Origin of the sequence: Crossiella sp. S99.2 (genome assembly GCF_023094165.1) — a bacterium.
Lineage (GTDB): Bacteria > Actinomycetota > Actinomycetes > Mycobacteriales > Pseudonocardiaceae > Crossiella.
The window spans coordinates 631,475-862,160 of sequence record NZ_JALMDK010000004.1 but is presented as its reverse complement, the minus strand read 5'-3'; the positions used below and the strand labels follow the sequence as shown (position 1 = coordinate 862,160).

Genomic DNA, 230,686 nt, shown 5'->3' with positions numbered 1-230,686 from the left:
TCGACTGCGCCGAGGAATGTGACTGATCGCATCACCGACATGACTTCGTTGATCAGCCTCTGAGTGCGGTCCCGGCGCAACTGCATCCGTGGCAGGCTAGAGGTGTCGCACGCAGCCACTCTCAGCCTGACTGCGACCGGCGGATGGCCTCCTCGCGCAGGCTGTGCCAGCTGGCAGCCTCAGCGGCCACACTGTCCAAACAGAAGGCGCGGATCACGGGGTCTTCATCGATCTGGCCGACGATCACACCCGGGTAGCGGTCGAGGAACTCCTCAACCTGCTCATCGCACCACGGTGGCACCCAACCGTGTGACATACACACGAACACCGCATCCGGAACCACATCCACAACCAGGCCGCCGTCATCGATGACCCGCGTCACCTCGACACCACGGGGCAACGGCTCCTGCTCGATGGCCTGCGGCCGCCACCTCGGGTAGCGGACCTCCAGCGCCGAGCCACGTACAGCGTGCCGCAGCATCCAATCCTCGCAAGAGAACCGAGGCTGGACTGCGAAGTCCTCCAGCGAGCCGACCCGGTAACCGCAGTCGTGGTGGGCGTCGAACAACACCACCCGCTTCCACGCCTCCACATCACCGGGAAACATGTCACCGGCATGCAGGTTGGAGTTGGCAAACCACAGAGGAACGTCGTGCAAATCCGGGAAGCGGTCCCAGAACTCTTCCCATCCGGCCAACGGCGGCAACGGGAGTTCGCGGGCCAGGAACTGGGCCGCGCGCGAGTCCCACACCGGTCCGGTCATGAACGCATTTTCCTCGTGCCCCCAGTCATACAGCAGAGAGTGCTCATGCTGGGCCTGGGCCGCCAAGGCAGGGTTGGGAAAGAAGAAGTCCATATCGATCACCAGCAGGGTTGAATCCCCGACGTGCCAGCTCTGATCCTGCAGCGTCACCGACCTGCCCTTCACATCCTGACCCCGCGGTCACCTCGACGGTGGTCTGGGAGAACAGCGATGCTAGCGGGCGAACCACGCTGCGGAGCATCCGCCGGCAACGCCGCCACGAGCAGGCAGGCGAGGGACCCGGTGCCCCGGCGCTCCACGCCACAGCATCGGAGCCTTGTCTCGACAACCCTGGTCTTTCACCCGCTGCGCCCGAGCAACGCGGTGGCACCCGCGACAGCCGCAGGTAGCCTGCCGGGCCCTGCCAGCACCGAGCCCGACGTTGCAGGTTGCGCCGTCGTCGCCGAGAGCGCGTCGCGATCGACAGGCTCCAGCACCGAGTGCAGCGCCGTCCCAGGTCCGCAGCCGACCAGCCCGTGCCCATCTGGACCCCAGCCCGCAGCCACCGGACTCTGCTATGTCGGGGCCACCAGGTACGACCCGATACCCTGGCGACACCACCCAGGACGGTTGCCGCGACCGATCACCAACAGCAAAGGTGCACCATGAACAGGCCCGGTCTAGCACTAGACGTCGACGGGGTACTGGCCGCAGATCCCCGGCACATCCTCGGAGGCCACGAAGCGCTGCGATCACTGGGATATCACGAACACCACTACGACGGCCCCGGTCCGGACGGCATGCCCGCCAGCGGCCCCGTGTGGCTGAATCCCGAGCATGGGTTCTGGCTTCGTGAGCTGCTCGCCCGAGACATCGACATCGCGTGGGCCACCAGTTGGGGACACCGCGCATCGGAATGGATCGCCCCCCGTCTGGAACTGCCCGCACTGCCCGTCATCGAGGTGCCTAACCAGGCGCCGGGCTTCGGCTGGTCAGCCAAGCTGGGCCCGATCCGCCGCTGGATAGATCGCCGTCCACTGGTCTGGATCGACGATGTCTACGGCGGCAAAGAGCACGGCTGGGCAGAGGACCGGCGCGACGAGGAGGGCATCCCCACCCTGCTCATCGAGACCGACCCCGGCCGCGGCCTGCAGCGCGAACACATCGACGCCATCCTGTCCTGGCTCGATGCGCAGACCCCGGCCCCAGACGCCACCGGCACAGCACCAGGCGTGCAGGCGCATCGTGACTGCATCACCACGGCCCTGCGAGCGGGTGGTGTCACCGGTGACAAGGCGACCCGCGCCACCAATGCCATCTTGGCGAAGCTGGCCAAAGGCATGTGTCCCCGCTGTGGCGCGGCACTCGGCCAGTTTCCCGGCCGGTCCCGGATGACACCCGACCGCTGCATCCGGGTGTGCGGTGAATGCAGCAGCCACGAGGGCGCCTTGACGATGCTGCCCGGCGACGGCGGTGACTCGATCGAGGATTGGCCCCTGGACGCCTCGGAGATCCGCGTCGAGTTTCAGGCCATCGTCAAACCTGATCAGGGCCGGCAGTGACAGCGGCCGCTGCCGCCGTCCGGGACCGGTGTGCGCCGACGATGCTCAAGCGCTTCCCACGGTGAAGGAGGACAGGATTGTGACTGTGGCAGTCGAAAGCTGGGGCGCTGCGATAGATCGGGCCATCGGCCCCGTTCACCACGTGGCACACCACCCGCGCAGCCCAGCACACATCCGCGGCATCCAGGCCACCTGCGCCGAAGTGATCACGCGGCTGGACACCGCAATCACCTCCCTCCGCGTTCCCTGTTCTTCCCTGGAGAACAGGCCCCGGTACAGCGATGCCGAACTCGCCGATGCCTACTTCGCCGCCCGGCACCTGCTGACAGTCTGGGCCAAGGCTGTGGCCTTGCACGGACAGGGCACCCCGGAGGCTCAAGCGTTGGCCGACATCATGCTCCACGACTTCACCTCCCCCTCGAAGAGCCTCCGCCAGTACGCCCAGACCCTGGCACAGACGATCACCGCGGGCGAGACACACGCCGCCACGGACAACACCCACCCCGCCTCCACCGTGCCGTAACCGCTGTCCTGCAATGGTTCCTGACCATCACCCTCACCTCCCAGCCTGCTCACCGCTGACAAGACTCGGTGCCGAAGCGGCTAGACCCCTCCGACACACCCACCTGGACACCTCATGCCGTGATGCCCACACGGCCAGCGCCAGAACCGCGGTGACACCCACCATGCAGACCACAGGACACACCTGCGCGGATCGCCTCAGCTACCGGCTGACCATCGAGACCTACGAGCCCCGCCTGTTCGAGCCGGACCTGCTCATCAGCCCCGAAATGCCCTGCGCCTACGACCCCACCGGGCAACGGATCAACATCGGCGACTGGCACCAGTCCGGTCCCTGCGAGCACGACGAATCCATTCCCGAACAGGCCTGGCTCGCGCACTACTTCTCCATGGCCTTCAACGAGTTCGTCCACGAAATGCTGGAATTCTTCCAAGTGGACACCCGGCCCTACCTCAACCCCCACGGCCCACTCGAGGAGGACATCCACGCCGCAGTCAAAACCTGCGCGGCCGCACTGTTCACACTGACCCGCCACCCGGCTGCCGTTCCCACGAACACGCCGCCTGCAGGGCCCACACCGGATCACGCCACATCGACACCCTTGCCACCCTGGGCCAGAGCCGTGGCGCGAGTCGACTACCGGCTCGCGATGAACGCCCGCCCGCCCACGCCGTTCCAGACGTGGATGCTGGACCCCAGCACCAGCATGACATCCGGTGAGTGTGCCCCGGCGGATACGCCTGAACCGCGGGCGAGCGACCGACAGCCAGGGCTCCACCTCGACACCGCACAGGATCTCCATGGTCCCTCCCTGCTCGACCGCTACTTCCAAGCAGCTCTGGTGGCCGGCGCCCGCGTCGTGCTCGATCACTTTCGTGTTGACGGAACACCCGTTGTCGACACACAAGGCGCCTATCGGATGGCGATCCTCCGCGAGTTGCACAACCTGGCTGAGACACTGCTGTCCCTGCGGCGGTAACCGATCCCAGGTACACCACGGGCCGGTCTCGTGGCTCGCTACGGCAGGGACTTCTCTCCGCACCGCAACTGGTGAGGGCCTGCCGTCAACGATGTCCCGACCCAGCCGGCCACGCGGTCATGCGCTGCCCCACATGCACCACGGCAACTGACCCTGGCGAGATCCGGCCACCTGACATTGCAAGTCACGTTCAGGAATGCCGGGCCGCGGACCTCCGTCGTCGAACCTGCCGGTGACATCCTCTGTGGATACTGGGGTCATGCCTGATCAGATGCCTTCACCACACCGGCGAGTTCATCCCGGCTGGCCGTTGGGCCCGTTCCTGACCGCAGCCAGGGAGAAGGCGGGACTGTCGGTCATGGAGGCCGCCACCCGCGCCGACATGGAGCCCGAAGAGGTGCTGCGGTACGAGACGGGCTACCCGGGCGAGCACTTCGAGCACACTGCGGCCCCGGTGATCGGCGTGCGGATGTCCCGGCTCGTACGGCTCAGCGACGCCACCGGCGCGGACGCCGGCCAGGCTCTGTCGCTGATCGGCATCACTCCCGAGAGCCTCGCCGAGGCCGCCCGCCGGATGCGCGGCGGCTGACGCCACCCCCGGCGGGGATCGCCCCGGCTAACCTCCAGCGGGAGGAAGCGTCAGTCGATGTCGGTGGGGTCGCCCGTGGTCTCGCAGGCGGACTGACCTGTTCTCTGACCAGTATCCGACCGCTACACGTCACTTGACGGCGTGATCCTTGCCGGCACTTCCCAGCGGATCAGTGCTTGACCGCTAACCGCCCGACCAGGGCAAACGAACTACCTGGTGGCTCAGTGGCAACTTCGGGAGTTCCAGGCCAAGGAGTTCCGCTCCAGAACTGCCTTTCTCCACTGCCGGGCACGTGCCATCGCCGAAGCTGACGCGAGGTCTGCACCGACTCCAGATGCCATCACGAGAACTGCTGGCACAGCCCGGAACAGTCAGCACTGGGAGCAGGGGAGAAGTCGCGACAAGGGCTGAGCGTCGCCTACGACGGCTGGCCACCAGCGGCTGAGCCTGAGCGCCTTGGACTCCAACACGCCAGATGGCACCAGTATGCCCAGCACTAGGTGAGTGAGGCCTCCGAGCCGGGCGTCTCGCCCCGGGCGGCGCGGCGCACGCTGGACGACTCCGGCCCCGGCGTCAAGCCGCGCGCTGGCGAGCTCTGCTGCTCCCTGCGGTAACCGGGTCACGCCAGCGCGCGGCTTGACACCGATGCCTGCGCCGCCCCCAGCGTCAGCGCCCCGCCCGGGGCGAGACACCCCGTCATCCGGACGCCAGCGGGCGGCGATGTTCGCGAGCCGGCTTCCCGTGCCGCGCAATGACTGTTGAGAAAGGACAGACATGTCCACCCATGATCGCCCGGACATCATCCGGCAGATCGACGCGCTCACCGGACCAGGCCCGGACGCAGCGACCTGGAACTCCACCGACACCCACCAGGCGTCCCTGCCGGATCCCCCGTCACCCGAGACCATGATCGCGATCTTGCTGGGCATGGACCACATCGAGATTGTGGCGATCAACCAGGCCCGTCCGGAGGAGGACGCTGCCCGGCTGCTCGAGGATCCGATCATCGAGTGCACGAGACTTCTCGCCGGGGTCGGCATCTGGTTCGGCAACGACAGCACGCGTGCGCATCTGCCCAACAGTGGTGCCAACGAAACCCTGAACCTCCTGCTGCAGGATGTTGCCGCGGGCGACTATGCCGTCAGCGACACCGACAGGGAACGCATCCTCGCGTTGCTGGCACATCCCGAGCACATCCCGGTGATTCACGGTCCCTGTCTGGTCACCGGGATCGACAGCAACGGCCAGCCAGCCCCGCTCGGTGAGACCTTCCAGCACTGGTTCGGCACGACCTTCCCCGCCACAGACACAGCAGGCGATGCGATGGGGCGTTGGCTGATTGACCATCTGCATAGCTCCGCCGAATCCAGCGGTCTCGTCATCTTCAGCGTCAGCGCCTTCTCAGCGGAGGAAGAACCCGGCCACGCCGGCTCGCCGTAACCATCCCAGCAGCCCTGTCCCACGTGCTGGCGGCCACGCCAAACCTGCCACGGACACGGTCCCCTCGGTCATCGCCAACACACTGCAGGACTGGGGGAGGACTCCAGAATCTGCCAGCGACCACCTTGGCTGTGCCGTAACGACAAGCGGGAACCTGTGTACACCCTGACGGTGCAAGGCCTCCCCAGCCAGACGCACCAGTGCCGCTGAAGCCACAACATCGGCAACGACAGCCGAACCCCGGTGCGCCACCACAAGCCTTCACCTGGCCCAGCAATGCCTCCAGCACCGGCAACCCGTCCCGAGAAGTGTCCAGACCACCCTTTTTCAGCACACCGGCGGGGCGAGCCAGCCCGGCCGGGCCGCGCCCGCCCGCATCCCCCTCGGATCGAGGACCACGAGCAGTTCGTCCGCCACACGCTCACCGCGACCCGCCGCCGCGTAGGCGCTATCGATTGCCCAGGCCGCACCACGCCCACAAGGCCGACCGCGGCTACACCCCGCTGGCCAGCTCGCCATCGAGGTCTGAGCACCAGGCGATCAATGCGGCTTCTCGCGGACATGGTGACGCCGGCGACCTCACACCCACCAGGGCGGCCAGTGGGCTCACCACAGTCCCGTCACCGTGGTGAACCGGCCCCTGGACGTGGTGACCCGGGCGCCGATACCCCGGCCACCACGTCCAGGCGCACCTGGAAACACCCCTGAACTGTGCATCCGAAGGAGACCACCGTCATGGCCAACACCAGCGCATCCACACCCTCCCGCGTGAGGAACACACCCACCACCGCAGCGGGTGAGGACCCACGAACGCAAGCAGCCCGGCGTTTGACAGCCCTTGCCGAGAACCTGGGACTCCTCCCGGAGGATCTCGACGACACTGTGCACGATCAGGCCAGCCGACCTGCCACCGCGATCAACAACGGCGGCCTGGACGCGCAGATCTTCTACCTGGTGGAGCAGATGGGAGAGGCCGAGACCGAGCAGGCCATCCGCGAGTTGGCCGAGGAACCCGATCCTGTGCGGGGCCTCGACACTTCCCTGTGCGGGAGCATGGCCGAGGGCTACGACAACGACCTCGTCAACAAAGTCCTCGGCCACCTCAGCACACTGGGACAGCGCCTGGTGTGCGTATGGAACCTCCACGACCAGTTCGGCTTCGGCGGGGACTCCAACTTCTACGTCGAGACCGCCAGCGGGCGCTTGCACGAGCTGGCAGGTGGACTGTGGCAATGGCTCAATGGCGATCCTGACGCCCTCGAGCCACCCCCGACCCCGGCACCGCCCGCGGCCTGGCTCGGCGCGGACACCGGAACCGTGACGGCCGATCTGGCCCGCCACGATGACCTGCACAACTACGCGAAACAGGACCTCGCGCTTGGCGACGGTTCCGCATGAGCGCCCCGCAGGGCATTCGCAGGCGGTCCTGGCTCGTCGCAGTGGCAAGCGGATCGTGTCCCGCCATGCCCTCCAAGCCAAGGCCGCCACCGTGATGCCGGATCCCCTTCTCGCTGACCGAACAGGCCCGCGCCCCACCCGTTCCAGCGCTTCCCCGGTATCACACGCGGCGCGGGGCTTTGTGCGGTGCTGCCTCGGCTTGCTGGGACGGCGAGGACATTCTGGTGATCGAGGCCGAAGGGGAGGAGTTCGGCCCGAACCAGATCAGTCCCCACGAGCATGGCCGCTACCACGTCGGTGACAGCTGGATGTGGACACAGGAGACGTGCTGGATCTGTGCTGTCCCGGCCCGCCCTGGGGAAGACGAGGGCTCCAAGATCCAGCTGCACGAGCCCGCTTGCCCCACCACCCCGGCCGAGGAGCGGCCGCTGGCCTGCCATGAGCTGGTCTAGCTGGGCCAGCCCGCCGCGCCCCGTCCCGCGTGAGCCTGCTCTACGTCGGCCTGCCCGACAGGCAGCAGGTCCGGGACTGGGCAGCAGAGTCCGCCCACGAGGTGGCCCGCATCGCTGCTGAATTCCCCGTCGGCACCGTCGTCGAACGCTTCGGCAATGACATCAGGAAACGCGCGCAGTCCCTACCGCGAACAGACCTGCCGCAAGCACCGCAGCTGGTCGACACGTTCTGCGACTGCATCCACAGTGACCGGCACCAGCACGACGACCCGGGATCGCGCGGTGCGCCCGCTGCGGCGGGGGCACCGCATTCTGCACCACCGTGCTGGTAGGGGCCAGCCGAAGAACCAGGCTAACCCCTACCAGCACGCCAGTGCTCACCGAGCGCGCCCCGCCGAAGCGGAACACACCGCCGTGGCTGGCACAGCAGCACAAGCACGTCTTCCAGCCGATTCCCCGGTCCTCGCCTCTCCGCACGAGACCCCGGCCCGGCAGCGGCCCGGAGTCGGCTGCCGCGCTGTCCCGAATCGCATCACCGGCTCCACTTGCAGATCACGAGGAGGACAGCTCTATGTCCACAACCAACACCCAGCCCCGGGAGCGCTGGGTCCACACCGGAATCGACGCGCCCTACTCCTTCAGCATGCCCGACCTGTCCCACACGCCCACCAGCCGCGGCCTTGCCTACAGCGGCACGCTCGTGCACCCCGAGTTCGGTGCTGTTGGCCTCATCGTCAACGAGGGCCGTGGCCTCCCGACCGCCTTCCATCCGCATGACCGCGCCCGATTCGGCGTTGCTCACCTGGAGGCATTCCTGCGGCAGTGCCAGCAGGACGGCGAGCCGATGGCCACCGACACCAACATCGAGGGCGTGGCGGACCTGCTCGAGGCGATCGTCGATGAGGCCGAGACCGCCAGCCATGTCACCAGAATGCGCGCGACGAACAGCTTCCTGCTCCGCAGCTACCTGCCTCGAGAGGCGGGGGACTGGGGGCCGGAACGGGGCGCTGTCCTGGCCTGGACCCGGATTCTGCTGACCCACACCAGCCGCGAACGCCTAGCAGCCAAGCTGGATGAGCACGAGGCCGGCGGTTTAGAGACCGGCGCCTACTGGCAGATGTTCGACGGGCAGGACTGGACCCGCCTGCTCGGGCCGTCCCCTCTGACACCCGAACAAGCCAACACCAGGATCCGCCGCGCCGAACAGCTCGCCGCCGGCCTGCCGGACGGGAACGCTTCCCTCCACGCCGCGCCGTTCTCCGGGGACCTGTGGTTGTTCGGCAAACCCGCCCGGCGGTTCACCCTCGTCGGCGACACCTCCTACCTGCTCAACACCGACTCGTGGTGCCGGTGCCCGAACCGGCAGCCAATCGTCCAGTTTGAACTGTGGAACAGCACCGGCCTGGAGGGATCCGGCACCGTCCACGCCGCACAGCTCTGCCGCCGCCTAGTGCGCATCAACTGACCCGCGCCCGGCCTCATCTCGGCCCGTCCAGCGCCGCCTGCAGCAGCACTCCAGGACGGCCCAGCCCCACTGCAACCCGCTCAGGTCTGGGCCGTCCTGCGGGGTACTGCCCGCGCTACCACCAGCCGCGGCCAGCGTCTTCTCAAGGCCGTCCGGCCCAGGCCGCAAGCACAGGCCGTGCTCGGCGACACGGCGCCACCACGGCACCCGATCGTTCCGAAACCGCACTGTCCCAAGGAGTGTCACCATGACCAGTCCCGCCGTGCTCCCCGCCCGGCCCGAGCCACAGATGTGGTACCTGCCTGACGCCGACGGCCAGTCCTGGTTCTCCGAGACCAGCCTGCGGCGAACACTGGAGACCATCTCCTTGGCCGAGGTATTCGCCGACGGCGCGGACAACCCTGCCCAGGCCCACGCCGCGCTCATCAGCGCGGTCCTGACCCAGCTGTCCCGATCCGCCACCCTGCCGCCGGTGCAAGTCCGCAAGCGCAACACCAACCAGGAACGGCGCCGACTCACCAGCCTGTGGGCACTGGACATGCTCCTGCCTGATCGGTCGGTGTGCATCGACGTCGAGACGACCGGATTCGGATCACGCGACTCGCCCGCACAGGTGATCCGGATCGCCGCCGTCGATACCACCACCGGCAAAATCCTGTTGAACACCTTCGTCAACCCGGGCCCCGCCGCGGTGATCGAGCCTGGCGCTGCCCAGGTGCACCGCATCACCAAGGAGATGGTGACCGCTCCGGGAGTGCCGGACTGGCCCACAGTCCTCCGGAAGCTGCTGAAGGTAGTCCGAGGCAAGGCACTCTTGGCCTACAAGGCCCGATTCGATCAGCGCTCGATCCTCGCCGACTGCAAGCGCCACAGCCTTGACCCGGAGCACCTGGCTGTGGAGGAGGCATGGAACTGCGTCATGACCTGCCGCCGGGACTGGGAAGGCAGCAGTCAGGACCGGCCACTCGGCGGTGACCACACCCCTGTCGGTGCCTGCCTCAATAGGGCATGCGCGAGTTGGTGATCGACATGGCTGCGCCTGATGCCTGGCCACTCTGGATCCCTCAATCTGCAAGCCCTGGCGCCAGCGGGGCTGAGCAGGACGGCCGGACATGACCGTCGCCCTGCTTCCGCTGCCGCGCGACCCGCTCGGTGACCGCGCCAGCGACCAGGTCGCGCAGGAAGCCGTCCACCAGGCACAGGCGCTCGGCCTGCTGCGCCAGCCTCCGTCCTCACCTCCGTCGGTCACGCTTCGCTGCGAATCGGCTCCCCGTGTCGTGCGGACGTTCGGGCTCGGGGCCGATAGCGGTTTCATGTCGCAACTTCCGCCCTGTCGTTGATCAGCTACCTATCGGTGCTGAACGACTGCATGGGAAGGGCGTTGCGCGGTGATGTCACTGCACCACAAACCATCCACACATTCCCGCGAAAGCGAGCGCTGATGCCTGCTTCCACCATCGTTGTCGCCGGCGGCCAGTACCGCCTGTACGGCGACTCCGTACAGACCTTCGAACGGCTGCCGGTGGCGACCTACACCATCCACTTTTCCCAAATGTCCGGATACAGCCTCCGCCAGAGCGCCCCGCTCGCGCCCGGTGCGGAAACTGTCTACGGCTCCCACGCACAACGCGTGGATCGCATCGTGCGTGGCTACGAGGACATGGACCGGTCCCTGGGCGTGATCCTCTCCGGCGACAAGGGCATGGGTAAGTCGCTCCTGCTTCGGATGCTCGCCGAACAGGCCCGCGAACGGCTGGAGCTGCCTACGATTCTCGTCCAGCACTCAACCCCAGGTCTGGCGTCCTTTTTGGACAATCTCGGCGAGGTTGTCATCATTTTCGACGAGTTCGAGAAGATATTTGCCAGCAACGGCGAGGACGAGGCCCAGGCCCAGTTCCTCAGCCTCTTCGACGGACTCAGCGTGACCAAGCGCATCTACGTCCTCTCGGTCAACAATCTGGGTGGCGTCAACGAGTTCATGCTCAACCGCCCCGGCCGTTTCCACTACCACATGCGGTTCGCCTACCCCGAGCCCGAGACGGTCGCCACTTACCTGCACGACCAGGTACCCGGGATCACCCTTGCCCAGGTTGACGAGGTCGTCGAATTCTCCCGGAAGTACGACATCAACTTCGACCACCTGCGGGCCATTGCCTTCGAGCTACGCCGGAGGGAACCATTCGCCGAGGTGATCGGTGACCTCAACATCAAACGCAACGAACGCGCCGACTCCTTCGTTGAGGCCCGCATCACCTGGCAGGACGGCAAAGCCGATGTCCTTGCCGGTCCTATCGACCTGTTCGACCGCGACAGCGCACAGTCGATCAACGACTACGACATCGACGTGAGCCTGCGGTTCCGTATGTGCGATGCCGTGTCGACCACGGAGGGCTACCGCCTCCCCGCTGGAACCTTCGAACTCATCGACCTGCGAAGCGACCACAGGAAGGCTCAGGACGGCGATCTACCGGCTGCCGCCTTCGTCATTCTCAGGCGCGTGCGCAAACGCCCGATCGACTTCTGAGGCGAACGCCGCGCGGTTCGCAGCCCAGACCCTGGTGATCGCCGACCTGGTGCATGTGCCAGGTCGTTCAGGCCAATGGCACCGCCTCGGCGCTGGGCTCCACCAGCCTGCAGGGCACCGTGGAACGGATGGTCAGGGCCATCAACGTCCTGACCACTGAGAACAAGCAGCTCAGCACCCAGCAGGACAAGCAGCTCGGACGGAAGTCATTACGCTACGGCCCCGCCCCTGACCTGCGGCCAAACGGGTAGCGGGGAGTTGGCCGCTACCCTGGCCGCTGTACCTCTGTCGCGGAGGACACCGCCCCCGGTTGGCCGCCGGGGGCATCCGCGACGAAGAGGACGACTCCGCGATGAGGGGCAGGTGTGTCATGGACGAGGCGAACATCGCAAGTACCGGGACAAGGGACTGGCCGCGCTGCTGCACGCCGAGTGGTTGGCGCCGCAGAAGGTGCGCAACAACCCCTTCGCCCGCGAAGCGGTCTCCAGCACGCTGAACCTCGCGCAGCGCGAGGCTGGTGGCTCTGACCTGCGCGGTCTGGCCTGGCGGATGGGCATGGGCCCAACTGGGTGATCTTCCCGCCCGTTTCACAACCTGTGAAAGTGCACCACCAGATCCCACCTAGCGTCATTTCTCGGATACGGGAGGTGACATTAGATGGGATCTGTGGTGTCACACCCTCCCCGGCCCGCCACCTGGCCTGGGACAACCTCGCATCCACCCCAAGCGGTGTCCCGGCCGGCGCCCCGACAGCCCGGCCGGGACACCGTCACCACCGCACCTCACGCTGCCGCTGACTCCGAGCTGTTCTTCGGCGTTCCCCCGGCGCGCTGGTGCGGACATCGCCGACCTCCACCGCTGTCTTCCAAGCAGGTGCGGGTCGCGCCGTATCTGGAGGGAGATGCCGATCATGTCCTGGCCATCCGCCGCGCCCGAGCCCGAGCCGAGGCCTTCGCCCGCTGGCAGCACGCCAGCCGAAGCGCCCGCTGCCGACCCCGCGTTCGCCGCCGCACTTGACCAGCTCTGCGCGAGGTTGAGCGGTTCCGCCTTGTGGACCTACGGCGGCTCAGCCCGCAATCGTGACGCCGCCCGGCAGGAACGCCGCTGGTGAACGGCCACTTCTGGCGGCCGTCAGGGATGTAACCGGTGGTGCCGCAACACGTCCACCAGCCGGATGAGCGGTGGCCGGTGAGCGTGGCCGACTTGCTGGAACAGGCCCTCAAGGACGGCCGCCCACTCCGGCTGCACTGGATCAACGACAACACCTGGCTATCGCCCCGTGAGTACCCGACCGCGGTACTGCCCCGCATCACCGGCGAGACCGATAGCCCCTGGAAAGAGCCGATGTAGACGCCGGTCGACGGCACCGGACCGGCCCTTGAACCTGACCCGCGATGCGGGCACCGTTGTCCCACAACGAGAAAGGCACAGGCTCGTGGCCAAACACGAGGACAAGACCGACCAGGACACCAGCACCCCACCCCACCGGCCGCAAGGACCACCACAGCCGCCCAATCCAGCCGGACCCGATCGGAGGCACGGCCGATGAGTTCCCAGGCCACGCTCACCGGCGAACTCAGCGCCAACGGCCTCCTCCCGCAAGCCTGGGCCACTAGCTTCACTGCCATCGACCGCGCCGAGTTCGTTCCCGCCCACTGCTGGGCGAACACCCTCGATGGAGCGACCGAACCCCTTGACCGGGAGGAAGACCCCGCCCGGTGGGAGGCCGCGGTCTACTCCGACCAACCGATCGTGACCCAGCTCGACGACGGCGCGACCACCTGGCCTGAAACCAGCGGCAACGCCACCAGTTCGGCCTCCCAGCCCAGTCTGGTGCTGGAGATGCTGGACTCGCTGGACATCCAGGACGGTGACCGGGTGCTGGAGATCGGTACGGGTACCGGTTACAACGCCGCCCTGCTCGCCCACCGCCTCGGCGATTCGCAGGTCACCACTGTCGAAGTCGACCCAGACCTGACTGAACAGGCCCGCGCCGCGCTGCTGAGCCTGGAGTGCAGGCCCACAGTGATCTGTGGCGACGGTGGCGACGGTTACCTGCCCAACGCGCCGTATGACCGGATCCTGGCCACCGCGTCTGTCCTGGCCGGGCACGTGCCGACCGCGTGGGTCGAACAGGTCGATGTCGGTGGACAGATCCTGTTGCCCTGGAAGACAATGTGGGGCAGCGGCGTACTTGTCCGCATGGTCGTCAAGGAGGACGGCACCGCGGTCGGCCCGGTCCTTGGGGACGCCTTCTTCATGAACCTGCGCAGCCAGCGCACCCCCTTCGGTCAGGCGGGCAAGTTCGGTCGCCTGGCCGATGAGGCCACCGATGCCCCGGTGTCCAGCACGATCGTGGCGCCGCACGAGGTGGCCATCGACCCCGACGGCGCGTTCACTGTGGGGCTGCACCTGGCCGATGTGCAGCACAGCATCGCCTACGAGGACCCGGAGCACTACGAACTGCTGCTCTACCAGGTCAACACCGGGTCCTGGGCCACGGTCGAGGTCACTGCTGAGCACACTGCCGAAGGCAAGTTCCCGGTCCGTCAGCACGGCCCGCGGGAACTGTGGTCAGAGGCCGAAGCCGCGCACAACTGGTGGATCGCCCAGGGCAGGCCCGCCCGCACCAGCTACGGCCTGCTCGTATCCGGCCAGCAGCAGTCGGTCTGGCTCAACCACCCGGACAACCCGGTCACCGGCCTCATCTAAGCCACGGTCAGTAACCACCAGAGTGGCCAGCATCCTCACGGGTGCTGGCCACTCTGGCTGTCCATACCTAGCGATCCCGCACAACGTATCGAGTTGGCAGGGAAACCAACTGGCCATTTGTCGTGGCGAATGACGCTGGGCGGAGGGCCGACGTCGCCCAGCTCATCGCCGAGCCGGCCGCCGGCGTGCTGGCTCTGGTGATGGAGTTCGTCGCGACCGCGATCAACGCCACCCAAGGATTGATCACAGGCAAGCGCTCGTTGACGTTGCTGCGGGACTCCGTCGGCACCGCCGAAGTGCTGGCCGGGGCCCAACAGCGCTCGTGCAGACCGCTACTGCTGAAGTCCTCGGCGCGTGTGGTCTCGACATACCGATCACACAGATCCGCTGCGGCGTTGTTTCCGCAGCCCCTTGGGCAGCGGGTGCGCCCGGCGTCCCGGATTTGGGACAGGACAGGCCTGGCGTACCCACGCCGTGTCCTTCAGCCCCGTATCCCTTGGCAGCCGGGCAAGCCCTCTGATCACAGGGGAATCCGCCGTCGAGCCACCTCCTTGACCACACCTTGCCTGTGCCGCCTCGATCGAGGGCATCAAGGTCTTCGGAGCCGCCCCCCTTGCCCAGTCGGCCGCATGGCTGGCGGCTCTGACGCCCTCACCCACCTCAACCCCGACCCGCCCGATGCCCACAATGCGCTCTCTCCCACCGCACAGCCGGAGGCCTGATCATGCTCGATGTATCCCGCCGGATCGCCGTCACCACAAGCTCGGGAACGCGGTTGCACGACGTGCGTTTCACCGCGACCGACTCTCTGGATGCCGTGGAACGCCAGCGTCTATACCCGATCAACCCGCCAGCCCCCGTCCTCTTACAGTGCCGCTGCGGCTGGATGAACACCGGAGAGTGGGGCACAGCGAAGGCCACCGCGATCGACCACATCCTGCGCCCGGTCAACCTCCCGGTCCACCGCATCGGCAGCAACACCGGGATCGGCTCCCGCCGCCGCAACGCCGACAGCTACGGCTCCGCCGTCAACGACACCACCGGTGTCAGCGCGTTCGCCGTGGCCGACGGCATCGGCAACCAGCCACATGCTGCTCAGGCCGCCGCGGTCGCGGTCAACGCGGCCCTGACAGCCGCGATTACGGCAACCAAGAACCGCGCCGTGATCGGCCTGCTTCGCGCGAGCGACGCGCTGGACAACCACGGACTCATCGAGAACGGTGACACGGTCATGGTGCTGGCGGTCAGCCACCCGCCGATGCACGGCCATGGCGTGACATGGGACATGGCCTGGGTCGGCGACTGCGACGCCTGGCTGTTCACAGACTCCACACTGAACCGGCTGACCACCCCACACACCCAGGGCCAACAGATGCGCCTGCGGGGAATTCGCGAGTCTCTCGCCTCCCGCTACGACAATGTCGTGCTCACCACCGTGGGCACCGCTGATCCCCGCACCCTGGGGAGCACCACGTTCACCATCCACAGTGGACGACTGGCATTGACCAGCGACGGCGTCGGCGCTGCCCTGCACCACAGCGCTCTTCACACTGTGTTGTCCCAAGGGGCCGATCCGCAGGTGTGTGCGCGGAACCTGGTCCAACGTGGCCTTGCCCGGCCTCGGGCGGACAACGCCACCGCCATGGTGATCGACACGATCAGCACCTGACCGGCCTCCACCCCAGCATGCCCGGCTCAGTACCGGAGTCACCTCGCGGTCTGCTGTGGCCGCTGCCCAACCCACGTGCCCGCGGATGTGCACACCACCCACCGCAACCGCTCCGCCTGGACGCGGCCGTTCACGTGTCACTGCCGCAGGTACCGTCCCCGCCTGGTAACGGCTCGCCGCCGATCTAGACCTGCCCCTCGGCTGCCCCAACCAGTGCCACCAGCGTGCCTGCCCGTCTTCCCGAACACCGCCGCCTGCTCTGGGCACCGTGCCCGCCGACCCTTCAGCACGGCCGCGGCACTTCCAGAGACGAAGCCATCGGCTATGTGAGCAGCAGGCACAGGACATGTGGGACGCACATCAGGCAGATCGGCGCTGTCGCCAGGCAGACCAGGCTCCGTCCCCGCCACGCCCTGTCTCCCGCCCGAACGGCCATGTCCGACGGCTGCAGATCGGCGGCGCCCTCACCACCAATTCGCAAGCGTCCTCCACCCCAGAGAAAGGAAGTGGGCTGTGGCGGTCATCGAACTCGTCTCGTTCGGACACCTGCACCTGCCCGACGGGCAGCTGCCCATTGCTGACCGTGTCGAGGATGTTCGGACTCGACTGTACGATCCAGCAGCAGCCCCCGGCATACTCGAACTCGACGGCCTGGACCCGCGAGTGCAGGACGTGGTGCTCGATACCGCTGGCGCGCAAGAACTTCTCGAAGAGTTGGTTGAATACGCCACCTCGCCCCGAAGGATTGCGATCGGCTGTTCCGGAGGACGTCACAGAGCATCAGCGCTCTGCGAAATCCTTGCCGCGCGCCTACGGGAGAGCGGTCACCACGTCCAGGTCGAGCATCGGCATGTCCACCTGCCCCGTGTTCTCAAGGACCCCACTCCTTGACCAGCGCCAGATACAGCGCGCCGGAGCCATGCTCCCGTCTGGCGTGGCGGCCAGTGGTCGGACTCACCAACCCAGCCTGTGTGTCCTTAATGGACCTAGTGTGGACGAGTTCTCTGGCGCCTGTGCTCGGTCTTGAAGATCACCCTCCCTGCACCCACACGTCTAGTAGGAGCGATCCTGATGTCATCACGATTTTCTCCGCGGTCGTGGGATGTTCTGGCTGCGGTCAAGGCCGGTGCGGGTGTGCCGCAGTCCCGCACCCAGATCCTGGCTTCGGTCTCGGCGGCCGCGCACGGCTCACTTCGCCTCAACGGACTCAACATCCTGCTGAAAGTCCTCTGTGTGAGGGGAGCGCTGGTAGAGATGAAGCGGGACCAGGCCACGGGCCTCGGGGCCGATACCTTCCACAGGGTCCCTTCCACGCGGTACTACGTCGCGATCACCGATTCCAAGCATCGCCTGGAAGCTGGCCATGTCACGTAAGGACCTGGCTATGTCCGCGAGACACGGCTGAGCCCATTCGTAGGTCGCTGCACACGCTGCGTCGCAACCGACGAGGCCATCACCCTCCTCGGTTGCGGCGCTGGAACCGGATCGTCGCTCCAACCCTTGGTCGCTGCGCTGGCTGCCGCCAAGTGGACAGTGGCGGCACTCCACTGGCTAGGACGCAGCACATCCGTTCGCCTGCTGACCGGCGCCGCCACCGACCTGGCCCAGATCACTCACGAGCTAGTCGGCAGCCTGCCGCAAGACCGGAATCTCCGCCAGGTCCGCGAGACCCTCGTGGCAACCGGTGTCCTCCCACTCAGGCACGAGATCTTCGTCCCTTCGCCGAGTGGGAGGTGCACCGAGACGCGTGACGCCGGGCCGCTCGTGGTTGCTACGCCACCGGTGCAGTCACAGGAGATCGCCAGGACATCCGTCCCGCCACCACATTCCTCACCTGGCTGGACGAGAACCAACCCGATCTCGGCACAGCCACCCAGACACACCTGGAACTCTGCCTGACCACAAACCCCACCCGGAGCCGCGACGTCAGGACGCTCTCGGGCTGTAGCCCGGATGTACGCGGAGCGACCAGACCGCCCGCACGGCGAGGCATCCGCGAGTACGAGGTTCTTGGCGTGCTCGCCCGCGTTCGGTGGGGCGCCCGCACTCTGCACCAGCGCCGGCCAGGGCTCAAGCCACGCGGACACAACGTCCGCGCGGCTTGCCCCCTTTACCCGGCGCTGGTGCTGGCCGAGTGCGCCCCCCGAGCGCGGCGAACACGTCCGCATCGCAACCGAAACCGAGTGAGAGACATATCGCCATGTCCCAAGGAATCCTGACGATTCACCATGACTACGAGTCAGGCACCACCGTGGAGGGCACCACCCGCAACAGCCCAGCACATCTGACGCTGAAGGCCCACCCGTCGTGGACCTGGTCCCGCTACGCCACGGCCTGGCTGCTGCGGTCCTCACGACACCGCCAGTCCAAGCCCTACGCGATCAACGAGATCGAGCGAATGCTCACCGAGGCGGGCTACACCGTCGAGCGCGACATCGTCGACACCATGCCCAGCGTCGAGCAGCAGGAAACCGAACTCTCAGAACGGATGGACGTCCGCGCCGACCGACTCACCGAACGCGCCGGGAAGCTGCAAGTCAAGGCCGATGCTACGCGCGCCAAGGCTGAAGCCGTGTTCGACAGCATCCCGGCAGGCCAGCCGCTGTTGGTTGATCACCACAGCTACAAAGCCGACCGCAACCGGCGCGAACTGGCCTGGAACAACCTCGGCAAGTCCATCGAGCAATGCGCCTATGCCGACAAGCTGGCCCAGCAAGCCGAGACCGCGTCGCACCACATGGGCGCCCGGAACAACCCGGTCTCCGTCGGGAACCGGATCGAGAAGCTGGAAGCCGACCGTCGACGGCTTCAGCGCGAACTCGACGGTGAGCCGGGCTGGATCACCGAGACCGACCAACAGGGCCAGGAACAGCACCGATGGGGCATCCGCCACCCCACCAGGGAGCGCGCGGACTACCTGCGGCGCGAGCTCACCACCCTCACCGAGCAGATCGACTACTGGAAGGGTGTCTACGCGCAGCTCCAATCCGAGGGTAAGGCCTCCGCGCTGGGGCCGGACACGGTCGCCAAGGGCGACTGGGTGCTCTGCAATGGCATGTGGATGCGGGTCCGGCGGGTCAACAAGAAGTCAGTGACCGTGCCGAACCCGGCCTTTCCATCGCCGCGACCAGGCGACAAGGAAGCCACCTGGACCATCGCCTGGCACAAGCTCCGCGGCCACCGCACCACCGAGCAGATGCCACCAGAGGTCGTCGAAGCCTACGAAGCACCGGATGCTGACCGGATCAGCCTCAGCCCACGCCCCAGCGACACGCCGTGATGACCCTCCGAGGCCGGATCGCCGTCCCCAGAACACGATCCTGGAGGCCGCCGCACCCCGGCCGACGACGGACTGGCGCACCGTTCAGATACCGGCACCTCCCCGGTCGGCGGTCGTCCTCGGCAGGTACTGCCACGGCCACCCGGCCGCCGACGGCGGTGTGTAGTCGACCCACCACCGGCGCACACATCCGCTGCTTCCGTACGGCCGAATGCTTGAGCAGGAACCAGAACTGTCAACACGAGCACCCCGCCAGCCTGCTCTAGCCCGACAACCGACCCACTGCCAGACCAGCGACCGCACTATCGAAGCCGCACGAGATCCAGCGCGGCCAACCACGGAAGTCCCCCACCAGCGGCCAACCTAGCCCGGAAGAGGCAGTCGAGGAGGAAGCCACTTACCGGGTGCGTGGCTGCGCGCCCTGCTCTTGCGAGGCAGTGCCCGACACCGGCAGCGACCAGCGCCACCAAGACCATCTACGACCTGGGAATTCTGGAGTCGAGACTGTGCCAACCCTCCGTCAGACACGCACCACTGTCCGCATCCTGGAGTGCCTACTGAACTCACCCCATGTGGAGTCCTGCGCCACAGCGATCGGGAACCGCACAGGCATGCCCACCAACACCGTGTACCGGGTGCTCCACAGACTTACCCAGCACCGAATCCTTGAGGTGTCGCGCAAGGTACCCAGTAGCAGCGGACCAGCACATCGCAATGTCCGCTTCACCCCGCAAGGCTGGGAACTCGCTGCCGAGTGGGGCCTCGTGACACCCACAACCCTTGCCGCACACAGGCTTCGCGCAATCTCGGCCGCACTGCGATTGCCTGTCCCCAACGCGCTACTCCGCGCTGCTGCTCAACTCGAACTGCACAAGCCAGGGGAGTCCAGACCTGAACTGGCCGCCCTCGCCGAGGCAGTCCTTGGCGTCGGCGGACACCAGCGGTGAAACGCCACCGGGCCAGGCAGCAGGCAGACCTCACACCGCACCTGCCCTACCACGAGCCTGTGCCAGGGGTGAGCGTGCCGAACCGGTAACAGCCCACCCTCCGCGCTGGGTCGAGCAGAACGCTTTCGCCACCTGCCACACACTGTCCGATACGGCAAATCCAGAAGCAGAACCAGGAGCGGAGATCAGAACAGCGTATTCGGCGGGGGTTCAAACCCGGTCGTGCCGCCCGGGCTGCTCGCCGCGCTGATCCTGGTCGCCACTGTCCGATCGCATCGCGATCAGCTCACATGCACCGGGCAGCCTGCTACGCCGCGCTCGGGAACAACAAGAGAGAGCGCCCGGCCACCTGTGCACGGGCGCACCGCCACCGGGGCATCACAGCCTGCGGAACCCCCGGCTTCCCCACGCCGGTCGCGACGGCCGCCAGCAACGTCAGCCACTGTCGTGATGGCTGGCGCCGATGCCCGCGCCGTGCCCATACATCCAGCTGATCGCCAGTGGACTCTGTGCCGGCCTCAACCAGGGCGCGGCCGCATACCACCGGTGCGATCGGACCAATCGCTATACCTACCACCACATCGGAGGAACACCATGACACTAGACACCGCGCTGGCCCGGCTTGACGAGCTGGATCAATACCACGCGCACGCAGTCAGCGAAGTCCTGGCGGTACGCCACAAGGGAATCGTCCAGCGACTCCGCGCAGGGCTTGCCGCGCAGGTCACGATCGGCTCCACGGTCTCCATCAGTAGCCAGTTCACGCCGGAGGTGCTGCAGGGCATGGTTGGCACCGTGGAGTTCAGGGATGCCAAGCATGCCAACGTGCTTCTGGATGAAGAGTCCACCCGCCGCTATGCCGCCGCCGTCCCGACAGAACCCGGCCGGCCGCGCACGGTGGTCGAAGATATCCCCCTGACTGCCCTGGAACGCCTGGACATCCCCGAAGGATTTGCCGAACTGGTCGAGTACATCCTTGACCGAGCCTCGATCGAGGACCTCAACACTCTCTCCGCTGCCCGCAGCCTTCGCCTGGACACCCTTGCGGGCGGCCTGGCCGAGAACGACCTCGTCATGGCGGTCGATGTCAGACCCCAGTACCTTGAAGGGCTGACCGGCATTGTGGAGTCCGTCGACAGGACCAACCGGACCTGCATCGTCTCCCTGGACGAAGACTCCACCAATCGGCTCCGCAGCGAGAACCGGTCCAAACATCAGATTCCTGACACCACTGCACGGTTCAGAGTCGGCCTGACCCTCGCCTCTGCCCTGCCAATCGGTCGCCACTGATCGCAACGGGATGGGCAGGTCGGAGCCCGCGTCCCACCCTGCCCGTCCCGCTGTTGCGGAGACAGTCTCAGATCATGGTGCTCCGCAACACCGATACCGCACGGGGTTCGAACCCCGTGGCGTCACAGAGAACCTCTCACGGTCGATAGCTCTCTCCAGAGCTAACCCCTGAACCTGTGCGGCACCTGCGCTGTGCACCTGTGGCCACTGCCCCTGCGACGCGATGCCCGGCTATCTGGCCAGCTCACCGCGCAGTACGCGAGCGTGGCCCCTGCCGCCTCACACGATGCAGCTAGCCACACGGCCCACGCGGCCGCGGAGGTGAGCTACAGCTCGTCTCCGACGCCGGTGACACTCACCGCGGCGGCGCGAGAAGCCGCACCACTTAACAGACACGAGGAACTATGCCAACCAGCCCCCAGCCGGCCACCCTGCCGCCCCCAGCACCCGATGTCCTCAGCGCCGTTCGTGCGCTGCTGAACTACGCCAGTGCCGGCGAGCACGATGACAGACAGTCGGAGCAGAACGCTGGGATACAACGACCGTCCCCAGCCCAGATCGCCACGGTCGCCTCATGGATTACCAGCAGCACCGGCAACGACGAACTGCACGCCTGCGGCCATGCCTGCTCCTCGGCGAACGACTCCGCACCCGTCACCGATGAACCCATGCTGCCCAGCTTGGCCAGCGTTCTGCTGGGAGTGGAGGATGCACCCGAGGACACCATCTGGGAAACCATGCGTGTGCAAGTGGTGCACACCGAGACACTCGAGTGGACCACGGTCACCGACGTCGAGTTCCCTGCCCAACAGGCCCAGCGGATGCGCGACGATCCGAGAGTCCTGCGCAGAGCATTGGAACAGGACTGGTCGAGCTGGCACGGAGAGTGCGACTGGTATCGGGCCAGGGAAGTTGCTGATCACCTTGTCAGCGCGGAGATCGTCGCTCCCGATACGCCACTGACGAACCCACCTGAGCCGCCTGCACCAGAGCAACTCCACCCTCCAGCACGCCCGCCGGAACTCGTCTTCCCTGCGCTGGACATCCAGCCAGATGTGCGTGAGGTTGCAGGGCTGGATCCGGCGCTGTGGATGAATTACAGAGACAAGGAAACCCCTACCCAGGGGCAGGAGAACACCCATGGTGCAGGCTGTGCGCTGCGCAGCGTGCAGGTGTTTCGCGCTGCTCCCAGCAACCGCCACCAGGACGCCGCCTCTGCGGCCTTGGGAGCCTACGTTGCGGCCAGTGGCCTCGAGAACGAGTCCCTGCCGCATCGTTTGACAGACTTGCTGACCGACCTCCGACACCTCGGGTGCGCCCGTGAGTTCTCTGTGGACGATCTACTGGAACAGCCCAACAGCAGTCCCCGTACCACTGACGAGCTGTCCAGCACCGTCCACGCGCTGCTGATCGCCATCCGCGACGCCTGCGAAGACCAGTGGGCACAGGAACTCGCCGGCGACGCCTGGAACCTGCCAGACTTCGCAGACAAGTCCCACAACCACTATCGCGCGGAATTGCTCGGCCACTAATGCGCGCCAGCAGCGCCTGCCGCCGCGTGAACATGACTACACCTAGGGGATTGCGCCACACGCCGATCCGACGCCGCCTGTCGTCGGCCTGCCTCACCCACCCATAGTTGGCTACCAGGTGAGACAGCACGGCCACCAGCGCCGGATCTGGATGCCATCGGCTCCGGCTCCGTTCTCCCCCTGCACTGTCGAAGATGACTGGGCGCCACCGTCACACCTTCGACGCCTCCAAGGCAGTGCCGTCCTGACACCACCACAAGCTGCGACTGTCCACAACGTATCTTCCCAGCCGCGGCAGAGTTGCGGCACAAGCCGACCGGCTGTACCTGGCGCCGAACACCACCTGCCTGGTCCGGTGAGACCGCATGCACGGACCTGTTGCGGTACCGCAGTTGCGCTAACACCACGGCACCGGCGGCAAAACCCTGGACACCTTGCTCAGTCCGGGCCTGCGACTGCCGCGCGGTTGACATCGTCATACCCCGCCGCAGCAACAGGTCACAACCGCACACTCCAATGATCCCTGTTCGAAGGAAACCGTGATGTACCAGTACTTTCGCAACATTGAGGAACCTGCCGATGTGGCAGCCGCAACCCGGTTTCGGGCATGGAGGGCACTGGCCTACATGCCTGACCACGTTCTCACCCCAGAGTTCCTCGACTTCCTGATCACCAGGGTCGGTGCGGAATCACACTGGGTGACTCGCCCTAGCCGCCTGTTTTTCAGCCAGCCGGGTTCTGCGTGGACTGCAGGCTCCTCCACTGTCAATGTCAACAGCTACACCCGGGATCACCCCAACGGCGCGGACACGATCGAAGTGCACAGCCGATCAGACGGATCCGTCGTCGAACTCAAGCTCAACGGGACTTCCATCCAGTGGGCCAAACTCTGTGCCCTCCTGGCACGTGACAGCACCCCGATCTACAAGCACCCACTGTCTGAACCCAGCTAGCGCCAACAAGACTCCCGCGTCGCACGATCAGCAGAACCTGCTGTACGGCCACGCGCTGCTGGGAACCGAGCAGCGGCCAGCGGGCATCACTAGGCAGCACGAACGTCCGCAACGTTGCCACTGACCTCCCACAGCCGTGGTCGGCAGCGCGGAACGGAGGGCATAGGCCGCCCGCGGCCGAAGCCCGACAGCACCACCTCTGGCGCTGCTGAAGACCGGTCTCTCCAGGCGTCGCAGTCACTCCAGCCCGCCGCAGGTCCTCGACTCGCCCCAGGTCCCACGCCGCAAGCGCCACTGCCGCGCAACCCGATGGGTCTCCTCGGCGAGCCGGAACAGCCAAGCACGGCTCTGCTCACCGGACCCAAATAGCCCGTCGTTCCCGCTGCCTGCCGCTACTTCCCGGAAGGAGCTCACCATCGCCACCACCAGAGTCGTCCAACTCAGCGGCGGCATCGCCAGCTGGACAGTCGCTCAGCGCGTCGCGGCCCGGCACGGCACCACCGGCCTCACACTCCTGTTCGCTGACACTCGACGCGAGGACCAGGATGTCATCGACTTCGCCTACGCCGGAGCCCGCCAACTCGGTGTGCCCCTGGTTCACATCGGCGACGGCAGAACACCGTGGGAGGTCTTCGAGCAGAAGCAGTACCTCGGAAACTCCCGCATCGCGCCGTGTTCCTACGCACTCAAGATCCTGCCGTGCCGGCGCTGGCTTACCGACAACACCGATCCAACGACCACTGTGCTCTACATCGGGCTTGATCCCAGCCGCCGTGACCGTCGCCGCGCCCCGGCCATTGAACGCGGCTGGCGCCCGTGGCGAGTCGAGTTTCCTTTGCTGGACGAGCCAGGCCTGTCCAAAGCCGCCATGCTCGCCGAGGCCCGAGCGCTCGGGTTAACGCCACCACAGGCCTACGAACTCGGGTTCAGCCACGCCAACTGCGGGCAACTCTGCGTGCGCGCAGGCCAGAAGCACTGGCTCAACACACTCACACACTTCCCCGACCGATTCGCCGACTACGCCGAACGCGAGCAGAAGTTCCGGACCCGCACAGGCAAAGACGTTGCCATCCTCAAGGAAACCAGAGGGGGAGTGACCTACCCCCTCACCCTGACAGAACTCAGGCGCCGTCACGAACAGGCCCAGCGCGGCACTCCATGACCAACCCCAGCGTGAAGTAGAAGCCCGTGGGGTTGCCACAACTCCGCTGGCGAGGCCGCAGCACTGTCCCGCTGACCTCATCCCGACCTGCACCATCCGCATCGCGACCACTCAAGCGCCCGATCCGGAGATGCCCACGCACGAGGACGTCACCCGGATCCGGCCCAGGCCCGAGGAGAATCCCGCCGCGCCCACACGCAGCATCCTCACTGTGTGAGCGGGTTCCCCACAAACGCCTGCAGGGATCTCGCTCTGCGACACAGCCCAAGCACAGCGAACTCCCCAGGATTTCGCCCGACACCCGCACTGCCCAGATCCCCGCCACCGGTGACGCCGACACTCCGGCAGAGGCGATCAACCCATGAGCTGACTGACCCAGGCTCAGCGTGGCCGCCCGGAACAACCCGCGCGGCCACGCTGCCTGTGCCGCCAGCTCCTCAGTCCTGCAACAACGCGATCCCGCTCAGACAACCGAACCCGGCCGTCTTTCACGGCTGCCAGTTGGCCCGAGCCACACCCGCCCTCTCCCAAACCCAGGAGCGTCAATGTGTTCCCTCGCCCGCTATCGCCAACCAGACCCCCGCGTGTGCTACGTGCTGCCATCCACAGTGGACACCAACATCGCCCGCCATGACACTCAAGGAGACTACGGGGCGCACGAGTGGACCCGCGGTGTGCTCGTCGAACTGTGCAGATATCTCAACGCGACACCGGTGGCTGTGCGCTACGAAGAAGTGCTCCATCCCGTCAACCGCAGCAATGTCGCCAACATCGTCGTGGCCACCATCCTGCGCCAGGGAAGTCCTCTCGTTGTCCGCTATTCCATCGAATCCGTGGAAGGACAACAGAAACAGGTCTGGCGCGTCGCGATCGACGGCGAACCAAGAATCAACGGAGAGGAGCCCCACCCGACCAAGAGCGGACTGGCCCTCCTGGTCCGCTCCCTCCTCGACGGCTACTGACCCATTCCACCGTGGTGCCTCGCCGACGACAAGCAGACTGCCGGCCCGCCCCGCTCGCACCGCGCCATCCGCGGTCACCCACACGGGACTGACGCCACTGCCGCACAACCACGCGACACGCCCGTCGCCCCTCCGCGACAAACCCCACCTCAAGGAACAAGGACCCCTCATGCGTGAGAAATCCCCGCCCGCCCAGGAGAACCTCGCTCTCGTACACCTCCCAGGCGAGCCCACCCTGCAAGTACCAGCGCGCCTTCCTGCCCACCTTCGCTACGGCCACGCACTGCCCAGTCTGACAGCGGAGAACATGGACCTCCTGGTCACATACCTCCAGCACAATCCCGGCAGACAACAACTCGATCGCTATGGAGACAGCCGATTCCTGGCCGAGAGCCACCGGCAGCGATACTGGATCACCCCCGATCAGCACGGCTACTACGACACCTCCCAGCTGAACCTGTGCTGGAAGCGGGTCGATCCACCGCAGGCCACCGTCGATGACCTGATCCGGTCCCTCACCTCGATCTGCGAGGCCTTCCATCCCGGCTTCGTGAGTGCATCCAGGCTGTATGCCACGGCCGTGCTGAACGACGACATCCGGCCTGCTCGCACACCCGCGGACCTTCACTGGATCATCCACTGCCACTTCGGCCACCCCCTCGGTGCCGACGGGCGCCTGGATCCGATGCCCCACCCGGTCAAGGGCACCAACTGTGAACTCGACGACGAGGACTGGCTCTTGGGGGCGGCAACCATCCATGCCATCAGTACAGGCCACTTCGAGGACGCCCACCCCTGTCGGCACCACGAATCAACCGACACACCCGTTCGCACACCGTGGCTGCCCATCGACCTCAGCCTTGACTGCCTTGACCCACTCGGGCTTGACCTCGCCCAACTCGCCCACGGTTGCGCCCAGACCTGCCGCGGTGACGCACGAGAGGCCGCGCAACTCCTCCTCGCCGCTGTGGGCTAGCCAGAGCCGACACCTCAGCCAAGCCCAACTTCGCACCGGCCACGCCCCTTCACCACCAGGGGAACACCGCCAGACCACGACCGCTGAGCAAATGCACACACACCGCAACACATCCCTGCACCGCCAGCATCCCACGCCCCGGCCTGCAACGGGCTCTTCGCGGTGCACGGCGACAACAGACCGACGGTACTCCTTCGATCCAAGGACGCCATGCCCACCATCAAGCAGGACGCCACCATCAGCAGGAAGAGGACCACGCCGAGCGGAGGTCTGCTCACTCCGCGAGGCCACATCCACATCAACGCCACCGCACTCCACGGACTTCTCGGGACACAACATCCCGGCGGACATCCCGGCCGATGGATCCTGGACACGCCTGCCGGCACTGTCCAGCTCCGCGGTTCACCCTCCCACTGCCCCCACACATCCTCAACCTGGACAGTGGATGCATCCGGCGACGAGGTCTTCCCCTGGCTGCACAAGGCACTCCTGGGCACCACCGCCGGCTTCTCCCTCAACGCAGAACACGGCCACCGCGACGCCGACCGAGCTGGCTACGCGCAAGCCTATGCCAGCTACCTCTATCTGCGTTACCGAGCCGACCAGCAACGCGCCAAGACCACCCCACGCGGCACTCGCGAGCACCGACTCCTCGAAGTCCGGCTGCACTTGCACTCCAGACTTGCCGAAGCAGTGCGCAACCTCGTCCTCCACGAGAGCTGGCGTCGAGCCAGCACACACGAGCGGGTTGAATGGGCCCGCACACCACGACCCCTGGCCAAGCCAGGAACCCCGGTGATCGACCATTGGCAAGCACGCACCCGGTGGTCGTTTGACCCCGAGTACACACCGGGTCGAGGACTCGACGGTGAGACCGACCTGGAAACCACACTGCTCTGGAATGCCGAACTCCAGCAACGGGCATCGATCCTGCGAGGCGATGAACCCGACGGCGCCCGACACCTGCTGGTCCTGGAGTACGCCACCACGCTTCGACAACTGGCCACAGCCACTTTTCCCTTATCTGTCAACGATTCGACACTTGAACCCCCACTCGATCGGCAGCCAGCAGAAGCCGACACTGCCACGGCGGGCGCACGCTGACCCGGCCGCCGACTTCACATACGGCCTTCTGCCAAGTACAGCGGTACCCACAGTCGCACCCACCCGTGGGTAGCAACTGAAACTCCGGCAGCCTTGATCAGCGGACTGCCTGTGCCGATCGCCGAAGGCATTCTGTCCATTGTGGAGCGGACCTCGCCTGCGCTCCTCGTGCCCAGCGGCGGCCGCGGTCTGGGCCTAACGGCCCCGAACGAAATGGACAGGCCGCCCTGCGCCTCCATCGCAGATTCCTCAGCCCTCACATCGACGTCCTGGTCAACGCCGCAGCGCTGCTCGGCCTGATCCGGGTTCGCCGCGACGCCATTGACGCGGGAACCATGCTCTGGGCGCAAGGCTGCATCAGTGTCGTATACCGCGATGGCGAGTGCGAAGAACTGCCCGACTATTCGCCGACCGCGACTGAAGACTGCCTCCATCCAGTGACAATCGCCAAGGTCATCGCGTGCTACCTCTACCAGATCACCGAACTGCCTGACTGGCAGGACACTCCGGCCCACGCCTGGTGTCGCAGGCTTTCCGAGGCCGTTGAGTCCTCCCTGCCAGCCAGTGCTCTCCCGCCGGTCCATGACGTCGATGACAGCGCCGTGCCGGCATACCAACGTGGCACCGTCTACGAGCGATCCCCGTGGACAGTCTCCTCGAACGAGGAGATACCTCTGGCTGACGACCGGGCATGACGCCGCAACTGACAGCTCGTCCCGTGAACCGCAGTCAGCTCACGGTGTTTCACGCCTGTAGCGGTCTCAGCCCGGCGAGAGTTCCCTGCCAGGACCCCAGGCCACTCGATCATCCCAAGTCGGCTCAGGTCGAGGCGAATCCCACGAGAAACCCAGGAACGGAAACACAATCATGACCAATAGCGACAGTCCGGCGATTCCCGCCTGGCTCGCACATCGACCCACTGTCGGCGGAGTGGTGGTTCCATGGATCACACCACGCACCGCCGACGGCCGATACTTGCTGGGCATGCTGGAACAGACGCTGGCAGAGGAGGCCATCAGACGCAGGCTGTGCGGCGTCTGCGGCCTCCCGTTAACTGGCCAACCACTGGTGCTGTTGATGAGGATGAGCGACCTGCCCAGCCGCTGCACCAACGAGCCGGCACTGCACCCCCAGTGCGCCGCCTACACCGCGGCTGCCTGCCCCATGGTGAGTGGACGCCTGACGCACTACCGATCCCTGCCTCCAAAGCTGGATGCACACAGAACCCTGGACCCTCAGTCCGTTCACCGTCAGGGTGCTCCAGCTGAACCATGGTTTGCGGTCTGGGTCAAGGAATACCGAGTGGTCACCTTCCACGGCAACCTCGCCGCATCCTATGCAGAACACGGACCTCTGCGCATTCGCGGCATCAGCGCCCCCTGGTCCCTGCTGTTGAGCTGACTACACCTGGCCCCGATACCGCTGTCCACAACGGATTCGGCGTTCTGCCAACACAAGTTCGCTTGTCCCTCAGTGCTACCAGCGTGTGCAGTGCCATCCTAGGCAGCCAGGGCGCGGGCTCGTGTAGTCAAAACCCAAGCGGTTCCCGTGATCTCGATGGCGGTGCGCTATCCCGACGCACTAACGCCCCTGTCTGCAGCGCCAACTAACGAACCTATCCGCCAGCAATCCACTCTCGATCCGCGGCCCCGGGGTGCGGTGCGGCCTGGCACTGCTCCGACTGTGGACGTGTCCGACTGCCCCCCGCTGAACCCGCAGTCGCCATCGCCGACGTTCCACCAACCCGGTGCCGGAGTTCGGCGGCACCAGAGGAACCGCCGCGCTCATCCGTGCTCAACCACGATTGGTAAGGCTGCATGCCAACGTCTACAAAGGAGTCACCTTGTCTGTGTTTCCGAGCCCAGACCGAAGGCCCGTGCCTAGTGAGGATCGACGCACCCACCACAACAGCATGGGTGCTCACCGCCGACAACACAGTGATCGGCGCCTACGGTCCCGGCGTGACCCGGCGCACCGTCAGCGCCATCCTGGCCGCAAGCGGCCTGCAGCCAGTCCCGTGGACACAGTGGGAGTACTCGATTCCCCCAGACGGCTGGGAACGCCCCGTCCAATCCCACGGCGGGTGTGCATGCCAGCGGCCGGAGACAGTCACGGACCCAGCTACCGGCGTCACCGCCGCACCCGGCGCGCCCGCCGTGGCTGGCAACGAAACACCAGCAGGCCCACCACCGCACGTGACGATCGAGCCACGGCGCCCACGAGGAATATCGTGCTGAGCGAATCCGCCGCCGCTGTGGTCGCTGGGCTCAGTGCCTTATCCACGTCGGGGATCAACCGGGACGGCATCGTCACCACCGCAGAGGTGTGGCGTGAGATCCAGGCCGCTGTGCCCGTGGCCTGGTTCCACCGGTGGTGCCGCCAACATCCCGCTGATGACGCCGACGCGGCCGAGTTCTACGACCCCGACCTCTGTTGCTAGGTCACACCGTTACCGGCGGTCCGCGAGGAGCAGGCCATCGAAGTCCGCCCCGATTCCGTGATACCTGCGCAGTGTGCAGACAAGCCACACACCTCCGCAGTCCGCTCGCACCACAGTCTCCTCGTCTCATCCCATCCCGTACTGGAAGGCATCTCGTGAACACCGCACCCACCATCATCTTTGCCGCCGACCCCTTCCTCCTTAAAGCCGCGCAGGAAGCCGCTACCCGCGTCGGCTGCACCCTCGTGCGCGCCACCACCATCGACGAACTCCACGCTCTGTGGGAACAGACGCCACTGGTGATGCTCGATGAGCAGACCCTGGCCGAATGTGCAACATCCTCCCTGCCTCGCCGCAGCGACGTGCTGGTCCTGACCACCGCCGAACCCCACACAGACTCCTGGCCCCATGCCGTCGCACTCGGAGCAACACCCGTCCTGATCCTGTCGGCCGCGGCCAACAGCCTCGACGCCGCGCTCGCCAAGGCCACCGGAGAACCTGACCCTGGCCAGGGTCTGGTGGTCGCCGTGCTCGGTGGCCGAGGAGGTGCAGGAGCCACTGTGCTGGCCACCGCTCTCACCCTTACCGCAGCCGACCAAGGCCGGAACGCGACATTGCTGGACTGCGATCCGCTGGGTGGCGGCATCGACCGAGTGCTCGGAACCGACAAGGGTCAGGTACTGGGATGGTCGGCGATCCCCGCATGGGGTGACCGGCTCAACCGCATCCCGCTTCGGCACTCCTGGCCCACGGCCGGGGTGTACGGCCCGACAGTGCTCTCCTGCGACGAGCGCGTAGCGGAGTTGGATCCGCGGGCCGTGGAGTCGGTGATCTCCGCCTGCCGCGTCGATGAGGGTGTCGTCGTCTGTGATCTGCCGAGGACCGCCGACCCGGCAACCCGGACTGTGCTGGCATACGCAGATCTCGCGGTGCTGGTGGTCCCTGCTGAATCCCGGGCCTGTCATTCTGCTGCCCGAATGGTGACCCGTATCAAGAGCCAGGGCACCCCGGTGGCCCTGGTCGTCCGCGGCCCAGCACCCTCTGGCCGCAGTGTCCGCGATGTCGAAGCAGATGTCGGCTTGCCGTCGTTGATCACGATGCGTCCGGCGACAGGCCTGGAGGTTGCCTTGGATGTGGGCGCCATGGCCTATCGCAGCAGCAGTCCTCTTGCGCGGGCTGCCCGCAAGGTCCTGTCGCATGCCGACGAGCTGCGTGAGACCTGAGAACAGCGCCACCGACAGCGCAGTGACAACACCGACCGATCGCGACGACGCCGGATTGGCCTCGGACCGCTGATCTGAGACGCCTCGGATTCACCGTTGCCGAGGACACCCGGTCTGGTCAACCACCCAGGCTGACCGTTCGAGTTTTCCCTGATGTGGACCGGAACCTGATGTCGATGGCCACCGCCCGCACCCTAGATACGCCCAGGCGGGGTGATGTCTGAGCCTGACCAGCCACACCGCAGGCACATGCGTCTGATGCGATGTCGCGTCAGATCCTGTTGAACGCCACGACTGTGCGCTCCGCCCCGCCCCGATGCCTCAGCAGCACCGCGGGTGCCGAGTCCACACCAGGCACCCACAATCCCACCGTGATCTGCGGGCCAGACCCCGCCGCGACGCCCACTCGCAGTGCCCCAAGGCCCAGGCGAGTCGGGCCGATCACCACCACAACATGGTCCGCCGCTCAGCGCGGTTACTCCGCAAGCAGAGTGTCGGCTGCTTACCCAGGCGAGGTGGCACGGGCCACTCACCGGCAGGCACACCACACCAGATCGCACCGAGCCCGATGTGCGGACCCGTGCCACCTCGCCTGAAAACCCGACGGATCCCCAGCGAAGTCCTCAAGGACTCCAGCGCCCATGCCACACCTGATGCAGGCACACGCCATCGCCACTCCCTGACCGGAGGTGCCGCGCTAAGCCCACGCCCAACGGCCACTTCGCCTGCCCCAGGCACGAGCCGCCCGTTGCGATGCGACTCGACGCCCCCGCACCACGCCTGGCCTGGCCAGCCACACAGACCACAGCTCTCGCCACAACACGATCCGTCCCGCCCACAACGAAGGAGAGCATACGATGTCCAAGGAAACGAGCCAGTGGCTCAATCACAACGTGCTGATCGGATTCACCGAGCAACGCGGCCACGCCTGGCACTACCAAGCCGCCCACCAAGGCGATGAACCCAACCACTACCCCCACGCCGTACCCGTCGCCGATGTCCAACGCAGACTATTCAACTGGGTCGCAGAGCCGGGGCCTGTCCTGCTGGAGGGCAGACACGGTCTGCGGACTGCGCCGGGCCGGCTGGCCGTCACAGCTTCCGACAACGGCGACCTGCTGGGCCTGTTCACTCAGGGCTACGCCATCCACCAGTACCAGGACTGGCTACTGGACAGAGTGGACCTGCTGTTGGACAGCCACCTTCAGATCGGCTCGGCGGGGCTACTCGACCACCGCAAAAGGGCCTGGGTCAGCATCGAGATGCCGGAGAACATCACCACGCCCGAAGGCGTCGAGTTTCGCCCGCGCCTGGTTGCCTGCACCAGCCATGACGGCAGTCTCAACACCACCTACAAGCGGGTGGTCACCAACATCGTCTGTGACAACACCATGGCCGCCGGCCTGCGCGAGACTGGCCAGGAGGTCAAGATCAAACACACCAGGCACAGCAAGCTCGACATCCTCGATGCCCGTGACGCCTTGGCCCTGGTCTGCACCGTCGCCGAAGACTTCGCCGCGGAAGTCCGTCATCTATGCCAGACCACGGTCACTGACCGACAGTGGCGTGAATTCCTCACCGCACACGCCCCGATTCCCGAGACGAACCGCGGCCGTACCAACGCCATCAACCACCGCCGAGACCTGAGCCGGCTGTGGGAACAGGACCCGCGGGTGGCGCCCTGGCAGCACACCGGCTGGGGAGTGGTGCAGGCAGTCAACACCCACCTGCATCACGGAGCCGTCATTCGTAACGTCTCCCGGGCCGAGCGGAACCTCTCCCGTGCCGTCGATGGCTCCGTCACCGCTGTGGACCGCGACACAGTGGCCACCCTCCACAGAGTCCTCGCCTCAGCCTGAGTTCGGCCAGTTACGCCGCTGACCACGATGTGTGCAGGGCACCTCTGCTGTGCCCCGCTGCGACAACCACGCACTCGCGCGCTGGTCCGAACATGGCTAGGACAGAGGACTACCTTGCGATCGCGCGGCGGATCCCCGCCTGTTCCTTGGGGGAGATCACACGGTGTCCCCGCCTGGGTCAAGAGCATCTCGGCTCAGGCGCGACCACCATCGCCTGGTTCTGGACAGACGAAGGCCAAGCCGGTCGCGGCACTCGCTGCCCCGGTGGGCACGCGCCGGTGGCGCATCCGCGCCCGACCTGCCCCTGGGGGCATGCCCTGGCAACAACGCTGGCGAAGGAGGTAACCTGCCCCTAGGTATTTGCATACGGGAATAGGCGGTGGTCATCGTTCGTCGGACAAGACACACCCCCGGTGCCAAGCGGCCCCAGCACATCGCGGTCGGCGAGTTCTTGGTCTCCCGACGGGCCAAGGTGACACCAGCCGAGGTCGGCCTGCCGATCACCGGATACCGCCGCACTCCGGGGCTGCGCCGAGAGGAAATCGCGATGCTCGCCGGCATCGGCGTGTCCTGGTACACCAGCATCGAGCAAGGCCGGGCACAGCGGCTCTCACCCGATGTCCTCGACGCCATCGCGCACGCCCTGAATCTCAGTACGGCCGAACACCGCTACGTCAGAGACCTGGCCCGCTTCGCCGAGGAACCAGCCCAGTCCGCCGCCATCCCCCCTCGATGCCAGCTGCAACCCGTCGTCGATCACTGGCGACCCCATCCCGCCTACATCACCGACCGGCATTGGAACGTCGTCGCCGCCAACACCCCCGCCAACCAGATCCTGGGACTGCGTCACCAGGACAACCTGCTTACCGAGTTTTTTTGCAACCCTCGCACCCGAGGACGTCGGCCCCGCTGGGAACAGGACGCCGCTGATCTCCTCGCGCGCTTCCGCGGCCGCAGCACCACTAGCGTCGGGACCCCGGCCTTCACCGCCATGATCGAAGCGCTGCGGCGCGGCAGCCCGCTGTTTGCCACCCTCTGGGACCACCACGATGTCTCCGACGATGCTGACGGCCACGAGCTGCTTCACGACGAGGATCTCGGCAGGCTCCGTTTCTCCCGCATCTCGCTGGAGTTCACTTCCGCGGCGCTGAGCCTGACCATCCACCTGCCCTCAGCCCCGGAAGACCCCAGCGGCGGTAGCCAGTCAGCACAACCCGGCCCCATCGGCACAGCACCGCCCCAGCAACAACCAGCCCTCGGCGCCACGCAGCAGACCCTCACAGCCTGAGCGTCCCCGCCGGGCCGCTCACGGCGCCCAGCGCCGCAGCGGCCCCCTCAGCGCCACGTAACGGCAGGTTCCCCGCACCTTGCTCAGCCCGCGCGCGGAGCCACGCACCTGAATCGGCGGGCGACCGCCGCCGGGCCCTCGCCGCCCCGCGCTCCCCACACAGCACGTCATCGCCGATCTCACCGCAACTGGCCACCACACACTCCAGCACCGCACACGAGCCCGGCCCTCCCGTCAGCGCTGGATCACATCCTGACACTGTCACCACTACGACGATCGCTGACTGGTTGACGGCCCACAGTCGATCAATGCTGGCGACCATGACAGCCGCACCCGCCGACATCCGCATGACCGGGCGACAAAAAGCCACGCTTGTCGTCCTTCTCGGCGCCCAGGCCATGTTCGCCATCGACTTCTCCATCCTCACCGTGGCGCTTCCCGTGATTGGTCGCGATCTCGGCTTCGGCATCGACAGTTTGCAATGGGTGGTGACCAGTTTCGCTCTGGCCGCAGCCGGACTGACCCTGCTGTGCGGCCGCATCAGCGACCTTCTCGGCCGTAAGAGGCTCTTTCTCGCCGGGATGGCCCTGCTCACCATCTCCTCCCTGATCGGCGGCCTGGCCCAGACCCCGGCCATCCTGCTGGCCGCACGCATCGCCCAAGGCGTGGCCACCGCCATGGTCATCCCCTCCGGGATGGCCCTGCTGACCACTTCCTTCCCCGAAGGAGCACTGCGCAACAAAGCGCTCGGACTCAACGGTGCGCTGCTCTCACTGGGGTTCGCCTCCGGCGCCGTCCTGGGCGGTGTGCTCACCGACCTGCTCTCCTGGCGCTGGACCTTCCTCATCAACGTGCCCGCAGGCGCGATCCTGCTGACCGCCGCCTGGTTCCTCATCCGCGAGTCCCGCGCCCCCCAGCGTCCCGCACTCGATGTGCCCGGCGCGATCACCGTCACCCTCGGCCTGCTCGCCCTGGTTTTCGGCGTCACCTCGGTCGAACGCCACGGCTGGAGTTCACCCGCGACCTGGGGACCGCTGCTGGCCGCCGCCGCCCTGCTGGCCGCCTTCTACCGCATCGAGCTGCGCGCCCCGCAACCCCTGGCACCGCTGCGCATCCTGCGCGCCAACACCGTCAAGTGGGGAAATTTCGCCGGCCTGATCACCTTCGCCATGGAGTCAGGACTGTCTTTCCTGCTGACCCTCTACCTCCAGCAAGTCCTGGGCCTGACACCGTTTCAGACCGGTCTGATGTTCGGTTTCCTCGGCCTGGGCGCATTCCTCGGCGGCACCTTCGCCGCACACGTCATCGCCCGGACCGGCACCCGCGGCGCGCTCGTGTTCGGCCTGGCCCTCCAGGCCCTCACCACCGGCGCGATGTACTGGCTCGGCCAGGCCACCACGCCCAACATCCTCTTCGTCCTAGCGGCGACCTTCCTGGGCGGCTTCGGGCATGTCCTGGCCATCGTGGCCTACACGATCACCGCGACCTCCGGGGTCGCCGACCACGAACAGGGCCTGGCCACCGGCCTGACGAGCATGACGCAGCAGATCGCCTTCTCCCTGGGCATTCCCATCATGTCCACCGTCGCCCTGGCCCACTCCGGCCCGATGCACGGCAGCACGAAGGTACTGGAAGCCACCACCTTCGGTATCGCCGTCAACGGCGCCGTCGTCCTGCTCGGCGCAGCGCTCGTGCTCGCTTTCCTGCGGCCGGTGGCCACCACCGGCCCGACAGCGGCACAGACCCCGGCGACCACCGCCTAAGCCTCCCCGCTCTACACACCAGCTTCACCTCTCGGACAAAGGACATCATGTCGCGCGCCAGCACGGACTCACTGCACCTGCCCACCATCGAGGACTACCTCGGCCCCGCCACGACCCGATACTTCGGCGACGGCCACAAACGCACCCGCCACCATCTCCACACCATCACCCTCAGCCCGGCCATGCCCTGCACCATCACCGCCACCGCCGCGGTGGACTACCCCAGCGACTGGTCCCGCAAAGACCAGATCGACCAGCCCCCACATCTGTCCACCATCGACGTGATCATCCTCGCGGTGCGCCTGGCCGAGATCCACCTCACTCAGCACGACGGACTCTCACCCCACCAACTCGCCTCCGCCTGGCTGTGCGATGCCAGAATCAAAGCCGGAAACACCCCTGTGCAACAGGAACTCGCCGCCTTCGACGTCCTCGCCCACCTGAGCGAGCGAGAACACGCCGATGAGCCTGGCCGTGAACTCTCCACCTGGCACTGCCGCATCGGCTCCCTCACCGCCACCATCATGATCAATCACCCCCGGCCCGACCACCTCCACACCGGTACGCCCGAGCCTCACCCCATCTGGAACCCCCACCACGGCCCCTTCGGCACCGGCGTGGCCGACCGCGGACAACACCTGGCAGACATCCATCTCCGGCCCGACCACCAGCAGGCCCACGCCCACCAGATCACCTTCAACGCCACCGGGATGGCCGCGGAACCAGGGGAGGGCCTGGAAGGGCTCTACCAGCCCGCGATCAGCGTCATCGACCTCTTCGTCGCCGTCCTGCAACTGGGCCAGGTCATGCTCTACCAACTCGATGGCATCGACCGGGACACCTCCCACACGCTGTGGATGCGCCGCACCCACATCATCGCCGGCCCGCCACGCGCCCACACCGCGCAACCCTTCACCCTGCTCGCCTCCCTGTTCAACACCCAGCTGCTGCAGACCCGCACTGGTGAGACCTGGCGCCGCGCCGACATCACCTCCTACACCGACGACGGCATGGTGCGCTGCTCCGTCGCCCACCAACTGCCCTGACCCCACCAACCCGGTGCACAGCCGCACCCCTCTGCAAAGGAGCACACCATCCCCACCATCGCCATCGCCGGCACCTACTCCGTCGGCAAAACCCTGACCTCCATCGCACTGGCCCACCTCAGCGGAATCCCACGCTCGGCCGCCCAAACCATGCGCGACTTGCTCCCGATCTCCGTACCCGGCAAGACCCTCGAGGAATGCACCCCCGCCGAAATCATCATGCTGATCATGCGCCGCAACCAGGAACGCGCCGTCAACGAATCCCACCTGCCCGACGGCTTCATCTCCGACGGATCCTCACTGCACGAATGGGCCTACGGCACCGTGCGCGTCACCGTCGGGATCAACCCCAACGACACCACCGACCTGACCACCGCCGACCACAGCGACAAACTCGGCTTCTACCGCGACGTGCTGGCACAGATGGCAATCCCGGCCCACCAGCACGCCAAGGCCACCTACGACTCGTTCGTGCACCTGCCCATCGAGTTCCCGCTCGTGCCCGACGGGCACCGGCCAGTCAACGAACGATTCCGCTTCCTCGCCGACGAACTGATGCTCACCACACTCCAACAACTCCAGATCCCCTACCACACCGTCGGCGGCTCGATCACCCAACGCCTGCAGCAAATCCTCGACCTCTACCACCTCACCCCCCAGATGAGCATCACCGAGGCCATCACCCGCGCCCGCGCCGACTACGTCCGCATCGACACCACCCCCGAAACCGCCCGCCCCGCCACCATCCACCCCGCCAACGCCCGCACCGCCACCATCGTGAATGGACTGCTCTGACCCGGCCACCACCCCACTCACACCGGAAAGGCACCACCGTGGCCAACCCCACCCGAGAACGCCGCCGCAACGGCGATGCCGCCGTGGTCTGCGGCCTGGGCACCTACCTCCCACCCCGCCGCGTCTCCAACCACGAACTCGCCGCCCGCGGGGACACCACCGACGAATGGATCCAGTCCCGCACCGGCATCCGCCAGCGCCACTGGACCGAGCACGGCACCGCCACCAGCGACCTGGCAGTCCACGCAGGACAGCGCGCACTAGCCTCAGCCGGAAACTCCGACATCGACATGCTTGTCCTGGCCACCACCACACCCGACCATCCCTGCCCGGCCACCGCCCCCGAAGTCGCCAGCCGACTCGGCCTCAACCCCGCCGCCGCCTTCGACATCGCCGCGGTCTGCTCCGGATTCATCTACGCCCTCGTCCTGGCCGCCAACGTCATCACCGCCGGCAACGCCCGACGGGTCCTGGTCATCGGCGCGGAGGTCTACTCCACCATCCTCAACCCCCAGGACCCCACCACCACCGCCATCTTCGGCGACGGCGCCGGCGCAGTCGTGCTCACCGCGGGCACACCGGCCACCCCCGGAGCCATTCTGGGATACGACCTGGGATCCGACGGCACCCACAGCGATCTCATCACCATCCCCGCTGGCGGCGCCCGCCAACGATCCCAGCCCGCCACACCCACCCCGCAGCAACGCTACTTCACCATGCGCGGCAGGGAAGTCTTCAGCAAAGCCGTGCACAGCATGAAAAGCTCCTCCACCCGAGTGCTCAACCAGGTCGGCTGGACACCGCAGCACGTCGACCACCTGGTCGGCCACCAGGCCAACGTCCGCATCCTGCGCTCCGTGGCCGACGCACTCGGCATCCAGCGCCACCGCGCGGTCATCAACATCGACAGCGTGGGAAACACCGCGGCCGCCTCCATCCCCTTGGCCCTGGGCCACGCACACCAGCAACAACGCCTCCACACCGGCGACCGACTCCTGCTCACCGCCTTCGGAGGCGGGCTTACCTGGGGCTCGATCGCCCTGACCTGGCCCCAGCTCCACAGCGCCTGACCACAACCACCACCTGGCGGCACCAGCCGTTCACGACTGTCCTGAGTGGACACCCAACGGAGGAAACATGACCCGCACCCTGTCCGAGAACATCCTCGAACTCCTCATCACCGACTTCGACGTCGAACGCCATCAAGCCACCACCGACACCCCCTACGAACAGCTCGATTTCGACTCCCTGACACTGGCCGAAATCGCCGTCAAACTCACCTCCACATACGACGTCGAGGTCAGCGAAGACGACCTGCACGCCCACGGCAGCCCCGCCCGCACCGCCGCACTGCTGCTGAGCAGGGGCGTCACCACCGAGCACCGGCCTCACCAGCAGCCCTAGCCAGGGGAGACGACGACCGCCCGTTCCCCTGTCTCCTTTCCTCTGGACCCCTCCTGTGGAAGCGAGGTGTGCCCATGGCAACCACCGTTGGAATCCCCGCAGCCCAAGACAGTCGCGGGCACACCCATCCTCGCGCGGCCATCGATCGCACGCCCTCGCCCTATGAGCCCTACCGGCCCCTGCACTGCGCCGAATGCACCACCCCGGTCGTCCCGGTCGGCTCCTACGCCCGCCGCACCGCCGGTGGCGGCAGGGAACAGGTCTCGGCCTACTACCGACTGGCCGCAAGCAGCGAACACGACACAGGATGCCGCTACGACTTTCCCCGCCGAGCCGAGGAACTCATCCACGAAAGCCACGGCACCCTGAGCAAGAAGAACGGCCTCTACGAACTCCGGCTACCCGATCCCGACGCAATCGAGGACCTCCAGAATCTCCCCCCGAATATGGCAGGCAAGCCCATCGCGCGCCTGCACGTCACCACCACACCACACGCACTGGTGCCCGCCCTGGGAAGCGCCGCACAGATCGTCAAGCTGTTGCGCGATTTCGACAATGACCCGACCGCCGTCGCCCAGTTCCGGGTCCGCCACGCCGGGCAGCTCCTTACCTGGAGCCAGTTCTGCCGACCGGCAGCCCAGAGCTGCGCCATCACCATCGACCGACCCCAGCGTGCACTACTGGAACCCCACCCCCTGGCCATCCACGGCACCGTCCGGGCCACCGGCACCACCCGCAACTCCACCAGCTACAGACTCCTGGACACCCACCGAGGCCACATCGACACCCCCCACGGTTCCCGCCGGCTCCACGTGCTCATGCGCTCGTCCACCGCCGCGACCTTCGGACACCTCCAGCCCGGCGACCACTGGCTCGGATACGGCCGCTGGAAGATCTGGGTACCCAGCGACACCCCGTACGCCGAGATCCAACTGTGGGTCGACGGCCCCTGGTCTCTGGCCGCATGGCGCGACTGACCACAACACCACCAAGCGAACCCGCCACAGTCCCTTCACGTCGGTATGCCCCACCAACCACCGTCGTAGCCCGCCATCTGGGAACAGGCTCGCCGTCGAGGCTGAGTGGGAGGCCGCGGGCGACGGCACCATCGTGCACCCCCCGGCCAGTACAGCGACCCACGCACACCGCGTCACTGGAGGCTGTTTATGTGAGGCAATAATGGGATTGTCTGCTCCTCCCGAAGGGTGAAGGGGAAGGCGGTGGGGTGCCGCGAGGGCAGGGGATTCGATGGTGGACCGCTCGATGACCGGCCGATGCGGCCTGAGGTCAGGACACTCCCTGCCGGTGGTGCCGGTGGTGCCGGTGCAGCCACTCAGTCCCGGTGCACAGGCTCGATCACGTTGACCACGATGTGGTTGATGCGCACCTCTCCCCGAGGGACAGGTCCGATCCTGCCGGTCCCTGCCAGCCCACGGTGTCGCGCATCCATCGGCATCTGCCACAGCCCTGCCACCCGACGCATGCCCCACACCGGCCCCGCTGCCAGAGGCAGCGGCCACAGGGACGCACCTCCTCGACAGCACCGACAGCCCTACCGGCAGCCGCACAACAGAGACGGACTTCAGTTCTTCCCGAACGCATCGCCAGAGGGCCTGGTGGCGCGTCGCCCCAGATCTCTCCTGTGCCTTTCCTGGCGTGTCAGTGCCGGTATCCAGCATGGCACACGAACAACAGGACATCAGGGCGTCTCTGGCCGGCCACGTCCCGCAGGACTGTGTGCCCTCACCGTGCACCGCTTCTCAGACCTGGTGTGCCACCACACTCGCACACCTCCGTCCTGTGGACGGATCTTCTGTGAGGACCGCGTCTCCAGCCTGGTTTGGTCATGCCGCGGTCCTCTGTGCAACTCAAGGACTGTCCACTTCGCACAGCGAACGATCCAGACCATCGGTCATGAGGGCAAGCCGACCCAACTGCCCGGGACTGTCCTGAACATGACCAGGGCGTTCTACCTCAAGCACAACGGTGAACTCGTCCAGATCCTCGCCCTGAACAACGACAGCCTTCGCCAGGAGAAACGACCTACAAGGCACCTCACCTGCCATCGGCACACCGCAGGCAGGTGGCAGTGGTTCCTGCTGCTGCGATGAAAGCAGAGCCAGGACGGCGCCGGGCCTGACTGCTTCAGCTCACTTTCGCGCTCAGCCGGCGCCGCCCCGGCCCCGCTTGGCGACACAGCATCAGGAACCACACACCACCCCTGGATGTGCTCAGCAACCGCTCTCGTCCGTGAGCAACGCGTGTTGCTGACCTGACCCAGGAATCTTGCCAAGCGAGGAAGCTCTTGAGTCAACTGTTCTACATCGTCGGCGACGCTACCGCTCCCAGTGGCGACGGATGCAAACTCATCGCACACGTGTGCAACGACCGGGGAGGCTGGGGGAGTGGATTCGTCAACGCGATCTCCCGCTGTTGGGACTTTCCCGAGCACCGCTACCGCGCCTGGTGGAGCCGCCGCAACAGCAACGACTTCGCCCTGGGGGCCTGCCAGTTTGTCCGTGTGACAGAGGACATCGTGGTGGCGAACATGATTGCTCAACGCGGCTTTCGCATGCGAGGCAACCCCAAACCCCTACGCTACGACGCCCTTGAGCGCTGTTTGGTGACGGTGGCCGAGTATGCCCGCGACCACGCCGCCACTGTCCACATGCCGCGCATCGGAAATGGCCGAGGTGGAGGCGACTGGGACACCATCGTCTCCATCATCAAACGCACGCTCATCGCCAGGGGTATCACCACGGTTGTCTATGACCTGCCGCCCAGAAGGTACTCCTTCCGCTAGAGGGACTTCCCCGGCGATCCGGACACGCTGTGCCACACCACCCGGCCGTGACCTCTGCCCTCCACTGTCCCCATGTGCACCGGGGCCGAGAACGGCAGGCACCGCCCAGCACCACCCCGTTCTCTCCGCCAGGCACCCAGGTGCCTCGGAAGCCAGGGATCAAGCCAGCCTGCCTTCCGAGGCACCCTGTCTGGGGCTGTCAAACCCGAGCGCCCAGGCCCTGGGCCACGCGGTGATCGGCAATCCCGCCACATCAGGCCGTTTGCGTACCCGCTAACTCGTCGCCCGACCCGGCACATACCCCGGCCGAGGACGGCCTGCGCGTCACCTGCGCAGGGACGGCTCTGCCCAGACATCGCCTCCGTACCACCCAGACACCTGAGACAGGAGAACAGCAGTGGCGAGCATCAGCAACCCGGAACCTCCCACCGAGGCAACCCTCGACAGCGAAGTGAGCCTTGTGATCTGGCATCTGCACTACGCGATCGTTGGTCACATCGGGCAGGAGATCTACTTCACCCACGCCGAGGCACTGCACCATCTCGCCACAGTGGTCCGTGAACACTGGCAGGAACTCGACACACCGCACGGCGAACTCCCCGCCCCAGCAGAATCCAGCGATCACCACACAGTTTCACAGTTCTTCGGCCTGACCCGCAGCGATGCCCTCAAACGCGGCCACCGAAACGGGATCGGCGGCTTCGAGATCCGCCGCGTTCAGGTCCGAGGACAGCAACCAGCCCAGGCGTCGCTGCGTCTGGCGACCGTGACGGTGCATGACGGTGACCCCGACGACCCGAACGACGATCCGCTCCGCTACCGCATGGCCGCGGCAGGCATGGTCATCACCCTCGCCTTGCCGCCAGCGGGTCCTCTCATCGACATCAACACCGCCGGACTGCGCGGACTCCCGTACTCCCTGACGATCACCGCCACCCCGGACACCGACCACGACGAACGGGCCCCGGCTTGACCCCACGCGCACACTTCCCAGCCCGGCACCCAGAACGCGGACTCCGAGACAGTGACCTCCCAGGCTTCGCCGTTCTTCCCGGAACGCTGAGCCCCACCACCACAACCAGAAGCCCGGTATAGCCGGGCACCGCATCCGGCTATACCGCGAGCCGAGCCCCGTCGATCACCACGCGACGCCGCTTCCACCGCTACGGCAGAGCAGTGACCTCAGCCGAGGCTCGTCCCTCACCGCCACTGCGAACTGGCCTTCTGAAGCCGTTCGGACACACCCCACACGACAGCGATCCACTGTGGACGAACGACCGTCGGCGAGCCGTCGCCACCGCCAGTGCCCGCCCTGCTCTGTCGCATACCGGCCGCACCGTCAGAAGGGAACATGCTGTGCCTGAATCACACGACAACTCCGCCACGGCACCACAACGGCCTGTCGACCATGTCCTCCTGGTCACCGGCCACACAACGATGAACGCCACATTCACCGTCGATCCGGCCACCGGATGCGGCCTCTACGAGATCGCGCCACAGTCGTACCCGACCAAGCCGACCGTGCACGGGCCGATCACAGTCCAGCCGCTTCCCGCCCCCACCGCGCCACAAGGCAAGGCCGTCCGGCTGACCTTCGGGGAATTCGACAAGGCCCTGCCGACCCTGGACCATCACCGCTCCATCACGCGTCACCTGCACCTGCACGGCACCCCACTTCCCGGCTCACCGTCCATTGTGATCACCAATCCCGAGCAGGCCCTCGGCTCGTTCAACAACTCCGGCGGGGCGTGGACTCCCCAGCTCCCGCCACACGATGAAGCAGCACTGGCCCCAGTGCTCCAGGCCATCATGGCCCACTGGCGCAGTGTGCCCAACCTGGCCGAGCTACGCATCGCCGCCTACCGACACCACGCCGCCGAACGCTGGAATCACAAGCAGGACAACGCAACCGCCTACGCCAGGCACGCCGTCGCCCTGCACCAGTACAGCAACGAGTGGGTTCGCCTGGCTGCCCTCGATCTCGAACACACCGGCCTGACCCCTCAGCAACAGCACCACACCCAGAACCAGGAAGACCTCGGCGCCGCTGCCCACCTCCACCAGCTCTGGCACACCGCGTCCCTGTTCATCCAGGTAGTCCGCAACCTCAGCGACAGCGCACGGGCGGAGTTCACCGAACACCTCACCACGAGCTATGCCACCGAAGTTGACCAGCGACAACTGCCTCTAGCGCAGGAAAAGGTGGAGCAACTCGCACCGCGACACCTGCCTCCCCAGCTCGTGACCATGCTGCGCTGTTCGCCTGGAGGCCAGTTCGCACTCGCCTTCCTGCTCCAGGACTACCTCGCCGGTGAACTGCGGCACATCCTGCTCAGGCCCTGGCTGCGCATGTTTGGCCCCGGCCAGCTCCCGCCCCACCCCGCCGCAGCCTCCCGCCCCGGCCCCTGAACCGACCACGCTCCTCCCACAGCCCAGCTGCTCGACGGAGGCCACCACTGCTGAGAGGCCCACCCATCGGCGCGAACCCGGGGCATCCCAGGGATACCCGTCTCCCACAGAGCCACGCTCCTATCTGCTGAACGTCGTGGACGCGCTCGCCGCAGGCCACCAGGGCACTGCCCGGAGGACGCCGACACCATTGCCAAAGGACCACCATGCTCTTCACCTTCCAGCGACATGCACACACGCTCGTCCAGCCCATGACGCAGCTCACCGTTCATCCTCAACCGCTGCTGTGGACCGATGGCTGCCCGACCATGTGCACCATCACCGCACTGCCACGCCCACGGTTGCGCCGCGGGCGACGACGAGCACCGAGCTTCGCCACACGCTGCCGCCGCTCCGATCACCACCACTGGGTCGTCGTGAGCCGCCTGCACAGTGATCGCGAACTCAAAGTCAGCCTCGCCGCTGCCCGACGCGAGCCCGCCCCAATCTACGGCCCCGGCTCAGTCGCAGTGGCCACGCTGTACGCAGGCGCCCAGAGCTACCCCCGCCCCTGGGTTCTCGCAGCACCCACAGCCCCGACTTCACTGCTCCACGGGGCGACCATGACCTTGTACCCCAACGTGGAAACCGCATTGGTGGAACTCATCGACCAGTTCTTCGGCGCTCGCGAAGACCGCGACCGGACAACCTGAGTCACCACCTCGCGGCTCGATCAGTCCAACTGTCCACTAAGGACACCACTCGATCCCCGTCGGTCGCACTACCGGTGGCCCCGTCTCCACCTCCGGGCAACGTTCCCAGCGGAACACAATGCAACGCTGCCCAATCAGACGGACTGCGCGCCTTGCCTCACCGGCCCACCATCTACAACAGACGGATGTCGGCTGATGCAGTCGACTGAGAACGGACTCTTGACCTTCCCCTGAAGCGGGACAACCGGTTCCGAGCCCTGGACCGCGACGCGCGAGCGGCAGCACCAAGGCGAGCCAGCACTACCCGGTTCGACCTGACTGTGCCACAGGCACATTCCCAGCGTCGCGACGTGTCGGCGTCGATACGGCCGACGTGACAGGTCCTCGAGCGGACTTCTCCCCTCTCACGCCGAACCTGCGTCGAACTCGCCACAACCTGTCATCTGCATTCCCGTGAAAGGACAGCGCTGATGTCGCCACGATCGTTGATCGGCTGGCTTGAACGCGACGGAACCTACCGTGCCAGGCGGTGTCACCAACTTGGCTACCCGAGCTACCTGGTTCCCCAGCTGGGGGATGCCCTGTGTCAGCGTCACCGCGGCGATGTCCACGCCCTCTCAGGGGAGATTCTGTGCCATGACTGGTGGGCCATCGGCACCAATCCCGCCGACCTCAGGCGGGCTCTGCGCCGCGCAGGCCAGAAGGAGGGCACAGGTGTTGCAGGGCACGAGGGAGTAGGCATCCGGTACTACTCTGCCCTCCAACCGGACACAGGCACGATCCACGAAGTTCCCGACCCCGACTACGAGTGGCTCCTGCTGTTCACCCCGGATCACCTGACGATCTGTCGCAACAGCGGGCGCCAGCGGCGGTGGCGCCCTGTTCTGTACCCGCCTCTGGCCGAGCTTGCCTATCCAACCCAGCTCGCGCATCCCGACTACTACCTCCACTGCGCCTAACGCACCCCACCAGCGGCGGGTGCCACAGCACCTGCAGTACCAACAGAACCACTCGCGGCCGCCGCCGGTGTATGCGCCCCTCGGCTCAAACCCGCGGTGTCGCGCGGATGCTGTTGGCCCTGCGTATAGCCAGCGGCACCAAACAACCCCACTGTCCCAAGTCGCTGGCCTGCTCGCCTCGCCAAGCAGGTCACGTCACAGAAAGGCAGACAGCACACCGTGCACGACACTATTGCCGACCTGTTCCGACCCGGCCGCACCCGAAATCTGCGGATCAGACCAAACCTCCAACCCAGCACACTGCTACTCAACGGCAACCTCTGGGTCCTTCCCCAGCCCCTGCCTGGTGCCGTGGACAGCCACCTGGTCCTCATCCATCGAACGCTCGACCAGCACAACCTCCAGCACCTCGCCTCCACCATTGTCGGGTTGCCCGGTGTGCTCACGCCTGGACCCACCGGGTTCACCCACTGCGGCGTGCCGCTGATCGCCCCGGATGAGGCGGCCGCGGATTCCCTCACCTGGTTCATCGCCCCAGGCTTGACCCTGAGGGAAACCCACCAGAGCACCGAACTGACCACAGCGCTCCCACCGAACAGGTTCACCCCCTGCTTCTCCCTGCGCGGCAGCCAGTGGCGGCGACTGGCCCAAGCCCTCCTGTCCGCAGACCTCTGGCAGGAGCACCTTGCCGGGCTCGCCCGCACCGTCGCGGCAACGCTGCGCACCCAGCTGAGCGAGCAGGCACGCGCAGACAGGGGAGTACTCATCCGGATCTTCCACCGCATTGACGACAACCGCGCGGTGGAGATGTTCAGCTACCGCGACAGCACTTCCCACAACGTTCAGGAAGTGCTGCGCCAGGTCCACAAACACCTCACCGATGTCCCCGAGCAGAGTCCCGGTGCTCCTGTCGCCCATCCGAGGACTAGGGGAGCCACCGATGAGCAAACCCTGCTGGTCGGCGACCTTGTCGCCGTCGATGGCGAGTTCTATCGGAACGAACTCATCGAATGGAGGCGGGTCGCCCCACCCGCGGTCATCGAGAACGCCCCTCCTGGCGCCACACAACCGTGACTTACCTGACCCCTGCTGACGGCAGAAGCGTTGTGGGGCAACGTCCACTCAGTCCACAACAGTACCCAGCGAAAGGACCTCACAGTCTGCGGTGGGCACTCGCGCCTGTGACGCCTGCTGGCCGTGATGCGTTGACGGTCCATCCACCGCGCCGAGAAACCCGCACTGTTTTAGGAAGCGGGACACGCCCAGGCGTGGTTCGCCTTCCCCACGGAGTGAGAGCTCCAACGCCGGAGGATCGAGAATGACCACCACCCCAACGTCCTCAGTGAACAGAACTCGCCGGAATCCCCGGAGACCTCAGACCAGCCGCCTTCAGACCCCTGCACCGAAAGGCTGGCTCCCCTGTGCCTGCGAGTAGACGAACTGCGGTGACACCGGGAGACACGATCGCCGTCCACCTCCCATCCTCCCGCTGGGCTGACCGCCGAAACCTGGTCGGCAAGATCCGGTCGGTTCGGGTACTGGCGGGCGGGCGGGCCCGGATCCTCGATGAGAACGGGCGATCCCTGGGCACAGTGGACTACGCCGTAGCCGGGATCTACCGCGACACCACAACCGGAGAAGACCGCACACCGACCCTGTGGGCAAGTGTGACGGTCCTCAAGCAGCGCTCGACAGAGCCGTTCCCGCTGCCTAATCCCGAGCACTACACCCAGGATCCGCCCGGATACCTGACCTCGAACCTGGTCTGCCACTGCGGCGGCCGCTTCTACTGCGGACACTGCGCCGAGGAGCTCATTCTCGTCCCTAGCCCCAACAGGAGTGATTGGCTAGCAGTGACGCTCGCCTCCAACCTCGCTACATGCCAGGGGCGCCACGACCAACAGCAACTCCCCTGGCAACGATCGATGCCACATACGCCAGCGCGCTGTACTCAGGCTGGCCCGCACCACCCACAGATCGCAGTACCGGAGTGCTGCGACTGGCCGATGGCATTGCTCCCGCAGGCATGGACCTGCCGCATCGACCGAGATCACCACCGCGCCTACATGCTGCCTCACCACAGTTGAGCTACCCAGGCGCTGACGACCACCAGCCGGCCGCACAGGAGCCCCGACGAGCTACCTGAACACGCACGCCCCACCGCGCAGTCCGAGGTCGAGCATCCCGAACTCACGCCCACCACCGGCCGACTGAGCCTGCCGCGTTCGCCCCGGCATGCACAACAACGTGTGATCGTACAATCCCTCCCCACTTCCGGCTATCGCAGCCCCTGGGAGGGCATAGGCGGAACGAAAACCAGTCCCGACCTGCTTCGGCCTCTGTCGAACCCCGCGTGCTCATCCATTCCGCAACCAGAGTCCACTGTGGACAACAGGCTGAGGGCCGGATGAACACTCAATGCCGATCTATCGGCCGACCCCTGGTCAAGCTCACAGCGAGGGCCGACCTGAACCGGCCGCACGCCCACGAGAGGACATGCCCATGTGGATCGAGTACAACAACGACAACCATCCGACCGGACAGACCCTCACCGATGCCGAAATGATGCAGCGCCTGAAGCCGGATGAGGACCAACAGGAACACCAGTGGAGGTCCAACCGCAGCGGAGACATCGTTGTGTACCGCCGCCGAGGCGAGGACCCGATCGAGGCCACCTACTATTACCGCCCGCACTGGCGATGCCGGAACAGTTGCATCATGCCGTGGGACCCCGAACACCTGTGGTGTCACGGCCAGGACAACCGCAAGTTCCTCACCGACCTCAGGATGGCCGACACCCTGATGGAGACGCTGATGAGGGTGAACCGGACGGATGCCTTCGGCGCGGACACAACGGATGTGCGGTGGTATGCCATCGACAACACCCAGAGGGTCTACGACGGTGAGGACGAACGCTTCAGCCCCTACGCCCACGTCTCTGCCGCGCTGAAACAGGCACTGTTCGCCGTGTGCGAGGGCAACATCCGCCGTGCGCAAGGACTGGAACGGCTCATGCTGGACAACCAGAGCAGCGCGACCGACAACATCCGGTCCGTTATGCCCCACACAACGATCGTCACAACCACCGCACACAACCACGAGCATGTCATCACCTACACCCAGTTCGACTTCATCTGCACCACCTGCCGCAGCCATTCCGCACCAGGCCGCTTCCAGATCAGCCCAGCCGGCGTAGCCCAGTGGCACAGCCACATCACCGACTCCCGGCCTGTTTCGCAGCCATGACGAGCACAGTGGCCTGTGATTGTCACGCGCTGGCCTCGAAATCACAGCTCCGGTGACCACGAGTTCCCCTGTCACCGCGGCCACCAGAGCCGCGGTGACAGGAGCGGACTACGCCAGCGGAACAGTCGACCACGGGCCAGACGGAGCGAAGCCGGTCGAACGTGGAATGGTGCTTGGAGCCCAGGCATCTCCGCACGGGAGTTGCAGTCGATGATTCTCCAGCCCCACCAGAGATCGGAACGGACCACGGCCGACACCGTGCTCCAACTCCGATAGAGGCAGCGCCGGGGCCCGCACCCGCAGCGATCTTCGCCCGCAACGCAGTACGGCCAGGCCGAGCCCAGCAAGTCAACCGTGTACCACCTGATGACCAGCGTGCACGTCCCGTTGCCTGATCACACTGAACAAACGGGGTCAGTGGCGGGCGCCGCAACTGCGGCGTCCGCGGCCACCCCGGCCGCGCGCCAGAGTCACTCCGGCACCCGACTCGGGTGGGGAACTGGCTGTGGAGCAGTGCTCTGAGTGGGGGCCTGCGCTCTGGACATGCGGTCCCACCGTCGGCGTGTGCGCCGCACTTGACGGGTTCGACGGTGGTGTGAGGACGGCGGATGGCACCACTGTGACGTCCCGCAGGGCTGTTGTCGGTCCCGAACAGCACCCACAGCCGTTGCCGCTCTCTCACGGCCACAGCCACCGATTCAGGCTGGCTGCAGGGACACACCTCCGATGCAGCCCCAAGACGGACGCGGCGCCAGCCGACACTGCCGCGGCCATCAACGGTGAGTGCAAAGCCCGCTGCTGCCCGAGGCGGCCCGCAGGTGTCACCGGAACTGCCCGGTGACACATAGGAGCTGAGCCCGGAGCTGCACACTGACCACAGGACGCCACCGCGTACCAACCTGGGGACAGTCGCGGTGACAACAGGCGTCGGGGGAGAAGGCGGCACGTGCCCGAAGAAGTGGCGATTCCGGAAGGCGCCCCCGTGAACTTCTATCAGAACTATGGCGGTGCGGCCTGCTGATCTTCACAAGGGAGTGAGAAGCTCAGTCGATTGCCCACCTCCACACAGAACATGGTGGGGGATTGAGAAGGCGCGTCGACGGCACTTCGCGCCCGGTGCCTGCCACCGCTATGAAAGCAGAGCCGGGGCGGCACGCCAGTAGGCAGACATGATCAGAACCAGCATGCGTGCCGCCCCGGCCCTGCTTGGGACACGGCAGCAGGCACCGGACACCCAGTGCCCGCCAACACACCACGTGCCATCAGCTGGCACATCACTTACGCCATGCTCCCGGCCGGTCCAGGAGGTCCTACTGACACCCGGTCTGGCCCAGGAGCCGGGCCAACGACGTCGACGGTGGCACCACAGCCCTGCCGCCTGAGCCAGGGCATTGAGAAGGTCCCTGTGCCTGACCAGCAGCAGGCATCGCTGTTGTCACGCTCCGACGAGCTGACGCATCCGTCCTTGCCCCAGACCAGGTCCCAGATCAGTCCGGAGAGGCTAGGTTCGCCGTGAACATCAGTGCCGAAGTCGACCGCTTTCTGACTGCGAAGGAACAATTTCTCGGCGCGATGCGCCGTGAGTTGCGCGATGAGGTCCCCGTGAGCGCGATCACTGAGCAGGTCGCGTCGGCATTCGGCCGCGACCAAGCTATGCAGTATCTGGCGGCCGTGTCTGTCCACGACGATGCGCTGAAGGCATTGCAGGAGAACGGGCTAGGGGCTGCGACACGTGTCCATGTAACGGGAATCCGTGCTCCGGGGGAAGCGACCTTGACCCTGGAACGCGACACCGAGGGAAGTTAGGACTGGGAGCGCCTACCCGGTCGACTCCGGAAAGCCCTGAAGGACATGCACACCAGCATCTCCTCCACCAGTAAGACCCGCGATCCTGACGCCACACCTACTTCGCTCCTGCTCGCCGGAATGCCCGTGCGTCTGGTCAGGACCAGGCCACGCGGCCCAGCCTCAGGCAACTGACACGGCGGCCGCTCCTACCGGCACCAGTCACGTCGCAAAGCAGGAGCGGCCAGCCTACAACCACTGTGCCCGCCCAGAACCGCAACTACCGCGACGCACGGAACCACGCGATCATCGGTAGCTCAGCGACAGTGCCGTCGATTACCCACGGACTTGCCATCCGGCAGCATGTACTGCCCGTCGTGTTTCCCCACCGCCGATCAGGCAGCAGAGATGCCCAGGACACAGCAACGGCTTCCTTCAGGCATCGGCCAGCACGAGAACGACCTCGACACGACACCTCGACACCTGCGGCCACAGGAAGCGCGCGCTGCCTCGGAGAGGGCCTGTCCTGCGCCTGCCAGGTGCCTCTTCGTACCTGGCCCCTGCTGATCACATTGAACTCGACTCGCCCGAATACGCACTGAGCCGACCAGATCAGAACTGGGGGAGGGACACCAGTCGCGGAAGACGACTCAGCGCACGATACCTCGCTGGGGTGCCCAGCGAAAAGAAGCTGGGCACCCCAGCGAGACAGGCACGGCCGACCCGCTACCGCGGACCTGCCGAGCATCGGAGTCGCCGACCATGTATCAGCGAATCATCGTCACGGGCTCTCCCTACTGGAACAACACCGCGATCATCAAAGCCGAACTCGCCAAGGTGTGGAACAAGAGGAACGTGCTGGTCGCCAGCGACGACAAGGACGGCGCCACCGCACTGTGCGTGGCCTGCTGGACGACCTGGGGCGGACGAGTCGAGATTTTTCGCCCGGACGAGGAGGAGCACGGCACGCGCGCCTGGTATCAGCGAGATCTGGACATGGTCGAAGAAGGCGCCGAACATTGCCTCGCCTTCGTTCTGGGCAAGTCGGGCGGAACGAATAGGGTAGTTGAGCTTGCCGACGAGGCCGGGATCCGACCTAAGATCATCCGGTCCTTCTAGCGCGGTGGGTCACCGCGCATCGAGCGACGGCGTGATGGGCTGGCTGATGCTGGACAGCGTCAACCAGCCCGCCGCTCCCTGGCTACTAGCACCAATCCAGTGGTGCGCCAATCCTCTGACCGGCATCGAAATCCCTTCACTCAAGGGGAATGCGCCGCGATCCTGCCCCAGTCCACTGCACACCTGCCATACGTGCCCGACTGCGCTACTGCAGGCCGTGGTCGGCCGGTGCCGGATCACCCCGGCCACCTGAGCTGAGCAATCACCTGTCCCACAACAACTGCAAGGAGCGTCGATGAACGAGGTTCACAACGTAATCAGCGGCAACGTCACCGGCGACGGCGTGCAGGCTGGCGAGATCCACGGCGGTGTCAACTTCCCTCTCCGTAGGAAAGTCACTCTCGACGGCGGCGGCGCCGAGAACCCGTCCGCCGCGGGCATTCTCGCTGAACTCAGCGCACACCTGGAGGACCGTTTGGTCACGCTGGAGCCCCTCCTGCCGCACAGTGCCGGGGCACTGAAAGAAGTCACGGCGGCCCTGGCCATCATCAACCGCCCGCAGTAGCACCCCCTGCTGAGTTGCCCCGGCGCCGCGCCGCAGCCAGTGCCGGGGCTCTCGCTCTTCTATGCAGCCGTTGCGGCATAAAGGATCTGACCCACGGCTGCGGTCAAGCACACGTGGTGCTCAGGACACCTCCTTGGCCAATCACGATCGAGCGGACACAGCTCGGGCACACCCCATGGACCGCGGCCATAGGCCCGCGAGGGCCTCCAGCGCCCCACACGGTGGCCGTAGCCCTCCCGGCGACGCAGTCCCCCCACCCTGTGATCAGCCGTTGCTGATTAGTCCAACACAACGCAGATGGGTTGCTGAGGTCACCTCAGCCCCGCACCCCGCCACGCCCATGAGACATAACAGGAGACTCCAGTGCGCAGCCCACACCCCGTCCTGACTGCTCTGACCCTCCTCCTCGCCGGCACCGTCCTCGCCGGCTGCGCCAACACGCCCTCCTCACCGGAGTTGACCACACCAGACGTGCTCTACCTCAACGAACTCCAGCACGGTGACGTCGACTCGCACCCCATCGACATCCGCATCGCTCGCGGCCGCGACACCTGCGTGTCCCTGGACAAACGTGCCACGGTGCCCGGTGCTGTGAACGCGCTCCGCCGCGACTTCTTTCCTGACCAGGCCAGCGTGGTTGTCATCGCTGCGATCCGCCACTACTGCCCGCACCACCACGGACTCCTGACCGTTCCCCAGCGCGGCTAGGCAGCACAGTCGGGGCCCCTGATTCATCTGGGGCACTGGTCAGCCCGCAGCTCCAGCCGGGAGCACGTCCGCCATCGCCGGCTGGAGCTGCGCAGCGCACCACGAAAACATCACCACAGAACAGGGAGGCCCCCGCCCTGCTGTGCACCTGCCACCGGCCGAGTGCACCAGATCGATGTCCTCCTGCCACCGGAGGTGGCTTCGGCCGCCGCCACGGGGCAGCCGCAGCCGTTGACGCCCACACCGTCACACGGCAGTCCACACCTGCACACCTTGAGAGGGAACGGATGCATGGATGACGACGATCCCACCTACCCAGCTGTCCTGGCCGAAATCGACCAGCAACTGGCCTTCACCCACGAAGGGATCGAGCAACTCACCCGACAGGCACAAGAGGCACTCGAGATCTGCTTGCCTGCCGAAGCCTGGGTCATCATGGGCCACAGCCTCGCCGCAGAGTTCGAGTGCACCGATCCCTATCGACGGTTCATGGTCCAGATGCTCGTCGCCCTCATTCTGAAACGGATCGACAGCCCCGAGATAAGCCACCTGCAGGATGTGCAGCTCGAAGACGGTCCCGACACCCCGTCGGACGCGGCACCACAGGGGAACACCTGTCCCACCTGCACTCGGTGAACCGCAAGGGCACCAGTGCAACCTCAGGTGAGACTCCCGGAGACAGTTGATGCGACGGGGAGAACCGCTGGCGGCGGCGGTCAGTCCGGTGCAACGACAGACGCACCAGCGACTCCGCCGCCGACGTGGTTGCGCTGAAACCCTTACCTGAGAGCGCAATCCCGAACCAGCGCTGGCCAGACGAAAAGTTTGAGCGAGCGTGTCACAGGGAGAGGGAGACAGGCCGCAGCGCCGTGTGGAAACGCCCCAGCGGAGCAGATGGCTCCGCCACCGTCAAGCGAACCTCCAGCGCCACCTTCCGCCACGCTGGAGGCGCTTGACGGCAGCAGAGCCACCCACTCGACCCGAGCATGTCCACGCGGCACTGCAACCAGTCTCCGGCGCAGAGCCGCCCCGTCACAGCTTGGGTACCAACCCGAGCTGCGCGCGTCAGCGTCTGTCCCGGGAGCCGGCCATGCCAATCCTGCTCGCCAACATCGCGTTGGGTCTCGTTGTCGCAAGTCTCATTGTGATCCTGCTGCACCGCGGAGAGCACGCTCAGCGGTGTATTGCCGTGCTGCACAGCAGGTTGTACGCCGCCCAGCACGACCCACTGACCGGCTTACCTCTGCGCGGCCTGTGGCGAGATACCGCAGTGGAGTCCATCGCCACCATGTCCCAGCCCGTCGTGTTGTTCGCCGATGTCAACGGCCTCAAGCAGGCCAACGACCGCTACAACCACGCCACCGGCGATGCACTGCTCAACGCCTTCGCCGCAGCTCTGCGAGCCAATTTCGGGCGCACCGCCGTCATCGGACGACTGGCAGGAGATGAGTTCATCATCCTGTTGGATGCCCACACCCTGGACTCCGACCAGATCCGGCTGGCGGTGACCCGCTGCACCGTGGACGGCGCTGAACTGAACCTCACACACGAAGACTTCACCGCAGGTGCTGCCTTCGGAATGGCCATCAGCCGCAGCACGAATCGCACCCCGGCAACTGTCACACCATCCACAAAGGACTGTGACTGGCGGGTGCGGCGGCTCATGACCCACGCCGACGATGCCTTGAAGGACGCCAAGGCTCTCTGTCACAGCCCCGGCTACAGCCAGCCCACGGCCCTGACCATTTATAAGGTGTCCGAGGCGACTGATGGTGCCCCCGTCGTCACCGGAACACGGGGGATGGCGGCCTTGCCCCGTTAGCAAACGCCTCGTTCAGCACCGCAGGTGCACCGGTGCCCCGCTGCGGCAACGCCGCCGGGGCAGCAGAGAGCTGAGCGGAGTGCACGATGCCGCTAGGAGAGCCATCGTGGACCGAACGCTGCTCGCTCAGTCCTGTGGCGACGAGCCTACCTCCCGCGACATCCAATGCAGGACAACCGAATAGTGCCGCAATGCCGATAGGTGCGAAAGGACATGCTATGCACACCTGGGCCGCTTTCCGGTGGAACAGCAAGGCTGTGAACGTTGTCATGGCCTACCGGGACTACGGTCGGTTCCCCACCCGAGACATGGCCCGGCAGGCGCTGCTGTCCGAGATCCAGAACGAGATCACCGGGTGGCGCCGGTCCCCGTCCAGACTTAAGCACAACCTCCTGCCCAAGCTGATGCGCATCCGCGCGGCACTGCAGCGCGACACGACCATCAACCGCGTGGTTGTCGAAGGCCTGAAGTTCGTCCTCGTCTCGCCCGAGCAGTTGGCCTGTGACCACGCGCAGCACGGTCCCGTGCTGTGCGACTGCCTGTCCACGAGTTGGCCGACCGCGCAGCCGTGTTCTTCCGTCCCCCGGAAGAGGTTGATCCGTCGCGGCAGACATCAGCAAACCGATGACCCACCGAGGCCTCGCCCTGCCCCCCCAGGCAGCACGCAGCCTCACCGCTGTGGTTGTGCACCACTGCAACCAACCCAACCCCAGGAGGACAGATGACGGGCGAGATCGTAATCGCCGCCCTCGGCGATGCAGACCGCACCAACGCAGGTCAGGATCCCCGTCAGGACAGGAAGCAGGAGAGCGTAGGCATGCAGCCTGATCCCGCCGATGACATCGAGCACTACAACGCCGTCGAGGCATTCCGACCGGATGACCTCGACATGGCGACTCACGACGAGCGCCGCTGCAACCTGCCAGTAGATGTCTGTCCCGCATGCAGCGCGGCCGAGCACAACTAGAGCCCGGCCCAGGGCTGGACGGTCAACCCCGAGATCTACGAACTGGGCGACCCCAACCCGAGCCGTAAGCCTGAACGTCACATCCTGCGCGCTGATCTGTGTCCTGTCAGTCCGCTCAGTCGTCGACTGCCGAGCGAGCTGATCCGGCAACTCTGAGGGCAACACCAACATCGTCTTTAGCTGCCGGCATGTGATTCCGGAACTGCAGCACGCTTCATCTGCTGACCGACCGTGAACTGTCAGCGACCGATCTGCACGAAACCATTTCGATACCTACTGGAGGATCAGCTATGGCCGGAGAAACGACGATCACGGTGGTCGGGAACCTGACCGCCGATCCGGAGCTGCGCTTCACCAAGTCCGGTGCGGCCGTGACAAGCTTCACCATCGCCTCCACGCCGCGCACGTTCGACCGCGCCAGCGGTGAGTGGAAGGACGGCGATGCGCTGTTCCTGCGGTGCAGCATCTGGCGCCAGGCAGCAGAGAACCTTGCTGAGTCCCTGCATCGCGGAGCGCGCGTAATCGCCCAGGGACGCCTGCGCCAGCGCTCCTTCGAGACGAAGGAAGGCGACAAGCGCACCGTCATGGAGCTGGAGGTCGACGAGATTGGTCCCTCGCTGCGCTACGCGACCGCGCAGGTCAAGAAGGCCAGCCGCAATACCGGATCCTCGGGCAGTTCGGAGGGCACCAGCAGCGCCGTTGCCCCTGCCGAAGACCCCTGGAGTTCGCCGCCGCCTGTTGGGAACGGCGGCGGTTTCGTCGACGAGCCGCCGTTCTGATCGTACCCGCGGTAGTCGGGCCCGGAGGTGAATCGTCCGGGCCCGACTGTTCGCACAGCCCCACATGAGGAGGAATTGTCCTGTCTCCGAACTCAGAGATCTCTGCTGACACCTCGCTCAGCTTCGACGAGCGGGCCGCGGAGTTCGCCCGGTCGAAGGGCTACTCGCCCTACACCGGTCCGGCCCTGGAGGGCACCAAGTTGCGGCGGCGGGAGGAACTCGTCCGCTGTCACGGCAACTTCGACGCTGGCTGGGGCACCGGTGAGTGGGTCTACCCCGGCCGGACCGTGATCGAGGTGCCCGGCTGGACCTGGGCGGTCGCACGCCCCGAGGACTGTCCGGATGTGCCGGTCACCCGGTGCTGGTACGACCGGGAAGGCTATCGCCTCCCCAATCTTCTGGGCTCGAACGCCCGCCGAGCCCTGGTCCTGCTGTGTGGGCTGTGCGGCCTGGATTGCACCTGATCGGCTCCTGATCCCAGTGAATGACGATCGCCGGTAGGTGAAGGGGACAAGGAACTCCGCCGCTACCTCGAAGCGAGTTCTGCAGCTGCTGACCGAACTCACGGTTCAGTCCACCACCGCGACTCCCCGTACAGCCGACCGCGCCAGGAGCTTGCCACAGCACCGCCAGGACATCCGGGCCGATCCGCCGCGACCCGCTGCCGTGGATGTCGGTCGACAGCAGCTCACACGGCAGAGGTTTTCCGTGCTCTCTGGCTAACAGAGCGAACGGCTAGCCAGGTCGCCACGACAGCAAGTCTCTGGCGGGTCACAACGCCAACACTCACAGCCAGGACGGTGCTTCGCACCAGTCCACCGCGGCCCCGGCCAGCTTCCTCACCGGCCGGGGCCGCCCCCTTTCCCTTGCCCTGCTTGAGCACTATCGCGAAGGAACCCGCCATGTCGCAGCGTCACCCGATCCAACGCGAACTGGACAGGAGCCTGGACGAACTCGCCGCACACATGGTCCAAGCCTGCTATCCCTTGATCCAGCTGGAAATAACCAGACTAGTGCGCTGTTTCGAGCCTGCCGCAACGGATCTCATCGTCGACTACCGCCACCCCGTGGTGTCGGTGGCAGGTCTCGGCATTGGCGAGGAAGTGATCCACGCCGATCCGGCACCAGCTCGCTGGAGAGACTGTCGCACCCCACAAGGCCTGCGGTGGTTCCAAGTGGCAGATCGGTGCAGAACCTATCTGAGCAAGGCCGTGCTTGTCGCTGCTGATCTGGGACGCCTGAGCTGGCGGGAACATGGCGCCATCCAGTGGGTAGTTCCTTTGGCACCCCCTGAGGCTCTCCGCGCCTTCAACAGCCCAGTATGACCGCAGAGAGCCAACTGCGACAAAGCCCGCCAGGCAGCCGCCGACAACCACCCTGCCGCGTAAGCACCTCGCGACTGACCACCACAAGAGTGGGGTCTGTGGATCCGGGCGACCGCTGGTGCTGGGTGCGCGAACTCCCCAGCACAGCATGGCGCCGGGGTGGGGGTGGAGCTTCCGATGCAGGCCGTAGGCACCCACCCCCACCCCAACACCATGCTCACCCCCGCTCGTCCACGCACCCAGCACCAACGGGTGCTTCACACCGCTGTGCTGCGGGCCGAGATGCTGAGGGTGAGCCTGATGACCACGATCTACCACGACCAACGACTCGACCTTGTCGACGGCTTCACTGAGGACTACGCACCGCTGTCGCTGTTCGCCCGGACTCCCGTGACCTGGGACGGCATCACCTACAACTCCGCGGCAGCAGCCGTGGCCGCCAGCCGCTTCGTGCTTCCAGCAACCCGCAAGCTCCTCCAGCGAACCGTGACCCCAGTAGAGGCCTGGCGCAAAGGAAGCCACCTGGCCGCTTGGGGAGACAACGCCCACGAGCTGCACCTGCCCGAGCGAGTCGACCAGGTACAGGAAGTCCCCTACTGGAGGGAACACCGCCAGTTCCAGGCGATGAAAGCCGTACTGGAAGCCAGGTTCGCCGCCCCAGCTCTGCGCGAACTGCTCCTCTCCACCGGCGACGCGCTCCTGGTCGCTCGGGACGAGCACCACGAACTGGACTGGGGATGCTGCTCCTGCCCCTCACACGCCACGACCCCCGGAGGCAATCGCTACGGCCGATACCTGATGTCCCTGCGGGCGGCCCTCCGCCCCAGCCAGCCCCGAGGCTGGGTCAGGGTCGCCTGCATCGGCCACAGCCCCGAGAAGCTGCCCGCGGGCAGCGCTGACTGGGTGCGAGAGGAACTCCACCGGGTCGCGGCCAGACTCACCCGCGAGTACCGCATGCAGGTGGCCATCAGCGGCGGCGCCCGAGGCAGCGATCTGTGGTGGGCCCAGGCTGCCCATGCTCAGGGCGCGGCAGTCTGGATGTATCAGCCCCACACCCGCCAGAGCGCCAGGTGGGACGAGGCGGACCAGGCAGAGCATCAGCACGTGACCGCACTGGCCGACCGGGTCACCGCCCTCCCCGGCACTTACAACGCCGGCTGCATGGCCGCCCGTAGCCGGTGGATGGTCCGCGACGCCGACCTGGTCGTCGCCGTTCTGGACTCCCGGATCTTCAGCGGTGCATCCTACGAGGCCGTGCAGACGGCCCGGCTCGACCGCCCGGTCATCCTCATCGACCCACACACCGGCCAGGCCTCACGGCTCAATCCCCAGCCACGCTGAGCACAACCACCTCTGCCGTCCGGTACCCGCCTGCGCCGAAGGCCGGTACCGGACGGAACAGCCGCACCGCAGACCGAACACTCGCTCGGGCCCAACTCGCTCGATAGCCGCCACCAGGTGGACGTGGCTGGAGTTCGCAAGAGGTAAAGGGGCAGAGGATGGCGCACCCGCTGGTAGTGCACTGCAGCTATTCACCCTACGACATCTACATCGGCCGACCGTCCAAGTGGGGCAACCCCTTCGTTATCGGTCGGGATGGCAACCGCGAGCAAGTGATCCAACGCTACGAGCAGTGGCTACTCGCCCAGCCCGCACTGATCGCCGCGCTCAGCGAACTCACGGGCAAAACCCTCGGATGCTGGTGCGCCCCGCACACCTGCCACGGCGACGTGCTCGCACGGCTGGCAGCAGAACGCACACTGACGCTCAACCCGACAATGCTGGCGACCAACAGGCAGGGGCAGCGGATTCGCTGCCGAACTCTCGTCCCGAACCGAGGTACGGGACGACGGATCCTGATCACAGGATCCCGGAGGTGGGCCGACCGGGCGATGATTCGCGCCGCGCTGGCCGAAGTGTGGAACCCGGACTCGCTCCTGATCGCAGGTGCCCGCCCGAAGGGCGCGGACGCGTTGTGTGAGGCGTGCTGGACCCGTTGGGGCGGAAGGGTCGAGCGCCATCCAGCGGACTGGAACCGTCATCTCCAGCCTGCGGGATTCGTACGGAACGAGGAGATGGTGAGGGCCGGTGCGGACCTGTGCCTGGCGTTCATCCGTGACAACTCACCCGGCGCGAGCAACACCGTCACCCTCGCCCGGAAAGCGGGAATCGAGACCAGGATCTTCCGCTCCTCGCTCACGACATGACCACCCACCGGTGCACAAACACCGAAGCCCCCGCTCACAGCGCTGACCCCACAAGCAGGCAGCGGATGAGGTGAGCAGGCCGGGGCAGAGCTGGCGGGTGGGCGAGCCCAGTGAACCAGGTCTGCGGGGGTGGGGCCGAGCCATGGCGGCTCGACCCCACCCCCGCAGACCTGGTCTAGCGAGCCCACTCACCCACCAGCCCCACCCCGGCAACCGTCGAGGACGCCAGGGCAGGTCACGACATCGGTTGGAGTCCTGTGTTCCCGCTTTCACCCGACATTCTCAAGTACGTCACGTTTCTCCGTGAATACGCCGCCTTCATCAACCCCCGCAGTGACGAGGCCCAGCGACAACTCGATGAGTTCCGTTCCATGCTGGTCCGGACCTACCCTCTTCGTCTGGCCGAAGTCAGCCAGCTGGCCTTGCAGATCCACCCTCGCGCTTTCGCGATCACCATCAGCAAGAGCGGGCCGGGGCCGCGGGAACTGCAAGGCATTCTCACCGCAGACGGCCCCGCGGTCTCGGCCGACTCCCCGCCGGCGATCACGCTGCCGCTCATGTGGCAGTTGCGAGCGGCAGTTCGCACGCTCGACTTCGGCGGCTTCCTCGGCGATGTCGGTGTACTCGGATGGGAGACCTACAGCCCGAGCAGTCACCTGGTCATGCTGATCCCGCCCATGGGGGTTGCGGCAGTCCAGCTGCAGCAAGCGCAGACCGCGGCCATGGGTGAGGCCGTGCGCGCTTGGCTGGGCCGCGTTGACTCCAGCCTCACCGACCACCGTCGCCGCGACCTGGATCGCCGTGTCGACGACGCCGCGCACTGCAACTGGTTCAGCATGACCCTGCGCACTTACGCCACGGACCGCCGCCACGGACCGGACCGAGAACACATCTACCCCCACAACAGGTTCCTCGACATCGCCGGATCGCCGTGGCCGGCCAGCTCACCAGAAGAATGCACCGCTGAAGACAGCCGATCCTGGTACGGCGGCGGTTTCTTTCTGCTGTGCAACGGATGCGGCCTGGATTGCACCTGACTTCCTGAATGGGCAGGCGTCACCTCCCCCGGGTGACCCCGAAACGCCTGCCCGCAAGGCCCCGGCCGGCCACCCCCCTGTCCGGCCGGGGTCTTGCCCCTTACCCAGCCACATCCAGTCCCCAGCGGACACTCCGAAGTAGACGATCACGGCTGAGTGCCGGGGCAGCTGAGCCCACCGCAGACAGATCGCAAGCCCGCCTGCGCATCCCGGCCTGCTCATGCCCACCGAGCACCGCATCCACGACTGGCTCAGTCATGCCAGGCACGGGGAACTCGCCGCAACCGGCCGGACAACGCCACCGCCAACTGCGCCGCCAACACCTCGCCCACCACACGGATAAGTCCCAGCTGTCCGCGCAGCAACGCAGCGACAGCACTAGCGGTCGCAGCCCGCGCCAGAGCACGCCTGCCCGCGCTACACCCGACGGACCACGCGGGCTACCCGCGGTGAAGGTCCTCGCGCAGCGCACCGGCCACCAGATGTCCTGATACGAGCAAGCAGCTCGCATCAGGTCAATCCAACAGTCCACAAAGGAGAGAGGAGAAAAACATGACCACACACCGACTCGCGCAGCGCGAAGGTGCCGACTGGGCCAAGACCGGTCACTAGAGGCACACCAGCGGCCGCCGCCCCCTCCCCCCTGTGGCGGCGGCCGCCCCTCTCCCCACGTCAGCAGCGCCCACCACAACGCAGTCCCTGCTCGCCTCTATCCGCGCTGACACCACACCGCTCCCTCACTCCGCTGCAGGAGGAAGGACAAGATGACCTCGATCGAACGTGACGGCAGCATCGATCTCCCCGCAGACTGGCCTGGTGGTCCGTGTATTGGCATCCTCCCCACGACCTACCGGACAGCCAAGGAGGTCTTCGGGCTCCCCGAGGCTCGTCACCCCGACCGCGGCCTGACGTACTGGACCGTACGGACACCCGCAGGCATGGCGGTGATCGTCGATGACCTGCTGGGCCTCGATGAACTGGAAAGCAGGCCCGACAACACTGTCCACTTCGACGTTCACGCCACATCCGCCGCAGTCCTTCCGTGGTTCGCCACTGCCATCGCCGGGAACACCGCGCGACTGCACCACATGCTCAAGCCCAGGTTCTCACTCCGCGATGTCACCGACCTCCTCACTGGCTACGCCCAGTACCTGATCTGGCAGTGCATTGCCATCGGAACAACCCTCTCGAACCCCAGAACGATGCCGCTGGACAAGCTGAAGACCAAGGCGCAGTCCATGGCACTGCTTGTAGTACTGGCCGCACGGACGGCCGGCCGAGCGTTCCTGCCAGAACACAGCGCCCTCACCGACGCAGAACTGCTCGAACGCAGCACCAAGTCCCAGCCTCGACTTCCGATCCAGGCATCCGACAAGCAGATCAGTGAGTTCACCCTCCACTACCTCCAGTGGCTGACCCGCCCCACGCACCGCCTTCAGCCCATCAAGTCACTGCCCGAGATGGGCGGGATACTGCTCTCCGGCGCCGACATCGACGGCACCCTGCTCGGGATTGAGACCTCGTGGCCGACTGACCGGCCCGAACTCCGGCGTCTGCTTGCCCAGCACATCAAGACCCTCCGCAACATTGCCGAGCTTCTGCTCTGACAGGCGCGCTGCCTCACCGCTTCCCGGCGAAGAGTTCAAGCACGGCGAATCAGCCCACAGCAGGCTGGAAACCTGAGCTAGCCGAATCCGGCCAGTAAAGCGCCGGTGACGAGCCCTGCGGGCTCCTCACCGGCCCCAGCCCTGGAATACCAGCGCCGCAACACGCCAGCTCCATCTGCGGACCAGGCCAGACCCGTGGCAGCAGAGCACGGAGAGCCCTGGGCTCCTCACCTCACCCAGAACTGGTCGCGCCCCCGCACACATCAGCGCAGTCACCGCGCCGCGGACAGCGCAACCACTCAGACCAGGCATCAGCGCACCACGCGATGCCGCACACCATCACACACCAAGGAGAAACAATGTCAGGCAAAGACGACCGCCTGTTCGAGGACACCAACCAGCAGGCCCAGCAGGCCGAGAAGGCGGACCACCTGCTGAACCCGCCGCCGACGCCTGCCGACCCCGCCGAAGGCAGCGAATGACCTGAGCTGACAACAGACCAGACACCTAGGCTCCCCTCCCAGGACCGTGCCCTACGGTGTCGCTGAAAAGCTGTGGCCCGCCGAGCCACAAGGCTCGGCGGGCCACAGCGGCTGCCTCCCGCCAGGCTCACGCGTAGGCGCCTCTCCGTTTTCGAGAAACTGAGGGGTTATCACAGGAACCAGCCACATCGCATCGGCACGTGAAACGCCCGACCGCCAGAATGCTACCCCAGGCTGTGGCGTGCTAGGCAACAGCAGCCTGCGCACAAGTCGCACCGACCGATCCACACTGCCACTGGCCGATCTGCGATAGCAATCACGACCTGGCCCCCAGCAGCCTCAGCCACACCGGCTCACCTATGCCCTGGGCCCCGGCTTGCCGATCACCAAGGAGACACGTGAGCTATCCGAACCCGCCCCTCGCGCTGATGTGCGCAACGACCTACTCCGGTGACTGCCCCTGGCTTCCCTTGCCCGGGTGGGTGGAACTGGTCCCTGGTCAAGTCCTGGCCCGTCAGACAGTGGAGGAGAACGAGTACGAGGTCCTCGTCGTCTACCGCTTGCCCGGCAGCACCGATGACGATCCCAGCCGACACCTGGGCTACGCGATCCTCACCGCGGCCCAGCTCCTTGACTGCGACGGCATCACCTCTGACCCCAGCTTGATCCTCTACGCCCCGCTTGAAACCTTCGCTTACCGCCCGCTCACCCTGGACCACCCGCTGAGCCAGCGTCGCCGAGAGCTCGGCGACCATGTCGGAGACAAGCCAAGCGCTGAGGCATGGGCACAGCTCGGCCTCACGCCCGCGGTCTGCCAGACCGCGTGTGCCCCTGAACCACATGAGGGGGACGGCGAGCCTCCATGGTGGTGATCGGACCGTGGTTGGCCTGAGCCAGCTCACACTGAACGCCCAGCCGGGCCTGCAACGCGGCACTGGTCCCACTGCACATCGCCGAGTCGCATGGAGACGATATGGCGGAGCTCGCAGCAATCCACCGGTCGCCTCCCAACCAGCTACCACGCCAGAGTCCCGCCGAGCGGTCACGAGCTCCCGTGAGACATCACCGCTCCGCAACCTCAGCTGGGTATGCCAGTCACCTTTCGGCGTGTACAGGGTCGTCGGGTTCCGCCGTGACCTCACCTTGCATGGTTCCGATCGTGGTCTCCGGCATCGAGCCGGACCCCACGAGGCCGGTATCGGTGGCCGCCGCTGACGCGGCGACCACCGATGCTGTCCACATGCGGGTGGCAGGCGCCCCAGGGGGGCGCCTGCCACCCGAGGCCGCTGCGCGGCCACAACACCGCGCACCACACCTGCCTTCGCCAGGCCAGTGCCGTTGCGGGCAGCTAACCAGCCGCCACACGTCTCTCAGCGACTCACTTGTGGCCGGGGAACCACCCAGCCCGCTCACCTCACAGGCCGCTGACTGCCTACTTACGTCCTGACGCGCGCCGGAGTGGTTGCGCTGCGTGGGTGGCTGGGGGCGCGCGGCTGCGCGCCTATGGACAACTGGGCGCGCTGTGCGCACCCAGTTGACCACAGCCTTGCTACCGGCCATTTCGGTGCAGACTGATGCCAGTTTCGCTAATTTAGTTGGATGCTGCTCGCCTATTACTTTCTTCTCTCGTTTTGATTCAATCGCCATTAAAATCGGCCTGGATTAGCGGGAAGGTTAGACGGGCCAGTGGTGAGATTGGCGGCAGTGGGGGCAATCCGGGGGCTTATCAATGATTGTGAACCTGGAGTCTCGGCACCGGCTTGACCTGCATGTATGCACTGATCTTGAGGATCAATTAGAGAACTCCCATTGCGATTGGTCGGTATTACTCGGCTTTTTCGGCCCATTCGAATAAGCTTGTGTTGTCGGGGCAAGGAAAGCCCCACCGGAGCCTTATCACCTCCGAACACATCGCATCGAAACAAGGGAACATCCCAATGTCGAACGTGCTGGACATTGCCGAACGTGTCTACACCGTCAACGGTGCCAACATCGATCTTCGTGACCGTTACGAGCGGGACGAAACCCTCTGGGGTGACGAAGATCGCGCCGCGCGCCGCATGGTCATGCTGGGAGCGAACCGCATCTGCTCCGCATGCAAAATTGAAATGTGCATCGTCGACTACCTCTCAGCCAACACCCTCGAAAACAAGGGCCGCTGCTCCGACTGCATCACGGCCAAGAACCCCCCCGTCTCCGCACTGCGCACCACCCCCACCCCCACCCCCACCCCCACCCCCACCCCCACCCCCACCCCCACCCCCACCCACGCCCCCGCACAGCCCGCCCCGACGCGCCGACTCCGCCCCGTCACGTTGGATGCAGCCCCCGTCAAGACCCGTACCTCACGCCTGCTGATCACGGCACCTGTTCCCAGCCCACAGACCGCAGCCGCCAAGGCTGCCCCCGTCACCGTGCGCCCCATCCGTGAAGCCGACCTGCCCATCACCACCGACGAGACCACACCCGTAACCAACACCATCACACCAGCCAAACCAGAAGTTCTCACCGCCGTCCGCGCCGTCTTTCCCAACCTCAGCGACCACGAGATCACCGCCGGACTCATCGCAGCCCGCAACAACAAGCAAGACCGCAAATACGGTGCCGCCTCAGTATTCGCCGCCGGAAGCCTGTGGTTCGCCGACTACCGCGACAACACCAAGACCCGCCCCAAGTACAACGGCTTGATCTATCGCGCCCTCAAGGAGGCAACCGCAGAGAACTGGACCGTCTATCTCCGTGACGCCGCGCTGAACGCAGTCCGAGACTTCCTGCCCGGCATCGACGACGACCGCATCGTCAAGGCCCTGCGCGCCGCCTACGACGCACGCCAGAAGAACACCTACACCCGCCGCGCCGTCAACGCCGCCAGCGCAATCCTGTTCGACGACTTCAAACCACGCGTAAACCCCGACCGTGAGGCCCTGGTACTCGACCTTCTCGGCAAGGCACGTGACGCAAAAATCGCCGCCCGCAACCGGTTCCCGCGTCCCTGACCAACACCGCCGGTGGCCGCCCCACGGCGGCCACCGGAACCCCAGCCGAACCGGACGCCAGGAGCCCACACGCCATGCACATGACCCTAGCCAGCGTCGCAATCCTCGCTCGGATCTATCCCCTGACCGCATCCCAGGCACACCGCATCGTTGCCACCGCCGCCCCGCTCTACAACAACGGCCGCCTCACCCTCTCCGCGATCCAAGCAGCCTGCCGCATCCTCTACCACGACTACGACCTTCAGAGCCCCCGCGACCGAGTGGCGACCACCATCAAGGCCCGCAACATGCTGCACACCGTCAAAGACGTATACGGCGACCGCGACACCTCTACCGCCACCGACATCAACATTCTGTGTCAATCCGGCGCGACCTGCACCATCCGCCCCTTCGCCCGGCACCACCTACTCACCATCTCCGATGAACACGGACACCCCATCGCAGACGGCATCACCCGCGCACGCCACCCCCGTACCGCCGCAACGCTTCGCCTGCACCTCAACCCCCACACCATGTTTCCCACCGCCCAACAGTGGTACGGCCTCAGCCAGGTCGAACGCGAGGACCTGACAGTCCGCCTACTCACCGCCGGACACCTGCCCGTGCCCTGCCCCCAGTGCCAAACCTTTGTCACCATCCCCACCGACGACTGGACCTGGCCCCAACAAGACCACTGCCGACACGTTGACTGCACCCCACTCAACCCAGACCACGTCATCCGTGCCGGGGGGCGGCTTGACCTCCAACTCCAGGACAACCTGAAGTACTACCTAGGCGAGGACGGGGGCGAAAGCGAGCCCACCGGCACAAGCACCTGGTACTGCGAAGCCCACAACAAGCACGGCAACATCATCGGCGCAGGCTGGGGACCCACCCGCGAGAAAGCCCGCGCAAAGCTCACCCTCTGCACCCCACCCCCGTTCTAACCACACCACCCCAGCCCCGTTCCCCCCACACCCCGGGGGAACGGGGCCACCCAGCGCGGAGCACGGATCGACGGGCATCGAGCCCGCCGACCCGTGGCAAGGGCTGCCGCCCTCGCCACACCCGCCCCGCCGAGCACGCCCGACGGGCAACGGAGACGAGGCCGCTCGCAAGCTCGCGACCCCGCCACAGTCCACATAGTCCTGCCCGCTCCGCGACCAGGACACCACAAGCGAGCGGAACCGCTGACGCGGTACAGCCCTGCCCGCGACCTTCACCACCTCACCACCGCGGCCGCGACTCCTGCACCGCCCCGACATCCTCCGCCGCGTCGCCTGGCCCGGCTGACCCGCCGCCCGCGATATTCCCGCCCTCGGCCACCTCAGCCTGTGGCGCGGCCACAGACCCGGCCTCCCCGCCCGGCCGCGCAGCCTCCGCGGCCGCCCGCTCCGCCGCGCGCACCCACGCCAGCACCCGCACCGAGTCCCCACCGGTCCGCGCCACCACAGCATCCTGCGAACCCTCCAGCGCGACCGCGGCCGCCACCGCCTCACCCGCAGCCACCCGCGCCCGCCGCACCGCCCGCTTCCCAGCCTCCAAGCCCTCAGCCAGCTGTGCATCCAGCCTGGACTTCTCCGTGGCCACCCGCTCCCGGATCGCAGCGATGCTCTGGTGCGCGCGCGCATCCAGCGCCTTCTTGCGCTCCTTGCCCCGCCGCCGCAACTGCTGCGCCCGCTCATCCGCCGCAACCTCGCTGCGGTGCACAGCCTCAGCCGCGTCCATCACCTTCACCAGCGCGGCGGCCCGCGCCTCAATCAGCGACTTCTCCTCCGCAGCCAACGCTGCGGCAATCTCCCGAGCCGACCTCTTCCGTGCGCGCACGACCAGCCCCTTCCAGGGACCCAGCCCACACCCACCCACCCACCATCCTAAGCACGCCCAGCACCCGCCGCCCCAGGCAACACCGAGCGGAGGCGGCTGCGCCGCCACAGCCCCCCACACCCCGGAACGCACCGATGCCACTCACCACACACACCCGACCCACCCAAGGGACCGCAGTAGGGGTGTGGGGCAGGAAGAGCCTGCCCCACACCCCTGGCCTGCCGGACCTCACCCACCGCCGACACCGCTCCGCCGCCAGCCCCGTTCTGCCTACCGCACTCATCGTTCATCACCTGAATGGATGACAACCATCACCCGTTTGCACTATGGTATCCCTCGCGGGATACGGGTGTGGGCCCACAAGACGCCCTAGAGCGTCACTCAGCCGAAAGGCATGAGCCCCGTGGCCCAGGTGACCCCGATCGGGCAGAACCGCGCCCTCTGGGAGTACCGCCTCGGCCAAAAACACCCCTGCCACCCCGACAGCGGCGACGGCCAGCTCACCTACCGCATCGACGCCACCGAGCGCCCACTGATGTGGATCGGCAAAGGCCTGGCCACAGTCGGCATCCAGGCCAACACCGAACTCACCAAAGACCAGTTCCCCGCCGCACGCCGCCTCCGTGAGGGCCGCCACCCCCGCACCGGCGACATCCTCGTCAAAGCCAAACGCAGCATCCCCCACGCCGCGAAAGTCCCCGCCAAACCCCTCGTCAGCGCGATCCGCAGCGTCGCCGCCGAAGCCGACGTCGACATCGACGAGATCCTGCCCACCCAGAACCTCCGCGACTGGTTCACCACCGCCGAACGCGAAGTCGCCGCCAAAGGCGACAGGGCCTTCATCGCCGCCGACCGCGCCGGCCGCCTCGCAGACCTAGCAGACCTCAACGTCAACGACCTCTGGGGCGAAGACGTCTACGCCACCGCCGCGGCCAACCTGTTCGAGGTCATCGAAGTCGTCAGCGAGGACGGCACCGTCACCGAACAACGCGTGCCCCGCCGCGTGATCACCGGCAACGCCGGCTACGACATCACCTTCCACATCCCCAAATCCGCCAGCCTCCTGCTCGCCTTCGCCCCCCAGGACATCGCCGAGAACGTCGAGGAGATCTACCTCCGCGCCATCCACAGAACCTTCGCCTGGCTGGAATCCACCACGGCCTACGTCATGCGCGGCAAACACGGAAAAGGCCACACCGCAACCACATTGCCCGCCGAAGGCTACCTGGGCTGGACCATGGTCCACCGCGCCGCACGCCCCGTCGAAGGCGCCACCGTCGGCGATCCCCACTGGCACGTCCACCTCACCCTGGCCAACATGGCCCGCGGCTCCGACGGCGGCTGGTCCACCATCGCCGCAGGCGGACGCGACCTCATCCGCCACGCCAAAGCCGCAGGCGAAATCGCCAAAGCCCTCATCCGCTACGACACCGCCGAACAACTCGGCATCCGCTGGGAACGCAACCACCGCAACGGCGCCTGGGAAATCGCCGGCGTACCCCAAGCCACCCTCGACCGCTTCTCCCGCCGCCGCGCCGAGATCCGCTCCACCCTCACCGCCATGGGCATCGACCCAGACAAAGCCACCCAGCACCAACGCCACACCGCCGAACAGAACACCCGCCAAGCCAAAGACGCCACCAGCAACGCCAGCGACGCGCTACTGCGCGACATCTGGCAAGACATGGAACGCGCCGCAGGCTCAGACCCCCAGACGCTGATAGAGGGCGTCCTCCACCACACCACCGAGCCCCCAGCCCCTCCCACCGTCGCCGAGATCGCCGCCCAACTCCTGCACCCCAGCACCGGACTCACCGCCAACGCCCGACGATTCACCCGGGCCCAGGCACTGGCCCGGGTCGCCGATCAGCTCGGCCAAGGCGCCCGCTCACCCCACGACATCGAAGTCCTCACCGACGCCGTCCTAGCCCACGCCGGCTTCATCCCCTTGCCCCGCAACACCAACGCCACCGGCGGCAACCACGTCCACCTCGGCGCCGACCACATGGCCAACACCGCCACCTACACCACCACAGACGTCCTCACCGCAGAAAAAACCATCCTGCGCGCAGCACAGAACAACCCCACCACCGCACTGCCACACCTGGTCATCGACACCGACCTGGTCGACCTCGCCCTCGACACCGCCGAGGTCATCCACGGCCACGCCCTCACCGACGAACAAACCGCCGCCGTACGCCGACTCACCGGCCTCGGCACCGCACTCGACGCCCTCGAAGGAGGCCCCGGCACAGGCAAAACCACCACCATGGCCGTCGTCCGCTCCATCTTCACCGCCGCCGGCTGCACCATCGCCGGAGCCGCCACCGCCGCCGTGGCCGCCGCCAACCTGCAAGTCGAATCCGGCATCCCGTCCAAGACCATCGCCCAATGGCTCCACCGCATCCACGGCCCACCCGACACCCCCAACCCCGACCCCGACGCCGCCGTCCACGAAGTAACCACAGAAGACCTGCTGGGGCTCACCGGAATCGACGTGCTCATCATCGACGAGGCCAACCTCACCGACGACCGCGACCGCGCCGTCATCTACACAGAAGCCCAGCGAACCGGCACCAAAATCATCGAAATCGGGGACAGCAAACAACTCCGCGGCGTCGGCATCGGCTCACTGTTCCGCCACATCCACGACATCGTCGGCGGCCTCACCCTCTCCGACAACCGCCGCCAGATCGAAGAAGACGAACGCGCCGCCATCGCCAGCTGGCGCGACGGCCGCTACGCCGAAGCCCTCACCCAATGGCTGCACAACCAACGCCTCATCGTCACCGAAACCGGCGACGAAGCCACCGCCGCCATGCTCGCCACCTGGCTCCACCAACGCCAAGGCGCCCCCGACCCCCACACCGAGATGCGCGGCCTGGTGATGCTGGCCGCCCACAACGACACCGTCAACCGCATCAACGCCGCCGCCCAAGCACTCCGGCTCACCCTCGACGAACTCGGCGAAGGCCGCACCTACGACCTCGGCGGCGGCAACAACATCACCTTCCACCTCGGCGACCACATCATGCTGCGCCGCAACGACCGTGGACAGATCAACGTCACCGGCAACCCCGTCCTCAACGGCTACCGCGGCCTCGTCACCGGCATCGGCGACACCGGAACCCTCCGCGTCGAATGGCAGCAAGACACCCCCGAAGGCCGCCAGACCAAAACCGCCGACCTCAGCCGCCGCTACATCGAAAACGGGGGAGTTGACCTCGCCTACGCCATGACCCTGTTCAAATCCGAAGGCCTCACCGTCCGAGACACCTGGACACTGCCCGAAGGCTTCGACGGCGGCGGCACCGTCCTGTTCGACACCCGCGGTGCCGACGCCAACGGATTCCACGTCGCCACCAGCCGCCACCTCCGATCCGTCCACGCCTTCGCCGCCCGCTCCGACCTGGAAACCGACACCGACACCTACCTCTACGGAACCCCCACCCCCGAGGAACGCGACCACAGGGTCATCGCCAAACTCGCCGCACACGCCCGCAGCACCGCCACCCACGGCAACGACCGCCCCGTCGTCCTCGACCTACGCCTCCCGGAGTTCGCTGACGAGGAAGGCCACCTCCTCGGCAGCCACGCCTACCGCACCCGCGACGAACCCGACCGCCGCCAAGCCCGTGAACAAGCCAGGCAACGCGCCGAAGCCGACCGCAACGCCGCCCGCCGACGCCGCGAGGTCATCGACCTGCTCCGCGACACCTGGATCCACCACCAGGACCTCATCACCCACCTCGCCGAGTCACCCGGCTTCGACCGCTTCATCACCCGCCTGGACCAAGCCGTCGAGGCCGGCTGGGACACCGAACTCGTCATCGGCGAAATCCCCATCGAAACCCTGGCCTCACCCCGAGTCCGCGACAAAGCCGCGTTTCTGGCCTACTGCGTCGACGACGCCGTCCGCCATCTCCGCCGCGCCGCCGAACGAGCCGAAGCCGAACAGGCACGCCAACAAGCACGCGACCAAGCCGCCGACCTCCTCCACGAGGCCTGGCCCAACCACCCCGACCTCGTGCACACCCTGTACGCCGAAACCAGCTTCGACGCCCTCGTCCGGGCCATGGACCGCCACCACCAAGCCGGTCTCGACCTGCACGACCTGCTGTCCCGACTCGCCCTCGACAAGATCGCCGACCCCAGCATCGTCCACAAATCACGCTTTTCCGCCTACCTGCTCAACCGGCTCGTCGACCACGACGCCGCCCAAGCCGAACGCGAACACCAGGCCGAGCAACGCCGCCTCGCCGAACTTCACCGCCGCGACATCGCCGCCGAAGCCCTCCATGAAGTCTGGGGCACCCACCACGCCGTCCACGCCGTACTCACCGGCCCCGCCTTCGGCGCCCTCGCCTACCGCATCGAACAAGCCCTCGACCGCGGCTACGACCCCGACGACGTACGCGACGTACTCGCCGCCGTTGCCCCAGGCCGCGTCCTCAACGCCCACAACCCCTCCGCCTACACCACAGCCGTCTTCACCAAGAACCTCGCCGCCCTCCCCGACCCCACCACCACCCCCGAACCCGAGCAGGCAGAGACCCACCCCGAAGCCAGCCCGGCGCAGCACCCCGACTCCGCCCCACAACACCCCGAGGCCGAGGCACCGCACCCGGAACCCGAGACCGCCACACCCCAACCGGAAGCCGCCACCACACCCCCGCCACCAGCTGCCGAACCACCCCAGCCCTCGCAGCCAGAACCCGAACCGATCACCACAGATCACGACGCCCCATGGCAACTGCGGCCCTACGGGGGTCTCGACGAGGACACGCTCTACCACCGCATCACCGCCACCGAACGCAGCCTTACCCACCTCGACAACGAACGCCTCGCCGCCGCTGAACGCGCAGACGAACTCACCCACGCGGCCCGCCAGCACACCGGCCTGAAGGTCACCGCACTCGAGGTCGACTTGGCCTACCACCGCGAACGCGCGATCAAAGCCGAGCACGCCCTCAAACTTCACCAGGGCTACCAGGACTACACCGCACTCGCTGAGGACGCCGCCCGCCAGCGAGCCCAAGCCCTCTACGACCGTGCCAGCGGCACCCTGAGCCGAGACGCCCGGACACGCGCCGAAAGCACGATCGCTCAAGCCACCGTCACCGAACGACGCGCCCGACACATGGCCGAAGCCTGTGCCGAGGAAGCCGCCGACCTCACCCCCGAACTCGGGCCGCCCGCGAACTACCGACGCATCATCACCATGGCCAACGCTGTGGAAAACGACTACGACTTCGCACGCCAACTCGCAGTCCAACGTGACCACGACACCGCCAACTCTGCCCGCCTGCACCACCAGAGGCTGCATACCCGAGTCGTCGAGGAAGCCACTGAACTGGCCGCGCTCCGCGCCGAGAAACGCCTACGTGACCACCAACCCGAACCAGTACGCCAGGCCGAAGCACTGCAACGACAAGGCGCCCTCACCACAGCCCGCCACCCCGAACAGGCACACACCGCCGACCCCGTTATCGACTACCAGCCCGGCGCGCACCCCATCATCGACACCGACATCCCGGCACCGCACCCCGCTCCCGAACCCGGTCCAGACAACTGACGGAAGGCCCCTCCAACCCACGCGTAGCGCGCCAGTTCCCAGAGAGGCACCCGGCATCGCAGACCGTGCACCACACGCCCTGCATCTCCTAGTCTGCCCGACCGCGACACACCGGCCAGCCTGGTCACCACGACCAACGGGTGGTCCGGCATCCTCACCGGGCCACCCGAGAACCGCTGTGGCCGGTGGCTGTTAGATGCCGAACGCCACCGCTGACGGTCGAACAACAGCCCACCCGAATGTCTAAAAGACACCTCACCACGCGGGCACCGAGCCACTCTCAGCCTGTCTGCCTGGCCAGCACCCGGTCGAGGAACTCCCAATCCAGCATCACTGTGACCACAGTCGAGGAACTCACCCGCTCCGGATCAGCCCGCACCGCCTGCCCCTGCGAAACAGGTGCAGTGACAGTCCAGTAGTTCATCTCGATGCCGTGCTGCAGCGCAGCACGCACGGATTCCTCAGCCACCTCGCAGTCCGCAGCGAGCCCGGCCAGGGTGCACTCCAGCACCGCTGGCTTGCCCATATCCCACAAGTGAGGCAGCAGAGCTGTGAAACCGGGCACCGCGGCCATGGTGAACCAGCGCACCCGCTCGATCCCGCCTAGCGCCCCCTCTGGCAAGTCCAAGACCTCATCTGCACGGCTCATCGGACGGGCGATTGACCACCGGTACTCCACGCCTTCCGTCGCCCGCTTCAGCACACCGACCTGCTCCAGCAGCGCCAGCAACTGCCCCATCGACACCGGATACGCCAGGCCGTGTTGCGCAAACGCAGGCAGCCCCGCTAGATACCGGTCCAGCCTGGCGAGCTGGCCCTGTTCTGCTTGCTCGGCTGTCCCGGCCGAGTCCGCCCAGCGCCCCAGCGGTGCCTGCAACCCGCCCAACGGCGCCAGCAACATCTCCACCGTCATAGCCTCGCCGTGCCGCTGTACCTGCTCGACCCGCAACACCAGCCGAAGCGCATCCTCTGGCAGCAGCAGCGTCCATCCCGTGAGGATGAACTCTTCGCTCGCGTCCGCGAACACGACTCTCCCCTCATCACGGCATCTCGCAGGAGAAGCCAACCAACAACGCACACACCGAGTACAGCAACCAGCCCCGGAAACACCCGAAATAGGCACTCCACCGACAAGACAGGAACAAGACGGCCAGCACATCCCGACCTACATACTCAGACAAGTACAGGGCGCTGTCACAGCGACAAAGGCCCCCTCCCACACCAGCCGACATCCGCCGCACGAAGTGCCAACACCGCAGCCGAGGGCGCACATCGCACCAGATGGACTGGTCAGCAGCACTCCGATAGCCGTGTACGCCGCGCCGCCCCCTGTCGATCCAGGACAGTCCCAGTGCACGTCTTCACGGCCGCACTCCGAACGACACAGTCACCGACCCGCGGTGGCGGATCCGCTCTCCCCGAGAGCCGGCACGCTCGAGAGAGACGGGAGAGGCAATGCAGGTCTGGACCTGTGCTACAGGGTTCGCTGGGTTCGGTCTCGTCCGGAGCTACTCAACGCCGAACCCGAAATCCTGTTCCCTCAGGCGGATCCGCGCGGCCTTCGCGGCGCCACGGTCGCGACCGATCGCCTCCAGCACCTGGATCTGCGCCTCCACCACACGACGCCACCCCACAGGATGCTTACCCTCCTGGCACAGCAGGCCGTTAGGCCCCAGCAACCGCGGCAACCGCGACCGAAATCCCGGCAGATAACGCAGACGGAACTCCGCGGGGGTCAGTGCGTTCGCGCGCTCATCCCAGTGCGCGTAGTACCAGGTCCAGCACAACGTATCCAGCTCATCGGTCAGCTCATCGTGCTCCGGCCAGCACGGCGGGATCAACTCCCGGACACTCTGAGCCCACCGCCTGTTGTAGTGCACGGCGAACGTCCTCGACAGGCGATCCTGAGCGTCAGCCTCGCGCTCCGTCAGCGCCCGCCGATTCCACGGGTGCCGCGCCCGGCGCTTACCAGGACCACTGCCCGACGTCGGCGCGTCATAGAGCTCCCGGAGCACCTCGAAGTCATCAGCATCGAACTGGTCAAGCCGCACCCGAACTACCTCCCACTACCGCGACCATCATCAGACCGACTGCCCAGCCCAGGTGGCAACGGCGCGGCACCTGGCTCAGCACCGAAACCGGCGGCGCGCGCCGCCGCACTCGGCTCCCGGCGCACCGGCGCCACGACCGACCGCGCCTTCACAACATCGGCACTCACCGCGGCCGCCTCATGCCGCAACCGCCGGGCCAACCACCACTGCTCATAGGTCGAGGGCAGCCGCGCCACCATCAACGGCAGCCCATGCACCGCCAGCACGGCCTCACCATCACGCAACCGCTGCTGATCCGAGATCGGCAGAATCTCCTCCCGCGCCACAGTCTCTGAATTGCGGCCACCGAGCCGATCCGCATGCGTGGGAACCACCACCGGCCCGACCCCGGCCCGCCGGGTCAACTCCGACGCGCTCGACATCTCCAGCCCGCCCACCACCGACACCCGAGCCCCGGAGCGCAACGCCTCAGCCTCCGCCCCATAGAGCGCGTCCTCCTGCGACGCCGACTGAACCGCATAAATAACACCGATCCCGTACTTCCGCCGCGCCGTCACCGTGTACGGCAAATCCGGAATCGTGATGCCCGCACGCAGTTCATCGACCACCCCGATGAACGGCTGAGGAAGCCGATACGGGGCCGGCTGCGCCAACGCCTCCTGCTCTCCCGCTCGGAATACCTCAGCGGCGAACAACGACAGCAGCGGCCGCACCCGGTCGATCACAGTCGGATCCGCCAGCAGATACAGCGTTCCGCCCTCGGCGATGAACCGGCGAATGTCGAACTGATCCGGATCATGCTGAGAGCCAGACATGCGCTGCCCGTCACGAGAAGCCAGCGCCCGCAACGCCAACGAGACATACCGTTTCACGCCACTGGTCGTCGTGCCGGCCAGTCCGTCCAGATGTGTGTTGAGCGCGCTGAGCGCGCTGGAGTCAGCGCGCTCGTCAGACTCCAGAATCGAGCGCGGTTGCGGATGGTCCACCTGCCCCAGCCACACCAGGATGTCACTGATCTCCAAACCGCCCAGACGAGCCGCATGCAGCCACGCCGCGACAACCTCACCGGCGGAATCCCTGAAGAACTTGTCATTGCCGCTGCCACGTTCCTGCTTCTGCTCCGCCTCGACCCCGGTCACCAACGCCTCGGCATACCGCGTGGCCACCGTGATCGATTCGCACCCGATCAACAGATTCCACTTCACCTCAGGCCACCCAGCGGCCTGACGGGCATCCGGTGAGGTGAAATCGACCACCGCCACAGGAGCCTCCCACCGAGGCAACCACGGCCGCGCCAGCAGGCTCAGCCACCACCACCGCAACCGCTGCCGGCGGAACCGACGAGCCAGAACCGTGCGGGTGAAGATCCCCGGCTCGATCGAGCACACCATGCACCCACCCGGCAGTTGCCGGACGATCCGGACCAGCGCGCGCTCGGTCTTGCCCCAGCCCGGACCGGCCACAATCCGGGCCCGCCACTCGAAATTGACCCACATCCGTCGCTGCCATCCGCCCCGCTTCGGATAGCCGACACACCAGGCGAACGCTGTCACCGGCATCCACCACCGCTGCCACCGCGAACTAGACGGCCACGTCCACGCCCCAGTGCGACGCGCAGCCCGTACTCCCAGAACCGCGCGGATCTCCCGGCGCCCAGCCAGATGCTGATGCCGAGCGGGCTCAGCGAACAGCCGATGCAACGGTTGCAAGACGTAGCGGAACCAGCCCAGCCACAACGCACCCGCCACACCGGCGATCAACCACGGGTTGCCGGCCCACACCACAGAAACAGGGAACTGGAACTGCCGCCGGCCGGTCAAAGGCTGATCCCCGCGGGGCAACCCCAGCAACCCCGATGAGCCGTCACCGGTGAACAACGGCCGAAGCCCCACCCGCGGCCACTGCCACCCCAGCCCGTCCCACCATGACGCGAACCCCACGCCCAGCGCCGCCGCCGCTACAGCGGCAAGGACGCCCAGGACCACCAGCAGCAACCACTGATACCGCTCGCGGCGGGTAAACAGACGGGATTTCCCAGACATCACCGGCACAGCGGCCACCTCCCGACAGTCCACTCGTGTCCGCAGCCGAGAGACGCGGTCCTCCTCCTGGCCCAAGCCTTACGGAGACCAAGCCCGCCGTCCGGTTCGTTCACAGTCGGCAGACGACCCGCCATCGGCCTCCGCACGGCCAGGAACTCCAGTACGGACACTGCACTCTGACGGCCACGAGCGGAGATCGGAGACCGAAACGAGCGCAACCGGCTCCTCCGGCAGCCTCCCACGATGACCGTCCTGTCCCGCTCGCCTCGCGCCGCGGCGCGGTCGTCTCTACCTGGCCCTGCCGCGGTTCCCTCTCGCGAGGCACCGCTGGTGTGCTCCTGGATCACAGACGTTCTCCTTAACAGTTAACGGATTCCTGCCCAACGGGGGATCCCAGCGGCAGGATCTGACGGGAAGCCAGGCCCGGTATCCGGGAGTACTCGGGGGGCAAGCTGATGCCGGACAGGGGACGGATTCGCTGAGCTGCCAGACAACATGGGCTATCGCGGTACAGAGGTTTTCCCCTCGCGACGACGCAGCAACGATGACCCGCACGGAACACCGGGGATCGCGAGACCAACAGTCCATTCAGGACGACCGTGTCTCGCCCCAGGGATGGGCGACCTGAGAGCGGAGCCCCGACAGCTGTACAGGGCTGACGCGGACGAAGGACCCTGAATAGGGTGCCTCGACCATGAACTTCCTCTTCCCCTGCCGGCCACCCAGGTCGACTTCGCCTAGGTACAAGGCGACGTGGTGCACCTTGGCGGTGTCCCAGAACAGCAGGGCTCCAGGAAGCGCCCGCTCCCACGGAACCTTGGTGCGCGCCGACATGAACTGCCCCGCAGACTGGCGAACCAGATTCACCCCAGCCTGTGCCCAGGCATAGGTCGTCAGACCGGAACAGTCAAACCCGACCTTCTCGAAGTCCTTGTGCCTATCAGCCGGACCACCATCGCGGGTTCCCCGGCCAGGCCCCTGCGCGTCGCCGCCTCCCCAGGCGTAGGGAGTGCCCAGATAGGACAGTGCAGCGGCGGCAGCGGTGGCCGCCTGGGAATTGGGGAAAGTGAACTCGCCCTGCACACCGGCCTCTGGCGGCAGCACCACCGTCAGCCCTTTCACCATCACCTTGACGGCTCCGGAACCCCCGCCGACCTTGCACACAGTCTCACCAGGCCGTGGCTGGCTCAGCGGCCCCAGATCCAACTGGGCAGCCATGCCCAAGGCCCACCGCTCCCACCGGGCATACCAGTGCGCTCCGGCGCCGGAACGCTGCACCTCCTGTGCTGCCGCGGCAAAACCCACATTCGCCTGGTCGGCATAGCCAGGCACACGGCGCAGCAACATGGTGTAGAAGGCCGCGGAGGTTGACTCGGGGTCCCGCCGATTCACGTGCTGGTACAGCTCGCCTTGTTGCTGGAACAGCCCCACGCTGCGGCCGCTGACCGCATCCGGATTCAGCGTGGATTCCTGCATGGCCACCGCCAGACCCAGAGCCAGGCCACGCTGCTGCACACCCATGCCTTTGCCCGTAGCGACAATGGTCCGAGCCACGGCCATCTGCGCCGCGGACAGCTTCACCTCACGAGGGGAGTCCGGCGGCCCCGGCCTGGGGCCATCACCAGGATCACCTGTCGTGCAACCACCCGGCGGCGGCGACGACAGACCACCGCCCATGCTGCCCACTCCCATAATGATGGTGAGCAAGAGCAACCCGAGAAAACCTGCCGCAAGGCCGATGACGCCCCTCACCGCGGCTCACCCGCCCACCGTGGCCGCGTCCACCCGCCAGAGCCGGTCCGGTTCTCGCCGGAGGATGCGACTTTCCTGGACGGACTCGGTGTAGGACGTGCCGTTCTCCGCAGTCACCACCCGCCACGCATCCAGGAACACGATCGCGGAATCGGCGGTGCGGGGAGCAGCGGGGGAGACCAGCGCCTGAGGCTGGGAACAACGAGCCGTTTCCCGTGCGGCGACAGTCAGCTGCCAGGAACGTTGCACCGCAGGGTTGCCGCGCGGATCAAAGCGCGACCACTCCTGAGCCGTCATGGCATCACGTGACCGATCCTCGGCAGCGCCCAACGGCTGGCGATAGTCGAAGGGACACCAGCGAGACAGCCACGCCACGGCCGCGGACTCCGGAGTGGACAACTCCGCGGAGTCCACTGTCGGCGGTGGTGGCTCCACCAGCCGCACCGAACCCGGATCCACAGGCGGAAGCGCAGGAGGGGGCGACAGTGCGCTCACACCCGAAGGCGGAACGGGTGGAACAGGCGGCACGGCCTTGTCCTGGACAGGCACGCTCGAAGCTGTGCTCGAAGCGGAGGCGACACTCGAAGCGGTCACACGTGGACCCGCCGGCGACGCAGATATCTGGGTGAGCTGGCTGGGACCGTCCTGCACCGGGTCAGCCACTGTCGAGGGCATTAACGCCACGACGGTGAACACCGCCGCGGTGACACCGGCCAGCGCAAGGACTCCACCACGAGGAACCCGCCCCCTGACCCGGCGCCGCCGCCGAGCAACGGGGTCTCGCGAAACCCACTCTGCCAGCACCTGCTCACGCAACTCACGCCGCCGCTGCTCGGCGACGGTGGCCACCTCCCGGCGGCGACGCCGCAGAGCACGGGCACGCCGCCCAAACGGCAGCAGGCCCGGGCCCGGCGCCACCAGATCAGACCCCACCAGTGCCTGCCGCACCGTGCGGAGGCGTTCTCCAGGACTGGCATCGCGCCCACTCGTGCCCGGAACAGTCCTCCGCACGCGCTGGGCGTCAGCCTCCGGATTCTCCGTCATGACGTACCTCCCTTGGGTGGTGCAGACTTGCCGCCACCACCAGCAGGCGGCGGGGTCTTTCCCCGTGGTCGTGGTTTCGGCGGTGCCGGAGGATCCATGGAAGTGATCGTGTGCACCTGCTCCTCACCAGAACGGGACTTCCCGGCACTACTTCCCCGCCCCGCATCGTCAAGAGGCGCAGTCGACCCACGCTTGCTGCCACTGTCTGCCGGGGCGCCACCGGATGCCTCCGCAGCCGAAGACCCACCACCGTGCTCTCCAGAGGAGGCAGCAGTAGGTGCTCCACGCTCAGACCGGCTCCGGCGTGCACGAGCTGAGCCCGGCTTACCAAAGGGCACCAGCAGCGACCTGCCGGCTTCCTGCAGCCACGAGGTAGCCCGAGCCCAGCCCCGCTGTGTCCGTGAACGACCCACCTCCAGCGCGGCCGGCTCGCCACCCCTGCCGCCCCCGGCCCCGCGGGACCGCGTGGGCCCATCGTCCAGACCTGCACGCGACCGCGTCTTGGATTGCTCGCTAGAGCGGGGATGGTCGTAGTGGCCCTGAATCGTGCTGACGGTCAGTTCCCGCCATCCCCGATGCGCCGAATCCATCCCCGCCCGCGCACCGCCACCGACCATCTTGGTGATGGCCGAGGCCGTCACCCCGGCCACGGTGTGCATGACCATGGCACCGCCGTAGCCCATCGAGGACGCGCCGCTCATGTTGGTCATCAGCTCCAGCCAGGCACGCGCCTTGACCGCGGCCACCAGCGCCATGACGTTGAGCACCGCGGCCACCATGAACCCGTACCGGCCTACAGCCATCAGGATGATCGTCACCAGCACCATCACCGCCGCGATCACCACAGTGACAAACAGCGCCTGCAATTGCAGTCCCACAACGTAAATCCAGTACCGGATGCCCAGCTCGCGAAAGAAGCCGGGAATGGTCCAGAAGGTCAGGAACACCAGGCCGATCAGCAGCACCACCAGGAACCCGACCACAGCGGTCAGTCCCGCGATGACCAGCCTGAGCAGGAAAATCGCGAACGGGATGACGATGAGCAGGAGCAGCACGAGCATGCCGGTGCGCGTGGGATCATTCCCGCGGATCCAGTCCGTGCGATCCCGAAACTCCGGGATGGCCGTCTGGTCTTCCAGCGCCTTGAGCCACCGTTGCCAGGTCTCGGTGTTGCCCAGAGCGTGGTGCCCGGCGACCTTGCAGATTTCCAGGTCCGAGAACTGCACCAGACACCACGGGGTCGCGCCGAAGGTCGACCACAGGCCGTCAGCGAGCTTCCGTGACCCGACCTGCTGGGTAGTGCCGGTCAGATCCGGGGTCGGAAATCCTGTCGGATTCCCGGTGGCGTTCAAGAATCCGGTCGCCCCGGTGATCACACCGTTGGCCAGGTCCTGACGCGCCTCGTCGATGATGCGCATGATCGAGGAAGGGCCGGAGGCAAAACCGATACCCAGCACAGCGGCGGCCACAACCCACGCCAGATCCCCGACAACATCGCCTCCGCCACCACGCCACCGGCCATAGGTGACCAGTGCACCGATCGCCGTGGTGGCCGCGATCAGCGGGAAGAACACGTGGTTGGCGATCATGGCGACCGCGATGTCGATCTGCGGGGCCGTGTCGGCGTACAGGGTCAGATTCAAGAACCACTGCAACAAGGTCAGCCCGCCATAGACCAGCCCCAGACTGATCCACAGCAACACATTGTTCAACCAGCCCAGCACGCTCAAGCCGGCCTTGGCGATATCGAACCAGCTTGAGGACTTGTCATGGGGCTGGATCAACAGCTTGTAATCCAGCGGACCGTACTTCTCAAACAGGGTGGGCGGTCCGCCACGGGCCAGATCCGGTCCGACGATGATTCCGTTCTGAGCCAACGCGATACGGCCCAGACCCACCACGAACACGCCGATCAGCCACAGCAACAACAGCGCACGCCGGGGATCATCGAGAAGCCACGACAACGGCCGTGGAAGACAGGCCCGGATGAACGCGATCCGAGTGAGCAATCCCTCCCACACCGGGGATCGGCCGCCCGGCCGAGACCGTGGAGCAGGAGCGATGAGCTGGAGTGCGGATCCGAGCCGGAACATCTCACCTGCCGGAGGCTGTGGGGGGTGTCGACGCGGCGCAGGAGTACGGCCTGATCGCGGCGCGATCAGCCAGCGGAAGCACTGACTTCACCCGCCACTGGCCGTTGTCCTGCAACAGTCGAATGTGGACATAGGGCTTGCCGGTCTCCAGTGAAGGAGTGACCTCCAGGTCGAACCCGGCGTGCGTGGGGCACACCACAGGCAGGATCACCTGGACACGGGGGTGAGCAACCCCCATCGCGGGATTCCCGGCACACCGGCCCTGGCTTTCCAGGTCCAGCCTCACCGTGCCCGTGACGTACTGGCACACCACAGGGTCACCGCTGACATAGCGTGCGGCATAGCTGATCGCCACGCTCTGGGGATCACTCAGGTCGGGACCTTCCCCCAGCACCAGGGCCAGCACCGAGGCGGTCGCCACCACGGCCACCGCGGCACCGGCAGCGATCCATCGACTACGGACAGACATCGTCACTCCTGTTCTGCCGCAACCGAATGCTCGGCTACCGGCGAGGTCACTGGACCCGGCTGCCCAGTCTGGGCAAGCGAATCCAACAGATCCGCCCGATCATCCCCCGCCGTCGTCGACAGCCCGTCGGCGACCCACCGGGTCAGTCGATCAATCTGCAGTGGAGCCAGATTGCCTCTGCGGTCCCGGAAAATGCACTCACCCGTAGCCAGCTCCGCCAACGCGGCCCGCATACTCGGCCCGGACTCGTTGCGGCGCAACAGCTTCGCTTGCGCATCCTGCTCGGCCGCACCGGAGGCGGCGAAGGCGAAGGTCATCACCACCTGTTCCAGCAGACCCTCCACCCGGGCCATGTCGACAGCGGCCTGCGAATCCAGCACCATCCACAGCTGGTTGGCCCGCCCGGTGCGGGAGACCCACCGCACCAGCGCTTCGCCTTCGGGATAGGCGGTGATCAGGTGCAGTTCGGTCACCGCGAGCAACTTCTTCAGCTCCCGGACATGGCGCCCCTGCAACGAGGCATAGGCCAACGCCGTGTGATAGGTGGCCATGGCGCACCGTTCGGCCACCGACCACCTGCTCGGGTCAGGCGAATGCTGGGGGAGCCCCAGCCCGGACATGTCCAGATAGACCAGGCCCCGACTGGTCATCAGCGGCACGGACTCCGAGGAAGCAGGGCCCAGCACGGCCCGCATCGAGGGCTGCAACGCCCGCAACCGCAACACCTCGCCGATCTCCCGCGCCGTCGCCGCCGCCGAGTGTTCGCCCGCGGTCGCGATGAGCTCACCGATGACCGCCGGGGCAGACCAGGATCCGCGCGGGCGCTGCAACACCGCATCCACCGCGTGTTCGAGCACCGTCTCCCCGCGGGAGCGGTCCAGCGGATGCAAAGCACCCAACAGAGCGTCCAGTGTCAGCCGCCGCGCCTCGTCGATGCCGGGGGCGAACCGCATCGGGTCCATCATTCCCGAACTCCCCGGGTCCATCACGTGCACGACCTGCACGGTCACACCCAGCAGGTCCGCGGCAACAGAGCGCACACCGGCGAGATCACCCTTGGGGTCCACCAGGAACACCCACGCGCCCTCCGCCAGCGCACCCATCACCAGCAGCAGCACCAGCGTCGACTTGCCCGAGCCCGAGCGGCCGGTGACCGCGATGGTGGTCGGCTGGGTGCTGTGCGCCTGTGACCGGGACACCACATGCACTTGCACCGGACTCGGACTGGAGCCGAGATTGGCGGCCACATAAGGTCCGGTGGCATCACCCACCGCGGAGCCGCCATGAAACCAGCTGCCCGCCAGAGTCCGCATAGGCTGGTCCTGCCCGAACTCCGGAACCCGCAGCACGTCTCCCGGCATCAGCTCCTGCCACAACAGGTCCTGGATGGAGTGCGGCCGATGTAGTTCCACGGTGCCTGCGTAGTGCTGGCGAAGCTCGGTGACCCGATCGCTGAGTTCGCCCGGAGTATCGGCGCTCACCACCCAACGAGGATGGGTCGTGACCTGCACATCCAACCGGCGCTGCACCTCATGCCGCCGTGCCTCCAGCGCCTGTTCGGCTTCTAGGGCCTCCAACGGAGCCGACCCGACCGCGCTGGCCTCCCGGATCTGGCTGCGCACCAGCCCCCGCCCGGCATCCAGAAGCTCCACCGACCCCGAATGTCCATAGTGGATCCCTCGGACCGAGGCGTCGACGTCGGCGACGCTGGTCAGGATGCTGCCCAGCCACTCACCACCAGGCAAACTCAGTTCACCCACCGGGAAACCGTTGGTGGCCGCGGTCAACACCGAGACATAGCGGGTCTGCTGGGTCACCTTGTCGGTGACTGCGACGAAGTCCTCACCGACGGTCGGATCCATCTGCCCGTTGAGCAAGGTGACCAGTGCTCCGCCGGTGAGTAGCTGAGACTCCGGCAGGTCAAGACCGATGGTGCGGCGCATCTCGCGGGCACACGCCCAGGCGATCCGTGAGGCCGAGGCCGCCCGAGCCCGCAGAATGCTGGCCTCGGCCTGATTCAGCCACCGCATGATCTCCGGACGCACCATCTCCAGGCGCCGGGTCGCCAGCCGCAGCGATTCCCGCATGCCGCGCTCACGGGCCCAGCGCCGCCGCAGCCCTGGCTGCTCCGCTGCCCGGCCCTCCTCCTTCCAGGCCACACCCAGCAGGACGATGCGCCGCCTGAAAAAGCCGGCCTCGGCGTTGAGATCGATGCGGTGTGCCCCGAGTTCGAGATAGTCCTGCGTCAGCGGAGCACGGACGCTGTCGATGCCCTCCCAGCCCGCCAGGTAGTCCTGCCCGCGGTGGCGATCCCAGACGACCTTGAGATGCCACTGTGTGTTGGCCGGGATGAGAGCAGCCAGGGCCGCGGAGTTGGCCATGGTTTCTTGGGCCAGTTCATCCTCTTCCAACAGGTACGTCGAGGTTTCCGGGATCTGCACCCAGGCCCAGATCGCGTCCTCTGTGACCTCGATCCCGTCGGTGATCAGTACGGGGCGCACGAACGGGGCGGTGACCCGCTGCCAGGGGCGCCGCTGGCGGCGCAAAAAGTGCTTCATGAGCTTCCTCGGCTCTGTGCCGCGGAAGGACCCTCACGGTGGGACAGACGCACCACCACGTTCAGGCTCAGTCGATGCGGCACGTGCTGTGAGTAGTCCAGGACAGGGTTGTCGATCACGGACCGGCGGCTCGGCAAGCGGCACAGGATCCGGTCGTACCAGCCGATCATCGCCATGCGGCCGGAATCATCGACGCGGGTACCCAGAATGACCACCGCCGCCACCGGCGCGAGATAGAGCGTCGGCCCGAACCTCCACAGTGGACTCACACCCAGCAGGGCCAAAGGTATGAACCAGGCCAGGGCCACGATGATGGTGATGAACATCTTGCGGCGATCGATCCCTTTGACAATGGGCCGGTCGAAGAGCTCGTACTGGCGGGACTGGTAGTTCAGGTGTGCTGTGTCTGTGGGCAGGGACAGGGCCATCGTCAACTCCATACGAAGGAATTCCAGAAGCCTTTCAACAGGCTCACGGCTTGATCGGGGAAGTAGGCGAAACCCCCAACGATCACTGCAACCGCGAGACTGGTGACGACCTGTCCGTAGTGGCCTGCGGCGTAGCTGGCAACGGCACGAAAGATGAACAGGACAAGGACAAAGGTCCCGGCGATGCCCAACAGGATGTCGCGCAGGCGAATTCCCGAGTTGGGCGTCAGAACCTGTGCTAGCTCAAGTGCCGTGCTGAGAACTGTCATGGTGTTGTCGCCCCCATTTCGGCGGTGACACCAGCCAGGAACCATCGGTCGCTCTGTCGTTTCAGTTCGACGCGATAGGAGCCGGTGATCTTGCCGACGCCGCCGGCGATCTGCCAGGTCACGGTCGCCACCCCGATGCGGGTGTGCGCGTTGGCGTCGGCTTCGGTGACTGCTTGCCAGCGGATGAGCCGGTCGAGGGTGGCCAGGCGCTGCAGGCCTGTGAAGGAGGAACCGCTGGCGCGGACGAACTCCAGTTCGCCCTCGGAGTAGGAACGCAGCTGGCGCAGGACGATCTCACGTGTGGTGGTGCCGAATGTGGCGTCCTCGTTGCTGTTGCTGCTGGGAAGACTGGGCAGGGGCACCCGTGGTGGCGGTGAGCCCACCAGCACCGGTGCCGCGATCACCAGATGCCGGCCCTGCTCAGTCCGCACTGGCACTGCCAGGGTCGCCCAGCGGGCGGGCCCTGCCATCCAGCCTGGCGCTTCCGGGCCGGGTACCGGGGCCGGTTCCGGCGGCACACCAGCGGATGGAGGCGGTGGTGGGGTGTCCCGTTCGGCCGGGACCGCGGGGATGATCCGCACCCGGACCGTCACCACCGATTCAGACCCGCCGTTGGCGGTGATGCCGATGGTGGAGGGGCTGTCGGCCCACTGCCGCCCGTTGCCGTCCCAGCCGTCGATACGCGCATCGGGTTCGGCGTAGCGGGCCAGAGCGGCGTGGCGCGCGGGCCTGGCCGCAGAATCCCAGGACAGGTAGTCCACCGCGACCTGCTCGCCGAATCCGGCCAGCGGGAGCTGCAGTTCTGCCGGGCCAGGTGAGGGTGGCGGTGTGCCCAGCCAGCCGATGACGGTGCTGAGGATGTTCACCGTTCCGGTGAGCAGCACCCCCAGCGCCAGAATCACCAGCGTGCCCCGGCGCACTGAGGTCCACCACGGCGTCGGAGGCGCCTGTTCGAGAACGGTCCATCCGGATGCCGCAGCCGCACCAGGTCCCGGTAGTTCACCGGATGGCGGAGGCGGTGCCGATGGTCGGCCAGACGGGGCGCTAGGCCCGCTGTTACTGAGGGGGCCTGCTCCGGGCTGTGGCTGGAGGCCTCCAGCTTTCTGCTGACGCCGCCACGCCCGGCGGGCTCGCTTGTGCTGTGTGCGGGCCCGGCCCTGGGCGAAACTCTGGCGATAGTTCGCGCCCAGCAGCAACCGCAACCACAGCGGCCCTCGATCCGGTGTCATCGCGACACCGCCTCCACTGTGTGGTGTCGCTGCCGGCGTGGGCGAAGCGCCATGAGGACCAGGCCCACGCCGGCAACGACCCAGCCAAGCCCGGTTGCCGCGGCATCGCCGCCGGCGTCGAGGCCCAGCAGAGGGAGGCATGCGGCGGCGGTGACAGCGCCGACATATTGAGCAGAGCGAAGCAAGCCCGCCGCCGCCCCGGCGTCCTCACTCGGGGCGGCGTCGCTCGTATGGGCCTGATGGCCGATGGACAAGCACCCCGCGGGGATGCCGCACAAACCCGCCAGGACCACCAGGGCGGCGACATCGATGTCGGGTTTGGCCACCACGACACAGATCGCCAGGCCGGTGAGCAACAACGCAGTCGAACCCACCCGCACCACGTGTTCCGGGCCGCGTCGGCGCACCGCACGGGCCGCGATCGCCGCGGTGAGCGCGGTCATCGCCGCCAGCGGCAGCATCACCAGACCGATATGCACCGCGGAGACCGCGCGGGCCGCCAGCCACAGCGGAATTCCATAGAAGATCAAATAATAGGCGGCGTAGAAGGCCGCGTTACGCACGAAGGTCAGGCTCAACACCGGATCGGCGATGAGCGCGGGCCGCAGGAACGGGACCTCGGCACGCCTGGTCCACCACACCAGCAGCGCCACCTGACCCAGCGCACCCGCCCACACCAGCCAGGGCAACGCTGGCGCGTGGAGCACGAGGATCATGGCCATCGTGATGGTGCAGGCCACGATCAGCATCCCCGGCAAGTCCAACTTCTGCCATGCCCCGGTTCGCTGCGCGGTTGCCTGCTCGGCGGGGACCAGGGTGAACACGGCCACTGAGGCCGCCGCCAGCAACGGCAGTGTCACCGCGAAAATCGACCGCCATCCATCCCACGACAGCAGCAGCCCCCCGATCGTGGGCCCCACGGTGATGCTCAGCTGCATGGTCACCGCGATCACACCCAGACCGGCGCTGGCCGGACTGATACCGCGCCGCTGAGTCTCCCGCCGTAGTAGGGCCATCGCCGTGGGCAGAGGAGCACTGGTGCCCAGGCCGATGACCACACGGGCACCGATCAACCACCCCAGACCAGGTGCCCACATCGCGCCGAAGGTGGCCACCGACGCCAACGCCAAGCCCACCAGCAACACGCGCCGATGCCCGAACAGATCACCCAGCCGGCCACTGATGATCGCTCCGACACCGGTGGCCAGATACGTCGAGGAGATCACCCAGGCCACAGCCGGGCCCGCACTGAACTCCTCCCGGATCGCCGGCATGGCCACCGCCAGCGCGGAGGAAGACAGCGCCTGGGGGATGACGCAGAGCGCGAGCGCGCTCAGCATGCCCAGCGGCAACGCGGGACGCTCATCGGTGGTGGAATCGGCGTGTGGTGTCACAGTCGAGGAACCTCCCGACCGGTGGCAACCCTCCACACAGGACATACGGGCGCCACCGGTCTGCTGGTCTATCCGGTTACGTCGAATTTCGGGACGCGGATGATCACCGGCGGGACTGCCGGTTTACGTGGCGGACGGGTCCAGGTGACCCTCGGGCCAGGCCTGGAGGAGGGCTGGGCGGCGCTGCTCGGCTGCGTTCCCGGCTTCGGGCCAGGCTTGGGACTGCTCGTCGGCGGAGGTGTTCCCTCCACGCGGCAGGAGACCACCGCCATGGTCACGGTCTGACCACTCATCACCGCCCGCGCGCCGACCACGGTCAAGCGACCATTGCTGTCACGGGTCTGGATGTTGTAGGTCACCGTGACCGCACCGATCCGCTCGACCGCCCCGGGAGCCTTCGCCCCGCCCACAGCCGTCACCGACCCTTGCGCATCGGCGCAGGTTGCCGCGACGTTGCTGGCCACCACGGTCTTGCCCAGACTCACCGAGCCGACACTGGCCGAGGCACGTCCGGCCGAGCTGCTGGCCCGCAGGTTGCTCGCCCGGATGGCACCATCCGGTGACTGCACCGAGGCCGCGTTGCCCGTGGCCGGGATCGTGCTGGTGCCCGAGGCCGACAACGCATAGGCGCTGGACCCACTCTGAGCATGGGCCAGAGCTGGCACAGTTAACGTCGCTGCCAGCACCGCGGCACCCACTCCGGCGATGCGAACCGCTGTCTGTGATGACATGGGTCATTCCCCTCTGGAGGATCGCCGTGGTCCTGATCGACCTGCGGCGGATGGAGCACCGCCGCGGATACGCGACGGAAGAACGGGTTCAACTGATCAGTACTGCGGTGCCCAACGGGATCTGCCGCAGAGCGCTCAGCGCATCAGCGGGGATGCGCACGCATCCGTCGCTGGAGGCCGCACCGAACACCGTGGAGTGGGGCCAGCCGTGAATGCCGACGGTCCCCGGACCGGCGCCAAAACGTTGATGTGTCTGCGAATGAGCGCCCAACACCACCACGAATGGGCTGTAGTCGATATTGGCCGCAGCCAGATGGGCCAGGATGAATGTCCGGCCTCGGGGAGTCGGGGCGTCCGCGCGTCCAACACCCACTCGCCACCGCCCCACGAGTTCCGAGCCACGGCGAACGAGCAGCTCTCGCTGATCTAGGACGATGTCGACGCGATAGGGACTCGTGTCGAGTTCGATTTCCTCCTCCAGCTCGAGGATCCAGCCAGTGGAGCCATTGGGACGCGAGGGCAGCGCCACGCGCAGCCAGCCGGGCTTTTCCTCCAGCACCGGCAACGAGGTGCGCACGCTCTGCTGGGGACGGTTCTGCGTCTTCGGCTGGTCTTGAGGATCGGAGAAGACCTGGGTGGGGCCGACCTTGGCGACGGGATGGCCGCCAGGGCTGGCAAAGACCGGAACAGCCTTTAGGGGATGGGCGATGGTGCCCTCTGTCGCGGCCTGGGGAGCGGGGTCGGAGGCGGCGTGCGGAGTCTGGCCCCACGTCGTGGCCTCCGGCAGACCCTCCATGATTTTTTCGTTGACCGGGAAGGCAGCCACGACATCGCCGGGGTTCGGCGGCCTGTCACTCGAGGAGCGAGCTGCCACAACGCCGGCCGGTACCTTCGCCTGCGCGTCCCGTGTGGACTCCAGCTGCGTGCTGGTGACAACGGCGTAGGCGGTGACCAGCACCGTGCACGCTGCCGCGAGGCAGCCCAGCGCCGCGCTGCGTCGCGCCCGGCGGGAATACTCGGCATCACCACGGTGGACTGGGCCAGGAGCGGAGGATCCGGCGACATTGACAAGTTCCCCTACGAGGTCGGTGCTGAGGGCTTCGGCCGAACCGTGGGGCTGGTGCTGTGCGGCACCGTGACCGGTGCGCTGGGGAGAGGTCTCCTCGCGCTGGTGTGGACCGGTGCTCGCCGAGGGGACGTCGCCGGGCCGGGCGTTGTGATCCTGGTGGTCCTGGGACCGGGCGTGACCTGCCACGCGTATCTCTCCTGATCATCGGAATCCAGCCGAGGAACGCGGCGACTGCCGCACTAGGTGCAGGGGGCGGGGGCCGATCCGCTCAACGCCCCGCCCCCCACCATCGGATCCCCACCACGGGCGGGTGTGGGATGGACATCACGGGGATCCGAGCCTGCGCTCAGCCTCTGCCGAGCCTGCTGAGGAAGGCCGCACCGGTGGGCATTCCCAGACCGGTGACCACATCCCAGCCCTTGGTCGACTGCAAGCTCTGGGGCTTCTCGTCCTTGGTGGTCAGGTAGCTGCCTCGAGCAGTCGGGGTCGAGGTGCCGGGGTAGCGAGGCAGGTACTGCTGCCACACCGCGGCCGATTCCTGTGTGACATCAGCGAAAGCGTCACTGCCGGCCAACCGGTACAACGCCGGGTTGGCGAACCCGATTCGGCCCGCGCCCTGTACCTGTTGCGCGTTGGCCAGCAGCCCGGCCAGCGACGGCGCCGACCACGACGTGCCACCGGTGGGACCCTCGACATAGCCGGCCGCGGTCGTGTGACCGACCAGGATGCCGGTGTTGGCATCCCCGGTGGCGGCCACATCCGGCATAGCCCGCTTGCCGCCGGAAATCGACTGGGGGACAACGCCTCGCTGCCACTCCGGCGCGTCATACAACGCCGAGACCCCTCCGCCACCACCTCCGGCGAAAGCCCCATCCCGGGTCGCCAGCGGACGCCACACCCCGCCCACCAGGGAGAATCCTGTGTTCTGCCAGCCGGCCAGCACCGCGACGCTGTTGTCCCGGTTCAAACCCACGCTCGTGCCACCCACCGACGTCACCCAGGGATTGACCGCAGGGAAAGTCGGACTGGCCTTGCCCGCGGGATTGGCGGTGGAGTTGTCCCCGGCATCCCCGGAGGAAGCCACCACGGCCTGCCCCTGAATAGCCGCCTGCACAGCCAGCTGAGTCAGCTCGGTACGGGTGGCCTCGGCGACGTTCTCGTAGTTGGTGCCCCAGGACAACGACAGCACGTCGGTCTCGCCCTCGGAGACTGCACGGGCCAACGCCTCATAGAGCTGGGTGCAGTTGCCCGCACCGTAGTAGACCAGGCGCGCCTGGGGCGCGATCCCGTGCGCAGCCTCGGCATCCAGGGCCTGCTCGCCGTTCCAGGACTCCCGGCTCGTGGTGGCGTTGCAGCTGGGATGCTCAGTCTCCGGGACGGATTTGTCGACATACTGGCCCGGCCGCAGCTGCGGGGCGCCCACGGTGCGGGCGTTGCGGTTGAGATCACTGACCATGGTGGACAGGCTGTAGGCGCCGACGATGCCGACCGTGGACCCTGCCCCGGTGTGCTCGGGACCGAGCCGGTGAATGGCCCTGGCCTGAGCGAAGTTGTAGCCGCAGTTCTCGTTGGACTGCCGCGGATACCGCTGAGGAACGGCCTGGTTGTTCTCCTGGCCCCAGTAGCGCGCGCAGTAGGTCGAGTTGCCGGCGGCTTCGACACTGGACTCGCCCCCGGGACGTGCGGTCACCGTGCTGCGCACCCACATCGGCCTGTGCAACGCGGCCGAGCCGTCCAGACCGAGAACGCCGGAGACCTTGCCACGCAACGACATGGGCACGGTGACCGGTGCACTGGGGGCGTGCAGCAGTACCTGCTGCAAGTCCCGCTGCCCGTTCGAGGCAGGTACGGGCACCCGGAACAGGCCCAGCGTGGTGCCGAAGGCCTTCTGCACCGTGGCGGCCGTGCCGACCGCGGTCACCATCCGACGGTTGGCCGTTGTCGAGGTGACTTCCAGTCCCTGCCCGGTCAGCCACGACCGCACCTGTTCTGTGGTCTGGGTAGTCGGTGAGAATCGGGTCCGGAACGCTTCTGCTTCCAGAAACCGCCGATGCTGACCGGAGCCTGGTGTCGAGACAGCCCTGGCCAGGGCGTGCGCGCCACCCTCATCACGCATGGGCAGCGTGAGGGAGATGGCCAACCGCCGATCAGGCGGCACCTCACCGGAGTGCGCCCCAGGCGAGGCCCAGCTCGGCCGAACCCCGGATATCTCGGCACGATCCGGCGCGGCCGCCGCGGGTGCTCCCGTGCCCCAGGTGAAGGCCAGGACACCGGCTGCGGCCGCCGCTGCGAGCATCCGAGATAAGCGAGAATGCATGCGAAGACCCCCTGCAGGGTAGTGAGAATGATGGTCGGACCGGGGCTCTCCGCGCTTCAATTCGGAGAGCCCCAGCCGCCTGAATCCGACTCAATGTCCAGAAGGACGTACCTGGCGGCCGCACTGAGGCGGTGAACACCGTGAGCCGGACTCTGTCTCTACAGACGTTGTCGATATCGGATCGACAACCACACTTTGCATGAGCAACTGCCCAGAGTCAACCCATTCGCCGTGACCTATGCAACTTGCCGCATGGTGCGTGGTGAACTTGCAGTTCCTCTTTTTTGGGCAGGAATGAGCGGGCAATCGCCCGAAACAGCGCTGCCTGCGGAAATATATGGACTTGTGGCCTAGGTTGATTCCGTACTTGCCGAATGAGCGAGGAAACCAGGGCCGATGCGACACGGCGGGGGGCGACCTGCCGAGTCAGCACTGAGGCGACCCCAAGCCTTCACCCGCACCAGCCCGGTGGGCGAGCCGGTGATCGCATCGCTCACCGTCGTCACAGCCGGCCCCAGCAGCAGGACCGACAGACCGGTGTCGCTGCTGAGCCGGATGCAGTCTGCGATCTCGGGCACACGACGTGCCTGACCGGTCATCAGGAACTCCTCGGCCGGCCTTTCAGCCATGCCGAGTTCTGCGGGGCTGGGACCAGGTGACGTGGAGAAGGGCCTGATGAGGCCCGTCGCGACTGCGATGGCGAGCACAGCCAGCGCGACCGAGACACCCAGATAAGCCAAGGGCTGCTGCGCGGTGGCGCCGCGAGCCCGGCCTACCACCGCTGGTCCCGGAACAGCCGACGAGGCACTCGTGCGCGCTGCTCGTCGACCTCGATGTAATGCCACCACGTCCCTGGCCGTGTGGCCTCCAGCCAGCCCGCCGCGGCAGGAAGCCCCGTAGGCAAGGTGACCGGGACTTCCGAGGTGGTGATCAACGTGTTGGGTCGATGCAGCAGCGGCGCTAGGGCCAGCCACATCTCCTCCGATACCGTGTCGGTTGTACCCAGGCCGGTGACCATCAGGCGGGGATCCCGGCAATTGGCCGGCGTGGCCAGCTCCACATCCAGGGCCAGCCTCACGCCCGCCACAATGCCCAGTCGGATCGCGGCCCAGCACGTGTCCAGTTCTGGCAGCCACGGGGGAATCGGCTCGAACAGCGCAGGTTCGCGTTCGCGGATGGTGGCCCACGGAATATGCGGGCAGCACAACCGCGCGAGGGAGTCCACGCGACGGGGAGGCTGGAGGTGGCCGGACAACATGCGGTGCACCCACCACGGCAGGTCGTCGTGAATGCGCACGACCCGCGTCCCGCAGGGACTCTTATCCGGCTCTGGTGGTATATCGCTGGCGCCCCCTCCTAGGGCCGCCGAGCTTCCGAGGTACATGGAAGTCCCTTTCTGTGACAGAAAACCGACAGGGAAGAAGCAGGAGCCCTAGTACGGACATTGGTGGCCGTGGGCATCGGGAGTGGGGACCGTCAGCCTCTGCGCTCCGGCTTCTCGGAGAAGCCGTTCTAGCGCGGCAGCGATCCCCGGGGCCGCGGCGAAGACGCAGTCGCCCCCGAGTCCGTCATCAACGTTGACGTCGCGGGCCGGCGTGCGCAGGATGGCTCCGGCCTCCAACGCGATCAGCGAGCCCCCCGCCCAGTCCCAGTGGCCCAGGCCGTGCTCGAAGAACCCGTCGATGAGGCCGGCGCCGACCATGCACAGGTCCAGTGCGGCCGAACCGCACCGGCGGATGTCGCCCACTGCGTTGATCAGCTCAGCGCTGAGCCGGGCCTGCAGGGCCTTCTGCTCGGCGTTGTAGGAGTAGCCGGTGGCGACCAGACTCGAGCCGAAGTCCTCGTGAGTGCTCACACTCATCTGGTGCGCGGGCAGGTTGCCAGCGCGGAAACGGGCGCCGCATCCCTCCGCGGCAGTGAAAGTCCACCCCAGGGCCGGGGCGTGCACGCACGCGGCGACGGTGACGGTGTTGTACACCGCGGCCACCGAGATCGCCCAGAATGGCAGGCCCTGCGCGAAGTTGGTGGTGCCGTCGATGGGGTCGAGGACCCACGTGATGACATGAGACTCGCCTGATCCGCCGAACTCCTCACCGACGACCGGTTCGCCCGGCCGCTGGGTGGCGATCCAGTGCCCGAGCAGACGCTCGATCTCACGATCGGCCTCGGTGACGAGGTCGGTCGCCGAGGCCTTGTGCTCGACAGAGGACAGCCGAGTGGGGGAGTAGGAACGGTGACGGTCCAGCCAGGCCATCGCCCAGCTGCCGGCCTCTCTGGCGATTTGCTCACAGAAATGCTGGAGATCGCGGACGTGGAGGTCGTGGTCGGGCACACCGATCACGGTCATAGAGGGCAACTCCCTGCCGGGGTCGGCAGTGCAGGGGACTGCGGTGTTAAGGCGCGGCGGCCCCGGCCAAGGGGGAGGGGCCGGGGCCGCCGCTATGGACGTGACGACCTCTCAGCGCCCGGGTAGGCCGAGGTCATCACGTGGGGGAGGGATCCGCTGGCCGCGAGTGCGTGTGATTCTTCGCGGCTGCTACGGATCCACCGACACCTGCGGGGGGACGGCGGGTGTCGGGGTCAAGGAGACAATCGCGCCTGCGACTCGGGAGTGTGCAGGAGGGACTGTCGTCGGTGCGGACTGAACAGGAGTGCGGGCATCAGCTCAGCGCGAGGGCGGTCGGCTGTGCGCAGTCAGTGGACTTGACCTACTCGCCATCGCTCCCCCTCTGTCCGCGGATCGTGCAGTGGAGAGACCGTGGCACATCACCGAAAGTCACCGCCAGTGCTCCAATCGAACTACCCTCGGTGTTCACTCTAATGGAGTAGTAAGAGTTATATTTCCGAAGGCGAACGACTACAGAGTGTTCAACATTTCCTGTGTGGCGGCACGTCGCGACGCACCCTCTGTGGGCCTCTTGGAGGTGGACGCTTGCCTTGGTGTGGACCTGTGTTAGGCATGTGTACTGCTCAGGACCTGTGTATTGCACAGGTGTCGCCACACAGGTGACCCCCTCTTGAGAGGGAGATCAAGCGAGCCTCGATGCTACTTTTAGTCACATATGGCCATCAGGTTCACTCAATCGGGCGTTCAAGGTTGCCGTGACGTTCGGTAGTCAGATAGACCTTTGAGTGCCCCAAACGGGGACGTGATTACGGCCAGTAGTTGACGGCATGGTGGGCGCCATGCCAGACAACGCACTGGCGGGCTGTGCGCAGCGCGCTCGCCGCAGCAGGTACAGAGTCAGCCACAGCAGCCCGGTGCCGGAGGGGCGCAAGCAGCATCCGCGCCGGGCCGCTCTGACTCCAGGACCTGCCTCCCTGCCTGCGCGCCGCGGAGCCCACGGGCATGCGGGATGCCCGACGGCCCCTGACCCGGGGCCCGTAACCACGTGTTGGGGTAGGTGGTGTGGGTGCGCCGCAGGGGGGTGCGCTCACACCACCGCCCACCACCCCAGACAACAACAGCGGGTGGTGACACCCCCAACGGCGCCACCACCCGCCCCGGCCGCCATACGGCCCACATCTCCTGCGGAGCCGTCTAGGACTCGGAGGACTCACCGACCCCGGCGACGCTTCGCGTCATCAGCGCCACCTTCACGCGATTCCGGCCAGCCTCCTTCGCTCCGAGCATCGCGTCATCCGCGCTGTGCAGCACGTCACCGAGACCAAGCTCGGTGTTGCCCACCGCTACACCGATGGAGACCGACAAGTCATCCAGGACGATGATCGACCCTCCGCGGCTTCGGCTCGACGGAACGCTGTGTCCGGCCACGGCACTACGGAGCCGCTCCGCTACTTCCAGCGCCTCGCGCTGGCTGGTCTCGGGCAGCAACACGGTGAATTCTTCGCCGCCCCAGCGCCCAGGTACGTCGCCGGGACGTGTGTGCTCCTTCAGCAACGCGCCCACCGCTCGCAGGACATCGTCACCAGTGACATGGCCGTAGGTGTCGTTGATCCTCTTGAACCGGTCCAGGTCGATCATCAGCAGGGCGCTGTGGCCACCGGTGCGTGCGTAGACCCGCGCCGCATCTTCTTGCCAGGCCCGCTTGTTCACCAAACCCGTCACGGGATCCGTGCTCGCTTCGGCCTGCAGCCTGGGCAGCCGTTCCAGTAGCAAGCCGACCGCCAGGATCGCCGCCCACAGCGGCCGGGCACCAGTGGGCAAGGCTGCCACCACGAGCGCCATGGACACCGCCACGACCTCCGCGCTGTTGTCCGCGGCGTTGCCGAACAGATCCTTGAGCCGTGGCCCCGTCTCCGTCAGGGCCACGACCCCGGCGACTGTGAGCTGCTGGGAGCCGATGGCCACCAGCGCACACAAAGGCACGGACAGGGACCACCACGGAAACCCACTCGAAGGCGAGGCCAGCACCTCCGGAACGCCCCCCAGCTGAGCCGTGAGGCTGGTCAAGGACGCCGCGACCGAGATCGACGCCGTGGAGAACAAGAACCTCATCGGTGGCCGGCGAGCGATGAGGTACCGCTGCAGCCGCAGGACCACGATCACCGCTATGGCCAGGGACGGAACCAGCATCGCCGCGCTGACCCACCAGATCTCGACCAGGTCGACGTGCCGGTTCACCTGCGCCGCCCGGCGCCGCTCTTCCTCCCTCCGCCCCAGCCAGGTGTGCAGGACCGCACATACCCCCAGCACCGCAGCGACCAGGCCCTGCTGCGCGGTCACGGGCCCCGTCGTCCTCCACAGCAGCACCAGCAAGGCCACCGCCAAGGCCTCCACCGCCAGGATGTAGAGCACCGCGGCCGGGCGTGCCCGCCACAGCGCCCACAATTCCCAGTCGCGAACCTTCTCCAGCCAGGACCTTGTGTGCGCCAAGGCATACCCAGCAGAGCCTTCATGCCCGACACTGGAACCCGCTTGCGTCCCTTCGTCGCGCTGCATCCGGGCGGCTGTACCAGAGCCGTCCGGATTCGCCGTGGCCAGATCGAGTCGAGGTGAAGCCGATGCTGTCTTTCGCCGGCCGCGAATGGTGAACAGCCACATACGTCCTTCTCTCTCACGCCACCACCAGTCCTGGCGCACGGCGCAGGAACCGTGACCACGACGGTGGCGACCCACCCCTGATGTCGAGCACGAGCCGAGGAGCGCGCTATGCAGACCTCCCACACCCACAGGCCTGACTGCGGCCGCGAGTGGTGACCAGTCCGTCCTGACCTCCACGTCCGCCTGATGCACCCCGGCGGTCCCGGACCGGACCGCCTCTGGGGTGTCTCCACGAAGCTCCCACTTCGCAGGCGGGCTGTGCGAGCCGCTGCTGCGGTGCCGTCCGAGCCGGCGGTACCGCAGCACCACGCTCATTCCGAGACCGTGCTGCGTGCTGAAGGCCGATGCCCACCGGCGGGCGCGCTGATGCTCGTGCAGTTCGCCGGAACGAAGTCCGGCAGCCTCACCTCCTTCCCGTCCAGCGATAGTCAATCGCGCGGTCCTGCGTTCTCGATCGGACGTTATGGGACCAATCTTGATATGCCATCACGTGAGTCTCACAATACCCGTATGGCCTAACAAGTGACCCGCTGTGAATAGTGATAGTGGTCAAAACGCGCCGCGCGCCAGTTACTCCGTGAAACATCTTGCCGTACTGCACAGAGTGCCACGTACAGCGTTCTGCCCGGAGCCTGCGGCGTCGACCGTCGAGAACTCCGCTGGTAAGAGCGCTGATGCGGGTGTCGCGCCTGCTGCCTGGGTGATCGCCCGGCTCCCTGGCGACGGCCCGAATGTGACACGCTGTAATACACAGGTCGTACACAGGTGCGATTCACGATTACACAGATCCGCTCCGGCTTCCCTTGCACAGATGCGGATTCAGTGGCTGAGGGTAATCCTTGACGCTGCCGCGTCCCGGTGAGGTTGGGCGCCTCACACCACAATCGACGGCGCGGCAGGGGAGGACACCATGGATATCCCTGCGAACTCCAGCGCCACCACCGGCGCCCAGCAGCGGGCCGACCGCCGAAAGCACCACCAGCCAGCCGCACAGACCGCGGGTTGCCCGCATTCGCGCAGCGCCGCCGCCGGCCGGGACATCGAGCCGGACCTTTTCACCGCCGACTACTTCAACAAGGCTCACCAGGTCGCGGCTCGCCTACGCACACAGGCCCCCGTGTGCCTGGCCCGGATGGTCAACGGCACCCGAGTGTGGGTGATCAACCGCTACGAGGACGCACGCCACGCACTCGCCAACCCCCAGCTGGCCAAAGACGCCACCCAACTCGGCGCCATCGCTCGCCGCCAACTCGCCGCCGCGGGCGAGGAAACCGAACTCAGCGCGCTTTTCGCCGGCCACATGCTCTTCGCTGACGGACCAGCTCATACCCGCCTGCGCAAACATGTCACTACGGCACTGACACCAGCGCGTATGCGCAGACTCGCCCCGCGTATCGAAGATCTGGCCGAGCAGCTACTCGATCGACTGCCAGTCGACCCCCCGGTCGACCTGCTTGCCAGCTATGCCTTTCCCTTGCCCGTCACCGTGATCTGCGAGCTGCTGGGCATCCCCGAAGGCGAGCGCACCCAGTTTCGGGCCTGGACATCGGCACTCATGGATGATCGACCAGAGATCACCTTGCCCGCCTCACGCGCCATGGAGGCGTATTTCCGCGACCTCATCCCACGCAAGCAGGCCCAGCCCGACAACGACCTGCTGACCCACCTCGCACGCACCAGCGAGGGCGAGGGCGCTCTCACCGCCGAGGAACTGATCGGGACCCTGTTCCTCCTGCTCGTGGCCGGACACGAGACCACCACCAACCTGATCGGCAACGCCGTGCGGTTCCTGCACACCCGCTCCGATCTATGGCGGGCTATCGCCGACGACGCTGACGTGGCTGAACGTGCTGTGGAGGAAGTCCTGCGCTATGACGGACCGGTCCGGATGGCCACCTACCGCTACACCATCGAGCCGGTGACCTACAGCGAGACGACGATTCCCGCAGGGGAACTGGTCTACGTCTCCCTGCTGGCGGCCAATCGCGACGACCAGTTCTTCACTGATCCCAATCGTTTCAATCCAGATCGAAACTTCACCCAGCACCTCGCCTTCGGCCACGGACCCCACTACTGCCTAGGCGCCAGCCTCGGGCGCCTGGAAGCGGCGATCGCCGTGCGTCACCTCGCCCGCCGATTCCCCGCACTCCGCCTGGCATGTGACCCCGCAACCCTGACTCACCAACCCAGCGCCATCATGAACGGCTACACCACCCTCCCGGTCCTGCTCAGCTGAGCCGATCCGTGCCGGGTGTCTCCGACGGCAGGATTCTGCGGCGAGAATCAGCACCGTCAGGCGCGTCACTGTGCCCTCTCGCTTGCGGTGAACCTGTGCCTGATCACGGCGGGGACCCGTCGTGATCAGGCCGATGCCTGCCCCTGATCACCTATCCGCTGCTCAATCTCGCTGACCAGGTCCGGGAAATTTTCCCTGGCCCACCTGGCCAGCAAGGGGCGATTATCGCGAGGGTTGCTCTCCGCAAAACCCAGCTTGCTGTAACACTGGCTCACCTGGAATTCGACCGTGCGCCTCGTGTTGTTCAGATCAACCGCGATCTCGGCGTTGGTCATCCGGGCACCCACGCGGGCCGCCACAGCCACCAAGCCTGGGGTCAGCGGCGAATCCACCGCATAGACCGCCGCATGCTCTGACTCCGGCTGCCGCACCAAGCCCAGGATCCGTTCCTCGCTCAGGCGCAGTCCCCGGCCGTGCAACACCTCGAACGTCTTGGTGCCCAGCGCGTCACGGGCACTCGCCTCTGCGATCCGATCCTGATCCTCATGTGGTCCGATCCCATCCAGGACGACCCCGAGCACATTCTGCATATGCCGAGCGAACCCTGAGAAAATCGCGGACTGCTCGAAGTGCTGCAGCTCGGCAAGAATCCATTTCCGCAGCGACATCGACCACGCATAACCCCACAAGTCGCCCATCGCGTGCTGTTCCAGCAGGATCTCATCGGCCACCTGCAACGCCTTCTTCAACGCCGGAGCCGACCTCACGTGCCGGAGCAGCCACACTGTCTGGGCCCATCGTGCCCAGGTGATCGCCCACGGTGCCTGGTGCTTGCGTGCATCTTCGACACAGCGTGCCGTGACCTCCGCGGCCAGGACCGCATCCTCGGAGAACGCCGCGGAGATAGCCAGGATCAGTCCAGCGGTATGGCGGGCGCCGTTGCGCTTGACTCCCGCAGCTGCATAGCCCCGCTGGGCCAGGGCCAGCATCTCCACCGCCCGCGGGAAATCGCGCGTGACGCACATTGCGTAGGCGCCGGTGAGGAACTGTCGTTCCGGCAGCGTCGCCAATCGAGGCTGTGTCTCAGCCAAGGCGACCGCCCGCTGCACCGCCGCGGCCCCACCGTGCTGATCACCCATGCACAGCGAGAGCCACCCGTCCAGCACCGCTGCCGCGTGCAGCAACTCCAGCATGCCCGCCCGTTCCGCAGGGGAGAGCGCCTGTTCCAGATGACTCACCGTGGTTCGGATGAACTCACGCCCCTGGCGGAGTTCGCCAACCCACCACCACAAGCGCATGTCGCCCAGGTGCAACACCATCTCCACGGCGGCCGGCTGCAACCCCGGCGTCGTCTGCAGTGTGGTGATCGCCTCGTAGTAGTTGCTCAAGTTGGCTCGGAAGAAGCCGAACAAGACCAGTTCGTTCTTGCCGAGCCACTGCTCTGCGGCCTGTCGAGAACGAGCCTGGAAGTAGTGCGCGTGCCGGAGCCTGAAGTCCTCCTCCCCGGTGCGCAAGGCCAGGCGTCCCGCGCCGAAGACCCGCAAAATCTCCAGCTGCCGGTAGCGCGCTTGCTGCTGACGACGAGGATCCCGGTCCACGATGATCACCGATTGGCGTACCAGGCGGTTCAGCAGTACCCGCACGGGCTCATCCCCGATGCGCCCACTCGGCCGGCCGTGCTTGTCCAGATCCGAGCACACGGCTTCGGCATCGGCCAGATCCCAGCCGCCGGTGAAGACCGACAGTCGTTCCCACAACCGCTGCTCGCCCTGAGAGTCCGGCGAGCCGCAGCGCTGATAGTGCAGGTGCAGGACGCTGTCCATGCACTGCTGCCGTGGCGTCCAGCCAGCGCGATTGTCGGCACTGAGCAGGTCGAGCTGCAGTTGGGCCATCATATTTTCCAGCAGCCGCCGTGCCTGGGCCACGGTCAGGTCGGTCAGCTGCAGGGCGATCAGTTCGATCGCCAGCGGAATGCCATCCAGCACCCGGCACAGGGCGACCGCCTCCCGGATCTCCTCCCTGCCGGCACCCCGGATGTCGTAGTGGTTGGCCGCGGCGCGATCGAGGAGCAGCTCCATCGCCTCGCTGGAGTCATGATCGTCGGTTGAGGGAATGGTCAGTGGCTCCACCACCTCGATCCGTTCACTGCGGATACCCAGCCAGCTCACACTGGTGACCAGCACACGCAGTCCGGGTGCGTGCGGCAGCAGCGCCATCAGCAGCTCGGCCACCGCGCCCACGAGATGTTCGCAGTTGTCCAGCACCAACAGCAGCCGACGTTCCCGCAGATGGGCCAGCAACACCTCCCGAGGCGGCTGAGGCGACTGCAAACCGAGGGCCAGCGCGCGGGCGACCGCGACATCGACATCCTGCGCGGCCTTCACATCGGCAAGCTGGGCCAGCCACACACCATCGGGATAGAGGGCCTCGCCGTCCTCCCGTAGCGTCTGCTCATCGGCCGCGGCCGCCCTGCGGGCACACCCGACGGCCAGCCGTGTCTTGCCAATACCGGGCGCCCCCGCCAAAGTCACCACCCGGCAGGTCTCACTCCAGGAATCAGCCAGACGATCCAGGATTTCCACCCGGCCGACGAAGCGATTCTCCTCCGCGGGGAACGTGCTGGTGACCCTCATCAGCACGCCAGGTAAGCGCGTTCCACCACGACCCGACCATCACCTAATCTGCTACGCATTGCGCTCCCCTGACCCCTCGACAACGCTCCGGTCCCCAGACTCAGTGGCCGCACTCCCGGCGATCGGCAATGACATCTCATATCGCTGACGTCCCGCTGACGCCCCGCTGAGCACCCGACCACGGCTTGGCGATCAACACCGCGGTGACCAGGCCCAACAGCCCGGCCAGGGCGATGGCCGACATCGACGATCCCAGCGCCTCCGCGGCGATGCCCCCCAACGCGACACCCAGCCCCTGGCTGGTCTGCAGGCCAGCACGCGCGATCCCGGCGGTGGCGCCCCGGGCATCCACCGGTGCCAGATCACCCACCTGAGCCTGGGCCGTGTTCTGATACACCGCCGCCACCCCTGAGGCCGTCAGCAGCACCAGCGTCAATCCCAACCCCGGTGAGAACACGAACAGGATCAACGGCACTGACATGGCCATGGCCAGCCACGGCATCCACCGCTGCTGGCGGTCCCAGCCCAGGCGATCCTGGATCCAAGTGCCCAGGACATACCCCGCCGGATCCGCGGCCAGGATCAGCGGTACCGCCCAGGGGCCGACAGCCAGTTCGGCGGCCAGCGGCGCCGCCACACCCTCGGGCACCACCGCGAACCCGGCCAGCAACGCCAGCCCCAGCGCACGCGCCATCCCGGGGACCGTCCTGACCACCCTCAGCCCCGCACCCCAGTTCGCCCACACGGTGCCCGGCCCGGCCACACCCACGGAGGTGGGCTGCCCCGGCACAACCGCAGGCTCCTGCCGGGGCAGGCCACGCAGGACCAGCAGTGCCGCGGCCAGGAAGCTGAGCGCATCCAGCATCAGCGACCACACCGGGCCGATCAGCGGAACCAGCGCACCAGCCGCCGCGAAACCCGCCAGCGGGCCCAGATTGAGCACGACCTGCCGGGCCGCCACAGCCGCCGCGTAGTCCTGCCGGACCACCACGGCATCACGCAGGAAGGCCGTCGCCGCCGCCCGCCCCGGAACCAGCGCGAACTGCCCCCCGACGATCAACACGCACAGACCCACCAGCACCACCAGCGGATCCTCGGCGACACCCACCAGGACCGCCATCACCCCCACCAGCACACCCTGGATGAGATACGAGGTGGCCAGCACGTCGCGCCGCGGATACCGATCTGCCAGATAGGACAGCATGGGCGCGGCAATCAACTGCGGCAGATAGGTCAGCGCGTACACCGCGCCGGAGGCCGCCGGCGACCCTGTCAGATGCAGCACCAGCAGCATCAAGGCGACTTTGGACAGCTGGTCACACAGCAGAGAGATCATCTCCGCGGCCAGCAGCACACGCACCTGATGATGTCGTCGCAACACCATGCCGATGCCCGCCACCGCCGCCCCTCCCCGCCGGCACCGGCCCCACGGTGCCCCACCCTCAAGGGACGAGCCTAGACATCCCAGGGGCGATCCCGGATCGGCTGATCGATCGGAATGTAGGCCGACAGGCCGCAACGGCACCCGAACGGCCGAGCGGTCGCCGTGCAAGGACACGCAGACAGACCTACCGGTGCCTGCGCTTTCCATCTCACCCTCCACAACCTAGGCTGTTTGCATAGGCAAACACGGGAGGGTAGTTGACAATGGACTCCACCGCCAGAGTGACATATCACCGCACACCCGAACCCAGCGCGACACCATGGGGAACCGGCGAGGACACCGGGCGCAACCCTCTCAGCGCCCAGCACGCCCACCTCCAGGAAGGCGCCCGCCGCGGACGAAGGCCACGCTGGCCCACCACACTCGAGGACTTCGAGACCGAAGCGCGCCGAGTCCTCTCCGCTGATGACCATGGGCGCGACGTGCTGGCCTACCTGTTCGGCACCGCCGGACGCGGTCGCACCGCCGCGGCCAACCTGGCGGCCTTTGACGACCACACGATCATCACCAACGTGCTACGCCGAGTTGATCTCCGCGACCACCGGATCACCCTGTTCGGCACACCGATGGCAGCTCCACTGCTCCTGGCACCCGTCGGCGGACTCGACCTCATCGAACCGCGGGCCGACATCTCCGTCGCCGAGGCCGCCGCCCACACCGGACTCACCTGGATCCACAGCCCCGCCGCCTCGGTAACCCCCGAAGAGGTCAACGCCCAGGTCCCCGGCGGCCACCGCTGGTTCGAGCTGATGCTCTCCGCCGACGACACGCTCAACCACAGCATGATCCACCGCGCCCAGCGCACCGGCCACACAGTGCTCGTTGTCAACCTCGACACCCCGGTGATCGGCTGGCGCTCCAGCCTGTTCGACCATGGCTGGCCCTTCGACCACGGCTACGGCGCGGCCACCTTCCGCACAGACCCGATCTTCGCCGCCCGCCTCCGTGATCCCGAGGACCCCGCCGAGTTCGGCCGGCAGTTCGCGGCCCTGTTCAACGACGGCTCCCGCACACCCAACGACCTCGCACTCGTGCGCTCCCGATGGACAGGAACACTGCTCGTCAAAGGAATCCTCACCGCCCGCGACGCCCACCTGGCCACCCAGGCAGGAGCAGACGGGATCATCGTGTCCAACCACGGCGGCCGGCAACAGGATCGAGGAGTCGCCACCCTGCACGCCCTGGCCCACGTGATCCACGGCGCGCACGGAGTCCCGGTCCTGCTCGACGGCGGCATCCGCAGCGGCGCCGACATGCTCATCGCCCTGGCACTGGGCGCCCAGGCAGTCCTCATCGGACTGCCCTACGCACTCGGCCTGGCCGTGGACGGCTACGACGGCGTGCGCCACGTCCTGGACTGCCTGCTCGCCGACTACGACCGCACCATGGCCGTGGCCGGCTACCGCAGCCCCAGCGAACTCGGGCCAGCCGCGCTGTACTCCCGCCCCCGCACAGCCAGCCTGCCCACCCGGCCATGGCCCAGCACAACCTGAACCAGAACTGCCCTGCGGCACCATACCGGCAACCCTCACGGAGCAGCCCATGACTGTCCACACGCGACACTGCCCACCCGCGAACCCCACCAGCTCACCCGAAAACCCGCCACCAGAACTCCGGATCGGTACACAGAACGCACCGGACCGCGTCGGTGTGATCACCCCGCGCCCGCTCGACCACCACCTGAGCACCCTGCACTGGCAGCCACTCCCGCGTACCCCCTTCGTGCAGGCCATTCCCGCCGTGGCCGCCACGTACTACACCTCAGCCAGAGGACGCCACCAGCCGGGCAGCACCATCAACGACAAGACCTATGCCCGTGCCAGCCGGATCATCCGCCGCGCCGAGACCAACCTCAGCTCCCTCCGCGATCTCCTCCGACTTCCTACCGTCGCCGGCGAGGGCACTACCGTGTGCGAACTCCAACCCGGCAACGCCGTGGCCTACGCCCCACTGGCACTGCACCAGCGAGCCCATCGGCTCGCCACCCGCGGCCTGGACCTCCTGCCCGACAACCTCGACGACATCGACGAACTCCACGTCGTCACCGGATCCTGCCTGGCCAGCGCGACCGCACTGAGCCTGCGCACGGCAACCGGGCGCCGTGTATCCCCCAGCGCCCCAGGCCCCCTGGCCGCCAGCACCATCACCGATGTCGCCGTCCAGGACGAACTCACCCTCTACGAATGGGAATCCCTCCACCGGCTCAGCGCCGTGGTCGGCGACCTCGTCGCCGTACTGCCACCCGGCATGCCGATCATTCTGTGGCTGGAGGTCCCCAACCTGCAGTACTACCTGCTCCTGCTACACCAAGCCGCCCACACCCACACCATCAGCCCCGGCCTGCTCGCCCGCTGGTGGAGCGAAGTCGAGGCCCGCTCGACAAGACTGCGCGGCCTGCTGCACTACCACCTCCGCCGGAGCCTGGACGCCGCAGGACGCACCGACATCCCCATCCGTACCCCCGCCGGCCTGACACCCCTGGAGCCCACACTCCGGCGACAACTGCACACCGAGGCCCCCAGCACCGACACCGCCCGACTGCTGGAAATCCTGGAGACCGACCCGATCTGGGCCCGGCTGCTCACCGTCGTACGCCCCACCGACTGCGCCCAGCTCGGCCTGTTCTCCTACGTCCACCGACTACTCCGCCCAGCTCTGACCACCAGAGCCGGAACACGCTCACTCACCATCGCCGTGGACAACCCCAGCGAACGCAGAACCCTCTCCCTGGCCCGCGATCTGGCCCAGACCATCCCCGGACTCGGCGGCCCCGTCATCGGCCTCTATCCCATGCCCACCCTGCTCGTCGCAGGCGAACGCGCCACCCTCTTCCACACCCCGATCACGCACACCATCCACACACCCGAAGGTGACCTCGACGTTCGAGCACTTGCGCAGCGTGTTGCCCCCACAACACGAGCACGAGAGCAGCCCACCGCTTAGTTCCTCATGCACAGGCCACCGCCGACGAGGACGGTAGTCCCGGGAGGCTGTCCGGCCTGACGGTGCCGCTGTGCCGAAGCGACACAGCCGATGACCTGAGACCGGGATGGAGCCCGATGGAGCCAGCAGGTCTTCGCAGACGATCAGTAACGGGGCGAGACGGATTCGGCGACCACCGCTGCGCGCAAGCGTTAGGACCTAGACAAGACGGTGCATCAACTGTCACCGGTCGCAAGACTTCGTCTCGGCCAGGGGATGGGTTGCGCTAGCTCCGTAATAACGCTTCAGGAACCACGAGACCACGCACCCGATCAGCACCGCCACCAGCGTGGCGACCTGGAATGTGAGGCAGGCGAACGCCAGCTCCATCGACTCACCGGGGTCTCGGGTGATGACGTCAACGACACCGAGGACCAACGCCACCAGCGCAAAGCCAGCCCCTAGGCTGGTCGTCCACAGCCCGACGGTGCTCTGCCGTCTACGCAGGCGAGCTTGTTTCAGCCGCGTCCGCGTGCAGGTGGAGTCTGGCTCTTCACCCTGCAGGTGTCGCAATAGCAAGTGCGCGCACACGATCAGCACCGGCAGCACCAGCGTGGCGATGAGGACTGCGAGGCTGGCGTTGGACCGGCCCGTGGGGCCCACGGGGCCTTGGGTGATGGCGTCAACAACATGGGGGATCCCGAACCCCAGTACAACGCAAGCCGCCAGCCCGATCGTCCGAAACCAGACGGCATGCTGTCGGGCGTGCTGACGGCGTGTGGCACGCGCGTATTCGGAGTCAGGCTCGTCCACCACCAGATGAGCGGCGAGGGGCGACCTAGTACTCTCGTACGTCTTCGACAGCAGTGTGCGAAGAAGTGGGGGCCTGACCGTGGGTAGCAGGGCGAGCTCGCGGTCAGGTGCCGCCAGGCCCTGGGTGAGATTGCCGGCGTCGCGTTCGATTTCGGCCAGCCGGTACTGAATCAGGGGTTCCCGAGGCCAGCGGGCCGCGGCGTCACGCGCCCACTGAACCCCTTGTTGCCGTCGCTCGTCGGTCTCGGTGACCGCGTTATCCCTGTCCAGGCAAATGTTGGCTGCCAGTACGGTGGTCTCAGGATCGGCCAACACCTCCTGCATGGCCTGTCGCACAGCGGGGTCTTCCCAACTTGCGCCATTTATCGCGAATGCTCGCAGGATCGGCCGATCCCGGTAGATGTGGAGGATCCGCCCCAGTGGGGGATCGCCGATGTGTTCGACGATAGCCCTGCAGTCGAGAACTTTCCGGAACTTGGTCAGCTCAAACACATAGCAGAAGTACGCTCCTGCAAGTGGGTCCCCCATTTCGGCCGCCAGATCGGCGACAACTTTGTCCTCGATTGCTTTAGGGCTGACGGGGCCTGCGGAGATGCTGCCAAAGAGAACGGCCCACTCTTCGGTGAGCGCTAGCTGATCGTCGGGGTGGACGTGGCGGTAGATCCATCGGCCGCATGCCGCCGCGGTAGTCGGTCCGGAATCAGAGCGCAGCCGCATCGCCCAGTAGAATTCTGCGGCCAGCGCGTGCACCCCGTCAGTGCCTCCGCGAGAGATGGACCAGTCCGGTGTTGCCCCCGTCGCCAACAGGTTCCTGGTGATCTCATCGCAGAGTGTCTCCTGCTCGCTACGGCTGGCCTGCGCCACTGCGTGCAGCCGCGCCGAATTCCCTGTCACCGATGCCCTTCCCCATCCAGAACGTCCTCGGCTCAACGCCGCCCCTCATTCGGCGGTCTCGATCCTGTCCGATACTTCAGGCTAGGCGCTTCTGGCCCGAGCTGGCGAGGACGTAGGAACCGCATCGATTGCTCCCCCGTTGGCGAACTCGATGCAGCAGCCTCCGCATCGAGGGTGTCTTGGCACCACCGCGACCGATCCGAGCCAACCGCCGCGGGCCAAGGTGCCGACAACGGGCGCAGCGCCCGGAGTGGTGCCAACCGCCCATCCTGGGCACCGTCGCAGGCCACGGTCATCGGGGGACTGAGACGCCTGCGAGTCATTGCGACTTGCGGCTGCGATTGGCGAAAGCCTCTCGCGCCCTGGCCCGCGCCGCTGCGGTCGCATCAGGATCGACGTGATTGCACACCTGGGCACCGCGGTAGCCGTCTTCGTCGCACAACCGGCACTGGCGAGCAGCCTCGGCCCGCGCAGCAGCCGCAGCGCGCGCTTTCGACCGGCGCGACTGTTGAGCCGCCTCCCGCAGGTCCGCGCACTGCCTGCACCGTGAGACCGGACCGGTGCCCTGACGATGAGCCGGACATCGCAGCGGCGCTGACGGCGGTTTCGGCTCCTGCGGCATGTCCGGTAACGGAACCTGACCCGCCTCAGCTTTCTCTTGATGGTTAAGGGACGGTTCGGGGGCAGTGGCTGCCCCCCGTACCGGCAGTGGCTGCCCCCCGTCCGCTTGAACGGGCGGCAGTGACTGCCCCCCGTCTGTTTTTGCTGGTCCGTCCGCTTCAGGCTCTTCGCTTCGGGTGCGGTGGAGTGCAAGATCCCATCCGTTGGGGCGCCGATCCGCACGCGAAATGTAGGCGGCGACGATCTTCGGATTGGCTGGCCGGATCAGCCCGGCGGTCTCCAGGCGTCGAACACACATGCGAACGGTGCGTTCGGAAAGGTGGGTGTAGCGCATGACGCGGCGCAGCGACGGGAAAGCGCCCTGACCGTCAGGATCGGCGTGGTTGGCCAAGGCCACCAGAACGAATGCCATCGCCGACTTGCTGGGCTGCCCCGGTTCGTCGGCAGGCAAGGGCGCGAGATTCAGAGCCCAGGTGATGGCCTCAACACTCACAACCGGCGCCTCACGGAGTCTCAGGTCAGCCCCTACGCCGCTACAGAGCGGGTGAGTGCTGACGGGGAGTGGCTACCGAGAGTGATATCAGGTAGTCTTCGCTTAAGCAAACGTGGCAACGTGCTGGCAAGGAGCGGAGATGCGTGACCGTGTCGTAGCTGTCAGTAACAGTTTCGGTCTAACTGGGCTGCCGCCTAGGTCGCGCAGAACACCCAGCGCGCAACTGTGTCGCCGGGGCTCCTGCCGCGCCGAAGCTGGTTGAGAAATGAGCCCAGAGCACATATCCGCCCGGTCAACCGCCGTACTTCATGACTGCGGCGCCACCATCGGCCTCGTTGCCGCAGGATCTATTCTCCGCATCGGGCGTACTAAGAGCCACGAACTCGCCCCTGTTGGCGAGTTCCCCAGGTCCGTCCTGCGCTCCGGCCGTCGTAACGTGGTTACCGTCGCCTATATGCTCCGGCTACCGGGACTGGACGAGTCAACGGCCCGCGGCACCCCGACAGCCACCGGCGCTGCCGTGAGTACCCCGTGTGCAACCTTCCGTCGTGGATCCCCCTTTGTGCGGGATGCTGAGGCTGGTAGCCGCCGTCATACTCAAGGGCAGCGCCACTCGGTTCAAACCTTGTCTGGCGGTCAGTCCTCTCTGCTCCGCCAACGCCACGCGCGCGCCAGCGAATGGCTGACTGGCCTCGCTTGGCTGTCGGCACACTTCGTCGCCCGCTTTGAAGCAGGCATGGCGATACTGGGCGCCGATGCCGTCAATGTCCCGACACGAGCTTTCGGGGTCAAGTCGATAAAACTCTTCGGCAAGTACCCGCGCGAACCGCTTCTTTGGCTCCTGTGCATTGCCGTCGGCCGCACTGTTGACGACATCATTAGTTGTGCCCTTGATCGTTCCTTCAAGGATGTTATGGTGCGAGAGCGCCGCAGTAAACTCAGGGTAGGCGCGCTGGTGCTCATGTCCACAATCGACGAATTCGTCCACTTGTGCACCGGTGACAGTATGAAAATCGCTAGCTCAGATCATTCCTATGCTGGTGCCTCGTTTAGTTTCAGTGCGTCGTCCGCGGCGAACAGTCGTCGAGTGCGACCGTGTCCCTGATAGTGTTTTCAAGAGCTGGTGAGCGAGCCAATCGTCAGGGGGTGCCCAAGGATCATCCGACCGCGGCCACGGAGGCCGGATATTGAACCAGTGGCCACTACCGCACTGGGGTAGGAGCTGACGGTTCAAGCCGGACCAGACTGGGTACAGGTGAGGTTGCCTATGAGATCACATGTCGACTCAGTCGTTTCAGCCGTCGCTGGGCCATCAGGGCTGCCGCTGGAGCTGGCCGTGCCTCCACAGTTCAGACGGCGGCGTCATCGCTGCGGCGTGCCAAACGTTTCGGGCGCTGCCGTGCAATCTGATCAGGGCGCGCCAGAGTGCTGCGACCGCCTGGTCCGGGACGGTGCTTTATCAACTAGAGGTTCCACAAGCGAGGTTTCATGGCGTGACCTGCATCACCAGTCGACCCGAGGATGGCGAATTCCTGGCGACAGGAACGGGTGGCAACGAGGGTCAACTCGTTGCCACCCGCGGAAACTGGGAGCCTGCTACCTGGGGTTTTAGCAAAACCGCAGGTAGTTGAACCGCAGATTCCTACCTTGACACGGTAGGGGTCACTGGTTCAATCCCAGTATCGTCCACCAGATAAGTGCAGATCAGGGCCGGATTTCCTTAGTTGGAGATCCGACCCTTGATCATTTGTTAACGATTTGTCAGCGGATCGTGCGCGAGTGCGACGCGGTGGACCGAGACGGCGTAGTCGCCGCCGGTGAACGGCTTCCGGTCCCAGGTGGCGTAGCGGTCGGCCAGGGTGAGTCCCGCGGCGGCGCAGTGGGCGTCGTAGTCCTCGGCGGTGTAGCCGCGGTTGAGGGAGAAGCCCGCGATGAGCGCGCCTTGGGGCGCGAGGTGGCCTGCCACAGCGGATACGAGGGCCTGCTGGGTGCCCTCCGGGGTGAACAGCGGGACGTTGCCCGCCATGAGGACGATGTCGAAGTGGCGGTTGAGGGTCAGGGTTGAGAGGTCGTGCTGGTGCCAGGTGACCTGGGGCGCCCGGTTCCTGGCTACGGCGAGCATGGAGGGGTCCAGGTCGACCCCGACGACGTCGATGTCGTGCCGGGCGAGTTCGATGGCGACCCGGCCGGTGCCGCAGCCCGCGTCGAGGACGGAGCCAGGCTGGTAGGCGCGCACGAAATCGGCCTCGCCATGCACGTCGGCGCCGGTGGCGGCCAGGTGGTCGAAGCGGCGCTGGTAGTCCGTGCCATCCCAGGTCATGGCGTCCACGATGGCACAGGGTCGGGGCGGGGGAAATCAGGTGGGGTCAGGGGCAAACCCTGATGGCAGGCGGCCGCGCCGTGGGCAGCATGGGGGCGTCAAGGGAGTTCCGCAGCACGAGGAGAATCATGAGCGAGTCCAAGTCCGAGTCCACCCCTTCCGCCGTCGACTCCGTGGTCGACGCCGTCCGCGGGCTGGTCAACGAGGGCATCAATCGGCGCGTGGTCGTGCGTGACAGCAAGGACGACGTGGTGCTGGAGGTACCGGTGGCCCTCGGGCTGGTCGCGGCGCTGGCCGCCCCGATGGCGATGACGATCGGCGCCGGTGTCGCACTGGTCGGCAAGTGCGGGATCAAGATCGAGAACCGGCAGCAGCCGGGCAGCGCGCCCGCGACGACGGCCGAGGCCGAGCGGGTGTAGTCAGCCGAGGGACGCCGCGGCGGAGGCGTCCCCGCGGGTGTGTTTCGATGGCCCCCGCATCCGCACAGTCAAGTCTGGCCCCACGGTGAACAAGCGAGACCCTTGAGTTGTAATGGGTTCGCCCGCTCCCGGCGGGGCCAGACGTACGCGTGCAATCAGGGGGACCAATGGCTGTCTACGAGGACCTGTCTCGTTACGGCTACCAGCCGGTGGAGGAGTTGGGCGCCGAGGTGCTCAATGTCGGTTGGCTCGGTGCCGGGGTGGAGTTTGATCGGGGCGAGCCGGCGGCGGATTTTGTTGACGCGCTGCGGAAGTTGGCGGTCTTCGAGTCCGTGGGGCAGACCAGGGGATACCACTACTGCTGGCTGTGCCAGGCGGTGGCGGGGTTTGACTGGGAGCCTGCTGAGATCCCCTGTGTGGAGGCGGAGCGTGGGGCGCTCACCCTTGGCAGCGCTGAGATTCACGTGGCCGGGGCTGGGGGAGTTGTCTACGCGGCGCCGAACCTGATCTGTCATTACGTGCTCGCGCACCAGTACTCGCCGCCCGCGGAGTTCGTGGCGGCGGTGCTGGCGGCGAGTGCGCGTGGTGGTGCGGAGTGGGGGCGGGCGAAGGCGGAGTTGCCGGTGGGCGCCGTGGTGCGTGGCGTGTCGGATTCCTGGAACTGGGTGGGGTTGCGGGTTGAGTTGGATGGGTTCCCGGGGGTTGCCGCGGGGGTGGCGTTTCGGGAACTCGGGGTGAGTTCGGTTGACGAGTTGGACTTTGAGTTCGGGGTAGTGCGGGAGTTTGTGGTGCTGGACCACGTGGATGTGCGGCGGCAGGTTGTGCTGCGGTTGGCCGCGGTCAGCCGGTGACGTCGATGACGGCCTTGGTGAACTCGCGCGGGGCTTCCTGGGGCACGTTGTGGCCGATGCCGGGAAGCACCCGGTGGTCGTAGCGGCCGGTGAACTTGTCCCGGTAGCCGGCGCCGTTGGCCGCGGCCCCGTCGAAGTCGCTGGCGATGGTGATGGCCGGGATGGTGATCATCGGGGCGGCGGCGAGTTTCTGTTCCAGGGCCTCGTACTGGGGTTCGCCGGGGGCCAGGCTCAGGCGCCAGCGGTAGTTGTGCACCACGATGGCGACGTGGTCGGGGTTGGCGAAGGACTGGGCGGTGCGCTGGTAGGTGGCGTCGTCGAACTGCCACTTCGGTGAGCCGCCCTGCCAGATGAGCTTGTTGAACTCGGTGCGGTTGCGGGTGTAGCCCTGCACCCCGCGTTCGGTGGCGAAGTAGTACTGGTACCACCAGCCGAGTTCGGCCGCCGGCGGCAGCGGTTGCTGGTTGGCCTTGAGGTTGGTGATCAGGTAGCCGCTGACCGACACCAGTCCGGCGAACCGGTCCGGCCAGAGCGCGGCGAGCACGGTGGCGGTCCTGGCGCCCCAGTCGAAACCGGCGATGGTGGCGCGCTGGATGCCCAGGGCGTCCATGAAGTTGATGATGTCGGTGGCCACCGCGGCCTGCTGGCCGTTGCGGACGGTCGCCGGGGACAGGAACGTGGTGCTGCCGGAGCCGCGCAGGTAGGGCACGAACACCCGGAAGCCCGCGGCGGCCAGGGCGGGGGCCACGTCGACGTAGCTGTGGATGTCGTAGGGCCAGCCGTGCAGCAGGATGACCGGTTTGCCGTTCGCGGGGCCGGTTTCGGCGTAGCCGATGTCCAGCACGCCCGCCTTGATCTGCTTGATCGGTCCCCAGCTGGGGGCGTTGCCGGTGACGGCGGAGGCGGTGGCCGGGGGTGGCTGGGCGCTGGGGCCGGCGGGGGCGCAGCTCGCGAGCGCGACTATGGCGGCGGTGGCGGCCAGCGCCCGGGTGAACTGCTTCCTGCTGATCATGCGGACCACTCCTGCGACGGGGTTGCGTTTCCGGACACGTCGCGACGGTAGGAAGTGGGCCGGGATCTTCGCGAGCGTCAGGCGACGTCATTGACGTACGTCATGGCGGGGCGGCGCCGGGTACGACAACGGCCAACGTGGCGTACGACATCGGCCAAACCGGCGTACGACAACGGCCAACACGCGGGTGGGGTGGGGGTGGGGGTGGGCTGGGTCTATGCCTGGGGGGCATTGGTGGGTTGGGGGAGGCATTTCCGGGGGTGGGGGTGGGGTTGTAATTTTTGGGGGGAGCGGCTGGGAATGGCCGGTGGGAGTCTTTCTTTTGGGTTGGGAGTGGGGTTTTCGTGTCTGGTGGTGGGCGGCGGGTTGTGGTGGTTACGGGGGCTTCGCAGGGGATTGGGGCTGCGGTTGTCGCGGGGTATCGGAAGTTGGGGTGGGGGGTGGTGGCTAACTCTCGGACTATTGGTGTGTCGGATGATCCGGGGGTGGTTACGGTGGCTGGGGATATTGCGGAGGTGGGGACTGCGCGAGCCGTTATCGATGCTGCGGTGGGGGAGTTTGGGCGGGTGGACACGTTGGTCAACAATGCGGGGATTTTTTTGGCCAAGCCGTTTACTGAGTACACGGCTGCGGACTATGCGGCGGTGATGGGGGTGAATGTGGCTGGGTTTTTTGGGGTTACTCAGCTGGCGGTGGAGCGGATGCTTGTGCAGGGGGGTGGGCACATCGTCAACGTCACGACCACGTTGGTGGAGCATGCGCTCAGTGCGGTGCCTTCGGTGTTGGCTTCGTTGAGCAAGGGTGGGTTGCAGGCGGCGACGAAGTCGCTGGCCATTGAGTATGCGGGGCGGGGGATTCGGGTCAACGCGGTGTCGCCGGGGGTGATTCAGACTCCGATGCATTCGGCGGAGACGCATGCGGCGCTGGCGGGGTTGCATCCGGTGGGCCGGATTGGGCGGGTCGAGGATGTGGTGGATGGGGTGTTGTTCCTGGAGAACGCGCCGTTTGTGACTGGGGAGATTCTGCACATTGATGGTGGGCAGAGTGCGGGGCACTGAGCTAGGGCTGGTTTTTCTGGGTTTGGAAGGAGATTGGTTATGCCTTTTGTGAGTATTCAGGTTACTCGGGAGGGTAGTGCTCCGGGGGTGGAGGCGGTTACCGAACAGGAGAAGGCGCGGTTGATCGCGGGAGTTAGTCAGGTGTTGCTGGAGGTGCTGGGCAAGCCGTTGGAGTCGACTTTTGTGGTGATCAACGAGGTGCCGTTGGGGAACTGGGGGTGGGGCGGGTTGCCGGTCGCGGAGTTTCGGGCGGCCCGATCTGTGCCTGGGGCGGGATCGGACAGCAGTTGACGGCGGACGCGGCTGCTGCCTCGATGAAGTGGCGGAGTCTGCGGTCCCGGTGCTGGGGCTGGAAGGCGATGGACACCGGGGAGGTGGGGGCGCCGATCAGGGGGACGAAGCGGACGGCGGGGTGGATGTTGCGGCGCATCGCCACCTCGGGGACCACGCCGATGCCGCGGTTGGCGGCCACGGATTCCAGCCACTCGTCGAAGTTGCGGGTTTCGATGATCCGCTGTGGGCCGTCGCCGTCGGGCCAGGACCAGGGGCCGGTGGTGCCGCTGACCGTGTTGACCACCAGGGGCCAGTCGGGGACCTCGGACCAGTGCAGGCGTTCGGCGCCGGCGAGGGTGCACTTGGCCGAGCAGACGGCGACCCGGAGTTCGTCGAACAGGTGCAGCACCTTGGTGCCGGGGGTGGGTTCGTGGGTGCCGCGGACCACCGCGACGTCGACCGTGCCCTCATCGACCGCGGCCAGGGGGTCGTCGATGCGGATCAGGGAGACCGAGTTGCCGGTGGCCTTCTCGTAGGCGCTGACGGTGGTCTGGGCCCAGGGATCGGGCAGCAGCCAGCTGAAGCCGAAGCGGATGGTGACCTGGGCACGGACCGAGGCGAGGGTCTGGTCCATCGCGGTGAGGACCTGCTGGGCCCGGCCGAGGAACTCCGCGCCGGTGGCGGTGAGGGCGACGTGGCGGGAGTCGCGGTCGAACAGCCGCACTTCGAGGGCGGCTTCCAGTTGCTTGATCGTCCGGGTCAGCGCGGGCTGGGTGACGATCAGGTGTTCGGCGGCCCTGGTGAAGGACAGCTGCTGGGCCACTGCCACGAAGGCACGCAAATGCCGGAGTTCGACGCCCATGACCGGCAAGTGTAGGCGCGGCCTGGCGCGCGGCGGCCGGGTTCAGGCCGGGGTGGCCGGGTATTCGAGCAGGCGCTCGGTGGCGGTGAAGTTGCCGAAGGTCCAGGTGCGCACGCCGTCCGGCCAGATCAAGGTCAGCTCGCCCTCGGCGGGGTGGTAGACGGCGGTGTGCAGGGTGCCCGCGCCGGTGGTGTAGCCGGTGCGGTGGCGGGGGCGGCTGAGCATGGCGGCGATGGCCTCGGACACCTCGGGCCAGTGCCGGGTGCGGCCGCGCTGGGTGGGTTCGCCGGGGGTGAGGCGGTAGCCGGCGCGGGCGCCGGTGGCGTCGATGACGGTGAGGTCGTGGGTGCTGGCGGTGGGCCAGCTGCCGAGCACCTCGTCCACGGCGGCGACGGTGGTGCAGTGCTCCAGGAGGTGGCGGACGAGCAGTGGGCCGCTGAGACCTTCGGTGTGCCGGTGGCCGCCGCCGGAGGTCAGGGACACGGCCAGGCCGTCCTCGTTCATGCCGTCGAGGAGTCCCCACAGGCCGGCGGTGGTGCCCAGGACGCGGCGGGTGCCGAGCTGGCTGAGCCACAGCGTGGACTCGTGCTGGGTGAGGTCGAGGTCGAGGTTGCGGACCAGGGAGGCGCCGCCGGTGCCCTGGGCGCCGGAGACGACCGGGCCGGGCGGGTTGACGTGGGTGAGGAAGCCGGGCAGGTCAGGGTCGGGTAACTGGGCGGCCTCGGCCAGGTCGGCGGCCAGGCAGGCCAGTGGGGTGCTGGTCAGGGACAGCACCGTGGTGCGCCAGGTCTGGGCGTCCGGGTGGTCGGCGGCGGTGGCCCGCAGCCGGGGCCAGTGCCGGTGCACGTGCTCGCGCCAGGCGGGGCCGGGGCGGGCCTCGGCGAAGGCCCGGAACGTTGTGGAGCAGCGGATGTCGCCGGTCACCTGGCACCTCTCGGGAGTGGGGATCCTCGCTGCCCGATCGAACCCGCGGGGCCCTCGCGCGGCCACGCGGACAGACCGGCAGAAGGCCGCCCTGGCCAGGTTCTGCCGGTCCTTCCGCGTGGCAGCGGGGTGTCCTGGCGGGTGGACTCAGTGCCAAGAACTTCGCCAACCCGAGGGAGGTCACCGTGAGCACCGTGGCCGAGCTGCACACCGAGCACCGGGAGGTCCTGCTGCGCTTCGCCCGCCGCCTGCTGCCGGGTGATCCGCACCGGGCCGAGGACGTGGTGCAGGAGTGCATGCTGCGGGCCTGGCGCAATAGCGAGACCCTGGCCGCGAAGGACGCCAGGGTGCGGGCCTGGCTGTTCACCGTGGCGCGCAACCTGATCGTCGATTGGGCGCGCCGGGACAACGCCCGTCCGGTGCTGCTGGACGACGACGATTTCGACGCGCTGCCCAGTGGCACGGACTTCGCCGACGAGGTGCTGGAGCGCTGTGTGGTCGACCAGGGGCTGGCCCGGCTGAACCCGATGCAGCGGCAGGCTTTGGAGCAGGTCTACAAGCTGGACCAGACCCGGTTGCGGGCGGCGGCGGTGATCGGGGTGCCGGTGGGCACGGTGAAGTCCAGGGTGCACCACGCGACGATCGCGATGACCGAGGCGCTGGCCGCGCACGGGGTCACCGCGGCGGGCTGGTGAGCGGGCTCAGGCGGATTCGGACACCGCGAGGCCGAGCTGGGCGGCGAGCCTGCCCGCGGTGCCGCGCACGGCTGGCGAGTCGTAGCGGGCGCATTCGGCCAGCGCGCGCACCCGGTGCTCGCGGGCCTGGGCGGTGTCGCCGCGGTCGTCGGCGAGTTCGGCCAGCAACACCAGCATCTCCACCCGGTCTTCGGACCAGCGGGATTCCTCCAGGCTGGACAGCAGCTGGTCCTTGGCCTCGGCGGGGCGGCCCGCCCGGATCAGCACCCTGCCGCGCAGGAAACGCACCCGGGACAGGCCGGTGGACACCTGGTGCTTGCGGAAGAGCGTTTCGGCCTCGTCCAGGATGTCCAGCGCGGCGGTCACCTCGCCGGTGGCGGCCAGGCTGTCGCCCAGCCGGGTCAGCACCATGGACAGCAGTTCGTCGTTGCCGGGGGCGGTGGCCGAACCGCGGTAGTGCGCCTCGGCCAGCCGGTTCACCGCCACCGCCTCGGTGTACTCGCCTGCCACGTGCAGCATCGCGCCGAGCAGGGACAGCGCCAGGTACTGGCCGTTGGGGTAACCGGCCCGCTCGAACAGCTCGACCGCGCGCCGGGCGACCAGGACCGCCTCCTGCGCGGAGGTCAGCCGCCGTTCGATGCCGGCGCGGTAGTACCAGGCCCAGGCTTCGGTGAGCAGGTCGCCCGCCTGCACCGCGGCGGCCACCGCGAGCTGGTGCGCGGCCAGTGCCTCGCGCGGCCTGCCGCAGAGCGCGTACTGCGCCCAGCACAGGTAGTTGAACTGCTCGGCGCCGGCCTTGGCCTCGCCGAGCGCCTTGGCGGCTTCCGCGCCCGCGCCGAAGACCTCCAGCCACAGGTCGCCGGTGCCGCGCAGGTCGGAGTACCAGTGCATGGCGGTGGCCAGGTCGAGGACCTTGCGGTGCTCGCCCGCGGCGGCGGCGCAGCGGAGTGCGCCACGCCAGTGCGCTTGTTCCAGCGCCAGCCAGGTTTTCGCGGTGTCCCGGTCGCGGATCGGGTCCGGTCCGTCGATGGTGCTCGCCGGGTCGGGCCGGTCGTGGTCGAAGTAGAGCGCGGCTTTGGTGGCCACCGCGAGCAGCCAGTCCCGCATCCGTTCGGTGGCCGCGTGCACGTCCTCGGCGGTCTCGTCCAGTTCCAGGCGTTCCCGCGCGAAGACCCGCAGCAGGTCGTGGCTGGTGAAGCGGCCGGGGATCTCGCTGAAGCCGAGCAGGCTGGCGTCGGCCAGCTCTTCCAGAGCGGCCTCGGCCAGGTGCGCTGGCTGTCCGGAGACCACCGCGGCCAACTCGACCGAGGTGTCCGGGCCGGGGACCAGCGCGATCCGCCGGAACATCCGGGCCGCGGAGGGTTCGAGGTGGTGGTAGGACAGCTCGAAGGCGGCGCGCACCTGCAGGTCGCCCGCGGTGAGCACGGAGAGTCTGCGGCGTTCGTCGGCGAGCTGGTCGGCCAGGTGCGCGATGGTCCACTGGGTGCGGCTGGCCAGCCGGTTGCCCGCGATGAGCAGCGCCAGGGGCACGCCGCCGCAGAGGGTGGCGACCCGGCGGGCGGCTTCGTGTTCGGCGGCCACCCGGTGCTTGCCGGCGACCACGCTGAGCAGTTCCACCGCGCGGTCGGCGTCGAGCAGTTCCAGCGCGACCCGGTGCCGCGCGTCCAGGCCGGCCAGGGTGCTGCGGCTGGTGACCAGCACCATCGACCCGGGGCTGGTGGCCAGCAGTGGGCGGATCTGGGCTTCGGAGGCGGCGTTGTCCAGCACCAGCAGCACCGAGCGGTCCTGCAGCAGGGAGCGGTAGAGGGCGAGGCGGTCGTCCTGGTCGGCCGGGATCTTGCGTTCGTCCACGCCGAAACCGCGCAGCAGCCGGTGCACGGCCCGGTCCGCGGAGAGTGGTTCCGGGTCCATGCCGCGCAGGTCCAGGAACAGGCAGCCGTTGCCGAACAGGCTGGTCAGCCGATGTCCGGCGTCCACCGCGAGCGCGGTTTTGCCCGCGCCGGGCGGGCCGTGCACCACGGCGAGCTGGAGCCGGCCGCAGGCTTCGGCGTCCTTGGCGAAGGCGGTCAGCGCCGCCTGATCCCGTTCCCGGCCGGTGAGTTCGGTGAGCACCGGCGGCAGTGCGCAGACCGCGCCGGCCTTGGCCGTCTCCGGTTGCACCGGTTTGTCCTCGGCCACCGCGGTTTTCCGGCCGGCGCGGGCCAGGCCGATGAACTCGGTCGCCTCGTCCGGGGTCAGTTCCAGGCCGGTGACCAGGAGTTCCACCGTGCGCCGCTGGGGGCTGAGCGCGCGGCCGCGTTCCATGTCGCTGATCGCGCGCACGCTCACCCCGGTGCGTTCGGCTAGTTCCTCCTGGGTCATCGACAGCCGGAGCCGGTAGAAGCGCAGGAAGTCGCCGAACGCCGTCGTGGGCACCCGGTCATTCTGCCATGGCGACTTCCCGCCATTTCCTTGGTTATCCGGCGATCAGGGCAGGTCTGCTGGTAACAGCAGCCGGAGGTCGTGCACGGTGGGTGCGCCGGTTCCGCTGAGCCTGCCTGCCTGGCGGGTCATCATGGTTTCCAGGACCTGCCGGGCGTAGCGGGCGTTGCCGAAGGTCTCATCGCGCGGCACGGCGGCGAAGTGCTCGCGGACCGCGGTGATCGTTTCCGGCGCGCATTCGTAGCCGTTGCCGCCTGCCATCCGGTGCACGATGGTGACCAGGTCGTCGGTGCTGTAGTTGGCGAATTCGATGTGCCGGGAGAACCGGGAGGCCAGGCCGGTGTTGGAGGCCAGGAAGGTGCGCATTTCGGCGGAGTAGCCGGCCACGATGACCACGGTGTCGTCGCGGTGGTCCTCCATCAGTTTGACCAGGGTGTCCACGGCTTCCTGGCCGAAGTCGCCGCCCGCGCCGCCGACCGGGGTGAGCGCGTATGCCTCGTCGATGAACAGCACGCCGCCGCGGGCGCTGGTGAAGGCTTCCCTGGTCAGGTGCGCGGTGTGGCCGATGTAGCGGCCGACCAGGTCGGCGCGGGCCACCTCGACCAGGTGGCCCTTGCGCAGCACGCCGAGCGCGGCGAGCAGTTCGCCGTAGAGCCGGGCGACGGTGGTCTTGCCGGTGCCGGGCGCGCCGGCGAAGACCAGGTGGTTGCTGATCGCGGGCACCGGCAGTCCGGCCTGCCGTCGTTGCCGGGCGGTGGCGATCAGGTTGACCAGGTCGTTGATCGCCTCCTTGACGCCGCCGAGGCCGATCATCGAGTCCAGTCGCTGACGGAGTCCGGCCAGGGTGGTCTCGTCGTCGGGGGCGCCGGGATCCGCGCCGCCGGGCACGTCGGCCGGTAGCAGCAGGGACAGGCTCTGGTCGTCCGCCTCGGTTTCGCCGGCGAGCCGGAAAGCCTGGCGGTCCACCATTTCCTCGAAGACCTTGCGCGCGGCGCGGCCGTTGCCGAAGTCCTCGCCGCGGGCCATCTGTCCAAAGTGGACGGACAGCGCGGTCTGGGTTTCCTCGGGCACCTGGTACTGGTGGGCGCCGCACATGCGGTGCACGATGGTGACGAGTTCCTCGGTGGTGTAGTTCTCGAACTCGATGGTGCGGGTGAACCGGGAGGCCAGGCCGGGGTTGGACTGCAGGAAGGCGTCCATCTCCCGCTGGTAGCCGGCGGCGACCACGACCAGGTCGTCGCGGTGGTCCTCCATCAGTTTGACCAGGGTGTCCACGGCTTCCCGGCCGAAGTCGGGGCCGCTGCCCTTGCCCTGCGCGGTGAGCGTGTACGCCTCGTCGATGAACAGCACGCCGCCGAGGGCCTTGGTGAAGGTCTCGGTGGTCTTGATCGCGGTGCCGCCGACGATCTGCGCGACCAGGTCGGCGCGGGCCACCTCGACCAGGTGGCCTTCGCGCAGCACACCGAGTTCGGCCAGGATGCTGCCGTAGAGCCGGGCCACCGTGGTCTTGCCGGTGCCGGGCGGTCCGGCGAAGATCAGGTGCCGGCTGGTGGGTGGCGCGATCAGACCGGCTTCCTGGCGGCGGCGGGCCATTTTGTTGAGGTTCACCAGGGTTTTCACCTGGTGCTTGACCGCGGTGAGGCCGACCAGCGCCTCCAGTTTGGCCAGCGGCGCGTCCTCGTCGGGCTCGGCCTGCTGGGTTTGCTGGGCGGGGGCGGGTTCGGCGGTGGTGGTGGCGGTGCTGCCGTCGGTGTCCGGGGTGCGGTTTCCGGTGCTGGTCAGGTTTTCCACGGACAGCCGGGTGGCGGGCACGGTGACCCGCAGGCCGCTGCCGGTGTTGTCGGTGGTGGTGCAGTCCAGCAGGCTGACCGCGTCGGCGGAGTCGATTCGCACGCCGTCCCGGCCGTTGCCGCTGAGGTCGTCGGCGGTCAGTTTCGCCCGTGCCCCAGCGGAAACGTGCACGCCGTGGCCGGTGCAGCGGCGGACCGAGGAGCGGGACAGCACGAGTTCGCCGCCGTCAGCGACCAGCACACCGTCCGAAGTGGACTCGCCGATCTCGCAGTCCCGCAACGATCCCACGCCGCCGGGTCCGATCAGCACGCCCGGACCGGTGGACTGGTGCACTCTCAGGGAGCTGACGTACGGGCTGCCGCCCTCGGACACGCTCAGCCCGGCCGCGCCGGATTCCCGGATCTCGCAGTCCTCCAGGCGGCCGCGGCCGTTGCCGGTGACCTCGATCCCGTTGCCCCGGCAGCCTTCCAGGGTGGCGCGGCGCAGCAGCGGGTTGGCCGCGGCGGCCACCTGCACGCCGTGCCCGGCGGTGTCCCGGATCTCCAGCCGGTCGAACTCGGCGGTCGCGCCGTCGGTGACCAGCAGGCCCACCGATGTGCCGCCGCGCACGGTGGTGCGGGTGAAGGACGGGCCGCTGGCCTCGTCGACCTGGATGCCCGCGCCGCCCGCTTCGGCGACCTCGCATTCCTCGAAGGAGCCGCGGGAACGGCCGGTGACCCGGATGCCCGCGCCGCCGGTGCGGGTGGTGCGGCAGCGGCGCAGCACCGGGTCCGCGCCGTCGGCCACGGTGATGCCGTCGCCGGTGGTGCTGGTGATCCGGCATTCCTCCAGCACCGGTGAGGCGTGCGTGCTGATGAACACGCCGCTGGCGGTGTCCCGCACGGTGGTGTCCAGGACCCGGGTGGCGCTGTCTTCTTCCAGGGCGATGCCGGGGCGTTCGGTGGCCGAGATGTCGCAGTGCTGAATGGTGCCCTGGGCCTGGCCGTTGGCGCAGACGCCGTTTCCCTTGGCGTGCCGCAGGGTGCAGTCGCGCACCACCGGGTTGCCGCGTTCGGCGATCACCACGGCGGAGGTGTGCACGTGCTCGATGACGCAGTCCTCGATGGTGCTGGGCGCGGGCGAGGTGACCACGATCCCGGCGCCGACGGGGTTGGTCACCCGGCAGCCGCGCATGGCCAGGGAGCCGGAGTTGCGGGCGAGCACCGCGGTCCAGGCGGCGCCGATGATCTCGCAGTCCTCCACCGCGGCCTGGCCGCGGGCGATGTCCACCGCGGGCAGTTCCGCGTGCTGACCGCGCAGCACCAGTCCGGTGAGCTTGACCGCCTCGGCGGCCAGGCGCAGCACGCTGCCCTGCCTGGCCACCACCTCCACGCTGCCGCGGGCGTCGCTGGCCGCGATGGTGACCACCTTGGTGACTTCCAGGGACTCGTCGTAACGGCCGGGCAGCACGGAGATCACCGTGCCGTTGCGGGCGTCCAGCAACGCGGCGGAAATGGTGCGATAGCCGCTGTCCCGGTCCACCGTGAGCACGTGCCGTGACACGGGCGCTCCCCTCATCGTCGGTCCTCCGCATCGGGCAACGCAGTGGGGGGCGGATTGGGTTCACTGCTCCTCGGTCCTGCTGGTGGTTCTGCGTGTTCGGGGGTTGGCGGGGCGTGGTGGACTGGCCCGATGAGGCGACAGCTCGCAGTGGCCTGCGCGACCTTCGCGCTGGCCGCGAACGGCGGCGTGGCGGCCGCGCAGGACACCGTTCTCCCGCAGATCCCGCAGGTGTTGCGGGCCGGTCAGCCGTGCACCGGTCCCTCCGGCAAGAAGATCACCGAGACGCCGTGGCAGTTGCCGTACCTGGGCGCGGACCGGTTGTGGCCGTTGAGCACCGGGGCCGGGGTGACCGTGGCGGTGGTGGACACCGGGGTGGACGCGACCGCGGTGCCGGTGGAGGCGCTGGGGGACGCGGGCAAGGACTGTGTGGGGCACGGCACAGTGGTGGCCAGTCTGATCGGCGCGCCGGTGCGGGACGGTGTCCGGTTCGCCGGGCTGGCGCCGGGTGCGCGGGTGCTCGCGGTGCGCGGCACGGACAAGTCCGGCGCGCCGAGTGCGGGCGGGATCGCGGGGGCGATCGACGCGGCGGTGGCGGCGGGTGCGCGGATCATCTGCGTCGCGGTGGGGGTCGCGGAGGCGGATCCGGGGCTGGGTAAGGCGATCGAGCGTGCCCTGGCTGCCGGGGCCTTGGTGGTGGCGGCGGCCGGTCCGGACAGCTTGCCGAACAAGAAGGTGGAGCCGGGGCCGTACTACCCGGCCGGATTTCCCGGTGTGCTCGCGGTGAGCGCGTTCGGACCGGACGGGAAGGCCGCGGCGAGCGTGCCAGGATCCCTTGCCGCGCCGGGGAATCTGGTGGTGGGCACCGGGCCGGGTGGTGGTCAGGTGGTCGGGTCGGGACCGGCGTTCGCCGCCGCGCACGTGGCGGCCGCGGCGGCGCTGATCCGCGCCTACCGGCCGGAGATCACCGGTGCTGAGCTGGCGAAGCGGTTGCGGGACACCGCGTATCGGCAGCCGGGTCTGGCCGTGCTCGATCCTCTGGCGGCGGTGACCGCGAACCGGGCCGAGGCCCCGGTGACCGCGCGCCGTGAGCCGGTCGCGCTGGCGGCGGTGCCGGACACCGTTGGCGCGCAACGCTCGGCGCTGGTGGTGGCCGGGATCGTGGCCCTCACGGTGTGCCTGCTGGGCGCGGTGGCCGTGGTGCTGCCGCTGGGCCGCCGCCGCGGCTGGCGCGGCGGCGGCCGGTGATCACTTCGCGCTGAGCGCGGCCTCGTGCGCCGACAGCGCGGTCTGCACCAGGGTGGTCCCGCGCCGGGTGGCGTACTGCGCCCGGCCCGGGATCAGCGTGCGCGGCCGGACATCGCCGAAGACCATGCCCTCGGAGTTGGGGCAGGACAACAGCAACACCGGGGTGTTGACCTCGACCAGGCGGCGCAGCAACGGATCGTTCGCGCCCCGGCCGACGCCGTTGGCGCCGCGGGCCACCACCAGGTGCAGGCCGAGCGCGTTGCCCTGGGCCAGTGCGTCGAACAGCGGCTGGAAGGCGTTGCCCGAGGACGTGGTGACCATGTCGTAGTCGTCGATCACCACGAACACCTGCGGACCGCTCCACCAGTCCCTGGCGCGCAGTCGCGCGGGTGAGATGTCCGGGCCGGGCAACCGGGTCTGCACCGCGCGGGCCACCCCGTCGATGAGTTCGCGCACCGAGTCCGCGGCCACCGCGTAGCCGAGCTGATGCTCCTCGGGCACCGCCTCGTAGAGGCCCCGCCGGTAGTCCACGGTGATGATCCGGGCTTCCTGCGGGGTGTAGCGGCGGGTGATGCCGTCGATGATCAGGCGCAGCAGGTTGGTCTTGCCGGTCTCCACATCGCCGACCACCAGCAGGTGCGGGGTGTCGGCGAAATCGTGCCAGAGCGGTTCCAGTTTCTGGTCGTCCAGGCCGAGTGGGATGCGCACGTCCTGTTCGGGCGCGGGCAGTTCCGCGTGCGCCAGCACCGGCGGCAGCATCCGCACCGGCGGCGCGCCGGGTCCGGTCCAGGCGGTGGCGATCCGGTCGACCAGGGTGGCCACGTGGTCGGTGACCTCGCCGTCCACCCCGTCCAGGGACGGGAGTGCGGTGCGGAAGTGCAGTTCCTTCTCGGTGAGGCCGCGGCCGGGGATCTTCGGCACGGTGGCCGCGGCGCGCATGTTGACCACCGAGTCGACCGGGTCGCCCAGGCGCAGTTCCAGTTGGGTGCCCACGAGATCGCGGACCGCGCTGGCGATCTCGCTCCACCGGCCGGAGGCGAGCATCAGGTGGATGCCGTAGTTGAGGCCGCGGGAGGCGAGTTCGGCGAAGGTGGGCAGCAGTTCCATGAAGTCCTGGCGGATGGTGGACCAGCCGTCCACCACCAGGAACACATCGCCGTGCCGTTCCTCGGGGAACTCGCCCGCGGCCCGCCTGCGCCGGTAGGTCGGCATGGAGTCGATCGCGTGGTCGGTGAAGAAGCGTTCCCGGCGGGCCAGCAATGCGGTGACCTCGCCGATGGTGCGGTGGATGCGGTCCAGGTCAAGGCGTCCGGTCACCCCGCCCACGTGCGGCAGGCGGCGCAGCCCGGACAGCGTGCCGCCGCCGAAGTCCAGGCAGTAGAACTGGATCTCGGCCGGGCTGTGCGTGAGGGCGAGGGCGGTGATCAGGGTGCGCAGGGTGGTGCTCTTGCCGCTCTGCGGCCCGCCCACCACGGCCACGTGCCCGCCCGCGCCGGACAGGTCGACCAGCAGTGGATCCCTGGTCTGCTCGAACGGCCGGTCCACCAAGCCGATCGGCACCCGCAGCTTGCCGCGATCCGGCCAGTCGGCGGCGCACAGGCCGTGTTCGAGGGTGATCTCCAAGGGGGGCAACAGTTCGTCCAGCGAGCTGGGCTCGTCCAGGGGTGGCAGCCACACCCGGTGCGCGGCCGGACCGCTGTCCCGCAACCGATCCACGGCCACCTCCAGGAGGCTGTGCGTGGAGACCTCCGGCTCCGGCGCGGGGGTGGGCTCGGGTTCGACCTCGCGGTGGGCGACGAACTGGGCGGTGAACGGCACGATCTGTTGCGCCACCACGGCTTGTTCGACGTTGCGGCGGGCGGTGCGGTGCGGGCCGGAGACGTAGGCGGCCTTGAACCGTTCCAGGGCGCCGACCCCGTTCTTGAGGAACCCGTTGCCCGGATCGGCGGGCAGTTGGTAGGCGTCGGGCACACCGAGCACGCCGCGGCTTTCCATGGCGGAGAAGGTGCGCAGGCCGATCCGGTAGGACAGGTGGGATTCGAGCTGGTGGATGCGGCTCTCGTCCAGGCGTTGCGAGGCCAGCAGCAGGTGCACGCCGAGTGAGCGGCCCAGCCGGCCGATCATGATGAACAGGTCCATGAAATCCCGGTGCGCGGCCAGCAGTTCGCTGAACTCGTCCACCACCACGAACAACGTGGGCAACGGGTCCAGTGGCGCGCCCGCGGCCCGCGCGCGTTCGTAGTCCAGGGCGGAACTGTGGTTGCCCGCCTTGCGCAGCAGTTCCTGGCGGCGCACCAGTTCACCGTGCAGGGCCTCGCGCATCCGGCCGACCAGCGCGGCCTCATCGGCCAGGTTGGTGATCACCGCGGAGGTGTGCGGCAGGTCGTCCAGGCCGAGGAAGGTGGCGCCGCCCTTGAAGTCCACCAGCACGAAGTTGAGGATCTCCGAGGAGTGGGTGAGCGCCAGGGCCAGGACCAGGGTGCGCAGCAGTTCGGACTTGCCGGACCCGGTCGCGCCGATCAGCATGCCGTGCGGGCCCATCCCGGCCTGCGCGGATTCCTTGATGTCCAGCTCGATCGGCGCGCCGTTCGCGCCGACACCCAGTGGCACCCGCAGTCGCCCGCCGGGACGCGGTGCGGCCCAGCCCGCAGCCACGTCGTGGGTCTGGATGTCCTTGATACCCAACAGGGTGGTCAGGTCGAAGTCGGCGGACAGGGGTTCGGCGGAGCGGCGCGGCGCGCCCATCCGGTACGGCGCGAGCCGCATCGCCAGTGCGGAGGCGGTGGCCAGGCCCAGCCCGTCCGGCCGGCCGAGATCGCCCGCCACCTCCTTGTTGTGCTGGTCGACGGTGATCAGCTTGAGCGTGCCGTCCTCGATCCGCAGCCGCAGCGTCTGGGGATCGTCCTGTTCGGACAGTGCGCCGGAGAGATCGAGCACCGTGGTGTTGCGGTAACCCGGCCCGGCCAGGCGGGCGGTGGGCGGCACCGGCACGCCGTCCACGAACACCAGCACACACGGCTCGCCGCGATCCGGCACCGCGTCCGGGTCGAAGGCCGGTCGGCTCGCGAACTCCTCGCCGAGCGCGGCGTCCAATTCGGACAGTGACGCCACCAGCAGCCGGGTGGCGCCCGCGCCGTCGGTCTCGTTCGGGTGCAGGTTGTGCGGCAACCACTTCACCCACTCCCAGTCCGCCCGGCGCTCCGGCGGGGTGAGCAGCACGATGCGCAGTTCGGCGGGGGAGTGGAACACCGCGAGCTGCGCGATCATCGCCCTGGCCAGCGCCCGGACGCGGTCCTCGTCACGCTGATCGGCCACTCGCAACAGGATCCGGGCGAAGGAGGGCAGGAACACCGCCACCGGCTGGTCGGCGACCGTGCCGTAGGCGTGGATGAACCGGCGCAGCGCGTGCGCGGACAGCGGTTCCAGATCGTCCACCGGCTTGGTGGACAACGGGTTCAGCCGCCAGGCCAGGCGTTGCGGACCCAGTGCGACCCGCACCTCGCCGAAATCCTCGTCCTGGGCGTCCCGCTCCCACATCCTGGTGGTGCCCGGCAGCGACCACAGCGCGGCCGGGTCCGGATGCCGCCAGGCGAGTGCTTCGCGTTGGCGCAGCACGACTTCGCGCACCTTGCGGCGGGACTGGGCCAGGTAGCGCAGGTAGTCCCGGCGGGCGTCGTTGAGTTTCTGTTTGCGTTCGCCCGCGCTGCGGCCCAGCTGGCCGATCAGCATGGCCATCGAGGACACCGTCATCAGCCCGGCGGCCAGGTAGCTGAAGGCGCCATTCTCCCCCGGCCGCACGAACAGCAGCACGGTCGCGGTGGAGGACAACGCCATCGGCAGGTACATCATGATCGCGCCCGCGCTGCGCTGGACCTCCGGCAGCGTGGGCGGTTCCTGGATGCTCAGCTCGCCCTCGGGCATCTCCGGTCCGGGCCTGCGCTGGCCCTTGCGGAACGTGATTACACTCAAGCCCGGATTCCTTCCCTAGCGGACGTGCTGTGGTGGCAGCTCCGCAACAGGTGACGAAATCCGACCACGCGACGGTTCACTCCGGTGCCGCGCGTTGGTCGCCGAAGAAAAGGCGTGTGCCATGGCGACCACTTCCGGGCTGTGCAAACTCCGGGTCCGGGCCCCCTCCACCGGCTTCGAGCTGGCCGTGCCGGGGGACATCCCGCTGATCGAGATGATGCCGACCATCCTCGGCTACGCAGGTCCTGACCTGGCCGAAGCCGGCCTCGAACACGACGGCTGGACCCTGCAACGACTCGGCGAGCCGCCCCTGGACCAGGAGGCCACCGTCGACGCGCTCAACCTGCGCGACGGCGAGACCCTGTACCTGCGGCCGCGCCGCGAGCAGCTGCCGACCGTGCACTTCGACGACATCATCGACGGCCTCTCCACCGAGGCCCGCGACCGCGCCGACACCTGGAGCCCCGAGGCCAGCAGGTGGACCCTCCTGGGCGGGCTGCTCGCCGTGCTCACCCTCGGGTTCGGCGTGCTCGCCACCGCCCCGAACACCTGGCAGACCCTGCTGGCCACCGGCCTGGCCGCGGTGTTCCTGCTGGTGTGCGCGGCCACCGCGGCCCGCGCCCTGGGCGACCAGCCCGCCGCGCTCGCCCTGTCCCTGGCCGCGGTCCCGTTCGTCGGGCTGGCCGGCTTCCTGATCCCGGACGGGCCCGAGGGCGCGGTGCTCACCGGGGCCCGGATCCTGGCCGCCTGCGTGGCCGGAGCAGGCGCCGCCGCGCTGGGCCTGGCCGCGGTGGCCGGGTCCGCGCCGGTGTTCGTCTCGGTCGCCACCGCCGGTCTGCTGTGCGCCACCGGCGGGCTGGTGATGATGCTCACCGGCGCCAGTGCGGCCGCCTCGGCCACCGTGATCGCGGTGCTCGCCGTGCTGCTCGGCGCGTTCGTGCCCAGGGTCGCCTTCCGGCTGTCCGGACTGCGGCTGCCCGCCTTGCCCACCAACGCCCAGGAGTTGCAGGAGGACCTCGAACCGCACGCCGGGGACGAGGTGGTGGCCAAGGGCCGGATCGCCGACGCCTACGTCACCGCCCTGTTCGCCGCGGTCGGCGCGGCCTGCGCGGTGGTGCTCACCTTCGTGGTGCGCGATCCGTCCTGGCAGGCCACCACGTTCGCCGCGGTGCTCAGCGCGTTGCTGCTGGTGCACGGCCGGGCGCTGGGCAGTGTGTGGCAGCGGCTGTCCGTGCTGGTTCCCGGCGGGTACGGCGTGCTGTGGCTGCTGCTGGCCATGCACGAACGCGCGCCGAAACCCCTGGCGCTGGTGATCGGGTTGTTCGTGCTGGCCGCGGTGCTGATCGTGGTCCGCTGGACGTTGCCCGGCCGCAGGCTGCTGCCGCAGTGGGGACGACTCGCCGACATCGCGGAGAGCGTGGCCGCGTTCTCCCTGCTGCCACTGGGATTGTGGCTGCTCGGCCTGTTCGCGTACATGCGCGGGATCGGGGGCTGAGCCGTGAACTCCAAGACCGACCAGGTCCAGGCACACCGGTTCATGATGGGCCGGCTGTCCTCCGCACTGCTGCGGGTGGACCCGGACGCGCCGGAAAGCCCACTGCACCGCACCTACCGCGGCAGCACCATCGGCGGGCTCATCGCCACCCTGGTCTGCCTCGGCCTGCTGGTGTTCGGCCTGATCTCCCCGGGCGGCAACACCTCCTGGAAGGTGGAGGGCGCGCTGGTGGTCTCCGACACCACCGGCGCCCGATTCCTCTACGCGGGCGGGAAACTGCTGCCAGTGCTCAACCTCGCCTCGGCCAGACTCGTCGCCGGGGATCGCCTGGTGGTCAAACACGTGGCCGACGCCTCCCTGCGCGAGGTACCCAGGGGCGAGGCGCTGGGCATCATCGGCGCGCCCGACGCACTGCCCGCGGCCGCCGCGGACCCGTGGGAGGTGTGCGCGGCGGTCGGCCGGGACCAGGCTGGCAGCACCGCGTTGCGGATCGGCGGCGGCTCCGGTCGCGCGCTCGGACCCGACGACGCCGTGGTGGTGGTCACCCCGGACGGCGTGACCTCCTTGCTGTGGCAGGGCAGGCGGCACCGGGTCGCCACGAACCGGGGCGCCCTGGACGCCCTGGACGGCATGCCGCAGCCGGTCAAGGCCCCCGCCGCACTCCTGGACGCACTGCCGGTCGGCCCGGACTTCGCACCGCGGACCCTGGCCGGACTCGGCGCGCCCGGACCGGCACTGGGCGCGGTGGACTCGCGGATCGGCCGGTTGTTCGCCGTCGCCGGCGAACCATCCCAGCGGTATGTGCTCACCGGCACCGGACTCGCGCCGATCTCCGAGCTGGAAGCCCGGTTGCTGACCGCCGATCCCGAACTCCGCCGGGCCGCCTACGGTGGCGGCGAAGTGCTGGTGACCCCGCTGCCCGGCCGCCTGGTCAGCGAGAATCTGGCCAAGGCCGAACCACCGCCGCCCGTGAAACCACCGCGCGCCACGACCCTCCACAGTGGACAGAGCCTGTGCGCGCTGGTTACGCCGGATGGCGGCACCCCGCGCACCCAGCTCACCGTGTCCGACCAGGTCGCCGCCGTCGGCGCGCCGCCACTGGCCCAGCCCGGGATCGCGCCGCCGTGCGCGCGGGTGGACCGGATCACGGTGCGGCCGGGGACCGGGGCGCTGGTGAAGGCCACCGCCGCCTCCGGGCGGCTCGGCGACGCGCTGTACCTGGTGACCGACACCGGCGTGAAGTACCCGGTGCCGCCCGAAGGCGCCAAGGCCCTCGGCTACGGCGCCACCGCCGCCATCGGACTCTCCACCAGCCTGCTGGCGTTGCTGCCGACCGGGGCGGCACTAGACCCGGCCGTGCTGCGTGGTGGCGGCACCGTGCTGCCCGCGGCGACCGCCTGCACTTCCTGACCGGCGGAACCGCGGGCGGTTTCTGCCGGTGGTTCAGCATGGTCCGCCCGCCCCCGAGTTGATGTCCTGGGGGCGGAGCGCACCACGGGAAAGGACCACCGGATGAGCACGCCGCAGTTCCAGAAGACCGACACCGGCATGAAGGGTGGCTACCAGGCCATCCAGAGCTGCCTCGACACCTGCCGCAGCATCGGCGGCAACGTCGCCAACATCTCCACCGACCTGGGCGGGAACTGGCAGGGCCAGGCGTCCCAGACCTTCCTGGCCAACCTGCGGGCCTGGATGGAGGACTACAACCGGATCATCAACTCCCTGGACGAGATCGGCGAACTGGTCGGCATCAGCGACCAGCAGATGAACGACGTCGAAGCCGACATCACCCTGCTCTCCCAGGGCGCCTTCACCGGCGGCGAGGGCGACCGCGTCTTCAAGTCCCTCATCTCCTGACCACCGCACCCCAGCAGAGGAGCACTCAGCATGTTCGACGGATTCTCGGTCGGCAGCGGCATTCCGCACATGGCCGACCAGATGCAGGCCCAGACCAAGGCGATCATGGACGCGCTGGAGGAGCTGCGCACCCGGATCAAGCCGATGGCCGAGACCTGGACCGGTGACGCGGCAGGCATGTGGGCCCAGGTGCAGTCGACCTGGACCGGCGCCACCAACGACATGCAGCAGCGCTTCGGCAAGGCCCAGGTGACGCTGAACCAGTCCTACGACAACTACCGGCGCACCGACGCCAACATCGCGGGCAAGTTCACCGGACTGTAAGCCGGATCTGGCGCTGGGAAAGGGAAAAAGGGCATGGGTGACATCACGATCACCGTCGCGCGGTTGCAGCAGTTCCAGGCCAAGGTGCTGCAGCCGATGGTCAACGACCTGGCAGGCAACGAGCACGTGCGGGAACTGTCCTATGTGCTCGATGAGAAGACCCGCAGCCTGCTCGCGGGCTCGGAGACCTTCCAGCCGGCCAAGGTGCTGATGGACCGGTACGAATCGGCCACCGGCACCGCGCCCACGCTGCACGCCCAGTTCCAGTCGCTGCGGACCTCGCTGGAAACGCTCAACCGCAACATCACCTCGGTGGTGAAGATCGCCGAGAGCGGCGAGGACGAGAACATCAAGCTGTCCACCGAACTGAGCGCGTACCAGCTCAGCGTGGTCCTCGGCGGCAAACCCGCCACCGGCGGGAGCTGACTCCCATGCCCGACGAAGCCCCGCTGGGTCCGGTGGACTGGTCGAAGTGGTCCTGGGAACAGGCGCTCAACATCTTCCAGGACGGCGCCACCTACCCCGTCGTGCCCAACCGGCAGACTGTGGCCGGCGCGAAGTGGCTCAAGTGGGACGTGTGGAGCGCGGTCAACGGCGAGCTGGGCAAGAGCGGCGACAAGCACGAGTACTACGTCAAGTACGCCACGAACTGGATGAACTACTGGGCCGTGGCCGACACCGACTCCGAAGCCCTCACCAAGCCGATGAACGACTTCTACGGCAACATGCGCAAGATCGTGGACTCGCTGCGGGCCGGGGTGAACACGGTGGCGCAGCCGGAGACGTTCAACCGGGCCTACCGCACCCTCAACGGCGCCAAGGATCTGCTGAACAAGCACGCGGTCACACTGAAGGCCGAGCAGAAAACGATCGGGAACAAGGGCGACGACCTGCAGGGCTCGGGTGCCATGGCGCTGCGGAAGTTCCTGGGCGACCTGGTGTTCCAGTGCGAGGACGTGGTGCGCCAGCTCGGCGTGGCCGACGGGCACGCGTGGAACGCGCTGGTCGATGCCCAGGGGCGGCTGGACAATCCGGCCACGACCGAGATCAACGAGGCCAAGGGCGGCCTGCTGGTGGCGATCGACAAGATCTCCACCGCCTACACCGACTGGTTCTCCGACAAGGTGGTCAGCTACGACACCGGGATCTTCGGGTGGGTCAGCAGCACCGGCAAGGCGCTGGCCTGGCCGGGTGGCGCGTTCACCGCGATCTGGACCTGCGAGCAGTTCCGCCAGGACCTCAAGGCCAACGAGCCCTCGGGGTCCTCCTGGTGGAGCGGCGGTGAGCAGTTCCCGCGCAGCAGCAAGATCGGCGCGGACGCGCGCAGCGCCGCGTTCTGGACCACCCTGGAGGAACTGGCCAAGAACCTGTGGCTGGAACATCTGCGGACGGTGCTGGACGGACCGGCTTCGCAGGCGGTGCAATCCCTGGGCGCCAGCTACAACACCGCGGCGGCCTACCTGCCGACCATCGTCACCCCGGTGCGGCTGGACCTGAGCAACCCCAAGCCGCCGCCCCCACCCGGTGGTGGGCCACCGCCCCCGCCACCACCGGGTGGCAAGGCGCCGCCCACCCCGCCGCCGGGCAAGGGACCGCCGAAGCCGCCGCCCGGCAGCGCGGGACCCAAGGGGCCCAAGGACAACAAGGGCAACGGCCCGCCGCCACCCATCCCCAAGCCCGGCTCGCAGGGGCCGGGAACGGGCAAGAAGGATCCGCTCAACCCCAACGGCCCCAACGGTCCGAACGGCCCCAACCGGCCGGGCCCGGACTCGGTGCTCAAGGTTCCCGGCAAGTCCACCGTCGGCCCCGACGGCGTGGTGCGCGGCCCGGATGGCAAGCCGCTGCTGGACGCCTTCGGGCGGCCGCTGATCGTGCCGCCAGGGTCCCGGATCAACTCCGACGGCGAGATCGTCGGCCGCAACGGGAACAAGCTCACCGAGAAGGACCGGCTGTCCCGCCCGGACACCACCGCGCCGGGCGACAAACCCGCCGAGTCCGACCTGGACAAGTACCTGAATTCCCTGCGTGGCAACAACACCCCTGCTCCACCGACCCTGCTCTCCAACACGCCACCACCGCCGTCGGTGACGCCGAGGGGACCACTGGGACTCCACAGTGGAGGGTCCAGTTCCGGGCCCTCGCTGGGTTCGGGCGGCGGTCAGCATCAGCCGCAGGGCGCAGCTCCACCGCCCGCACCAAAAACCGTGACGACCGAGGGTGGGCCGTCGCTGCTCAAGTCCCCGCCGGGCACTGGTGGCCAGGGCAACGGGCTGGGCGGCGTGCCGTTCTACCCGCCCACCGCTGGCGGTCCGGGCGCGGGCGCGCCCGATCAGAACAAGGGTGAACGCGACCGGTCGACCTGGCTGGCCGAGGACGAGAAGACCTGGGGCACCGACCCCCAGTTGATGCCCGCGGTGCTGGGCCGCCGCAGGCGGGGCCGGGCCACCGCGGGCGGCCCCCGCAACCACGCACCGGGAGGATCCGATGGCCGACTGGCTGGCGGCACAACTGCACCAGGCCATGGACACGCTGAGGGAACAGCGTGACCGCATCGAGTCAGCAAAAGCCGAACTCGCGGCCCGGACGGCCTCGGCGACCTCCGCGGATCACCTGGTGACGGCGACCGTGGACGCGCGGAACGCGGTGGTGGGCCTGAAGTTCCACACCTCCAAGTACCGCACCATGCCACCCGAGCAGCTCTCCCGCACGCTGCTCGAAGTGCTGGACCGGGCCCGCGCGGAGATGGCCGAGGTGACCATGGAGGTCTTCGGGCCGCTGCTGGACCAGCGGGCCGACCTGCGTGCCGCGATGGCCGGGGAGACCCCGGCGGACGCCGCGTTCGCCGCGATCTGGGACGAGGCGCCGCCGGACGCCCTTGACCGCGGTCGGGGCTGATCGGCGTGCGCTGGGATGAGGCGATCAACGTCTTCAGCGACAACGGGGTCGCCACCAGCACCTACCCCAAGGTGCCGGAACGGGCCACCGTGATCGCGCCGCGCTGGCTGTCCTCGGACTGCTTCCGCCGGCCGCGCGGACCGGGAAACCACCTGCCCGGCAACATGTGGCACGTCGAGACGATGACCCTCTACACCTCCTACTACGGGGTCGCCGATCCGACCTCGGAGCTGGAACAGGTGATGAAACCGTTCTACGCCAACGGTTCCAAGATCCTGGACGCGCTGCTCTTCGACCACAGCACGGTGGCCAGCCGGGCCACCTTCGAGCGCGCGGGCACCGCGTTGAAGGGCGCGGCCGACTGGCTCACCACCCAGGTCACCCCGTTAAAGACCGAGCGCGACCAGGTCGGCAAACCCGGGGATCACTTCCAGGGCACGGGCGCCAACGCGTTCTGGAACGTGCTGGACGACCTGCGGTACCGGTGCGAGGACCTGGTGGTCCAGCTCAGCAAGCAACGCACGGCCTGGGACGCGCTCGGCGATGCCAAGGAGGCCCTGCGGCAGGCCACCGTGACACTCAACGGCGGCTACCACGAGTGGCTGGGCGAGAAGTCCTTCTCCTACGACACCGGACTGGGTTTCCGGGTCAGCGCCAACGGTTCCGCGCTGGCCTGGCCGGGTGGCGCGATCACCGCGATCTGGACCGCCCCGGAACTGGTGGCCGACTTCCGCGCGCACGGCCCACAGGACTACTACAAGGACCAGGAGAGCTACCCGACCAGCACCCTGCTCGGCGGCAAGGTCACCGAAGGCGGGATGTGGGAGCGGCTGGAGAACGCGGCCAAGAAGATCTGGGAGGCCCACCAGATCGCCACCCTGGACGTGGCGGCGACCAACGCGATCACCAAGCTGGACAAGGACTACCTGGCCGCGGCCGCGCACCTGCCCACCATCGTCACCCCGGTCCGGTTCGTGTTGCCGCCCGGACCAGGTCCCGGCCCCGAACCGGGACCTGGTCCGGGCCCCGGGCCGGACGGCGCGCCCGAGAGTGGCGGCGGGCAGAGCGAGATCGGCGGCGGCCACGTGCCACCGCCACCGCCGCCCAGCCTCGGCCCGAACCCCGGTCCGAAGGGGCCGACCAGCGTGATCAGCGGGCCCAACTCGATACTGAAGGTGCCTACTGGATCGCACGTCGGCACCGACGGCACCGTGTACGGGCCGGACGGAAAACCCGTGCTGGGCCCGGACGGCCGACCGATCATCGTGCCGCCCGGGTCCCGGGTCACCCCCAACGGCACCATCGTGGGACCACGCGGAAACGGCCGCCTGGAACAGAAGGACCGCATCCGTCAGCCCTTCCAGCCGCCGGGCGGCACCGGCCCGCAGACCGGCGGCCAGTCACCGGTGGAGCGCTACCTCCAGTCCCTGCGCCGCACCCCGCCGCCGCTGCCGCCACTGCGCCCACCGAACGCCGCGCTGCCGATGACCATGTCCAGCGCCGACCCGCTGTCCATCCACAGTGGACCTGGTCCGGCCGGTGGCGGCAAGGTCGGCCTGTCCCCGTCGGCCACCGCGCCGTTCACCGCCACCGGTGGCGGAAAGCCGGTGGTGCCAACCCTGGGCGGACCGTCCGGTGTGGACGGTCCGAAAGGGAACGCCGGGAACGGCGGCGTGCCCTTCCATCCGCCCACCGCGGGCGGACCCGGTGCGGGAGCACAGGACAAGGGCGAACGGGACCGGGACACCTGGCTGGCCGAGGACGAACAGACCTGGGGCACCGAGACCGCGGTGGCGCCGGGTGTGCTGGGCCGCCGCAAACGCCGGACCCGGTTCACCACCGGCACCCGGCTGGGCGCGCCGGCACTACCCGGCCCGCCGCAGGGCTTGGACGACCGGGCTGCCGGACACGGCACCGTGAACGGATGAGGAGCACAACGCCATGAGCAGCAACGGGATGAGCGCCGACCCGGACATGATCGCCTACGTCGGCAGCCAGTTCCGGCCGATCGCCCAGCACCTGTACCAGCTCGGCTATGGCAGCGAGGAACGGCTGGCCCTGCTGATCGCCGCCTGCGGGGACGACGACATGGGCCGGGAGATCCAGGGACAACTCCTGCCCACCGCCAAGATCATCGAAGAGGCGGGCGGCTCGATCGGCGCGGCGGTGGAGAACACCGGCAACGTGATGTCGGCGCTGGCCTTGCAGCTCAAGGCGATGGAGCGGAACAACGCGGCCAACATCGGCCACGGGTTCAAACGCTGACCAGACAGCTTCAGCACAGAGAGCGGGAATCAACCATGTCCACCGAGAGCCAGGCCGCCACCGGCGTCGCGGTCAGCACCCCGGAACCAGCACCCACCGCCCCGGCGGAGACCACCGTCGAGACCGCGCCGGTCACCGCCAAGGCCCAGGCGGCCGGGACAGTGCCGCCGGTGGTCGAAGGCGGCGCCGCGGTCAGCGGATCGACGCCCGGCAAGGTGTCCAAACCGGTGATCGTCGCCGCGGCGGTCGCGGGCGCCGTGCTGGTCGCGTTGCCGTTGAGCTTCAGCGGTCTGCTGGAGGACAACGGACCCAGTGTAGGCCCCACGCCCACCGGCTACGCCCAGGCTGGCCAGCCGGGCAACGGTTTTGTGCCGGGCGTGGCCGACCCCACGGTCGACAACGTCACCGGCTCCACCCTGGCCCAGCCGCCCCCGCCACCGCCGGGACCGCCCGCCACCGGCCAGCCCGGTCAACCGGAGCAGAAGTCCGGCGAGTCCGCCAACCCCGGAACCCCTGCCGCACCAGGCAATCCGCCCGCGGGCAACCCACCGCCGCCACCGCCCGCACCGCCGGGTCAGCAGCCGCACAAGGCGCAGGCGGCCACCTACGAGGGCATGGCCGGGCCGGGATGCGGTGGCAGCACCAGGTTTTCCGGAGTCGGCCTCTACCGTGACGGCAAGGCGGGCTGGGTTGATCAGGGCAACGGCGGCTGCGGCACCTCTTACGTGTCGGTGCCGATGTCAGGCGACCCGAACAAGGACGACAGCAGCGCGTACGGGCTGTGGACCTTCAACACCGGCCCGGTGACCACTGGCAACTGCACGGTTTTTGTGTTCGTGCCCAACGGGAACACCACCCAGGTCGGCGGCAGCCCGACCTCCTACCGGGTGTTCGACCGGTTCGAGATCGGCAAGGGCAGCCCGATCGGCAACTTCCAGGTCAACCAGGTCGCCCAGCGCGGCAAGTGGGTGCAGGTCGGCCAGTTCCGGGTCAACGGGGCCAAACTCGCGGTCCAGCTGCTCACCAGGGGCAAGGACTGGGACGGCTCCGGCAAGACCTACGCGCATCACGCCGCGGCGATGGTGAAGGCCCAGTGCCAGGCGTGACCACCGCCTAGTTTCACGCTCAGGTCCACTGTGGAGGTTCGGTGCCCAGCAAGTTCGACGGCGGAGACTTCGGCGATGTGCCGGCGTGGGCCCGAACCCTCCTGGAAATCCTCGGCATGTCCTGGCCCGCCGCCAACCAGCACCGGTTCCGGCGGCTGGGCGAGGACTACGACCAGGTGGCGCAGAAGTTCGCCGACACCCCGGAACTGATCGCCAACATCGAGAAGTCCATCCGCCAGCACTTCGACATGGGCGCCTCGGAACAGTTCCGCACCAGCATGAAGCCGCTCACCGACGGCTCGCCGAACCTGCTGGAGGAGTTGTCCACCGGCGCCAAGGGCATCGCCGACGGCAGCCGCAAGATCGCGCTGCAGGTGGAGTACGCCAAGTACTCCGCGATCGGCCAGCTGTTCCTGCTCGCCTACGAGATCGCCATGGAGTACGCGCTCTCCGCGGTCACCGGCGGCGCCTCGCTGGCCAACCTCACCTGGCACTACGCCGCCACCCGCCAGTACCTGGTGGCGATCTTCAAACAGCTGACCAGGGTGGCCACCCTGGAGGTCTTCATCGGCGTCTCCGGCGGCCTGATCATCGACGCCGTGGTGCAACGCCTGCAGAAGGAACGCGAGTCCTGGGACACCGAAGCCACCATGCAGACCCTGCTCTCCGGTGTCATCGGCGGTGTCATCGGCGGCACGGTCGGCGAACTCGGCGAAGCCCTTGGCCGCAAACTCCGCGGCCTGCTCGGCAAGGACTACAGCAAACTCGCCACCGACGACCTGAAGAAGTCGGTCAAGGACCTCGACCTCCCCGGCGCCGACAACTGGCTCAACGACCTGGGCCGCACCCTGTCCGACCGCGCCGGCAAGGAACTCGGCAACCCCGCCACCGCTTTCACCAAGCAGTCCATCGAGAACTTCGCCAAGCAGACCGGCGACCGCTTCGTCGCCGCCTTCGGCAAGGACCTGGGCGAGGACGCCGCGCGTCAGCTCGGCCGCGACTACGCAAAGTCCTTTGTGGACAACTGGGCCCGGCACGGCCTCGACGGCACCGCCGCCTTCCGCAACAGCTTGCGTGACGTGCTGGCTCCGCAAGCCGACAAACTCGGCAAGGACGCCGTGCGGCTGCTGTCGCAGGAAGTCCCGGATGTCCTGGCCCGCAACACAGTCAACCACCTGGGCGGGAACCTGGCGGCGAAGGCGGCCATGTACAGCACGATGTTCCTGACCGAGGGCGTGTCCGGGGTCATGACGATGGCGATCATGGCGCAAATCAGCGGGGACGAGGTGGGCGCGGCCGAGTACGGGATGGGATTCCTGAGCGGCACGGTGATGGGCGGGATCGGGCACGGGCTCGAGCACGTCGGGACGAACGCGCTGGATTCGGTGGTGAACGCGGCGAAGGAGAAGCTGGGGGCGTTGACGGGGGGTGCGGAGGGGTTGGGGGCGGTTGGGCTTGGGGCCGCCGCGCAGTCGATGGCTTCGGCGGCGGGTGCGCCGGCTGGGGCCGCGGGGGAGGGGAAGACGGCCTCGGATGTGAAGGGGGCCGCGGAGAACAAGGCTGGGTCGGATACCAAGGCCGGTTCGGACAGCAAGGCGGGCGCGGAGAACAAGGGTTCCGCGGGCGCCAAGACGACCGCCGAGGGCAAGCCGGAATCGAAGGCGACGAACACCGCCGTGCGGACGGCCTCCGAGAACAAGGCGGGACACAGCGAGGAACAGCGCTCGCAAACCCGTCCCGCGCCGCCGCGCACCGCCTCAGCTTCGCCGACCGCCTCGACTGCCACCGGCCCGACCACCACCGCCACCACGACGGCCACCGCTCCGACCACAACCACAACCTCCACCTCGACCGCTCCGACTACCGCGACCACCACCGCGGCCGCTCCGGCCGCCACTGCCCCGACCACCGCCGCTTCGCCCACCACGGTGACGACCGGTGGCGGCCCCACCGACCAACCTTCGACCACTCCGGCCACCAGCGCCGACGCCCCGAGTCCGGTTGCCACCGCCAGTGCCCCGCCCACCGACTCCAGCACGCCCGCGCCACTCGCCCCCACGAGCGACCTCACCGCCACCCCCGCCTGGGTCACTGACCCCGCCGCTTCAGCCGCCGCCGCGTTGCCGCTCGACCCCGTCACCCCGGAATCCGCGCCCGCCGAGGTGGCCTCGCCGCCCGGCCGCACCGCTCCGGAGACCGTGCCCGCCGAGGTCGCCTCGCCGCCCGATCTCACCGACTCCAGCACCCCCACCAAGCCCGCTCTGTCCACAATGGACCCAGCTGCTACCGAACCACCCCGCCGCAAGGTGCCGCGCACCCTGCAAGCCCGGCAGGCGCGGGTGTCCCGGACCACCAAAGCCTGGCGGGACGCGGAAGTCGGCGCCCAAGGCCAGGCCCGGCGGGCCGAGGAGCTGCTCCGGGAACTGGACGTGTCCCTGGACTGGTCCGCCGCGGTGGCTGCCGCCCGGATCCGGACCTCTGGCGGGACGACCGGTCACCACCTGCGCACAGCGGACCGGAGCGCCGAGACCGCGCGACAGCGGCTCGATGAGCAGCGGGCCGAGGTGGATCTCGCGGTGCACCGGTTGGCCGAGCTGGCCAACCTCGGGGAGGTCGCCGAGGCCGAGCGGGCCGAGCGCGCCTTGTCCGACCGGCTGAGCACGGCTGACCGCCAGGTGGAGCAGGAGTTGGTCGAGGCGAAGCTCCGGAGTGCGGCCCTCCGTGCAGCACATGGGGAGCGGCGGCTGTTGGAGGTCGCTGCGGCCGAGGCTCGGGCATCGCTGGACGTCGCGGTGGATCAGGTGGTGCGGACCCAGGCCGAGTTGCAGGCCGCCTGGCTGGATTTTGTGGATGGCAAACAGGATGCGTGGCGGCGGGCCGAGGATGACCTGGACGCCGAGTCCGCGCGACTGGCCACACCGCCGAGCAGTCCCGAGGACGAGTCCTGGCGGCACAGCCGAGCCACCACCGCACCGTGGTTCGCCGTGGACAACCCGCTGGACCCCGCAGCCTGGGAATCCCAGCGGGCCGGCACCCCGCGCCGGGCCGTGGACACCGAGACCGCCGATGTGCTGACCACCCTGTTCAGCTCAGCGGACAAGCGGTACACCGGGCTGATCCGGTACGGCGTCAGCCGGTTCGAGGTCGACGGCCGCGGGGTCACCGAGTTCACCGTGCCGATCAACCTGGTGCCCGGACCCGGTGTCCGCCCGGACCAGCTCGACCAGCTCCGCGTCCGCGCCCAGACCGGCCTGGACACCTTGGTCAACCAGCGTTACGGCCTGCCCAACGGCGACCAGTTGCACGTCCGGGTCGAGTTCACCGCCAACCCGGGCCTCGGCGGGCACGACGTCCTGGTCGACCCCGGCCGGCGCACCACTCAGACCAGCTGGCAGCCGACCGCGACCGCGGTGAACCTGGCGCACGAGCTGATCCACTACCTCGGGCCGGGCGACGAATCCCAGGACCCGGACCGGGTTTTCCTGCGGCGGGCCGACGACGGCGCCGGTGCGGTGGTCACCGGCGACCGTAGCCTGATGGGCGGGGACGACGGCGAGCTGCGGCTGCTGCCCCGGCACACCTGGATGATCCACCGGGTCCTGCAGGATCAGGTGGGGCAGGCGCGGCTCACCGATCCGGGGCAGGACGCGTTGCCGGGGTCGACGGGTGCTGATCGGGTGGTCACCAGGCCGGCGCCGGGTTCGTTGCCGGGAACCTCCGTGGAGTTCGACACGAAGTCGGATTCGCTTGGCGCGCAAGCGATCGCCGGGTTGGTCGAGCTGGTCGACCGGGTGGCTGGGACCGGGCGGGTGGTGGAGATCCGGGTTGAAGGCCGGGAGGGGAACAACCCGCGGGCGCCACTGGCCAGGCAACGCGGTCAGCAACGCCTGGACGTGGTGACCGCTCGGCTCGCGGTGTTGCTGGCGGACCGGGGGATCGCGGACCGGGTGACGATCACGCCGGTGCTGGCCGACGGGCCGGGGCGTGGGCTGAGCCAGGACCGGAGCGGTCCGGAGTTCCGGGCCCGCCGGACGGTGACGCTGTCGGTGCTCGACCGCGACCCCGCCACCGCGCCCACGACCACTGCCGTCACCACCGAGACCGAGCCCATCGCCGAACTTGAGCCCGAGGTCATCGAGTCCGTCGCCGACGCCGAGCCCGAGGTCATCGAGCCAGTGGCCGAGGCTGAGATCGTCGAGCCCGCCACCGACGCCGAGCCGGTGCCCGACCTCGCCGAACCGCCGGTCCCGGACGCGGGCCAGGACTACCCGACCGCGGCCGCCCTGATCACCGACCTCAGCAACGCCCTCCGGCCCGAACCCACCCCGCACGACCTGCTCGGCCCGGACCTGTTCGACCTGCGCACCGCGTCACCCCCGCCGGACTTCCTCGCCGGGCTCGATCAGACCGCCCTCACCACCGGCCAGCTGATCGAACTCCTGGAAGTCCTCAACCTGACCTTGGACGAGCCGCCCGCCGCGCTGACCGGCGACCTGCTGGGCGATGCCGCGGACTGGGTCATCCCTACCGAACGGTCGGTAGACGAACTGACGCGGTGGGCACCGGGTGCGGTCCCGCCGCTGCCCAATCCCACCGAGCTGCCCGCGTTGCTGCACGCGATCTGGCTGGGTGGGCCGCTGCGTAACACCGGGCATATGGCGGGCTTCCGGGGGAACTACGGGATGGCCGCGACCTACTACGGGGACGCCTACCGCGCCGTCCTGTGGACCGATGTGCCGCGGGCCCAGTTCGAGGCGGCCCGTGCCGACGACGCCCCGGCCGCGCTCGCCGAGGTGCGCGACATGCTGGACTGGGCCAGGGCCAGCAACGTCCGGCTGGTCAACGTGGACGAGGTGTTCAACGCCGCCGCGCCAATGCGGTTGCACCAGTTCTACCGGGTGGAGACGGGCAAGCAGATCGGGCCGGGGTACGCCGCGGCCAGTGACATCCTCCGCCTGGAGGTGCTGGACCGGTTCGGCGGCATCTACAGCGACGGCGACAACGTTCTCAATGACCTGACCGAGGTGGAGGACATCGCGGCCTCGGCCGCGGCCTTCGCGGTCAACAAGGACGCGGACGGCAAGACCGGCAACTCGGCGTTCGTGCTGCCCCGGAACCACCCGTTCGCGCGGCTGTACCTGGCGGCGATCGAGGCCAACTACGGCAAGCAGCAGCGCGAGCTGTTCCCACCGGAGATCGCGAGCTGGGCCCCGGGGTTCTTCGACAGTGACCTCGGGCGGGTCAACCGCAACTCGGTGATGTGGCGCACCGGCCCCAACGTGCTCACCGAGCTGGCCGGACAACTGGGCTACACCAACGGGATCGCGGACTACCCGGCCTTGACCGGCATCGTGATGAACAGCGCCGTGAGCTGGCTCAAACCACTGCCCGCGCCTGCCCCGGAGCCGCACCGGGACCGCACCCTGGAGTTGACCAAGAACGTCGTGCAGACCCTGGTGCGCGATCTGCACAACCGGGACGGCGACCTGCACCTGACCGCGGTCGAGGAGGCGGTGGGCAGGCACCCGCGGCCGGACCTGGTGTGGCAGGCGGCGCTCGGGTTCCTCTCGTCCCGGCCCGAGCTGGCGGAGCTGGTGCGGCGGGTGACCGACGGCCGGTTCCGGGACGGCGCGCGGCAGGAGGTCGGCGTGCCGCCGGCGGCGATGGCCTTGCTGGACATCACGCCGGAGACGGAGGAGAGCTGGCTGGGGGAGTACTCGCGGGCGGCCAGGTTCCGCTCGGTGCCGAAGACCCCCGGATTCCCGCTAACCACAACGACATCGCACCCGGCGGTGACACTGGACCCGGCTGCGGCCTCGGACGCCGCCGAAACCCCCGCCACCCGACCCCTCGACCGCGCGCGGATCTTCGCCGACGAGTCCTGGCGGCACAGCGACCGCGACCTCACCCACCCCGACGCCACCTGGGCCACCCACGCCAACCCCGTCCCCGCCGCCCGGATCAACGCCGTCCGCGACCAGGTACCGGCTCACCGCCACCGCGCCGAATCCGGTGGCCTCACCGACAACAGCGTCATCACCATCGAGAACGGCACACCCCGCCTCCACCTCACCACCTGGCAAAGCCCGATCGGCTACGAAACCCGGCGCCTGAGCTTCGGGCCCGGCCAGATCGTGCAGGACCGCACCTTCCGGCTGCACCTCAACAACCCCCGCGGCTACGACCTCACCGCCTTCAAAGAGGCCGCCCAGAACGGCAACAATCAGTTCTGGAACCGGGGTTTCGCGTTGCCGCGCGGGGATCAGCTGCATGTCAACGTCGAGTTCACCGACGATCCGGCCCAGGCCACCGGTGTCATCACGGTCACCGCGCCGGGCACCCGGGCCAACCAGCTCAACATCCCCCTCGATGCCTCCGCGGCGCAGTTCGCGCACGAGATCGGCGGGCACTTCGGCGGGCTGGACGACACCTATCATGAAGGGCCGCAACAGAATCCGAGCATCTTCCAGCACCACCGCGGCCGGACCGTCCGGCATCTGGACGGCAGCACCGAGATCGTGGGCCGGGGCCGGATCGTCAACGACGACGACATCATGGGGCAGCACGCCGCCCAGGTGACCCCGGCCAACCTGTGGCTGCTGGACCAGCGCGGGCCCAGTCCGGAGGTCGTCAACCCGGCCACGGTCGGCCCGGACAACCAGGTCACCCGGCCGGTCAACCCGAACATCAGCGCGCCGGTGGGCAACCCGGGGCGCAACCTGTTCAACAAGCCCAGGCTGTTCGGGCTCGCCGAGGTGGAACGCAATCCGATGGCGGGCGCTGACGAGTCCCCGCTCGGTATTTCCTTGCCCACCAAGAAGGGCGACGAGTCCGTGGCCAGGTTGTGGGCCGCGAAGACCACGACCAGGCCGGTGCGCGAGTACAACACGCTGCACGTGAACTCGCCAGCCACAACGCATCCGGCGCCCTGGGACACTGAGGATCCGGCCCGGAAGCCGATTTTCGTCCATCTGCACGCGGGCCCCGAGCGGTTCAAGATCAGGACAACTGGGGGCACGTTCCGGGTGGACGGGGCGACCCTGGCCGACGTGGTGCTGAGCGATCCCGGCTTCCAGCAGACCGCGCGGGACCGGCCCGACGCGCCGATCGTGTTGCTGGCCTGCGAATCCGGGCAGCTGAACGCGCCGGGTGGGGGTGGCTACGACTTCCGCCGGGCACTGGGGGAGCGCGGACACGATCGGCAGGTCTTCGCGCCCACCCAGACCATCAACCTGGTGCCCACCTTCGCCGCGATCAACGTGGACAAGGGCGGGGAATTCGTCGAGATCGCCGCCCACCCGGCCAACCCGGCCAAGATCCCGGACTTCCCGGATGCGTTGCCGGACAACGTGATCGACTTCGCCAAGGGCTCCCGCACCCTGGACGCCGAGGCCATGGCCGTGCTGGCGCGGTTCGCGCAGCGGGCCGTGGGACAGGCGCGGATCGTGCTCACCGGGCATGGCAACGCCAGGTTCGGGGCCGCCGACACCGGGCGGGACCGGGCCCAGGCGGTCGCGCTGGCCCTGCGGCCGCTGGTCGGCCCGGTGCCGGTGATCGAGGTGGTGGCGGGGCGGGATGCGTTGCCGCCGTTGGTGTCCGGCGATCCGGCGGCCCGGCGGCGCACGGTGACCATGGCGCTGGTCGAACCCGGCCGCCAGCCGCGCCCGCACCTGGATCTGCGGGCAGGCGAGGAGGTCACGGACTGGCTGTCCCGGACCGCGGTGCTGCTGGGCGAATCCGCCGAACTCTGGTCCGGCTCACCGCTGCTCGCGCACGTGCGGGACAGCCTCGCCAACGGATCGGGGCGGCGCGCGGACATCACGCTACGGCTGTCGGTGGACCCCGGCGGCCCAGCGCCCAGGCTGAGCAGGCTGATCGGCGCGCGTGGCCACGCCTGGGTGGAATTCGAGCTGCCACAAGGGATCGAGTCGATCGGGTTCAGCCGGCAGGGCGTGCGGTTCCAGGACCTCGGGCACACCGCGACCGCGAGCTACCAGGTGACGGTGTCGGCCGAGGACGCGATGCTGGCCTTCGACTTCGCGTTGCGGCACCTGCACACCCCGCACCGCGTGCTGTCCTTCACCTCGGTGGACTTCGCGCGGGGCCTGTTCGAGCAGGTCTCGGGCCTGCCGGCGCCCTCGGCGGGCTGGCTGGCCAACGGGCCGGACGACCTGGGCAGGAGACTGCGGGAGCTGGCTGTGGCCGGACCGGCCGCCGAGGTCGAGCGGGTGCCACCGCACGTGGACGCGATCGGCTTCGAGCCGGGCCAGGACGCGGTGCTGGCCGCCGTGCTGCCCCCGCTGGACCGGTTCGCCCGCGCGGTGCTCAGCGAGCCGACCGAGCCGGCGCCGCGGATCCGGATCGTGCTGACCCACGGCGACCGCACGGCCCTGGTCGCTCCGCGCGCGCAGCAGCTCACCGCCGCCGTGCGCACCGCGCTGACCACCGCCGGATCCGAGCTGACCGGCATCGACGTGCAGACCGTGCACGACCCCGGCGCGGTCGTGGACACCGCCACGCTGAGCCTGGTCCGCCCGGAACCGCCCCGGCCCGGCCCGGCGCCGATCATCCCGGCCGGGCAGTCGGTGCAGAACTGGCTGGCCGGCCAGGCGAGTCCGGATCACCCGGTGCGCACCGCTTTCCTCAACACCCTCCAGCGGACCGCCCTGGTCCGCGCGCTGGAACAGTTGCGCACGCTGGGACCGGACCGGCCGGTGTTCCGGCTGCGGCTCAAGACCGAGCGGCGGAACCTGCTCGCCCAGGACGTCGGCCACGCCTGGGCCGAGATCCGCGACCCGTTCATGGGCACGACCGTGCTCGACCTGGTGCCGGGCGAGGACGTCGGCCTGCCCTGGGCGGCCGTGCCGGGCGAGGTTCGGGCACTCGACCGCGAGCGGTACCAGGCCACCTTCGCCGCCGAGTTCCCGGTCAGCGCGAACGACCTGATTCGCGGCCTGGACACGGTGCTGTCCCTTGTGGAGGATCAGTATCAGCTGACCCGGCACAACTGCACGCACTTCGTGCTGGCCCTGCACCAGGCCGTGATCGGCGCGCCCGCCCCGTACGCGGGCCGGTGGATCCAGGGCCCGACCGACCTGGAACGCACCCTGCGCGCCCAGGCCCCGCACCTCACCGCCAGTCCACGCTTCCCCAGCGGCGAGGTCCCGGCCGCACCACCCCGCCGCGACAACCCGCTGCGGGCGCCGGAGCTGCCACGAAACCCGTTCTCCGGCAACGACTTCACCACCGTGGCCGAGTTCTCCCGGCTCGCCGGTCCCGGCAACCTCACCCCCGAATCACCGGACCTGGGTGACGCGCCCGACCTGCTGGCCGCCGCCCTGGCCACCCCGGGCGAGGTCGAACTGAAGCGCCGGGTACGCGCCCTGGCCGCCGACGCGCTGACCCTGGGCACGCTCGTCCCGTCCCGCGAAAACACCCTCAATCTGCTGTCCCTGCAACGACTCCAGACCCTACTGGCCGAACTCGCCAACTCAGTCCACAATGGACAGGATCCGATCGTCGCGGCCGGACTGGACTACGACCCCGGTGCGCCACTGCCACGCAGGCTGGTCGAACTCGGTCTGCTCGACGTGCCACCGGCCCTGCGCGACGCCCTGCGTGCCGACCCGCTGTTCCAGGATCTGCTGGGCAACCCGGATGCCTTGGCCGAGGCCCTGTTCACCGCCTCCGGTGACTTCACCGCGGCCTTCGACGCCGCCACCGAGCACGGGGTGCCACCGATCAGGACCCTGACCCGGCTGGGCCACGCGGTGCCCGGACTCGCGGAGATCCTCAACCAGGCCAGCGAAACCGAGGAGCGGGCCGCGCGCTGGGCGGTCGCGCTGCTGCTGTCCGCCCCGGTCTCCGTTGATCCCGCACTGCAGGCCATGGTCGGCGGCACGCCCGGACCGGCGACTCGTCCGGCCGGTGGTTCCTGGGCCAGGGAGCACGCCGTCCGGGAGTGGTGGCGCTCGCCCGATCCGGCCGTCACCCCCGACCACCGTGTCCAGGATCCGTTGTCCCGTCAGGACATCCAGCGCCTGCGTGACCAGACCACGCCCCTCCGCGTCACCTCCGAGGACGGCGGACTCACCCGAAGCGGTCAGCCGTGGCGCGGCCCGATCGGCTACGACCTGCGGCACCTGGCGGTTCCCGGCGCGGACGGCGCCACCCGGCGGGTGCGACTGCACACCGTCCGACTGCACCTGGAAGGCACCCATACCACCGAACTCCGCGCCAGGGTCGACTCTGCGGCAGACCGCTACCTCAACCAGGGCCACCGCCTGCCCAGCGGCGAACAGTTGCTGGTCGAGGTCGAGTTCACCGACCGCGCCGACACACACGGCACCATCCAGGTCACCGCCGCCGGCACCCGGGCCGACCAAACCCACTGGCCGGTAGACGCCCAGGAGATCGAGTTCGCCCACGAACTGGGCCACTTCCTCGGCCTGTACGACGAATACCTGGACGACAGCGACGATCCACCCGTCTTCCAGCACCGCGCGGACGCGGGCCGGGTCGCCACCGGACCCGGCCTGATGACCGCGGCCGCCCGCACCGGCGAGGCCGTGCTCGAACCCCGCAACCTGCACCTGCTCTGGGACCGCGCACGCCGGCTGCTCGGCGACAACCCGCGCCCCGCAACGGAATCCGCCACCGAACCGGGTCCCGGCTTCCTCGCCGGCACCGCCGACGAACGCGCATTCCGCACCCACCCGGAACTCGCCGCCTACCTGCCCCAGGTCGCCGAAGTCCTGACCCGGCACCCGAATCTGGCATCCACCGGCGAAGCCGAACTGGCCGCGATCCGCGCCTACACCGACACCCTGTCCCCGATCATCGAGAACCACCTCAACGGCACCCCCGCCCCCGCCTACGCCGAACCGCTGACCCGCCTGCTGTCCTCCGCCGTCACCCGCCTGCCCACCCGGTTCACCGGCCTCGCCACCCGCTGCCTGATCATGGACCTGGACCAGGCCCGCGCCCTGTTCACCGAGAACAGCGTCTACACCGACCGCGGCTTTTTCCGGGCCAGGGCAGGCGAACTGCGCTTGTTCCCGACCCGCCAGGTGATCATCACCGCCCAGGTGCACAACGGCGCCTACCTGTCCTCGGTGTCCCGCTTCGCCGGTGAACGCGAAGTCCTGCTGCCGCCCGGCACCCGATTCACCGTCACCAGCGCCCGCGAGCAGCACGGCCAGCTGGAGGTGACGCTGCGCCAGCTCGACCCCACCCCGACCCGGATCCACCCGCCCTACAGCGGATTCCCGGGCCCGGTCGACCTCTCGGACTTCATGGAGAACCAGCTCTCGATGACCCGGTTGCTCGGCGAGGACCCAGAAATCGAGGTGTCCCTGGCCACCGGTGACACCCGCGCGTTCCGCGACGAACTGGGCCGGGCCCGCCACCGGCTGGCAGGCAGGCCGGCCGCGCCCGCGACGATCGAGGTCAGGGCCTGGCGGTCGGCGGCCGAGCTGGACGAGTACGGGCCGGGCCGGGTGGTCACCGAGCCCAGGGTGCTGATCGGCGGCGGGACCGGCGGCAACGTCCGGTTTGTCGTGCGGGCCAACGCCGCACGCACGGTGGGCGAGCAGATCGTGGTGGCGCCGGGGAGTTCCTTCCGGGTCACCGAGGTCGAGCGCGCGGCGGACTGGGCCGGGACGACCGTGATCCACCTGTCGGAAACCGCACCGGACCAGGAGATCACCCCCGACCCACCCGCCATCGCCACCAACGCCCCGGCACCGCCACCCGCACCCACGAACGCCCCGCGCACCGAGCCGGGCACGCCCACCCAGTCCGCCGATCAGCCCGCGCCTGCCATTGAGTCCACTGTGGACACTGAACTCGGCGCCGCGGTCTTCGACGCCCTCGTCCCCCGCCCGGCCCCCATCCCCACCGCCCTCCTCGACGGCAACCGCGGCATCCGCCTGACCGACCCCACCCTCCCCGACCTCCCCGCCCACGACCGCTACTTCACCTTCCTCGCCCACGGCGACACCACCGGCAACCCTCTGCACAACAACGCCCCCCTGACCCCGCGCACCGTCGCCGACCTCCTGCTCCGCGCCCACCGGGACGGCCACTGGGACGGCACGAAACCCCTCCTGTTTGCCTCCTGCGGCGCCGGCCAGGGCGGCCAGGATTCCTTCGCCGCCAAGGTTCTCGCCGAACTCCGCACGCACGGCATCACCGCAGAGGCCGTCGCCCCCAACGGCCCGGTCTACTTCGTCCCCGACGGCCCCGGTCACCTCATCGTGGCCACCGGGGTCGGCGTCGACGCCACCGGCAGGCCCGCGCTCGAACCGGGCGGCAGCTGGATCCACCTGGCCGATGACCAGGTCGAAACCCTTGGCGCACAACTGGACTCGGAGCAAGAAGAACTCCCGGTCGGCGACCTCGAAGGAGCCGTGCGGCTGGGCATCACCGCCGAAGAAGGCCCGCTCTACCGGCATCCGGACTACCTCGCCCAGGTCGCGACCTACGAATCCGCGCTGGGCGCGCACTTCTTCGCCGATCTGGCGGCCACCACCGAACTGCGGAACACCTTGGAGCGCTTGGTCAGCCTGCTGCCCGCGGCCTCCGCCAAGGACCTGTGCGCGCGGTTCGCCGGTGGGGATCCGACCGTGCTCGGCGAGCCCGACCGCGGGCTCAGCACGGCGCAACTCGCCCGGATCGCCGGCGAGGGCAACCAGCGTGAGCTGGCCGCGGCCGTGCTGAACGTGGCCTTCCAGGACGGGCCGCTGAGCCTGGCCGCCGTGGTCGACCCGATCATCGACGCCCAGGACTGGGCGCTCGCGGCGACGCTGGGGCTGGATGTGGGCTGCCTCCAGGCACAGGCCGAACACCGCGAGCGGGGCTACGAGCACGTGCTCGCGGTGGTCCGGGAGGCCGACCCGCAGCAGACCGAGTCCGAGCCCGATCCGTTCTGGCCGGGCCGGGAGGATCGGGCGCTGGAGATCGCCCAGCTCATCCGGCCGCTGCTCACCCGCGCCGAGGGCTGGGAACCGGACGTGCGGGCCTTCGCCACGGACCTGTGGAGCACCACCGTGCTGGCCGAATCCGCCTGGCGCCCTGGCCGCCTGACCAGCGCCGACCTGGACGGGCACGGCGTTGTGCCAAGCCAGCGGGAACGCAAAGCACTGGACGACGGGACCCTGCGCTGGGTGCCGCGCACCGCCAAGGTTGAACTGGACCGGGACACCGACCGGCACCGCCAGGCCGAGGCGCGCGGGATCCGGCTGACCGGCGGGGCGGCGCTGAGCGTGGCCAAAGCGATGTACGCCTACCGACTGGTCGGTCGGGACACCGACAATCCGGAGCACTTCCTGCACGGGCTGCTCGGCTGGCTGCTGCCCACCGGTGAGCACTCCCTGCACGAGGTGCTGACCGCGGCCGCCGTCAGCGGCAGCTTCCCCACACTCCGGCGCACCCTCACCGAGGACGCCGCCATCCTCTACCGCGAACTGCCCGGCCTGACCCCGGCAGGCCGGACCCTGCTCGGCAGGCCGCCGCACGAGCAGCTCTACCTGAACCTGGCCGACAACGGCGGCCTCGTCGAGCTGCGGTCCCAGCTGGTCGTGGACTCCAAGTGGCGGCTGAACAAGATGCGGAGGGAACACCCGACGCCGGACCCACACTCGGTCGCCGGGCATTGGTTGCTGCGGCACGACATCACCGCCGACGAACTGCTCGACCGCCTGGGCCTGGCGCACTTCCTCGCCTTCTCCCTCTACACCGACAACGGCTTCCCACTGATGAACGCCCTGATGCGGTCCTCGATCGGACAGCGGCAGGTGCTGGCCGTGCAGCTGACCAGCATGGTGCGGACCCGCCAGTCGGACGCCTGGCCGACGGCCCTGCAGAACGATCCGGTGGTGGCGCCGCTGCTCAACCAGGCCGTCCCGGCGCTGGGCACCCCGGAGTGGGAGCAGTTCATCCAGCCCGTGCTGGGCCGGGTGAACGCGCACCTGGACCCGCTGATCAACGAGATGTCCCTGCACTGCCACCTGCTGATGGACGCGCTGCGGCAGCTGCCGCCCGCCCTCGGCCAGGTCTGGCGCGGCGACTTCTCCGTCGGCGACACCGGAACCTGGTACGGCCGCTGGCTCTCCCCGATCCTGGGCCGCACCGAGATCACCTTCAGCGAGTTCACCAGCACCAGCCGGGCCAAGGTCACCGCGGTCAACTTCGCCACCGCCAAACCGCCAGGCCCGCTGGCCCACCCGGTGCTGTTCAAGATCGAGACCACCGGTGCGCACGGACATGACATCGCGCCGTTCTCCGCCGTGCCGAACGAACAGGAGGTGCTGCTCGCGCCCGGTGCCAGGATCACGGTGAGCACGCGGGAGCCGGTCGCGTTCGCCAAGGGCGAGGTGCTGGAGACGACCGCGATCGAAAACGGACCGAGTCTGGCTTTCCCAGACGGCACAACGGAATCCGGGCGGCGGCGGATCCGCGCCAGGTCGCTGGACGGGCTGACCCGGCTCAACCACGGCGTGCCGGTGCGTGAGTCCACCGACCTGACCGGGCTCGCCCCGCGCCTCGGCGTCACCGGCCCGGACCACGGCAGGCACCTCTGGGGCCTGACCACCCTGCTGGCCGCGGTCGACGGCCCATCCGCGGACCTGAGTCTGGACCGGCTGACCGCGATGCGCGCGCTGGTGGACCTCGGCACCCCGCGGTTCGTCCTCGCCGAACAGTCCGCCGAGGGCCTGAAACGGCTCAACGAACTTGCCCGCCGGGTGTGGCCGCTGGACGCGCTGCGCTTCACCGACGAAGGCGTGAACGGCCCGCGCCGCCTGCTCGACACCGCCGCCGAACTGTTGGCGCGCAACGAGAACGTCACCGTCGCCGACCTGGACCGGCACTGGCGGGAACAGCACCCCGAGCCTGATCCCGGCCAGCAGCCCCAGCTCGCCCCGGCATCCCCGCCGGACGCCATGGACGACCTGATCTTCCAGCACGCCACCGATTTTGGCGACCAGCGGGTGCTGTTGGACGACCCGAGCCTCACCCCGGAGCAGAGCAACGCCTTCACCACGGCCGTGCTGGCCATCCCGCCCAGCCAGACCTACTTCACCCTGCTCGTGCACAACACCGGGCAGGGCGGGCTCAACCTCGGCTGGAACGGTATGCCGGTGACCGGGTCCAGGCTCGGCCGCCTGATGATCACGTTGCGGGACAACGGTGTCTGGGACGGGCAGCGGCCGATCCGGCTGGTCTCCTGCGCCGCCGGGCTGGGCACCGCCAACTCGGTCGCGGCCGCGCTGGCCGAACGCCTGCATAGGCACAACATCAGCACCGGTGACTCGCTGCTGGCCGAGGTCTACGCGCCCACCGGGCCGGTCTGGTTCCTGCCCGCGGGCAGCACCGGCGAGCTGATCGCGAGCCCGGCCGTCGGCGCGGACCCGAGCGGACCGGCCTACGTGCAGGGCGGCAACTGGGTGCGGTTCCGGCCCACCCCCAACGGCGACATCGTGCACACCAGGATCGGCGCGTACCTGGCCGAACACCACCAGCCGCCCGGCGAACTGCCGTCCGGACTGCACCAGGTCGCCGATTCCGCTGTGCTCACCGATATTCCGGGCGCTGTGGCCTTTGGCGAGCTGTACCGCGACCCCGGCTACCCGGACCGGGCGGAGCGCTTCGAGGACGCCATCGGGCAACACGCCTACCATTCGGCGCAGGCGATAGCCGCGGCGCGGGCCGGACTGCACCGGCTGCACCAGGTGCTCAGCCAGGCCCACCCCGATCGCGCCGACGTGCACCGGGCCTTCCTCAAGGGCGATCCCGGATCCGCCGGGCAGCTCGGCCACCTCACCGCCGAGGGCTTCACCGAGCTGATCGGCGCCGGCAACCTGCGCGAGCTGATGACCGCCTTCTACAACGGCGCCTACTTCGCCGGGTCCCCACTCGGCCTGCAACCACTGCTCAACAGCATCGTGCGCACCGAGAACTGGGACCAGGCAAGGGAACTCGGCCTCAACCTGCCCGCGCTGCGCGCCCAGGCCGGCTACCTCAACGGCCCGCTGCGCCCGGTGCTGCACCGGCTCGCCCGCACGATCTCGGGCACCCTCGGCCGCACCTTCGACCTGGACGTCTTCGCCGGCGGCAACGTGCTCGCGGCCAGCCCCGACTGGCTCAGCGCGGGCAGCGAGTACCTGACCAGCCTGCGGGCCCGCCGCGACGGCGGCCCGGAGCGCCGCCTGGACGCCCGGTTCACCCGCACCCAGCGCGGATTGCGCGAGCTGGGCATCGAACTGAGCCAGCGCGAACTCGACTACCTGGTGCGCAATCCGGGTGTCGTGCCGCTGCTCGGCCTGGTCTCCCCGCTCGGCGACCCACCGCCCGGCCACGCCGGCCCCGAACTGCCGCTGAGCTGGGTCTCCGGTCAGCAGGCCCTGGACCTGGACACCGGCTCGGCCTGGCACCGGGACCGCACCGCGCAGGGTTTCCGGCTCATCGCCGGGGTCTCCGGCACCGCGGCCAAGATGGCCAATGCCGCGCTGCTGCTGGGAATTCAGGACCCGGCCGCGTTCACCCAGGCGCTGCTCGGCTGGATGCTCACCGGCCGGGACCACTCCGCCTACGAGATCCTGGCCGGGTCCGGACTGGTGTTCCCGCTGCCCGGAGTGGACCGCACCAACGCCGCCTCCCTGTACCGCAGCCTGCCGGGCCTCAGTCTGGCCGAACTGCGCGCGCTGCCCGGCACCGACGGCCTGCTGCCGCACGAGGCGGTGTACCTGGAGCACGCCGACCCGGCCGAGGCGACTGTCGCCCGGCACAGCCTGGCCCGCTTCCAGGCCGTGGCGGGGGAGCCCGCGGTGCGCACCTGGCTGGCGCGCAACGATCTCACCGCCGAGGACGTGCTCGGCCTGCTCTCACCCGCGCACGTGGCCGCGCTGCGCGCCTACCGCGGCCCGGCGCAGCAGGCCGTCAACTCCCTGCTGCGGCACCATGATCCGGCCGCGACCGGCGCCCCGGCCCGGCACGCCGAACTGGTCCGCGAGGCCCTCGCCCTGCTGCCCCCGGTACGCGGCACGGTCTGGCACGGCGGCCCGCGCACCGGCCCGCTGGTGCCCAGCCACGGCGTCACCCGGTCCCGGGAACAGGCCGAGGAATCTGTGCCCCACAACGGAATGCTGGTCCGGGCCGAGCTGACCGGCCGGGCCGCCAAGGACATCTCGATCTTCGCCGGTGACCCGGACGAGGTGCTGCTGCCGCCCGGCGCCCGGCTGCACGTCACCCATCGCGAGCAGCTGCCCGAGCACCTGCTGGTCGAGGCCGCCGAACCCGAACCGGAATTCCCGCCGCCCGCCGGCCCGGACCACCGCACCGCCCGGCAGCGGGCCGACCGGGTCCGCACCGCCCTGTCCGCGCTCACCGGCTCGGCTCCCGTCCACCGTGCCGACCTGGCCGGACTCGCCGGGCAGCTCGGCGTCGGCCACCGCCGCCCGGCCCTGGACCGCGCCCAGGACGCGGTGTGGCTCAACCAATCCCGGCGGCAGGACGGCCTGGCCGCCTGGCGGATTGCCCTGCTCGCCGACGAACTCACCGGACCCCTCACCGTCGACCGGCTCACCGCCCTCCGCCGCACCACCGACCTGGCCGGCGGCATCAGCCACGACCACCTGGCCAACCTCCTCCGCGACCTCGACCAGCGCGCCGCCGACACCCCGGTGCCCACCGCGGACCTGAACCGCCTGATCGAGGTCGTCCAACGGCTCAAACGACCCGGCACGGCGGTAACCCTCGCCGACCTCCGAACCTCCTGGCCCCACCTCTTCCCGCGCTAACCGCCCAGTTGGCCAAAGTGGGACGACCAGTTGGGCCAACTACGCGTACGACTTGGGCAAAGTGGGCGGGTGGGGGTGGGGTGGACCTGCAGACGGGTTCTGCCAGGGGTCCTGCGTGGTCTCCGCGGGGCGGGTGGGGTGTGCTGGTGGGGTGACCACAGCTGCGGAATTTGTTCTGGCCAGGGTGTTTGACCACGTTCACCCGGAGACCGGTCCCGGCTTTGCCGCCGACCACCCCCGGGTGGCCGATCCGGCTGAGCGCCAGGCCATCGCCGACTACCTGGACAGCGGCACCCCGGTGCTGCTCAGCCCGACGCTGCTGGACGACGTGCTCGACCCGGCCCGCACCGCGGTGGTGCCTGTCAACTTCTTGACAGACGGACGGTGGGTGTGGACGGATACCGTCACCTACTACCTTCAGCGGCACGGGCTGGCCCCGGAACCGGAGCTGCTCGCGCACCTCCGATCCCAGGGCCCGGCCGCCGCCCCGGTGCCGGCCGAGACCGTGCGCCGCGCCGCCGGGTTTGTACTCACACCGCGGGCGAACTGACCAGGGTAGTTTTCCCGTCATTGCGGCGTTACCCTGGTTTCACAAATATTCACGTTATTATTTCGGCTGCCCCAACGGGCGGCCGGATGGCCGTGTTCTCCTGTCCTGAGGGTCAACTCGGCCAAAGTGCCCACGGGCTGTCGGTGATGGCGATAATGTTGTGGATCTCCGCCCGGCGCCCGAATGAGTACGCCAAAGTTTCGTTTCGGGCCGCCTGAAGTCTGTTTGTTTCAGACCATCGACGTGTGTTGCCGAAGCGAAGGGCCCATCGTGACCGTTGACGTCTCCGACCGCACCGCCGTCCGTCCCACCAGCGCGGGCTTCGGCCTGGAACTGCCCGCAGGCTCCACCTCCTGGCCGGTCCTGCTGGACCGGGTCGACCTGCTCTCCGCCCGTGAGCTGGAAGTCTTCCTGCGCCTCGGCAGCGGCGCGTCCAACCGGGCGATCGCGGGCAGGCTCAGCGTGACCGAGCGGACGGTCAAGGCGCACGTCGCCCAGGTGATGGCCAAACTGCTGGTCGAGTCGCGGTTGCAGGCCGGGCTGGTCTCGCTGATGTTCCAGCTGACCTTCGACGACGCCCTTCCGGGGGTGTCCACAAATTGCGGCCACCTGGCTGAAGGCTGCCGGAACCGCTATTGAACCAAAGTTCTATTGAGCCGGGGTCCGGTCGCCGGTCAGGCTTGGTCAGATATTTGTGGAGTCACGCGAGTGGACGGGGGTCTCTTGGGATGCGTTCGTACAGTTCCTATATTGCCGGTTCGGATTGCCCAGGAGAAAACTGGGTCTACACGGTCAACGCCAACGCATTCCTCAATGACTTCATGTCCAACCTGAAGGTCAAGCGCGAGCTGGAACGTGGCAGCCGCGACGACGGGGCCGACCTGCCCAACGTCGCCGCCCGGTGCGCCGTGACCAGCGACGAGCACCTGCAGGAAGCCCTGGTCAAGGCCAAGGCGGCCGCCCCGGTCTGGGGCGCCTTCCCCCTCGAAACCCGGCTGCTGCTGGGCCAGCGGGTGCGGGAAGAGGTGACCCGCAGGCGCGAGGAGTTCATCGACGTCCTGGTCGCCGAAGGCCACCCGCGCAAGCTCGCCGAATGGGAGATCGCCGGCATCCAGCAGGCCGCCAGCAAGGAAAACCTGGACCTGTGGCGCAGGCAGCTCCACGAGGAACACCAGGTCGGTCCGCGCACGCTGCGGCTGGTGCGCAAGCCCGACGGCGTCGTGGTGCTCAGCCCGCCGCAGAACGCGGCCGCGTCCAACTCCTTCCTCGGCGTGCCCGCGCTGGTCGCGGGCAACACGCTGGTGGTCAAGGCCCCGCGCAGCTCGCCCTATGGCGTGATGTTCGGCTGGCGGGAGATCGTCGCGCCCATCCTGGAAGAACTCGGCGCCCCGCCCGGCACACTCAGCCTGGTCTGCGGCCAGCCCAAGAAGATCATGAACCAGTGGCTGGACAGCCCCCTGGTAGACGACATCTTCTTCTTCGGCGGCAGCGAACGCGGCATCCAGCTCGGCCAGGAAGCCGTCGCCCGCGGCAAGAAGCCGATCCTGGAGCTGGCAGGCAACGACGGCGTGCTGGTGTGGAAGGACGCCGACCTCGACCTGGCCGCCGAGGCGCTCACCGAATGCTTCTTCGGCTCCGGCCAGATCTGCATGGTGCCCAAGTACGCCATCGCACACCCCGACATCGCCGACACCCTGCTGACCAAGCTGGCCGCACTGGTCGCCAAGATCCGCCCCGGCTACCCGGACGACCCCGAGGTGCTGCTCTCCCCGGTGATGCGGCCGGATGAGTACTTCGCCTGCCTCAAGGAAGCCGTGGCCGCCGGCGCCGAGGTGATCACCGGCGGGCACCGGCTGGAACTCGACGGCACCGCCTCGGACACCGGCCCGTTCATCGCCCCGACCGTGCTGCGGGTGGACGGCCTCGACGGCGCCCGCGAGCTGACCGCGGTGCGCGAGGAGACCTTCTTCCCGCTGCTGCCGATCGTGGTGCCCGAGACCGACGACGGCACGTTGCTGGATCAGGCCATCGCCTTCCTCAACGCCAACCAGTACGGCCTGCGCAACTCCCTGTGGGCCAAGGACCCCTCGGTGATCGAGGAGGTGGCCAACCGGGTGGTCACCGGCGGCCTGCTCAAGGTCAACGACTCGCACATCGGGTTCGTGCCCTACCTGGCCAGCCACGGTGGCACCGGGCTGACCGGCGGCCCCTTCGGCGAACTGAACTACCCGCTGCTGCGCACCTCGCACCTGCAGGGCATCAGCATCGCCGAGGGCGTGCAGCCGCGCACCGCGGTGTTCGAGACCGGAGCCGCACCGGAGGCGACTCGATGAGACTGCTCAGCCAGGAACGCCAGACCTGCGAACGCTTCCTGCCCGGCCTGGATGGCAAACTCGCCGCGATCCCGTTGCTGGACCTGGAATCCCCCGGCGGACCCGGCATCGAACTGTTCCGCGCCGCCGGTGGCCCCGGACTGCTCATCCCGGCCAAGCACAACGGCGGCGGGGCCACCGCGGTGGACGCGGTCCGGGTCACCAGGGCACTGGCCGCGCGCTCGCCCTCGCTGGCCGTGGCCACCACCATGCACCAGTTCTCGCTGGCCAGCCTGGTCGCGCTGGCCGAGTCCAGCACCGGATTCGAGTGGATGCTGCTCGACGGGGTGGCCACCGACCAGCGGCTGATGGCCTCCGGATTCGCCGAAGGCCGTACCTCCCAAGGCATCCTGGCCCCGACCATGAAGGGCGTCTGGGACGGCGCCAACTGGCGGATCAGCGGTCGCAAGCAGCCGTGCAGCCTGTCCCGGTCGATGGACCTGCTCACCGCGAGCGTGGCCCTGGAACAGCCCGACGGCACTACCCGCACCGCGATCGCGATGATCCCGGCCGCCTCACCCGGCATCTCGGTCACCCCGTTCTGGGGCTCCTGGGCACTGGCAGGCGCGGAGTCGGACACGCTGATCCTGGACAACGTCGAGGTGCACCCGGACCTGATCGTCGAACTGACCATCGGCCTCAACGGCGAACTCGACGACCTGCAGACGCTCGGTTTCGTCTGGTTCGAGCTGCTGGTCACCGCCTGCTACCTGGGCGTGGCCATGGCACTGGTCGAACGGGTGCTCGACGCCGAGAAGGGCACGCCGAGCGAACGGCTCGGCCTGGCCATGGCGGTGGAGGGCGCCGCGCTCACCCTCGACGGCGCGGCCCGCAACCTGGATGAGGGCGACGGCGGCAACGACGGCCTGGCCCGCGCGCTGATCACCCGGTTCACCATCGCCGACACCATCCGTTCCACCGTGGCCACGGCGGTGGAGCTGTTGGGCGGCATGGCTTTCATCCGGTCCTCCGAGGTCGCCTACCTCTCCGCCGCCGCGCACGCGATCGGCTTCCACCCACCGTCCCGGCACAGCTCGGCCGACGCCCTGCTCGGGTGGTTCTCCGGGCGTCCCGTCGTCCTCGACTGAGACCCCAGGGAGCCCCATGTCCAGCACCAGCACCGAACCCGGCTACCCGGAGGTGCTCGACCTCTACCGCAGCCACCTCTCCCGCGGCCGGGCCAAGATCTCCGAGGTCTTCGGCACCCAGATGGAGACCTCGGCGCGCGGGGAGTGGATCGAGACCTCCGACGGCGGCCGCTACCTCAACGCCGGCGGCTACGGCGTGCTCATCCACGGCGCCCGCCACCCGCACGTGGAAGCCGCGGTCATCCGGCAGATCCAGACCAGCCCCATCGCCTCCCGCATCCTGCTCGAACCGACCGCGGCGCGGGCGGCGGAAGCACTGGCCAGGGTCACCCCGGACGGCCTGGAACACGTGCACTTCGCCAGCTCCGGCACCGAGGCCACCGAGGCCGCGCTCAAACTCGCCCGCACCCTGGGCAAAACCCGGCTCATCTCCACCATCGGCGGCTACCACGGCAAGACCTTCGGCGCGCTCGCGGTCACCGGCAACGACCTGTACCAGGCCCCGTTCCGGCCGCTGCTGCCCGATATCTCCTTCGTGCCCTTCGGCGACGCCGCGGCACTGGCCGCCGAACTCGCCAAGGGCGGCCCGGACGCCTGCGTCATCCTCGAACCCATCCAGGGCGAGGGCGGCGTGCGCATCCCGCCGGCCGGTTACCTCGGCGCGGTCCGGGCGCTCTGCGACGAGCACGGCGCGGTGCTGGTGCTGGACGAGATCCAGACCGGCATGGGCAGGCTCGGGCACTGGTGGGGCGCCGACCGCGAGGGCGTCACCCCGGACATCCTGTTGGCGGGCAAGGGACTCTCCGGCGGGATCGTGCCGGTCTCGGCGATGATCGCCACCCCGGCCGCCTTCCGCGCGTTCAACCGGGACCCGTTCATCCACACCTCCACCTTCTCCGGCGCGCCGATCGCGATGGCCGCCGCCCGCGCCGCGATCGAGGCCATCGAGCAGGACGGCCTGGTGGAACGGGCGGCCAAGGTGGGCGAGGTGCTGCTCACCGGCATGCGCGAGATCGTCGATCGCCGCTGCCCGCAACTGGTCACCGAGGTCAGGGGCGTCGGCCTGCTCATCGGCGTCGAACTCAAGGGCGCCGGACTGGCCGGCGCGCTGCTGGCCGAGATGGTCAACCGGCACCTGATCGTCAACTACTCCCTCAACGCTGGCGCCGTACTGCGCTTCACCCCGCCCGCGGTGATCAGCGACGAGGGCACCGAGTTCCTGCTTTCCGCCTTCGACGGCGCCTGCGCCGAGGTCGCGGCGCGCTACCCGACCGCCGACTCAGTAGGAGCGAGCTGACGTGCGTCACGTAGAGATCCATGCCCTGATCCGGGACACCGACCCGGACACCGTCTTCGACACCCTCGCCGACTTCAGCCACTACGCCGAACTCGTCGACGTGGTGCGCAAGGTGGAGATGCACCGCAGCGACGGCGGGCCCTCCTACAGCAGCTGGGTGGTCGAGTTCCGCAACGGCCTGCTGCAGTGGACCGAACAGGACTGGTTCCGCCGCGAGGAGATGCGCCTCGACTTCATCCAGACCGAAGGCGACTTCGAGGAGTTCTACGGCGGCTGGGTCCTGGAGGAGACCCCCGAGGGCATCAAGACCGCGCTGATCGCCGACTTCGACTTCGGCGTGCCCTCACTGGCCAGCATCGTCGAACCGGTCGCCGAACGGCTGCTCACCGACGTCGTCCAGCTGGTGCTGATCGGCCTGTTCGGCGACCGGGTGGAGTTCCCCGAGGGCGCCCCGATCCCCGCCCGCGCGGCCGCCGTCCCGCTCTGAGCGCGTCCCGACCACCCACCACCACCCGCTGGAGGAAATCGATCATGAGCACCGACCGGTCCGCGGAGGCCCTCTACGCGCACCACAGCGCACCGAACACGGTGCCGCAGGGCACACTGCTCACCGACCTCGCCCCGCGCAAGATCTTCCGCGCGGCGCAGATCATGTTCGCGAAGAACACCTTGTCCCGCAAGCGGTTGCCGGTCCGGCTGGACCTGGAGCAGTACCGCGACCCGAGCTACGTCTACGACACCGACTCCACCGAGAAGGTGGAGAAGCAGCTGCTGGACGTGCCGCTGACCGCCGACGGCATGCGCTGGATCCACGGCCGCACCGAGGTCTACTTCTACGGCGTGCGCACCGTCGACATCGACTACGACGACTTCGTCTCCAAGGTCGAGATCAGCCGGGTCGGCGACTGCTTCAAGGACGTGCTCGGCATCAATACCCAGGTGCTGCACCGGGACGCCGAAGGCAGGCCCACGCTGCAGATCGAGCGGATCGCCGCGCTGGCCCAGCCCACCTACACCGCCTTCCTGGGCAAGGACGAGCTGGACGTCTACAAGCTGGAGTTCGCCGAGTACGGGCCGGACGAGCAGCGCAACTGGATGCGCACCGTGTGCAGCCCCAACCTGTCCACCTCGGTGGACGACAGCTACATGGCGGTCAGCCGGATCCCCGGCTCCAACCACACCAAGGTCGTCTTCGTGGCGCACCAGGTGTTCCCGCGGCCGCGGATCATGCAGATGTTCGGGCTGGACCGCTGGATCTGGTTCCGGGACACCCTCACCGAGGCGGCCTACCGCTCGTTCTGGAACACCACCTACGGCAACCTGCTCCGGGTCTACGAGGGCAAGGAAATCGCGATCGGCCGTCCCGGCAACGGCGAGGCCACCGGCGTCCCGCGCGCGCTGAAGATCGCCGGGGTCGCCCTGGCCGGTCTGTACCTGCTGCGCCGCACCCGCCGCGCCAAGCGCCGCTGAGCGCTCCCACGTCGAGCTGAGAGGACGGAGCCCCGCGATGGACTATCCGTACGCGTTCCACATCGCCCTGGATGGCAATGGCCTCAACGGGCTGGAAGGCCGGGCCGGGGTCTGCGTCTTCCGGTACGACCCGGTCAGTGGGCGCTACGCCTACAACGTCGAGTACTTCGACGGCATGGCAGGCGGTCACGCGGTCAGTGTCAGCCCGGACAACAGGGTGGGCTTCCTCGGCAGCACCGGCCAGCACCTGATGTTCTACGACGCGCAGACCCTGGAGGAGGTGCAGCGCATCTCCACGCTGCGCTTCGAGCCGACCGACTCCTCCATCAAGGGCAGCACGCACGTCGCCTGGATCAACGACACCCAGGCCGTCGCCGCCATGGGCGACGGCCTGTGGCTGTCCGATCTGGAACGCCTGGACAAGGCCGAACGGCTCGGCGACCACGGCGTCAAACTGCCGCACGCGATGAAGACCTCCGCCTCCGGCCGGTACCTGGTCTACGGCGGCATGGACCACCCGGGGCGGGGCGAGGCGTGCGAGGTCGGCATCTTCGACCTGCACACCCGCACCGCCCGCCGGGTGCAGCTGCCCGCGACCTGCTGGCACGTGGTCTGCCACCCGGTGGAGGACCGGTTCTACGCGCTGTCCTTCCGGGTGCAGCCGCAGGACGGCCGGGACTGGCACGAGTGGAGCATCGCCCAGTTCAAGGAATACGCCTTCGAGGTCGACGCGGAGACCGGCCAGGTGCTGCGGCACTGGACCGCCGGGCACGACACACCCGCGCACATCAACTCCGACGTGTGCATCTCCGACCGCGAACTCATCTACTGCAACGGCGCCAGCGGCACCATCGTGATGATCGACCTGGACAGCTTCACCAGCTACCGGGTACTCGACGAGAAACCCAGCCTGCGCAGCAAACTGCGCGCGGGACGTCAGGTGCTGCGCACCGCGGTGGACACCCTGACCAGGGGATCCATCCTCACCGGCGGCCACCACTACCTGCGCGCGCTGCGCGTCTCCCGCGGCGCGATGATCGACTCGGTCTACGCCTGCCAGCTATCCGCCGATCAGTCACTCTTGTTCACCGCGAACCGGGGACTGAACACGATCACGGTATACAACTATCCGGAGAACACCGTTCGGCTCCAGGTGCGGATGCCTGAACTCCAGGAGTTCGACACCGGGCTGCGGTGGTGGAGCGATCCCCGGCTCGGCTTCCACCACAGCACGCTGCTCAGTCCACCGGCGAGCCGAGCACGCTAGCTGCCCGGTTGGTGTCCTGAGTTCCTTTCCGCACGTACCAGGAGTCCCCGTTGGACCGCCTCACTGACGCCCTTTTCCGCAACAGCAGGCTCATCGTCGTGGCCTGGGTCCTGCTGGCCATCACCGGCGGCGCCTTCGCCATCGGCCTGGAGGGCCGGGCCGTGCCCGGCGGCGAGGCATCCTCGACCAGCCAGGCCGAATCGGTGGCCCGCGAGCTGAGCCGCAACGGCGTGCCCGCGTTGTTCGTGGTGGTCACCGGCAAGGCGGCCACCGCGGAGGGCGCGGGGGAGCTGAAGACGGTCCGGGACAAGATCGCCGGCACCGAGGGCGTGCGCGAGGTGCAGCCGCTGCCGTTGCCGCCTGCCAAGGAGGGCACCGGGCCGATCACCGTGTTCGGCGTGTCCAGCACCGGCGGCATCGACGGCTCCATCGGGGTGGCCAACAAACTCCTGGACATCGAGGGCCTGGCGCCGGGGGACAGCAAGGTCTTCCTCGGCGGCTACGGCGCGCACCGGGAGGAACTGGTCCAGCTCTCCCGCAGCGACCTGCTGCGCGCCGAACAGGTCGGCCTGCCCATCGTGCTGGTGGTGCTGCTGCTGACCTTCGGCACCCTGTGGGCCACCCTGGTGCCACTGGCCATCGGCGCCTCCGCACTGCTCGGCGGCCTTGGCGTGGCGGGTGCGCTGGCCTTCGGCATCCCCTTCTCCGAATACGTCACCAACTCGGCCACCATGGTCGGCCTGGCGCTGGCCATCGACTACGCCATGTTCCTGGTGCAACGCGTCCGCGAACTGCTACTCGGCGGTTTGGCGGTGGATGACGCGGTCCGCACCGCCATGCGCACCACCGGCGTGGCCGTCGCCTGGTCCGGGCTCACCGTGCTCGTGGCCGAGGCCGGCATGTTCATGGTCGACTCCCGGGCCATCCAGACCGCCGCGCTGGGCATGATGCTGGTGACCGCCATGGCCATCGTGGCCGCGCTGATCGGCGCGCCGATCGTGCTGCGTGCCCTGGGGCACCGGATCCTGCGCAAGAAGGAACGCGCCCGGCTGGCCGCGGGCGAGGTCAGCACCGCGCACGTGGACGGCGAGATGTCCGGCTTCTGGGGCCGCTGGGGCCTGCGGGTCACCAAGCGCCCGTTCCTGTGGCTGGTCGCGGGCACCGCGGTGCTGGCCGCGCTGTGCCTGCCCGTGCTGGACCTGGTGCAGAAGGTCGATCTGCCCACCGCCAGCCAGATGCCGGTGGACTCGCAGGTCCGCCAGTCCACCGAACTGGGCGCCAAGGCCTTCGGGCCCGGCGTGTTCGCCCCGGTGGAGATCGTGGTGCACGGCAGTTCCGGCGAGGTCCGCGGCAACGCCGAACGGATCGCGCAGACGCTGACCGGCAACCCGGATGTGCTGGCCGCCCGGCCGATCCCGCTGGACAACACCGAGGCGTACCGGGTCAGCGTGGCCACCACGCACAGCCCGTCCGATGACCGCACGCACGAACTGGTGCGCAGCCTGCGCGGCGGCAGCCTGCACGAAACGCTCTCCGGCATCCGGTTCGAGGTCGGCGGCGAGACCGCGATGCGCATCGACGCCACCGACGCGCTCTTCGCCAGCCTGCCGCTGATGCTGCTGGTGCTGCTCGGTCTGGTGCTGTTGCTGCTGATCGTGGCGATGCGCTCGATCATCCTGCCGATCAAGGCCGTGCTGCTGGTGGTGATCTCCCTCGGTGCCAGCATCGGCGGGCTGTTGCTGTTGTCCACCACCGAGATCGGCGCCCGCATCATCGGCTGGTCGGATCCGGCCGATCTGCATCCGATCGTGCCGATCACCATCGTGTCCGTGGTGATCGCGCTGTCCACCGACTACGAGGTCATCCTGATCTCCCGGATCGCCGAGCGGTACCGGGAAACCGGGGACAACACCGGCTCGATCATCGACGGCGTGGCCCGCACCGGCCGGGTGATCAGCAGCGCCGCGGCCATCATGATCGCGATCTTCTTCGGCTTCGCGCTCTCCGATGTGACCCCGCTCAAGCAGCTCGGCGTCGGCCTGGCCTTCGCGGTGCTGATCGACGCCACGGTGATCCGCGGGGTGCTGGTCCCGGCCAGCATGCAGCTCATGGGCCGCTGGAACTGGTGGTTCCCCGGAAAGCAGGAAAGGAATCCCGACAGTGCGCAACCCCTTGGCGACGATCGCCTGGGCGAGCCGGATCGTGCTCGCCAAACGGACGGTTCCCCGGCTGGAGCCACCGTTCGAGATTGATCTCGACGTCTACCACGGCAGCGACTACGAGAAGATCATCCCGGAGCTGGTGGACATCGAGCACCGGCTCAAGGGCAAGCCGGCCGATCGCCGTGGCATGCGCTGGATCCACCAGCCCGACGGCACCGTGCTCTTCCACGGCGAACGCGTCCTGGACGTGCCGTATGAGGATTTCGTCACCCGGGTGCCGATCGGGCACGTCGGCCAGTTCTACCGGGACTCGCTCGGCCTGAGCACCCGGGTGGTGCAGCGGGACGAGCAGGACCGGGCCCTGCACCAGGGCGTGCGGATCATCGCCTTGCCGCAGCCCAACTACGCCGCCTTCATGGGCAAGCAGGAACTCGACGTCTACAAGCTGGAGAAGATCGACTACACCGAGGACGAGCAGCGGGTCTGGATGCTGACCGTGCACAGCCCCAACGGGTCCGCGGTCTGCGACGACGGCTACATGTCCTTCCGGCGCACCGGCGACGGCCGCGGCACCGTGGTGTCCTTCATGTCCTGCCAGAACTTCCCGGTGCCGCCGCTGATGGCGCTGCTCCGGCTGGACCGCTGGGCCTGGTTCCGCACCCTGGTCACCGAGATGGCCTACCGGCGTTTCTGCGACGTGATGATGGACAACGTCGAGGATTGCTACAACGGCACCGACTTCCACGTGGGCCGCGCCCTGAGGTGAGCCGCCGCCGTTGTTAGGGTTTGGCCGTGCTCGCTGACGTGCTCGGACTGCTGGCCTGCCCGCACTGCGGCCTCGGCCTGAACCTGGCCGGGCCCAGCGCGCGCTGCGCCACCGGGCACACCTTCGACCTGGCCAGGCAGGGCTATCTCAGTCTGCTCGCCGGGGACGCGGGCGCGGGCACCGGGGACACCGCGGCCATGGTCGCCGCCCGCGCGGACTTCCTCGGCGCCGGCCACTACCGGCCGATCGGCGCGGCCATCGCCGAGGCCCTCGGCGGGCCGGTCAGCGGACCGGTGGTGGATCTGGGCGCGGGCACCGGGCACTACCTGGCCGAGGTTCTCGACCAGTCCCCGGCCGCGGTCGGGCTGGCCCTGGACCTGTCCAAGTTCGCGCTGCGCCGGGCCGCGCGGGCACACCCGAGGGCGGGCGCGGTGGTGTGCGACGCCTGGCGCGGGCTGCCGGTGCGCGATGGCGTGGCCGCGGTGCTGCTCAACGTCTTCGCCCCACGCAACGGCCCGGAGATGGCCCGGATCCTGGCCCCCGGCGGCCGCCTGGTCGTGGTCACCCCGGAGACCGGCCACCTGGGCGCGCTGGTGGACGAGCTGGGCCTGCTGCGGGTGGACGCGGACAAGGGCCGCCGGGTGGACGAGCAACTCGGCGCGCACTTCACCCAGGTGGGTGAGATCCGGCGGCGGTTCCGGCTGGGCCTGTCCCGGACCGAGGTGGCCACCGTGGTCAGCATGGGCCCCAACGCCTGGCACACCGACCCGGCCGAACTAGCCGGCCGGATCGCCGCGTTGCCGGAGCCCTACGCGGTCAGCGCCCAGGTGCGCGTCGGGGTTTACCGGTCGACCGGCCCTGCGCGGAACGTCCCTGGTTAGACCGGTCCTGGCCGGAGTTGCCGTGCCCGCCCTTGCCCTTGCCGTAGGCCGCCTTGCCCTGCCCGGTGTTGCCCTGGCCACGACCCGCGTTGCCCTGGTTCGCCCGGCCCTGCGCGGCCTTGCCCTGCGGCGCGCGCAGCCCGCGGTTGGGTGCTTCCTCCCGGCGGGAGCCGTCGGTGCGCAGGTTCTTCGGCAGCGGCGGCCAGGACAGCGACTTGTCCGCGGCCAGCTCGGTGGCGATGCCCAGCCACTGGCTGAGCTTGATGGTGCCCACCGGCGCCTGGGACTCGATGCCGATCTCGTGCAGCATCCGGTGCGCCCGGCCCCGGGTGATGAACGAGGTCAGCGCGGTGCGCGCGGGCACGTTCGGGCCGCCGTAGGCAGTGCTCAGCAGGGCCCAGATCACGCCCTGGAGGTGCTTGCTCTGGCCGGTCTTGCGCTTGAACACCAGGTGCGCGGCGTCGATCTTGGGCGCGGGGCGGAACGCGGTGGCAGGCACCCGGTGCTTGATCGAGATCTCGAACCGGGCCGCCCACCAGGCGGCCTCCAGGTCCCGCGGCCAGGCCGCGGTGAGCCGCTTGGCCATGCCCCACTCGACCAGCAGGTCGGCCTGGGTGAGCGAGCCGTTCGGGGTGTTCAGCAGCCTGCGCAGCAGCGCGGTGGTGATGGAGAACGGGATGTTGGCCACCACCGCGAACTCCCGGTGCGGCAGCGGCACCGAGAGCAGGTCGTCGTGCACCACCCGCAGGTTCTCGTGGTCGCCGTAGCGCCGCTCCAGGTCGCCGACGAACTCCTCGTCGCGCTCCACGGCCAGCACCCTGGCGCGGGTGCGCACCAGTTCGGCGGTGATCGAGCCGGTGCCCGCGCCCAGGTCCATGACCAGGTCGTCCGGGCCCAGCACGGCGTTGTCCACCAGCTCGGAGATCACCTTCTGGGACCAGAGCAGGTGGACGCTGGAGTGGTTGGGCTGGTGATTTCGGGGAGGACGACCTGGCTGCACCCTCCTACGCTAGCTGGGCGAGTCCAGTAATGACGAAACCGTGGTCTGCCGGGCGAGCAGGTCGACCACGTCCATCGGCTCGCCGCGGCGGGCCATCGCCTGCCGTTGCCGGTGCGCGCCACCGCCCACGGTGCACAGGTGCTCGGTCAGTTCCTCGACCAGTTCCAGCTCCCCGTTGTCGAGCAGGAACGGCCGTAGCCGCTGCCGAGCGCGCCGCAGCACGACGCTGACCGGCAGCAGCGCCCCGGACTCCGGATCAGGGCAGTAGCCGCCCAGGCCGTCCCTGGCGGCCCGCCACAGCGCGGCCCGCAGCACCTCGTGCGGAACCGGCTTGGCAGGCACCCCGGTGTCCAGGTCGTGGCTGGCGGCCTGGGCCAGCGCCCGGACCAGCACGCCGAGCAGCACGGCCTCCTCGACGGTGGCGGCCACGTCGCAGACCCGGAACTCCAGGGTCGGCTGGGCCTCGGAGAGCCGGATGTCCCAATAGATCATCTTGCGGTCCAGCGCCGCGCCCACGTGCAGCAGCGCGCTCACGCTGGCCTCGTAGTGCGCGGCGGACTCGAAGAAGGGCGGCGGCCCGGCCGAGGGCCAGCGGGCCCAGGTGACGTGCCGCCAGCTGGCGTGCCCGCTGTCCTGGCCGCGGGAGAACGGGGAGTTCGCGCTCAGCGCCAGCAGCAGCGGCAGCCAGGGCCGGAGGTGGTTGCTGAGCTTGATGCCGAACTCGGCGTCCGGGATGGCCACGTGCACGTGGCAGCCGCAGAGGGTGTCGATCAGCCCGCCGAAGCGCTCGGCGATGACCTGGTAGCGGTCCTGGCCTGCCAGTGGTGGCGGCCAGGGCTCGGCGAGCACCGCGGTGCCGGTGGCCAGCAGGTGCAGGTTCCGCTCCCTGGCGCTGGCGGCCAGCCGCCCGCGTAGCCGGGTGAGGTTCTCGCTGAGCTGGTCCGCGGTGGTGCAGACCGGCGAGGCGATCTCCACCTGGTACCGGGTCAGCTCCAGCTGGAGTTCATCGTCCGAGCCGCTGGCGTCGGCGCCATGCCGGACCGCGGCGGCCTGGGCCGCCAGCCTGCCGGTGTCCGCGTCGACGAGGATGAACTCTTCCTCGACCCCGAAGGTCCACTCGCTCATGGATTCACCCTGCCGCAGCCGGGGCGCGCAAGGCTGCGCGCATCCGGGTGGCTGCGGGGAGCATCCCGGCCGGGCCGGGGAAGTAGGGGCGGTCGACGCGCTAGGTCGCCTCTCGGCGAAAGGCACGACATGGCTCCAGCCGAACGGTATTCCATGAAGGCGGAAAGTGAGCCCGGGGGACACGTAACACGCCGACCGCTACCTACAACTTATCGCACTTGCCGTTTGTTCCCCAAAACTTGACGAAGAGGGCCGTCGGCCGGCGAGGGGGGTGTTACCGACCGACGGCAGTGGACTGACGCGGTGATCTGGGCCCGGATGGGGGAGGCGGTGGTCTGGGGGGTTCACCGCGTGCCATCCGGCCTGGACAGCGACTCTCGGGTAGGTCGTCGCCGGATCACACACGCGTCAGTCGAAATGTTCAACGGTCTACTACCTCCCGTTGTTCCGGAACCCGGAAGTGCAGTAGGTCACCCCCCGCTCCGGGTTGGCAGGATGGACCAGGTGCGCGTACGACCGGTGTCCTTCGACGCCCTGGTGACCGAGCTGGCGGAACGCATCGCCACCCTCCCACCGCACCAGTGGGCGCGAGTCGCCATCGACGGCGCCGCCGCCGCCCACCCCGAACACCTGGCCGACGCCCTGGTCGAACCCCTGCGAGTGCACGGCCGTCCAGTCCAGCGAGTGAGCGCCGCCGACTTCCTCCGCCCGGCCTCCCTCCGCCTGGAACAAGGCCACCAGGACCCAGACTCCTTCTACCTCAACTGGCTGGACACCAACGCCCTCCGCCGAGAAGTCCTGGACCCCCTGTCCCCCAACGGCTCCGGCCAAGTCCTCCCCACCCTGCGCAACCCCCACACCGACCGCTCCACCCGAGCCGTTCGCGTCCCTCTGCCCCCAGGCGGAGTCCTCCTCCTGGACGGCCCCCTCCTGCTGGGCCAGGGCCTCCCCCTGGACCTGACCGTCCACCTGAGACTCTCCGACCCCGCCCTGGCCCGCCGCACCCCCGAGTCCGCCCACTGGACCCTCCCAGCCTTCAAGCGCTACACCGAGGAGGTAAACCCAGAATCCCTGGCAGACATAGTCATCCGCCAAGACAACCCAGCCCACCCCGCCCTAGTAGATCCCTAACCCACCCCACCCACCCCGCGTGTTGGCCGTTGTCGTACGGGGTGTTGGCCGTTGTGGGACAGGGTGTTGGCCGTTGTCGTACAACTCTGGTGGCGAATCAGCGGTGCGATCCGCACTTCCGTACCACTTGGGCCAACTGGTACGCCCGCTTGGGCAAAACCGGCGTACCGGTTGGCCCAACACGCCGGCAGGGGTGATCCCCGTCAGCGAGGCTCCGCCGGTGCCCCAGCCTCATCCGAGAGCATCAGCTGCGCCCATCGGACGTCATGCCAGGCCCCGTCCTTCCACCCGATCCGCCGATAAGTCCCCACCTCCTCAAACCCCAGCGCCCGGTGCAACCCCTCGCTCGCCGCATTCGGCAACGTCATCCCCGCTGCCACCGTCCGATATCCCCGCGCCGCCAGCCGCTCGAACAACGCCCCATACAACGCCCGCCCACCCCCGGCCCGACGCCGCCCCAACTCCAGATAAACGCTGACCTCGCAGGACCACCGATAAGCCGCCCGCGTCTTGAACGGCCCGCCATAGGCGTAACCCACCACCCGGCCGTCCTCCTCCAGTACCACCCACGCGTGCTCGCGCTGCGCCTCGGCGATCCGTGCGGCCATCTCCGGCACGCCTGGCGCCTCGGTCTCGAAGGTGATCGTGGTGCCGGTGACGTACGGGGCGTAGATCGCCGCACACGCCTCCGCGTCCTCTGCTGCTGCGTCGCGCACTCCGTCCATGAAACTATAGTAGACAGAAGTGTCGCTATAGTGGACAGCATGTCGGATCCGCTCTCCGTGTCGCTCGCCACCACCGTGCAAGACGCCCGGGTCGCCAGGGACATCACGATCAACGCCCTCGCGCAGCGGTCGGGGGTGTCCCGGGCGATGATCAGCAAGATCGAACGCGGTGAGGCGCAACCCACCGCGGTCCTACTGGGCAGGCTGGCCGCCGCGCTGGGCATGACGTTGTCCGAACTCATCGCCCGCGCCGAAGGCGAACGCCGCCTCGTCCGCGCCGCCGACCAGCCACAGTGGACAGACCCGGAAACCGGCTACCGCCGCCGCGCGGTCTCCCCCTCCGCGGGCGGACCCCTCGAACTCGTCGAGGTCGAACTCCCCGGCAACGCCGTCGTCGAGTATCCAGCCGACACCTACACCCTGGTGCACCACCAGATCTGGGTCCTGGACGGCCGCCTGGACTTCCGCGAGGGCGAGGTCCTGCACGAACTGGCCACCGGCGACTGCCTCCAGCTCGGCCCACCCCAGCCCTGCGCCTACGTCAACCCCACCGGCACACCCTGCCGCTACCTGGTCGCCCTCGCCCGCCGCGTCTGAAACCGTCCCACTTGGCCCAACTCGCCGCCCCAGTTGGCCCAACTCGGCGTACGAGTTTGGCCAACTGGGCGTACGAGAACGGCCAACACGCCGGGGGGATCAGCCCTTGAGGGTGTCGCGGGCCTTTTCGAAGGCGTGGATGGCTTGCCAGACCTCGTCGGTGCTGTGCGCGGCGGACATCTGGGTGCGGATGCGGGCCTTGCCGTGCGGCACCACCGGGTAGGAGAAGCCGATCACGTAGATGCCCTGCTCCAGCAACGCTTCCGCCATCCGGCCGGCCTCGGCCGCGTCGCCGATCATCACCGGCGCGATGGGGTGCTCGCCGGGCAGCACGGCGAAGCCGCGGGCGGTCATCTCCCGGCGGAACAGCTCGGTGTTCTGCCGCAGCTTCTCCAGCAGGTCGCCGGAGGTGCTGATCAGGTCCAGGGCCTTGATCGAGGCGGCGGTGACCGCGGGCGCCAGGGAGTTGGAGAACAGGTACGGCCGGGAACGCTGCCGCAGCAGCTCCACGATCTCGGCCCGCCCGGAGACGTACCCGCCGCTGGCCCCGCCGAGGGCCTTGCCCAGCGTGCCGGTGAGCACGTCGATCTTGTCCTGCACGCCGAACAGTTCCGGGGTGCCCGCGCCGGTCGGGCCGGTGAAGCCGACCGCGTGCGAATCGTCCACCATCACCAGCGCGTTGTGCTTCTCCGCCAAGGCGCAGATCTCGTCCAGCGGGGCCAGGTAGCCGTCCATGGAGAACACGCCGTCGGTGGCGATCAGCCGGTAGCGGGCGTCCTTGGCCTCGACCAGGCACCGCTCCAGATCACCCATGTCCCGGTTCTTGTACCGGAACCGCTTGGCCTTGGACAGCCGGATGCCGTCGATGATGCTGGCGTGGTTCAGCTCATCGGAGATCACCGCGTCCTCGGCGCCGAGCAGGGTCTCGAACAGACCGCCGTTGGCGTCGAAACACGAGCTGTACAGGATGGTGTCCTCGGTGCCGAGGAAGCCCGACAGCCGCGACTCCAGGTCCTTGTGGATCTGCTGGGTGCCGCAGATGAACCGCACCGAGGCCATGCCGAAGCCCCACTCGTCCAGCGCGGCCTTGGCCGCGGCGACGACCTCGGGGTGATCGGCCAGTCCCAGGTAGTTGTTGGCGCAGAAGTTGAGCACCTTCGGTCCGCCGCCGACGCCGACCGCGGCGTTCTGCGGGGTGGTGATGACCCGCTCGGCCTTGTACAGGCCGGCGTCGCGGATCTCCTGGAGGCTGGTGCGCAGATCTTCGCGCATGGTGCCGAACATCAGGTCCCTTTCAGAGCGAGTGGGGCGAGACTCAGTTCGTGGTCCAGTCGAGGATGACCTTGCCGCAACGCCCCTCGCGGGCGGTGCCGAAGGCCTCCTCGAAGTCCTCGTGGCCGAACCGGTGGGTGATCACCGGGCTGAGGTCGAGGCCGCCTTCGAGCAGCACCGACATCGAGTACCAGGTCTCGAACATCTCCCGGCCGTAGATGCCCTTGATGGTGAGCATGTTGAGCACCACGGTGGAGAAGTCCACCGGGATCTCCTTGCTGGGCAGGCCGAGCATGGCGATCCGGCCGCCGTGGGTCATGTTCGCGATCATCTCGCGCAACGCGGCCGGCTGCCCGGACATCTCCATCCCGATGTCGAAGCCCTCGCGCAGCCCGAGCTGCTTCTGCGCGTCGGCGATGGTGTGCTTGCTGACGTCCAGGGCCAGCGACACGCCGACCTTCTCGGCCAGCTCCAGCCGGTACGGGCTGACGTCGGTGATCACCACGTGCCGGGCGCCCGCGTGCTTGGCCACCGCCGCGGCCATCACGCCGATCGGGCCCGCGCCGGTGATCAGCACGTCCTCGTTCATGATCGGGAAACTGAGCGCGGTGTGCACGGCGTTGCCGAACGGGTCGAAGATCGCGGCCACGTCCAGGTCGACCGGGTTGCGGTGCACCCAGGCGTTGGTCGCGGGCAGCGCCACGTACTCGGCGAAGGCCCCGTTGTGGTGCACGCCAAGGCCCTTGGTGCGGGCGCACAGGTGCCGCCGCCCGGCCAGGCAGTTGCGGCACTTGCCGCAGACCAGGTGTCCCTCGCCGCTGACCAGGTCGCCCACCGCGACTTCGCGCACGGCCGAGCCGATCTCGACCACCTCGCCGACGAACTCGTGCCCGGTGATCAGCGGCACCGGCACGTTGCGCCGCGCCCAGTCGTCCCAGTCCTGGATGTGCAGATCGGTGCCGCAGATGCCGGTGCGCAGCACCTTCACCAGCACGTCGTCGGCGCCGACGACGGGCATCGGGACGTCCTCCAGCCACAGGCCGGGCTCGTCCTTGGCCTTGATCAGGGCTTTCACCAGGCAACTCCAGAGAACTCAGGGACGCGCGAGATGCCTGGAAGTCTGCGTGCGCGCGTGCGCATGCGTCCATCGACGATTACTGAACTGCGGATTCAGTCGGCCTGCACAACGTGCCCCGGCAGCAGCCCGGCGGCCACCGCGACCCGCACCGCCTCCACCCGGCCGTTCACCTTGAGCTTGGCGAAACTGCGCTGCAGGTGGGTCTTCACGGTGGCCTCGCTGACGAACAGGCCCTTGGCGATCTCGGCGGTGCGCCGCCCGGCGGCCACCAGCCGCAGCACCTCCAGCTCCCGCTCCGACAGTTTTGGCCTGCTGCCGTCCTGCTGAACCTCGGCCACCAGTTGGCACAGCAGGTCTGGTGACACGGTGGCCACCCCGGCCCGCGCCCGGCGCACCGCGGCCACCAGGTCGGTCCGGCTCGCCGTTTTCAGCAGAAAACCGCGGGCGCCCGCGCGCAATGCGGCCAGCACCCGGCGGCCTTCCTCGGTGAACACCAGCACCTCGGTCTCCGGGTGATATTCCCGAAGATGCCGGATCAGGCCGAGGCCGTCTTCCAGGGTGGTCGCCAGCTCCAGAAGTACGACATCCGGAGGACACTCGCTGAACTGGGGATACGCGGTACGCCATGAGGTCGCGCCGCCTTGCAGCACCAGGTCCTCGACCGGCGTGAACACGGCTTGCAAACCGGCGGCGACAATCGGTTGGGGATCGATGACGAATACCCGGACAACGGCTGGGCTGGCCATGGAAACCTCGGGAATTCAGGCGGTGGCACCGGGGTCGCCGAACGTTAACATACGCAATATATTGACCAGGTAGACGCTTTTGAATCTTCAATTCGACCTGGGTGTGCCGGTGCCTGCCGGGTCAACTGGTCCAAACCAGATTTCCGCAGAGGGGCGACAAGCGCGGGCGGAGATGGTACCTACGGGGTCATGTCAATCCGCCAGGCGCTGTTGGCCCTGTTACAGCAGGGACCCAAGTACGGCTTCCAGTTGCGCGCCGAGTTCGAGACGCGTACCGGATCCACCTGGCCGCTCAACATCGGGCAGGTCTACACGACCCTGGGGCGGCTCGAACGCGATGATCTGGTCGAACCGGCCGGACAGGACGCCGAGGGACACATCTATTACCGGCTGACCCACGGTGGCCGGGGCGAGGTGCAGCGCTGGTTGCAGAGCCCGGTCGACCGCGGCGCGCCCGCGCGCGACGAGCTGGCCATCAAGATCGCCCTGGCGGCGGCGCTGCCCGGGGTGGACGCCCGCGGCATCGTCCGGGTGCAGCGGCTGCACACCCTGCGGGTGCTGCAGAACTACACCCGGCTCAAGGCGCAGGCATCCGCGGATGAGGACCTGGCCTGGCTGCTGGTGCTGGACTCGCTGGTGTTCCAGGCCGAGGCCGAGGTGCGCTGGCTGGAGCTGTGCGAGCAGCGGCTGGCCCGGCGCGCGCAGGCCGTGGAGACCGCCGGTTCGGTGGCGGCCCCCGTGCCCGCGCCCGCCGAGCAGGCAGAACCCGGGCGGGTAGGAGGATGACCTGAGCGCTCCCGCCCGGAAGACTGCTGCCGAGGTTCGGTAACCCTTTGCTGAGGGGGCGGTCTGGTGCGGGGCGGCGTGTTCTCCCCGCCCGCGGTGCGGGCGGTGTGCCGCTTGGTGCTGCGCTGGATCAGCGCGACCAAGGGCGCCAGCCTGGCGCTGGCCGTGATGATCTCGGTGCCGGTGGCCGCGACCCTGCTCAGCGATGTGCTCTCGGACGTCCAGCGCGCCAGCCCCAAGCACACGATCGAACAGCACCTCGGCCAGGCCGCGGCCAGGGTCACCGACGCCGGGTTCGGCGATGTGCCGATCCTGCAGAACCTGGACGGCACCCAGGTGCGTGCCGCGCCGCCGGCCGAGGGCACCCCCGAACACCGGCACGCGGCCCGGCCGGAGCTGCCGCCGGGCGCGCTGGTGCTGACCATGACCCGCTCGCTGCTGACCGCCACCACCGGCGCGACCCGGCTGAGCACCCAGTTCCAGGAGCTGGACTACGTCCACCCGCTGGCCCGCGGCATCACCGAGCAGGTGCGCGGCCGGGCGCCCAAGGGGCCGGACGAGGTGGCGGCCTCGCCGGAGTTCCTGCGCCGGGCCGGGATCGACCTCGGCGCCACCGTGGCGGTGCCGGCCGCCGGGCGGTCCTTCCTGGTGGTCGGGGAGGCCAGGCCGACCCGCGACCACGGTGAGCTGGTGCTCTTCGCCCAGCCCGGCGCGCTCTACGAGCAGCTGCTGCGCGCCGCACCCGCCGAGGCGCCCCGGCTGGGCGGGCGGATGTGGCTGGTGGACAAGGACATCGACTGGGCCGGGGTGCTGGCGGCCAACGAGCACGGGCTCGCGGTGTACTCCCGTGGCGCGGTGCTGGCGCCCCCGCCGCCGGAGAAGGTCCCGCTGCCCGGCGATCCGCCCGGCGCGTACCGCAGCTTCCACGACCTGCTCATCGACGATCTGACCGGTGGGCACGACCGCAGCCAGTCCACCGGGGAGCGGCTGGGCATGCTGCTGGCCGGGATCGCGGTGGTCCAGGTGATCCTGCTGGGCGGCGCGATGTTCGCCGTGGGCATCCGGCTGGGCCGCCGTCAGCTGGGCGCGCTGGCCGCCAACGGGGCCAGCGGCGGTCAGCTGGTGCTGTTGCTGCTGGTCTGGGGCCTGCTGCTGGGCTTGGCCGGTGCGATGCTGGGCAGTCTGGCCGGCACCGGGGCGGCGGCGGTGCTGATCGAGGTGTTCCTGCGCTTCGACCTGCCGCAGATCTGGCGGTTCGAGGTCGGCCTCGACGATCTGCTGCTGCCGGTGGCGCTGGGCCTGTTCACCGGGGTGGCCGCGGCCGTGGTGCCCGCGGTGCGCGCCGGGCGGACCAAGGCCGGGCAGCTGCTGGCCGAACGGCGCAGTGACCGGCGGCCCTCCCGGGTCACCCCGGTGCTGGGCGGCGCGCTGGTGTTCAGCGGGCTGGCGGTGGCCGCGGCGGCGGCGTTCTTCCTGGACTGGCGCGGACTGGTGCCGGTGGCCACGGTGCTGATCAGCGTGGGCCTGTTCTGCTGGTTCCCGGCGCTGGTCGGCCGGATCGCCGCGCTGGCCCCCGCACTGCCGGTGAGCGTGCGGATCGCCCTGCGCGAGCTGGGCCGGCACCGCGCCCGCAGCGCACCGGCGATCGCCGCGGTGATGATGGTGGTGATCGGCACCATCGCGCTGGACACCCTGGACGCCACCCGCAACGCCTACACCTCCGGCCGCTACTGGCCGACCCTGCCGGACCGGCACGCCGCGGTCCTCGTCGCCGACGCGGCCGACCGCCCAGCCGGCCTGGCGGAGTTGCGGAACAGCCTGGGGGAGGCGCTGCCGGTCCGCTCCTTCGCCGAGGTCACCGCGTTGCCGGGGGCCTGGGACACCTGCGGCGCCGGCGGCTGCCCGCGCACGGTGGAGGTGGCCATGGCGCCCTCGGCCGGCTGCGGCGCGGACTGGACCACCCGGGAGCAGTGGCTGCCGCCGGGCGGCCCGGACTGCGTGCACCACCGGCGGCTGCTGGGCGCGGTGCTGGTCGGCGACGCGGAGCTGCTGCGCCGGGTCAGCGGGGTCGCCGACCCGGCCGCGGCGGCCGCGCTGGACCGGGGTGAGGCGGTGGTGCTGGACTCCCGGTACGTGCAGGACGGCCGCACCCGGTTCGTGGTGAACACCCCGCAGGGCAGCCACGAACTGTCGTTACCGGCCATGGCGGTGGACAGCGAGGTGGGTTCGGCGCTGGTGGTGCTGCCGCCGCGGACCGCCGAGCGGCTGGACGTGCCGGGCGCGTTGCGCGCGCTGGACATCGAGCTGGACCGGCGGCTGAGCGGGTTCGAGCAGGACCGGATCGGCGAGATGGTCAGCGCCGCCGGCCTGGGCAGTTACGTCGAACGCGGCGACACCCGCGAGGCCGCGCTGTTCGCCCTGCTGTTGCTGGCCTGCACCGCGTTGCTGAGCACCACGGCCGCGGTCACCGCCACCGTGCTCTCGCTGATCGACACCCAGCGCCACTCGATCATGCTGGCCACCGTCGGCGCCACCGTGCGTACCCGCCGCGCCCTGGCCGTGGCCCAGTCCCTGATCATCTCCGGCCTGGGCAGCGTGCTGGGCGTGCTGGTCGGCATCCTGCCCGCCGCGATGATCTCCGCCCAGGGCGCCCGCCGGATGTGGCGCGAGGGCCCGGTGGCCCTGCCCTACGAGCTGGTCCTGCCCTGGCCGGTGATCGGCTTCGTGCTGGTGGTGGTCCCCGCGATCGCCGCCCTGGTCGCCCTGGCCTGCGTCCGCGGCCGAGTCCGCATCGACCGCCGCCACACCTAGGCAAGCACCATCGTGTTGGCCGTTCCGGACGACGTGTTGGCCGTTGTGGACGGCGAGTTGGCCAAACTGGTACGCCAGTTTGGCCCAAGTGGGCGTACCAGTTGGCCCAAGTGGTACGAGTTCGGCCAAGACTAGGTACGACAACGGCCAACACGCCGGTGCGGTGTGGACTTGCCTAGAGCAGGCTGGCGAACCGCTCCGGATCGATGTTCCCGCCGGAGAGGATCGCGCCGACCCGTTGTGCCCCAGCCAGTTTCCCGGTCATCAACGCGGCCAGCGGCGTCGCCCCACTCGGTTCCAGCACGATCTTCAACCGCTCGAACGCGAACCGCATCGCCGCCCGGATCTCGTCATCGCTGACCAGCACCACCTCGTCGACGAGGTGCCGGTTGATGGAGAAGGTCAGCTCGCCGGGGATCTCCGCCGCCTGCCCGTCCGCGATGGTCCGCGGCACCGGGATCTGGACCCGCTCACCGGCCAGCAACGACCGCCGGGTGTCGTCCCCGGCCTCGGGTTCCACACCCACCACCCGGATCCCGGGCGAGATCCCCTTGGCCGCGGTCGCGCTGCCCGCGATCAACCCACCCCCGCCGATCGGGGTGAGCACGGTGTCCAGCTCCGCGACCTCCTCCAGGAGTTCCAGCGCGGCCGTGCCCTGCCCGGCGATCACGTGCGGGTGCTCGTACGGCGGGATCAACGCGAGCCCGCGGTCCGCGGCGAGCTTGTTGCCGATGGCCACCCGGTCCCCGGTGAACCGGTCGTAGGTCACCAGTTCCGCGCCGTAGCCCGCGGTGGCGTCCTTTTTGGACTGTGGCGTGTCCTCGGGCACCAGGATCACCGCGGTGCTGCCGAATTCCCGCGCGGCCAGCGCGACCGCCTGGGCGTGGTTGCCCGAGGAGTAGGCCGCGATTCCCTTGCGCAGCTGGGCTTCGGACAACCGCGACACCGCGTTGTAGGCGCCCCGGAACTTGAACGCCCCGATCCGCTGGAAGTTCTCACACTTGAGGTGCACCTCGGCGCCGACAATCGCGTCCAGCTGACGCGAGCGCAGCACCGGCGTCCGATGTGCCACCCCCGCCAGCCGCGCGGCGGCGTCCCGGACATCGGCGAGGGAAACCGGCAACGTGCTCATGCGTTCTCCTTGGTCTCGGCGAGATAGGCGTAGGCGGAAGCCCGCGAAATCCCCAGCCTGGCAGCCACTCGCGGCACCGCCCGCCGCACCGCGAACACCCCGCGCTGCTCCAGATCCCGGAACAACGCGAGCCGTTCCTCCCGGCTCAACTCGGCCCAGGACCGCCCCTGGTCCAGCTGTCGACTGTCCACAATGGAATCGATGACGAGGTCGATGTCATCCCCGAACGTGGTGGTGGCCACCGGCGCGGCCACTCCTGCCAGCCCGCCCAGCAACTGCTGGACCTGGGTCAGCCCACTGAGGTCCAGGTTCACGCACAACGCGCCGAACACGAGATTCTCGCTGTCCCGCAACAACATCGTGGACGACTTGACCATCTTCCCGGCCGCGGTCCGGGTGATGTAGTTGAGCTGGTCCTCGGCCGTGTCGCCCTGGGCGAGCAACCCCATCCCGATCTCACTCATCGCCCCGCCGACACTGCGCCCCGTGACACTGCCCGCGATGGCCACCACCGAGTTCTCCGGCTGCCGGAAGTCGTGCACCACCACCTCGCAGCAGTCCCCGAACGTCGCCACGATCCCGTCCATGACTGGTTCGAGGGCGGCCAGAATCGCGTCCCGCTCGCCGCTCATCCCTGGACCCGGGCCAGCGCGTCGATCTCCACGCAGGCCCCGTACGGCAACGACGCGACCCCAACACAGGTCCGCGCCGGTCGCGGCTCGCCGAAGAACCCGGCGAAGGCGGCGTTGAGTCCATCTCGGTCGCCGATGTCGGTCAGATATGCGGTCACCTGCACCACATCCGCCCGCGTCGCTCCCGCCGAGGCCAGCGCTTCGTCCAGGTTCGCGAACGCCTGCGCGCACTCGGCGGCGAACCCGCCGGGCACCAGGACGCCGGGCTCGCTGACGCCGAGTCGGCCGGACACGGCGACCAGGTCGCCACTGCGGAACGCGGTCGAGTAGGGGTGCTCATCGGTCATGGACGAAATGTACAATGGTTGGACGGAGTGTCTACGGTGACTTGTGTGACAGTGTCAGCGGCAGGGGGGTTCGTAGCGGCGGTCCGGGAGGTAGCGGTCCCATTGCTGCTGGGTGATCGGGTCGCCGACGGAGTCGCAGAGGGTGCCGAGGATGTGTTCCGGGTCGGTGCTCCAGAAGTCGACGGCGTCGCCGGAGCGGGTGACCGCGAGGACCCGGCCGTCCGGGCTGAACGCGAGTGACTCGGCTAGAACGATCTTCTTGCCAGGCAGGTAGAACTGGCGCTGCGGGAGGCTGGGATCGCTCACGTTCCACACTTCAGGCCGGTACCCGGCACTCTCGCTGTCGCGGTGCCGAACGTAGAGCGCGAGCTGGGTGCCATCCGGGCTGAACGCCAGCGACCCCCCGGCCGAGTTGATCGCGGTCACGCTGATCGGGTCACCGACTGGCCGCCGTTGTTCCACCCGCCACAGGCGCAGATCGTTGTTGGCGGAGACCGCGAGCAGCTTGCCGTCCGGCCGCATCCCGAAGGTCGGAACCCGCGCGTCCGAGGGCAAGGGGAGCCGCCACAGTTCGGTCGGCTGCGCCGGGTCGGTGAGATCCCAGCCCCGCAACTGACGTTCCCCGTCGACCCGGACATCCGCGATCAGCGTTCTGCCGTCCGGGGAAAACCCCAGCTCGGCGGCCTCGAACGGCAGTTGGGCGAGTTGCCGCGGTCGCCGGGGATCGGCGATGTCGTACAGCCGGACTGTGGACGGCGCGCGGGTGCCGTGCGGCCCGATGCTGTGGTCGGACACGGCGAGAATTGGCCTGGCCGGGTGGAATTCCACCTCCGGCACCTCGTTGGCGATCCCCTCGATCGCGCCCAGCACCGGCAGGCCGGTGGCCTTCGTATCGCGCAGGCGGAGGACCATACGCTGGTCATCGACCAGTTCTGCCGCGGCGATGACCGCGCCGTCCGGGCTGAGATCGGCCTCGATGGCGATGTTCCTTCTGGGGACGGGAATTGTCCCGACGATCTTCGGGCGGGCCAGGTCGGTGACCTCCCAGAGGCCGATCGACGCCGCGTCCTGCAGCAGGACGAGCTGCCGTCGGCCGTCGGACCGGAACACGAGATCGCCCCAGGCCAGGTAGGACAACGGCAACGCCCCCAGCGCCCCTGGCTGGTCCGGATTGGACAGTCCCCAGGCGTAGACGCCGTTGGCGGTGGCCTGGAGCAATTGCTTGCCGCCCTGGGGATCGAACACGACCGGCCCTGGCCGCAGGAACACGTCCAACTCCTGCGAGGCGCCCGAGGCGATCGCCCCGGAGTTGTACTTCAGCAGGTGCCATTTGTTGTCGCACAGCATGACGAGATGCTTGTCCGACGGGCTGAACGCCACGGACCGAGGACCGTAGCCGCCGAGGCAGGAGTTCCTCGGACCGACGCTCGAATCCACTGGCCGGGGTGCGCGTGGATCGTCGAGCTGCCACAGGTGCGGGGCAGCCCGCAGATCGCCCGGAGTGGCCAGCAGACGCCCGGTCGGGTCGAAGGCAACGCGGTGCCAGGGTTGCGGTGACTTGCGGTCGGATTCGCTGATCTTCTTTCCAGCGAAGGAGAAAAGCTGCCCGCCCGAGGCGTCCCAGAGCTTGACCTGACCGTCGGCGCTCGCGCTGGCGAGCAGGCCCCGCTGGGCCGACACGGCCAGCGAGTCCACGAAACCGGTGTGCCCACGCAGTGATGGCAAGGGTTTGGGGGCAGCCGGATCGCCGAGATCCCAGACCGCGATCTCGCCCGAGTTGGTGCCCGCGTACAGGATCTCGCGGTCCGTGCCCAGTGCGAGTGCGGTGACCGGGCCGGGGGCGGTGAGTTCCCGGGGCTGGTCCGGCTTGGCGCGGTCCCACAGTCGGATGGTCTGCGACTCGGCTTGTCCGGCCGCGGCGAGCACAGAGCCGTTGCGGTTGAGGGCGATCAGCCCGGTTCGCCGGTTGGACACTCGCATTGGGGCGTCCGGGCCCCGGAGCAGGATCGCGTCGCTGGTGGCGATGGCCAGGACCCGGCCGTCCGCGCTGGGTACGACGTCGGTGGCGGGTTCGCCGTGGTTGAGCACGCCGGGGGTGTGCAGGCTGCTCAGCACCGCGCCGCGGCCGGCCTCCGCGTCGATCCGGTAGGCGAGCAGGCTCAGCTGCTTGGCCAGGCCGGGTTGCCGCTCGCGTTGCGCCTCCGCCTCGGTGGCGAGGTAGCGGGCCAGGTCGCGGTCCTGGGCCTGGGTGGCCTGGCGCTGGAACACGATCGCGCCGATCAGGCCGGTCGAGGCCAGCAGCACCAGCACCGCGAGGAAGGCGACCACGCGCCGTCTGCGCCGGACGCCGCGGCGTTCGTCGTCCCAGGAGGCGGTCATGAACTCGGCGAGCACGGGTTCCAGGTCGGCGGTGTCGGTGCGGGATTCCGCCGCCCGGCCGCGGATGGCGGCCAGGCGGTTTCCCCGGTACAGCAACGAAGGATCGCGGTCGGACCGGTCCCAGGCGGTGGCGTCGGTGCTGAGTTGCTGGTGGGCGTGCAGCCAGTCGCGGTCGGCGTCCACCCACTCGCGCAGCCTCGGCCAGGCCCGCAGCAGCACCTCGTGGCTGAGGCGGGCGGTGTCGCGGTCCAGGGTGAGCAGGCGGGCCGCGGTGAGCCGGTTGATGGCCTGCTGGGCGGCGGCCGGGTCGGGCAGGCCGTGCACCAGGGCGGCGAACTCGACCGGGCGGGCGGTGTCCACCGAGTCGGGGCTGACCCGGACCAGGCGGGGGAGCAGTCGTCGGGCGGCCTCCCGGCCCGGCTCGTCCAGTTCGGTGTAGACCTGTTCGGCGGTGGTGGCGATGGCCTGGGCGATACCGCCGGAGGCCCGGTAGCCGCGCACGGTCAGCCGGGAGCCGCTGCGTTGCCGCCAGGTCGCCCACAGCACGTGCGAGAGCAGCGGCAGCGCGCTGTCGGCGGTGCCGAGTTCGTGCAGGATCACGTCGGCGAGGCCGTCATCCAGGGCCAGTCCGGCGGCGGTGGCGGGGGCTTCGATGGCTGCGCGCAGCTCCGCGGCGGTCATCGGTTCGATCAGGAGCTGGCGGTCGCGCAGGGCAGCGAGTAGTTCCGGGTGCGCGGCGGCCTGGCCGTAGAAGTCCGCCCGCAGCGCGAACACCACCACCCCGCGTGGCGGTGCGGCGAGGACGCTGACCGCGTCCAGGAACGCGGCGCGTTCGGCTGGGTCGGGGCAGAGCGTGAACAGTTCCTCGAACTGGTCGATCAGCACCAGCAGCCGCGCGCCGGGCCGATCGGCCAGCAGGCGGTCGGCCAGGTCGGTGGCACCGGTCGGGTCCGCGCGCAGGTCGGCGGCCTCCGGTGCGGCGTCCAGCTGGGCCGCCAGCCTGTTCAGCGGGCTGGCGCCCGGGGTGAACCGGAGCACCGGCCAGCTCGCCGAACCGGGCAGGCCGGGCAGGCCGTCGCGGTGCAGTGCGGCCAGCAGTCCGGCGTTGAACAGCGAGGTCTTGCCGGAGCCGGACGGTCCGACCAGCGCGGCCAGTCCCGCCCGGCCCGGTTCGGCGGCGGCCGACACCGCGGCGAGCAGTCCGGCGATCATCCGGTCCCGCCCGTGGAACAGCCCGGCGTCCTCGGCGCCGAAGGCGGCCAGACCCGGATAGGGACAGCGCCCCGGATCCGGCGGTTCCGCCAGGCCGGGTTGCGGGGGCACGGGCGCGGCGGGGTTCGGCGCGATGACCAGGCCGCCGGAGCGGTCGCCCGCCTGCCGTCGTGGCAACGGCCGTTGCCGTTCCCGCATGGCGCGGAACACCGCGTCGTAGACCGCGTCCAGGGTCAGCTGGTGCGGTCCGCGCGGGTCGCCGTGCGTGAGCAGGTCGAGGAAGGCACCGGTGAACGCGGTGTGCCGGGCCTCCGGCGGCGCGAGCGCGAGCTGCTCGGCCGAGCCGATGAGGTACATGCCGTGCGCGGGTGCCAGGGTGAACGCGGGCCCGGAGGCCCCCAGCGAGACCCGCCCGGAGAAGCAGCAGTCCAGCACAACCACCACCGAGGCCGCCCGGCTGGCGCCGAGGGCCTGGCGCAACGTGCCGAAGGACAGCGCCTGGTGCTCGGCCAGCCCGGGGACGAGCTGGTCGGTGCCGCTGGCCGCCAGGTACAACTCGCCGCCCGGCCCGAGCAGCCCGTGCCCGATGAACCAGACCAGCAGCACGGTCTCCGCCCGCTGCGCGGCCTCGGTCACCGCCAGCGCCATGGCCTGGGCGTCCGGCGGATCAAGCAGCACCCGCACCTGGTCGGGTCCCACCCCACACCGCTCGTGCAGCATCGCACGCAGATCCGCGAGCGTGGGCGCGACCGAGGGCACCGAGGTCAGGGTCGGCCCCCGGTGGGTGCCGGTGCCGATCAGCAGCACCCGCACACCGGCACCGGCCAGCCCGGTCACCGGTCGCCGGGAGGCAGTTCCCCCTGCTCCAGCATTGCCGCGAGCTGTGCCGCCAGCTGCTGCAGCGCGGCGGCGTCCAGCTTGGCGACCTTCTCCGCGTCCAGTTCCGCCGACCGTCGCCCCGGCAACGTCACCTTGATCCGCACCCGCCCCCGCCGGGTCCGCAACCAGGCCAGCACCGCGGCCGCACACGCGGTCGCCGCCCCCGCCGGCCCCAGCGCCACCACCAGCGCGTCCACCACCGGCCCCAGCGTGCCCGGCTCCGGCGGCCGCTCGTCCAGGCTCACCCGGCCGCGCAACTCACCGACCTCGCCCAGCCACTCGTGCAGGTACCGGAGCTGCTCCGCGGCATCCGGCCCGTCCGCGGTCACCGTCGCACCCAATTCGCCACCCCCCGTAGCGGTTCGATCACAGGTGTGACCGAGGGTAGCGATATCCGGGCGCGGTCACCACGCACCCGTCAGGGTCAGCGAACGAGCGCGTCCAGCTGGATGTCGACCGGGAACGGCACCCGGCACCCGAGCTGGTCGTGGAAGATCCCGGTCAACGCATACGAGCGGCTGGCGGGATCCAGCTCGTAGACGTAGACGACCGGCGCGCCGGCGTGGTTCTCCACCCGCCAGAAGTGCGCGATCCCGGCCTCGGCGTAGCGGCGGGGCTTGGTCTCCCGGTCCCTGATCTCCGAGGACTTCGACACCACCTCGACCACCAGCAGCACGTCCTCGGGCAGGTAGAAGGTCCGAGCGAGATCATCGGCGGACGCGGCGGTCACCACGGAGACGTCCGGGCACGGGCGCTGGCGCGACCCGAGCACCACGTCCATCTCCCGGGTCGCGGTCAGCTCCGGCGGCGCCTGGCGTTCCAGCTCATTCCGCAGTCGCTCCACAACCCGGCGGTGGAACTCCGTCTGCGGTGCCCAGACGATCAGCTCCCCGTCGACCAGCTCGATGTGCTTGAGCGCGTCCAGTTCGCCGCACAGCCCGTCGCGGCTGATCCGGTCCAGATCAGCCGCGGTCCAGCCATCCGGTGGCACATAAGGCCAGTCCGGCAACCCGGTCAGGCCGGGCCCACCTCGGTCACGTGCACCACCGCGGTCCCGGTCTCATCCGACCCGGCTAGATCCACCTCGGCCGTGATCGCCCAGTCGTGGTCCCCGGCCGGATCGTCGAAGATCTGCCGCACCACCCACTGCCCGGGATACTCGTCCTGGTTGATCATCAGCAGCGCCGGCCCGCGGGCGTTCGGGCCGGCGCCGATCTCCGCGTACTCCTCGAAGTACGGCTCCAGGGCGTCCTGCCAGCGGTCCGCGTCCCAGCCGGCGTGCGCGTCGATCTCGCCGAGGGTGTAGTAGTCGCGCCGGGCGGCCAGTTCCACTCGCCGGAACAGTTCGTTGCGCACCAGTACCCGGAAGGCCCTGGGGTTCGCGGTGACCGGGGGTGGGCCGAGGTCCACAATGGACTTCTCGGGGGCGTCCTCGTCGGCGGGGTTGCGGAGTTGTTCCCACTCGTCCAGCAGGCTGCTGTCGACCTGGCGGACGAGTTCGCCCAGCCATTCGATCAGGTCGGTGAGTTCCTCGGTCTTGGCGTCGTCGGGGACGGTCTGGCGCAGCGCCTTGTACACGTCGGCCAGGTAGCGCAGGACCAGGCCCTCGGAGCGGGCGAGCTGGTAGAAGGCGATGTAGTCCACGAAGGTCATGGCGCGCTCGTACATGTCGCGCACGACCGACTTCGGGGACAGCTCGTGGTCGGCGACCCAGGGATGCCCGCGCCGGTACATGTTGTACGCGGCCTCCAGGATGTCCTGCAGGGGCTTGGGCCAGGTCACCTCCTCCAGGGCTTCCATCCGCGCCTCGTACTCCATGCCCTCGGCCTTCATCTTGTTGACGGCCTCGCCGCGGGCGCGGAATTGTTGCTGGGACAGCACTGGACGCGGATTGTCCACTGTGGACTCGATGATGGAGACCACGTCGAGCGCGTAGGTGGGGGATTCCCGGTCCAGCAGCTCGATGGTGGCCAACGCCAAGGGGGACAACGGCTGGTTGAGCGCGAAGTCGAATTGGAGGTCGACGGTGAGCCGGACGGTGCGGCCCTCCTCGTCGGGGGTGTCCAGCTTCTCCACCACACCGGCGGCCAGCAGCGCGCGGTAGATCGCGATGGCCTTGCGGATGAGCTTGAGCTGGGCCGGGCGGTCCTCGTGGTTGTCCTCCAGGAGGTGCCGCATGCCGGCGAAGGCGTCGCCGGGGCGGTTGATCACGTTGAGCAGCATGGCGTGGCTGACCTGGAAGCTGGAGGTCAGCGGTTCGGGCTCGGCGTCGACCAGGCGCTGGAAGGTCGGCTCGCCCCAGGACACGAAGCCCTCCGGGGGCTTCTTGCGCACGACCTTGCGCCGCTTCTTCGGATCGTCCCCGGCCTTGGCCAGCGCGCGTTCGTTCTCCACCACGTGATCGGGCGCCTCGACCACCACGTTGCCGACCGTGTCGTACCCGGCCCGGCCGGCCCGCCCGGCGATCTGGTGGAACTCCCGGGCCTTGAGGATCCGGGTGCGCACCCCGTCGTACTTACTCAGCGCGGTGAACACCACGGTCCGGATCGGCACGTTGATGCCAACGCCCAGGGTGTCGGTGCCGCAGATCAGTTTGAGCAAGCCGGCCTGGGCGAGCTGTTCGACCAGGCGCCGGTACTTGGGCAGCATGCCGGCGTGGTGCACGCCGATGCCGTGCCGGACCAGCCGGGACAGCGTTTTGCCGAACCCGGCGGTGAACCGGAAGTTGCCGATCTGCGCGGCGATCGCGTCCTTGTCCGCCCGGCTGGAGACGTTGATGCTCATCAGCGCCTGGGCCCGCTCCAGCGCGGCCGCCTGGCTGAAGTGCACCACGTAGATCGGGGCCTGCTGGGTGTAGAGCAGTTCCTCGATGGTCTCCTGCAGCGGCGTGGTCACGTAGGAGTGGAACAGCGGCACCGGGCGTTCGACCGAGCTGACCACGGTGGTGGGGCGGCCGGTGCGCCGGGTCAGGTCGGTCTCGAACCGGCTGACATCGCCCAGGGTCGCCGACATCAGCAGGAACTGCGCCTTGGGCAGTTCGATCAGCGGGACCTGCCAGGCCCAGCCGCGGTCGGGCTCGGAATAGAAGTGGAACTCGTCCATGACGACCTGGCCGACCTCGGCGTCCGCGCCGTCCCGCAACGCGATGTTGGCCAGGATCTCCGCGGTGCAGCAGATGATCGGCGCGTCCCCGTTCACGCTGGAGTCGCCGGTCATCATGCCGACGTTCTCCGGGCCGAACATCTCGATCAGCGCGAAGAACTTCTCCGACACCAGGGCCTTGATCGGCGCGGTGTAGAAGGTGCGCTGCTTGTTCGCCAGTGCGGCGAAATGCGCGCCCGCGGCGACCAGGCTCTTGCCCGAGCCGGTCGGGGTGGACAGGATCACGTTGGCGCCGGAGACGATCTCGATCAGCGCTTCCTGCTGCGCCGGGTACAACTCGATGCCCTGGCCGGCGGCCCAGGTGCTGAAGGCGTCGAAGAGGGCGTCGGGGTCCTGGCCGTCCGGCAGGTGTTCGGTGAGCGTCATGGTGCCCCCGATCGTGCCCTACCCAGGCGCGCGGGTGGGCCACCAGGGGGTCGGAAGCAGGCGTGTCGAGTGCCGTGGACCGGGCCGTTCGGGCTAGCCGGGGCCGTATTTCGGCGGTATCGCAAACGCCTATGCCGGGGAATGGGTGCGCCCATATCACCCCATCGGGTCATTATTTTGATGCGCTGACAACTGGGGCCAGGAAATCCGTGCCGGGGTGAGCACGTTCGGCCGAACCGATTGTCAGTCTGGTGACAAAACCGGCCGAATGTTGGCCTCTTGGGGGATTTTTCTCCACCTGGTTCTTGCCTAGCTATGACACGCGACAGTAACCTACCGGCTAGTAGGAGGCCGTTCGTGCAGGTCACCTGCTGTACAGTCCCCTGCCTTCCGGGTTTCTTTCGGCGACTCCACCTGCCCCGGATTTTTCTGTCAACGAGTCGTTCGAGTGAATTCGGCGAACAATGACGCTCGCTGACCAAGGGAGAAGTTCACATGGCTACCCGCCACTTGACCAAGATCCTGACTCGAACAACAGCAGTGCTGGCCGGACTCGCCCTGGCCGTTGTCGGCACCGGGGTGGCCCAGGCCGCGCCGGTCACCAAGACCCTGAACTACACGTGCGAGTTCCCGCTGATCGGCCCCGACCAGCTCAAGGTGACCATCTCGGTGAACCTGCCGGACTCGGCCGTGGTCGGCCAGCCCGCCCAGGCCACCGACTTCAAGGTCAGCGTGCTGGTGCCGGAGCGGATCGTGGAGGCCTTCGACCTGTTCGAGGCGAAGACCCTGGACGGTTCGGCGGTGGCGCACTTCGACGTCAAGGACGCGGCCGGGGTGCGCAAGACGGTCGACATCAACGGCATGACCGTGCCCTCGACGCCGATCCCGGACACCGGTGACCTGACCGTGCCCGCCTCCGGCGACGTGCCGCCGACCACGGTGGACAACCCGGGCCAGGCCGAGGCGATCGTCAGCAACGGCTTCGACGCCAAGCTGACCCCGCGCAAGGCCGACGGCTCGCCCACCGAACTGGGCACCTTCGACCTGCCCTGCAAGGAAGACCCGGGTCAGGACCAGAAGCTCGGCGAGATTCCGGTCGCCGCGGCGAGGAAGTAACAGATGATCAGGACTGGACCGGCACACCGCCTGGGCGCCGTCACCGCCGCGGCGATCCTGGTGCTGGCACTCGGCGTGTCCCTGGTCGGCGACGGCAGCGCGGCCGCTGACTCGCCAGGACGCCGGATCGCCTACACCTGCACCGCGCCCGACCTGGCCGCCCAGGCGGTCGTCACGGAGGTCGCCGCGGTGGTCCCGGCCAGTGGTTCGGTCGGCGTGCCGGTCCAGTCCACCCTCACCGTCACCGCGACCCTGCCGGAGACGGTGCGGCCCGCCCTCGGCGGCGCCAAGTCCGTGGTCGGCACCGCGGTGCTCGGCCTGACCGCCAGTGGCGCGGGCGTCACCGGCGCGCTCACCGCGCCCGAGCTGGCCATCGCGGCCACCGAGGTGCCGGAGCGGGGCGAGCTGAAGGTGGTGGCCACCGGCAAGGCCCCGGCGATCACGCCCGCCAAGCCCGGTGACCTCACCCTGGCCGCGACCGACCTGACGCTGACCGTCGGCTCGTCCACCGACGACGCCACCGCCGCGCCGCTGATCCTCAAGTGCGCCAAGGACTCCGGCCAGTCCGGCGAGCTGGCGAAGTTCCCGGTGACCGGCCGCACCGGCACCACCGTGCCCGGCACCAGCACCACCGTGCCCACCACCGGCTCGACCATCCCGAGCACCGGCGTGACCACCCCCGGCGACGGCCAGGTCGGTCCGTTCGCGCGGCGGATCCGGTACAAGGTCGAGGGCAAGACACGGATCAAGAAACTGGACTCCGAGCTGAACATCGGACCCGGCGAGATGCTCACCGAGGTGATCATCAAACTCCCGGTCGGCGAGATCAAGGGCGACCTCACCCTGCCGCCATCCCAGGGCTACTTCGTGCTGTTCAAGTTCGTGCCGAACAACTCGGTGATCGAGTTCGAGCCGGTCGGCCAGGTGGAGGGCATCATCGAACGCGGCCAGGTCAAGGCGACCTCGAAGATGTTCCTCAAGCTCAAGAACGTCAAGGTCGGCGGCGTTCCCCTGGACGTCGGGCCGAACTGCAAGACGGTGGAACCAGCGGTGATCAACCTGATCTCGGCCACCCCGCCGCCGCCGTTCCTGCCCACCCGGCCCACGCCGATGACCGCCACCTACACCATCCCGCCCTACGCCAACTGCGGCGTCACCGAGCCGCTGGACTCGCTGCTCACCGGCCTGATCTCCGGGCCGGGCAACACGTTGAACCTGAACCTCACCTTCGTCGGATACGAGTGAGGGCCGCCCCATGCCGTCAAATCCGCACGTCCTCCGCGGCCGCCTGCTCGGCCTGCTGTTCCTGGTGATCATCTCGCTGCTGCTCGGACTGACCGTCGCGGTCTACCGCGGTGACCTCAGCTCCGCGGTCCCGGTGCTGCTGCGCACCGACAACATCGGCAACCAGCTGATGACCGAGTCCGACGTGAAGGTGCGCGGGCTCGTGGTCGGCTCGGTGAAGCGCATCTCCAGCAGGGGCGCCGGGGCCGAGCTGGAACTGGCCATGCAGCCGGACAAACTGGCGCTGATCCCCAGGGACGTCTCGGCCCGGCTGCTGCCCAAGACCCTGTTCGGCGAACGCTACGTCGCGCTGGTGTTACCGGCCGAGGCCAACGGGCAGACCATCGGCGAGGGCGATGTCATCGAGCAGGACCGCTCGGCCACCGCGGTCGAGCTGGAACGGTTGCTGGCCAACCTGATGCCGATGCTGGAGGCGGTGCAGCCGCACAAGCTCTCGGTCACCCTCGGCGCGATGTCGGCGGCACTGGCCAACCGGGGCAAGGCACTGGGGCAGAACCTGGTGCGGCTGGACCACTACCTGCGCGAGATCAACCCCGAGGTGCCCGCGCTCACCGAGGGCATGCGCGAGCTGGTCAAGGTGGCCGACACCTACAGCACCGCGATCCCGGACGCCCTGGACGCGCTGACCGACCTCACCGTCACCACCAGGACCTTCGTCGAACAGCGGGAGAACCTCAAACTGCTGTACCGCAGCCTCGGCGCGACCGCCAACGACCTCGGCGGATTCCTGCGGGCCAACAAGGACAACGTGATCCGGCTGACCGACGCCAGCCGCGCCACCCTGGAGACCATGGCCAAGTACTCGCCCGCCTGGCCGTGCATGGCCGACACGCTCACCCGGTTCAAGCCGATCATGAACGCGGCCTTCGGCGCGGGCACCGACCGGCCGGGCCTGAAGGTGAACCTGCACCCGGTGCCCGCGCGCGGGGAATACAAGGCGGGCAAGGACGATCCGGTCTACCGGGACCGCGGCGGCCCGCGCTGCTACCCCTTCGGCACCCCGCCCAGCGGCGGCAAGACGGTCGCGCTGCCGGTCACCGGCGACACCGCCGACCTCGGCCTGGCCAACTCGCCGCAGGAAAGCCAGTTCCTGGCCCAGCTGCTCGCCCCCGCGCTCGGCCGCGCCGCCGATCAGGTGCCCTCCTGGAGCGGCGTGCTGCTCGGCGCGATCTACCGGGGAACGGAGGTGACCCTTCAGTGAGGGGACTCACCGCGCCACTGCTCAAGTTCAGCGTCTTCGCCGTGCTCACCGTGCTGGTGACCGCCCTGCTCGCGGTCACCATCTCCAACACCACCGCGGTCGGCGCGAGCTTCTACACCGCGCGGTTCAGCGACGTGACCTCGCTCAACGAGGGCGACGACGTGCGCATGTCCGGAGTCCGGGTCGGCAAGGTCGAGGGACTGCGACTGGCCGGCCGGGGGGTGGTCGAGGTGCAGTTCTCCGTCGAGGGCAGGCGGCGGATCTTCGCCTCGGCCACCGCCGCCATCCGCTACCGGAACCTGGTGGGCCAACGCTATCTGGCCCTGGACCAGGGCAGCGGGACCACCGCCAACCTGCCGCCGGACGGCACCATCGCCTTGGACCGCACCAAGCCCGCGCTGGATCTCACCATGCTGTTCAACGGGTTCAAGCCGCTGTTCCAGGCGCTGAACCCGGAGGACGTGAACAAGCTGTCCTTCGAGATCGTCCAGGTGCTGCAAGGCGAAGGCGGCACGGTGGACAGCCTGCTCGCCCGCACCGCCTCGCTCACCTCCACCATCGCGGCCAAGGACAAGGTGATCGGGGATCTGATCAACAACCTGAACACCGTGCTCACCACGGTCAACTCGCGCGGCGACCAGCTGTCCACGCTGATTGGCACCATGCAGAAGCTGGTCAGCGGACTGGCCGCGGACCGCAAACCCATCGGCGAGGCCATCAGCTCGATGTCCGAGCTGTCCGGGGCCACCGCCGACCTGCTGAACAAGGCGCGCGCCCCGCTCAAGGCCGATATCGCCGGACTCGGCGCGCTGTCGGGCAACCTGATGGAACAGCCCAAGCTGCTGACCGAGTTCCTGGACCGGCTGCCGACCAAGTTCGAGGCCATCGGCCGGATCGGCTCCTACGGGTCCTGGTTCAACTTCTTCCTCTGCTCGGCCTCCGCGCCCGGCGTGCCACCGGCCCAGGGCGGGCCGCCGGTCGGCATCCCGCTCACCCAGGAAAGGTGCAAGGGATGAAGCCCTTCCGGGAACGCAACCCGCTGCTGGTCGGCCTGACCGGGCTGACCACCATCGGCGCGCTGGTGCTGGCGACCTTCTTCGTCGAGGACATCCCGCTGATCGGCGGCGCCACCTACCAGGCCGAGTTCACCGAGGCCGCCGGGCTCAAACCGGACGACGAGGTCCGGGTGAACGGGCTGAAGGTGGGCAACGTCAGCACGGTCGAACTGGCCGGGGACCGGGTTTCGGTGCACTTCAAGGTCTCCGGCGTCGACCTCGGCGACAAGACTGGCGCCTCGATCCGGATCAAGACGCTGCTCGGCCAGAAATACCTCGCCCTGGACCCGCAGGGCAGCGGCAGCCTGGACACCGACACCCCGATCCCGCGCGAGCGCACCGCCACCCCGTTCGACATCAGCGACGCCTTCCAGGGCCTCACCGACAGCATCGGCAAGATCGACACCAAGCAGCTGGCGGAGAGCTTCACCGTGCTCTCCGAGACCTTCCGGGACTCGCCGGAGCACGTGCGCAAGGCCCTGGACGGGATGTCCGCGCTGTCCACCACCATCGCCTCCAGGGACCAGGAACTGGCCAAGGTGCTGGAAAACAGCCGCAAGATCAGCCAGACCGTGAGCGACCGCAACGAGCAGATCGCCACCCTGCTCGCCGACGGCAACAAGCTCCTCGAAGAGGTGCGCAGGCGCCGCGAGGCGATCAGCAAGCTGCTCACCGGCATCCGCGACCTGGCCCGCCAGCTCACCGGACTGGTGCAGGACAACAAGGCCCAGCTCGGCCCGGCCCTGGACCGGCTGGACAAGGTCGCCGAAGTGTTGCAGCGCAACCAGGACAACCTGACCAAGGCGGTCTCGCTGTCCGGCCCCTACTACCGGCTGCTCGCCAACGCCACCGGCAACGGCCGCTGGGTGGACAGCTACATGTGCGGCCTGCTCCCGCCGACCACCGGCGAAGAGGGCTGCGTGCCACCCAAAGGAGGCGGCAAATGAGCTGGATCCGCGGCCGGAAGGTGAAACTGCTGATCGGGGTGGCCGTGCTGGCCCTGGTCGCCGGAGCGGCTGGGCTGTGGTGGCGGGCCGGGGCCGACAAGGTCCGGGCCACCGCCTGGTTCGCCGCCGCGGTCGGCGTGTACGCCGGATCCGATGTGCGGATGCTCGGCGTCCGGGTCGGCACCATCGATGTCGTTGAGCCGCAAGGCCAGCGGGTCAAGGTGGAGTTCACCCTGGACAGCGGGGTCAAGGCCCCGGCCCAGGCCAAACTGGTCTCGGTCGCGCCGAGCCTGGTCTCCGACCGTTACCTCCAGCTCGCCCCCACCTACTCCGGCGGCCCGACGCTGGCTGACGGCGCGGTGATCCCGGTCGAGCGCACCGCCAGCCCGGTCGAACTCGACCAGCTCTACGAGAGCATGGAAAAACTCGCCACCGCCCTGGGACCCAACGGCGCCAACAAGAACGGCGCGCTCTCCGGGCTGCTGGACACCGGCGCGGCCAACCTGGCAGGCAACGGGGCCGCGCTGAACAAGCTGTTCAACGACCTCGGCCAGGCCGCGAAAACCCTGGACGGCTCGCAGGTGGACCTGTTCGGCACCGTGGACAACCTGGCCAAGTTCACCGGCATGCTGGCCCGCAACGACAACCAGGTCGTCGCCGCCGAACAACAACTCGCCGAGGTCACCCGGTTCCTGGCCGCCGACCGGGACGCGCTGCGCGCCGCACTGGCCGAACTGCCCGCCGCCCTCGGCCAGGTCGGCGACTTCGTCCGGGACAACCGCGGCCGGATCAAGTCCACAGTGGACAAACTCACCGGCATCACCAAGGTCTTGGCCGACCAGCGCGCCGCCCTCGCCGAAGCCGTCGACGTCGCACCCCTGGCCATCACCAACCTCCTCAACGCCTACAACCCCGCCACCCGCACCATCGACGGCCGAGTCAACCTCAACGAACTAGCCCCCAAAACCAAAGCCCGCCTGGTCCCGGTCACCACCGGCGTGGACCAGAAGAAGCTCCCCGTCCTCCCCCTCCCCGTAGTCGGCGACCTGCACACCCTCCCCACCGGAGGCAGCTGATGTCCCCCAGCCCCACCGAGTTGGCCCAACTCGTACGCCCGGTTGGCCCAAGTTGGCGTACGAGTTGGGCCAAGTGGTACGCCGCGTTGGCCCGAGCCGGACGAGCCCGCGGCACCGGCCCCGCCCCCCGCGCCCAGTTGGGCCAAGTCGGCGTACCACTTGGGCCAAACCGGCGTACGAGTTGGGCCAACTCGGCGGTGGGGGTGGGGGTGGTCTTGGTGTTGGCCAGTGGGTGTGGGGTTGGGGGGTTTGACGGGCTGTACAACTTGCCGCTGCCTGGTGGGGCTGATCTTGGGGATCGGCCTTATCGGGTGACCGCGCAGTTCCGGGATGTGCTGGATCTGGTGCCGCAGGCGGCGGTGAAGGTCAATGACGTCACGGTGGGCAAGGTGGAACGGATCCAGCTCACCGAGGACGGGCGCACCGCCGACGTCACCGTCGCGGTCAACGGCGAGGTGAAACTGCCCGCGTCCGCGCTGGCTCGGCTGCGTCAGTCCAGCTTGCTCGGCGAGAAATACGTGGAACTGGCCAAACCCAAGGAACCCGGCGCGGACACCGGCACCCTGGTCGACGGCGCGGTCATCCCGGTCGGGCGCACCAACCGCAACCCCGAGGTGGAAGAGGTCTTCGGCGCGCTGTCCCTGCTGCTCAACGGCGGTGGCGTGCAACAACTCCGGGACATCAGCCGGGAACTCGCCGCCGCCTTCGAGGGCAACGAGACCCAGCTCAAATCCCTGCTGTCCACAATGGACAAATTTGTCACCCAGCTGGACCAGAACAAGGACAGTCTGACCAAGGCCCTGGACGGGATGAACCGGCTCAACACCGTCCTGGCCGGGCGCACCGGGCAGATCGACAAGGCCATCACCGACCTCGGCGGCGGCCTGGAGGTCTTCCACGAGCAACGCGAGTCGATGGTGGCGATGCTGTCCGCGCTGGACCGGATGGGCAAGGTCGCGGTGGAGACCGTGCAGCGCAGCAAGGACGATTTCGTGGCCGATCTCAAGGCGCTGCAACCCATTCTGCAACGACTCGTCGAGGCCGGGCAGAACCTGCCGCAGTCGCTGGAGATCCTGTTCACCTACCCGTTCCCGGACGCCGCGCTGAACGCGATCAAGGGCGACTACCTCAACACCTACCTCACCCTGCACGTGAAAAACCCCGGACCGGAAGCGCATAAGAACGCGCCCAAGCCGGAGAACGGGGCGAAACCGGTGCTACCGCTGCCACCCGTGGACGGCGTCCCGGCGATCGGAACGGGGACCCGCTGATGCTCACCGCCCGGATCCGTTGGCAGATCGGCGTTTTTGTGCTGGTCGCGCTGATCGGCGTGTCCTACGTCGGCGCCCGCTACGCCGGCCTGGACCGCTGGTTCGGCTACGCCGGCTACACCGTGCGGGTGCAACTGGCCGACTCCGGTGGCATCTTCACCAACGCCGAGGTCACCTACCGCGGTGTGCCGATCGGCCGGGTCGGGCCACTGCGGCTGACCGCCCGCGGCGTGGAGGTCGACCTGATCCTGGACGACGGCGGACCCCAGGTGCCCACCGACACCGAGGCCGTGGTGGCCAACCGGTCCGCGGTCGGCGAACAGTTCGTGGACCTGCGCCCACGCCGCGACGGCGCGCCCTACCTCGAAGCCGGGGCGGTGATCAGCCAGGGCAACACCAGCATTCCCAAACCGGTCGAGCACGTGCTGGCCGCGGTGGACGGCCTGGTCGCCTCGGTGCCCACCGACTCGCTGCGCACCGTGGTGGACGAACTCGGCACCGCCTTCACCGGCGCGGGCCGCAACCTGCAACAGATCCTGGACTCCGCGGGCTCCTTCACCGAGGCCGCGATCACCCACCTGCCGCAGACCAAACAACTCTTCGTCGACGGCCGCACCGTGCTGGAAACCCAGGCCGAGCAGTCCCAGGCGTTCAAGGACCTCACCCGCAACGCCAAACTCCTGGCCCAGCAGTTCAAGGAGTCCGACGGCGACTTCCGCAAGGTGGTCGCCGCGGTGCCGCCGGTCTCCGAGCAGGTCTCCGCCGTGCTGCGCGAGTCCGGCCCCAACCTCGGCGTGGTCATCGCGAACCTGCTCACCACGGCCAACGTCCTGGTCACCCGCAACGCCGGACTGGAACAACTGCTGTTCACCGCGCCGGCCGCGGTGGCCGCGGGCACCTCGGTGGTCAAGGCCGACGGCGCGCACTTCGGCATGGCCGTCACCTACTTCAACCCGCTGCCCTGCGTCCAGGGCTACCAGGGCACCGAGTACCGCAACGGCCTGGTCACCGGCCCCGGCAAACCGCTCAACACCCAGGCCGCCTGCACCCTGCCCCGCGGCAACCCCACCGGCGTCCGCGGCGCCCAGAACGCACCCAAGGGCGGCAGGCCACCGGCCGCCACCTCGCATTGGCTGCCCGCGCAACAGGACAGCCTCAACCCAGACACCGCCACCCTGCGCGGTTTGCTTGGCCTGCCGGGAGGAAACCGATGAGCGAACACGCCGAACCGGACACCGCCGAGCCGCTCGCCGGCCGGAAGCCGTTGCGGTTGCCCGTGATCGCCGCCGTCACCGCCGTCCTGCTCGCCGTGGGCTCCGGCTGGTGGTGGCTGGCCTCGGCCGCCGGGGACAACGTCCGGTTCGCTGAACTGCGCGAGCAGGTGCGGGCAGTGGGGGAGCGGGCGGTCGCGGAGTTCAACAGCCTGGACTACCGCCGGGTCGACGAGGGCATGCGGCGCTGGCTGGACACCTCCACCGGCGCCCTGCACGAGGAGCTGCGCAACACCGGCGCGGCCAGCAAGAAACAGATCGAGGAGACGAAAACGGTCACCACCGGGCGGGTCACCGACGCCGCCATCACCGAACTGGACGAGCGCGCGGGCAAGGCGAAACTCCTTGCCGCGGTGGAGATCGAGGTCGCCCCGGACGGCGCGGCCGCCACCACCAAGCGCAACCGGTTCCAGGCCGAACTGACCCGCACCGAGACCGGCTGGAAGCTCAGCGCGCTCGGCCCGGTGCCGGTCGCCGCCTCCTGATCTCCCTGTGCGGAAAGGACTTCCGATGGCACCCACCCGACGCGCCACCGCCCCGCAACGGCGCAGGCCCCCGGTGGCGGGATCCCGTCCGGTGCGCAGCACCACCCGTTCTGCAGGGGAACGGGAGGTGGCGCCGCCGGCCGAGTCCGGGGCCGGACCTGCTGAGGTAGCGCAGGTCCGGCCCCGGACGCCCAGGCCGCCACTGGCGCGCTGGCTGATCGCGCTCGCGGTGGCCGCCACACTGCTGGCCGGGTTCTTCCTGGTGCAGGGCTGGCGGACTGCCAACAGTGACGTGGCGCGGAACCAGGCCCTGGTCAACGGACCGGGCACGGCCGAGGTGGCCGGACAGGTCGCCGAGGCGCTGCGCCGGGTGTTCTCCTACCGGCACGACGACACCGCGAGCACCGAGGCCGCCGCGAGCGAGGTGCTGGTGGACGCCGCGCGGGCGCAGTACGACGCGCTGTTCGCCCAGGTCCGCGAGCAGGCCCCGCAACAGAAACTGGTGCTGTCCACCAAGGCGGTCAGCACCGGGGTGCGCGAGCTGTCCGCCGAGCGGGCGGTGCTGCTGGTCTTCCTGGACCAGACCGCCACCCGCGGCGACAACAACCAGACCTCCGCCTCGGCCGCCCAGCTCGGCGTCACCGCCCGCAAGGTCGGCGAAAAATGGTTGATCACCGAACTACAACCGCGCTGAGGACTGCATTCAGATGACAACTCCACCGCGCGACCGACCCGGCTGAATTATCACCCGAGTACGTTTCTGTGATCGGATCACAGTAAGGGCACGGAATTTCTTGTGACGTTACCTACTTGCGAGTAGGCTCCGTTTCGTCGCAAGTTGTGCGGCATCCGCGGATCAGCCGTTCCCCTCTCTGAGATTTGATGTCAAAGGAGACGTCCGATATGAGAGCCGCATTCTCCGCACGGTTGTCCCGACGTGCCGCCGCCGTGCTCGGCGCCACCGCGCTGGTGCTCGCCGGCGGGGTCGCCGACGCAGGCGCCGGCGCACCGGCCAAGGCCGCCGGGGTGATCACCAAGACGCTGAACTACACCTGTGAGTTCCCGCTGATCGGGGCGTCCTCGCTGACCACCAAGATCGAGGTGACCATGCCGGAGACGGTCAAGGTCGGCGAACTCATGCGCGCCACCAACCTCTCCGCGACCATCACCGTGCCCGAGGCGACCGCCCAGGCCCTGCTGCTTTTCGAGGCCGAGACGATCGAGGGCGACGCCGAGGCGCTGCTCGCGGTGGACGCCAACGGCACCCTGATCGACGTCACCCTGCCCAGTCTGAAGATCCCGAGCACCCCGGTGCCCAAGACCGGCGACCTGGTCACGGTGGCCCGCGGCCCGGTCCCCGGCATCGGCGTGCGCAACCCCGGCGCGATCGGGGTCAGCATCGGCAACCACTTCTCCAAGCTCACCCCGCGCAAGAAGGACGGGTCCCCGACCGAACTGGGCACCTTCGACCTGCCCTGCACCCAGGACGCCGGTCAGGACCCGCTGCTCGCCCGGATTCCGGTTACCGCCGCCAGGTAAGCGAAATGCGAATTCCGTAGGTTCGGTTCGATCCGTGGAGGGAAAGTCCATGAGGAGATCGGGTAAGTCGGCGTTACGGGTGCTCGCGGTGGCCCTGATCGGCCTACTGGCCTTCGCCGGTGGCGCGGCGGCGGAACCAGACGGTGCGGCGGTGAAAATCAACTATTCCGTCGAGGGGCAGAGCGTGGTCAAGAAGACCGGCTCGACCCTGCCGCTGGGCCCCGGTTCGCTGGCGGTGGACCTGACCGCGGCCACCGGGGAGATCAAGGGCGATCTGGTGCTGCCGCCCGCGCACTCGGAGTTCAAGGTCTTCGGGCTGATCCCGGTGACCGCGACGATCGACTTCCTGCCGCAGGGGCAGACCACCGGCAAGATCGTCCGCGGGGTGGTGACCTCCAGCTCGCAGATGGTGCTGCGGCTGCGTGATGTGAAGGCGGGCGGGATCCCGTATCCGGTCGGGGACAAGTGCCAGAGCAAGGCCCCGATGCAGATCGACCTGACCAGCGAACCCGGCTTCAACCCGCTCACCGGCGGCAAGCTGAGCGGTGCCTACACCATCCCGGACTTCGCCAACTGCCACCTGGCCGAACTGTTGATCAACTTCATGATTCCCGGTCCGGACAACACCATCAGCCTCAACCTCAAGCGCGTGGTGTGAGCACGCACTGACTGTGCTCGCGGACTGAATGGGCCGCCCCTGACCGCCATCGTCGCCACGGTGGTCAGGGGCGGCCCGCCAGTTCAGCGCAGGGTGTAGGCGCGCTGCAGCGTCTGGTGCGCCTTGGTGCCCGAGCCATCCTCGGCCGCCAGCTTCAGCCACACCACGTCCCCGGCCTTGCCCAGCGCGGGCAGCGTGCCGGTGAACTCAGTGCCTGCCTTGCGCAGCACCACGTTCTGCCAGTTGGTCCCGTCCAGGCTGACCTCCAGGGTGGCCTGGACGGCGCCCTCGCTGTCCTGCACCGACACCGTGACCGGCAGTGGTTTCCCGGCCTGTGCGGTGTTCTCGGTGTCCAGGGCGAGCCGCGGGGCCACGTGCAGCAGCCGGACCGGGGCCGGCTGGGTGGTGGTGTCGGAGCGGAAGGTCCAGCCCGCCTGCACTGTCCGGCCGCCGTAGGTGCCCTTGGTGCTGATCTCGTAGGTGGCCGGTCCGGCCGGGACCTGCCAGTAGCCGCTGGCCGGCGAGTCGTAGCTGCCGATCACCTTGCCGCCGGTGGACAACGTGGTCTCGCCGGTGGTCGCCGGATAGGCGACTCGCCCGTGCTGCCCAGGCGCGCCGGGTGCGGCGGGCTGGGGCACGAACAGGTTGTGCCGCAGGTTGAGGTCGTCGCCGCGGCGACTCAGCCCGGCCTGCCCCTGCGGCGACCGGACCGCCAGGGGGCCGGCGTTGTACTCGCGGCGGTGCGTGCCGTGCCGGCCGAAGCGGGTCGCCGCCACCTCGATCTGCTGGGTGTCCCCGCCGCTGGGCTCGAACCCGAAACCGTCGCCGAGTTCGCTGTCCTGGTGCCACCAGCCGGGGGTGACGTACTCGGTGCGGGTGGCGCCCAGCGGCACCGGCGGCGCGCCGAGGCGGAACGGGTAGCTCTCCGGCATGGCCACCGCGGTGCGCCCGTCCAGGCCCGGTCGCCAGGCAGGGCGGACCGTGGTGTGGTGGCCGTCCTTGCGGTAGGTCGACTCGATCCTGGTCAGCTCGTGCCGGTGCGCGCGCACCTTGCCGCCCTCGGCCATCGTGCCGGAGCTGGTGAACGCCAGGTCGTAGCTGACCGGACTGGTGCTGATCCCGTTGAGCCGCACCGACACCGCGCCCTTGCCGAGCAGTTCGCGCAGCCGGCCCAGGCGGTGTTCGGTGGCGCTGAGCACCGCGACCGGCTGCTTGCCGCGCCTGAGCCGGGAGGGCTCCACCAGCAGCACGGCCTTCGCGCCCGCCGCGCCGATCGCCGCCACCTTGTCGTTGGCCGGTTCGTCCTTGGGCGGGCTCAGCAGGACCAGCTTGTCCTTGAGGTCCTTGCCCGCCAGGTCTTCCGGGGTGCCCGCCTTGACGTCGACCACCGGCAGCCGGTGCTCGCCGAGCAGCTGTGGCGAGGCCCGGTGGCGCCACAGGTCGAGCGGTTGCCGTTGCGGGGCAACGATGTCCGCGCTCAGCTCGGGCCGGACCGCGGTGACGTGGGTGAGGTGCCGGAAGTGCTCGGCTGAGCCGCCGAGCGAGCCGAGGTAGACCGGCGCGTCGGTGTCGGTGAAAGCCGGGGGATCGGCCGGGGTGCAGCACGGATCCTTGGCCGATCCCTTGCCGTGCCAGGCGGTCAGCTCGATCCCGGCGACCCGCAGGCTCGGATCGTCCAGCTCGACCTCGACCCGTTTCGCGGTGCGCGCGTCCGCTTGCACGGTGGTGTTCTTGTCCAGTCGCACCCGGGGCGCGACCTGCTGGGTCAGCGAGATCGGGTCGGCGTCGTAGCTGCCACGCGGGCCGTGTTCCTTGATCGTGCTGGTGACCAGGTAGTCGCCCTTGGCCGCGCGCACGGTGCCGGTGCCGTCGGCGCCCAGTTCCAGGGTCTGCCGGAGGTCGTTGTCCAGCCCGCTCACGGTGACCTCACCGGTCGCGCTCGGCTTGCCGTCCCGGCCGGTGACCTTGACGGTGAGGTCGTAGCGCTCTTCCTCCACATAGGAGCTGACCGCGGTGCGCACCTCGATGTCCCCGGACTTCGCGGTGAGCCAGCCGCCGTAGAGCCCGACCCGCTTGCCCGGGTCCACGGTGATGCCGACCTTCTCGGATCCCTTGGCGGGCACGGTGATCCGCTGGCTGCTCAGCCCGAACTGACCTGCTTCCGGCGCGCCGCCTTGCTTGTCCGCAATGGACAGTGCGAGGTCCAGGGTGACCGGGGTGTCGCCGTCGTTGCGGTACACCACATCCTTGCTCGCGGGCTGCTGGCCCTGGTGCGGCCACCGGAAGTAACCGAGGGAGAACCCGCCCTGCTCGGCGGTCACCTGCTGCTTGGTGGCGCGGTCCAGATCGACCACACCGGCGCCCTGGCCGTGCACCGAGACCCCGGCCAGTGGCTTGGCCGTGCTCATCAGCGCGGCCTTGAGCCGGGCCGCGCTCCAGTCCGGGTGCGCCCCGGCCAGCACCGCGGCCGCGCCGGTCACGTGCGGGGCGGCCATCGAGGTGCCCGAGTTGGCCACATACCGCTCGCCACCGGCCGAATTCGCCTTGGCCGCCAGGATATCGCTGCCCGGCGCGGTGATCTCCGGCTTGAGCCCGTAGTCACCGGTGCGCGGACCGCGTGAGGAGAAGTCGCTGAGCTTGCCGTCCTTGGTGGAACTGGCCACGGCGAGGGCGGCGTCGGTGGTCGCCGGGTGGCCCACCGGCTCCTGCTCGCCGCTGTTGCCCGCGGCGATCACGAACAGCGTGCCGTGCGCGGCGGAGAGGCGTTCGATGGCCTCGCTCACCGGGTCCGGCTGGTGCTGCTTGAGGCCGAAGCTCATGTTCACCGACTTGGCCTTGTGTTCCACCGCGGCCCAGGTCATCCCGGCCAGCGCCGCGTCCTCGGTCGGCGTGAAGTCGCCGACCTTGCCGAAGAACAGCTTGGCGTCCTTGGCCACGCCGACCTGCTTGCCGCCACCGGCCGCGCCGTTGCCCGCGACGATGGAGGACACGTGCGTGCCGTGGCCGATGGTGTCCTTGATGCCGTGCGGGGAGTTGGAGAAGTCCTTGGCCTGCTGGAGCACTCCGGCGAAGTCCGGGTGGTCCACGTCGATACCGCTGTCCAGCACCGCGACCGGCACGTCCTTGGCGGTGTGCCCGGCCTGCCAGGCCGCGGGTGCGCCGATCAGCGGCACGCTCTGGTGCAGCGAGTACTTCAGGGTGGCGTTGAGCCACACCTTGCCCGCCGCGCGGCCCCTGGCCTGGTCCTTGACCGCGTTCCAGGTGTTACCGGCGGTGTTCTTGGGCGCGGACACCGCGGCCAGCCCCAGCGCGGGCAGCTCCCTGGTCCGGGTGGTGCCGGCCAGCGCCTGCGGCGCCGAGCGCGCGCCGTCCCCGGCCACCAGCAGCGGCACGTCGGGGCGCTTGGCGTCCTCGTAGCCGGAGTCCAGCAGCAGGCTGATGTTGAACAGCCGCGGGTCCACCCGGCCGGCGGCGATCAGCGGGTCGGCGTCGGAGGGCCGGACCTGCCACTGCCCGTGCTCAGTCCAGCGCCGGAAGGTCATGCCGGCCCGTCCGCGCCCGGCCTCGAAGCGCACCGGCGCACCCTGCGCGTTGACCTGCACCTGGTCGCCGGTGACCAGGGTGAGCTGTCGCGGCTCGGTCCCGCCGGCGCTCGCCCCGGCCGGCGGCGGGCCGGGCGGGGTGGCGGCGGCGGGGGCGGGGGCGGCCAGGGCGGGGGTGCCCAGTGCCAGCAGGGCGGCCGCGAGCGCGGCGGCCGGCACGGTTCTCTTCCCGGGATGTCGCATGGTGCCTATGTTCCAGATTCATCAAGTGTGCGGTGTCGCATTGACAAAAGCTCGAAGAAAGAGCAGTCGAAAGTCGGTTCGGACCCTGATTCTTCCCCGATATTTCGCGGAGGGTGACTAAGGGTTCGGTAATTCCAACGCCAGCTTGTCATCCAGCCGGGTGGGCGGCCCGGCCGCTGGTCCGCCAGACGGGCTGATCCGGTGCTGTACAGCGGCCATTCGCGGGTTTCCGACGGGTAATGACCACCCCGAACGGCCCAGTCTGCGACAAACGAGTGACCCATCACGAATTCGTGTGAACGCGCTGGACAACGCGCTGACCTGCCGACTTCGTGACTTAGGCTCCCTGCCATCCGACGTTGAGTGTCATTCGATCGTCCCCTCTTCCCCACCTGTAGGCCTGTCGTCGTGCTTTCCGCGGTACGGCGGTGAAGGAGGAATTGTGTCCGCTGTGTCCCTCGGAATGCCGGTGCTGCCGCCGGTCCCGCTCGCCAGTCGCCGGCACAGCCGGGCGTTGCGGGTGGGCTCGGTGGGGGTGGGTGGCGACGCGCCGATCAGCGTGCAGTCCATGACCACCACGCCGACCGCCGACGTCAACGCCACCCTGCAGCAGATCGCCGAGCTGACCGCGGCAGGCTGCCAGCTGGTGCGGGTGGCGGTGCCCAGTCAGGACGACGCGGACGCGCTGCCGGAGATCGCCCGCAAGTCCTCGCTGCCGGTGATCGCCGACATCCACTTCCAGCCCAAGTACGTCTTCGCCGCCATCGACGCCGGTTGCGCCGCGGTGCGGGTCAACCCCGGCAACATCCGCCAGTTCGACGACCAGGTCGGCGCGATCGCCAAGGCCGCCGGGGCCGCGGGGGTGCCGATCCGGATCGGGGTGAACGCCGGTTCACTGGACCAGCGGCTGCTGCGCAAGTACGGCAAGGCCACCCCGGAGGCACTGGTCGCCTCGGCACTGTGGGAGTGCTCGCTGTTCGAGGAACACGGGTTCACCGACATCAAGCTCTCGGTGAAGCACCACGACCCGGTGGTGATGGTCAACGCCTACCGCCAGCTGGCCGCGCAGTGCGACTACCCGCTGCACCTGGGCGTCACCGAGGCCGGACCGGCCTTCCAGGGCACCATCAAATCCGCCGCCGCCTTCGGCGCGCTGCTCGGCGAGGGGATCGGGGACACCATCCGGGTCTCGCTGTCCGCGCCGCCGGTGGAGGAAGTGAAGGTGGGCATCGGGATCCTGGAATCCCTCGGGCTGCGCGAACGCGGACTGGAGATCGTCTCGTGTCCGTCCTGCGGGCGGGCCCAGGTCGATGTGTACAAGCTCGCCGAGGAGGTCACCGCGGCACTGGAAGGCATGTCGGTGCCGCTGCGGGTGGCGGTGATGGGCTGCGTGGTCAACGGGCCGGGCGAGGCGCGCGAGGCGGACCTCGGTGTCGCCTCCGGCAACGGGAAAGGCCAGATTTTCGTCCGCGGCAAGGTGATCAAGACCGTGCCGGAGCACCTGATCGCGGAAACCTTGATCGAGGAGGCCATGGCGCTGGCCGAGCGGATGGAGGTCGAGCGGGAGTGACCCAACCGGTGGAGCAGGGCCTCGAGCTGCTGCCGTTCTACTGCCCGATCGAGCCCGCTCTGCACCCCGCGGTGGCCGACATCGAGACGCGCGCCGTGGCCTGGCTGGACCGGATGGCGCTGCCGGGGGTGTCGCACAAACGTCTGCTCGGCACCCGCAGCGCCGAGTTCTTCTGCCGCTTCGTGCCCCAGGGCGTCACGCACAACGTGCTCGCCGCGACCCTGTGGGTCTACTGGGGTTTCGCCTTCGACGACACCCGCTGCGACACCGGCGCGCTGGCCGGCAGCCCGGTCCGCTTCCTGCCCGAGGCCACCCGGGTCCAGCACGCCCTGGAAACCCCCGGCGGCACCGGCCTGGACGACCCGTACGCGCTGGCGTTGCACGACATCGGCGCCCGCTTCCGCGGCTGCGCCACCCCCACCCAGGTCCGCCGCTTCACCGAGGCGCACCGCCGCTGGCTGTTCGGCGTCGCCTGGCAGGTGGCCAACCGCGCGAGCGGTCACCTGCCCGGCCTGGACGAGTATCTGCGGCTGCGGCTGGGCACCTGCGGTGGCGCGCCCACCCTGGCCATGCTGGAGATCGGCCTCGGCACGGAGGTCCCCTCGGCCGAGATGGACTCCCCGCGGGTGCGCGCCCTGACCGACTGCGCCAGCCTGGTCGCCGCCCTGGACAACGACCTGCACTCCTACCGCAAGGAACGCCTGCTGGGCCACACCGAGCAGAACGTGGTGACCGTGCTGCTGCACGAGTCCCCACGGTCTCTGGAACAGGCCGTGCACGCCGCGGTGTGCCTGCGCGACCGTCTGATGAGCCTGTTCCTCCGGCTGGCACACCGGGTCCGGCGGGGCGGTTCGGCGCCGCTGCGGTCCTATGTGGACTGTCTGGGGCACGGCATCCGCGGCAACATCGACTGGGCGCTGCGCGTCCCGCGCTACCAGGGCCTGGGCACCCCGGGCTGGTCCGAACAGCCCCTGGACGCCCGGCCGGATCCACTGCCGTATTCCACCGTGTCCTGGTGGTGGGACGAACTCCGCGAATGACCGCCCCGCGGTACCCCAACGGATGGCCTCAGGGGCACACCGCCGCCACCCGCCCCGCGTGGCCAGGACCACTGTCTACCTTGGACATCGTGCGAATCCTCTTCTCCTCCAGCGCCGGACACGGCCACCTGCTGCCCCTGTTCCCGTTGGCCAGGGCCGCCGCGCGGGCCGGTCACGCGGTGGCCGTGCAGGTGGCCGAACAAGCACGCCACCTGGTCGAGGGGCAGGGCCTGGAGTTGCTCGCCGTCGGCCCGTCCCAGGCCGAACTGCTCACCGCGGTGCACCAGCGCACCGGCGTGGACCTGACCCGCGGCTTCACCCCGGAAGCCGAACTCGACTTCTTCGTCGGCGCCCGCCTCGACCTGGCCGCCGAGTCCGCCGTGGCCCAGGCCCGGGACTGGAAACCGGACCTGGTCGTGCACGAGATGGCCGACTTCCTCGGCCCCTTCGTGGCCGCCGCCCTCGATGTTCCCGCGGCGATGTTCTCCTACGGCACCCGCCGCCCCGACGAGCGCACCGAAGTCCTCCATCAGGGCGCCGACCCGCACTACGCCCGGCACGCCCTGACCCGCACGCCCCCGATCTACTACCTCGACACCTGCCCGCCCACGCTGAACTACCCGGACTGGCAACCCCCCGCTCCCCGCCTGCTGCTCCGCCCGGAACCGCACACCCAGCCCAGTGCCACCTTCGATCCGTTGCCCGCCAAGGGATCCCGCCCGCGCGTGCTGGTCACCTTCGGCACCGCCTTCGGCAGCCCCCAGGTGGTCAACCCGCTGCTGCGCGAGATCGCCACCCTCGACGTCGACATCCTGGTGACCCAGGGCCTCTCGACCGACGCCGGCTTCGAGGCGCCCACCGCCAACGTGCACTTCGTCCCGTTCACCCCGCTGTCCGCGCTGCTGGCCGACGCCGACGCGGTGGTCACCCACGGCGGCGCGGGCACCACCCTGGCCACCCTCGCCCTCGGCCTGCCCCTGGTCGTGGTGCCGCAGGGCGCGGACCAGTTCCGGCAGGCCGAACGGGTGACCGCGGTCGGCGCGGGCCTGGCCGTGCACCAGCCCGGCGAGGTCGCCGCCGCGGTGCGGCTGTGCCTGGCAGACAGCGGGATCCGGGCGGCGGCGGCCCGGCTCGGGCGGGAGATCGCGGCGATGCCGCCGGCGGCCGAGGTGGTGGAGGTGCTGACCGCGACCGCCGCCCGCTGACATGCTGTGAGGATGCGAGGTCGCTGGAGCGGGATCCTGATCGCCATCGTGCTCGGCCTGCAGGCATGCGGCAGCGAGCCGCCACCGCCCACTCCGGCGCCGACCCTGCCCACCGACTGGCCCACCCAGCAGGGCACCGCGATCCGCCAGGTCCCGATGCCCGCCGGGCAGCTGCTCGGCTACCTGCCCGAACTCACCGCGGGCCACGTCCTCTGCACCGCCCCCGCGCCCGAGGACTGGACCACCGCGCTCCAGGGCGAGGTGCGCGCCGAGGTGTTCCTGACCGACCGGTGCCACGTGGTCTCCGCCCGGTTCGAGCTGACCGCGCAACTGTCCAACGACCTGGTCACCGGCTCGGACACGGTCGCGGGGCGGCGGGCCAGGGTCGATCGGCAGCAGGCGGCCAGTGATCTCGACGTCGAACTGGTCACCGAGGAGGTCGCCAAGCGCTACCCCGGACTGCGGCCCACGCTCAGCGTCACCGTGCGGCTGCGCGAGGTCGCCGCCACCGACGAGCAGGGACAGACCGGGCAGATCGCCAAAACCCTGGCCGAGGCGATGCTGCGGCGGGCCGGGGGAGCGGGACCGGAGTTGCCGCCGCTCAACGACAAGGGCGAGATCACCCCGCTCACCCCTCGGCCGCCGGTGCCGGGACTCGGCGTGGCCGATCAGCCCTATCCCGTTGCGGCGGAACAGTTGTGCTTGATCCTGCGGGAAGCCCTCGGCGGCGTGCCGGTGGCCGAGCCGCGCGGGGTGTGCACGCTGTCGACCCGGACCACGCGGGTGGTGGCGACCCTGACCCAGGCCGGCCGGGACCGTGGTTACCAGGGCAGTGTGGCCGGGCGGCCGGTGGCGCGGGACGGGGCCGAGCAGGTGTGGATCGGGCTGCGGGACGATTCCGCGCAGCAGGTGCACCTGGCCGGGCCGGTGCCGGAGGCGGTGCTGGCCGCGATCGTGCCCCGGCTAACGGGGCGCTGAGACCAGCAGCTCGCCCACCCGGGTCCGGGTGTACTTGACCTGCCTGCCGAGGCGGTGCCCGGTGACCAGCCCGGCCGCGCTCAGCGCACCCAGGTGCTGGGACACCCCGCCCGCGGTCAGCCCGGTGCGGCGGGCCAGATCGGTGGTGGACAACGGATCGCCCAGGGCCAGCAGCAGGGTCGCCCTGGACCGGCCCAGCACCCCGGCCAGCGCCTCCGGCGGGCACTTGCCCTCGCGGTGATCCCACAGGGTGGCGATGCCGCGCGGCGGGTAGAACAGGGTCGGCTGCCAGTTGCCCTCGACCATGGTCAGCGCGTCCGGCCAGGTGAACACCGAGGGCACCATCAGCAATCCGTCGCCGGTGAGTTTGCGGCTCAGCACGCAGCAGCGCCGGTCCACCCGCAGGATCCCGTTGGCCCAGCGCACATGCGGGTGCAGATCCTCGAACAGCAACTGGTGCCCGCCCTGGGTGAGCCGTTTGGCGCGGAAGTGCACCTCGGCTTCGAGGAGGTCCCGCAGCCGCGGCCAGTACGGCTCGATGGCCAGTTCCCAGTAGGCCCGCAGCACCGTCACCAGCTCGCCCAGCCGACCAGGGTCGGCGTACAGCTCGCGGGCGAAGGTCGCGGTCGGCGGGTACTGGAAGAAGTCCAGGTCCTTGCGGATCTGCGCCGGACTGGCCCGCGCCATCAGCGTCAGCTCGGCGTCGAAATCCGGCACCGCGGTGTCCGGCGGCGGGGTCAGGAAGTCCGGGAAACCGCTGTGCGGCCCCGGGATCAGGTCGGCCAGCGGACTGATGTCCAGGCCGGCGGCGGCCAGCCGGTTCCGGGTTTCCCGCAGCCACGGGAAGTGCAGCGCGTGCTCGCCGGGGGTCTTGAGCACCCGCACGCTGACCACGGTCTCCCACAGCGGCGAGAACGCGAACCGGGTCCGCGCCAGATCGTCGACGGAGAACTCCAACGCCAGCTCAGGCATACCGCCACCCCCACGTTTTAGCTGAGTCTAAATCATTCCGAGATGGCTGGGTAAGGGGTTCAGGCTCAGCCCGTGACCACCGAGACCACCCTGCCCCGCCCGGCGCGCACCGGCCCGTTCGCCGGCCTGCCGCGCCCGTTCTGGATCCTCTTCTACGGCAGTCTGGTCAACCGCATCGGCGGCGTGGTCTCCGGCTTCCTGGTCCTCTACCTCACCGCGATCGGCATCCCCCTGGAACAGGTCGGCCTGGTGCTGGCGGCCAAGGGCGTCGGCGCGCTGATCAGCCAGCCGGTCGGCGGGGTGCTCACCGACCTGGCCTGGGCGAGCGAAGCGACGGGGATCCGGATAGGTGGCCGCCGGTTCACTCTGGTGCTCGGCCTGCTCGCCAGCGCCGCCTGCCTCACCTTCCTCGGCGCCGCGCAGGGACTGCCGATGCTGGTCACCGCGGCCTTCCTGCACGGCGTGGTGGCCGACATCTTCCGCCCGGCCGCCGCCGCGCTGATCGCCGACGTGGTCGAGCGTCCACTGCTCACCAAGGCCTACGGCCTCCAGTTCTGGGCCATCAACCTCGGATTCTCGGTGGCCAGCGTGATGGCCGGGCACCTCGCCGACTCCGGCTACTGGCTGCTGTTCGCGCTCAACGCCACCGGCTGCACCGCCTTCGCGATCATCGTCTGGCTCGGCATCCCGCGCTCGGCCGAACGCGTGGTCAAGTCCACTGTGGACGGTCCGAAGTTCGGCATGCGGGAGTTGTTCCGGGACCGGCTGTTGCTCGGCGTGGTGCTGCTGGTGCTGGCGCACGCCACCGTGTACAGCCAGGCCGAGGTCATCATTCCGTTGGCGGTCAAGGACTCCGGGCTCGGCGCGGCAGGCTACGGCACCATCATCGCGGTCAACGGCGTGCTCATCGTCATCCTGCAACCCCTGGCCGCCGCCTGGGTGGCCAGGTTCGACCGGATGCGGGTGCTCGCCCTGGCCTGGGCCGTGGTCGGCGCGGGCATGGCCCTGACCGGACTGGCCGAGACGGCGCTGGAGTACGTGCTGACCGTGATCGTGTGGACCCTCGGCGAGATCGCCATGGCCGGCCTGCTCGGCTCGCTCGCCGCCGACCTCGCGCCGCCCGCCGCGCGTGGCCGCTACCAGGCCGCGATCGGCTTCGGCTTCAGCGCCGCCGCGTTCACCGGGCCACTGCTGGGCACCTGGGTCTACCAGCACGGCGGACCCGCCGCGGCCTGGTTCGGCTGCCTCGCCCTCGGCCTGCTCGGCGCGGCGGGCGCACTCGCCATCGGCCCGGCCATCCGGCGGCGCACCGCGCTGGCCGCGGGCTGAGTCACTCCGGTTCCGGCGGGGCCAGGGTTTCTTCCAGCCTGGCCAGGAAACCGGTCAGGGTGGCGCGTTCCTCGGCGGTGAGCGCGGCGATCAACTCCGCCTCGTGATCGAGTAGCTGGCGCACCGTGGTTTCGATCAGCCGGTGCCCGGCCTCGGTGAGACTGACCTCGACCGCGCGCCGCGAGGCGGTCGACGGCGCCCGCGCCACCAGTCCGGCCTGCTCGGCGCGGGCGATCCGCTGGGACACCGCGCCCGCGGTGATCAGCGTTCGCCGGGTGATCTCGCGGGTGGTGAGGGCATAGGGCGGGCCGGACCGCCGGATCACACTCAACAAGTCCAAAGTGGACGGATCAACGCCGAGTCTGGCCAGGGTGCGCCGCCGGTCGTCCGCGAGGACCTTCGCGATCCGCCACACCGGCGTGATGATCTCGATCGACTCGGTGCGCACGCCGGGCAGTTCCCGTTGCCAGGACGCGGCGATATCGGCCGCCGGCCACGCGGAGGTCGAATCTAGGGGGTACCCCACGGCATCGCGATCCTTGGACAAGCGCCCACCCCTCTTGCTACGTTTAGAGCTAAACATAGCAGATGGGGGAGTAGTGATGAGTCGAATCGTGCTGGTCACCGGTGGCGGCAGCGGACTGGGCAAGGCGGTGGCCGCCCGGTTCCGCGCCGCCGAGGACGTCGTGTTCATCACCGGGCGCAACGCGCACCGCCTGGACCGGGTCGCCGCCGAGCTGGGCGCCAAGGCAATCACCTGCGACGCAACGGATCCAGCGCAGGTGGCGCGGCTGGCGGGCGAGCTGGGCCCGGATCTGGACGTGCTGGTCAACATGGCCGGTGGCAACACCGACCTCGACCAGTCGGAGCGGCCGGGAACCCGCCTGGAGCAGGTGCGCGCGGCCTGGCTGGCGAACCTGGAGGCCAACCTGCTCAGCGCCGTGCTCACCACCGAGGCCGTGCTCGACAAGCTGCGGCCTGGCGGTGCGATCGTCAACGTCGGTTCCATTGCCGCCGAGTACGCGTCCACCTCTTACGGCGCGGCGAAAGCGGCCCTGGCCGCGTGGACCGCGGGGCTGTCCGCGGAGGTGGGTTCCAAGGGGTTGACCGCCAACCTGATCTCACCCGGCTACCACGTCGAGACCGAGTTCTTCCGCGGTCAGCTCAGCGAGGAGCGGAAGGTCCAGCTGATCGAGGCAACCCACAACGGCCGGGCCGGCGTGCCCGCCGACATCGCCGAGACCACCTATTTCCTGGCCTCCGCGGGCGCCCGGCACATCACCGGGCAGACGCTGAACGTCAACGGCGGCGCGCACACCACCCGCTGACCAAGGTCCACCCGGCCAGGAGGATTTATACGGAACATTAACTTCACGACTTTGTGAAACCTCTGTAGCTTGGCGACATGACGATCTCGTTGCCGAACGCGTTGCCCACCACCCGGCCCAGCGGCTGCCCCTTCGACCCGCCTGAACAGTTGGGGCAGCTCAGGGCGTCCGAACCGATAGCCCGGATGCGGTTCGCCGACGGCCACCTGGGCTGGGTGGTCACCAACCACGCGCTGGCCCGCCAGGTGCTGGCCGACCCGCGGTTCAGCTCCCGCGGCGAGCTGCGGCACGTGCCCATCGACGTGGAGCGGTTCAAGGGCAAGGCGCTGCCGCCGGTGCCGCGCGGCATGTTCATCCAGATGGACGCGCCCGAGCACAGCCACTACCGCAAGCTGCTCACCGGCCAGTTCACCGTGCGCCGGATGAACCAGCTGATCCCGCGGATCGAGCAGATCGCCGAGGAACACCTGGATGCCATGGCGCGCAAGGGTCCGCCCGCCGAACTGGTGCACGACTACGCCCTGGCCATCCCGTCCCTGGTGATCTGCGAACTGCTCGGCGTGCCCTATGCCGAGCGTGCGGTCTTCCACGAGCGCACCAAGCTGATGATGAACCTGGAATCCGGTGACGAGGAGGTCATGGCCGCCTTCGGCGAGATCATGGGCTACCTCAGCGAGCTGATCACCCGCAAGCGGGCCGAACCGGCCGACGACCTGCTCAGCGGGCTGGTCACCGGCGGCGAACTGGATCAGGAGGAGCTGGTCTCCTTCGCCCTGCTGCTGCTCACCGCCGGACACGAGACCACCGCGAACATGCTGGCCCTCGGCGCCTTCGCGCTGCTGCGGAATCCGGCGCAGCTCAAGGCTTTGCAGGCCGAACCGGAACTGATCGAGCCCGCGGTCGAGGAACTGCTGCGCTACCTGACCATCACCCATTTCGGGCTGCAACGCGCCGCGCTGGCGGATGTCGAGATCGGCGGGGTCCAGGTGCGCGAGGGTGAGTGCGTGGTGCTGCACACGCCGACGGCCAACCGGGATCCGGAGAAGTTCGAGCACCCGGACGAGCTGGACCTGCACCGGCACGCCAGCGGGCACCTGGCCTTCGGACACGGCGTGCACCAGTGCCTCGGCCAGCAGCTGGCCAGGGTGGAGATGCGGATCGGGTACCGCAGGCTGTTCGAGCGGTTCCCTGCGCTGCGGCTGGCGGTGCCGGCCGAGGAGGTTCCGATGCGCACCCGGATGGGCATCTATGGCGTGCACAGCCTCCCGGTGACCTGGGAGTCCTGATGCGGGTCGAGGTCGACACCGGTCGCTGTTGTGGCGCGGGCATGTGCGCCCTCACCGCGCCCGCGGTCTTCGACCAGGACGAGGACGCCGGGACGGTGCTGCTGCTGACTCCGGAGCCGTCGGCGAGTGAGTTCGCCGCGGTGCGGGAGGCGGCGCAGCTGTGCCCGGCGGGGGCGATCACCTTGGAGGACAAGCAGTGAAGATCGCGATAGTCACGGCGGGCTCGCGCGGGGACACCGCGCCCTATATCGGCCTCGGCAGCCGGTTGCAGGCCGCCGGGCACGAGGTTTCACTGGCCGCGCAACGGTTGTTCGAGCCGATGATCCGGGCGGCCGGACTCGGTTTCCGGGCGATGCCCGGCAACATCCGGGAGGATTTCGCCAGCGAGACCGGTTTGGACTTCCAGCGCAACGGCACCGGACTGCGTGCCCTGCCCGCGCAGATCCGCTTCGCCAGCAAGATGATCAGCGACCTCGGCCAGGGCACCCAGCAGGCGATCGAGGGCGCCGAACTGGTGCTGACCCACCGCGCCGCCTTCGGCTACGCCTACTGGGCGGCCAAGGCCGCGGGCGTGCCGAGCATGGGCCTGGAGCTGTTCCCCAGCGGCATCGTGCCCTCCGGCGACTTCCCGCCGGTGTCCTTGGCCGGGCGCTCCCTGGGCCACCGCGGCAACCTGGCCGGGCACGCGCTGATGCGCGGCATCGCCCTGGCGAGCAGCCCGCTGCTGCCCGGGTACAAGCAGTACCTGCGCGGCCTGGGGGTGCGCAACGTCGGCGAGCTGTACACCGACGTGCGCCGCGGCCGCTGGCCGGTGCTGCACGGCTGGAGCCCGCAGGTGCTGCCCCGCCCGGCGGACTGGCCTGCCGCGGCCGAGGTGGTCGGCTACTGGTGGCCCTGGCTGTCCCCGGACTACCAGCCGCCCGCCGAACTGGTGGAGTTCCTGGCCGCCGGGGAGCCGCCGGTGTTCCTGTCCTTCGGCAGCATGGCCGTGGGCAAAGCCGAGGAGTTGTCGGCGATCGCGGTCGAGGCCATGCGGCTGGCCGGGGTGCGCGGGGTGATCCAGGCCGGGTGGAACGAGTTGTCCGCCACCGGCGAGCACGTGCTCTCCATCGGCGACGTGCCGCACGAGTGGCTGTTCCCGCGGATGGCCGCGGTGGTGCACCACGGCGGCGCTGGCACCACCGGCGCGGGCGTGCGCGCCGGCGTGCCCGCGGTGCTGGTCCCGGTGCTGGGCGACCAGCCGATGTGGGCCGCCCGCCTGGCCGAGCTGGGCGTCAGTCCCGGCTCGATCCCGATCAAGAAGATCAACGCCCCCCAGCTGGCCGCGCTGATCAAGGACGCGGCCCGCGGCCCCGGCTACCGCCGCCGCGCCCAGTCCCTCGCCGAGCGGGTGGCGCAGGAGGACGGCGCGGCCCGGGTGATCGAGGCGGTGACCCGCCTGGGAGCCAGAGCCTGATCACACTCGGGCCGATCGCGGTGGGAAACCGGGTCCTGATGTGACACGGTGGTAACCGAAGATCGACGAGGGGGTGCGCGTGCCCAACGCCACTGTGCCGATGCTCGACCCCGCAAGCGGGTCTTCGGTGGTGTCCGGCCCGACCTGGACCGACCCAAATGGCACACCCGGCTACCCCCACTACCCCCTCAACGTCGAAGCCCCCATCCTGGCCGCCCTCGACCGCCTCACGCCCGGAATCTCCCCACCGTCCGGATCCGGCCCCGAGTGGCTCACCCTCACCGGCCGACATACCTGGCCCGCCGAGGACCGGCCGCGCCGGGCGAGCCTGCGCATGCTCGCCCGCGCGGCCCAACTCCTCCCCGAGGCCGAGGACTGGCAGGAAGCGGCCGAACAAGCAGTCGCCTACGACACCCACCTCACCGAAGACCCGGTACTCCGCAGCCTGGAAGTAGCCCAGACCTGGCGCGGCCTCCTGCTGAGACGCCACAGCGCCGATGCCTGGAGACGCTGGTGGACCGCCCTGGCTGATCATCCCGACCCACACCAACTCACCACCGACGCCCTGCCGGACGTCACGGTCGCCGCCTTCACCACCGACCTGCCCCCGCACACGGACCCGCACGGCCACCCCGCCCCCGCCGAACTCACCCTGGCCCGCCAGGACACCATCCCCGGCGCCCTGGCGGTCCTGTTGATCGGGTCCCAGCGAGCGGAAACGTTGCGCGGCAAGGCCAAAGCCGCGTTCCTGGGCGAGACCGGCGTGTACCTGGACCCGGGATTCGTGGCCCACCGAGCGGAGTCGCAGCAAAGCCTGCGAGCCCTGGGACGCCAACTGGTCGACGACATGCTGGCCCAGGCCCACCGCATCACGGTCCGCCACAACCAACCCGGCCCAGCCCTCGCCACCGGCCACCCCACCCCGCCGGGCAGGGCACCCGGGATCGCTCCAGTCTCGCCCAACCCCGCATTTGCCGGAGTCAGCGCAGCCCAACCCGGCCACTCGCCCGTCGACGGCAGCCCGCTCCCACCCGCCGACCCGCACCGCATCCCGCTCGGCACCTACCGCGGCCGCCTCCTCCCCGCCGACCCCACCCCCCTCCCGCTCCGCCTCAACACCCTCGGCGACCTCGCCCTCAGCCACCACCTCTTCTCCCGCACCGAGGACGACGGCCTCGGTGTCACCCCGCTCGGCGCGCGACTGCTGGAGGTCTCCCCGTGAGCACGCCGCTGTCCCTGCTCGCCGAGTGGACCGGCCCGTTGCGCGAGCTGCTGATCACCGGCCACGCCGTCGACCTGGACTTCCTCGAACGCCACTGCCTGCCCAGGGCCCGCGAACTGGGCGCCAGGGTCACCGTGCTCACCGGGCACGGGGCGGCCCAGCACCAGCCGGCCGATGTCCGGTTCGCCGGGCGGGCCTACCAGCATGGGCATGCCTTGGGCGCGGGCGCGTTCCTGCCCCGCCTCGCCGTACTGCTGGGCGAGGACCGGGTGTGGGTGGCGGTCGGCTCCGGCGATCCGACCCTGCCCGGCTGGCAGGGCGGCGGCCTGTGGCTGGCCGTGCGCGGCAGCCTGGACGACGGGCCCGCGGCCCTCGCCGATCTCGGCACCTGGCTGGCCGACCTCGGGCAGGCGCTGACCCTGCCGTCCTGGCTGGCCGACACCCTGGACGAGATCGCCATCGCCATGGTGCCCGCGCGCACCCGCGAGGCCGGACTGCGCTTCCTCGGCAACCTCGCCCAGCCGCTGCTGGCCCAGCTGCCCGTCGGACCGACCCGCGCCCTCGGCCTCGCCGCACCCGCCGCCGACCCGGCCGCGGTGCGCGCGCTCACCGAACACCTCCAGCCGCGCGAGGTCCGCACCGCGCCCGCGGGCGCGACGCTGATCGAGTGGCAGGCCGCCAACGGCCGGTGGACCGCGCTGGCCGGGGGCCACCTCACCGAGTCCGGGCTGCTGCGCTCGGTCGCCGACGGCGGGGACTGCGTGCTGGCCGGTCTGCACCCGCGCGCGGAGCCCGTGCTGCCCGAAGACGCGACAACCGTTGCGCCCGAAGGCAATGGAGATCCACTGCCGCCCAAAACCGTTGTGGCCCAGGACACAAAGGGACCCCGCCTGCTCGGCGCATTTCGCGAGGACGACACTACGGTGGTGGAGTTCCTGGTGCCGCGCGGCACCCACGGCGTCATCGTGGAAACCCTGACCGACAACGGCTGGCTCGCCGCTCATCGCGTGCCCGCGGCCGAGCTGTACGTCGACGGTCCCGTGCGCGCCCGGATCCCCGCCGAGGAACCGGGGATCGCGCTGCGGGTGAGCGCCCTGGTGGACGAGCGCCGGGTCGCCTCCGCTGGCGTGCACGTCACCGATCTGACCGCGTGCGCGTCCCGCGCCGAACAGATCAGTAGTCAGGGCTTGGCCCCATGGGGTCTCTCCGACCGGCCCGCAGCAGAGCTGCTCGCCGACCCGGCCCGCCTCAGCCGGTTCACCGACACCCTCGGCAAGCTTACCGCTGATCAACTGCCGTTCCGGCCGGATTGGGCCGCCTTCGCCGGGTTCACCCATTCGGTTTTGGGCGCCCCGCTGGCCGAGCGGGTGCTGCCCGGCGCGGTGTCCGTGCTGCCCGAGCCGCGCCCGAGCGCCTGGTCCGTCGGCGAGCTGGCCGAGCAGGGCCACGGCGGTGGACTGCTGATCCCGGAGCAGGACCGGGACAAGGTCCGCGCGCACACCCGCCGCTGGCTGGCCGCGATCACCGCGGACTCGCCGCTGCCGGTGCGGATGCTGATCACCTGCCTCTACCTGGACCTCATCGCCGCCGGCGTGTGGGGCCACGACGACGACTGGCGAACCGGGCTCGGTGAGCTGGCACAGGCCCTGTGCCCCACCGAGACCGAGCAGAAGGCACTGCCCGACCAGGCACAGGCGCGGCTGAGCACCCTGCTCGCCGCCTGCCTCGCCCTGTTGTTGCAGGACGCCGATCTGCAGGGCGGCTCAGCCGCCGATCGGACCGCGCGCCACGCGTGGGAGCGCTGTTATGAATGGGCCGCGTTCGGCAGGCCCGAGTTGGTGGAACCGCTGTTGCCGGACTTTCGGCGGTTCGAAGGGAGAACGACCACGGTGACCGAGGTCGAGCAGGTGTTGGAACTGGCCGAGAACTCGGTGGACGAACCGAGTGCGGCCGTACAGGAGGATTTGCGCGAGCGAGGGTTCGAGATCGACCGGCTGGACGGCGCGTGGGTGGTGACCGGCGAATGCCGGCGACCGCTGCGCGAGGCAGCCCGGATGATCACCGACTTCGCCGCGGTCAGCAAGCAGGGCGGCACCGCGGTGGTGGTGAGCAACCGCCGCACCATGGCGCTGCTGCTGTGGAGCGGGCGCTCGCTGGCCTTCACCGAGGGCAAGCCGCCGACCTGGCGCAGCTACCAGCTGTCCGGGCTGAGCACCCCGCACAGCCTGATCGGCGGCAGTGAGGGCGTCCCGTCGACCAAGGACATCCGCAAGCTGCTGCCGCTGCCGGACTCGGTGCGCGAACTGGCCGAGCGGTGCGGGGTCGACCTGCCCTCGCTGATCAGCCGGGACCTGGTGGGCCGCTGACGCCACCGACCGGCCCCGGGATGCCGATGCCCGGCCCCGCGAGTGTCCTGCCCGGCCTGATCGCCGCCGCCGGACTGCCCGCGGTGGTCCGGGTCGAGCGGCCCGGCGGCCTGTCCGCAGTGAGGGAACACTTGGACTTCCGTCACTCTGCATCGACATAGTCGGACGTCCTACTATATGTTCGGCCGTGGGTGGCACTGATCACTCACCGGCCCGCGAGGCAACCCCTTGCGCGGCGGGTTCGCCGAGCACAGCGGGGTGCGTCCATGGTCCACGAACTGACCCATTTCGTCGGCGGCAAGCCGGTTCCCGGGACCTCGGGGAACTTCGGCGATGTCTACGACCCCAACACCGGGCGGGTGCAGGCCAGGGTGCCGCTCGCCTCGGTCGAGGAGACCAGGGCGGCCATCGCCGACGCGGCCGCCGCCCAGGTGGAATGGGCCGCCTGGAACCCGCAGCGGCGGGCCAGGGTGCTGCTGCGCTTCCTGGACCTGGCCCAGCGCGACCTCGACGTGCTCGCCAAGCTGCTCTCCAGCGAGCACGGCAAGACCATCGCCGACGCCAAGGGCGACATCCAGCGCGGGCTTGAGGTGGTCGAGTTCGCCGCGGGCGCCCCGCACCTGCTCAAGGGCGAGTTCACCGACGGCGCCGGCGGCGGCATCGACGTGCACTCGCTGCGCCAGCCCCTAGGAGTGGTCGCCGGGATCACCCCGTTCAACTTCCCCGCGATGATCCCGCTGTGGAAGATCGCCCCCGCGATCGCCTGCGGCAACTCCTTCATCCTCAAGCCCTCCGAGCGGGACCCCTCGGTGCCGCTGAAGATCGCCGAGCTGTTCCTGGAAGCCGGTCTGCCGCCGGGCGTGCTCAACGTGGTCAACGGCGACAAGACCGCGGTGGACACCATCCTCACCGACCCGCGGATCGAGGCGGTCGGCTTCGTCGGCTCCTCCGACATCGCGCACTACGTCTATTCCACCGCCACCGCCAACGGCAAGCGCGCCCAGTGCTTCGGCGGCGCCAAGAACCACATGATCATCATGCCGGACGCGGACCTGGACGGCGTGGTGGACGCCCTGATCGGCGCCGGTTTCGGCTCCGCCGGTCAGCGCTGCATGGCGATCTCGGTCGCCGTCCCGGTCGGCCAGGCCACCGCGGACGCCCTCGCCGAGAAGCTGACCGAGCGGGTCAAGGAACTGCGCATCGGCCACTCCTTCGACGCGCAGGCCGAGTTCGGCCCGCTCTCCAGCGCCGGACTGCTGGAGAAGGTCCGCGGCTACGTCGACGCCGGGGTCGCCGACGGCGCGACCCTGCTGGCCGACGGCCGCGACTTCACCCTGGCAGGCCACGAGGACGGCTACTTCCTCGGCGCCTGCCTGTTCGACCACGTCACCCCGGAGATGAGCATCTACCGGGAGGAGATCTTCGGGCCGGTGCTGGTCATCGTGCGCGCCGAGGACTACGAGCAGGCGCTGCGACTGCCGTCGGAGCACGAGTACGGCAACGGCGTGGCGATCTTCACCAGGGACGGCGACACCGCCCGCGACTTCTCCCGCCGGGTGCGCGCTGGCATGGTCGGCGTCAACGTGCCGATCCCGGTGCCGGTGGCCTACCACACCTTCGGCGGCTGGAAGCGCTCCGGCTTCGGCGACCTCAACCAGCACGGACCCGACTCGTTCAAGTTCTACACCAGGACCAAGACGGTCACCTCGCGCTGGCCTTCCGGGGTCAAGGAAGGCGCGTCCTTCGTCATCCCGACCATGGACTGAGCCGATGACCATCTCCGAGATCCGCCCGGACGTGTTCGGGCTCAACGAGGATCAGCGCGCCATCCGGGAGATGGCCGCCGACTTCGCCGCCGAACACCTCGCCCCGCACGCGGTGGACTGGGACCAGCGCAAGCACTTCCCGGTCGACGTGCTGCGCAAGGCCGCGCAGCTGGGCATGGGCGGCATCTACGTCGGCGAGGAACACGGCGGGTCCGGGCTCAGCCGCCTGGACGCGGTGCTCGTGTTCGAGTCCCTGGCCACCGGCTGCCCGTCCATCGCCGGGTACCTGTCCATCCACAACATGGTCGCCGGCATGGTCGACCGCTTCGGCGACGACGCCCAGCGCGCCCGCTGGCTGCCCGGCCTGGTCTCGATGGACCTGCTGGCCAGCTACTGCCTCACCGAACCCGACGCGGGCTCGGACGCCGCCGCGCTGCGCACCAGCGCGGTCCGGGACGGCGAGGAGTACGTGCTCACCGGGGTCAAGCAGTTCATCTCCGGTGCGGGGACCTCGGACTTCTACCTGGTCATGGCCCGCACCGGCGGTCCCGGCGCGAGCGGGGTGTCCGCGTTCGCGGTGCCCAGGGACACGCCCGGCCTGGAGTTCGGCCCGAACGAGCAGAAGATGGGCTGGAACGCCCAGCCCACCCGGCAGGTGATCCTGGACGGCGCGCGGGTGCCCGCGGCCAACCTGATCGGCGGCGAGGGCAACGGCTTCCGCATCGCCATGTCCGGCCTGGACGGCGGCCGGATCAACATCGCCGCCTGCTCCCTCGGCGGCGCGCAGGCCGCGCTGGACAAGGCGATCACGCACCTGGGCCAGCGCACCGCGTTCGGCGGGCCGCTGAGCAAACAGCAGGCGCTGCGGTTCACCGTGGCCGACATGGGCACCGAACTGGAGGCGGCCCGGCTGCTGCTGTGGCGGGCGGCCTCGGCGCTGGACGCCCGGCACCCGGAGGCCACCCGGCTGTGCGCGATGGCCAAGCGGTTCGGCACCGACACCGGTTTCGAAGTGGCGAACCAGGCGCTGCAACTGCACGGTGGGTATGGATACCTCGCCGAGTACGGAGTGGAGAAGATCGTGCGTGACCTGCGGGTGCACCAGATCCTCGAAGGGACCAACGAGATCATGCGGGTCATCGTCTCCCGCGGCCTGATGGGCGGTGACAAATGAGCGACATCCTCATCCGGGTCAGCGGCGGCGTCGGGCGGATCACCCTCAACCGCCCGCGCGCGATCAACGCGCTCAGCGACGACATGCTGCGCGAGATGGGCGCCGCGCTCACCGCGTGGGCCCAGGACCCGACGGTGCACGCGGTGCTGCTCGACGGCGCGGGCGAACGCGGCCTGTGCGCCGGCGGCGACATCCGCAGCATCTACCAGGCCATCCAGGACGGCACCGACGGGCCGATCGAGTTCTGGCGCGAGGAATACCTGATCAACGCGCTGATCGCGAACTATCCCAAGCCGTACGTGGTGTTCATGGACGGCCTGGTGATGGGCGGCGGGGTCGGCGTGTCCGCGCACGGCTCGGTCCGGGTGGTCACCGAACGCTCCGCGATCGGCATGCCCGAGGTCTCCATCGGCTTCATCCCCGACGTCGGCGGCACCTACCTGCTCTCCCGCGCGCCCGGTGAACTGGGCACGCACCTGGGCCTGACCGGCGGCCGGGTCGGCGCCGCGGACGCGATCCTGCTCGGCCTGGCCGACCAGTACCTGCCCAGCGCGGCACTGGCCGAACTGGCCGAGCTGCCAGCCGACGAACTGCTGGTGCAGATCGCCGCGCGCGCCGAAGTCCCCCCGGCAGGCCAGTTCGCCGCCGACCGGGAGTGGATCGACTCCTGCTACGCCGCGGACAGCGTCGAGCAGATCCTGGACAACCTGCTCGGCAGCGGGCACCCGGCCGCCGAGGCCGCGGCCAAGGAGATCCAGGCCAAGGCGCCCACCGCGGTCAAGGTGACCCTGCGCGCGCTGCGCACCGCCCGTGGCCTGGCCACCCTGGAGGACTGCCTCAACCTGGAACACCGCCTGGTCAGCCGGTTCCTCACCGCACCGGACCTCGGCGAGGGCATCCGCGCCGCGGTGATCGACAAGGACCGCAACCCGACCTGGCGCCCGGCCACCCTGGCCGAGGTCGACGACGCCGCGGTCGAGAGCTACTTCCTCGCCCAGCCTGGGCAGCAGCCCGTGTTCGGAGGTACGGCATGACCGTCATCGGATTCCTCGGCCTGGGCAACATGGGTGGGCCGATGGCCGCCAACCTGGTCAAGGCCGGGCACACCGTGCACGGCTACGACCCGGTGGCCGCCGCGGTGGACGCCGCCGAAGCGGCGGGCGTCGCCCCGGCGGGCAGCGCGGTGCAGGCCGTGCGCGAGGCCGAGGTGGTCATCACCATGCTGCCCAGCGGCGCGCACGTGCTCGACTGCTACCGCGAGGTCCTGGTCGAGGCCAAGCCCGGCACCCTGTTCCTGGACTGCTCCACCATTGACGTGGCCGCCGCCCGGCAGGCCGCCGAGGCAGCCGTCAGCGCGGGGCACGCCGCGATCGACGCCCCGGTCTCCGGAGGCGTCGTCGGCGCCCAGGCCGCCACCCTGACCTTCATGGTAGGCGGCTCCACCGACAACTTCGCCCGCGCCGAGGGACTGCTGGCCGTGATGGGCCGCCGCTCGGTGCACTGCGGCGACTCCGGCGCCGGCCAGGCCGCCAAGATCTGCAACAACCTCATCCTGGGCATCTCCATGGTCGCCGTCGGCGAGGCGTTCGTGCTCGGCGAGAAGCTCGGCCTGTCCCACCAGGCCCTCTTCGACGTGGCCTCCACCGCCTCCGGCCAGTGCTGGGCGCTGACCACCAACTGCCCGGTGCCCGGCCCGGTCCCCGGCAGCCCGGCCAACCGGGACTACCAGCCCGGTTTCGCCACCGCGCTGATGCTCAAGGACCTCGGCCTGGCCGAGGCGGCGGCGGCCGAGACCGGCGCGGACACCGCGCTGGGCAAGCACACCGCCGAACTGTTCCGCGCCTACGCCGCCGACGGCGGCGCGGGCACCGACTTCTCCGGCATCATCAACGCCATCCGCGACCGCTCGGCCAAGGGAGAACAGGCGTGAGCCACCAGACCATCCTCGTCGAACGGCATGACCGGGTCGGCCTGATCACCCTCAACCGCCCCAAGGCGCTCAACGCGCTGAACCTGGAGCTGATGCGCGAGGTCACCACGGTGGCCCGCGAACTCGACCGCGACCCGGACATCGGCGCGATCGTGATCACCGGCTCGGCCAAGGCGTTCGCGGCCGGGGCGGACATCAAGGAGATGCAGCCCAACGGCTACCCGCAGGTCTACCTGGACGACTGGTTCGCCGAATGGGACCAGCTCGCCCAGGTGCGCAAGCCGATCATCGCCGCGGTCGCCGGGTACGCCCTGGGCGGCGGCTGCGAGCTGGCCATGATCTGCGATGTGCTGCTGGCCGCGGACAACGCCAAGTTCGGCCAGCCCGAGATCAAGCTCGGCGTGATCCCCGGCATCGGCGGCTCACAGCGGCTGACCAGGGCCATCGGCAAGGCCAAGGCGATGGAGCTGTGCCTGACCGGGCGGATGATGGGCGCCGAGGAGGCCGAGCGGGCCGGACTGGTGTCCCGGATCGTCCCGGCGGCGGACCTGCTGGACAACGCGCTGGCCACCGCGACCATCATCGCAGGCATGTCCGCGCCGATCGCGATCATGGCCAAGGAGGCGGTGAACCGCGCCTACGAGACCACCCTGGCCGAGGGCGTCCGGTTCGAGCGCAGGCTCTTCCACGCCACCTTCGCCACCGCGGACCAGAAGGAAGGCATGGCCGCCTTCATCGACAAGCGCGACCCGAAGTTCCTGCACAACTGAGCCAGTCGGCGGGATTCGCCCTTTCCCGGGGTGCCGCCGGTATCACCCCTCGGGGTCTTCGAGTCCAAGTTTTGCCGCCGTAGCGTCCCTTCCGTATCCCCGGCCGACCGATTGTCCATCCACTGTGGACAGTCGGTCGACCGGAGCCCCGATGCGGAAGGATCGTGAGTACGTTGCGGGACAAGGGAAGAATGCTGCTGAGGTCGATGTCGGTGGCCGCGCTGGCGAGTGCCGCGCTGCTGGTGCCGACGATGGCCGCCTACGCCGCCCCGGCCCAGGAGACCTGTGCCGGTCGCAGCGCCACCTTCGTGGGCACCAACGCCAATGACGTCTTCGTCGGCACGCCCGGCGTGGACGTGGTGGTCACTCTGGGCGGCGACGACGTGGTCTTCGGCCTCGGCGGGGACGACGTGGTCTGCCTGGGCGCGGGCAACGACACCTTCATCGGCGGCGCGGGCAACGACATCGCCGACGGCGAGGCCGGTGCCGACCTGCTGCGTGGCGAGACCGGAAACGACCAGCTCAACGGCGGTCCCGGCGCGGACACGATCTTCGGTGGCCTGGGCAACGACATCCTCACCGGTGGCGCCGGGGCCGACCGGGTCGACGGCGAGGCAGGCGCGGACCAGATCACCGGCGGCCAGGGCGCGGACGAGCTGAACGGTGGCCTGGGCGAGGACATCATCAGCGGTGGCGCGGGCAACGACACGATCAACGGCGGCGCCGGCAACGACCAGCTCGCCGGCGGTGCGGGCAACGACACCCTGATCGACCCCAGCGGTTATGACGTCGGCAACGGCGGCGCGGGCAACGCGGACCGGTGCGACCGGCGGATCGAGGTCCGGCAGAACTGCGAGATCCTGATCTAGTCCGAGGGCATGGCAGGTGCGCGTCGGCAGCCACCAGGTCCCCGACGAGTGCCCGGCGTGCACCTGCCGACCAGGGCCGGGTTTCCGGCCCGGACACGCCCGATCCACCCGGCTTCCCACCGGTGTCGCGCCACCCGGTGGGAAGCTGGCCGGGTGAAGGCGCTCTCCCCGGTGACCCGCACGGTGCTGGCCTCGCTCGGCGTGGTCGGCCTGGTCGCGGCGGCCTACCTGACCTACCTGCTGACCGTGGTCTACCGCCCGATCGACGCCTACGCGGTCACCTACCAGGTCACCGGCGGCACCGGCCCGGCCAGCGTCGAGTACAGCCAGGGCAGCGGCGCCGACCGCACCCAGGCGCCCACCCCGGCCACCGCGAACAGCGTCACCCCGCCCTGGAGCACCGAGGTCCTCATCCCGGCGGGCGCGGAGGCCAAGGTCGCCATCGCCACCCCATCGGCCGGACTCACCTGCGTGATCACCCTGGACAAGGGCCGGAGCCGGGAACGCGTGCTGGCCACCCGCACCGCGGAACCGGGTCAGCCGCTGGTCTGCACGGCGCGCACGCCGACCGGCGAGACCCTCAACGCCGCACCGGCACGCCCCACACCTCGGTGACCAGCCTGGTCCGCCGCCGCGCCGCCTCGACGTCCACTGTGGACGGTTCCGCGTGCAGCGCGCCGTAGGCGATCTCGGTGAAGTGCGTGGCCAGTTCGGTCAGCGCCAGCCTGCCGCGCGGCGAGTACCACCGGGCCACCCCGCTGCACATCTCCAGCAGCGCCAGCCGGGTCACCGCCGGGGCCGAGGTCCGGAACACGCCACTGGCGCAGCCGTCCTCGATGGCCGCCCGCCACAGGTCCTCGTACTCATCCCGCTGGGCCACGATGCCGGCGCGGGCGGTGGCGGAGAGCGCGCGCAGTTCGTTGTCCACCACCGCGGTCTCCAGCGGGTGCACCGCGTGGCTGAGCACGTGCACCTGCACCAGCCCCGCCAGCCGCGACCGCGGATCCGGATCGTCCAGGAACACCCGCCTGCCCGCGGTCAGCAGCCGGGTCATGCACTCGCGCATGATCGCCAGCAGCAGGTCCTCCTTGGTGCCCATGTAGTGGTACAGGCTGGCCGAGGACAGCCCCGCGGTCTCGGCCAGATCCCGGATCCCGGTGCCGTGGAAACCCTTGGCCGCGAACAGGGTCAGCGCGGCCTGCCGGATGCGTTCCGCGGCAGGCGGTGCTTTGGCGGCCTTGGTCACGGTCACCGGCGCTCCTCGTCCGCTGGGGGTCCCTCGGCCCGGTGCAACCCGCCGAGGATGTCACGCATGGTGGCAGACCACGGTTCCGGACGACCGCCGGGGCCAAGCTTCACCACCGCCCGCCGTCCCCTGGCGTAGGTCGGACCCTCGGTCGGATCGGTGCAGCGGAAGCCGTACACGCAGCTCGTGCGGCCCAGGCGGTGCACCCAGAGTTCGGTGCGCAGCGGGCCGGGGGAGCTGAACGGGGCGAGGAACTCCAGGTTCAGCTCGCGCACCGCGTACACCAGGTCGGGGTGCCGGTCGGCGAAACCGGTCCAGCCGTAGCCGAGGGACTCGAACAAGGCGGAGGTCGCCCGCTCCACGTGCAGCGCGAACCGGGCGTTGTGCAGATGCCCGTTGAGGTCCAGCTCGTCGAAGTACACCGGCGTGTCGTGCCGGAACCCGGTCACACCCATCGCGCCTCGACCCGGTCGAAACTCCCGGCGGACACCCGGGGCAGCTCGCCCTTGGCCACCCGCTCCGAGGCGGTCAACGGCAAGGCATCCCGGAACACCCAGAACCGCGGCACCTTGAAGTAGGCCAGCTGCCCGGCGCAGAACTCCGCCAGCGCGACGGGATCCGCGGTGACCCCGTCAGCCGG

Annotated in this window: 185 protein-coding genes (1 of these 185 only partly in view); 134 read left to right on the top strand and 51 right to left on the bottom strand. The window is 68.8% G+C overall.

Annotation, left to right across the window (positions count from 1 at the left end):
• Positions 1-121: 121 nt before the first annotated feature.
• Entirely contained in the window at positions 122-913 is a 792-nt protein-coding gene (locus tag MZC64_RS19560) for a hypothetical protein (RefSeq protein ID WP_247758182.1), read from the bottom strand.
• 494 nt (positions 914-1,407) lie between these two features.
• Between MZC64_RS19560 and MZC64_RS19555 the strand changes: the two genes are divergently transcribed.
• From MZC64_RS19555 to MZC64_RS47895, 65 genes are all read left to right on the top strand, one after another.
• A complete protein-coding gene (locus MZC64_RS19555) occupies positions 1,408-2,304 on the top strand; it encodes an HAD domain-containing protein (RefSeq protein ID WP_247758181.1) in 897 nt (298 codons plus the stop codon).
• Positions 2,305-2,446: 142 nt separating this feature from the next.
• Complete coding sequence (locus MZC64_RS19550; RefSeq protein ID WP_247758179.1) at positions 2,447-2,827, top strand: hypothetical protein; 381 nt, start codon at positions 2,447-2,449, stop codon at positions 2,825-2,827.
• A gap of 163 nt (positions 2,828-2,990) precedes the next feature.
• On the top strand, positions 2,991-3,806 hold the full coding sequence (locus MZC64_RS19545; RefSeq protein WP_247758178.1) for a hypothetical protein: 816 nt from the start codon (positions 2,991-2,993) through the stop codon (positions 3,804-3,806).
• A 259-nt stretch (positions 3,807-4,065) separates the two neighbouring features.
• Positions 4,066-4,395 (top strand): helix-turn-helix transcriptional regulator, encoded by a 330-nt coding sequence (locus MZC64_RS19540; protein ID WP_247758176.1) that lies wholly within the window; start codon positions 4,066-4,068, stop codon positions 4,393-4,395.
• A gap of 774 nt (positions 4,396-5,169) precedes the next feature.
• The gene (locus MZC64_RS19535; RefSeq protein ID WP_247758175.1) at positions 5,170-5,835 is read left to right on the top strand and encodes a hypothetical protein; all 666 of its coding nucleotides are present in this window, start codon (positions 5,170-5,172) and stop codon (positions 5,833-5,835) included.
• 735 nt (positions 5,836-6,570) lie between these two features.
• On the top strand, positions 6,571-7,233 hold the full coding sequence (locus tag MZC64_RS19530) for a hypothetical protein (protein ID WP_247758174.1): 663 nt from the start codon (positions 6,571-6,573) through the stop codon (positions 7,231-7,233).
• 224 nt (positions 7,234-7,457) lie between these two features.
• Positions 7,458-7,685, top strand: a complete 228-nt coding sequence (locus tag MZC64_RS19525; RefSeq protein WP_247758173.1) for a hypothetical protein — start codon at positions 7,458-7,460, stop codon at positions 7,683-7,685.
• Positions 7,686-7,714: 29 nt separating this feature from the next.
• A complete protein-coding gene (locus MZC64_RS19520) occupies positions 7,715-8,017 on the top strand; it encodes a hypothetical protein (RefSeq protein WP_247758172.1) in 303 nt (100 codons plus the stop codon).
• A 239-nt stretch (positions 8,018-8,256) separates the two neighbouring features.
• The gene (locus tag MZC64_RS19515) at positions 8,257-9,150 is read left to right on the top strand and encodes a hypothetical protein (RefSeq protein WP_247758171.1); all 894 of its coding nucleotides are present in this window, start codon (positions 8,257-8,259) and stop codon (positions 9,148-9,150) included.
• 247 nt (positions 9,151-9,397) lie between these two features.
• Complete coding sequence (locus MZC64_RS19510) at positions 9,398-10,174, top strand: 3'-5' exonuclease (RefSeq protein WP_247758170.1); 777 nt, start codon at positions 9,398-9,400, stop codon at positions 10,172-10,174.
• A gap of 88 nt (positions 10,175-10,262) precedes the next feature.
• Complete coding sequence (locus tag MZC64_RS19505) at positions 10,263-10,490, top strand: hypothetical protein (RefSeq protein ID WP_247758168.1); 228 nt, start codon at positions 10,263-10,265, stop codon at positions 10,488-10,490.
• Positions 10,491-10,504: 14 nt separating this feature from the next.
• The gene (locus MZC64_RS19500) at positions 10,505-11,674 is read left to right on the top strand and encodes an AAA family ATPase (protein ID WP_247758167.1); all 1,170 of its coding nucleotides are present in this window, start codon (positions 10,505-10,507) and stop codon (positions 11,672-11,674) included.
• Positions 11,675-11,727: 53 nt separating this feature from the next.
• On the top strand, positions 11,728-11,925 hold the full coding sequence (locus MZC64_RS19495) for a hypothetical protein (RefSeq protein ID WP_247758166.1): 198 nt from the start codon (positions 11,728-11,730) through the stop codon (positions 11,923-11,925).
• Between the two features lie 112 nt (positions 11,926-12,037).
• Entirely contained in the window at positions 12,038-12,247 is a 210-nt protein-coding gene (locus MZC64_RS19490) for a hypothetical protein (protein ID WP_247758165.1), read from the top strand.
• 576 nt (positions 12,248-12,823) lie between these two features.
• Entirely contained in the window at positions 12,824-13,024 is a 201-nt protein-coding gene (locus MZC64_RS19485) for a hypothetical protein (protein WP_247758164.1), read from the top strand.
• A 195-nt stretch (positions 13,025-13,219) separates the two neighbouring features.
• Complete coding sequence (locus MZC64_RS19480) at positions 13,220-14,386, top strand: methyltransferase domain-containing protein (RefSeq protein ID WP_247758163.1); 1,167 nt, start codon at positions 13,220-13,222, stop codon at positions 14,384-14,386.
• Between the two features lie 724 nt (positions 14,387-15,110).
• Positions 15,111-16,055 (top strand): PP2C family serine/threonine-protein phosphatase, encoded by a 945-nt coding sequence (locus tag MZC64_RS19475; protein ID WP_247758162.1) that lies wholly within the window; start codon positions 15,111-15,113, stop codon positions 16,053-16,055.
• Between the two features lie 513 nt (positions 16,056-16,568).
• Positions 16,569-16,946 (top strand): RNase adapter RapZ, encoded by a 378-nt coding sequence (locus tag MZC64_RS19470; protein WP_247758161.1) that lies wholly within the window; start codon positions 16,569-16,571, stop codon positions 16,944-16,946.
• Between the two features lie 180 nt (positions 16,947-17,126).
• Entirely contained in the window at positions 17,127-17,429 is a 303-nt protein-coding gene (locus MZC64_RS19465; RefSeq protein ID WP_247758160.1) for a hypothetical protein, read from the top strand.
• A gap of 760 nt (positions 17,430-18,189) precedes the next feature.
• On the top strand, positions 18,190-19,335 hold the full coding sequence (locus MZC64_RS19460) for a DUF3560 domain-containing protein (RefSeq protein ID WP_247758158.1): 1,146 nt from the start codon (positions 18,190-18,192) through the stop codon (positions 19,333-19,335).
• A gap of 404 nt (positions 19,336-19,739) precedes the next feature.
• Complete coding sequence (locus tag MZC64_RS49135) at positions 19,740-20,282, top strand: helix-turn-helix domain-containing protein (protein ID WP_374205772.1); 543 nt, start codon at positions 19,740-19,742, stop codon at positions 20,280-20,282.
• A gap of 594 nt (positions 20,283-20,876) precedes the next feature.
• Positions 20,877-21,572 carry a hypothetical protein gene (locus MZC64_RS19455; RefSeq protein WP_247758156.1) on the top strand — a complete coding sequence of 232 codons (696 nt, stop codon included), beginning with the start codon at positions 20,877-20,879 and terminating at the stop codon, positions 21,570-21,572.
• 404 nt (positions 21,573-21,976) lie between these two features.
• A complete protein-coding gene (locus tag MZC64_RS19450) occupies positions 21,977-23,104 on the top strand; it encodes a hypothetical protein (protein ID WP_247758155.1) in 1,128 nt (375 codons plus the stop codon).
• A 542-nt stretch (positions 23,105-23,646) separates the two neighbouring features.
• Entirely contained in the window at positions 23,647-24,057 is a 411-nt protein-coding gene (locus MZC64_RS19445) for a hypothetical protein (RefSeq protein WP_247758154.1), read from the top strand.
• 586 nt (positions 24,058-24,643) lie between these two features.
• On the top strand, positions 24,644-25,219 hold the full coding sequence (locus MZC64_RS19440) for a hypothetical protein (RefSeq protein ID WP_247758152.1): 576 nt from the start codon (positions 24,644-24,646) through the stop codon (positions 25,217-25,219).
• Positions 25,220-25,827: 608 nt separating this feature from the next.
• A complete protein-coding gene (locus MZC64_RS19435; protein WP_247758151.1) occupies positions 25,828-26,181 on the top strand; it encodes a hypothetical protein in 354 nt (117 codons plus the stop codon).
• Between the two features lie 307 nt (positions 26,182-26,488).
• The gene (locus MZC64_RS19430; RefSeq protein ID WP_247758149.1) at positions 26,489-27,157 is read left to right on the top strand and encodes a hypothetical protein; all 669 of its coding nucleotides are present in this window, start codon (positions 26,489-26,491) and stop codon (positions 27,155-27,157) included.
• A 210-nt stretch (positions 27,158-27,367) separates the two neighbouring features.
• The gene (locus tag MZC64_RS19425; protein WP_247758147.1) at positions 27,368-28,261 is read left to right on the top strand and encodes a hypothetical protein; all 894 of its coding nucleotides are present in this window, start codon (positions 27,368-27,370) and stop codon (positions 28,259-28,261) included.
• An 867-nt stretch (positions 28,262-29,128) separates the two neighbouring features.
• Positions 29,129-29,662, top strand: coding sequence for a hypothetical protein (locus MZC64_RS19420; protein WP_247758146.1), 534 nt, complete (start codon positions 29,129-29,131; stop codon positions 29,660-29,662).
• Between the two features lie 829 nt (positions 29,663-30,491).
• Positions 30,492-30,701 carry a hypothetical protein gene (locus MZC64_RS19415; RefSeq protein WP_247758145.1) on the top strand — a complete coding sequence of 70 codons (210 nt, stop codon included), beginning with the start codon at positions 30,492-30,494 and terminating at the stop codon, positions 30,699-30,701.
• A 155-nt stretch (positions 30,702-30,856) separates the two neighbouring features.
• The gene (gene ssd, locus MZC64_RS19410) at positions 30,857-31,924 is read left to right on the top strand and encodes a septum site-determining protein Ssd (protein ID WP_247758144.1); all 1,068 of its coding nucleotides are present in this window, start codon (positions 30,857-30,859) and stop codon (positions 31,922-31,924) included.
• A gap of 857 nt (positions 31,925-32,781) precedes the next feature.
• Positions 32,782-33,783, top strand: coding sequence for a DUF932 domain-containing protein (locus MZC64_RS19405; RefSeq protein ID WP_247758143.1), 1,002 nt, complete (start codon positions 32,782-32,784; stop codon positions 33,781-33,783).
• A 379-nt stretch (positions 33,784-34,162) separates the two neighbouring features.
• Positions 34,163-35,071: a helix-turn-helix transcriptional regulator gene (locus MZC64_RS19400; RefSeq protein WP_247758142.1), complete on the top strand. Its 909-nt coding sequence runs from the start codon at positions 34,163-34,165 to the stop codon at positions 35,069-35,071.
• Between the two features lie 320 nt (positions 35,072-35,391).
• A complete protein-coding gene (locus tag MZC64_RS19395) occupies positions 35,392-36,834 on the top strand; it encodes an MFS transporter (protein WP_247758141.1) in 1,443 nt (480 codons plus the stop codon).
• Between the two features lie 47 nt (positions 36,835-36,881).
• Complete coding sequence (locus tag MZC64_RS19390) at positions 36,882-37,880, top strand: AvrD family protein (protein ID WP_247758140.1); 999 nt, start codon at positions 36,882-36,884, stop codon at positions 37,878-37,880.
• Positions 37,881-37,928: 48 nt separating this feature from the next.
• Positions 37,929-38,675, top strand: a complete 747-nt coding sequence (locus MZC64_RS19385; RefSeq protein ID WP_308301038.1) for an AAA family ATPase — start codon at positions 37,929-37,931, stop codon at positions 38,673-38,675.
• 38 nt (positions 38,676-38,713) lie between these two features.
• Entirely contained in the window at positions 38,714-39,745 is a 1,032-nt protein-coding gene (locus tag MZC64_RS19380; RefSeq protein WP_247758139.1) for a beta-ketoacyl-ACP synthase III, read from the top strand.
• Between the two features lie 67 nt (positions 39,746-39,812).
• Complete coding sequence (locus MZC64_RS19375; protein WP_247758138.1) at positions 39,813-40,079, top strand: acyl carrier protein; 267 nt, start codon at positions 39,813-39,815, stop codon at positions 40,077-40,079.
• A gap of 74 nt (positions 40,080-40,153) precedes the next feature.
• Positions 40,154-41,056 (top strand): hypothetical protein, encoded by a 903-nt coding sequence (locus MZC64_RS19370; RefSeq protein ID WP_247758137.1) that lies wholly within the window; start codon positions 40,154-40,156, stop codon positions 41,054-41,056.
• Positions 41,057-42,034: 978 nt separating this feature from the next.
• The gene (locus MZC64_RS19365; RefSeq protein ID WP_247758136.1) at positions 42,035-42,190 is read left to right on the top strand and encodes a hypothetical protein; all 156 of its coding nucleotides are present in this window, start codon (positions 42,035-42,037) and stop codon (positions 42,188-42,190) included.
• 194 nt (positions 42,191-42,384) lie between these two features.
• Positions 42,385-42,882: a hypothetical protein gene (locus MZC64_RS19360; protein WP_247758135.1), complete on the top strand. Its 498-nt coding sequence runs from the start codon at positions 42,385-42,387 to the stop codon at positions 42,880-42,882.
• Positions 42,883-43,279: 397 nt separating this feature from the next.
• Positions 43,280-43,855, top strand: coding sequence for a hypothetical protein (locus MZC64_RS19355; protein ID WP_247758134.1), 576 nt, complete (start codon positions 43,280-43,282; stop codon positions 43,853-43,855).
• 464 nt (positions 43,856-44,319) lie between these two features.
• Positions 44,320-45,291 carry a hypothetical protein gene (locus tag MZC64_RS19350; RefSeq protein WP_247758133.1) on the top strand — a complete coding sequence of 324 codons (972 nt, stop codon included), beginning with the start codon at positions 44,320-44,322 and terminating at the stop codon, positions 45,289-45,291.
• A 206-nt stretch (positions 45,292-45,497) separates the two neighbouring features.
• Complete coding sequence (locus tag MZC64_RS19345; protein ID WP_247758132.1) at positions 45,498-45,983, top strand: hypothetical protein; 486 nt, start codon at positions 45,498-45,500, stop codon at positions 45,981-45,983.
• 470 nt (positions 45,984-46,453) lie between these two features.
• On the top strand, positions 46,454-46,942 hold the full coding sequence (locus MZC64_RS19340; protein ID WP_247758131.1) for a hypothetical protein: 489 nt from the start codon (positions 46,454-46,456) through the stop codon (positions 46,940-46,942).
• A gap of 477 nt (positions 46,943-47,419) precedes the next feature.
• Positions 47,420-48,016: a hypothetical protein gene (locus MZC64_RS19335; RefSeq protein WP_247758130.1), complete on the top strand. Its 597-nt coding sequence runs from the start codon at positions 47,420-47,422 to the stop codon at positions 48,014-48,016.
• A gap of 1,428 nt (positions 48,017-49,444) precedes the next feature.
• Positions 49,445-50,188: a hypothetical protein gene (locus tag MZC64_RS19330; protein ID WP_247758129.1), complete on the top strand. Its 744-nt coding sequence runs from the start codon at positions 49,445-49,447 to the stop codon at positions 50,186-50,188.
• 1,512 nt (positions 50,189-51,700) lie between these two features.
• A complete protein-coding gene (locus MZC64_RS19325; RefSeq protein ID WP_247758128.1) occupies positions 51,701-51,994 on the top strand; it encodes a hypothetical protein in 294 nt (97 codons plus the stop codon).
• 741 nt (positions 51,995-52,735) lie between these two features.
• Positions 52,736-53,092 carry a hypothetical protein gene (locus MZC64_RS19320; RefSeq protein ID WP_247758127.1) on the top strand — a complete coding sequence of 119 codons (357 nt, stop codon included), beginning with the start codon at positions 52,736-52,738 and terminating at the stop codon, positions 53,090-53,092.
• A gap of 295 nt (positions 53,093-53,387) precedes the next feature.
• Positions 53,388-53,657: a hypothetical protein gene (locus MZC64_RS19315; RefSeq protein WP_247758126.1), complete on the top strand. Its 270-nt coding sequence runs from the start codon at positions 53,388-53,390 to the stop codon at positions 53,655-53,657.
• 363 nt (positions 53,658-54,020) lie between these two features.
• The gene (locus MZC64_RS19310) at positions 54,021-54,365 is read left to right on the top strand and encodes a DUF732 domain-containing protein (protein ID WP_247758125.1); all 345 of its coding nucleotides are present in this window, start codon (positions 54,021-54,023) and stop codon (positions 54,363-54,365) included.
• 291 nt (positions 54,366-54,656) lie between these two features.
• Positions 54,657-55,001, top strand: a complete 345-nt coding sequence (locus MZC64_RS19305) for a hypothetical protein (RefSeq protein ID WP_247758124.1) — start codon at positions 54,657-54,659, stop codon at positions 54,999-55,001.
• A 454-nt stretch (positions 55,002-55,455) separates the two neighbouring features.
• On the top strand, positions 55,456-56,187 hold the full coding sequence (locus MZC64_RS19300; protein WP_247758123.1) for a diguanylate cyclase domain-containing protein: 732 nt from the start codon (positions 55,456-55,458) through the stop codon (positions 56,185-56,187).
• A gap of 721 nt (positions 56,188-56,908) precedes the next feature.
• Complete coding sequence (locus MZC64_RS19295) at positions 56,909-57,154, top strand: hypothetical protein (protein ID WP_247758122.1); 246 nt, start codon at positions 56,909-56,911, stop codon at positions 57,152-57,154.
• Positions 57,155-57,444: 290 nt separating this feature from the next.
• The gene (locus MZC64_RS19290; RefSeq protein WP_247758121.1) at positions 57,445-57,933 is read left to right on the top strand and encodes a single-stranded DNA-binding protein; all 489 of its coding nucleotides are present in this window, start codon (positions 57,445-57,447) and stop codon (positions 57,931-57,933) included.
• Positions 57,934-58,133: 200 nt separating this feature from the next.
• Positions 58,134-58,397, top strand: coding sequence for a hypothetical protein (locus tag MZC64_RS19285; protein WP_247758120.1), 264 nt, complete (start codon positions 58,134-58,136; stop codon positions 58,395-58,397).
• A 438-nt stretch (positions 58,398-58,835) separates the two neighbouring features.
• A complete protein-coding gene (locus MZC64_RS19280) occupies positions 58,836-59,258 on the top strand; it encodes a hypothetical protein (RefSeq protein ID WP_247758119.1) in 423 nt (140 codons plus the stop codon).
• 177 nt (positions 59,259-59,435) lie between these two features.
• Complete coding sequence (locus MZC64_RS19275) at positions 59,436-60,599, top strand: NADAR family protein (RefSeq protein WP_247758118.1); 1,164 nt, start codon at positions 59,436-59,438, stop codon at positions 60,597-60,599.
• Positions 60,600-60,757: 158 nt separating this feature from the next.
• Positions 60,758-61,465, top strand: coding sequence for a DUF4326 domain-containing protein (locus MZC64_RS19270; RefSeq protein ID WP_247758117.1), 708 nt, complete (start codon positions 60,758-60,760; stop codon positions 61,463-61,465).
• A gap of 257 nt (positions 61,466-61,722) precedes the next feature.
• Positions 61,723-62,502 carry a hypothetical protein gene (locus MZC64_RS19265; RefSeq protein ID WP_247758116.1) on the top strand — a complete coding sequence of 260 codons (780 nt, stop codon included), beginning with the start codon at positions 61,723-61,725 and terminating at the stop codon, positions 62,500-62,502.
• 764 nt (positions 62,503-63,266) lie between these two features.
• Positions 63,267-64,109 carry a hypothetical protein gene (locus MZC64_RS19260; protein ID WP_247758115.1) on the top strand — a complete coding sequence of 281 codons (843 nt, stop codon included), beginning with the start codon at positions 63,267-63,269 and terminating at the stop codon, positions 64,107-64,109.
• A 359-nt stretch (positions 64,110-64,468) separates the two neighbouring features.
• On the top strand, positions 64,469-64,591 hold the full coding sequence (locus MZC64_RS47900; protein WP_282105468.1) for a hypothetical protein: 123 nt from the start codon (positions 64,469-64,471) through the stop codon (positions 64,589-64,591).
• A gap of 398 nt (positions 64,592-64,989) precedes the next feature.
• Complete coding sequence (locus MZC64_RS19255) at positions 64,990-65,463, top strand: hypothetical protein (protein ID WP_247758114.1); 474 nt, start codon at positions 64,990-64,992, stop codon at positions 65,461-65,463.
• A gap of 1,065 nt (positions 65,464-66,528) precedes the next feature.
• Positions 66,529-67,587, top strand: a complete 1,059-nt coding sequence (locus MZC64_RS19250) for a hypothetical protein (RefSeq protein WP_247758298.1) — start codon at positions 66,529-66,531, stop codon at positions 67,585-67,587.
• A gap of 74 nt (positions 67,588-67,661) precedes the next feature.
• On the top strand, positions 67,662-68,513 hold the full coding sequence (locus MZC64_RS47895; protein ID WP_282105467.1) for a hypothetical protein: 852 nt from the start codon (positions 67,662-67,664) through the stop codon (positions 68,511-68,513).
• A gap of 280 nt (positions 68,514-68,793) precedes the next feature.
• Here the strand turns inward: MZC64_RS47895 and MZC64_RS19240 are convergent, their stop codons facing one another.
• Complete coding sequence (locus tag MZC64_RS19240) at positions 68,794-69,393, bottom strand: hypothetical protein (protein WP_247758113.1); 600 nt, start codon at positions 69,391-69,393, stop codon at positions 68,794-68,796.
• 394 nt (positions 69,394-69,787) lie between these two features.
• Here MZC64_RS19240 and mobF point away from each other — a divergent pair, with 394 nt between their 5' ends.
• The gene (gene mobF / locus MZC64_RS19235; protein WP_247758112.1) at positions 69,788-74,968 is read left to right on the top strand and encodes a MobF family relaxase; all 5,181 of its coding nucleotides are present in this window, start codon (positions 69,788-69,790) and stop codon (positions 74,966-74,968) included.
• 280 nt (positions 74,969-75,248) lie between these two features.
• Here the strand turns inward: mobF and MZC64_RS19230 are convergent, their stop codons facing one another.
• The 12 genes from MZC64_RS19230 to MZC64_RS19175 form a co-directional block, all read right to left on the bottom strand.
• Positions 75,249-75,995 (bottom strand): DUF6042 family protein, encoded by a 747-nt coding sequence (locus tag MZC64_RS19230; RefSeq protein ID WP_247758111.1) that lies wholly within the window; start codon positions 75,993-75,995, stop codon positions 75,249-75,251.
• Positions 75,996-76,476: 481 nt separating this feature from the next.
• On the bottom strand, positions 76,477-77,019 hold the full coding sequence (locus MZC64_RS19225) for a hypothetical protein (RefSeq protein WP_247758110.1): 543 nt from the start codon (positions 77,017-77,019) through the stop codon (positions 76,477-76,479).
• Positions 77,020-77,024: 5 nt separating this feature from the next.
• Complete coding sequence (locus MZC64_RS19220; RefSeq protein ID WP_247758294.1) at positions 77,025-79,061, bottom strand: type IV secretory system conjugative DNA transfer family protein; 2,037 nt, start codon at positions 79,059-79,061, stop codon at positions 77,025-77,027.
• Between the two features lie 588 nt (positions 79,062-79,649).
• Positions 79,650-80,642, bottom strand: coding sequence for an NlpC/P60 family protein (locus MZC64_RS19215; RefSeq protein ID WP_247758109.1), 993 nt, complete (start codon positions 80,640-80,642; stop codon positions 79,650-79,652).
• A 177-nt stretch (positions 80,643-80,819) separates the two neighbouring features.
• Complete coding sequence (locus tag MZC64_RS19210; protein WP_247758108.1) at positions 80,820-81,110, bottom strand: hypothetical protein; 291 nt, start codon at positions 81,108-81,110, stop codon at positions 80,820-80,822.
• Positions 81,111-81,853: 743 nt separating this feature from the next.
• Positions 81,854-83,866: a hypothetical protein gene (locus MZC64_RS19205; RefSeq protein ID WP_247758107.1), complete on the bottom strand. Its 2,013-nt coding sequence runs from the start codon at positions 83,864-83,866 to the stop codon at positions 81,854-81,856.
• 85 nt (positions 83,867-83,951) lie between these two features.
• Positions 83,952-84,380, bottom strand: coding sequence for a hypothetical protein (locus tag MZC64_RS19200; protein ID WP_247758106.1), 429 nt, complete (start codon positions 84,378-84,380; stop codon positions 83,952-83,954).
• Positions 84,381-84,421: 41 nt separating this feature from the next.
• Positions 84,422-86,920, bottom strand: coding sequence for an ATP-binding protein (locus MZC64_RS48730; protein WP_247758105.1), 2,499 nt, complete (start codon positions 86,918-86,920; stop codon positions 84,422-84,424).
• A gap of 53 nt (positions 86,921-86,973) precedes the next feature.
• On the bottom strand, positions 86,974-87,405 hold the full coding sequence (locus MZC64_RS19190) for a hypothetical protein (RefSeq protein WP_247758104.1): 432 nt from the start codon (positions 87,403-87,405) through the stop codon (positions 86,974-86,976).
• 2 nt (positions 87,406-87,407) lie between these two features.
• A complete protein-coding gene (locus MZC64_RS19185; protein ID WP_247758103.1) occupies positions 87,408-87,674 on the bottom strand; it encodes a hypothetical protein in 267 nt (88 codons plus the stop codon).
• Entirely contained in the window at positions 87,671-88,594 is a 924-nt protein-coding gene (locus MZC64_RS19180; protein ID WP_247758102.1) for a conjugal transfer protein, read from the bottom strand. Before MZC64_RS19180 ends, MZC64_RS19185 begins: the two co-directional genes overlap by 4 nt.
• A gap of 305 nt (positions 88,595-88,899) precedes the next feature.
• The gene (locus MZC64_RS19175) at positions 88,900-90,297 is read right to left on the bottom strand and encodes an MFS transporter (RefSeq protein WP_247758101.1); all 1,398 of its coding nucleotides are present in this window, start codon (positions 90,295-90,297) and stop codon (positions 88,900-88,902) included.
• A gap of 144 nt (positions 90,298-90,441) precedes the next feature.
• On the opposite strand from MZC64_RS19175, the gene MZC64_RS19170 reads away from it, so the two are divergent.
• Together MZC64_RS19170 and MZC64_RS19165 are read left to right on the top strand one after the other, a co-directional pair.
• Positions 90,442-90,582 (top strand): hypothetical protein, encoded by a 141-nt coding sequence (locus MZC64_RS19170; protein ID WP_247758100.1) that lies wholly within the window; start codon positions 90,442-90,444, stop codon positions 90,580-90,582.
• A 75-nt stretch (positions 90,583-90,657) separates the two neighbouring features.
• Positions 90,658-90,924, top strand: a complete 267-nt coding sequence (locus tag MZC64_RS19165; protein WP_247758099.1) for a hypothetical protein — start codon at positions 90,658-90,660, stop codon at positions 90,922-90,924.
• A gap of 192 nt (positions 90,925-91,116) precedes the next feature.
• Here the strand turns inward: MZC64_RS19165 and MZC64_RS19160 are convergent, their stop codons facing one another.
• On the bottom strand, positions 91,117-91,986 hold the full coding sequence (locus tag MZC64_RS19160) for a L,D-transpeptidase family protein (RefSeq protein ID WP_247758098.1): 870 nt from the start codon (positions 91,984-91,986) through the stop codon (positions 91,117-91,119).
• Between the two features lie 72 nt (positions 91,987-92,058).
• Between MZC64_RS19160 and MZC64_RS19155 the strand changes: the two genes are divergently transcribed.
• Positions 92,059-92,298: a hypothetical protein gene (locus tag MZC64_RS19155; protein ID WP_247758097.1), complete on the top strand. Its 240-nt coding sequence runs from the start codon at positions 92,059-92,061 to the stop codon at positions 92,296-92,298.
• 145 nt (positions 92,299-92,443) lie between these two features.
• On the opposite strand, the gene MZC64_RS19150 is transcribed toward MZC64_RS19155, so the two are convergent.
• From MZC64_RS19150 to MZC64_RS19130, 5 genes are all read right to left on the bottom strand, one after another.
• On the bottom strand, positions 92,444-94,393 hold the full coding sequence (locus MZC64_RS19150) for a protease pro-enzyme activation domain-containing protein (protein WP_247758096.1): 1,950 nt from the start codon (positions 94,391-94,393) through the stop codon (positions 92,444-92,446).
• A 371-nt stretch (positions 94,394-94,764) separates the two neighbouring features.
• Positions 94,765-95,154, bottom strand: a complete 390-nt coding sequence (locus tag MZC64_RS19145; RefSeq protein WP_247758095.1) for a hypothetical protein — start codon at positions 95,152-95,154, stop codon at positions 94,765-94,767.
• A gap of 32 nt (positions 95,155-95,186) precedes the next feature.
• Complete coding sequence (locus tag MZC64_RS19140) at positions 95,187-95,711, bottom strand: hypothetical protein (protein WP_247758094.1); 525 nt, start codon at positions 95,709-95,711, stop codon at positions 95,187-95,189.
• 135 nt (positions 95,712-95,846) lie between these two features.
• Entirely contained in the window at positions 95,847-96,761 is a 915-nt protein-coding gene (locus MZC64_RS19135) for an inositol monophosphatase family protein (RefSeq protein ID WP_247758093.1), read from the bottom strand.
• Between the two features lie 1,194 nt (positions 96,762-97,955).
• Positions 97,956-99,317 carry a diguanylate cyclase gene (locus MZC64_RS19130; RefSeq protein WP_247797720.1) on the bottom strand — a complete coding sequence of 454 codons (1,362 nt, stop codon included), beginning with the start codon at positions 99,315-99,317 and terminating at the stop codon, positions 97,956-97,958.
• 1,012 nt (positions 99,318-100,329) lie between these two features.
• Here MZC64_RS19130 and MZC64_RS19125 point away from each other — a divergent pair.
• A complete protein-coding gene (locus MZC64_RS19125) occupies positions 100,330-101,655 on the top strand; it encodes a cytochrome P450 (protein WP_247758091.1) in 1,326 nt (441 codons plus the stop codon).
• 125 nt (positions 101,656-101,780) lie between these two features.
• On the opposite strand, the gene MZC64_RS19120 is transcribed toward MZC64_RS19125, so the two are convergent.
• Together MZC64_RS19120 and MZC64_RS19115 are read right to left on the bottom strand one after the other, a co-directional pair.
• On the bottom strand, positions 101,781-104,288 hold the full coding sequence (locus tag MZC64_RS19120) for a hypothetical protein (protein WP_247758090.1): 2,508 nt from the start codon (positions 104,286-104,288) through the stop codon (positions 101,781-101,783).
• A 136-nt stretch (positions 104,289-104,424) separates the two neighbouring features.
• Positions 104,425-105,687: an MFS transporter gene (locus tag MZC64_RS19115; protein WP_247758089.1), complete on the bottom strand. Its 1,263-nt coding sequence runs from the start codon at positions 105,685-105,687 to the stop codon at positions 104,425-104,427.
• 248 nt (positions 105,688-105,935) lie between these two features.
• Here MZC64_RS19115 and MZC64_RS19110 point away from each other — a divergent pair, with 248 nt between their 5' ends.
• Both MZC64_RS19110 and MZC64_RS19105 read left to right on the top strand, forming a co-directional pair.
• Positions 105,936-107,225: an alpha-hydroxy-acid oxidizing protein gene (locus MZC64_RS19110; RefSeq protein ID WP_247758088.1), complete on the top strand. Its 1,290-nt coding sequence runs from the start codon at positions 105,936-105,938 to the stop codon at positions 107,223-107,225.
• Between the two features lie 157 nt (positions 107,226-107,382).
• Positions 107,383-108,675 (top strand): hypothetical protein, encoded by a 1,293-nt coding sequence (locus tag MZC64_RS19105; RefSeq protein WP_247758087.1) that lies wholly within the window; start codon positions 107,383-107,385, stop codon positions 108,673-108,675.
• A 222-nt stretch (positions 108,676-108,897) separates the two neighbouring features.
• Here the strand turns inward: MZC64_RS19105 and MZC64_RS19100 are convergent, their stop codons facing one another.
• The 4 genes from MZC64_RS19100 to MZC64_RS19085 all read right to left on the bottom strand — a co-directional run bounded on the left by MZC64_RS19100 (position 108,898) and on the right by MZC64_RS19085 (position 113,795).
• Positions 108,898-110,361: a hypothetical protein gene (locus tag MZC64_RS19100; protein ID WP_247797718.1), complete on the bottom strand. Its 1,464-nt coding sequence runs from the start codon at positions 110,359-110,361 to the stop codon at positions 108,898-108,900.
• Between the two features lie 319 nt (positions 110,362-110,680).
• Positions 110,681-111,475: a helix-turn-helix domain-containing protein gene (locus MZC64_RS19095; protein WP_247758085.1), complete on the bottom strand. Its 795-nt coding sequence runs from the start codon at positions 111,473-111,475 to the stop codon at positions 110,681-110,683.
• A 481-nt stretch (positions 111,476-111,956) separates the two neighbouring features.
• Positions 111,957-112,463 (bottom strand): hypothetical protein, encoded by a 507-nt coding sequence (locus tag MZC64_RS19090; protein ID WP_247758084.1) that lies wholly within the window; start codon positions 112,461-112,463, stop codon positions 111,957-111,959.
• 762 nt (positions 112,464-113,225) lie between these two features.
• Positions 113,226-113,795, bottom strand: a complete 570-nt coding sequence (locus MZC64_RS19085) for a class I SAM-dependent methyltransferase (RefSeq protein WP_247758083.1) — start codon at positions 113,793-113,795, stop codon at positions 113,226-113,228.
• A 128-nt stretch (positions 113,796-113,923) separates the two neighbouring features.
• On the opposite strand from MZC64_RS19085, the gene MZC64_RS19080 reads away from it, so the two are divergent.
• The gene (locus tag MZC64_RS19080; protein ID WP_247758082.1) at positions 113,924-114,214 is read left to right on the top strand and encodes a DUF4342 domain-containing protein; all 291 of its coding nucleotides are present in this window, start codon (positions 113,924-113,926) and stop codon (positions 114,212-114,214) included.
• A gap of 167 nt (positions 114,215-114,381) precedes the next feature.
• Positions 114,382-115,065 carry a hypothetical protein gene (locus MZC64_RS19075; RefSeq protein WP_247758081.1) on the top strand — a complete coding sequence of 228 codons (684 nt, stop codon included), beginning with the start codon at positions 114,382-114,384 and terminating at the stop codon, positions 115,063-115,065.
• Here MZC64_RS19075 and MZC64_RS19070 read toward each other — a convergent pair.
• Positions 115,055-116,077 carry an alpha/beta fold hydrolase gene (locus MZC64_RS19070; RefSeq protein WP_247758080.1) on the bottom strand — a complete coding sequence of 341 codons (1,023 nt, stop codon included), beginning with the start codon at positions 116,075-116,077 and terminating at the stop codon, positions 115,055-115,057. The genes MZC64_RS19075 and MZC64_RS19070 overlap by 11 nt on opposite strands.
• Positions 116,078-116,421: 344 nt before the next feature.
• On the opposite strand from MZC64_RS19070, the gene MZC64_RS19065 reads away from it, so the two are divergent.
• Together MZC64_RS19065 and MZC64_RS49130 are read left to right on the top strand one after the other, a co-directional pair.
• Complete coding sequence (locus MZC64_RS19065) at positions 116,422-117,135, top strand: SDR family oxidoreductase (RefSeq protein ID WP_308301035.1); 714 nt, start codon at positions 116,422-116,424, stop codon at positions 117,133-117,135.
• Positions 117,136-117,174: 39 nt separating this feature from the next.
• Positions 117,175-117,426, top strand: coding sequence for a 4-oxalocrotonate tautomerase family protein (locus MZC64_RS49130; protein ID WP_374205771.1), 252 nt, complete (start codon positions 117,175-117,177; stop codon positions 117,424-117,426).
• Here the strand turns inward: MZC64_RS49130 and MZC64_RS19060 are convergent.
• Both MZC64_RS19060 and MZC64_RS19055 read right to left on the bottom strand, forming a co-directional pair.
• On the bottom strand, positions 117,326-118,270 hold the full coding sequence (locus MZC64_RS19060; protein ID WP_247758079.1) for a LysR family transcriptional regulator: 945 nt from the start codon (positions 118,268-118,270) through the stop codon (positions 117,326-117,328). The genes MZC64_RS49130 and MZC64_RS19060 overlap by 101 nt on opposite strands.
• A gap of 42 nt (positions 118,271-118,312) precedes the next feature.
• Positions 118,313-119,194 carry a carcinine hydrolase/isopenicillin-N N-acyltransferase family protein gene (locus tag MZC64_RS19055; protein WP_247758078.1) on the bottom strand — a complete coding sequence of 294 codons (882 nt, stop codon included), beginning with the start codon at positions 119,192-119,194 and terminating at the stop codon, positions 118,313-118,315.
• Positions 119,195-119,379: 185 nt separating this feature from the next.
• Between MZC64_RS19055 and MZC64_RS19050 the strand changes: the two genes are divergently transcribed.
• On the top strand, positions 119,380-119,889 hold the full coding sequence (locus MZC64_RS19050; protein WP_247758077.1) for a sigma-70 family RNA polymerase sigma factor: 510 nt from the start codon (positions 119,380-119,382) through the stop codon (positions 119,887-119,889).
• A 6-nt stretch (positions 119,890-119,895) separates the two neighbouring features.
• Here MZC64_RS19050 and MZC64_RS19045 read toward each other — a convergent pair whose 3' ends face one another.
• Entirely contained in the window at positions 119,896-122,304 is a 2,409-nt protein-coding gene (locus tag MZC64_RS19045) for an NB-ARC domain-containing protein (RefSeq protein WP_247758076.1), read from the bottom strand.
• Positions 122,305-122,355: 51 nt separating this feature from the next.
• Positions 122,356-125,643: a right-handed parallel beta-helix repeat-containing protein gene (locus MZC64_RS19040; RefSeq protein ID WP_247758075.1), complete on the bottom strand. Its 3,288-nt coding sequence runs from the start codon at positions 125,641-125,643 to the stop codon at positions 122,356-122,358.
• A gap of 129 nt (positions 125,644-125,772) precedes the next feature.
• Between MZC64_RS19040 and MZC64_RS19035 the strand changes: the two genes are divergently transcribed.
• Positions 125,773-126,888, top strand: a complete 1,116-nt coding sequence (locus MZC64_RS19035; RefSeq protein WP_247758074.1) for a S8 family serine peptidase — start codon at positions 125,773-125,775, stop codon at positions 126,886-126,888.
• On the opposite strand, the gene eccCa is transcribed toward MZC64_RS19035, so the two are convergent.
• The gene (eccCa, locus tag MZC64_RS19030) at positions 126,889-130,857 is read right to left on the bottom strand and encodes a type VII secretion protein EccCa (RefSeq protein WP_247758073.1); all 3,969 of its coding nucleotides are present in this window, start codon (positions 130,855-130,857) and stop codon (positions 126,889-126,891) included.
• Between the two features lie 121 nt (positions 130,858-130,978).
• Between eccCa and eccD the strand changes: the two genes are divergently transcribed.
• The 22 genes from eccD to MZC64_RS18920 all read left to right on the top strand — a co-directional run bounded on the left by eccD (position 130,979) and on the right by MZC64_RS18920 (position 170,450).
• Positions 130,979-132,352, top strand: coding sequence for a type VII secretion integral membrane protein EccD (eccD, locus tag MZC64_RS19025; RefSeq protein ID WP_247758072.1), 1,374 nt, complete (start codon positions 130,979-130,981; stop codon positions 132,350-132,352).
• Between the two features lie 3 nt (positions 132,353-132,355).
• Entirely contained in the window at positions 132,356-133,762 is a 1,407-nt protein-coding gene (eccB, locus tag MZC64_RS19020; protein ID WP_247758071.1) for a type VII secretion protein EccB, read from the top strand.
• Between the two features lie 102 nt (positions 133,763-133,864).
• Positions 133,865-134,209 carry a WXG100 family type VII secretion target gene (locus MZC64_RS19015; RefSeq protein ID WP_247758070.1) on the top strand — a complete coding sequence of 115 codons (345 nt, stop codon included), beginning with the start codon at positions 133,865-133,867 and terminating at the stop codon, positions 134,207-134,209.
• Between the two features lie 30 nt (positions 134,210-134,239).
• Positions 134,240-134,533 (top strand): WXG100 family type VII secretion target, encoded by a 294-nt coding sequence (locus MZC64_RS19010; RefSeq protein ID WP_247758069.1) that lies wholly within the window; start codon positions 134,240-134,242, stop codon positions 134,531-134,533.
• Between the two features lie 33 nt (positions 134,534-134,566).
• Positions 134,567-134,959: a hypothetical protein gene (locus tag MZC64_RS19005; protein ID WP_247758068.1), complete on the top strand. Its 393-nt coding sequence runs from the start codon at positions 134,567-134,569 to the stop codon at positions 134,957-134,959.
• A gap of 5 nt (positions 134,960-134,964) precedes the next feature.
• A complete protein-coding gene (locus tag MZC64_RS19000) occupies positions 134,965-137,079 on the top strand; it encodes a hypothetical protein (protein WP_247758067.1) in 2,115 nt (704 codons plus the stop codon).
• Complete coding sequence (locus tag MZC64_RS18995) at positions 137,018-137,428, top strand: YbaB/EbfC family nucleoid-associated protein (protein ID WP_247758066.1); 411 nt, start codon at positions 137,018-137,020, stop codon at positions 137,426-137,428. The genes MZC64_RS19000 and MZC64_RS18995 overlap by 62 nt, the downstream gene beginning before the upstream one ends.
• A gap of 5 nt (positions 137,429-137,433) precedes the next feature.
• On the top strand, positions 137,434-139,356 hold the full coding sequence (locus MZC64_RS18990; protein ID WP_247758065.1) for a hypothetical protein: 1,923 nt from the start codon (positions 137,434-137,436) through the stop codon (positions 139,354-139,356).
• 13 nt (positions 139,357-139,369) lie between these two features.
• Positions 139,370-139,693 (top strand): hypothetical protein, encoded by a 324-nt coding sequence (locus tag MZC64_RS18985; RefSeq protein WP_247758064.1) that lies wholly within the window; start codon positions 139,370-139,372, stop codon positions 139,691-139,693.
• 35 nt (positions 139,694-139,728) lie between these two features.
• On the top strand, positions 139,729-140,799 hold the full coding sequence (locus MZC64_RS18980) for a hypothetical protein (protein ID WP_247758297.1): 1,071 nt from the start codon (positions 139,729-139,731) through the stop codon (positions 140,797-140,799).
• 41 nt (positions 140,800-140,840) lie between these two features.
• Entirely contained in the window at positions 140,841-158,597 is a 17,757-nt protein-coding gene (locus tag MZC64_RS18975; protein WP_247758296.1) for a hypothetical protein, read from the top strand.
• Positions 158,598-158,781: 184 nt separating this feature from the next.
• The gene (locus MZC64_RS18970; RefSeq protein ID WP_247758063.1) at positions 158,782-159,147 is read left to right on the top strand and encodes a hypothetical protein; all 366 of its coding nucleotides are present in this window, start codon (positions 158,782-158,784) and stop codon (positions 159,145-159,147) included.
• A gap of 270 nt (positions 159,148-159,417) precedes the next feature.
• Positions 159,418-159,786: a helix-turn-helix transcriptional regulator gene (locus MZC64_RS18965; protein WP_247758062.1), complete on the top strand. Its 369-nt coding sequence runs from the start codon at positions 159,418-159,420 to the stop codon at positions 159,784-159,786.
• Between the two features lie 182 nt (positions 159,787-159,968).
• Positions 159,969-161,480, top strand: coding sequence for an aldehyde dehydrogenase (locus MZC64_RS18960; RefSeq protein WP_247758061.1), 1,512 nt, complete (start codon positions 159,969-159,971; stop codon positions 161,478-161,480).
• A complete protein-coding gene (locus tag MZC64_RS18955; RefSeq protein WP_247758060.1) occupies positions 161,477-162,607 on the top strand; it encodes an acyl-CoA dehydrogenase family protein in 1,131 nt (376 codons plus the stop codon). Before MZC64_RS18960 ends, MZC64_RS18955 begins: the two co-directional genes overlap by 4 nt.
• A gap of 16 nt (positions 162,608-162,623) precedes the next feature.
• Positions 162,624-163,904 (top strand): aspartate aminotransferase family protein, encoded by a 1,281-nt coding sequence (locus tag MZC64_RS18950; protein ID WP_247758059.1) that lies wholly within the window; start codon positions 162,624-162,626, stop codon positions 163,902-163,904.
• Position 163,905: 1 nt separating this feature from the next.
• A complete protein-coding gene (locus tag MZC64_RS18945; RefSeq protein WP_247758058.1) occupies positions 163,906-164,391 on the top strand; it encodes an SRPBCC family protein in 486 nt (161 codons plus the stop codon).
• Between the two features lie 44 nt (positions 164,392-164,435).
• On the top strand, positions 164,436-165,374 hold the full coding sequence (locus MZC64_RS18940; protein WP_247758057.1) for a hypothetical protein: 939 nt from the start codon (positions 164,436-164,438) through the stop codon (positions 165,372-165,374).
• Positions 165,375-165,411: 37 nt separating this feature from the next.
• Complete coding sequence (locus tag MZC64_RS18935) at positions 165,412-166,641, top strand: hypothetical protein (RefSeq protein WP_247758056.1); 1,230 nt, start codon at positions 165,412-165,414, stop codon at positions 166,639-166,641.
• A 50-nt stretch (positions 166,642-166,691) separates the two neighbouring features.
• Positions 166,692-168,893 (top strand): MMPL family transporter, encoded by a 2,202-nt coding sequence (locus tag MZC64_RS18930; protein ID WP_247758055.1) that lies wholly within the window; start codon positions 166,692-166,694, stop codon positions 168,891-168,893.
• On the top strand, positions 168,802-169,569 hold the full coding sequence (locus MZC64_RS18925; protein WP_247758054.1) for a hypothetical protein: 768 nt from the start codon (positions 168,802-168,804) through the stop codon (positions 169,567-169,569). Before MZC64_RS18930 ends, MZC64_RS18925 begins: the two co-directional genes overlap by 92 nt.
• A 26-nt stretch (positions 169,570-169,595) precedes the next feature.
• A complete protein-coding gene (locus MZC64_RS18920; protein ID WP_247758053.1) occupies positions 169,596-170,450 on the top strand; it encodes a putative RNA methyltransferase in 855 nt (284 codons plus the stop codon).
• Here MZC64_RS18920 and MZC64_RS18915 read toward each other — a convergent pair.
• On the bottom strand, positions 170,386-171,450 hold the full coding sequence (locus MZC64_RS18915) for an rRNA adenine N(6)-methyltransferase family protein (RefSeq protein ID WP_308301034.1): 1,065 nt from the start codon (positions 171,448-171,450) through the stop codon (positions 170,386-170,388). The two genes, MZC64_RS18920 and MZC64_RS18915, sit on opposite strands and share 65 nt — an antisense overlap.
• A 9-nt stretch (positions 171,451-171,459) precedes the next feature.
• Entirely contained in the window at positions 171,460-172,575 is a 1,116-nt protein-coding gene (locus tag MZC64_RS18910) for a glutamate--cysteine ligase (protein ID WP_247758051.1), read from the bottom strand.
• Between the two features lie 504 nt (positions 172,576-173,079).
• Here MZC64_RS18910 and MZC64_RS18905 point away from each other — a divergent pair.
• Positions 173,080-173,706 carry a uridine kinase gene (locus tag MZC64_RS18905; RefSeq protein ID WP_247758050.1) on the top strand — a complete coding sequence of 209 codons (627 nt, stop codon included), beginning with the start codon at positions 173,080-173,082 and terminating at the stop codon, positions 173,704-173,706.
• Positions 173,707-173,909: 203 nt separating this feature from the next.
• Here MZC64_RS18905 and MZC64_RS18900 read toward each other — a convergent pair whose 3' ends face one another.
• Positions 173,910-174,431 (bottom strand): GNAT family N-acetyltransferase, encoded by a 522-nt coding sequence (locus tag MZC64_RS18900; protein ID WP_247758049.1) that lies wholly within the window; start codon positions 174,429-174,431, stop codon positions 173,910-173,912.
• A 39-nt stretch (positions 174,432-174,470) separates the two neighbouring features.
• Here MZC64_RS18900 and MZC64_RS18895 point away from each other — a divergent pair, with 39 nt between their 5' ends.
• Positions 174,471-175,028, top strand: coding sequence for an XRE family transcriptional regulator (locus MZC64_RS18895; RefSeq protein WP_247758048.1), 558 nt, complete (start codon positions 174,471-174,473; stop codon positions 175,026-175,028).
• A gap of 99 nt (positions 175,029-175,127) precedes the next feature.
• Here MZC64_RS18895 and MZC64_RS18890 read toward each other — a convergent pair whose 3' ends face one another.
• From MZC64_RS18890 to MZC64_RS18880, 3 genes are all read right to left on the bottom strand, one after another.
• Entirely contained in the window at positions 175,128-176,312 is a 1,185-nt protein-coding gene (locus MZC64_RS18890; RefSeq protein ID WP_247758047.1) for a glycine C-acetyltransferase, read from the bottom strand.
• A 31-nt stretch (positions 176,313-176,343) separates the two neighbouring features.
• On the bottom strand, positions 176,344-177,375 hold the full coding sequence (gene tdh / locus MZC64_RS18885) for an L-threonine 3-dehydrogenase (RefSeq protein WP_247758046.1): 1,032 nt from the start codon (positions 177,373-177,375) through the stop codon (positions 176,344-176,346).
• A gap of 95 nt (positions 177,376-177,470) precedes the next feature.
• On the bottom strand, positions 177,471-178,124 hold the full coding sequence (locus MZC64_RS18880; protein WP_282105462.1) for a response regulator transcription factor: 654 nt from the start codon (positions 178,122-178,124) through the stop codon (positions 177,471-177,473).
• 189 nt (positions 178,125-178,313) lie between these two features.
• Here MZC64_RS18880 and MZC64_RS18875 point away from each other — a divergent pair, with 189 nt between their 5' ends.
• Positions 178,314-178,910 (top strand): PadR family transcriptional regulator, encoded by a 597-nt coding sequence (locus MZC64_RS18875; protein ID WP_247758044.1) that lies wholly within the window; start codon positions 178,314-178,316, stop codon positions 178,908-178,910.
• 66 nt (positions 178,911-178,976) lie between these two features.
• Positions 178,977-181,721, top strand: coding sequence for an FtsX-like permease family protein (locus tag MZC64_RS18870; RefSeq protein ID WP_247758043.1), 2,745 nt, complete (start codon positions 178,977-178,979; stop codon positions 181,719-181,721).
• Between the two features lie 175 nt (positions 181,722-181,896).
• On the opposite strand, the gene MZC64_RS18865 is transcribed toward MZC64_RS18870, so the two are convergent.
• The 7 genes from MZC64_RS18865 to MZC64_RS18835 all read right to left on the bottom strand — a co-directional run bounded on the left by MZC64_RS18865 (position 181,897) and on the right by MZC64_RS18835 (position 191,830).
• Positions 181,897-182,853, bottom strand: a complete 957-nt coding sequence (locus MZC64_RS18865; protein ID WP_247758042.1) for a threonine/serine dehydratase — start codon at positions 182,851-182,853, stop codon at positions 181,897-181,899.
• Positions 182,850-183,485: a transcriptional regulator gene (locus MZC64_RS18860; RefSeq protein WP_247758041.1), complete on the bottom strand. Its 636-nt coding sequence runs from the start codon at positions 183,483-183,485 to the stop codon at positions 182,850-182,852. The genes MZC64_RS18865 and MZC64_RS18860 overlap by 4 nt, the downstream gene beginning before the upstream one ends.
• Positions 183,482-183,832 carry a RidA family protein gene (locus MZC64_RS18855; RefSeq protein ID WP_247758040.1) on the bottom strand — a complete coding sequence of 117 codons (351 nt, stop codon included), beginning with the start codon at positions 183,830-183,832 and terminating at the stop codon, positions 183,482-183,484. The genes MZC64_RS18860 and MZC64_RS18855 overlap by 4 nt, the downstream gene beginning before the upstream one ends.
• Positions 183,833-183,886: 54 nt before the next feature.
• Positions 183,887-188,260 (bottom strand): AAA family ATPase, encoded by a 4,374-nt coding sequence (locus MZC64_RS18850; protein WP_247758039.1) that lies wholly within the window; start codon positions 188,258-188,260, stop codon positions 183,887-183,889.
• Complete coding sequence (locus MZC64_RS18845) at positions 188,257-188,631, bottom strand: hypothetical protein (protein ID WP_247758038.1); 375 nt, start codon at positions 188,629-188,631, stop codon at positions 188,257-188,259. The genes MZC64_RS18850 and MZC64_RS18845 overlap by 4 nt, the downstream gene beginning before the upstream one ends.
• Before the next feature lie 95 nt (positions 188,632-188,726).
• Positions 188,727-189,311, bottom strand: coding sequence for a Uma2 family endonuclease (locus MZC64_RS18840; protein ID WP_247758037.1), 585 nt, complete (start codon positions 189,309-189,311; stop codon positions 188,727-188,729).
• A 5-nt stretch (positions 189,312-189,316) separates the two neighbouring features.
• Positions 189,317-191,830: an RNA helicase gene (locus MZC64_RS18835; protein WP_247758036.1), complete on the bottom strand. Its 2,514-nt coding sequence runs from the start codon at positions 191,828-191,830 to the stop codon at positions 189,317-189,319.
• A gap of 495 nt (positions 191,831-192,325) precedes the next feature.
• Here MZC64_RS18835 and MZC64_RS18830 point away from each other — a divergent pair, with 495 nt between their 5' ends.
• The 12 genes from MZC64_RS18830 (at position 192,326) to MZC64_RS18775 (ending at position 203,754) form a co-directional block, all read left to right on the top strand.
• A complete protein-coding gene (locus MZC64_RS18830; RefSeq protein ID WP_247758035.1) occupies positions 192,326-192,946 on the top strand; it encodes a DUF6801 domain-containing protein in 621 nt (206 codons plus the stop codon).
• A 3-nt stretch (positions 192,947-192,949) separates the two neighbouring features.
• Positions 192,950-194,191 (top strand): DUF6801 domain-containing protein, encoded by a 1,242-nt coding sequence (locus tag MZC64_RS18825; RefSeq protein ID WP_247758034.1) that lies wholly within the window; start codon positions 192,950-192,952, stop codon positions 194,189-194,191.
• A gap of 10 nt (positions 194,192-194,201) precedes the next feature.
• Positions 194,202-195,452, top strand: a complete 1,251-nt coding sequence (locus MZC64_RS18820) for an MCE family protein (RefSeq protein ID WP_247758033.1) — start codon at positions 194,202-194,204, stop codon at positions 195,450-195,452.
• On the top strand, positions 195,449-196,468 hold the full coding sequence (locus tag MZC64_RS18815; protein WP_247758032.1) for an MlaD family protein: 1,020 nt from the start codon (positions 195,449-195,451) through the stop codon (positions 196,466-196,468). The genes MZC64_RS18820 and MZC64_RS18815 overlap by 4 nt, the downstream gene beginning before the upstream one ends.
• Positions 196,465-197,454, top strand: a complete 990-nt coding sequence (locus MZC64_RS18810; RefSeq protein WP_247758031.1) for an MCE family protein — start codon at positions 196,465-196,467, stop codon at positions 197,452-197,454. The genes MZC64_RS18815 and MZC64_RS18810 overlap by 4 nt, the downstream gene beginning before the upstream one ends.
• Positions 197,451-198,530, top strand: coding sequence for an MCE family protein (locus tag MZC64_RS18805; protein ID WP_247758030.1), 1,080 nt, complete (start codon positions 197,451-197,453; stop codon positions 198,528-198,530). Before MZC64_RS18810 ends, MZC64_RS18805 begins: the two co-directional genes overlap by 4 nt.
• Before the next feature lie 197 nt (positions 198,531-198,727).
• On the top strand, positions 198,728-199,801 hold the full coding sequence (locus tag MZC64_RS18800; protein ID WP_247758029.1) for an MCE family protein: 1,074 nt from the start codon (positions 198,728-198,730) through the stop codon (positions 199,799-199,801).
• A complete protein-coding gene (locus MZC64_RS18795; RefSeq protein ID WP_247758028.1) occupies positions 199,801-201,015 on the top strand; it encodes an MCE family protein in 1,215 nt (404 codons plus the stop codon). The genes MZC64_RS18800 and MZC64_RS18795 overlap by 1 nt, the downstream gene beginning before the upstream one ends.
• Positions 201,012-201,557, top strand: a complete 546-nt coding sequence (locus MZC64_RS18790) for a hypothetical protein (RefSeq protein WP_247758027.1) — start codon at positions 201,012-201,014, stop codon at positions 201,555-201,557. Before MZC64_RS18795 ends, MZC64_RS18790 begins: the two co-directional genes overlap by 4 nt.
• 25 nt (positions 201,558-201,582) lie before the next feature.
• The gene (locus MZC64_RS18785) at positions 201,583-202,251 is read left to right on the top strand and encodes a hypothetical protein (protein WP_247758026.1); all 669 of its coding nucleotides are present in this window, start codon (positions 201,583-201,585) and stop codon (positions 202,249-202,251) included.
• Positions 202,252-202,460: 209 nt separating this feature from the next.
• Entirely contained in the window at positions 202,461-203,096 is a 636-nt protein-coding gene (locus tag MZC64_RS18780; protein WP_247758025.1) for a DUF6801 domain-containing protein, read from the top strand.
• A gap of 49 nt (positions 203,097-203,145) precedes the next feature.
• Positions 203,146-203,754, top strand: a complete 609-nt coding sequence (locus MZC64_RS18775; protein WP_247758024.1) for a hypothetical protein — start codon at positions 203,146-203,148, stop codon at positions 203,752-203,754.
• Between the two features lie 83 nt (positions 203,755-203,837).
• Here the strand turns inward: MZC64_RS18775 and MZC64_RS18770 are convergent, their stop codons facing one another.
• Positions 203,838-207,539, bottom strand: coding sequence for a S8 family serine peptidase (locus tag MZC64_RS18770; RefSeq protein WP_247758023.1), 3,702 nt, complete (start codon positions 207,537-207,539; stop codon positions 203,838-203,840).
• Positions 207,540-208,002: 463 nt separating this feature from the next.
• On the opposite strand from MZC64_RS18770, the gene ispG reads away from it, so the two are divergent.
• The 4 genes from ispG to MZC64_RS18750 all read left to right on the top strand — a co-directional run bounded on the left by ispG (position 208,003) and on the right by MZC64_RS18750 (position 212,332).
• Positions 208,003-209,109 carry a flavodoxin-dependent (E)-4-hydroxy-3-methylbut-2-enyl-diphosphate synthase gene (gene ispG / locus MZC64_RS18765; protein ID WP_247758292.1) on the top strand — a complete coding sequence of 369 codons (1,107 nt, stop codon included), beginning with the start codon at positions 208,003-208,005 and terminating at the stop codon, positions 209,107-209,109.
• Positions 209,106-210,149, top strand: a complete 1,044-nt coding sequence (locus tag MZC64_RS18760) for a terpene synthase family protein (protein ID WP_247758022.1) — start codon at positions 209,106-209,108, stop codon at positions 210,147-210,149. The genes ispG and MZC64_RS18760 overlap by 4 nt, the downstream gene beginning before the upstream one ends.
• A gap of 89 nt (positions 210,150-210,238) precedes the next feature.
• On the top strand, positions 210,239-211,354 hold the full coding sequence (locus tag MZC64_RS18755; protein ID WP_247758021.1) for a glycosyltransferase: 1,116 nt from the start codon (positions 210,239-210,241) through the stop codon (positions 211,352-211,354).
• 12 nt (positions 211,355-211,366) lie between these two features.
• Entirely contained in the window at positions 211,367-212,332 is a 966-nt protein-coding gene (locus MZC64_RS18750) for a hypothetical protein (protein WP_247758020.1), read from the top strand.
• Here the strand turns inward: MZC64_RS18750 and MZC64_RS18745 are convergent.
• Positions 212,318-213,304, bottom strand: a complete 987-nt coding sequence (locus MZC64_RS18745; RefSeq protein ID WP_247758019.1) for a DUF5937 family protein — start codon at positions 213,302-213,304, stop codon at positions 212,318-212,320. The genes MZC64_RS18750 and MZC64_RS18745 overlap by 15 nt on opposite strands.
• A 72-nt stretch (positions 213,305-213,376) precedes the next feature.
• Between MZC64_RS18745 and MZC64_RS18740 the strand changes: the two genes are divergently transcribed.
• Positions 213,377-214,633, top strand: a complete 1,257-nt coding sequence (locus MZC64_RS18740; RefSeq protein WP_247758018.1) for an MFS transporter — start codon at positions 213,377-213,379, stop codon at positions 214,631-214,633.
• Position 214,634: 1 nt separating this feature from the next.
• Here MZC64_RS18740 and MZC64_RS18735 read toward each other — a convergent pair whose 3' ends face one another.
• Positions 214,635-215,159 carry a MarR family transcriptional regulator gene (locus tag MZC64_RS18735; protein ID WP_247758017.1) on the bottom strand — a complete coding sequence of 175 codons (525 nt, stop codon included), beginning with the start codon at positions 215,157-215,159 and terminating at the stop codon, positions 214,635-214,637.
• Positions 215,160-215,235: 76 nt separating this feature from the next.
• Here MZC64_RS18735 and MZC64_RS18730 point away from each other — a divergent pair, with 76 nt between their 5' ends.
• From MZC64_RS18730 to MZC64_RS18670, 13 genes are all read left to right on the top strand, one after another.
• Entirely contained in the window at positions 215,236-215,961 is a 726-nt protein-coding gene (locus MZC64_RS18730) for an SDR family NAD(P)-dependent oxidoreductase (protein ID WP_247758016.1), read from the top strand.
• Between the two features lie 77 nt (positions 215,962-216,038).
• Positions 216,039-217,247 (top strand): cytochrome P450, encoded by a 1,209-nt coding sequence (locus tag MZC64_RS18725; RefSeq protein WP_247758015.1) that lies wholly within the window; start codon positions 216,039-216,041, stop codon positions 217,245-217,247.
• On the top strand, positions 217,247-217,447 hold the full coding sequence (locus MZC64_RS18720; protein WP_247758014.1) for a ferredoxin: 201 nt from the start codon (positions 217,247-217,249) through the stop codon (positions 217,445-217,447). Before MZC64_RS18725 ends, MZC64_RS18720 begins: the two co-directional genes overlap by 1 nt.
• Complete coding sequence (locus MZC64_RS48725) at positions 217,444-218,703, top strand: glycosyltransferase (RefSeq protein WP_247758013.1); 1,260 nt, start codon at positions 217,444-217,446, stop codon at positions 218,701-218,703. Before MZC64_RS18720 ends, MZC64_RS48725 begins: the two co-directional genes overlap by 4 nt.
• A 79-nt stretch (positions 218,704-218,782) precedes the next feature.
• A complete protein-coding gene (locus MZC64_RS18710) occupies positions 218,783-219,925 on the top strand; it encodes a hypothetical protein (protein WP_247758012.1) in 1,143 nt (380 codons plus the stop codon).
• Positions 219,922-222,291: a hypothetical protein gene (locus MZC64_RS18705; RefSeq protein WP_247758011.1), complete on the top strand. Its 2,370-nt coding sequence runs from the start codon at positions 219,922-219,924 to the stop codon at positions 222,289-222,291. Before MZC64_RS18710 ends, MZC64_RS18705 begins: the two co-directional genes overlap by 4 nt.
• A gap of 266 nt (positions 222,292-222,557) precedes the next feature.
• Positions 222,558-224,057 carry a CoA-acylating methylmalonate-semialdehyde dehydrogenase gene (locus tag MZC64_RS18700; RefSeq protein WP_247758010.1) on the top strand — a complete coding sequence of 500 codons (1,500 nt, stop codon included), beginning with the start codon at positions 222,558-222,560 and terminating at the stop codon, positions 224,055-224,057.
• Between the two features lie 4 nt (positions 224,058-224,061).
• A complete protein-coding gene (locus MZC64_RS18695) occupies positions 224,062-225,231 on the top strand; it encodes an isobutyryl-CoA dehydrogenase (RefSeq protein WP_247758009.1) in 1,170 nt (389 codons plus the stop codon).
• Positions 225,228-226,265, top strand: a complete 1,038-nt coding sequence (locus MZC64_RS18690) for an enoyl-CoA hydratase/isomerase family protein (RefSeq protein WP_247758008.1) — start codon at positions 225,228-225,230, stop codon at positions 226,263-226,265. Before MZC64_RS18695 ends, MZC64_RS18690 begins: the two co-directional genes overlap by 4 nt.
• Positions 226,262-227,161, top strand: a complete 900-nt coding sequence (gene mmsB / locus MZC64_RS18685; RefSeq protein WP_247758007.1) for a 3-hydroxyisobutyrate dehydrogenase — start codon at positions 226,262-226,264, stop codon at positions 227,159-227,161. The genes MZC64_RS18690 and mmsB overlap by 4 nt, the downstream gene beginning before the upstream one ends.
• Positions 227,158-227,931 carry an enoyl-CoA hydratase gene (locus MZC64_RS18680; protein ID WP_247758006.1) on the top strand — a complete coding sequence of 258 codons (774 nt, stop codon included), beginning with the start codon at positions 227,158-227,160 and terminating at the stop codon, positions 227,929-227,931. Before mmsB ends, MZC64_RS18680 begins: the two co-directional genes overlap by 4 nt.
• Before the next feature lie 164 nt (positions 227,932-228,095).
• On the top strand, positions 228,096-228,800 hold the full coding sequence (locus tag MZC64_RS18675; protein WP_247758005.1) for a calcium-binding protein: 705 nt from the start codon (positions 228,096-228,098) through the stop codon (positions 228,798-228,800).
• 153 nt (positions 228,801-228,953) lie between these two features.
• Positions 228,954-229,415 carry a hypothetical protein gene (locus MZC64_RS18670; RefSeq protein WP_247758004.1) on the top strand — a complete coding sequence of 154 codons (462 nt, stop codon included), beginning with the start codon at positions 228,954-228,956 and terminating at the stop codon, positions 229,413-229,415.
• On the opposite strand, the gene MZC64_RS18665 is transcribed toward MZC64_RS18670, so the two are convergent.
• The 3 genes in view from MZC64_RS18665 to MZC64_RS18655 are tightly spaced (each overlapping or abutting the next) and all read right to left on the bottom strand, a layout consistent with a single transcriptional unit that may run on beyond the window.
• Complete coding sequence (locus MZC64_RS18665) at positions 229,381-230,052, bottom strand: TetR/AcrR family transcriptional regulator (RefSeq protein ID WP_247758003.1); 672 nt, start codon at positions 230,050-230,052, stop codon at positions 229,381-229,383. The genes MZC64_RS18670 and MZC64_RS18665 overlap by 35 nt on opposite strands.
• Positions 230,049-230,501, bottom strand: coding sequence for a thioesterase family protein (locus MZC64_RS18660; RefSeq protein WP_247758002.1), 453 nt, complete (start codon positions 230,499-230,501; stop codon positions 230,049-230,051). Before MZC64_RS18660 ends, MZC64_RS18665 begins: the two co-directional genes overlap by 4 nt.
• On the bottom strand, positions 230,492-230,686 hold the 3' portion of the coding sequence (locus tag MZC64_RS18655) for an AMP-binding protein (RefSeq protein WP_247758001.1). The gene runs 1,440 nt beyond the window's last position; 195 of the gene's 1,635 nt are visible here — the last part of the coding sequence; its start codon lies off the right edge, out of view; it ends in the stop codon at positions 230,492-230,494. The genes MZC64_RS18660 and MZC64_RS18655 overlap by 10 nt, the downstream gene beginning before the upstream one ends.

What these genes read in the sequence shown, in the direction of transcription:
- MZC64_RS19555 (WP_247758181.1), top strand. Translation starts at nt 1,408, where the DNA reads ATGAACAGGCCCGGTCTAGCACTAGACGTCGACGGGGTACTGGCCGCA.
- MZC64_RS19545 (WP_247758178.1), top strand. Translation starts at nt 2,991, where the DNA reads ATGCAGACCACAGGACACACCTGCGCGGATCGCCTCAGCTACCGGCTG.
- MZC64_RS19540 (WP_247758176.1), top strand. Translation starts at nt 4,066, where the DNA reads ATGCCTGATCAGATGCCTTCACCACACCGGCGAGTTCATCCCGGCTGG.
- MZC64_RS19535 (WP_247758175.1), top strand. Translation starts at nt 5,170, where the DNA reads ATGTCCACCCATGATCGCCCGGACATCATCCGGCAGATCGACGCGCTC.
- MZC64_RS19530 (WP_247758174.1), top strand. Translation starts at nt 6,571, where the DNA reads ATGGCCAACACCAGCGCATCCACACCCTCCCGCGTGAGGAACACACCC.
- MZC64_RS19515 (WP_247758171.1), top strand. Translation starts at nt 8,257, where the DNA reads ATGTCCACAACCAACACCCAGCCCCGGGAGCGCTGGGTCCACACCGGA.
- MZC64_RS19510 (WP_247758170.1), top strand. Translation starts at nt 9,398, where the DNA reads ATGACCAGTCCCGCCGTGCTCCCCGCCCGGCCCGAGCCACAGATGTGG.
- MZC64_RS19505 (WP_247758168.1), top strand. Translation starts at nt 10,263, where the DNA reads ATGACCGTCGCCCTGCTTCCGCTGCCGCGCGACCCGCTCGGTGACCGC.
- MZC64_RS19495 (WP_247758166.1), top strand. Translation starts at nt 11,728, where the DNA reads ATGTGCCAGGTCGTTCAGGCCAATGGCACCGCCTCGGCGCTGGGCTCC.
- MZC64_RS19480 (WP_247758163.1), top strand. Translation starts at nt 13,220, where the DNA reads ATGAGTTCCCAGGCCACGCTCACCGGCGAACTCAGCGCCAACGGCCTC.
- MZC64_RS19475 (WP_247758162.1), top strand. Translation starts at nt 15,111, where the DNA reads ATGCTCGATGTATCCCGCCGGATCGCCGTCACCACAAGCTCGGGAACG.
- MZC64_RS19465 (WP_247758160.1), top strand. Translation starts at nt 17,127, where the DNA reads ATGTCATCACGATTTTCTCCGCGGTCGTGGGATGTTCTGGCTGCGGTC.
- MZC64_RS19455 (WP_247758156.1), top strand. Translation starts at nt 20,877, where the DNA reads ATGACACTAGACACCGCGCTGGCCCGGCTTGACGAGCTGGATCAATAC.
- MZC64_RS19450 (WP_247758155.1), top strand. Translation starts at nt 21,977, where the DNA reads ATGCCAACCAGCCCCCAGCCGGCCACCCTGCCGCCCCCAGCACCCGAT.
- MZC64_RS19445 (WP_247758154.1), top strand. Translation starts at nt 23,647, where the DNA reads ATGTACCAGTACTTTCGCAACATTGAGGAACCTGCCGATGTGGCAGCC.
- MZC64_RS19430 (WP_247758149.1), top strand. Translation starts at nt 26,489, where the DNA reads ATGGACCTCCTGGTCACATACCTCCAGCACAATCCCGGCAGACAACAA.
- MZC64_RS19425 (WP_247758147.1), top strand. Translation starts at nt 27,368, where the DNA reads ATGCCCACCATCAAGCAGGACGCCACCATCAGCAGGAAGAGGACCACG.
- MZC64_RS19420 (WP_247758146.1), top strand. Translation starts at nt 29,129, where the DNA reads ATGACCAATAGCGACAGTCCGGCGATTCCCGCCTGGCTCGCACATCGA.
- MZC64_RS19405 (WP_247758143.1), top strand. Translation starts at nt 32,782, where the DNA reads ATGTCCAAGGAAACGAGCCAGTGGCTCAATCACAACGTGCTGATCGGA.
- MZC64_RS19395 (WP_247758141.1), top strand. Translation starts at nt 35,392, where the DNA reads ATGACAGCCGCACCCGCCGACATCCGCATGACCGGGCGACAAAAAGCC.
- MZC64_RS19390 (WP_247758140.1), top strand. Translation starts at nt 36,882, where the DNA reads ATGTCGCGCGCCAGCACGGACTCACTGCACCTGCCCACCATCGAGGAC.
- MZC64_RS19375 (WP_247758138.1), top strand. Translation starts at nt 39,813, where the DNA reads ATGACCCGCACCCTGTCCGAGAACATCCTCGAACTCCTCATCACCGAC.
- MZC64_RS19370 (WP_247758137.1), top strand. Translation starts at nt 40,154, where the DNA reads ATGGCAACCACCGTTGGAATCCCCGCAGCCCAAGACAGTCGCGGGCAC.
- MZC64_RS19365 (WP_247758136.1), top strand. Translation starts at nt 42,035, where the DNA reads ATGACCAGGGCGTTCTACCTCAAGCACAACGGTGAACTCGTCCAGATC.
- MZC64_RS19350 (WP_247758133.1), top strand. Translation starts at nt 44,320, where the DNA reads ATGAACGCCACATTCACCGTCGATCCGGCCACCGGATGCGGCCTCTAC.
- MZC64_RS19345 (WP_247758132.1), top strand. Translation starts at nt 45,498, where the DNA reads ATGCTCTTCACCTTCCAGCGACATGCACACACGCTCGTCCAGCCCATG.
- MZC64_RS19340 (WP_247758131.1), top strand. Translation starts at nt 46,454, where the DNA reads ATGTCGCCACGATCGTTGATCGGCTGGCTTGAACGCGACGGAACCTAC.
- MZC64_RS19330 (WP_247758129.1), top strand. Translation starts at nt 49,445, where the DNA reads ATGTGGATCGAGTACAACAACGACAACCATCCGACCGGACAGACCCTC.
- MZC64_RS19320 (WP_247758127.1), top strand. Translation starts at nt 52,736, where the DNA reads ATGTATCAGCGAATCATCGTCACGGGCTCTCCCTACTGGAACAACACC.
- MZC64_RS19315 (WP_247758126.1), top strand. Translation starts at nt 53,388, where the DNA reads ATGAACGAGGTTCACAACGTAATCAGCGGCAACGTCACCGGCGACGGC.
- MZC64_RS19305 (WP_247758124.1), top strand. Translation starts at nt 54,657, where the DNA reads ATGGATGACGACGATCCCACCTACCCAGCTGTCCTGGCCGAAATCGAC.
- MZC64_RS19300 (WP_247758123.1), top strand. Translation starts at nt 55,456, where the DNA reads ATGCCAATCCTGCTCGCCAACATCGCGTTGGGTCTCGTTGTCGCAAGT.
- MZC64_RS19295 (WP_247758122.1), top strand. Translation starts at nt 56,909, where the DNA reads ATGACGGGCGAGATCGTAATCGCCGCCCTCGGCGATGCAGACCGCACC.
- MZC64_RS19290 (WP_247758121.1), top strand. Translation starts at nt 57,445, where the DNA reads ATGGCCGGAGAAACGACGATCACGGTGGTCGGGAACCTGACCGCCGAT.
- MZC64_RS19280 (WP_247758119.1), top strand. Translation starts at nt 58,836, where the DNA reads ATGTCGCAGCGTCACCCGATCCAACGCGAACTGGACAGGAGCCTGGAC.
- MZC64_RS19275 (WP_247758118.1), top strand. Translation starts at nt 59,436, where the DNA reads ATGCAGGCCGTAGGCACCCACCCCCACCCCAACACCATGCTCACCCCC.
- MZC64_RS19270 (WP_247758117.1), top strand. Translation starts at nt 60,758, where the DNA reads ATGGCGCACCCGCTGGTAGTGCACTGCAGCTATTCACCCTACGACATC.
- MZC64_RS19260 (WP_247758115.1), top strand. Translation starts at nt 63,267, where the DNA reads ATGACCTCGATCGAACGTGACGGCAGCATCGATCTCCCCGCAGACTGG.
- MZC64_RS47900 (WP_282105468.1), top strand. Translation starts at nt 64,469, where the DNA reads ATGTCAGGCAAAGACGACCGCCTGTTCGAGGACACCAACCAGCAGGCC.
- MZC64_RS19250 (WP_247758298.1), top strand. Translation starts at nt 66,529, where the DNA reads ATGTCGAACGTGCTGGACATTGCCGAACGTGTCTACACCGTCAACGGT.
- MZC64_RS47895 (WP_282105467.1), top strand. Translation starts at nt 67,662, where the DNA reads ATGCACATGACCCTAGCCAGCGTCGCAATCCTCGCTCGGATCTATCCC.
- mobF (WP_247758112.1), top strand. Translation starts at nt 69,788, where the DNA reads ATGAGCCCCGTGGCCCAGGTGACCCCGATCGGGCAGAACCGCGCCCTC.
- MZC64_RS19220 (WP_247758294.1), bottom strand. Translation starts at nt 79,061, where the DNA reads ATGTCTGGGAAATCCCGTCTGTTTACCCGCCGCGAGCGGTATCAGTGG.
- MZC64_RS19210 (WP_247758108.1), bottom strand. Translation starts at nt 81,110, where the DNA reads ATGACGGCTCAGGAGTGGTCGCGCTTTGATCCGCGCGGCAACCCTGCG.
- MZC64_RS19190 (WP_247758104.1), bottom strand. Translation starts at nt 87,405, where the DNA reads ATGGCCCTGTCCCTGCCCACAGACACAGCACACCTGAACTACCAGTCC.
- MZC64_RS19185 (WP_247758103.1), bottom strand. Translation starts at nt 87,674, where the DNA reads ATGACAGTTCTCAGCACGGCACTTGAGCTAGCACAGGTTCTGACGCCC.
- MZC64_RS19150 (WP_247758096.1), bottom strand. Translation starts at nt 94,393, where the DNA reads ATGCTCGCAGCGGCGGCCGCAGCCGGTGTCCTGGCCTTCACCTGGGGC.
- MZC64_RS19135 (WP_247758093.1), bottom strand. Translation starts at nt 96,761, where the DNA reads ATGACCGTGATCGGTGTGCCCGACCACGACCTCCACGTCCGCGATCTC.
- MZC64_RS19130 (WP_247797720.1), bottom strand. Translation starts at nt 99,317, where the DNA reads ATGCAGCGCGACGAAGGGACGCAAGCGGGTTCCAGTGTCGGGCATGAA.
- MZC64_RS19125 (WP_247758091.1), top strand. Translation starts at nt 100,330, where the DNA reads ATGGATATCCCTGCGAACTCCAGCGCCACCACCGGCGCCCAGCAGCGG.
- MZC64_RS19120 (WP_247758090.1), bottom strand. Translation starts at nt 104,288, where the DNA reads ATGAGGGTCACCAGCACGTTCCCCGCGGAGGAGAATCGCTTCGTCGGC.
- MZC64_RS19110 (WP_247758088.1), top strand. Translation starts at nt 105,936, where the DNA reads ATGGACTCCACCGCCAGAGTGACATATCACCGCACACCCGAACCCAGC.
- MZC64_RS19085 (WP_247758083.1), bottom strand. Translation starts at nt 113,795, where the DNA reads ATGACCTGGGATGGCACGGACTACCAGCGCCGCTTCGACCACCTGGCC.
- MZC64_RS19080 (WP_247758082.1), top strand. Translation starts at nt 113,924, where the DNA reads ATGAGCGAGTCCAAGTCCGAGTCCACCCCTTCCGCCGTCGACTCCGTG.
- MZC64_RS19075 (WP_247758081.1), top strand. Translation starts at nt 114,382, where the DNA reads ATGGCTGTCTACGAGGACCTGTCTCGTTACGGCTACCAGCCGGTGGAG.
- MZC64_RS19070 (WP_247758080.1), bottom strand. Translation starts at nt 116,077, where the DNA reads ATGATCAGCAGGAAGCAGTTCACCCGGGCGCTGGCCGCCACCGCCGCC.
- MZC64_RS49130 (WP_374205771.1), top strand. Translation starts at nt 117,175, where the DNA reads ATGCCTTTTGTGAGTATTCAGGTTACTCGGGAGGGTAGTGCTCCGGGG.
- MZC64_RS19060 (WP_247758079.1), bottom strand. Translation starts at nt 118,270, where the DNA reads ATGGGCGTCGAACTCCGGCATTTGCGTGCCTTCGTGGCAGTGGCCCAG.
- MZC64_RS19035 (WP_247758074.1), top strand. Translation starts at nt 125,773, where the DNA reads ATGAGGCGACAGCTCGCAGTGGCCTGCGCGACCTTCGCGCTGGCCGCG.
- eccD (WP_247758072.1), top strand. Translation starts at nt 130,979, where the DNA reads ATGGCGACCACTTCCGGGCTGTGCAAACTCCGGGTCCGGGCCCCCTCC.
- MZC64_RS19015 (WP_247758070.1), top strand. Translation starts at nt 133,865, where the DNA reads ATGAGCACGCCGCAGTTCCAGAAGACCGACACCGGCATGAAGGGTGGC.
- MZC64_RS19010 (WP_247758069.1), top strand. Translation starts at nt 134,240, where the DNA reads ATGTTCGACGGATTCTCGGTCGGCAGCGGCATTCCGCACATGGCCGAC.
- MZC64_RS19005 (WP_247758068.1), top strand. Translation starts at nt 134,567, where the DNA reads ATGGGTGACATCACGATCACCGTCGCGCGGTTGCAGCAGTTCCAGGCC.
- MZC64_RS19000 (WP_247758067.1), top strand. Translation starts at nt 134,965, where the DNA reads ATGCCCGACGAAGCCCCGCTGGGTCCGGTGGACTGGTCGAAGTGGTCC.
- MZC64_RS18995 (WP_247758066.1), top strand. Translation starts at nt 137,018, where the DNA reads ATGGCCGACTGGCTGGCGGCACAACTGCACCAGGCCATGGACACGCTG.
- MZC64_RS18985 (WP_247758064.1), top strand. Translation starts at nt 139,370, where the DNA reads ATGAGCAGCAACGGGATGAGCGCCGACCCGGACATGATCGCCTACGTC.
- MZC64_RS18980 (WP_247758297.1), top strand. Translation starts at nt 139,729, where the DNA reads ATGTCCACCGAGAGCCAGGCCGCCACCGGCGTCGCGGTCAGCACCCCG.
- MZC64_RS18960 (WP_247758061.1), top strand. Translation starts at nt 159,969, where the DNA reads ATGTCCAACCTGAAGGTCAAGCGCGAGCTGGAACGTGGCAGCCGCGAC.
- MZC64_RS18955 (WP_247758060.1), top strand. Translation starts at nt 161,477, where the DNA reads ATGAGACTGCTCAGCCAGGAACGCCAGACCTGCGAACGCTTCCTGCCC.
- MZC64_RS18950 (WP_247758059.1), top strand. Translation starts at nt 162,624, where the DNA reads ATGTCCAGCACCAGCACCGAACCCGGCTACCCGGAGGTGCTCGACCTC.
- MZC64_RS18940 (WP_247758057.1), top strand. Translation starts at nt 164,436, where the DNA reads ATGAGCACCGACCGGTCCGCGGAGGCCCTCTACGCGCACCACAGCGCA.
- MZC64_RS18935 (WP_247758056.1), top strand. Translation starts at nt 165,412, where the DNA reads ATGGACTATCCGTACGCGTTCCACATCGCCCTGGATGGCAATGGCCTC.
- MZC64_RS18910 (WP_247758051.1), bottom strand. Translation starts at nt 172,575, where the DNA reads ATGAGCGAGTGGACCTTCGGGGTCGAGGAAGAGTTCATCCTCGTCGAC.
- MZC64_RS18900 (WP_247758049.1), bottom strand. Translation starts at nt 174,431, where the DNA reads ATGGACGGAGTGCGCGACGCAGCAGCAGAGGACGCGGAGGCGTGTGCG.
- MZC64_RS18895 (WP_247758048.1), top strand. Translation starts at nt 174,471, where the DNA reads ATGTCGGATCCGCTCTCCGTGTCGCTCGCCACCACCGTGCAAGACGCC.
- MZC64_RS18890 (WP_247758047.1), bottom strand. Translation starts at nt 176,312, where the DNA reads ATGTTCGGCACCATGCGCGAAGATCTGCGCACCAGCCTCCAGGAGATC.
- MZC64_RS18880 (WP_282105462.1), bottom strand. Translation starts at nt 178,124, where the DNA reads ATGGCCAGCCCAGCCGTTGTCCGGGTATTCGTCATCGATCCCCAACCG.
- MZC64_RS18875 (WP_247758044.1), top strand. Translation starts at nt 178,314, where the DNA reads ATGTCAATCCGCCAGGCGCTGTTGGCCCTGTTACAGCAGGGACCCAAG.
- MZC64_RS18865 (WP_247758042.1), bottom strand. Translation starts at nt 182,853, where the DNA reads ATGAGCACGTTGCCGGTTTCCCTCGCCGATGTCCGGGACGCCGCCGCG.
- MZC64_RS18860 (WP_247758041.1), bottom strand. Translation starts at nt 183,485, where the DNA reads ATGAGCGGCGAGCGGGACGCGATTCTGGCCGCCCTCGAACCAGTCATG.
- MZC64_RS18855 (WP_247758040.1), bottom strand. Translation starts at nt 183,832, where the DNA reads ATGACCGATGAGCACCCCTACTCGACCGCGTTCCGCAGTGGCGACCTG.
- MZC64_RS18835 (WP_247758036.1), bottom strand. Translation starts at nt 191,830, where the DNA reads ATGACGCTCACCGAACACCTGCCGGACGGCCAGGACCCCGACGCCCTC.
- MZC64_RS18830 (WP_247758035.1), top strand. Translation starts at nt 192,326, where the DNA reads ATGGCTACCCGCCACTTGACCAAGATCCTGACTCGAACAACAGCAGTG.
- MZC64_RS18825 (WP_247758034.1), top strand. Translation starts at nt 192,950, where the DNA reads ATGATCAGGACTGGACCGGCACACCGCCTGGGCGCCGTCACCGCCGCG.
- MZC64_RS18820 (WP_247758033.1), top strand. Translation starts at nt 194,202, where the DNA reads ATGCCGTCAAATCCGCACGTCCTCCGCGGCCGCCTGCTCGGCCTGCTG.
- MZC64_RS18810 (WP_247758031.1), top strand. Translation starts at nt 196,465, where the DNA reads ATGAAGCCCTTCCGGGAACGCAACCCGCTGCTGGTCGGCCTGACCGGG.
- MZC64_RS18805 (WP_247758030.1), top strand. Translation starts at nt 197,451, where the DNA reads ATGAGCTGGATCCGCGGCCGGAAGGTGAAACTGCTGATCGGGGTGGCC.
- MZC64_RS18795 (WP_247758028.1), top strand. Translation starts at nt 199,801, where the DNA reads ATGCTCACCGCCCGGATCCGTTGGCAGATCGGCGTTTTTGTGCTGGTC.
- MZC64_RS18790 (WP_247758027.1), top strand. Translation starts at nt 201,012, where the DNA reads ATGAGCGAACACGCCGAACCGGACACCGCCGAGCCGCTCGCCGGCCGG.
- MZC64_RS18785 (WP_247758026.1), top strand. Translation starts at nt 201,583, where the DNA reads ATGGCACCCACCCGACGCGCCACCGCCCCGCAACGGCGCAGGCCCCCG.
- MZC64_RS18780 (WP_247758025.1), top strand. Translation starts at nt 202,461, where the DNA reads ATGAGAGCCGCATTCTCCGCACGGTTGTCCCGACGTGCCGCCGCCGTG.
- MZC64_RS18775 (WP_247758024.1), top strand. Translation starts at nt 203,146, where the DNA reads ATGAGGAGATCGGGTAAGTCGGCGTTACGGGTGCTCGCGGTGGCCCTG.
- MZC64_RS18770 (WP_247758023.1), bottom strand. Translation starts at nt 207,539, where the DNA reads ATGCGACATCCCGGGAAGAGAACCGTGCCGGCCGCCGCGCTCGCGGCC.
- ispG (WP_247758292.1), top strand. Translation starts at nt 208,003, where the DNA reads ATGCCGGTGCTGCCGCCGGTCCCGCTCGCCAGTCGCCGGCACAGCCGG.
- MZC64_RS18750 (WP_247758020.1), top strand. Translation starts at nt 211,367, where the DNA reads ATGCGAGGTCGCTGGAGCGGGATCCTGATCGCCATCGTGCTCGGCCTG.
- MZC64_RS18745 (WP_247758019.1), bottom strand. Translation starts at nt 213,304, where the DNA reads ATGCCTGAGCTGGCGTTGGAGTTCTCCGTCGACGATCTGGCGCGGACC.
- MZC64_RS18730 (WP_247758016.1), top strand. Translation starts at nt 215,236, where the DNA reads ATGAGTCGAATCGTGCTGGTCACCGGTGGCGGCAGCGGACTGGGCAAG.
- MZC64_RS18725 (WP_247758015.1), top strand. Translation starts at nt 216,039, where the DNA reads ATGACGATCTCGTTGCCGAACGCGTTGCCCACCACCCGGCCCAGCGGC.
- MZC64_RS18720 (WP_247758014.1), top strand. Translation starts at nt 217,247, where the DNA reads ATGCGGGTCGAGGTCGACACCGGTCGCTGTTGTGGCGCGGGCATGTGC.
- MZC64_RS18700 (WP_247758010.1), top strand. Translation starts at nt 222,558, where the DNA reads ATGGTCCACGAACTGACCCATTTCGTCGGCGGCAAGCCGGTTCCCGGG.
- MZC64_RS18695 (WP_247758009.1), top strand. Translation starts at nt 224,062, where the DNA reads ATGACCATCTCCGAGATCCGCCCGGACGTGTTCGGGCTCAACGAGGAT.
- MZC64_RS18690 (WP_247758008.1), top strand. Translation starts at nt 225,228, where the DNA reads ATGAGCGACATCCTCATCCGGGTCAGCGGCGGCGTCGGGCGGATCACC.
- mmsB (WP_247758007.1), top strand. Translation starts at nt 226,262, where the DNA reads ATGACCGTCATCGGATTCCTCGGCCTGGGCAACATGGGTGGGCCGATG.
- MZC64_RS18660 (WP_247758002.1), bottom strand. Translation starts at nt 230,501, where the DNA reads ATGGGTGTGACCGGGTTCCGGCACGACACGCCGGTGTACTTCGACGAG.